Source organism: Chitinophaga sp. 9-1-y (assembly GCF_059511905.2).
This window is the reverse complement of the sequence record NZ_CM197955.1, coordinates 3,803,229-4,033,914: the sequence shown is the minus strand read 5'-3', so window position 1 is coordinate 4,033,914 and position 230,686 is coordinate 3,803,229. Positions and strand designations below refer to the sequence as shown.

Annotated in this window: 139 protein-coding genes and 1 tRNA gene (1 of these 140 running past the window's edge); 82 read left to right on the top strand and 58 right to left on the bottom strand. The window is 46.4% G+C overall.

Annotated elements, in window-relative coordinates:
- Nucleotides 1-296, bottom strand: partial view of a TetR family transcriptional regulator gene (locus tag AC5ZC7_RS15775; RefSeq protein WP_496157961.1) — the 5' portion only. It extends 265 nt beyond the left edge of the window; only the first 296 of its 561 coding nucleotides appear in the window; it begins with the start codon at nucleotides 294-296; the stop codon falls past the left edge of the window.
- Between the two features lie 159 nt (nucleotides 297-455).
- On the opposite strand from AC5ZC7_RS15775, the gene AC5ZC7_RS15770 reads away from it, so the two are divergent.
- The 3 genes from AC5ZC7_RS15770 (at nucleotide 456) to AC5ZC7_RS15760 (ending at nucleotide 2,750) form a co-directional block, all read left to right on the top strand.
- A complete protein-coding gene (locus tag AC5ZC7_RS15770) occupies nucleotides 456-899 on the top strand; it encodes a hypothetical protein (protein WP_496157962.1) in 444 nt (147 codons plus the stop codon).
- A 186-nt stretch (nucleotides 900-1,085) separates the two neighbouring features.
- Entirely contained in the window at nucleotides 1,086-2,210 is a 1,125-nt protein-coding gene (locus AC5ZC7_RS15765) for a beta-propeller fold lactonase family protein (RefSeq protein WP_496157963.1), read from the top strand.
- Nucleotides 2,211-2,324: 114 nt separating this feature from the next.
- Nucleotides 2,325-2,750, top strand: a complete 426-nt coding sequence (locus tag AC5ZC7_RS15760; protein WP_496157964.1) for a VOC family protein — start codon at nucleotides 2,325-2,327, stop codon at nucleotides 2,748-2,750.
- Nucleotides 2,751-2,913: 163 nt separating this feature from the next.
- Here the strand turns inward: AC5ZC7_RS15760 and AC5ZC7_RS15755 are convergent, their stop codons facing one another.
- Both AC5ZC7_RS15755 and AC5ZC7_RS15750 read right to left on the bottom strand, forming a co-directional pair.
- The gene (locus AC5ZC7_RS15755) at nucleotides 2,914-3,660 is read right to left on the bottom strand and encodes a glycosyltransferase (protein WP_496157965.1); all 747 of its coding nucleotides are present in this window, start codon (nucleotides 3,658-3,660) and stop codon (nucleotides 2,914-2,916) included.
- A 132-nt stretch (nucleotides 3,661-3,792) separates the two neighbouring features.
- Nucleotides 3,793-4,440: an HAD hydrolase-like protein gene (locus AC5ZC7_RS15750; RefSeq protein ID WP_496157966.1), complete on the bottom strand. Its 648-nt coding sequence runs from the start codon at nucleotides 4,438-4,440 to the stop codon at nucleotides 3,793-3,795.
- Nucleotides 4,441-4,509: 69 nt separating this feature from the next.
- Here AC5ZC7_RS15750 and AC5ZC7_RS15745 point away from each other — a divergent pair, with 69 nt between their 5' ends.
- Together AC5ZC7_RS15745 and AC5ZC7_RS15740 are read left to right on the top strand one after the other, a co-directional pair.
- Nucleotides 4,510-5,571: a serine hydrolase gene (locus AC5ZC7_RS15745; protein ID WP_496157967.1), complete on the top strand. Its 1,062-nt coding sequence runs from the start codon at nucleotides 4,510-4,512 to the stop codon at nucleotides 5,569-5,571.
- A 112-nt stretch (nucleotides 5,572-5,683) separates the two neighbouring features.
- Nucleotides 5,684-6,841 carry a GDSL-type esterase/lipase family protein gene (locus tag AC5ZC7_RS15740; protein ID WP_496157968.1) on the top strand — a complete coding sequence of 386 codons (1,158 nt, stop codon included), beginning with the start codon at nucleotides 5,684-5,686 and terminating at the stop codon, nucleotides 6,839-6,841.
- A gap of 63 nt (nucleotides 6,842-6,904) precedes the next feature.
- On the opposite strand, the gene AC5ZC7_RS15735 is transcribed toward AC5ZC7_RS15740, so the two are convergent.
- Nucleotides 6,905-7,852 (bottom strand): helix-turn-helix domain-containing protein, encoded by a 948-nt coding sequence (locus AC5ZC7_RS15735; protein ID WP_496157969.1) that lies wholly within the window; start codon nucleotides 7,850-7,852, stop codon nucleotides 6,905-6,907.
- 251 nt (nucleotides 7,853-8,103) lie between these two features.
- Between AC5ZC7_RS15735 and AC5ZC7_RS15730 the strand changes: the two genes are divergently transcribed.
- The 8 genes from AC5ZC7_RS15730 (at nucleotide 8,104) to AC5ZC7_RS15695 (ending at nucleotide 20,788) form a co-directional block, all read left to right on the top strand.
- The gene (locus tag AC5ZC7_RS15730) at nucleotides 8,104-8,988 is read left to right on the top strand and encodes a TIM barrel protein (RefSeq protein WP_496157970.1); all 885 of its coding nucleotides are present in this window, start codon (nucleotides 8,104-8,106) and stop codon (nucleotides 8,986-8,988) included.
- Nucleotides 8,989-8,995: 7 nt separating this feature from the next.
- Nucleotides 8,996-10,162, top strand: coding sequence for an enolase C-terminal domain-like protein (locus AC5ZC7_RS15725; protein WP_496157971.1), 1,167 nt, complete (start codon nucleotides 8,996-8,998; stop codon nucleotides 10,160-10,162).
- Nucleotides 10,163-10,186: 24 nt separating this feature from the next.
- A complete protein-coding gene (locus AC5ZC7_RS15720; RefSeq protein WP_496157972.1) occupies nucleotides 10,187-10,672 on the top strand; it encodes a VOC family protein in 486 nt (161 codons plus the stop codon).
- A gap of 3 nt (nucleotides 10,673-10,675) precedes the next feature.
- Complete coding sequence (locus AC5ZC7_RS15715; RefSeq protein WP_496157973.1) at nucleotides 10,676-11,650, top strand: NAD(P)-dependent oxidoreductase; 975 nt, start codon at nucleotides 10,676-10,678, stop codon at nucleotides 11,648-11,650.
- 17 nt (nucleotides 11,651-11,667) lie between these two features.
- Entirely contained in the window at nucleotides 11,668-12,525 is an 858-nt protein-coding gene (locus AC5ZC7_RS15710; RefSeq protein ID WP_496157974.1) for a ThuA domain-containing protein, read from the top strand.
- Between the two features lie 40 nt (nucleotides 12,526-12,565).
- Complete coding sequence (locus AC5ZC7_RS15705) at nucleotides 12,566-15,760, top strand: PVC-type heme-binding CxxCH protein (RefSeq protein ID WP_496157975.1); 3,195 nt, start codon at nucleotides 12,566-12,568, stop codon at nucleotides 15,758-15,760.
- 384 nt (nucleotides 15,761-16,144) lie between these two features.
- Nucleotides 16,145-19,258, top strand: coding sequence for a SusC/RagA family TonB-linked outer membrane protein (locus AC5ZC7_RS15700; RefSeq protein WP_496157976.1), 3,114 nt, complete (start codon nucleotides 16,145-16,147; stop codon nucleotides 19,256-19,258).
- Nucleotides 19,259-19,285: 27 nt separating this feature from the next.
- Complete coding sequence (locus tag AC5ZC7_RS15695; RefSeq protein WP_496157977.1) at nucleotides 19,286-20,788, top strand: RagB/SusD family nutrient uptake outer membrane protein; 1,503 nt, start codon at nucleotides 19,286-19,288, stop codon at nucleotides 20,786-20,788.
- A gap of 180 nt (nucleotides 20,789-20,968) precedes the next feature.
- Here AC5ZC7_RS15695 and AC5ZC7_RS15690 read toward each other — a convergent pair whose 3' ends face one another.
- Complete coding sequence (locus AC5ZC7_RS15690) at nucleotides 20,969-21,847, bottom strand: helix-turn-helix domain-containing protein (RefSeq protein ID WP_496157978.1); 879 nt, start codon at nucleotides 21,845-21,847, stop codon at nucleotides 20,969-20,971.
- A 155-nt stretch (nucleotides 21,848-22,002) separates the two neighbouring features.
- On the opposite strand from AC5ZC7_RS15690, the gene AC5ZC7_RS15685 reads away from it, so the two are divergent.
- Genes AC5ZC7_RS15685 through AC5ZC7_RS15670 form a run of 4 tightly spaced genes read left to right on the top strand, consistent with a single transcriptional unit; the run spans nucleotide 22,003 to nucleotide 26,988 of the window.
- On the top strand, nucleotides 22,003-22,773 hold the full coding sequence (locus AC5ZC7_RS15685; RefSeq protein ID WP_496157979.1) for an SDR family oxidoreductase: 771 nt from the start codon (nucleotides 22,003-22,005) through the stop codon (nucleotides 22,771-22,773).
- An 11-nt stretch (nucleotides 22,774-22,784) separates the two neighbouring features.
- Nucleotides 22,785-24,119, top strand: a complete 1,335-nt coding sequence (locus AC5ZC7_RS15680; protein ID WP_496157980.1) for an alpha-L-fucosidase — start codon at nucleotides 22,785-22,787, stop codon at nucleotides 24,117-24,119.
- On the top strand, nucleotides 24,116-25,357 hold the full coding sequence (locus tag AC5ZC7_RS15675; RefSeq protein WP_496157981.1) for an enolase C-terminal domain-like protein: 1,242 nt from the start codon (nucleotides 24,116-24,118) through the stop codon (nucleotides 25,355-25,357). Before AC5ZC7_RS15680 ends, AC5ZC7_RS15675 begins: the two co-directional genes overlap by 4 nt.
- On the top strand, nucleotides 25,354-26,988 hold the full coding sequence (locus tag AC5ZC7_RS15670) for a sodium:solute symporter family transporter (RefSeq protein ID WP_496157982.1): 1,635 nt from the start codon (nucleotides 25,354-25,356) through the stop codon (nucleotides 26,986-26,988). The genes AC5ZC7_RS15675 and AC5ZC7_RS15670 overlap by 4 nt, the downstream gene beginning before the upstream one ends.
- A gap of 110 nt (nucleotides 26,989-27,098) precedes the next feature.
- On the opposite strand, the gene AC5ZC7_RS15665 is transcribed toward AC5ZC7_RS15670, so the two are convergent.
- Entirely contained in the window at nucleotides 27,099-27,917 is an 819-nt protein-coding gene (locus AC5ZC7_RS15665) for an SDR family oxidoreductase (RefSeq protein ID WP_496157983.1), read from the bottom strand.
- Between the two features lie 134 nt (nucleotides 27,918-28,051).
- The gene (locus AC5ZC7_RS15660; protein ID WP_511911592.1) at nucleotides 28,052-28,807 is read right to left on the bottom strand and encodes a DUF2625 domain-containing protein; all 756 of its coding nucleotides are present in this window, start codon (nucleotides 28,805-28,807) and stop codon (nucleotides 28,052-28,054) included.
- A 112-nt stretch (nucleotides 28,808-28,919) separates the two neighbouring features.
- On the opposite strand from AC5ZC7_RS15660, the gene AC5ZC7_RS15655 reads away from it, so the two are divergent.
- Complete coding sequence (locus AC5ZC7_RS15655) at nucleotides 28,920-29,519, top strand: hypothetical protein (RefSeq protein WP_496157985.1); 600 nt, start codon at nucleotides 28,920-28,922, stop codon at nucleotides 29,517-29,519.
- Between the two features lie 35 nt (nucleotides 29,520-29,554).
- Here the strand turns inward: AC5ZC7_RS15655 and AC5ZC7_RS15650 are convergent, their stop codons facing one another.
- The 4 genes from AC5ZC7_RS15650 to AC5ZC7_RS15635 form a co-directional block, all read right to left on the bottom strand.
- Complete coding sequence (locus AC5ZC7_RS15650) at nucleotides 29,555-31,267, bottom strand: GMC oxidoreductase (protein ID WP_496157986.1); 1,713 nt, start codon at nucleotides 31,265-31,267, stop codon at nucleotides 29,555-29,557.
- Nucleotides 31,268-31,278: 11 nt separating this feature from the next.
- Entirely contained in the window at nucleotides 31,279-31,830 is a 552-nt protein-coding gene (locus AC5ZC7_RS15645; RefSeq protein ID WP_496157987.1) for a gluconate 2-dehydrogenase subunit 3 family protein, read from the bottom strand.
- Nucleotides 31,831-32,035: 205 nt separating this feature from the next.
- Entirely contained in the window at nucleotides 32,036-32,722 is a 687-nt protein-coding gene (locus AC5ZC7_RS15640) for a hypothetical protein (RefSeq protein ID WP_496157988.1), read from the bottom strand.
- 90 nt (nucleotides 32,723-32,812) lie between these two features.
- Nucleotides 32,813-33,331: a DinB family protein gene (locus AC5ZC7_RS15635; protein ID WP_496157989.1), complete on the bottom strand. Its 519-nt coding sequence runs from the start codon at nucleotides 33,329-33,331 to the stop codon at nucleotides 32,813-32,815.
- Between the two features lie 87 nt (nucleotides 33,332-33,418).
- On the opposite strand from AC5ZC7_RS15635, the gene AC5ZC7_RS15630 reads away from it, so the two are divergent.
- From AC5ZC7_RS15630 to AC5ZC7_RS15620, 3 genes are all read left to right on the top strand, one after another.
- The gene (locus tag AC5ZC7_RS15630; protein WP_496157990.1) at nucleotides 33,419-33,649 is read left to right on the top strand and encodes a hypothetical protein; all 231 of its coding nucleotides are present in this window, start codon (nucleotides 33,419-33,421) and stop codon (nucleotides 33,647-33,649) included.
- A gap of 81 nt (nucleotides 33,650-33,730) precedes the next feature.
- Nucleotides 33,731-34,918 carry an amidohydrolase gene (locus AC5ZC7_RS15625; protein WP_496157991.1) on the top strand — a complete coding sequence of 396 codons (1,188 nt, stop codon included), beginning with the start codon at nucleotides 33,731-33,733 and terminating at the stop codon, nucleotides 34,916-34,918.
- A 525-nt stretch (nucleotides 34,919-35,443) separates the two neighbouring features.
- A complete protein-coding gene (locus tag AC5ZC7_RS15620) occupies nucleotides 35,444-36,490 on the top strand; it encodes a cyclic nucleotide-binding domain-containing protein (RefSeq protein ID WP_496157992.1) in 1,047 nt (348 codons plus the stop codon).
- Nucleotides 36,491-36,689: 199 nt separating this feature from the next.
- Here AC5ZC7_RS15620 and aspA read toward each other — a convergent pair whose 3' ends face one another.
- Together aspA and AC5ZC7_RS15610 are read right to left on the bottom strand one after the other, a co-directional pair.
- Nucleotides 36,690-38,099: an aspartate ammonia-lyase gene (gene aspA / locus AC5ZC7_RS15615; RefSeq protein WP_496157993.1), complete on the bottom strand. Its 1,410-nt coding sequence runs from the start codon at nucleotides 38,097-38,099 to the stop codon at nucleotides 36,690-36,692.
- 340 nt (nucleotides 38,100-38,439) lie between these two features.
- The gene (locus tag AC5ZC7_RS15610; protein ID WP_496157994.1) at nucleotides 38,440-39,447 is read right to left on the bottom strand and encodes an RNA ligase (ATP); all 1,008 of its coding nucleotides are present in this window, start codon (nucleotides 39,445-39,447) and stop codon (nucleotides 38,440-38,442) included.
- A 101-nt stretch (nucleotides 39,448-39,548) separates the two neighbouring features.
- On the opposite strand from AC5ZC7_RS15610, the gene AC5ZC7_RS15605 reads away from it, so the two are divergent.
- Entirely contained in the window at nucleotides 39,549-40,646 is a 1,098-nt protein-coding gene (locus AC5ZC7_RS15605; RefSeq protein ID WP_496157995.1) for a glycosyltransferase, read from the top strand.
- A gap of 14 nt (nucleotides 40,647-40,660) precedes the next feature.
- On the opposite strand, the gene AC5ZC7_RS15600 is transcribed toward AC5ZC7_RS15605, so the two are convergent.
- Entirely contained in the window at nucleotides 40,661-41,020 is a 360-nt protein-coding gene (locus AC5ZC7_RS15600) for a DUF1801 domain-containing protein (RefSeq protein ID WP_496157996.1), read from the bottom strand.
- 86 nt (nucleotides 41,021-41,106) lie between these two features.
- Between AC5ZC7_RS15600 and AC5ZC7_RS15595 the strand changes: the two genes are divergently transcribed.
- From AC5ZC7_RS15595 to AC5ZC7_RS15585, 3 genes are all read left to right on the top strand, one after another.
- Nucleotides 41,107-41,859: a type 1 glutamine amidotransferase domain-containing protein gene (locus tag AC5ZC7_RS15595; RefSeq protein WP_496157997.1), complete on the top strand. Its 753-nt coding sequence runs from the start codon at nucleotides 41,107-41,109 to the stop codon at nucleotides 41,857-41,859.
- A 114-nt stretch (nucleotides 41,860-41,973) separates the two neighbouring features.
- A complete protein-coding gene (locus AC5ZC7_RS15590) occupies nucleotides 41,974-42,984 on the top strand; it encodes an MsnO8 family LLM class oxidoreductase (RefSeq protein ID WP_496157998.1) in 1,011 nt (336 codons plus the stop codon).
- 185 nt (nucleotides 42,985-43,169) lie between these two features.
- On the top strand, nucleotides 43,170-44,252 hold the full coding sequence (locus tag AC5ZC7_RS15585) for a 3-oxoacyl-[acyl-carrier-protein] synthase III C-terminal domain-containing protein (RefSeq protein ID WP_496157999.1): 1,083 nt from the start codon (nucleotides 43,170-43,172) through the stop codon (nucleotides 44,250-44,252).
- On the opposite strand, the gene AC5ZC7_RS15580 is transcribed toward AC5ZC7_RS15585, so the two are convergent.
- Nucleotides 44,253-46,193: a lectin-like domain-containing protein gene (locus AC5ZC7_RS15580; protein WP_496158000.1), complete on the bottom strand. Its 1,941-nt coding sequence runs from the start codon at nucleotides 46,191-46,193 to the stop codon at nucleotides 44,253-44,255.
- Between the two features lie 169 nt (nucleotides 46,194-46,362).
- Here AC5ZC7_RS15580 and AC5ZC7_RS15575 point away from each other — a divergent pair, with 169 nt between their 5' ends.
- Genes AC5ZC7_RS15575 through AC5ZC7_RS15565 form a run of 3 tightly spaced genes read left to right on the top strand, consistent with a single transcriptional unit; the run spans nucleotide 46,363 to nucleotide 48,768 of the window.
- A complete protein-coding gene (locus AC5ZC7_RS15575) occupies nucleotides 46,363-47,295 on the top strand; it encodes a hypothetical protein (RefSeq protein ID WP_496158001.1) in 933 nt (310 codons plus the stop codon).
- A gap of 26 nt (nucleotides 47,296-47,321) precedes the next feature.
- Nucleotides 47,322-48,065 carry a 23S rRNA pseudouridine(2604) synthase RluF gene (rluF, locus tag AC5ZC7_RS15570; protein WP_496158002.1) on the top strand — a complete coding sequence of 248 codons (744 nt, stop codon included), beginning with the start codon at nucleotides 47,322-47,324 and terminating at the stop codon, nucleotides 48,063-48,065.
- Nucleotides 48,046-48,768: a 4'-phosphopantetheinyl transferase superfamily protein gene (locus AC5ZC7_RS15565; RefSeq protein ID WP_496158003.1), complete on the top strand. Its 723-nt coding sequence runs from the start codon at nucleotides 48,046-48,048 to the stop codon at nucleotides 48,766-48,768. Before rluF ends, AC5ZC7_RS15565 begins: the two co-directional genes overlap by 20 nt.
- Here the strand turns inward: AC5ZC7_RS15565 and AC5ZC7_RS15560 are convergent.
- Complete coding sequence (locus tag AC5ZC7_RS15560) at nucleotides 48,752-49,237, bottom strand: hypothetical protein (RefSeq protein WP_496158004.1); 486 nt, start codon at nucleotides 49,235-49,237, stop codon at nucleotides 48,752-48,754. The genes AC5ZC7_RS15565 and AC5ZC7_RS15560 overlap by 17 nt on opposite strands.
- A gap of 98 nt (nucleotides 49,238-49,335) precedes the next feature.
- On the opposite strand from AC5ZC7_RS15560, the gene AC5ZC7_RS15555 reads away from it, so the two are divergent.
- The 6 genes from AC5ZC7_RS15555 (at nucleotide 49,336) to AC5ZC7_RS15530 (ending at nucleotide 53,232) form a co-directional block, all read left to right on the top strand.
- Nucleotides 49,336-49,408 (top strand) — tRNA-Lys (locus AC5ZC7_RS15555).
- Between the two features lie 424 nt (nucleotides 49,409-49,832).
- Nucleotides 49,833-50,291 (top strand): tyrosine-type recombinase/integrase, encoded by a 459-nt coding sequence (locus AC5ZC7_RS15550; protein WP_496158005.1) that lies wholly within the window; start codon nucleotides 49,833-49,835, stop codon nucleotides 50,289-50,291.
- Between the two features lie 163 nt (nucleotides 50,292-50,454).
- Nucleotides 50,455-50,910, top strand: coding sequence for a hypothetical protein (locus AC5ZC7_RS15545; RefSeq protein ID WP_496158006.1), 456 nt, complete (start codon nucleotides 50,455-50,457; stop codon nucleotides 50,908-50,910).
- A gap of 418 nt (nucleotides 50,911-51,328) precedes the next feature.
- A complete protein-coding gene (locus AC5ZC7_RS15540) occupies nucleotides 51,329-52,375 on the top strand; it encodes a hypothetical protein (protein ID WP_496158007.1) in 1,047 nt (348 codons plus the stop codon).
- Nucleotides 52,360-52,671, top strand: coding sequence for an STAS-like domain-containing protein (locus tag AC5ZC7_RS15535; RefSeq protein ID WP_496158008.1), 312 nt, complete (start codon nucleotides 52,360-52,362; stop codon nucleotides 52,669-52,671). Before AC5ZC7_RS15540 ends, AC5ZC7_RS15535 begins: the two co-directional genes overlap by 16 nt.
- Nucleotides 52,672-53,232: a hypothetical protein gene (locus tag AC5ZC7_RS15530; RefSeq protein WP_496158009.1), complete on the top strand. Its 561-nt coding sequence runs from the start codon at nucleotides 52,672-52,674 to the stop codon at nucleotides 53,230-53,232. It abuts the gene before it with no gap.
- Between the two features lie 391 nt (nucleotides 53,233-53,623).
- Here AC5ZC7_RS15530 and AC5ZC7_RS15525 read toward each other — a convergent pair whose 3' ends face one another.
- From AC5ZC7_RS15525 to AC5ZC7_RS15505, 5 genes are all read right to left on the bottom strand, one after another.
- A complete protein-coding gene (locus AC5ZC7_RS15525; RefSeq protein ID WP_496158010.1) occupies nucleotides 53,624-55,822 on the bottom strand; it encodes an ATP-binding cassette domain-containing protein in 2,199 nt (732 codons plus the stop codon).
- On the bottom strand, nucleotides 55,822-57,093 hold the full coding sequence (locus AC5ZC7_RS15520) for a hypothetical protein (protein ID WP_496158011.1): 1,272 nt from the start codon (nucleotides 57,091-57,093) through the stop codon (nucleotides 55,822-55,824). Before AC5ZC7_RS15520 ends, AC5ZC7_RS15525 begins: the two co-directional genes overlap by 1 nt.
- A 9-nt stretch (nucleotides 57,094-57,102) precedes the next feature.
- Nucleotides 57,103-58,371 (bottom strand): hypothetical protein, encoded by a 1,269-nt coding sequence (locus AC5ZC7_RS15515; protein ID WP_496158012.1) that lies wholly within the window; start codon nucleotides 58,369-58,371, stop codon nucleotides 57,103-57,105.
- A 144-nt stretch (nucleotides 58,372-58,515) separates the two neighbouring features.
- On the bottom strand, nucleotides 58,516-58,677 hold the full coding sequence (locus AC5ZC7_RS15510; protein ID WP_496158013.1) for a hypothetical protein: 162 nt from the start codon (nucleotides 58,675-58,677) through the stop codon (nucleotides 58,516-58,518).
- Nucleotides 58,678-58,761: 84 nt separating this feature from the next.
- Nucleotides 58,762-61,143, bottom strand: coding sequence for a TonB-dependent receptor domain-containing protein (locus tag AC5ZC7_RS15505; protein ID WP_496158014.1), 2,382 nt, complete (start codon nucleotides 61,141-61,143; stop codon nucleotides 58,762-58,764).
- A gap of 1,013 nt (nucleotides 61,144-62,156) precedes the next feature.
- Here AC5ZC7_RS15505 and AC5ZC7_RS15500 point away from each other — a divergent pair.
- From AC5ZC7_RS15500 to AC5ZC7_RS15475, 6 genes are all read left to right on the top strand, one after another.
- Nucleotides 62,157-62,585: a nuclear transport factor 2 family protein gene (locus tag AC5ZC7_RS15500; protein ID WP_496158015.1), complete on the top strand. Its 429-nt coding sequence runs from the start codon at nucleotides 62,157-62,159 to the stop codon at nucleotides 62,583-62,585.
- 268 nt (nucleotides 62,586-62,853) lie between these two features.
- Nucleotides 62,854-63,744, top strand: coding sequence for a helix-turn-helix domain-containing protein (locus AC5ZC7_RS15495; protein ID WP_496158016.1), 891 nt, complete (start codon nucleotides 62,854-62,856; stop codon nucleotides 63,742-63,744).
- Nucleotides 63,745-63,810: 66 nt separating this feature from the next.
- On the top strand, nucleotides 63,811-64,803 hold the full coding sequence (locus AC5ZC7_RS15490; protein WP_496158017.1) for a DUF6268 family outer membrane beta-barrel protein: 993 nt from the start codon (nucleotides 63,811-63,813) through the stop codon (nucleotides 64,801-64,803).
- A gap of 10 nt (nucleotides 64,804-64,813) precedes the next feature.
- The gene (locus tag AC5ZC7_RS15485; protein WP_496158019.1) at nucleotides 64,814-65,209 is read left to right on the top strand and encodes a hypothetical protein; all 396 of its coding nucleotides are present in this window, start codon (nucleotides 64,814-64,816) and stop codon (nucleotides 65,207-65,209) included.
- Nucleotides 65,210-66,133: an NmrA family NAD(P)-binding protein gene (locus AC5ZC7_RS15480; RefSeq protein ID WP_496158020.1), complete on the top strand. Its 924-nt coding sequence runs from the start codon at nucleotides 65,210-65,212 to the stop codon at nucleotides 66,131-66,133.
- A 631-nt stretch (nucleotides 66,134-66,764) separates the two neighbouring features.
- Nucleotides 66,765-67,589, top strand: a complete 825-nt coding sequence (locus AC5ZC7_RS15475) for a M57 family metalloprotease (protein WP_496158021.1) — start codon at nucleotides 66,765-66,767, stop codon at nucleotides 67,587-67,589.
- Nucleotides 67,590-67,754: 165 nt separating this feature from the next.
- On the opposite strand, the gene AC5ZC7_RS15470 is transcribed toward AC5ZC7_RS15475, so the two are convergent.
- The 7 genes from AC5ZC7_RS15470 to AC5ZC7_RS15440 form a co-directional block, all read right to left on the bottom strand.
- Nucleotides 67,755-76,340 carry a hypothetical protein gene (locus AC5ZC7_RS15470; protein WP_496158022.1) on the bottom strand — a complete coding sequence of 2,862 codons (8,586 nt, stop codon included), beginning with the start codon at nucleotides 76,338-76,340 and terminating at the stop codon, nucleotides 67,755-67,757.
- Nucleotides 76,341-76,399: 59 nt separating this feature from the next.
- Nucleotides 76,400-77,791 carry an MBL fold metallo-hydrolase gene (locus tag AC5ZC7_RS15465; protein WP_496158023.1) on the bottom strand — a complete coding sequence of 464 codons (1,392 nt, stop codon included), beginning with the start codon at nucleotides 77,789-77,791 and terminating at the stop codon, nucleotides 76,400-76,402.
- 38 nt (nucleotides 77,792-77,829) lie between these two features.
- Complete coding sequence (locus tag AC5ZC7_RS15460) at nucleotides 77,830-79,236, bottom strand: ComEC/Rec2 family competence protein (RefSeq protein ID WP_496158024.1); 1,407 nt, start codon at nucleotides 79,234-79,236, stop codon at nucleotides 77,830-77,832.
- A 21-nt stretch (nucleotides 79,237-79,257) separates the two neighbouring features.
- Entirely contained in the window at nucleotides 79,258-82,707 is a 3,450-nt protein-coding gene (locus tag AC5ZC7_RS15455; protein WP_496158129.1) for a hypothetical protein, read from the bottom strand.
- Between the two features lie 13 nt (nucleotides 82,708-82,720).
- A complete protein-coding gene (locus tag AC5ZC7_RS15450; protein ID WP_496158025.1) occupies nucleotides 82,721-83,173 on the bottom strand; it encodes a hypothetical protein in 453 nt (150 codons plus the stop codon).
- Between the two features lie 13 nt (nucleotides 83,174-83,186).
- Nucleotides 83,187-83,567 carry a hypothetical protein gene (locus tag AC5ZC7_RS15445; protein WP_496158026.1) on the bottom strand — a complete coding sequence of 127 codons (381 nt, stop codon included), beginning with the start codon at nucleotides 83,565-83,567 and terminating at the stop codon, nucleotides 83,187-83,189.
- 136 nt (nucleotides 83,568-83,703) lie between these two features.
- Complete coding sequence (locus tag AC5ZC7_RS15440) at nucleotides 83,704-84,354, bottom strand: LuxR C-terminal-related transcriptional regulator (RefSeq protein ID WP_496158027.1); 651 nt, start codon at nucleotides 84,352-84,354, stop codon at nucleotides 83,704-83,706.
- 815 nt (nucleotides 84,355-85,169) lie between these two features.
- Here AC5ZC7_RS15440 and ectB point away from each other — a divergent pair.
- The 6 genes from ectB to AC5ZC7_RS15410 all read left to right on the top strand — a co-directional run bounded on the left by ectB (nucleotide 85,170) and on the right by AC5ZC7_RS15410 (nucleotide 144,493).
- Complete coding sequence (gene ectB / locus AC5ZC7_RS15435) at nucleotides 85,170-86,459, top strand: diaminobutyrate--2-oxoglutarate transaminase (RefSeq protein WP_496158028.1); 1,290 nt, start codon at nucleotides 85,170-85,172, stop codon at nucleotides 86,457-86,459.
- A gap of 478 nt (nucleotides 86,460-86,937) precedes the next feature.
- Entirely contained in the window at nucleotides 86,938-88,560 is a 1,623-nt protein-coding gene (locus tag AC5ZC7_RS15430) for an MBL fold metallo-hydrolase (protein ID WP_496158029.1), read from the top strand.
- A 216-nt stretch (nucleotides 88,561-88,776) separates the two neighbouring features.
- Nucleotides 88,777-106,485 carry an amino acid adenylation domain-containing protein gene (locus AC5ZC7_RS15425; protein WP_496158030.1) on the top strand — a complete coding sequence of 5,903 codons (17,709 nt, stop codon included), beginning with the start codon at nucleotides 88,777-88,779 and terminating at the stop codon, nucleotides 106,483-106,485.
- Nucleotides 106,486-106,518: 33 nt separating this feature from the next.
- On the top strand, nucleotides 106,519-119,451 hold the full coding sequence (locus AC5ZC7_RS15420; RefSeq protein WP_496158031.1) for an amino acid adenylation domain-containing protein: 12,933 nt from the start codon (nucleotides 106,519-106,521) through the stop codon (nucleotides 119,449-119,451).
- 36 nt (nucleotides 119,452-119,487) lie between these two features.
- Nucleotides 119,488-129,291, top strand: a complete 9,804-nt coding sequence (locus tag AC5ZC7_RS15415; RefSeq protein WP_496158032.1) for an amino acid adenylation domain-containing protein — start codon at nucleotides 119,488-119,490, stop codon at nucleotides 129,289-129,291.
- A 58-nt stretch (nucleotides 129,292-129,349) separates the two neighbouring features.
- A complete protein-coding gene (locus AC5ZC7_RS15410) occupies nucleotides 129,350-144,493 on the top strand; it encodes an amino acid adenylation domain-containing protein (protein ID WP_496158033.1) in 15,144 nt (5,047 codons plus the stop codon).
- A 150-nt stretch (nucleotides 144,494-144,643) separates the two neighbouring features.
- Here the strand turns inward: AC5ZC7_RS15410 and AC5ZC7_RS15405 are convergent, their stop codons facing one another.
- Nucleotides 144,644-146,404 (bottom strand): ABC transporter transmembrane domain-containing protein, encoded by a 1,761-nt coding sequence (locus AC5ZC7_RS15405; protein WP_496158034.1) that lies wholly within the window; start codon nucleotides 146,402-146,404, stop codon nucleotides 144,644-144,646.
- Nucleotides 146,405-147,292: 888 nt separating this feature from the next.
- Between AC5ZC7_RS15405 and AC5ZC7_RS15400 the strand changes: the two genes are divergently transcribed.
- From AC5ZC7_RS15400 to AC5ZC7_RS15370, 7 genes are all read left to right on the top strand, one after another.
- A complete protein-coding gene (locus AC5ZC7_RS15400) occupies nucleotides 147,293-148,015 on the top strand; it encodes a thioesterase domain-containing protein (protein WP_496158035.1) in 723 nt (240 codons plus the stop codon).
- Nucleotides 148,012-149,637 carry an MBL fold metallo-hydrolase gene (locus AC5ZC7_RS15395; protein ID WP_496158036.1) on the top strand — a complete coding sequence of 542 codons (1,626 nt, stop codon included), beginning with the start codon at nucleotides 148,012-148,014 and terminating at the stop codon, nucleotides 149,635-149,637. Before AC5ZC7_RS15400 ends, AC5ZC7_RS15395 begins: the two co-directional genes overlap by 4 nt.
- Before the next feature lie 167 nt (nucleotides 149,638-149,804).
- Nucleotides 149,805-150,770: a pyridoxal-phosphate dependent enzyme gene (locus AC5ZC7_RS15390; protein WP_496158037.1), complete on the top strand. Its 966-nt coding sequence runs from the start codon at nucleotides 149,805-149,807 to the stop codon at nucleotides 150,768-150,770.
- Nucleotides 150,771-150,789: 19 nt separating this feature from the next.
- Nucleotides 150,790-151,758: a 2,3-diaminopropionate biosynthesis protein SbnB gene (locus tag AC5ZC7_RS15385; RefSeq protein ID WP_496158038.1), complete on the top strand. Its 969-nt coding sequence runs from the start codon at nucleotides 150,790-150,792 to the stop codon at nucleotides 151,756-151,758.
- A gap of 117 nt (nucleotides 151,759-151,875) precedes the next feature.
- On the top strand, nucleotides 151,876-153,417 hold the full coding sequence (locus AC5ZC7_RS15380; RefSeq protein WP_496158039.1) for a S8 family serine peptidase: 1,542 nt from the start codon (nucleotides 151,876-151,878) through the stop codon (nucleotides 153,415-153,417).
- Nucleotides 153,418-153,445: 28 nt separating this feature from the next.
- A complete protein-coding gene (locus tag AC5ZC7_RS15375; RefSeq protein WP_496158040.1) occupies nucleotides 153,446-154,195 on the top strand; it encodes a 4'-phosphopantetheinyl transferase superfamily protein in 750 nt (249 codons plus the stop codon).
- A 551-nt stretch (nucleotides 154,196-154,746) separates the two neighbouring features.
- The gene (locus AC5ZC7_RS15370; RefSeq protein ID WP_496158041.1) at nucleotides 154,747-155,265 is read left to right on the top strand and encodes a UpxY family transcription antiterminator; all 519 of its coding nucleotides are present in this window, start codon (nucleotides 154,747-154,749) and stop codon (nucleotides 155,263-155,265) included.
- A gap of 255 nt (nucleotides 155,266-155,520) precedes the next feature.
- On the opposite strand, the gene AC5ZC7_RS15365 is transcribed toward AC5ZC7_RS15370, so the two are convergent.
- From AC5ZC7_RS15365 to AC5ZC7_RS15305, 13 genes are all read right to left on the bottom strand, one after another.
- Nucleotides 155,521-156,654, bottom strand: a complete 1,134-nt coding sequence (locus AC5ZC7_RS15365) for a redoxin domain-containing protein (RefSeq protein WP_496158042.1) — start codon at nucleotides 156,652-156,654, stop codon at nucleotides 155,521-155,523.
- Between the two features lie 15 nt (nucleotides 156,655-156,669).
- Complete coding sequence (locus AC5ZC7_RS15360; RefSeq protein ID WP_496158043.1) at nucleotides 156,670-158,079, bottom strand: PKD-like family lipoprotein; 1,410 nt, start codon at nucleotides 158,077-158,079, stop codon at nucleotides 156,670-156,672.
- Between the two features lie 10 nt (nucleotides 158,080-158,089).
- Entirely contained in the window at nucleotides 158,090-158,926 is an 837-nt protein-coding gene (locus AC5ZC7_RS15355) for a DUF4843 domain-containing protein (protein ID WP_496158044.1), read from the bottom strand.
- Nucleotides 158,927-158,936: 10 nt separating this feature from the next.
- Nucleotides 158,937-160,409 carry a RagB/SusD family nutrient uptake outer membrane protein gene (locus AC5ZC7_RS15350; RefSeq protein ID WP_496158045.1) on the bottom strand — a complete coding sequence of 491 codons (1,473 nt, stop codon included), beginning with the start codon at nucleotides 160,407-160,409 and terminating at the stop codon, nucleotides 158,937-158,939.
- A gap of 11 nt (nucleotides 160,410-160,420) precedes the next feature.
- Nucleotides 160,421-163,849, bottom strand: a complete 3,429-nt coding sequence (locus tag AC5ZC7_RS15345) for a SusC/RagA family TonB-linked outer membrane protein (RefSeq protein WP_496158046.1) — start codon at nucleotides 163,847-163,849, stop codon at nucleotides 160,421-160,423.
- A gap of 177 nt (nucleotides 163,850-164,026) precedes the next feature.
- Nucleotides 164,027-165,145, bottom strand: a complete 1,119-nt coding sequence (locus AC5ZC7_RS15340) for a FecR domain-containing protein (protein WP_496158047.1) — start codon at nucleotides 165,143-165,145, stop codon at nucleotides 164,027-164,029.
- A 122-nt stretch (nucleotides 165,146-165,267) separates the two neighbouring features.
- Entirely contained in the window at nucleotides 165,268-165,846 is a 579-nt protein-coding gene (locus AC5ZC7_RS15335; RefSeq protein WP_496158048.1) for a sigma-70 family RNA polymerase sigma factor, read from the bottom strand.
- 391 nt (nucleotides 165,847-166,237) lie between these two features.
- Complete coding sequence (locus tag AC5ZC7_RS15330) at nucleotides 166,238-166,339, bottom strand: hypothetical protein (protein ID WP_511911586.1); 102 nt, start codon at nucleotides 166,337-166,339, stop codon at nucleotides 166,238-166,240.
- Between the two features lie 56 nt (nucleotides 166,340-166,395).
- Complete coding sequence (locus tag AC5ZC7_RS15325) at nucleotides 166,396-166,959, bottom strand: short chain dehydrogenase (protein ID WP_496158049.1); 564 nt, start codon at nucleotides 166,957-166,959, stop codon at nucleotides 166,396-166,398.
- 287 nt (nucleotides 166,960-167,246) lie between these two features.
- Nucleotides 167,247-168,245 (bottom strand): hypothetical protein, encoded by a 999-nt coding sequence (locus AC5ZC7_RS15320; protein ID WP_496158050.1) that lies wholly within the window; start codon nucleotides 168,243-168,245, stop codon nucleotides 167,247-167,249.
- Nucleotides 168,246-168,752: 507 nt separating this feature from the next.
- Nucleotides 168,753-171,140: an FtsX-like permease family protein gene (locus AC5ZC7_RS15315; protein ID WP_496158051.1), complete on the bottom strand. Its 2,388-nt coding sequence runs from the start codon at nucleotides 171,138-171,140 to the stop codon at nucleotides 168,753-168,755.
- Between the two features lie 210 nt (nucleotides 171,141-171,350).
- Nucleotides 171,351-172,079: a LytTR family transcriptional regulator DNA-binding domain-containing protein gene (locus AC5ZC7_RS15310; protein WP_496158052.1), complete on the bottom strand. Its 729-nt coding sequence runs from the start codon at nucleotides 172,077-172,079 to the stop codon at nucleotides 171,351-171,353.
- Nucleotides 172,076-173,752, bottom strand: a complete 1,677-nt coding sequence (locus AC5ZC7_RS15305) for a histidine kinase (protein ID WP_496158053.1) — start codon at nucleotides 173,750-173,752, stop codon at nucleotides 172,076-172,078. Before AC5ZC7_RS15305 ends, AC5ZC7_RS15310 begins: the two co-directional genes overlap by 4 nt.
- 124 nt (nucleotides 173,753-173,876) lie before the next feature.
- Between AC5ZC7_RS15305 and AC5ZC7_RS15300 the strand changes: the two genes are divergently transcribed.
- The 5 genes from AC5ZC7_RS15300 (at nucleotide 173,877) to AC5ZC7_RS15280 (ending at nucleotide 181,062) form a co-directional block, all read left to right on the top strand.
- Nucleotides 173,877-176,258 (top strand): TonB-dependent receptor domain-containing protein, encoded by a 2,382-nt coding sequence (locus AC5ZC7_RS15300; protein WP_496158054.1) that lies wholly within the window; start codon nucleotides 173,877-173,879, stop codon nucleotides 176,256-176,258.
- Between the two features lie 168 nt (nucleotides 176,259-176,426).
- Nucleotides 176,427-177,920, top strand: a complete 1,494-nt coding sequence (locus AC5ZC7_RS15295) for a serine hydrolase (RefSeq protein WP_496158055.1) — start codon at nucleotides 176,427-176,429, stop codon at nucleotides 177,918-177,920.
- Nucleotides 177,921-178,211: 291 nt separating this feature from the next.
- Nucleotides 178,212-179,222, top strand: coding sequence for a M57 family metalloprotease (locus AC5ZC7_RS15290; protein ID WP_496158056.1), 1,011 nt, complete (start codon nucleotides 178,212-178,214; stop codon nucleotides 179,220-179,222).
- 135 nt (nucleotides 179,223-179,357) lie between these two features.
- A complete protein-coding gene (locus AC5ZC7_RS15285; RefSeq protein ID WP_496158057.1) occupies nucleotides 179,358-180,137 on the top strand; it encodes a DUF6597 domain-containing transcriptional factor in 780 nt (259 codons plus the stop codon).
- 73 nt (nucleotides 180,138-180,210) lie between these two features.
- The gene (locus AC5ZC7_RS15280; protein WP_496158058.1) at nucleotides 180,211-181,062 is read left to right on the top strand and encodes an SAM-dependent methyltransferase; all 852 of its coding nucleotides are present in this window, start codon (nucleotides 180,211-180,213) and stop codon (nucleotides 181,060-181,062) included.
- Nucleotides 181,063-181,213: 151 nt separating this feature from the next.
- Here the strand turns inward: AC5ZC7_RS15280 and AC5ZC7_RS15275 are convergent, their stop codons facing one another.
- The gene (locus tag AC5ZC7_RS15275; RefSeq protein ID WP_496158059.1) at nucleotides 181,214-182,923 is read right to left on the bottom strand and encodes a RagB/SusD family nutrient uptake outer membrane protein; all 1,710 of its coding nucleotides are present in this window, start codon (nucleotides 182,921-182,923) and stop codon (nucleotides 181,214-181,216) included.
- Nucleotides 182,924-182,947: 24 nt separating this feature from the next.
- Entirely contained in the window at nucleotides 182,948-186,073 is a 3,126-nt protein-coding gene (locus AC5ZC7_RS15270; RefSeq protein ID WP_496158060.1) for a SusC/RagA family TonB-linked outer membrane protein, read from the bottom strand.
- A gap of 305 nt (nucleotides 186,074-186,378) precedes the next feature.
- Here AC5ZC7_RS15270 and AC5ZC7_RS15265 point away from each other — a divergent pair, with 305 nt between their 5' ends.
- A complete protein-coding gene (locus AC5ZC7_RS15265; RefSeq protein WP_496158061.1) occupies nucleotides 186,379-186,696 on the top strand; it encodes a hypothetical protein in 318 nt (105 codons plus the stop codon).
- A 110-nt stretch (nucleotides 186,697-186,806) separates the two neighbouring features.
- Here AC5ZC7_RS15265 and AC5ZC7_RS15260 read toward each other — a convergent pair whose 3' ends face one another.
- The 3 genes from AC5ZC7_RS15260 to AC5ZC7_RS15250 form a co-directional block, all read right to left on the bottom strand.
- A complete protein-coding gene (locus AC5ZC7_RS15260) occupies nucleotides 186,807-187,997 on the bottom strand; it encodes an MFS transporter (protein ID WP_496158062.1) in 1,191 nt (396 codons plus the stop codon).
- A 77-nt stretch (nucleotides 187,998-188,074) separates the two neighbouring features.
- Nucleotides 188,075-188,350, bottom strand: a complete 276-nt coding sequence (locus tag AC5ZC7_RS15255; RefSeq protein ID WP_496158063.1) for a metalloregulator ArsR/SmtB family transcription factor — start codon at nucleotides 188,348-188,350, stop codon at nucleotides 188,075-188,077.
- Nucleotides 188,351-188,580: 230 nt separating this feature from the next.
- Complete coding sequence (locus AC5ZC7_RS15250; RefSeq protein WP_496158064.1) at nucleotides 188,581-188,706, bottom strand: hypothetical protein; 126 nt, start codon at nucleotides 188,704-188,706, stop codon at nucleotides 188,581-188,583.
- A 179-nt stretch (nucleotides 188,707-188,885) separates the two neighbouring features.
- On the opposite strand from AC5ZC7_RS15250, the gene AC5ZC7_RS15245 reads away from it, so the two are divergent.
- From AC5ZC7_RS15245 to AC5ZC7_RS15205, 9 genes are all read left to right on the top strand, one after another.
- Entirely contained in the window at nucleotides 188,886-189,488 is a 603-nt protein-coding gene (locus tag AC5ZC7_RS15245) for a hypothetical protein (RefSeq protein ID WP_496158065.1), read from the top strand.
- A 416-nt stretch (nucleotides 189,489-189,904) separates the two neighbouring features.
- Complete coding sequence (locus AC5ZC7_RS15240) at nucleotides 189,905-190,468, top strand: RNA polymerase sigma-70 factor (RefSeq protein WP_496158066.1); 564 nt, start codon at nucleotides 189,905-189,907, stop codon at nucleotides 190,466-190,468.
- A gap of 78 nt (nucleotides 190,469-190,546) precedes the next feature.
- Entirely contained in the window at nucleotides 190,547-191,677 is a 1,131-nt protein-coding gene (locus AC5ZC7_RS15235; protein ID WP_496158067.1) for a FecR domain-containing protein, read from the top strand.
- A gap of 169 nt (nucleotides 191,678-191,846) precedes the next feature.
- Nucleotides 191,847-195,284: a SusC/RagA family TonB-linked outer membrane protein gene (locus AC5ZC7_RS15230; RefSeq protein WP_496158068.1), complete on the top strand. Its 3,438-nt coding sequence runs from the start codon at nucleotides 191,847-191,849 to the stop codon at nucleotides 195,282-195,284.
- Nucleotides 195,285-195,313: 29 nt separating this feature from the next.
- The gene (locus AC5ZC7_RS15225) at nucleotides 195,314-197,206 is read left to right on the top strand and encodes a RagB/SusD family nutrient uptake outer membrane protein (protein WP_496158069.1); all 1,893 of its coding nucleotides are present in this window, start codon (nucleotides 195,314-195,316) and stop codon (nucleotides 197,204-197,206) included.
- A 40-nt stretch (nucleotides 197,207-197,246) separates the two neighbouring features.
- Nucleotides 197,247-198,455, top strand: coding sequence for a DUF4959 domain-containing protein (locus tag AC5ZC7_RS15220; RefSeq protein ID WP_496158070.1), 1,209 nt, complete (start codon nucleotides 197,247-197,249; stop codon nucleotides 198,453-198,455).
- A gap of 30 nt (nucleotides 198,456-198,485) precedes the next feature.
- The gene (locus AC5ZC7_RS15215; RefSeq protein ID WP_496158071.1) at nucleotides 198,486-199,556 is read left to right on the top strand and encodes a DUF4998 domain-containing protein; all 1,071 of its coding nucleotides are present in this window, start codon (nucleotides 198,486-198,488) and stop codon (nucleotides 199,554-199,556) included.
- 281 nt (nucleotides 199,557-199,837) lie between these two features.
- The gene (locus AC5ZC7_RS15210; protein WP_496158072.1) at nucleotides 199,838-201,019 is read left to right on the top strand and encodes a histidine kinase dimerization/phospho-acceptor domain-containing protein; all 1,182 of its coding nucleotides are present in this window, start codon (nucleotides 199,838-199,840) and stop codon (nucleotides 201,017-201,019) included.
- A 27-nt stretch (nucleotides 201,020-201,046) separates the two neighbouring features.
- Nucleotides 201,047-202,399 (top strand): sigma 54-interacting transcriptional regulator, encoded by a 1,353-nt coding sequence (locus AC5ZC7_RS15205; protein WP_496158073.1) that lies wholly within the window; start codon nucleotides 201,047-201,049, stop codon nucleotides 202,397-202,399.
- 67 nt (nucleotides 202,400-202,466) lie between these two features.
- On the opposite strand, the gene AC5ZC7_RS15200 is transcribed toward AC5ZC7_RS15205, so the two are convergent.
- A complete protein-coding gene (locus AC5ZC7_RS15200) occupies nucleotides 202,467-203,816 on the bottom strand; it encodes an outer membrane beta-barrel protein (RefSeq protein WP_496158074.1) in 1,350 nt (449 codons plus the stop codon).
- A 357-nt stretch (nucleotides 203,817-204,173) separates the two neighbouring features.
- Between AC5ZC7_RS15200 and AC5ZC7_RS15195 the strand changes: the two genes are divergently transcribed.
- Nucleotides 204,174-204,722 carry a hypothetical protein gene (locus tag AC5ZC7_RS15195; protein ID WP_496158075.1) on the top strand — a complete coding sequence of 183 codons (549 nt, stop codon included), beginning with the start codon at nucleotides 204,174-204,176 and terminating at the stop codon, nucleotides 204,720-204,722.
- 54 nt (nucleotides 204,723-204,776) lie between these two features.
- On the opposite strand, the gene AC5ZC7_RS15190 is transcribed toward AC5ZC7_RS15195, so the two are convergent.
- Complete coding sequence (locus AC5ZC7_RS15190; RefSeq protein ID WP_496158076.1) at nucleotides 204,777-205,523, bottom strand: hypothetical protein; 747 nt, start codon at nucleotides 205,521-205,523, stop codon at nucleotides 204,777-204,779.
- Nucleotides 205,524-205,766: 243 nt separating this feature from the next.
- On the opposite strand from AC5ZC7_RS15190, the gene AC5ZC7_RS15185 reads away from it, so the two are divergent.
- Both AC5ZC7_RS15185 and AC5ZC7_RS15180 read left to right on the top strand, forming a co-directional pair.
- Nucleotides 205,767-206,585 carry an AraC family transcriptional regulator gene (locus AC5ZC7_RS15185; protein ID WP_511911580.1) on the top strand — a complete coding sequence of 273 codons (819 nt, stop codon included), beginning with the start codon at nucleotides 205,767-205,769 and terminating at the stop codon, nucleotides 206,583-206,585.
- A 40-nt stretch (nucleotides 206,586-206,625) separates the two neighbouring features.
- Nucleotides 206,626-208,194: an FAD-dependent monooxygenase gene (locus AC5ZC7_RS15180; RefSeq protein ID WP_496158078.1), complete on the top strand. Its 1,569-nt coding sequence runs from the start codon at nucleotides 206,626-206,628 to the stop codon at nucleotides 208,192-208,194.
- 3 nt (nucleotides 208,195-208,197) lie between these two features.
- Here the strand turns inward: AC5ZC7_RS15180 and AC5ZC7_RS15175 are convergent, their stop codons facing one another.
- Nucleotides 208,198-209,076: a helix-turn-helix domain-containing protein gene (locus AC5ZC7_RS15175; RefSeq protein WP_496158079.1), complete on the bottom strand. Its 879-nt coding sequence runs from the start codon at nucleotides 209,074-209,076 to the stop codon at nucleotides 208,198-208,200.
- A gap of 135 nt (nucleotides 209,077-209,211) precedes the next feature.
- On the opposite strand from AC5ZC7_RS15175, the gene AC5ZC7_RS15170 reads away from it, so the two are divergent.
- The 7 genes from AC5ZC7_RS15170 to AC5ZC7_RS15140 all read left to right on the top strand — a co-directional run bounded on the left by AC5ZC7_RS15170 (nucleotide 209,212) and on the right by AC5ZC7_RS15140 (nucleotide 221,058).
- On the top strand, nucleotides 209,212-210,288 hold the full coding sequence (locus tag AC5ZC7_RS15170) for a Gfo/Idh/MocA family oxidoreductase (RefSeq protein ID WP_496158080.1): 1,077 nt from the start codon (nucleotides 209,212-209,214) through the stop codon (nucleotides 210,286-210,288).
- 81 nt (nucleotides 210,289-210,369) lie between these two features.
- On the top strand, nucleotides 210,370-212,115 hold the full coding sequence (ilvD, locus tag AC5ZC7_RS15165) for a dihydroxy-acid dehydratase (protein ID WP_496158081.1): 1,746 nt from the start codon (nucleotides 210,370-210,372) through the stop codon (nucleotides 212,113-212,115).
- Nucleotides 212,096-212,956, top strand: coding sequence for an amidohydrolase family protein (locus AC5ZC7_RS15160; RefSeq protein WP_496158082.1), 861 nt, complete (start codon nucleotides 212,096-212,098; stop codon nucleotides 212,954-212,956). The genes ilvD and AC5ZC7_RS15160 overlap by 20 nt, the downstream gene beginning before the upstream one ends.
- A 50-nt stretch (nucleotides 212,957-213,006) precedes the next feature.
- Nucleotides 213,007-216,078 (top strand): SusC/RagA family TonB-linked outer membrane protein, encoded by a 3,072-nt coding sequence (locus AC5ZC7_RS15155; protein WP_496158083.1) that lies wholly within the window; start codon nucleotides 213,007-213,009, stop codon nucleotides 216,076-216,078.
- Between the two features lie 10 nt (nucleotides 216,079-216,088).
- Nucleotides 216,089-217,744 (top strand): RagB/SusD family nutrient uptake outer membrane protein, encoded by a 1,656-nt coding sequence (locus tag AC5ZC7_RS15150; protein ID WP_496158084.1) that lies wholly within the window; start codon nucleotides 216,089-216,091, stop codon nucleotides 217,742-217,744.
- A gap of 2 nt (nucleotides 217,745-217,746) precedes the next feature.
- Entirely contained in the window at nucleotides 217,747-220,113 is a 2,367-nt protein-coding gene (locus AC5ZC7_RS15145; protein ID WP_496158085.1) for an alpha-L-rhamnosidase-related protein, read from the top strand.
- 12 nt (nucleotides 220,114-220,125) lie between these two features.
- Nucleotides 220,126-221,058, top strand: a complete 933-nt coding sequence (locus AC5ZC7_RS15140) for an alpha/beta hydrolase fold domain-containing protein (protein ID WP_496158086.1) — start codon at nucleotides 220,126-220,128, stop codon at nucleotides 221,056-221,058.
- 24 nt (nucleotides 221,059-221,082) lie between these two features.
- Here the strand turns inward: AC5ZC7_RS15140 and AC5ZC7_RS15135 are convergent, their stop codons facing one another.
- A complete protein-coding gene (locus tag AC5ZC7_RS15135) occupies nucleotides 221,083-221,742 on the bottom strand; it encodes a hypothetical protein (RefSeq protein ID WP_496158087.1) in 660 nt (219 codons plus the stop codon).
- Between the two features lie 141 nt (nucleotides 221,743-221,883).
- Between AC5ZC7_RS15135 and AC5ZC7_RS15130 the strand changes: the two genes are divergently transcribed.
- The 3 genes from AC5ZC7_RS15130 to AC5ZC7_RS15120 are packed head-to-tail and all read left to right on the top strand — an operon-like array spanning nucleotide 221,884 to nucleotide 223,177.
- On the top strand, nucleotides 221,884-222,222 hold the full coding sequence (locus AC5ZC7_RS15130; protein ID WP_496158088.1) for a metalloregulator ArsR/SmtB family transcription factor: 339 nt from the start codon (nucleotides 221,884-221,886) through the stop codon (nucleotides 222,220-222,222).
- Between the two features lie 27 nt (nucleotides 222,223-222,249).
- Nucleotides 222,250-222,675 (top strand): VOC family protein, encoded by a 426-nt coding sequence (locus AC5ZC7_RS15125; RefSeq protein WP_496158090.1) that lies wholly within the window; start codon nucleotides 222,250-222,252, stop codon nucleotides 222,673-222,675.
- Nucleotides 222,676-222,700: 25 nt separating this feature from the next.
- A complete protein-coding gene (locus AC5ZC7_RS15120) occupies nucleotides 222,701-223,177 on the top strand; it encodes an SRPBCC domain-containing protein (RefSeq protein ID WP_496158091.1) in 477 nt (158 codons plus the stop codon).
- Nucleotides 223,178-223,181: 4 nt separating this feature from the next.
- Here AC5ZC7_RS15120 and AC5ZC7_RS15115 read toward each other — a convergent pair whose 3' ends face one another.
- Nucleotides 223,182-223,535, bottom strand: a complete 354-nt coding sequence (locus tag AC5ZC7_RS15115; protein WP_496158092.1) for a winged helix-turn-helix transcriptional regulator — start codon at nucleotides 223,533-223,535, stop codon at nucleotides 223,182-223,184.
- 109 nt (nucleotides 223,536-223,644) lie between these two features.
- Between AC5ZC7_RS15115 and AC5ZC7_RS15110 the strand changes: the two genes are divergently transcribed.
- A complete protein-coding gene (locus AC5ZC7_RS15110) occupies nucleotides 223,645-224,529 on the top strand; it encodes a PhzF family phenazine biosynthesis isomerase (protein WP_496158093.1) in 885 nt (294 codons plus the stop codon).
- Between the two features lie 64 nt (nucleotides 224,530-224,593).
- Here AC5ZC7_RS15110 and katG read toward each other — a convergent pair whose 3' ends face one another.
- From katG to AC5ZC7_RS15080, 6 genes are all read right to left on the bottom strand, one after another.
- On the bottom strand, nucleotides 224,594-226,822 hold the full coding sequence (gene katG / locus AC5ZC7_RS15105) for a catalase/peroxidase HPI (protein WP_511911578.1): 2,229 nt from the start codon (nucleotides 226,820-226,822) through the stop codon (nucleotides 224,594-224,596).
- A 397-nt stretch (nucleotides 226,823-227,219) separates the two neighbouring features.
- A complete protein-coding gene (locus AC5ZC7_RS15100; RefSeq protein ID WP_496158095.1) occupies nucleotides 227,220-227,954 on the bottom strand; it encodes a hypothetical protein in 735 nt (244 codons plus the stop codon).
- A gap of 170 nt (nucleotides 227,955-228,124) precedes the next feature.
- A complete protein-coding gene (locus tag AC5ZC7_RS15095; protein ID WP_496158096.1) occupies nucleotides 228,125-228,859 on the bottom strand; it encodes an NAD(P)-binding domain-containing protein in 735 nt (244 codons plus the stop codon).
- 12 nt (nucleotides 228,860-228,871) lie between these two features.
- Complete coding sequence (locus AC5ZC7_RS15090) at nucleotides 228,872-229,195, bottom strand: metalloregulator ArsR/SmtB family transcription factor (protein ID WP_496158097.1); 324 nt, start codon at nucleotides 229,193-229,195, stop codon at nucleotides 228,872-228,874.
- Nucleotides 229,176-229,628: an SRPBCC domain-containing protein gene (locus tag AC5ZC7_RS15085; RefSeq protein WP_496158098.1), complete on the bottom strand. Its 453-nt coding sequence runs from the start codon at nucleotides 229,626-229,628 to the stop codon at nucleotides 229,176-229,178. Before AC5ZC7_RS15085 ends, AC5ZC7_RS15090 begins: the two co-directional genes overlap by 20 nt.
- Before the next feature lie 127 nt (nucleotides 229,629-229,755).
- The gene (locus AC5ZC7_RS15080) at nucleotides 229,756-230,595 is read right to left on the bottom strand and encodes a hypothetical protein (protein WP_496158099.1); all 840 of its coding nucleotides are present in this window, start codon (nucleotides 230,593-230,595) and stop codon (nucleotides 229,756-229,758) included.
- Nucleotides 230,596-230,686 lie beyond the last annotated feature (91 nt).

The following is a 230,686-nucleotide window of genomic DNA, read 5'->3' as shown; positions in this document are numbered from 1 at the left end:
AAATGCTGTAACGGCAACTGCTTCTCCAGGAAATCAAAAGCGGCCAGCAGGCGTTCTGCCGGATCCGTTTTCTGTTCCACTACGGCGGTAATGGCCGCAAACCATTGTGCCCTGGCTTCTTTCAGGTAAGCCAATCCCAGTTCTTCCTTGGAGCCAAAGTGGCTGTAAAGACTCGCTTTGGCAACGCCGGCTTCTTCCAATACCTGGTTGATGCCGGTGGCGTTGTAGCCCTGCTCATAAAACAGGCGGCCCGCAGTGGCCATGATCTTTTCCTTTGGATTACCTGGTCTTGCCATGATCCATCAAAGCTAGTCAGAAAAATAATAATAGACAAATTTGTCTATTATTATTTTTCCGGGAGATGATTAAAACGAAACTGGTCCCCTCGTTAAATAAAATCTGGTCCCCCATAGCTATTAACTTTGGTGATACTTTTGTATACAAAATTGAAAAATATGAAAGACTCAATGGGATATCCTCAATTAATTTTGCGGCTGGCATTAGGACTGGGTTTTATTTTACCGGTAATGGACAGGCTTGGTATGCTCGGTATGCCGGGATCAGCCGAGGTGGCATGGGGCGACTGGACTCATTTTACTGACTACACAGCAACGATACTCCCCTTTTTGAATAAGCCTTTGGTGAATGTAGCCGCGGCCCTCGCTTCCATTGCAGAAGCGCTTTTTGGAATTTGTTTGATTGTAGGGTTCAAAACCAAACAGGTGGCGTTTGGCAGCGCAATACTGACGGCCACCTTTGGCATCTGTATGGCCCTGTTTTTAAACATTCATGCCCCATTCAAATATCCGGTATTTGTTTTTGTGGGGGCTGGTTTTGTGCTTTCCGGCGTTTCCAGGTTTAAATGGAGCTTGGACGATTTACTTACTAAAAAGGGTTGATCCGCTAAGGACGCGCTGTTTCTTTACTGGCTGGGGTAGTATGGTTTTACCATGAGTAACAAGGCTCCCGAAAAAATAATAACCCGCACATTTGTCTGTTATTATTTTTTCGGGAGATGATTATCTTGTGAGTTCATTTCATGATTAAAACCATAGCCCGTGTTTCGTAAACGTTGTTGTCTTGTTGTGACCGCATTATTCGCAGGATTGCTGGTTAATGCCCAGCAGTCTTATCTCTTTGTAGGCAGCTATAACCGCGATAAAGAAAAAGAGGGGGTATACCTGTATCGCTTCAACGATCATACCGGCGCCCTGCAGCCCGTATACGCCATGAAAGGTATCCTGAATCCTTCTTATCTGACCATATCGCCCAATGGTAAATATATTTATGCCTGCTCGGAAGCACAAACGCCCAATATAGGAGGTGTCAGCAGCCTGGCATTCGACAGTACCCGGGAAACACTGACATTGCTCAGTCGCCAGAACAGCGGCGGCGATAATCCCGCTTACGTAGGTGTCAATAAGGCGGGGAACTGGCTGCTCTGTGCTAATTACAGCGGCGGCAGCCTGTCCATTTTCCCGTTGCTGGAAAACGGGGATATTGCACCCGCCAGTCAAACCATCACGTTTCAGGATAGCAGCATTTTACCCCGGCAACGCAGCTCGCATGTGCACGCCGCCCTGTTTGCGCCGGATGACCACTATGCATTTTTCCCGGACCTGGGCGCAGACAAAATCAGGGCATACGAACTTTCGTCCGATCCATCCGCGCCTTTGCAACCTGCTGCGCAACCTTACGCAGCTACTGCTCCCGGTAGCGGCCCCCGTCATCTTACGTTTCATCCTACCTTGCCTTACGCTTACTGCATCAATGAAATAAGCGGTATGGTAATGGTCTATCGCTATCATCACGGGCAACTGGATAGCCTGCAGCGCATCAGCGCACACCTGCCAGCACCTGCGGATGACTATAACAGCGCCGACATTCACATCTCCCCCGATGGTAAATTCTTATATGCCTCCACCCGGGAAGATGCCAATATGATTTTTATTTACGCCATTCATCCGAAACAGGGAACGCTGACTAAAATAGGACAAACAGCTACCCTTGGCGTACATCCCAGGAATTTTGTCATTGATCCGACAGGCAAATTTTTGCTGGTAGCCAATCAGCGCAGCGGTAATATTGTGGTGTTTAAACGGCATCTGCAAACCGGCTTGCTGACCGCCACCGGGGTGGAAGTCAAGGTACTGAATCCATCTTCCCTACAAATAAGGACCTATGCCCGGGAGCTTAAATCAGGCCACTAAACTTTTTTTGAAATAGTAAATCACTGCTGACATAAGGTTGTCATACCCCCGAAATACCTTTGACTTATCAAACAAAACAGTACAATTCTTTTAAACCCATAAAAACCCGGAAAAATGAAAGAGTCATCGGTATTACGCGGCCTGGCAACTATCAGCTTTTACGCAGCAGACCTGGAAGCCGCCAGGAAATGGTATGCGGACTTCCTGGGCATGGAACCCTACTTTAACGTTCCCGGTTATACGGAGTTTCGGATCGGGGATTACCAGCACGAACTGGGTATCATTGATAGCAAATATGCCCCGGAAGGAGCTGCTACACCTGGGGCCGGCGCTATAGCTTACTGGCACGTAGATGATCTGAAAGGCACCCTGGACCGCCTGATCGCTGCCGGCGCCAGATTATATGATGATATTACTGACCGTAGCGGCGGAAAAGGCGCTTTCGTGACCGCTTCTGTGACAGATCCTTTTGGAAATATACTCGGTATTATGACGAATAAACATTACCTGGAAATACTGGCCGCTAAAGCAAATCTATAACCCTGCTGCACCAGGGAAACCAACAAAGGCCAGGAAGTATTTTATGCCAAAACCAGGCAACAATGGCGTCAATGGCTCAAAAAGCACGGTCCAGATGCAGCGGAGGCTATAAGATATTGCCCTTCGCTGCATTTACTAAAAGCTAACCGCTAACCGCCAACAGCTATTTTTTACCAGCGCGTCGCATCTTGGCTTTGTAATGTTTGATCATTAGCCGTGCATATGGCCACCAGCCTAATCTTTCACGGATCAGGGCTAACTTGTCCTGCTCAAATACCAGGTCTTTGGTAAAGAAAGAAAACCCTGACAGGTTATATAACACGATGGTAATAGGGTAGTGCTGTTTTTTAAATTGCTTGTCGCCCCACACCGCCATGTTCAGGGCATAATCCGCATTTACCTTATAACGCAGGTCATAGGTATATTTTTCAAAAACTGCTTTGGGGTAAATAATTGACTGGTGATTGATACACAATTTTGCCAGCCGGTAAGCGCTAAAACTGCCCTGTATCAGGATATAGGGTAGCTCGCCTTTATCTACGAAGCCATCGCTGTTACCATAATAAACGGTATGGTCATCTGCCAGGTGGGTGATCAGTTCACTGAAGCCGGGTTTTAAGCGATCATCTGCTCCAAGGAAATAGAGGTAGTTACCTTTGGCCATCCGGATACCTTTATTCATGGCATCATAGATGCCCCGGTCGGGTTCACTGACCCACTGCAACAACGGTAGCCTTGCTGATTTTACAATCGCCATGGTATCGTCCGTGCTGCCACCATCCACTACTACTACTTCAATATTTTTTGCGGTTTGTTGTGCAATGCTTGCCAAACATTCGCCGATATAGTCATCTGCGTTATAGGTCACAATAATAACACTCACTAACGACTCACCGGATTGGTCCTTCATTGGATATTTTTTTTGCCGCTGCCAAATTACGGATATTTTAATGATTCATGTCGTGATCCCGCAACCCGCTGGCATAAAACGAGTTCATGGTAAGAAGAACGATGGGCAAAGGATCGGTTATGATCTTTTTTCTCAGGAAAAAGCCGTACTTAACTCCGCTACAGTCTGGAATATAAAATCCGGGGCGGCAGCAGTCAACTCTTTCGTACTACCATATCCGTAGCCTACGCCGATAGAGGCAATGTTATTTTTCTGCGCGCCGATAATATCGTGTTTACGGTCGCCGATCATAATGGTGTTTGCCGGTGTTAAATTTTCTGTGTCAAGTACATAGCGGATTAATGCTCCTTTATCGGCGCGGGTGCCATCCAGTTCACTGCCATAAACTGCGGTAAAATAAGGTGCCAGTTCAAAATGCTGCATCACGGTGTTGGCAAAAACAGATGGTTTGGAAGTAGCCACAAATAAGCGGCGCCCCTGTTGCTGTAAACGGGTGAGGAGCGCTGGTATCCCCTCATAGCGTTCATTTTCGTAAATACCATTGACTTTAAAATACTCCCGGTAGGCGTCTACCGCTTCCCAGGCCTGGGCTTCGGTGAAAGAATAATATTCCATAAACGACTCGTGTAGCGGAGGACCGATAAAAGGAAGCAGCCGGTCCAGGTCTGTTTCTTCGATGCCTGCTTTAGCCAGTGCATATTGCACAGACTTCGTGATCCCTTTTTTGGGATCGGTTAAGGTACCATCCAGGTCAAAAAGTACGTTACTATATTTTATCATGATCGCAATTTAACATATCAATCGGACGTTGAATTGTTGAACTTGCTTTGGTTTAACTTCATTTATATCATGAAAAGAAATCTATTCTCCGGCTACCTGTTGAGCTGCGTCACGGCTTTAGGCATTTTCAGCTGTACGAAAGACAAATCCCCAACGATTGTTAGTAATGGATACGCTGATATTGACAGTGTACTAACGAGTGCGGTTACGACATCGTTTGGCGGCAAATGTTATACGGTCATCCAGGTAGATGGAAAAACAGTGTACTCCAAAGGATTTGGTGGATTTGATGGTAGTACCGTCAGACCCATCGCTTCCTGCTCCAAGTGGTTGTCTGCTGCCGTTTTGATGAGCCTGGTGGATGATGGGAAATTGCGGTTGTCAGATACGATTGGCAAATACCTGCCCATTTTTACTACTTACCACAAAGGAGGGGTGACGATTGCCCAGCTGTTTTCCCATACCTCGGGTTTCCCGGGTACCTCTACCCAGGGATATGAGTCGGTAGTACTCACTACCCTGGAAGCTGCCACCAATAATATTGCGGCCAACGTGCCCCTGCAATATATACCGGGTTCCACTTTCTATTATGGCGGTGTAAGTATGCAAATTGCTGGTCGCATATGTGAAGTGGTGTCTGGCAAAAGCTGGAAAGTGTTGGCAGATGAAAAGTTGTTTACGCCATTGGGCATGGCCCACACAGATTTCGGTATTGGCGCCAATCCGAAGATAGCCGGAGGCGTTAACAGTTCCCCGGATGATTATATGCGTTTCCTGTATATGATCATGAATAATGGAGTGGCTGCCAACGGGCAACGAATTTTATCAGCAGCGGCAATTGCTGCCATGGAACAGCCACAAACAAATGCAGCTACTACCTTCGCGTATTCTCCTTATCCGCCGGTGTTGCTTAATTCCAAAGGCATATATGGTATCGGTAACTGGCGGGATGTGACCACTACCAATGATGTATTAATTGAAAACAGTAGCCCCGGGCTATTTGGTAGTCATCCCTGGGTGAACCGCAATAAGAAAATAACCGGCATGGTGTTTACCTATATTACGGACAACGGGTATTTAACCACCATGCCAGCCTGTAGCAAAATCAGGACCTTGATGAGAAATAAATAATGTTAGCAGAAAGCATAAAGCTTTAAGCTTTATGCTTTCTGCCAATAGACGACTATATTTACGGAATCGTTATGATCAGCCGGTACTTCCATACCACAGAACCAACAATGATATGATGAAAAAAATCGCATGGCTGCTGCTAAGTATAGCCGTTACTGTTACTACCCGGGCGCAGGAACCTTTTATAACATCCTATGGCCACCTCGATAATGCCTTGTATCACATCAGTGCCGGCCATAAAGCTACGGTCACGTTTTTGGGCGGCTCTATTACCAATATGGAAGGCTGGCGCAGCAAAGTGTGTGCGTATTTGTCGGCTACCTGGCCTGGAACGGCTTTCCGGTATATTAATGCTGGTATCCCATCTTTAGGCAGTTTGCCCCATGCCTTCCGTTTTAAACAGGATGTAGCAGATAAAGGACAAACAGATTTGCTTTTTATAGAGGCAGCGGTGAACGACCATGTAAACGGCACCAACGAAATTACCCAGCGAAGAGCGATGGAAGGTATTATCCGCCACGCGCTCCGCGTTAATCCTAATGTCAGTATTGTGCTGATGGCTTTTGTGGATGAAGATAAAATGGCAGATTACCACGCCGGTAAAATTCCCCTGGAAGTAAAGGTACACGACGATCTCGCCAAAAAGTACCACCTGCCTTTTATTAACCTCGCCAAAGAGATAACTACCCGCATTGATGCCGGTGAGTTTAACTGGAAAGATGATTTTAAAGATCTGCATCCATCTCCCTTCGGACAAAATATTTATTTCAATGCCATCAAACGTTTGTTGGCAAGTGATTTCAGCAGACCGGTGCCCAAACGCCCGGTGGTAGTTAAACTTCCCGCTCCGGCAGATCCGTTGAATTATGAAAAGGGCAACTATGCCGACGTACACCTGGCTACCGGCAAAAATGGTTTCACCGTGGTGGAGTCATGGGAGCCGGCCGACAAGGTGCCTACGCGGGAAGGCTTTGTGAAAGTGCCCATGCTGGTATCCGAAAAAGCGCGTGCCACTGTAACCTTTCCTTTCACCGGCCGTACTATTGGTATTAATGTCCTGTCCGGACCAGACGCCGGTGTGATCACTTACCACATTGATAACGGTCCCGCACAAACGAAAGATATCCGCACCCAATGGAGCAAAAGTCTCTACTTACCCTGGTACCTGATCCTGGGCGATGACCTGGCGCCTGGAAAACATGTCCTGACCATAGAAACCGGTGAAGCAACCGCTGTAACAAGGATCGTACATTTCCTGGTGAGCGAATAACCAAAGCGGATGCGGTCATTTCACGTATAGCCGTCACTGATATAAATGAATCATTTTAGATGGTCAGGTTAGCCGGAAGCTTGGAGTAGTGGCATTACTCTCCTCAAATGCTTTGCGATATTCCCGGGGTGACTGTTCCTGGTAAATTTTGAACTGCCGGTTGAAATAGGAAATGTTATCAAACCCGCAGGCATAGCAGATATCGGCGATAGACTGGTCTGTGCCGATCAACAGTTTCGTAGCGTGGCTAATCCTCGTTTCATTCACAAATTGCGAAAAGGTTTTACCCGTTCTTCTTTTGAAGTAGCGGCAAAAGGCAGCCTCACTCATGCAGGCCAGTGACGCAGCGGATTTGCTATCTACCTGCTGGTGGTAGTTTTCCAGCACATATTTAAAGATGCCCGTCAGTTTTTTGGAGTCGGCATCCTTATAATGTATTTTCCGGAGATCTTCAGTTAATAGCGACAGATGGTCCCGGTCCTGCAATGAAAGATCATCTAACAGCTGTAACAGCAGGATCAGGTTTTTCATTTGCTGGTTAGGCTGAAACTCGAAAAACAGGTGACGGAGGGCAGCAGGTATTTTCCGGAATTGCAGGCCATGTTCCGAGAGCTGCATGAGGTCTTTTATTTTTTTTAATTCCAGTTTGTCGAAGAAGTCTTTGCCAAGAAAATCCTCGGAAAACTGTACAATGATGGCGTGGGCTAGTTCTTCATCGCTGCCACTGGCAGCATTGTCATTACAAAAACAATGCACCAGCCCGGGACCAAACATATAAATCTCTCCCTCATTAAAATTCATCACCTTGTTACCGGCATATACTTTCCCTGAACTTCTTACCACCAGGATTAATTCGTGCCCATGGTGAAAGTGAAAGGTATTGGTGAAACGCGGCTGACAAAATTCTTTGATCACAAAGCTGGCGTCTTCCGGCGTGGAGATGTGCCGGTAAGGTAATGTAGTAGTGCTGCTTTTTTCAGGTGCGGAGATATGCCGGTAAGCCACTTTCATAATGTGAAATTTAGTACACTATTTATTTTATAACCGTTAAAGTGGTGATTATGGTAAATATAGTATCAATATTCTGCAAATGAAGTACTTTTATTTCAACGGTATGCGGAATAAATTTGTAAGGCAACGATGATTTTAAAACATTCCCGTTATGAACCCACCTGGATAGCAATATGCTGCCAAACCGGTATATTAACAGCGGTACTTGTATGCATCTAAACCCATTCTATTTTTAATAAACCTGACACGTTATGGAACTAGCGATACACAATTGGATGAGGCCCGAATCGATTGAAACAACCATACAACGGGTGGCGTCACTTGGATATACCAGGCTTGAAATTGCCGGCAACCCGCAGGAGTATAATACCCAACACATCAGGAAGCTAATGAAGAACCATGGTTTGTCTTGCTGGGGTTCTGTAACATTAATGCTGGGAGAACGTAACCTGCTGGCCCGCGATGAAGCCCAACGTGACAGGTCCATACAATACGTGAAAGATGTAGTAAAGATGGTAAAGGAGCTGGATGGTCACATGGTATCAGTGGTGCCCGGAACAGTAGGGAAAATTATACCTGACGGAAGACCGGAAGAAGAATGGAAATGGGCAGTAGAAGCACTGAAAGAAATTTACAGTTATAGTGAGGCTGCTGGCATATTGTTGGGCATTGAGCCCATTAACCGCTTTGAAACTTATTTCATCAACAGGGCAGAACAGGCCCTGGTGCTGGCGGAAGCCGTAGGACCGCATTGCGGTGTTTGCCTCGACACTTTTCATATGAATATGGAGGAGGAAGATATGTTTGCCTCCATCAGGAAAGCCAAAGGTAAGCTGGTAGGCTTTCATGTGGCGGATAATAACCGGATGGCGCCCGGCATGGGACATCTTAACTGGGAAAAGATTGTAGCTACCCTGAGAGAGATTAACTATGACGATGTGCTTTCGGTAGAGTTCTGTGCCTCATTGGATCGTACACCAGCTAACCCTTACCCGGATGCGATTGATAACAATCCTGAGCATCTTTCTCCGGAACAGGAGAAATTCCTGGTGGATCATGGCAGCAATGCTGTTACGGAGGCGTTTTATACCATGCTAACAACCCGGTCATTTAATACATTATCAAAACTTATTTAAAGAACAGATGAAAATAGCTAATGTAGAGGCATTTTGGTTGCGTTGTCCCGTTGCCAAGGAAAAACAACATACATCGGACTATGGGTTACTGGCAAACTTTGATATGACTTTGGTGGTAATTACCACAGAAGACGGCTTGCAGGGATTTGGCGAAGCTAAGGCTGCTGTGGGATCTTCAGGAGGGTGTGCTTCTATTGTCAATTGTATCGAGACTGAATTAAAACCTGCTTTGGTCGGTAAAAGGGTGAAAGATATTACCCGTTGCTGGGAAGAAATGTATAATGGAACACGTGATCACTATGCATTGTCGAGGGGCCGTAAATTCCCGGTACTGGGCAGGAGAGGACTAACGATATCTGCAATGAGCGGCATTGATACGGCGCTGTGGGACTTGAAAGGAAAAATGCTGCAAGTACCTGTGATGGATTTGCTGGGTGGTGCCTGCCGGGATACGATGCCTGCCTATGCCAGTGGTGGCTGGGCCGATGCCGCCAATATCGGTGCACAGTTGAATGGTTATGTCAGCAAAGGATTCCGCGCAGTTAAAATGCGTGTAGGCGTAATGGATCACACCGTACAAAATAGTATAGAAAGAGTGAAAGCTGCCAGGGCTGCACTGGGACCTGACATTAAGTTAATGGCGGATGCACACGGTACTTTTAGCGTGCCGGAAGCGAAGCAATTCTGCCGCGGTGTAAAAGATTGTAACCTTCATTGGTTTGAAGAGCCTATCAATCCGGATAACCGGATTGGAACAGCCGAAGTGAGGGCGGCAACAGATATTCCTATTGCCGCAGGGGAAAGTGAATACACCAGTTTTGATATTAAGGAACTGCTGGATATCAGGGCCATTGATGTAATACAGCCAGATGCTGCTATCATTGGCGGTATTTCGGAAGCGGCCCGTGTATCGCACCTGGCGAGTGTACATCAACTGGAGTTGGCGCCACATTGCTGGGGATCAGGCTTCTCTTTTATGGCAGGACTGAACGTGGCATTTGCGGCATCTGCTGCCACTATTATCGAGTTTTCTCTTGGGGGGAATCCTATGATGTATGAATTGATAAATGAACAAATTACGGTAACAGATGGTGTAATATCTGCACCCACAGCGCCTGGACTGGGAGTAAGTCCCAATTGGGATTTTGTACAGGAGTTTACACAAAAAGTTTAGAAGCGTACCTGAAAATAATAATGTATGGCTAAAGCACTTAAAATTAACCACGTTACGCTGATCGTTGATAACCTGGAAAAAGCAGGAGCGTTCTATCAGCAGGAATTAGGTCTGGAGCCACTGGCTGCCTTTAGATTTGATTATCCGGTGATGTTTTTCAAATTTAATGAAGAACAACAATTGCATATTTCCGAGTGGGAAGATACCACCTCTTTCCGGGGGCATATCTGTGTACAGGTGGATGATTTTAACAGCATTTTTTTCCGCATGAAGGAGTTGAATGTAATTGATGTTCATCCCTGGGGAAAGGTGAGAAAACTACCCGATGGCGCCATGCAGATGTTTGTGCGCGATCCTGCCGGTAACCTGGTGGAAATTTCTTCCAAACCGGGTGAAGATATTGATCCACGGATATTGACCGATGAGTTGTATGAAGAAGGGTTGTATGTTTCCAACAGGAATGATTTCAGGGGTTACCGGTCTGACGATGCTACTTTATATCATAAATAACAGATGAGAAAAAATGTATTGCTACTGGAAACAGTTGCGGAAGAAGCATTACAGGATCTGCAGGCAGCCGTGCATGTATTTACAGGATATGATGATACCGGTTTGCAGGTGGCGTTGACGCATGGAAATATTCATGCTATTATTACCCGTGGAAAAGGGTTGATCAATCAACCATTGATAGATGCCTGCCCGCAACTGGAGGTAGTGGCCCGGTGTGGCATAGGCCTGGATAATGTAGACGTGGCCGCTGCTACGGCACGCGGTGTTTTGGTGATCAATGCGCCCGGCAGTAACACCGCCACCATGGCCGAACATACGCTGAGCCTGATGCTAATGGGCATCCGTAATATGTATACATCCGTTTTTGAAGTGAAGCAAAACAACTGGGGCTGGCGTAATCAATATACCGGCGATGAGCTGAACGGCAAAACGCTTGGCATATTAGGAATGGGAAACATCGGTCAACGGGTAGCCCGACTCGCTGAAGCCTTTGGTATGGAGGTGTTATATTGGAGCAGATCTGTCCACGAGGTGCCCTATAAGCGGATGGAGATGGAAGAATTATTACAACAGTCAGATGTAGTGAGCCTGCACCTCCCATTGAATAACGAAACCAGGGACATCATAGGAAGGGAGCAGCTGCATCAGATGAAACGGAATGCATGGCTGATAAACACCGCAAGAGGAGCACTGGTGGACCACATGGCGTTACTGAATGCCTTGAACACACACAGAATTTCGGGCTATGCAGCCGACGTATTGCCCGAGGAACCACCCGTGCAGTCGCTCCCGGTAGCACAACATCCGCGCGCTATTATTACACCGCATTCCGGGAGTTTAACCATTGAAACCTATAAAAAAATCTGCCAGCTCACGGTGGGCAATGTCATCGCCGTGCTGACAGGCAAAAGTCCCGATCCTAAAAGTATTTATAATAGCCACGCACTGTCGGCAGTAACAAATAATAAAAAACGATAGCCAATAAACGCTGTACAATGAGAAAAATTTGCTTTTGTTTATTGCTCCTGGTAAGTGCCAGTATTACACTTTTCGCGCAATCTGCTCAGAAGAAGCAGCCACTGGTGGTTTTCGTTACCGGCGATCATGAGTATAGCAGTGAGGAAACTTTGCCGCTGATAGCCGCTGCATTGGAGAAAGATTATGGTATGAAAACAATCGTGCTCAAAGCTGCGCCGGATTATAACAGCGAGGAAAATATTCCGGGTCTGGAGGCGCTGGATCATGCAGATCTGGCAGTTTTCTTTTTACGTTGGCGCAGACTGCCGCCCGATCAGCTGGCACATATTGAAGCCTACCTGAAAAGCGGAAAGCCGGTAATGGGATTTCGTACCACCACCCACGCCTTTCATTTTCCGGAAGGGCATGCCAGCGAGAAATGGAATGCCTTTGGCGAATTTGCTTTAAACGCGCCTCCCGGATGGGGTGGTGCCGCCAAACATACACATTACGGCCATGAAAGTAGTACCGATGTAAGTATTATTCCTGGACAGGCGAATAACCCGATTTTAACAGGTGTGGCGAAGAATTTTCACGTCCGCTCCTGGCTGTACCGCGTATTACCCGACTATCCAACAAAAGGCTCCACCTGGTTGCTGATGGGCAAGGCGGTGAACCCGGACAAAGCAGCCATCGAAAACCCAGTGGCATGGACAGGTACCAATAGCTTCGGCGGCCGCGTATTTATGACCACAATGGGCCATCCGGAAGACTTCCAGCAAACATCCTTCCAGCGATTAGTGATCAACGCTATTCACTATGAACTGGGACTTAAAGTACCTCGAAAATGGAAAGGCAGAATGGATATACAGGTACCTTACCGTGTGGCCAAATGAGTAGATAACGTTTCCTGATTCCTGCAAAAAATTATTCAAGATGTTCAGCGTATTTAAAATCGGTACCCGCGTACCGTTGATGTCCATCCTATTGGCAATAATGATACTGTCTGCCTGTAAGCCCAAGGCGCTCCCGCCGCTCACGGTTTCCAAAGACGCACATATTTCCCTGATTGGTGGCAACCTGGGATCGAGAATGACCTATTACGACAATTTTGAAACGGAATTATATGTTCGTTACCCGGACTACCAACTTCACATCCGCAATATGTGCGATGGTGGTGAAACGCCGGGCTTCCGTCCACATGCGGGAAGGAATACACCATGGGCATTTCCCGGGGCAGAAAAATTCCGCCCGGAACTGGCAAAAGAAGTGGCCAGCATGGATAATCCCAGCCAGGGCCGTTTTGAAACACCTGATCAATGGCTCACCCGTCTCAAAACAGATGTGATTATTGCCTTTTTCGGATACAGTGAATCGTTTGAAGGAAAAGAGGGATTGGACAATTATAAAGCAGAATTAGATGCCTTTATAAAATGGACACGGAAACAAAAATATAACGGAACCAGTACGCCCCAGTTGGCCCTGGTTTCACCCATTGCTTTCGAAAATCTTTCCGACAAATATGATCTGCCGGATGGCCGCAGGGAAAATGAAAACCTCGCGCTATATACCGCTGCTATGAAAGAAGTAGCCGCTGCCAACCAGGTACTGTTTGTAGATGCTTTTACCCCTTCACAACAATGGTATAAGGATACGAAAGAGCAACTGACTATCGATGGTTCTCAATTGAACGAAGCGGGTTACAGGAAGCTCGGTCTGCTGCTGGTAGACCAGATCTTCGGCAAAGCAGCTCCCAGGGCGGAAACAAACAGGGCATTAGTGCATGATGCGGTGAAAGAAAAAAACTGGATGTGGCTCAACGATTATAAAATCCCTAACGGTGTGCATGTATTTGGGCGTCGTTATGATCCGTATGGACCTGATAATTACCCCGCAGAAATAGAAAAAATCCGGCAAATGACTGCCATCCGGGATACCGCCGTTTGGCTGGCCGCTTCCAAAGGAACAAAAATGGATATTGCTGCTGCCGATAAGAACACCAAAGTATTACCGGCTGTTAAAACCAATTATAATCCCGCTAATACGAAGAATGGCAGCCTGCGGTATCTCAGTGGTGCCGAAGCCGTACATAAGCTGAAAGTACCTCCCGGATTCAAAGTGGAGCTCTTTGCTTCTGAAGCGCAATTCCCCGACCTGGCTAAACCCATGCAGATGTCGTTCGACAACAAAGGCAGGCTATGGGTAGCGGTAATGCCGAGTTACCCGCACTATAAACCAGGCGATGCAAAGCCTGATGATAAAATTATTATCCTGGAAGATACCGACAATGATGGGAAGGCCGACAAAGAAACCATCTTCGCCCAGGGGCTGCATTTGCCCATCGGGTTTGAAATTGCGCCGGAAGGCGTGTATGTGGCACAAGGAACCAATCTTAAAATATTAATCGATACAGATGGCGATGATAAAGCAGATAAAGAAGAAATCCTGTTGAGCGGCTTTGATGATCACGATACACACCATAGCAGTCACGCCTTCACCGCCGATCCATCTGGCGCCATCTATTCAGGAGAAGGTGTGTTCCTCCATACGCACGTAGAAACATCTTATGGTACTATCCGCGCGTCTAATGGCGGCTTTTACCGGTTTGATCCCCGTCGCCATAAACTGGAACGCACTGCGCAATTGCAGATTCCCAATCCATGGGGCATCGCTTTTGATGACTGGGGGCAACCATTTTTTGCGGAAACATCCAGCCCGGATATGCGCTGGATGCTGCCTGGAACCGTGCTACCCAAATATGGCCAGCATACACATAAGTCGATTCAGCTGATAGAAGAGAAACATAAAGTACGGCCCACCTCTGGCCTGGAGTTCGTATCCAGCCGGCATTTCCCGGATTCATTGCAGGGCGATTTCCTGATCAACAATACCATCGGTTTCCTGGGCACAAAAGAACATACACTCGTAGATGATGGAACCGGTTATAAAAGTCATCACCGCATGGACCTGCTGGTGAGCGAAGATCCGAATTTCCGCCCGGTAGACTTGGAGTTCGCACCAGACGGCTCTTTATACGTCATCGACTGGCACAATATCCTTATCGGACATATGCAACACAATGCCCGGGATCCATTGAGAGATCATTCACATGGAAGAATATACCGCATCACTTACCCGGCAAAACCATTGGTGAAACCAGCACATATCGCTGGCGCTGGTATAGAAGAACTGCTGGATAATCTCAAAGTACCGGAATACAGAACCCGCTACAGAACCCGCCGGGAGCTCAGAGGACGCGACAGCGCACAGGTACTGGCCAAACTGAAAACCTGGGTAGCGCAGCTGGACAAAACCGATCCACGGTATGACCATCATCTGCTGGAAGCCCTTTGGGTAAGCTGGGGATTGGATAGGGTAGACCAGGACCTGTTACGACAAGTACTGAAAGCCAAAGATTATCATGCACGGGCAGCCGCGGTAGAGGTAGTACGCTACACCGGCCACCAGGTAAAAGACCAGGCCGATCTGTTGATGCAGGCGGCACAGGATGAAAATAGCCGTGTACGCCTCATGGCCATAGTGGCCGCTTCATGGATAGGCAAAGAAAAAGGACTCCCCATTTTGGCAGCAGCTAAAAAAATGCCGTTAGATGAATGGATGGTCCACGCCTATGAAACTGCCGTAGCTCACCTGGAAGGAGAGAATGTAAAAGAAAAAGAAGAGAATAGCACTACTACCAAACTAAAAGGCACTGAACTGGCACTGTTTAACCAGGGACAAAAAATCTATTCCATAGAAGGCTATTGCAGGACCTGTCATCAGCCGGATGGCAAAGGATTACCCGATTCCGGGTTCCCTCCGCTTGCAGGTTCTGCCTGGGTAACCGGCAATGATGAACGGCTAATCAAACTGGTAATGAAAGGAATCATGGGACCCATTGAAGTAAATAATAAGGCATACCCCGGACAGGTGCCCATGACACCTTTTGGCAGCCTGCTGAAAGATGAGGAAATCGCCGCCGTATTAACCTATGTCCGGAACTCATTCGGCAATTCAGCAACAGCAGTTTCTCCCGAAAAAGTAAAACAGGTAAGAAAGGCCATAGAAAATAAGAAAGACTTCTATTCTCCGGAAGAGCTGCTGAAAGTACATCCCATGGAAAAGAAATAACCCGCCCCCGGGTACCGGCAGCTGCGTTGTAGCGCCGGTACCTGAGGGGAATTACTACTTTCTTGAGCAAGTAATATTGTAATGATCACTTGTTTGGATATTTTATATTGTTAGGATGCCTAATTGTTAATCATTGGTATATGGCCATCAGCCAGGAAAAATTATTAAAACTGTATGTGGTGAGCAGGGGTGTTCCTGTGTGTGGGGCGACGATCCCTGGATGATCCACCGATAAGTAAGCCGATCATCTTTTGACAGGCTATTGATTAAATCCACGTGTTATAGGGCAGCGATAGAAGCCATTATTATAGCGCCCGTTTGTTTTATGGAAATGTAGCTTAATCATTTATCCGGAATAAAATTTCACCTGATAATTTTTTAATTATGAAACAGTTTTCCACGGTAACTTTCAAGCTGATGGCGTTACGCCAGAAAATCATTTATACGGCTCTGGCCCTTTTGTTGGGAATTACTACCCAGCTCCATGCAAAAGCGCCCTTTCTCATAGACGTTCATGGGCGCGTGCTGGAAGAGAATGGAGTAGGAGTACCCGGTGTGAGCATAAAAGTAAAGAACGTCGACAAAGCAACTACCACAGATGGCGACGGCAGGTTTACCATTAAAGGGGTGCCTGATGATGCGGTACTACTTATTTCTTATATAGGTTATGTCACGCAGGAGGTAAAGGTAACGGCAACGGATATGGTGATCAACCTGGTACCACAGGTAAGAAAAATAGATGAGGTAGTGGTAGTGGGATATGGTACCACAAAGAAATCGGATCTCACCGGCGCAGTAGGTACGGTGAAGGCGGAAGCACTGCAGGAACGCCCTGCATCGTCGTTGAACCAAAGTTTATCCGGTCGCGTTACGGGCGTAAACGTATCGTCAAACTCGGGACGCCCGGGCGGCAGAGCCAATATCCGCATCCGTGGATCCAGCTCTCTCAGCGTGTCTAATAATCCGTTGTATGTAATAGATGGGGTGATACTGAACCCGGTAGACTTACGTAATGGAAGTACGCCTATTGATTATCTCAATCCTAACGACATTGCATCTATCGAGGTATTGAAAGATGCTTCCTCTACCGCTATCTATGGTGCTCGCGGGGCCAATGGGGTCATCCTCGTTACCACCAAAAGAGGCACTTCAAACGGTGGGCGGATCACCTACGATCCGGACTTCAGCATAGGTGTGCTGCCACGGAAACTGGCGTTGCTGAATGCAAAGGAGTTTTTAGCCGTGGAAGACCTGGCCTATGCCAACGCACAAAAATATGATCCCGTTGGATGGGCCACCGGTACCAAATACACAGATCCAAAGAAGAAGCGTACCAACCCCAAATTATTCGATTCGCAGGGAAACCCGCTATACGACACAGACTGGCAGGATGAATCATTCCAGAAAGCCTTTACCCAAAATCATCAGCTCGGATTTACTGATGGCGATGAAAGAAGAAGTATCGGCGCTTTCCTGAATTACCGTACCCAGGAAGGACTGGCAAGAGGCTCGTGGCAGGACAGGTACGCCGGTCGCGTTGTTTTCGATAGTAAAATAAAAGACTGGTTAAAGATTGGTGGAACATTGAGCTACACCGATCAACGCGAAAAACAGGTGGACCAGTTAGACGGTGGTGGTATCACTATGATGCGCCAGGTATTGGAAGCATTACCTATCATACCGGTAAAATACGCTGATGGAACATGGGCCAGCAACCGGGATTATCCTGGCATGGAAGGAGGAGACAATCCCCTGAGAGTGGCGGCAGACAGGATCTCTATCCTGCATACGCAAACCTTGCTGGGAAATATATTTGCCAATGTACACCTGGCGCCGGGACTGGAATTGAAATCTACTGTTGGGGTAAACATCATTAATCAACGGGAAGATTATTTTGCCGCCAAAGGCATGCAGTATATCTCTGATAACGGGAATGCCTCCGTTAATAATAACCGGTATAACTCCTGGCAATTTGAAAACTACCTGACCTACACCCGCGACTTTGCCAAAGTACATTCGTTAAATGCAATGGCAGGGGTATCCTGGCAACATATCGACCGTTTTGAAAACCAGGCCAATACGGAAGGCTTTACGGATTCTTACTATAGATATTATAACCTCGGTGCCGGCTCCAGCCCGCAGCCACCTTCCTCAGTAGGAATTGCCAACGGACTCAATTCTTATTTCGGCCGCGTTAACTATGGCTTCCGCAACCGGTATTTAGTCACCTTCACCGGCCGTATGGATGGCTCTTCAAAATTTGGACGGGATAACCAGTTTGCTTTCTTCCCTTCTGCTGCACTGGCATGGAGAGTAACGGAAGAAAATTTTATGAAGCAGATCCCTGTGATCTCTAACCTGAAACTACGTGCCAGCTATGGTGCTACAGGTAACTCTGAAATACCGGCCTATCGCGCGTTGGCAGGGCTGGGAAACTATAGCGTTATTTTTGGAGGCGCACGTAATTCGGGTGTAGGAGTGGATCGTATCGCCAACCCGGGATTGCAGTGGGAGAAAACCAAACAGATCGATTTCGGTATGGAGCTGGGATTATTCAGCAACCGGCTGAACCTGGAACTGGATCTCTATCACAGGAAAGTGGATGGCATGCTGCTGGATGCCCCGCTGCCATATACTACCGGCCGCGACAAGATTTTCTCTAATATAGGTAGTATGGAGAATAAAGGAATTGAGTTTGGTATCAACTCCACGAACATCCAGACCGAGCACTTCTCCTGGAGTACCACCTTCAATATTTCCGTTAATAAAAACAAAGTACTGGCATTGGCGAATGGCGATATCCTCATGGGCAACGGCGTAATCCGCGTAGGAGAGCCGGTGGGCTCTTTCTTTGGAAGAGTAACCCTGGGAACCTGGGGCAGCAAGGAAGCCGAAGAAGCCAAAAAGTATAATATGTTGCCCGGTGACATCAAATACAAAGACATCAACAGCGATGGTATCATTAATGACCTCGACCGCGTCATCATCGGTAAAGGGATCCCTGACGGGTATGGCACCTTCCTGAATACATTCCAGTACAAAGCCTGGTCACTTACGGTGGATTTACAGTTTATGTATGGCAACGATGTACTCGACCGCAGTATACATTCTGCGGAAGACCGGCAGGGCATTGCCAACAGTTATAAAACAGTGCTGAATGCCTGGACAGAAACGAACCAGAACACCCAGATAGCACAGATACGCCCCATCAATGCGTATTATACAACCAATAACGATAGCCATAAAGTAACAGACGGTTCGTTTATCCGTGGCCGTAACCTGCTGCTGGCTTACGTGTTTCCATCAAAAACCGTGTCAGCCATGAAACTCAGTCGCCTCCGGGTATATGCGTCTGTACAGAACTTCTTCCTGGTTACTAAATTCAAAGGCTATGATCCTGAAGTATCCAATTCCAGCTCTCCTTTCGACCAGGGGCTGACTTTGTACGACTATCCCAAACCAAGAGTATTTATGCTGGGACTGAATATTGGATTATAATATTATACCACCGTTTAAATGAAAATCATGAAATCGACAATCATAAAATACGGACTGCTGGTAATGGTAACAGGGGCATTATGCCTGACGGGTTGCCGGAAATTCCTGGATGAAACAGATCCCAGCAATTATACAGAAGATACCTACTTCACAAAACCTGAGCATGCCAGAAGTTCTGTTAATGCTATCTACGCCAGTCTGCGGGACCCTATGAGCGGGGATTTTGGCGGTGCTGCCTGGACCATGACGGAATTTGCCACCGGACAGGCTGCCACTGATCTGGGACAGGCAGTGAACAGCTATTACATAAAAGACCTGCACAATACCGCAGATAATGCCTACGGCGAAAATTACTGGAGAAACTACTACAAAGGCATCACCAATGCAAACCTCTCTATCGCCAAGATCCCGGGCATTAATATGGACAAGGCCGAAGCTAAACGACTATTGGGAGAAGCCTATTTCCTGCGGGCCTGGTACTATTTCAACCTGGTACAGTTGTTTGGTAATATTCCTTTAATCACCAAACCTGTTGATCTGAAGTCAGACGAACTACGCCCTAAGCAGGCCACCGCAGAAGAAGTGTATAAATTAATCGTAGACGATCTTACCACCGCAGAAAATGCCGGGCTTCCCTGGACAGATGCCAGCGGTAAAGTATCCCTGGGCGCGGTGAAATCGCTGTTATCGAAAGTCTATCTCACCATGGCCGGGTATCCTTTGCAAAAGGGAACTCCCTACTTCGACCTGGCGGCTAAGAAAGCGGGCGAAGTGTTGGATTCGAAGCAGTTTAAGTTATTCGATACGTATTATGACCTGCATAACCCGGCTAAGAAAAATATGGAAGAAAATATTTTCATGATCCAGTATAAAACACAGGTGATTCCCGGTAGCTGGCAGTCGTTGATTATTCCTTATAATAAAAATATCTCAGCGTATTCTGCTGAAACCGGCGGTATCTATGCCACAGCCGACTTTGTAAAATCATACGATCCGGCAGATTGGCGCGCAAAAGAAGGACAGTTCTTTTTTACTGAATTTACCAACCAGGACGACAGGAATCAAAAGGTGGACCTGGGAGGCTTTTTCCTGTATAAGCTTTTTGATGTAACGGCGCAAACATCTACGGCCAACAGCGATCTGAACTGGTCGTTGATCCGCTATGCCGATATCCTGCTGGTATATGCAGAGGCCACCAATGAAGTGAACGGACCAGGAGCAACAGTATATGACGCCGTAAACCAGGTGCGGAAAAGAGCGCGGCTGACAAACCTTACAGGACTCACCAAAGAGCAGCTGAGAGAAGCCATCTGGCGGGAACGCTGGTATGAACTATGTTTTGAAAATGTTACCTGGTTTGATATGGTCCGCCTTCGCAAAGCATTTAACCTGAGCACGAAAGGATTCGACAACTATGTGGGACATAAATTTTCCTATGGCCCCGTGTTAACAGAAAGAGAATTACTGTTCCCAATACCCAGCAGGGAACTAAGGAACAATCCTAATCTTGTACCTACTAAAGGGTACTAAGAATGACCGAAGCGAATTTTGTCTTGGGACAGGATTAAACTGATTAGACTGATTTTATTTTTTTTGATTAGGAAGATTAGTAAAGATGAACGAGTCATGTGTTTATCTATCTTCCAAAATCTTTAAAAATAAAATCAGTCTAATCAGTTTAATCCTGTCCCAAGACAAACTCCGCTCTGATCATCCTATGTGAGAGATCTCTTTTTTATATTCCCGGGGTGTTTTTCCTTTTATTTTTTTGAAGAAACGGTTAAAGTGGGTGGTATTATTATACCCGCATTTGGCCGATAGTTCCATCATCGGCATTTCCTTTTCCTGCAACAGTCTGCACGCGTAGCCAATTCTTAATTCATTCACGAAATGGGTAAAGGATTTTTGTGTCCTGCTTTTGAAGAAGCGGCAAAAGGAATGCACATTGATGCCTGCTACCGCCGCTATTTCAGATAAAGGAATATCTCTTTTGAAATGACGGAAAATGAATTTGAAGATATCATCCATCCGTGACTGATCTTTATCGTTGTACAGGTTCACGTAGTTAGGACCCGCCAACAGCCGGTATTCTTTGGTCGACATCATTTTTTGCAGCAATGTCATAAACGTGATGGTTTGCGTAAGGTCGTGCTGTTGCAGCATTTGCTGCATCAATGCCAGGATCTCCGCTTTAGCTTTGCCGTAGAATTCAATGCCCCGCTGCGATTTCTTCAGCCACGCTTTTACAGGACTGGTATTGCCAAAAGGCGCCAGGTGCTCCAGCAATAAATCCGGTGAAAGATACATGGCCAGCGATCGTGCCTGCAACTGATCTTGTCCCTCGAAATATTTCTGTTCATTGTGCCAAACGTGTGGCGTACCCGACCCCACAAAAATCAGTTCCCCGCTTTCAAAATAAGCGACGTTGTCACCAATGATACGGCGTCCGGCACTTTCCACTACGTATACCAGCTGGCATTCATCATGGAAATGAAACTCGGTAGAAAAGTAAGGCTGTGTAATTTCCTTTACCTGGTATACACGTTCCTCAAGGGCTTTGTCGCCCGCTATAGCAAAAAATGGCTTCATATTATCAGCCTAAAATAGGGAAAAACCTACTTAAAGTCAAAATAGTGTTTATTTAAGTCAATTTGACGGGGATGACCTACCTTTTCGATGATTACTTTTGAAATCAGGTGCTAAACGATCCTGCATTTCGGATATTTTCCACGGAAACAATAGAAATGATGATACTGAAGAACAAAATAGTGTTGATCACCGGAGGCGCATCCGGCATTGGAGCCGCCTGTGCATTGAATTATGTGGCAGAAGGAGCTACCGTAGTGGTGATCGACAAAGATGCCGCAGCCTTGCAAACGATGAAAGCACAACTGGGGGCTGCCCACCTGTTTATTGCGGCAAATGTAGCAGACAATACCGCCGTACAGGCTGCCATTGAAAACACCCTGCAAACTTACGGGCGACTGGATGCCATCCATAATAATGCCGGCGTTGCCAGTCCTGCGAAACCGCTGGAAGATACCACAGAAGCCGAATGGGACCTGTTGATGAATGTCAATATCCGTAGTATTTACTATACCACCCGCCACGGCATCGCTGCACTGAAAGCATCCAAAGGTTGCATTCTCAATACCAGCAGCCTCGTAGGTGAAATAGGGCAGGAGCAGCATGCGGCCTACGCAGGTACCAAAGGCGCTGTTAATGCGCTTACCAAAGCCATGGCGCTGGACTATGCGCCGCATGGCATACGGGTCAACGCAGTAGCACCTGCCGGCGTATGGACACCCATGTTGCGGCAATGGAACCAGGAACAGCCCGATCCCGCCCGCATGGAACAATACCTCGACCAAATTCATGCCCTGGGCTACTGCCCGGAAGCAACAGAAATAGCCAGCGTATGTGCGTTCCTGTTATCCGATAATGCCCGCTTCGTTACCGGTTGTATGATGCCGGTGAGCGGCGGCGCCGAACTAGGTTATAAACGAACACTATAAATTCCCGCGTAATGAAACGTATTGCCATCTTATGTTTAATGCTGTTGACGTTCAACAGCTACGGCCAGACCAATGCCCAGCTGGACCCGAAAATACTGACCCGTAAAGCCGTTATGGACCAGTTCATGGACCTGCGCTTCGGCATGTTCATCCACTGGGGACCCGTTACCCTGCGTGGTACAGAAATCGGATGGTCCCGGCATAACCAGGTTCCCGCCAGTGATTATGATACCTTATACAAGGCATTCAATCCCGTACTGTTTAATGCCGATGAATGGGCAAAAACCGCCAGCGAAGCCGGTATGAAATACCTGACCATCACTGCGAAGCACCATGATGGATTCTGCCTATGGCCATCTGCCTATACAGATTACAATATCAGCAATACCCCCTTCAAAAAAGACGTGGTAGGACTGCTGGCTAAAGCCTGCAAAAAATATCATATCAAGTTCTGTATTTACTACTCTGTACTCGACTGGTACAATGAGTATTATCCATTCGACAATACCGTTGATGCCACAAAAGATCCACGGAAAAAACCAGACATGGAAAAGTACGTGACATACATGAAAAACCAGTTGAAAGAACTGGTGACCAACTACGATCCTTATATGCTCTGGTTTGATGGCCCCTGGGAAACCGTATGGACGCCGGACATGGGACTGGATATCTATAAATATCTTAAAACACTGAAGAAAGACCTGATCGTCAACAACCGCCTGGGTAAAGCCTTTGCAGGCACAGAAGCGGCAAGTACCTCCAACTTCCTGGGTGACTATGATACACCGGAACAACGTATCGGTGGCTTAAACATGGAAACTCCCTGGGAAACCTGTATGACCATCTGCGAACAATGGTCCTGGAAACCTAACGATAAAATGAAATCGTTAAACACCTGCCTGCAAACACTGGCGAAAGTAGCTGGTGGCAATGGTAACCTGTTGTTCAATGTAGGCCCTCGTGCTGATGGTCTCATAGAACCTGCGCAGGTGGCACGTTTGAAAGAAATGGGACAATGGCTGAAACAATATGGCACTGCCATTTACAATACCGATGGTGGTCCGTATTATTCCAACGACACTTACGCGGCTACCCGCAGTGGTAAAAAGATATACCTGCATGTTTTTAAAGCAGTGGATAAATTAACGCTGCCTGCATTACCGGGTGTGAAAGTGAACAAAGCCTATGTGATGAAAGGAGCCGCTGTGGCCCTGCAACAAACAAATGAAGGGATCACACTCTCTTTACCTGCAGTGCTGCCGGATGCGAATGATACCGTGATTGTATTGGAAACAGATAAACCTACGGCAGATATCGCCCCTATAAAAACAGTGAACATAAAATGATAAAAAAGATTGTAGTAAAAGACGCCCGTTTCCCTTTATCGGGCGGCGCCGGAAGTGACGCCATACACCAGAATCCCATTTACTCATATGCAGTGGCCTGTTTGTACGACGACAAAGGTAATTGCGGCACCGGCCTCGCATTTACGCTGGGTGCAGGTAATGAGCTGGTATGTGCGGCTGCCCGGTTTTATGGAGAACAGTTGATCGGAAAAGATATCCGGGAAGTGATGGCTACTTTCGGCGAATGGTTCCGCCTGCGGTCAGATGAACAACAGTTCCGCTGGCTCGGCCCTCATAAAGGGGTCGTACATCTGGCGCTGGCAGCAGTAACGAACGCTTGTTACGATTTATGGGCCAAACAACAGCAGGTGCCGCTATGGCAACTGCTGTTGAGCCTAAGCCCGGAGCAGCTGGTGAATACGCTGGACCTGTCTTACCTGGAAGAAATATTACCCCGGGAAGAAGCGGTGGCGATGTTAACAGATATGCAGCCCTCCCGCGCCTCGCGGGAAGGTATCCTGAAAACAGGCTACCCCGCATACGATACCTCCGCAGGCTGGTTTAACTATTCCGATGATCAGCTGGAAGCTAATTGCAAACGTGCACTGGACAAAGGCTTTAGCGCACTCAAATTGAAAGTAGGCGCCAAAGACCCGGACACGGATATACGAAGAGCGCATATTGTAAGAAAAACAGTAGGGGACCAGATTAAAGTAATGGTAGATGCCAATCAGCAATGGAATCTGCCGCAGGCATTAGCCATCGGTAAAAGGCTGGCAGACATCCAGCCTTACTGGATAGAAGAGCCTACCCACCCGGACGATGTACTGGCGCATAAAGTGCTGGCAGAGGCGTTGAACCCGGTGAAACTGGCATTGGGCGAACACGTACCAAACAAAGTGATCTTTAAAAATTACCTGGAAACGCGTTGTGCGGGCTTTATCCAGGTAGATGCGGTAAGAGTGGGTGGTGTCAGCGAATTTATTACGGTAAGCCTGTTATGTAAAAAATACGGCGTGCCGGTGGTACCGCATGTAGGCGATATGGGGCAGCTGCATCAGCACCTGGTATTGTTTAACCACATCGGTATGGGGCATGAAGCCTTATTCCTGGAGCATATTCCTCACCTGCGTCCTCATTTCACACATCCTGCGGAAATCAGCAGCGGATTTTACCGCACGCCTGAAATACCAGGTAGCAGTTGTGACTTGGTGGCGCTTAATACGTTTGCCGGATGATTTCTACAACCGATACTATCATCAGCATCTGTTATGTAGCCTTTATTGTGCTGCTGGGATTCTGGGCCGGATGGTCCGGGAAGAAAGGCAGCAATGAAGCAGGAGAATATTTCCTGGCGGGCAAATCCCTGCGCTGGCCTATGATAGGCATGGCTTTATTTGCCACCAATATTTCCTGTTTGCATTTGGTGAGCCTTGCCCAGAGCGGTTTTGACTCCGGCTTGCTGGCGGGCAATTTCGAGTGGATGGCTGCTTTTACGCTGATATTGTTAGCGCTTTTTTTTATCCCGTTTTATATACGATCCGGGGTGGCTACTTTGCCTGACTTCCTGGAGCGGCGGTATAACCGTGCGTGCCGCGACTGGCTGGCAATTGTGTCCGTGGTATCGGCCATTGTGATTCACATTGCTTTTTCTTTCCTGGCAGGTGGCATTGTGCTGGAAACGTTGTTCGGCATCAATATGTTTACCAGCATTATCATGATTGCCGTGGTAACGGGTGCCTACACCATTGTGGGCGGATTGCGCGCCGTGGTGGTTACCGAATCCGTGCAAACCGTGGTATTGCTGGTAGGGGCGGTTATCATCACCGTACTTTCCTGGTGGAAGGTAGGTGGCTGGCAACCGGTGATGACGGTATTACAGGAGCATCAGCAGTTGAGTAAGCTTTCTATGTTGCGGCCGGCGGGTGATCCGGATGGATTGCCCTGGTACGCCGTATTCCTGGGCTACCCGGTGATTGGCATCTGGTATTGGTGTGCAGATCAAACTATTGTGCAGCGGGTATTAGGGGCAAAGGATGAAAATCATGCCCGTACCGGTGCTTTGTTCTGTGGCTTTATCAAAGTATTGCCGGTGTTCATTTTTATCTTGCCGGGTTTGTTGGCCTATGTGCTGTATAAGCAGGGTGGACTGGATTTGAGCGCACTGCAACAGGCAGATGGAAAGCTGCACACAAAAGGTATCTATTCCCTGATGATTACCAAGCTGGTGCCGCCTGGATTGGTAGGTGTGCTGGTGGCGGCATTGTTATCTGGTTTAATGAGCCAGATTTCCGGTGCGCTGAACTCTATCGCAACCCTGGTGAGCTATGATTTATACAAACGGTATCAGCCGGCGGCTACCGACCGTCAACTGGTGAAATGGGGCCGTGTATCGGCAGGTTTGGCGCTGTTGCTGTCCATTGGCCTGCTACCCCTGCTGAACCGCTACGAGAGCCTCTTTAATGGCATTAACGACGTGATCTCGCATATTGCGCCGCCGATCACTTGTGTGTTCCTGTTGGGTATATTCTGGAAGAAAGCATCGGCTATCGCCGCGCAATATACTTTGTGGCTGGGTTCTGCCCTGGGTGCGGTAGTTTACTTCACGGGTAAATTATACCCGGAAGGGCCGTTGAGTCATGTTCCTCCTTTGCTGGTAGCTTTTTACCTGTTTGTTGTTTGTGTGTTATTGCAGACGGGACTATCTTTTGCGTTTCCGATGCAGCATACAACAGAAAGCAGCCGCTTATACTGGGAAAGCCCGCTGGCACCGTTGCGTGCCAAAGGCTGGCCGGGACTGGCGAATTATAAAGTATTATCTGGGGCCTTGCTGGGCGTCATGGCGCTGCTGTATTGGTGTTTCAGATGATGGAAAGCTGAAAGCATAAAGCAGAAAGCAAAAAGCTATTGTCTCGAATCACCTTCGCGGATATCATACGCGCATTGATCATTCGAGACAATAGCTTTTTGCTTTCTGCTTTATGCTTTCAGCTCCATTTGCTGAATCACCGCTTCTGTTACACCGGTACTGGAGAAACCGCCATCATGGAATAAGTTCTGCATTGTTACCATGCGTGTGTAATCAGAGAACAAGCTAACGGTAAATTCTGCGCACTGATCAGCGGTGGCATTACCCAGCGGCGACATCTTTTCTGAATAGTTCACGAAGCCATCAAAGCCGGAGATGCCTTGTCCGGCGGTGGTGATGGTAGGCGACTGGGAAACGGTATTGATACGTACATGTTTTTTAATACCATACTGATAGCCAAAACTACGGGTAATGCTTTCCAGCATGGCTTTAATATCCGCCATTTCGTTGTAGTTAGGGAAGGCCAGGTGGGCTGCGATAAACGTTAGTGCTACCACGGAGCCCCATTCGTTAATGGCGTCATGCTTCATGGCCACCTGGAGTACGCGGTGTAAGCTCATCGCGGAAATATCCACGGATTTATGCATGAAGTCATAATTGAGATTCGTATAGTCGTTGCCTTTACGTACGTTAACGCTCATCCCGATAGAGTGCAGGATAAAGTCTACGCCGCCGCCGAAATGTTCCTTTGTTTTGATGAACAGGTTTTCCAGGTCATCCATATTGGTCACATCTGCGGGGATTACCGGGGCATTGCATTGTTGGGCCAGCTCATTGATTTCACCCATGCGGATGGCGATGGGGGCATTGGTCAAAACAATTTCCGCACCTTCTGCTACGCAGCGCAGTGCAGTTTTCCAGGCAATGGATTTTTCATCCAGTGCACCAAAAATAATCCCTTTTTTACCTTTTAATAAGTTGTGAGCCATGACAAAATTTTAGGTGAATGATCAATTGCTACAAGGGCTAAATGTATAGCAATTATTCCTGCACCACCGATGGTATTATAAATTTTAACATTTTAATACGGAACATTTGTAGTCGTCATCCGGTGAGGTGATGATTAGTGTCCTGCCTGTTGCCGCAGTTGCATCTGTAAAGCCCATAGCTCTTCCATGGGTACTGGTTTTTTACTTACTTTCTCCAGGTCTTTTCCTTCTTTGGTAAACAGGAAGGGGTAAAAGCTCATACCCTGGTTGCCGGTCAGGTGGCTGATATCTTCTTGCCAGCCTTTCCAGCGGAATTGCTCGTAAAAACCAGTAATATCGCCGGAGCAGCAAAAACGGATAAACTCACTGTAACCTATTTCCATGTTTTCCCATTCCAGTGTATCCGGGGCAAAATAAAACACGCTGCCGATGCCTTCATTCATCGCCAATCCACCGTTGTTGATGGCAAAGAAACCACCCAGTATATCATCGGCAATCAATAAAAAAGAAGGTTGCTCACCCGTTTGGCTATACGATTTACCTTTATTCCAACCGGGTAAACTACGATCCAGCTTTTCATGACCGGAGCCCAATACCCTGATCCAGCCATGATCTACCAGCAGTCCGCCGGATTCATACACAATGGCGCCCATAGGGGAGCGGGTAGTAACCTGGATTTGATATAAGGCTTCGTCGGCGCGGGTGTTATCTTTCGGCAGTATTTCTATGTGATTACTGCCTTGTTTAATCCAGTCTTGTACCAACGCCCAGCCGGGTTCAGTTGTATTGATCAGTTCATTTACAGGTCTCATCTTGTGTAATTGTGCATTTACAATAAACGGAAACATCAACAGTGTGCTGATGATAGCAGAAAAGTAATGTTTCATCATTTAAGTGGTTATGGCTGCAAATTACAGGAAAAGATGGAGCTGATGGGTAATTAATTGGGGAGGAAGTGATAGAAAAGATATATATCTTCAGGATATTTTTTGCGGGATGCCTATGAATAAGATCACCTTTCACAAAGCCGCTTTTATAAAAACGATTGTATTTTATCTGATATCTACGCTGCTCTGCGGGTGGCTCTTCAGTGCCCTGTTCGATTCAAACGGTACCGTTTACATTGGTGGTGTAGGAATGCTCATCCTGCTACCACTATCAATATATATTGGCCTGGGCAGGAGAAAGCCAAAAGCGTTAGGAATTACCATCCTTGTCACCATTTTGGTGTTCGTAGTTGCTACTTTTATGATTGCACCGTTTTTAATCAGAGTTCCGGTGGTAGACAGATGCTATATGGTCATTAGTGCTGCCTTTGTAGCCATCTCAATGACACGCGTATTTGACAGATGCTATGAGATACGGTTCAGGTACCTGGCCATGTTTCTGGTTTTTATATTTCTTGTGGTAGCTTATTATTTGGAATTCAAATACAGTAATGGAATAGAATTACAAATAGGTATCCACCAACTATACCTGCAATTCATTTGGTTTCAGGCGTTGATGCTGGTTCCTTTGTCATTGGGTCTGACAATAGATCGTGGTGAAATGAAAAGCTCATTCAAAGCTATTGACAATAAGAATAAAAAAGCTGTCTCATAAAATCAATGAGACAGCTTTTTATAACAGGTGATGGTCTATATTTCTCCTTTCTTCAGTTGCTTCACAGCATAATCCACTGCTCTCGCAGTCAGCGCCATATAGGTCAGCGATGGATTCTGTGTGGAAGTAGAAGTCATGCAGGCGCCATCTGTAACAAATACATTGGTGCAGGCATGTAGTTGATTCCATTTGTTGAGCATAGAAGTTTTAGGATCTGATCCCATACGTACACCGCCCATTTCGTGGATATCCAGTCCCGGCGCTTGTTTGGAGTCGCTGGTTTTGATATTGGTGAAGCCGGCTTTGGTATACATTTCCGTCATCTGCTCAAAGAAATCTTTCAGCATTTTTTCGTCGTTATCATCGTAGTCCACATCGATGTTGATGACAGGTATGCCCCATTCATCTTTCCGCTGTTGATCGAGGGTGACGGTGCTTTTTTCTTTAGGGATGGTTTCGCCCATCATATGAGAGCCCACATACCAGGTATCATTGGGTTCGCTGTTGAACAGTTGGTCTTTCAGGCTTTTACCGAAGCCGTTGGTGTTGGTGTGGGAACCCCTGCCACCGTCAAATCCGGCTGCATAGCCACGAAGGAAATCGGTTTCCTGTTTGTGTACATTCCGGAAGCGGGGGATGTAGGCGCTGGTAGGGCGTCTGCCATCGGTAATGCTATCTTTGAAACCTTCATACTGACCAGAGATATGTCCGCGGTAATTATGAAAGGCAAAGTATTTGCCCAGGGTGCCGCTGTCGTTTCCTAATCCATTCGGGAAGCGGTGAGAGGTAGAGTTAAGTAAAATGAGGTTGGTATTTACGGCCGCTGCATTCACGAAAATAACGTTGGCATAATACTCCATCATTTCTTTGGTATTGGTATCTACCACGCGTACGCCGGTAGCTTTTCCTTTTTGCTCATCATAGATGATGGAATGCACTACGGAGAAAGGACGCAGGGTGAGGTTGCCCGTTTTCTGTGCCCAGGGCAGGGTGGAGGAGTTGCTGCTGAAATAGCCGCCAAACGGACATCCGCGCTGGCAAAGATCTCTTTTCTGGCATTGGCCTCTTCCCTGATCCAGGTGTACCTGTTGTGGTTGCGTTAAATGCGCGCAACGGGCGTAGATTACCTGGCGGTCTTTATAATTTGATTTGACAAAGTCTTTGAAGTAATTCTCTACACAGCTTAATTCCATGGGGGGTAAAAATTCACCATCCGGGAGATGGGGAATACCATCTTTGTTACCGGAGATGCCCACAAATTTTTCTACGTAGCTGTACCAGGGTTCTACATCTTTATACCGGATGGGCCAGTCGGTGGCGAATCCGTCGCGTGCAGGACCTTCAAAGTCGAAGTCGCTCCAGCGCTGCGTTTGCCTGGCCCACATCAGCGACTTACCTCCCACCTGGTATCCGCGGATCCAGTCGAATGGTTTAGGTTGTCCATAAGGATGGTCGTTGTCTTTTACAAAGAAATGCATGGCGTCTTCTTTGAAGGCATAGCAACGGCTGATAGAGGGATTGGCGGCCCTGATTTCCTCGGGTATTTGTCCGCGGTGCGGAAATTCCCAGGGGAACTGGCTGGTAGTAGGGTAGTCTTTTAAGTGCTTTACATCGCGGCCTCTTTCGAGTACCAGTGTTTTGAGCCCTTTTTCTGTAAATTCTTTTGCTGCCCATCCGCCGCTGATGCCGGAGCCAATGACGATGGCATCAAACGTACGGTTTTGCAGGCTGGTATTATTATTACTCATTTTCTGATTAGTTAGGCAATCTTCCGGGTAATGGGTTTAAGTGGTACGCATCCTTTGTAACGTCCGGGTACCAGCTCATATATGTTTACATTGGTCAGGAAATATTTTGAGCTGGTATAAGCCTGGATGGTGAGGCGTTTGGTGGTATTGTAAAAGAAGGCAACATCATCTTTATTATCCTTTCCTGCTTCCATATTGGTGAGCAGTGCTTCCCGTTGGGGAAGGGTGCATTCCAGGAATTGATGGCCGTTTAATTTTTTACAGGCCTGTTCAAAGGCTTTGAGGCCGCTGAGCCATTGTTGCTGGTCTTCTTTTTTATAGCAGTCGTCCATCATGATAAGTGTAAACAAGTGGGCCGACAATGCTTTGGCGCCGGGGGTGGTAGTAGCAGGAATAATCGTTTCCACGAGTTCGGCCAACATTTTTTCCTGGTCGCCATCTACGGATATATGTTTTAATTCGAGGGAAGCCCTGCTGGTATGTTGCAGGCAGGCTGGTAATATCGCCATGCCGGCAGATACCCACAGCAATTGCTTGATTGCTGCTCTTCTGTTCACTGCCATTGATGATAGTTTTGAGTATTAAAACGGGAAATGATCCACATTTATTTAATAAAATAAAGTTTTAAAAAAACAGATTTTAACGGAGCTGAAAGCGGCAAACCTGCGGCAACAGGTGAGGGTATGCAATTGGCTAACGTGAAAACCGGGTTTAAATATAAATGAATCCGGCATTCTTTGCAAAGATTATCGCGAGAATAGCGCTTTCTCAATTTGCTGTGACGACAACAGGGGAGAGTGATTTTTTCTTCAGTGAGCAGTTGAAGAAGGGGGTGATGCGTTTGCCAATGCGGTTGATCAGGCCAATTTGCACAATCTGGCCGCCTTTGGCGATATTAATCAATCCTATTTGCACTCCTTTCCCGGTGGTGACTAAATTACAAAGCCCTGCAACAGCCACGCCGCGAAAGGCATGATGTCCATTGATGATGCCGCTGATTTGTATACCATCCGTCTGTTCGCCAGCGGCCATTAGCCCGTTAATACCCAACCCTTTCAAATCGGCTGTCATGCCTCCTGCACTAAGGGAAAGACCTTTCACTACCTCATTTGCTCCGCGGCTGGTATCGGGAATTGAATCGCCGGGCTTATCTTTGGCGAAAGGGTTTATTCCGCCACCAAAGACGGCAAACATTGTGAAAAATGCCTGCAATGGTGCTACTTCGAGGTTAAGTCCCTGTACTATTAAAGTATCCTTGTATGATTCGGTGGTGGTCATCAGGCTCAACGCCACGCCGTTAATGGTGGTACTTTTACTGACAGGCGCAGTCCATACAACTGATCGGGTGTAATGTTTTCGGGGAATGGTATCCTGTTTTTGCCGGGTGCTGTCTTGTGCAGTTGCTGCCACATACAGGCAAAGGAATAGCAGGGATAGGGAAACGCGCTTTATCATACAGTTGATTAAATGTGATCAGTTTTACCTCATAAAAATAACGGAGCAGTCGCTGCTCCGTTACAAGTAATCGTTATCGCGTCAGGTGCTTTATTTTACGCCTTTTTCCGGGTTCCACCAGCCTTTTTGCTTCCGGATAAATAATATCTGCCCGATATGATACGCGTTGTGCGCACTGATATGAGCAATGGTGGAATAATGGGAAGATAGCGTTTTTTCATCTGATTGTTCGATGGCTTGTTCCCATGCCGTCAGTACACTGTCCATTCTTTTTACGGTGCCATCCCATGCTGCCTGTGTGGCGGGCGCAAAGGTGGCGTCGTTGTCGCCGTTGAATGCCGGAGTGGCTTCGCCTTTGAATTTCCGGAGTTGGTCAAGGTCCCAGAAAATAAGGTGATTCACCAGTTGTGCAATAGCGTGGTTACCACTGTTGTCTTTCCAGTTGGCTTGTTCAGGCGTCAGCCCTTCTATGGCGGTGTTTACAGGTACAAACCAGTCGGCTTTATTATGCGTGGTTTTTAATTGTTCCAGCAGAATGTCTTTCGTAGTGGTTTGACTAAAACAGCAATAGCTTGATAACAGTAATGGGAGTACGAAAATTTTTCTCATAAGTTTAAAATTGGGGAGTAGGTTAAATATACTTATTTTTTCAATGTGAGGATCGGAGATGCGATAACGGGTAGATGGTAAACTAATATGACTAAATGGTTTTTAGCGCCTGCCGGGGGGGCTGCCCGGACACTGGTGGGTATGGACAGAAAAGTAGCCGGGCTGTTTGGCCGGATAAAAAATTGTATACTTGGGGATGATAAGGGTGCGGGGGAACTGTTGCAGGAAGGTATGGCGGTAACCGATAGGAATGCCGCTTTTTTTTTTGATCCTTCTCATGCATTTAACGGGGCCATTGCCGGGAAACAGACCAGGTAACTGCTGCTTATCCGCATTTGACAGATGATACTTTTGTAAAAGAATTTTTATCACAGGACAGTATAAAAAAATTGTTGCTACATGCTTAAAGAAAGAATCCGGCAATTAGCCAGCGGACTGTTGGAGGAGGCTACCGCGAATCGCCGCCACCTGCATACTTATCCAGAACTTTCCTATAAGGAATACCAGACGGCCGTGTTCATAGAAGACAAATTACGGGCGCTGGATATCCCTTATGAAAGAATGGCTGATACCGGCATTGTTGCTTTACTGCAGGGCGGGGCAGCGCCATCCGACAAAGTGGTGGCCCTGCGGGCCGACATAGATGCCTTACCTATTGTGGAGTTGAATGAGGTGCCTTACCGTTCGCAGCATTCAGGCGTGATGCATGCCTGTGGGCATGATGTACATACCGCGTCCCTGCTGGGCGTAGCGGGTATTTTGAGCCGGATGAAAGAGGAGTTTTCCGGTACGGTAAAGTTTATTTTCCAGCCTGCGGAAGAAGTGATTCCTGGCGGTGCCAGTTTGCTCATTAAAGCAGGGGTGTTGGAGAATCCACGTCCTGCGCACATCCTGGGGCAGCATGTGATGCCAGAGCTGGCGGTAGGTAAGGTCGGATTTCGCTCAGGCCGCTATATGGCCAGCAACGATGAAATTTCTATCGTGGTAAAAGGGAAGGGGGGCCATGGGGCCATGCCTAACCTGGGTATTGACCCGGTGGTGATTGCCTGTCATATTGTAATTGCCTTGCAACAGATTGTGAGTCGCCGCGCCAATCCGCTCTCGCCCTCCGTATTGTCTTTCGGTAAAATGATTGCCAACGGGGCTAATAACGTGATTCCGGATGAAGTACGGCTGGATGGTACCTTCCGTTCACTCGATGAAAAATGGCGCAACGAAGCGCATGAAAAGATCAAAAAAATGGCCATCTCCATTGCAGAAGGCATGGAAGGAGCCTGCGATATTAAAATTGAAAGAGGATATCCTGTGTTAATCAACGAAGATAAACTCACGGCGGCCAGTCGCGCGCACGCCATCGACTTTCTCGGGGCAGACCAGGTAGCAGATCTTGATATCTGGATGGCGGCAGAAGATTTTGCTTCCTATTCACAGGTGGCCGATGCCTGCTTTTACCGGTTAGGGGTAAGGAATGAAGACCGGGGTATTAAATCCGGGCTGCATACCGCTACTTTTGATGCCGATGAAAAAGCACTGGAAATAGGTGCAGGGCTGATGTCTTATCTCGCGCTTAAAACCCTGGGGAATTAAAACCCGGTTAATTTTTGTTAACTGGTAGTTAACATAGGGGAAATTCATGCATTCACATGCAATTTTCGCGCGTTCACGAAATAAGGCTTGCCACTAACGCCGATGAATATATCTTTGACTCAGGTTTTTCATAGGATATGGTTAAAATATTAAAGGGGAGGTATTCTTACCACCCCTTTTTTTATGCGTATATGATGCCCTTTATTTTTGAAAAATGCAAAAGGTGCTGTTAATAGGAACCGTCACCTTTGATGTCGATGGAAAGACACTATTGATATCTCATCTCTCACTCAACATTCCGGGGAATTAAAAACAGGTTTATTTTTTGTTAACTGGTGGTTAACATCGCGGAAATTCATGCATTCACATGCGATTTTCGCCCGTTCACGAAATAACGTTTGTAACTAACGCCGATGAGTATATCTTTGACTTAGGTTTTTCATAGGATATGGTTAAAATATTAAAGGGGAGGTATTCTTACCACCCCTTTTTTTATGCGTAGCTGATTTCCCTTACTTTTGGAACATGCAAAAGATGCTGTTAATAGGAAACCTTCAGAAGCTGCAGGAGAACATCGGGGAATTGTTGTTGCTCAACCACTATGCGGTAATACAGGCTGCCGACGGTAAAACCGGGATTATCACCGCAAAGGAGCAGCATCCGGACCTGATTCTCTGTGAAATGAATATGCGGGGAATCGACGGATTAGGTGTACTGAATACGCTTCGTAAAGATCCTTTGCTTGAACGGGTACCAATAATTTTTCTGGGAGATAAATACAATGCGCGGTTGTTTCGCACCGCTATGAACCAGGGGGCAGATGACTATCTTATTTCGCCTTTTTCCAATAACGATTTACTGCAAACGGTGGAGAACCGTTTACAACGTTACCAGCACCAGTCAGCGGTAAAGGGTCCGGGTAAGGCCAAAGATGATCATGATCTCAAACGGCTGATCCGCGAGTTTACAGAGAACAGGAATACTATGCGCGTGGCCGTTCATGAAACGGTATACAAAGAAGGGGGCACGCCCCGTTACCTGTATTATATCCAGGAAGGCAAAGTCAAAACCGTGAAAACGCATGAGGATGGGAAAGACCTGGTAATAGGGCTTTACAAGAAAGGGGATTTCTTTGGCTATGTAGCGCTGTTGGAGGAAACGCCTTATAAGGCTACCGCTATTGTGATGGAAGATGCAGAAATTGTGTTGATACCCCGGAAAGATGCAGAAGAAATATTTAATCGTACGCCATATATCGTTACCCGTTTTGTGAGAATGCTGGCCCAGAATGTGACAGAGAAAGAAGAACGCTTACTGGGGATTGCTTATGACACGTTACGTAAAAAAGTAGCCAGTGCGTTGATTCATCTCCGTAATAAATACCAGGTAACGGCAGCAGAAAACTTTGTGATCAATATTTCGAGGGAAGAACTGGCAACGGTGGCGGGTACGGCAACGGAGTCGCTGATACGTACGCTGAGTGATTTTAAAAGTGAAAAACTGATTGCCATCCGCAATGGCAGCATTACCATACTGGAGGCGGAAAAACTGGAAGATATCGCCTTTCGTTAATGCAAAAACCGGTACGCTTAAGCGTACCGGTAGGCAGGCACATCTGCATCAATCTCCCGGGCCTTTCCTCTTCACTTGCAGGCAATACCATTTATTTATGAACAAGCAAGGTGCAGTTAGTAAGTGGTTTGCTGTTTTTGTAATTCCCGCCTCCCGGAGGAGGCGGTGCATACATTATAGGATGCTGGTTAAGCCGTGTTTAATTCATAAACTGGGGATGGATCATGTTCTCGAAAGAGTAGATTTCATCCCATTGTTTCTGGGTGATATAGTGTTTTTCGTTTACCACAATCTGGTGTACAGATTTACCGGAGCTTAAGGCTTCTTTCGCAATAGCAGCACAGGTTTCATAACCCAGTAAAGGATTCAGCGCCGTTACAATACCTACACTGTTCATCACCATCTGTTTGCAGGCTGCTTCGTTAGCGGTGATACCGTTTACGCATTTTTCGCGCAGGGTATCTACTGCATGGTGCAGGTAGGAGAGCATGTTGAACAGGCTGAAGGAAATAACCGGTTCCATCACGTTCAATTGCAGCTGTCCGGCTTCTGCGGCCATGGTGATGGTGAGGTCGGCACCAATCACATAGTAAGCGGTTTGATTCACCACTTCCGGAATAACCGGGTTTACTTTACCTGGCATAATAGAAGAACCAGGTTGCATTTGTGGCAGGTTAATTTCGTTTAGCCCTACCCGTGGTCCGGAAGATAATAACCTTAAGTCGTTACATATCTTTGATAATTTAACGGCAGTACGTTTCATCATACCAGATACCAGTACAAAGGCGCCGGTATCGGAAGTTGCTTCTATCAGGTCTTCCGCGAGTACAATAGGTAAGCCGGTAATTTCACTCAGGTATTGTGTTACCAGTTCAGGATAACCTGTTGGTGCATTAATGGCAGTACCAATGGCGGTAGCACCCATGTTTACCTCTGTGAGTAAGGCCTGTATTTCCCGCAGGCGTTGCACATCTTCCCGGAGGGTAGTGGCAAATGCGTTGAACTCATCTCCCAGGCTCATGGGTACAGCATCCTGTAACTGGGTACGTCCCATTTTCAGCACCTGTGCAAACTCGTTTCCTTTGGCGGCAAAAGATTGCTGCAGTGCATCCAGCGCATAAATAAACTCGTTCATCTTGAAGTACAAGGCGATACGGAAAGCGGTAGGATAGGCGTCGTTAGTACTTTGGGAGCAGTTGACATGGTTGTTGGGATGCAGAAATTCATACTGTCCTTTTTCATGTCCCATGTATTCCAGTCCCAGGTTAGCAATCACCTCATTGGCGTTCATATTTACAGAAGTACCTGCACCACCCTGGATCATATCTGTAGGGAATTGATCGGTATAAGCACCATTGATCAGTTTATTGCTGGCATATATAATCGCTTCTGCTACATCAGCCGGCAGTACGCCCAAGTCCCTGTTGGCCATGGCTGCGGCTTTTTTAACGTATCCCAATGCCCTGATAAAAGCAGGTTCGTGGGAAAGCGGTATACCGGTAATATGGAAATTTTCAATAGCACGTAATGTTTGAATACCATAGTAAACGCTGTCGTCTATAGCTTTTTCACCTAAAAAATCGTGTTCAATTCTGAATGCCTGTTTCATAACATCAATATTTTATTGTGCATCTTGTATCACTGTTTCAATCTCACATCACAAAAGTACACCGGGGTGGTAAGGTGGGGAATGACGCGCGTCAGGGGAGGGATGATTTTGGTCAGGAAGGGAGGGAAGCTGGCTGCAGAAGCGATTTAAGCGAATGATCAGAGCGGATTTTGTCTTTGAACAGGATTAAACTGATTATACTGATTTGTATTTTTAAGATTTTGGAAGATAAAATAAGCATACTATTCATCTATCTTCATTAATCTTTTAAATAAAAAAATATAATCAGTATAATCAGTTTAATCCTGTTCAAAGACAAAATCCGCTCTGATCATTCGCTTTATGCTTCCTGCAGCAGAAACTTATTGGATATAACCTTAAAGGATACACGTCGATCGGCGGAACGGATCACGAGTCCTTCCCGTTCTGCTTTGCGATCGGCTGTACTGAATACAGAAGCGCCTTCCGCCAGGAGTAACAGTTCGTCAATCGTGTCAGGCAGCAGGAAGGCTTCATCCAGTACAGGTACATGTTGCAATCCAAGTTCCCGGATCAGTGCAATGAAAGCAGCCATGGGCAGGTAAGTACCATTGTTGATGTTGAAGGCATTGTAGAAGCGGATGCTTTGTCCGCGCAGGTCGTATGGATTGCCCTGTATACCTTCGCCGATCATTTCTCCCTGCAGCGCCAGGTTTTGACCAGTACCGGCCAGTTTGTTGGCGATATCCAGTTGTCGTGCTACTTTCCACAGGGTGTTGTCGGCGGTTTCCAGCAGTTCGAGGTTGCGGGAGCATACGCCAAATTCACCATCGCGGTGGTAGTAGGTTACAGAGGTGCCGTCCAGCTTTTCTGTTACGTAGCAGGGTTCGTCCTTGTACGTAGCGTATTGGTCGCTCAGGTTCTGGATCCTTTCTTCATCTGTTTTGGGAATGAAAGAAGGGAAGCCACCTTTCATCATGCCTGCCAGTGCCGCGGGTACCGGTGGCTCGTATTTGATGATACCCAGTTGTGCTGCTACGTCGTCTCCAGGTTGCAGTGCTGTGTTGGACAGCAGGCTAACCGGCAGCAGCAATCCCTGGGAAAGTTGTCCACGCAGTTTCATGGTTTTCAGGCGGAATCCTTCCGTTTCTCCCACTTTGCGGTAGGAGCTTTTCCTTAGAAATTCGAAGGGAGGAATAACAGGCAGAAACGCATCTATTTCACAATAAATAGCGAGGTCACCTGCTTTAAATGCTTGTTTTTTGATGACCAGCTTCCATCCTTTTACGGTAGCTACTTCAATCATGTCGGCGCCAGGGATAGGTGCGATGTCGTCTATAACTACGATAGACGCGAGTTTACGTTCCATTGGGGTTAGATTAATTAACAAGGTTAACAAATGTTCGGGCGCAAATATATATTTTTTTTGCTTTGCGAAAGGGAAAAGAATGTTATTTATCTTCGCGCCCTATGTTGACATTTTCCAATTCCATTGATATCGTCATTCCTTCTTTCCGGTTGGATGAACAATATTTGTTGCCATTGATTCATTTGCCTAAGCCCAATGGGTGGCGGTTTAACTATTACCTGGTGGTGGATAATCCGACTGTAAAACCTGGTAAAGAAATACTGCGTTTGGCAGAGGAAGGAGCGATACAGTTGTTTATTAACGAGGTGAATTTAGGCGCCGCGGAGAGTCGCAATAAGGGAATTAATGCGGGGAATGGCGACTGGGTATTGTTTCTCGACGATGATATTGTGGCAGATGACCGGTTGTTGTTTGAATATGTAAAAGCGATTGAAGGTAACAGGGATGCTGTTGGATTTATTGGTTTAACGGATTTTCCGGCGCCGATGAATACGTTCACCAGGGCATTAACTGCTGCGGGCTTAACCACCATCTTCACCATTGCCGAAAGGAAGGAGGAATTTATGTGGGGGGTTACAGCTAATATGATGTATAGTCGTGCCGCAATGGGAGCATTACGCTTCTCTTCCATTTTTCCAAAGAATGGAGGTGGGGAAGATGTGGATCTGCCAGCGCAGATTTGCCTGCGTAACAATGCGCGTTTTCTTTGTGTGAAGGAAGCGAAGGTGACGCATCCATGGTGGAATGACGGGCAACCGCATTATAAACGTTTTGAACGTTATGGAGAAGGCATGGCGTTATTGTTGCCACGTTTCAAACAGTTTACCTGGTATGCCTTTCCCAACCCGGTAGAGGGCATGGTACTGGCATTATTGAGTGCACCTTTATTTTTTCTGTACCTCAGCTGGCAGAAGTGGTTGATATTATTGATCGCTATTCCTTTGATTGATATGGTGATCAATTATATCCGTGCTTCCGGTATGGGCTTTAAGGAATTAAAGGTGGGGTATTATATGACATTGCTGAGGTGCAGTAATGAGTGGGGCATGTTTAAAACCGTGATGGGACAGGGAAAGTTGAGCTACTTCATGAAACGCATTAACATTGATTTTACGCGTCCCCGGCATTTCCGTACCAACCGCTGGCGGATTATTAAGCTGGTGATCTATATCCTGTTGCTGGCGGCATTGATCTTTTAAAAAAAGATTGTCGCTTACTTTTTTTCAGCAACGTACCATTGTACCATCTTATCAAGAATGTCATCGATAATATTCATGGGCAGATCTTCATTGGGATTGATGGGTAATATTTTCATGCGGGCGCGTTTGCCTGTTTGCAGCAGTGGATGGTGGATTTGTTTGCCTTCTACAATGCCAATATATGGATGCTGTGAGGAGGGATCTGTCCAGAGATAGCAGCACATTTTTCCATTGTAGCAATAGAAAGGCATCCGGTATTTCCAGGCTTCCCGGATGTTTGGATGTAATTGCTGCAAGTGTGCTCTCAGGGCCAACAGGCAGCCTTTCGCCGGTTCCGGTTTTGATTCAAACCAAATATCAATATCGCGTAGCATATTCGGAAAGTTACGAATTAAGCCGGGTTCAATCTTTTTTACTACCTTTCTTATCCTGACCCTCTATTTTATCAAAATGCACATGCATGAAGAAAGTGCTGGTACCATTACCGGATTACGGCTTTGATCCAACTGAAGCGGCCATCCCCTGGTTGCTGTTAACCGCAAAGGGGTACGACGTACAGTTTGCCACACCGGATGGTTATAGCAGTATGGCAGATATGCGGATGCTAAAAGGTGAGCGGCTGGGCATATGGAAATGGTTACTGGCTGCCCGCAAAGATGCCGTAGTGGCTTATCACCAGATGTCTAACAGCGACGCGTTTTGTAATCCTTTGAAGTATACAGCGATACGGCCCGGAGATTTTGATGCCTTGCTGTTACCTGGTGGGCACGACAAGGGGATGCGTACATACCTGGAATCTGCTTTGCTGCAGCGCATTGTAGCGAAGTTTTTCGCCGCACAACAACCAATAGGCGCTATTTGTCATGGTGTGGTACTGGCTGCCAGGAGTAAAGATCCACGCACGGGTCGCTCAGTATTGCATGATTATAACACTACCGCATTGCTGCAATCGCAGGAGCTGGCTGCTTACCGGCTAACCAAATGGTGGTTGAAAGATTATTATCTCACTTATCCTGTGACGGTGCAGGCAGAAGTAACAGCGGCGTTAGCTGTGGCTACGCAATTTATACCCGGTCCATTACCCTTGCAGCGGGATGATGCGGATCATTTACATCGCGGTTTCACCGTATTGGATCGTCACTATTTATCGGCCCGGTGGCCGGGCGATGCATATAATTTTGCTACTGCATTTATACAGTTGTTAGACCGGTAGGCGGTTTCGTTCGCTTTGTTTTAGGCTGCCTGCTAACCTGGAGGTTATCGGTGTACCATAGCTCCCGTGGATTGTCGTAATTTTGCGGCAACGAATCAATATAATGTCTGCAGTATGAGTAAGCATGGAACAAAGCGTCCTTTCTCCGTATTGGACCTCGCACCGGTATTAGAAGGACAAACACCCACTGAATCATTTCACAACAGCCTTAAGCTGGCTCAATATGTAGAGAAATTAGGCTACCAACGTTTCTGGATGGCAGAGCACCATAACATGGTGAGTGTTGCCAGTTCAGCTACGGTAGTATTGCTCGGATATATTGCCGGAGGTACCCAATCCATCCGGGTAGGTTCCGGTGGTATTATGTTGCCCAATCATGCGCCATTGGTGGTAGCTGAACAGTTCGGAACGCTGGCTACGCTTTATCCCAACCGGATAGACCTGGGCTTGGGAAGGGCGCCGGGTACCGACCCTGTAACCGCCCGGGCCCTGCGTCGTGACCGTATGGCGGCCGTCAATGAATTTCCTGAGCAGATACAGGAATTACAACAATATTTCTCTTACGATAATCATACGGCAGCGGTGAGAGCCATTCCCGGGGAGGGATTGGATATTCCCATCTGGATATTGGGCTCCAGCACCGACAGCGCCTACCTGGCTGCTGCCATGGGATTGCCTTATGCTTTTGCCAGTCACTTTGCACCAGCGCAACTGCATGCTGCCCTTGCTATATACCGGAAGAATTTTAAGCCATCAGAGTTTTTACAGCGGCCACGTACGATGGCCTGTGTAAACGTGATTGCTGCAGATACTGATGCCGCCGCCAACCGGCTGGCCACTTCGTTTTACCAGTTGTTTCTCGGCATTGTCCGGGGGCGCCTGCGTAAAATGGGACCTCCCATTGATAGTATGGAAGGGGTTTGGACCGAACAGGAAGCCGCCCACGCACAAACCATGCTGGCCTGTTCCTTTATTGGCAGCGCCGATACCGTACAACAGGGATTACAGCAGTTCCTCAACGATACCCAGGTGGATGAAGTGATGGCTACAGCGCATATTTATAACCAGGAAGAGCGGCTGTATTCTTATAAGTTATTGAGCGAAATAGCAGAACGACTGGTGTAAGGGAAGAATTACGAATTACGGATTTGTGTGGAGATAGTAAGCGAATGTTCTTCGCGTTTACTATCTCCACACAAATCCGTAATTCGTAATTCGTAATTCGTAATTCCTCAGTACGCATACGGCAGCCATGCAAATGTTGTATATTTATAGCCTGAGCGGCCACGTGGCGGTTTAAAAATCAGACTATGATTCACAATATGCGTACTGTTATAACTGGCACTGGTAGCTTCATTCCCGGGAACAAGAAGCTGAATAAAGACTTTTTGCACCAGGAATTTTACAGCGATAAACAGATCCGTATACCATCAGAAGGAGAGGATATTATCCGGAAATTTGAAGAAGTAACGGGAATTTCTGAGCGCCGGTACGCCGATATAGATATGAATGCCACAGAAATGGCTGTAGCAGCAGCTTTGGTGGCTATCAAAGATGCTGGCACTGATCCGGAGACGCTGGATCAGATTATTGTGGCACATAATTTTGGTAACGTTTTAAAAGATACGATACAGTCGGATGCCGTGCCGTCCCTGGCTTCCAGGGTGAAACAGGCACTGGGTATCCGCAATCCGGCCTGCATTCCCTATGACATTTTGTTTGGATGCCCGGGATGGATACAGGGTGTTATCCAGGCAGATGCTTTTTTCAAAGCAGGACTGGCTAAGAAATGCCTGGTAGTGGGAACGGAAACGCTGAGTCGTGTGATAGATCAATATGATCGCGACAGTATGATTTTCAGTGATGGCGCCGGCGCCGTAGTGCTGGAAGCGGTGGAAGGTGCCGCCGGTACCACCGGTATTATCAGCAGCAGTGCGCAATCATTTGCCAATGAGGAGTTGAATTATATTTATATGGGCATGTCTTATGCCCCTAATGCGGATAAGCGTGTCCGTTATATCAAGATGTTAGGCCGCAAAGTGTATGAGTTTGCGCTCAAACGGGTACCGGAAGCCATGAAAGACTGCCTGGACAAAGGTAATATCCCGGTGCAGGACGTTAAAAAGATTTTCATTCACCAGGCCAATGAGAAAATGGATATCGCCATTATCAAGGCTTTTTATGGATTATATGATATCCGGGAGATACCCACCGATATCATGCCTATGAATATTCATGTGTTGGGCAATAGCTCTGTAGCCACCGTGCCTACACTGTATGATATGGTGAGACGGGGGGATATTCCCAATCAATCCGTACATCCGGGAGATGTGATTCTGTTTGCTTCGGTTGGGGCAGGCATGAATATCAATGCGATCTGTTACCGGGTGTAATTATCGTATAAGCGTTACCGTTCCTTTTCTGCTAAACCGCCTGCCGGTGTAATCTACACCCTGTACCATCCATACGTAGGTACCGGCAGGCGCAGGTTTATTTTGCCAGTTACCATCCCATCCACCAGGGAGCTCGGCGCTGCGGAATACTTCCTGGCCCCAGCGATTCCAGATACAGAAAAAATCCAGTTTAGGCACACCGGCAGCAATGACGCGAAAGATATCATTGCGCCCATCATGGTTGGGCGTGAAGGCGTTAGGTACATAAAACTCCGGTCCATTATACACTTTTACCTGGATATCGTCTTCATCGCGGCAGCCTTCCGGAGAAGTAAGGGTAAGGCGATAGGTCTGGTCCTTGTGCAAAATAGCCACGGGATTGGGTATAAACGGATTATTGAGGCCAGTAGCCGGGGACCAGGTATACCGCACCCGTGGATCATTCCATTGCGCCTGTAGCTGTAAGGGCTGTCCGTTTGCAACAATGGTATCTGCGCCGGCACGGGCATATACGGCGGTAACGGTGACCGGCACCTCCACTGTAGGAGACTGGCAACCATCTATGCTTGTGGCGTATAGTCGTGCGGGATAGTAACCGGTATCTGCATAACGCCAGGTAGCGTTTTGTTGTTGTTGTGAGGTACCGTTGCCCAGGTCCCAGTGCCATTGCCGGATAGGGACGTTGGGAGTATTATTGACTCCCTGAAAATCAGTGATAACGCCCAGGCATACATTCTCCCCGCTGCCACTCACCTGTGGTGTATTGCTCACCAGTATTGACTTTTCGCGGCTGCTGCTGCACCCTTGTGCGGAGGTGACTTTTAATTGAATGTGTTGAGTGCCCGGTGTGGTATAAGGCGCCAGCGGTTTAGCGCCGGTGGCGGTACTGCCGTTGCCCCAGTCCCAGTTCCATTGTTGCAGTGTGCCAACAGTAATAGTTGTAAGGTCATTCATATACATTTGTGAGCCGAGGCAGAGTGTGTTGGGGCCAAAATCAACTACCGGGTACGCCCCAACGGTAAAAGGAGCTTTTAGTGTATCGGACTCACAGCCGCTGTTGTCCTGGATGACGAGTCGCACTTCATAATGTCCGGCCGCGGGGTATACATGTGCAGGTGGTTGCGGTGCGGAGGATTGGGTGCCATCTCCCAAATCCCACCACCAGGAGGTGATGTTACCAAAAGAGCTGGAGTTGTCTTTAAACTGTATGGGCGTACCATCACAGAATATCTGCTGCGGATTAAAATTAAATTCGGGCCGCAGGGCCGCGCAGAATTGTTGCAGGTTGGAGCTGCCGCCGGTAGAGCCGCCAAAACCCCAGAAAACATTGGGGTCGCCGCCAAAGATATCATTTACCAGGTCTTTGTCGAGGGTGAGCCGCAGTTCATTGTCTACGCTCACTTCCATATGCTTTAATACCGCATCCCATTTGATCCGGAACAGGTGCCACTGGCAGTCTTCCACGTTATCATTGTCTTTAATTACGGTGACCGGCCCTGCGAGGTTACCAGGGCTGTTATGATCCGTCAGGCCATTCATCTGGATTGCCAGGTGATCATAAGGCGGATCGTTTTCATCGAAGTTTTGCCAGGTATCTATCAACACGCCAAGAGAAGGGGAGATACCTTTGAAACCCAGTCCCTGCCCGGTACTGCCCAGGTTAGTACCTTTGGTTTGCAAAATGAAACCGATGCCATCGGCGCCGGTAGCATCTTTACAGCCCAGGTTTACATCAAATACATAATTGAAAGACTGCCGGAGGTTAATTTTATTTTTGTTCCATACGGTGCCGCTGGCATTTTGCTGATCGGGTGTAAGCACATAGCAGTTACAGGTGCGCTGGGTGGCGGTCCCATTGAGGATGTAAGGGAGTAATGCTTGACCTGTGAGCCGGGAGTGAAGCAGCAACAGGCCGGTGATCAGGCATAGTAGTCTTTTCATAAAGGGTGCCGGGCAGCGGACAGATTGCCATCAACAAGTTACATTGTTACCCTTTAAGATCAAAGCATAATTATTTGTAGTTTTGCCGCGACCCAACGAGCTGTGGACATGTTAACCGGTTTGTTTAACGGAGGTGCTGCTGCGTTATTCATCTCCCTAAAAAAAATAAATGAAGAACATTACAGATTATACAGGCAGGCAATTATTTCTTTCCCGCGACGACGAAAAAGACAAAGCGCCATTGGTGTATTATATTGATGAACAACGTGTGCAGGCCTGGCCGCAATATCCCGGCTATAGCGTAGTGGCATGGCATCCGGGAACCGGACTGTTGGTACTGAATTCTCCCTGGATCAAAGGAGGGCGCAAACTGGTTACTAACCTGGTGGTGATACGGGCAGTCACCTCCGAAGAGGTATTCAGCACCAACCGGCATATGTATTACAACGCCGTTTTTGATAACAGCGGCAGCCACCTGCTGGTGGAAGCGTATAACCAGCAACCGGCCTGGATCAATATCGCCACCGGTGATATTGTGGCTGAACTAAAGCCGGAACTGCGATTGGACGATGGCACGTATAACCCGGACCAAAATACTTTTTACTTCCCACTGGAAAAGAAGAAAGCCTGGCTGGCCGTTGATGGCGCTACATTCGCGGGAACGCTGATGAAAACACCTTTCCCTGACCGGGTGCATAAAGTACGGTATGTTGCGTCGTTAAAGCAATACCTGGTACTTACAGAGGGCAATATCCTGCTGTGCTGCGATGAACAGCTACAGCCCATCTGGCAACGGAATTTTTCTGCAATGGACAACGATTCAGGTAACATATTTGGCAGCGATATCCTCGTTACAGAAGACCAGGAGCTGGTTTGCGTGAGCGCCAGCGCTACAGAGGGCAACCGGTGGGGAGCCGATTTTGCGCTGGACCTGAAAACGGGAGAACCACGGTACATTGTACAGGGCTATCATTTGCGGGGCCGGGTGGCTGGCTGCTATTTCGGCCGGCAGCTATTGCTGCACCCGATGAAAGTCATGGACCTGGAAACCGGTGCTGTAGCGCCCTGGGTCCTGCCTGATTTTTTGCCCGGTTTTAAGTAATTTGCGGTTGATTTCAAGCGGTAATTATGGATATAAGCGTAAATAAGTACATCAGTGAAACGGGCTTTTGCAGTCGCCGGGAAGCAGATAAATATATTGAACAGGGTAGGGTAACGATCAACGACAACATCGCTTCCAAAGGCAACCGTGTTAAAGATGGTGACGTGGTAGAAGTAGACGGAGAGCCGTTGAAGAAGAAGAAAACAACGGTGTATATTGCGCTGAATAAGCCCAAAGGCATTACCTGTACCACAGATCTGAAAGATAAAACGAATATCATTGACTACGTTAACTTCTCCAGCAGGATATTTCCAATAGGTAGGCTGGACAAGCGTTCTGAAGGATTGATCTTTTTGACGAACGATGGCGACATCGTTAATAAAATTCTCCGCGCGGGTAATCAGCATGAGAAAGAATATATTGTTACCGTTGACAAACCCATTGACCTGGAGTTTGTAAAATCGATGCGTAACGGTGTGCGTATTCTTGGTGTGATGACGCAGAAATGCTTTGTACAGCAGGAGGGAGCCAATCGTTTTCGTATTATCCTCACACAGGGGTTGAACCGGCAAATCCGCCGGATGTGTGAAGCCCTGGGATATGAAGTGGTCGCGTTGAAACGTACCCGCATCATGAACATGACATTAAAAGACCTGGCGCCCGGCTCCTGGCGGTATTTTACAAAAGAAGAAGTGAATCATCTCAATACCCTGGTTGCTAACAGCAGTAAAACAGAAAAAGGAGATCATCATGACGGAATGGACGAATAGTCATCATCTTACATTAACAGTAACACGGGAAGGGCATATCGTTCCGGCATCAATGGCAGTATCGTCGTTGCCTTTGCAGGCCTTACAGGTACAGTTAAGCCGTTTTTTGCATCCGGAAGAGAGAGCTGTTTCCAAAGGGACCGCGCAACATCATTATTTATTAGGCCGCCATGCTGCAAAGCTGGCGGCTTTTGAATTTACAAAGGTTGCTGCCGCCAACATCTGTATCCGTCCGGGTGTATTTGGTCAGCCGGTATTGATGTGTCCGGGTTATAGTAACCTGCAGGTGAGCATCGCTCATAGTGCAGGCAGCGCCATGGCGGTTGTTTTCCCCGAAGCGCATCCCATGGCTGTAGATATTGAATTGTTGGATGGCAACCGTTTTTTGCCGCCTTTAACGCCCGCAGAAGAACAGCTGCTGTCCGTATTGTCTTATACCGCAGAAGAACAGCAATACCTGCTCTGGACAGCCCGGGAAGCCCTTTCCAAGGTATTGCGTACGGGCTTCACTACCGACATGGAATTGTTTAATGTAAAATCAGTTGCTATGAACGGTCAATTCCTGGTATCGGAATTCATGCATTTCCTGCAATACAAAGCCGTTAGCTGGATAGCTGGTAACATGGCCTGCTCACTGGTACTGCCACAGCGCAGCCAGGTGGATATGGCAGCCTTGCAAATACTGACTAGTCAAGGGCTTTGACATACAGAAAAGAAGAATCTTTCGGCTGATAAGTAAAAATGAATTTCCCTGATACCTCCTTCCCCCAATTCACGCCTCCTACTTTAGGATCATACACGGGTTTATGTACAAACGCAATTACAAAAGAATCGAGGTATACATAATGTAATTGCAGATCGGTAAAACCTATTTCCGTCATGTCTTTAAAGGCATTTCTGCTTCTGTCGTTCAGGTTCTGCAGGTTCCACATATCCTGCGGAAAACGATGAAAGGTGCGGCGATATTCTTTCACCGATTCCACAAAGTTAATCGTAGGGTGAATGTCCCGCTTTTTCATTTTAGCCTTCAGGGGAATGCTGGTATTGCTTTCCGAGCGTTCCTGTACATGGAGTTGTCCATCGGCGCTACGGGAATAGGTATAGGTTTTTTTGGAGGACTCGCAGGCATAGGTAAGGCCGGCGATAGCTAACAGCAAAAAATATTTTCTCATAACAGGCTGGAAGTTATTTTTAATTTTTTTAAAAATAAATTTGGTGTTTATGAGATAAATCCTATTTTTGCATCCCCTTAACAATGAAGGTGGTAGCGGATTCCCTAGCTCAGTTGGTAGAGCAATACACTTTTAATGTATGGGTCTTGGGTTCGAGTCCCAAGGGGATCACGAAAGAGAGTAAAAGGAAATACTCTTACGTAATTAAAACCTTGTAGAAGCTGATTCTACAAGGTTTTTTTGTTTTTAGTGGTAAATGTGTGAAAAGATAAGTAACGATAGAAAAGTGAGCGTTGAGGTTAGCAATACATTCATTAAATTGTGCTAACCGTCACTGGCCTTAAATGCTATACTGTATTGCGTTTGACCAATGTTAAGTGATGTCAGGATAAGTGCAATTGAAACAATTTTGGTAAACTAAAAACAAGTGGTGTATGACCAGTTTTTCTGTTCTTTTTTGGCTCAACAAGAGCCGTACTAGCGGCTTACCATGGACGAAATTATGGCCTCGTATAACAAGCAGCTAATTCCGCAATTGGCAGAGGTGCGCGATATTTACTTGTTCTGCTGCTTTACCGGCTATGCCTAAACAGATGTGCTGCATCTTACACCAGATAACCTTGTGATTGGCATCGATGGTGAAAAATGGATTGTGAAGGATAGAGAGAAAACCCAAACAGCGGAACGGGTACCGCTGCTGCCTATACCGTTGAAAATAGTAGACCGGTACAAAGAATCCCCGTATTGCCAGTTATATCGCCGTTTATTGACCGTTAATAGTAACCAGCGGTATAATGCCTATCCACAGGAAATAGCCGCGCTGTGCGATATTAAAAAGCATTTAACGACACATACCGCGCGGCATACTTTTGCTACTACAGTGACACTGGAAAATGATGTGCCGATTGAAACGGTGAGCCAGATGTTAGGGCATAAGTGTATCCGTACAACGCAGATTTACGCGAAGATCACGCAGCAGAAGGTGAGCAACAACATGCGGGCGTTACGTAACCGCCTGGCTGTTCCTAGAGTGGGATTACCGCAGATCGTTTAACTAGATGTCGCTGCCGCGGGCTTGCGCCTTATAAACAAATGTTTTTTCAACGGTAGATCACTGTTGGGCTTCATGGGAAAACACTTGTTTATAGGGCGCTTGTGTTTCCGGATGATTCTCGTCAGTAAAGTTTATATTTGGTTTGTATCAAATTCTAACGTAAATGGCAATAGAGAGAATCTACCTAGTGTTAAAAAAGCACATAGACAGATGTTTAAATGAAGTTTATCAGCAGATAAAAGTTGAGGAGCCCCAAGAATATTTGAAACTTTATAATTGGGGAGAAGAAGATGATTGTGGCTTTAAGCGTTATGAATATACTATTGGCCTTAATCGATTAATTCTAAGGGTATCTACTGAAATACTCCAAGGTTCCAGAGGTAGTAAAATCTTCTTTCAGACGTACTTATTAAGACAAAGCGAGGAAGACTACAGTAGAATAGATCTGCAAAGGATTGATGCATTAAAAGTTATTGGTGACTATAATGGCAATTTTCGATTTGCTGAGGAAAGAAAACGGTTTTCCGACTCTAGGCAGGAGGAATATGATGCAACGGAAATATTTGATTTTGGATCTGATTATATCTATCAAGTAAAGGAAATTATTTCAAAATTATAGTCGAATTCCTGCTTCGCCGAAAACTGCAAGATAACAGGTTGTATCACAACCTGCGTTTTGAGCGCTTCCCCTCCGAAGTCGGTCGTTAGTTTTACCCCTTTAAAATTTTCAGGGGTCAAGGTTATTATTCAACATTTGATTATTTTCGGATAGATAATTCCCTGCTTCGCTGGGATCCGCAAGATGTTCGGTTGTATCACAACCGATATTTTTGATGCTTTCCCTCCTAAGTCGAGAAGCGGTTTAGGTATAAAAAAATGATGAACGGCAGAAGAGCGTAAATATGAACTCTGCCAGAGAAAAAGTAGTAAATTCGCGTTCGACTCGATTCTAATTATGGTATCAAATATCTAATTGATTAGAAGTAGTCCACCCCATTAATTCCATACCATAATTATACAACCAAAATTGAAAGCGTTTGAATAAGTATTTTGTAAGACGTCAAAAGTTAATCGAAATAAAGGCTGCCCGTAAGGCACGAAAACGAAAACGGTGGACGCTAAGACGTAATAGGCAACGAAATGATCGAAAGAAATATAAATATCAAAGACCTAGAAATGATGAACAAAGTTATAATAGAGATAGGAGTGTTATTGTAATTCCATCCGATTTCTCGCTAATTTCAAATCAACAGGAAGTATTGGTTTTTTTTAATAACTGTAAAAGGGTTAATTACAGAAAAACGAGATTTGTCTACTTTGATTTTCAAAAGGTCGTCAATATAGGGAATGGAGCGATAACTATCTTATTGTCTATTATTGGAGGACTGCAAGACCAAAATATTCAGGTATCAGGGAATTATCCTGATAATGAGCGTGCAAAGGATTTCCTAGAGCGATCAGGTTTTTTAAGATATTTTCGAGCGAAAATTAAGAAATCTAATGGGGATTCTAAAAATGCCATTTTGCAAAGAGGTCGAGATCAGACACATGCAAAAGATACTGCAAAACTAATTCATGGCGCTATGAAAACAGTTTGGGGTGAAGATTATAGAAATACTAAACTCCAAGGTATGTTAATAGAATTGATGGCAAATACTGTCAATCACGCCTATTTTAGGTCAAATCATCAGAAAGGCTGGTATTTTTCGGTGGATCACATAGAGGACGAGAATAAGGTTAGATTTTGTTTTGTCGATAATGGGAAAGGTATATTAAATACTGTTAAAATTCGGTTTAAAGATAAAATCTCAAAATTATTCAATAATATTGATGACGGAGAGCTTTTGACTGAGGCATTTAATGGTAATTTTGGATCCAGGACTGGATTATTGAATCGAGGGAAAGGCTTACCAATGATTAAGAGAAATTTAGAAGAAAATATAATAAAGAAGCTGAAAGTTATTTCTAATAATGTCGTTTTGGATTTTGACAAAGGCGAAACAGTTATGTTACAGGAAGGCTTTGCCGGTACATTTTATTATTGGGAATTAGATAGAAGTTGTATATTATGGAAATTAAAATAAAAGATTTTAGTATGACTCCTGGGGCAAGGTATTATAAAGACGGACCCGATTCAGGCGAGGAGTTTTATGATAAAATACTTGGTGTTAAATTTAAGGAATCTCTTGCAAAACAAGAGGTTTTGACGATTATATTAGATGGAACAGAGGGATATGCTACCTCCTTTTTAGATGAAGCATTTACTAGATTAGCTAAAGATTTTGGATCAAAGGTGGTTTTGAAAAATATTAAAATAATATCTATTGAGGAGCCCGATTGGGCAAACGAAATAGAAAGCTATATTTCTTCAATTAAATAAATGAGTCGTAAAACCTTATCCCAGTATACTTATTATTTTGTATTTAGTTGCCTTGGCATTGTTATAGGTGTTGTAGCAAGCAACTGGTCTTACTTCAAAATGGATTCGACAATTGAAGTCACTGATTTGATTACTTTATTTGTCACGTCTCTGATTGGCGTTTATATAGGGAAATCTTTGCAGAGTCAAATTTCAAGTGAACGAAGCGAAAAAGATTTTTTAATTTCAGAAATAAAAGAACTAAAAACTGAATTTAAAAAAGTTAAAGCAGGGAACAACGCCGGTTATTTTGATTTTGACGAAGCTAAGACTATGTTCAAAGAGATAAATCAAAACATTACCCATTTTGAAAATATTTGTTCAATTTCTACTTTTTATGCTTCAATTGATCATAGGACCTTGAGAAGTGAATTTACTTCATTAAGAAATATTGTAACCGGAATAAGCCCAGTAAATAATCGGATCAATATTGATTTTTCAACAAAGGCATTAATTGAGGAAAAACTAAATAGTTTAAATTCGATTTTTTATGCTCTAATAATATGTATAAATAAGATTTGACATCATCAAATGAGTCAGAAAGTGATTAGGTTAGCATCACGGTTAGCAATAAACGCTCACCACTATCAAACACAGAATCTACAAGACATTACGAAGATACGTGCTGCTCCCAAGGGGATCACTGGAAGATTACAAAGCTCGCGCTGGTCGCGGGCTTTGTTGTTTTGGTCTATTTGTTAGTCTATCAAAGTGCGGATTCGCGTTTCAGCTTACTTAGTTTTACTTAGGTTGACTTGTCAATACTAAATTACGTTTTTTGTAGTAGTAATTTGGATTTTCAGCATTGGTATCGGATGGAGTAATAAAAACACTCATCGTCTATATCTGAACTTTTATTTTTCTGATAGCATTCAAAGCTTTTTCTTTATGACAATTTACCCTGAAGCTAAAATCACAGTCCCAGCTCCAATTGATTTTTAACCAAGCTGTAATATTCGTTATTTAAAGCGACCAGCTCAGCATGGGTACCTTTTTCAATAATTTGTCCTTGTTTCAATACAATAATCTGATCTGCATTTTTCACTGTGGATAGGCGGTGCGCAATAATAACGACTGTTTTGCCTTTAAAAAAGGACTGCAGATTATCATGAATTATTTTTTCATTCTCCGCGTCAAGAGCAGAGGTGGCTTCATCAAAGAAAAGGAACTGAGGATTTTTGTAGACCGCTCTGGCAATTAAAATTCGTTGTCTTTGCCCACCGGAAATGCCGTTTCCAGATGCGCCGATTTTAGTATCATACATTAAGGGTAGCGAAGCGATATAATTATCTATACTCGCCATTTTTGCCGCTGCCTTGAGTCGTTGCATATTGATGTTTTCATCCGACATGGCAATATTTCTTCCGATAGTGTCTGAAAAGATAAAGCCGTCTTGCATCACCACACCACAATTTTGCCTCAGATGTTTAGGAGAAATCGTATCCAGGTTTTGACCATTAATCAGTATATCTCCAGATACTGGGGCATAGAATTTTAGTAATATCTTGATTAAGGTTGTTTTACCACTACCGCTGGCTCCCACGACTGCCGTAACTTTTCCTTCGGGCATAAAGGTATTTATATTCTTCAGGACATAATTTGAGTTCGGGCCCTGATATTGAAAAGAAACATTTCTAAGATAGATACCTGGTGGATGGTGAATGGCGGCTTGTAATGGCACTTTAATTTGATGCTCATTTTCCTCTATTTCGTAATTCTCCACTTCACTCATTCGTTCCATGCTCAATTTTGCATCTTGAAGCGATCGAAAAAAAGTAACTAATTGCGTGATGGGTGAATTCAGCTGACCAACAATGTAAGAAACACTTAATAATTGCCCTAAGGTCATAGCGCCCTTTACGGTGTAGGTGGCAGCAATGAATGTTACCAGGATATTTTTTATCTGGTTTATTAATTCGAATCCTGAAAGTTGCAATTGGTCAATTTTTAGGATGTTGATATTTATCTTGAAAAGGTTTTTCTGTATTTTCTCCCATTCATTTCTTTTGTAATCTTCGAATTGATTTAATTTCATTTCTGCTATTCCAGATAAAATTTCAGATATAGCTTCTTGATTCTGCCCTCTGTTTTGAAAACGGAAATAACTTAAAATCCTTCTACGCCTGAGCCATAAGGCCGACCAACCTATTGATAGCGCTGTTAGCGCAAAATATGCCAATAGTATTTTGTAATTATAATAGCCCAAGACAATCAGGAACACCGAAAATGTGACAGTAGAGAATAATACGGTAACACTCTGACTCGTTAAAAAAGATTCAAGTTTTTCATTGTCTTTTATTCGTTGGTTAAAATCCCCCATCATTTTAGAATCGAAAAATTTTACCGGCAATTGCAAGAGCTTCTTCAAAAAATCTGAAATAATGGTGATACTCACTTTAGTGCCTATGAATAATAGCATCCAATTCCTTATAATTTCAATGGCTAAGTATCCAGCATAAAGACTCAGTTGCGCCAACAGAATCATGCTAATGATGTGCAGACTTTTTGTATTAATGCCTTTATCTATTAAATTTTGTGTAAGAAATGGGAAAATTAATGTGATGCAGCTGCCCACCAGGAGCATGATGAACATCATGAAGACCTGCTTCTTGAACGGACGTAGATAATTGAAGATATACTTCAATGTTATCTGCTGTTCAATCATCGGAATAGCAGCATAAAAATCAGGTGAAGGAATTAAGAAGAGTGCAATTCCATTTTTTGAATCAGATATCCAGGCCTTTTTAAAGGTATCTTCATCTATAGTAACTATTCCATGACTTGGATCAGCTATTTTGTATATTGTCTTCTTTGAAAAAAAATGTTCTTTTACTTTCAGGAGTACCACAAAATGATTGCGATTCCAATGGAGAATGCAGGGAAATAGCTTGGACTGATTTTTAAGACTGGCTAAACTCTGCATCGCAGTAGTGGCATTAAACCCAATCCTCTGCGCTGCTTCTCTTATTTCAAGTAAAGAAACGCCATCACGTGTAACAAAGCATTTATCTCTGATGTGCTGCAGGGGATACTTTTTTCCATGGGCGCCAGCTACCATGCATAAGCAAGCTGGCCCGCAGTCCGTCTGATCAAGTTGATGAATAAAATTCATTAATTATGAATTATCTTAATCCCGTGGTACTTATCCAATAGTGAAATCAAGTAGAAGCCTGTTTCCCTATTCCAATTCTCATCTAAAGTAGACATCAGGTCCTTTACCGTTAATGATTTTTCTTTGTTTAGTTGATCAATCAACCTTTTTATACAGTCAAAATTGTTAAATTCTACTTTAACCCCTCTGACATAAACATGCAATTTCTGCATATCTATGGACTCTTTATATAGTATATTATAGGGTTCTTCGATTTCAACTCTGCTATCCAGGTTAATTGCAGTGGTGCCCGTTTTAGGGAAAAAACTAGTGCGGTATCCTGCATTACTATGTAGTGAGTATCTAAGGTCTCTATAAACCTCCTTCAATAAATCTTTAAAACTTAAGTCCTGAAGTTCAGCTGGTAATTCAAACAGATCTAATGTTTTATTGACTGCGGATATGTCTTTAAGGGATTGTTTATCCGCTTTTAGATTTTCATTGGTTTTTCGCAGGTATTGTTCTGACAGCAATGATTGTAATCTCCCGGCAAAATCTTGATTTGATCTGTTATAACACCAGCATGCGATAGCTACTGAAAGGCCATCTTGCGTACCTACATGGTAGGTGTCTTCAGGCATAAAATATAAATCTCCTTCTTCAAAGGGAAATTTATTGGCGTGAGGTAAATATTTTTCCACTTCCTGGTTGTTATATTTTTGCTCGCCAACCAAGTCCAGATATTTTTCTGTATCCCAGGTATACATCGTTTTGCTACCTGGGCCTAAATGGAAATGTATGACACTCTTGCCAGGCAGGTCCAAATGGATGCCGAGTGGAGTGCTATCATAATTGCCAATAAACAAAGTAAATATGATGCCTTCTGTTGGCATTCCAATTTTTTCTAACAAAGGTTTAAGATGGTGTGCCATCCTGTTTGAAAGATTCAAATTGAATCTTTCTCCCTGATTGATGATCAGCCCAAATTTCTTTTCCCCAAATGCCCGTTGTGCCCAGGTTTCCACGGTATCATTGCTCGTGGGGGGAGTGTCATAGACTTTCACCATGTCATTGTTACTCAATTGAACCCCATCAATATAGACTCTGTACCCATACTTATTCGTTCGCAGGCTCGCTAATTCTGATAGAATTTCTAAAATGTATCCCCGCATTAGCGCAGTATCTTCCTTTGTCAGACAGTTTTTGAAAACGCATGTTTGAGACATCTGTTTGGTTGCTGACAGAAAATCATCCCACCAGGATGAATTGAAGCTCGTTGTGTCGTTTTTCATAATTGTTTATCAGTTAACCTTAACAATTCCATGATTTTTATAAAGAAGATTCAGGATATAAATTCCTATTTCCTTATCCCATTTTTCATCTAAAATGGCAATCAAGTCTTTGACTTTAATTGGATTTCCTTTATTAATTTCATTTATAAAATCCACTATACAGTCGAAGTTATTTAGCTCTAGTTTGATTCCTCTTACAAAAACATGTAGCTTTTCTTTATTCAATGATGATTTATATAAGATCTTAAACGGTTGCTCAATCACGATCTGGTCATCCATATCAAATTGAGGAGTTTCGTCTGCCGCAAAAGGTGTGGTACGATAACCGCCATTGCTGTGAATTGAATATCGAAGGTCTTTATAGGCCTCCTTCATTAATTCTTTTAAACTCATCTCTTCCATTTCTTTGGGAATATCAAATAATTCAAGCATTTCATTTAATCCGTTGATGTTATCCAAAGGGTTGAGATCCGTTGATAGCAGCGCATCTTCTTTTTTCATGAATTGACCAAAAATCACCTGTTGTAATTTGGCAGCTAACTTATGTCTCGTGTGATTATATCTCCAAAAAGTGATGGCCATGGATAATCCATCTTGTTTTCCAATGTGATATTCCCCTTCGGGCATAAAGTACATATCGCCTTCTTTGAACGAAAATTCTGTAGAATAAGGCAACAGACTTTCTACGTCCTGTTTATCATATTTTTTAATCAAATCTTCGAACGCTTCTCTCTGCCATGTGTACATGGTTTTATCGCCAGGCCCTAAATGAAAATGCATGACATCTTGTCCTGGAGGGTCTTTGTGGATCCCTAAAGGTGTTTTGTCATAATTGCCGATGAAAATGGAGAAGTTGATCCCTTCCCTGGGGAAACCGATTTTCTCTAAATAAGGTTGCGTTTTTAAGGCAATATTTTTGGAAAGATCCAGGTTGAATTTTTCTCCTAAATTCAGGATCATTCCGAATTTTTTCTCCCCGAATACGCGCTGGGACCAGGCTTTTACTGTCTCATCATTATTTGGAGGATTGTCAAAAATTTGATCCATTCCATTTTTGTCGAGTAGTTTGCCGTCCACATAAACCCTATATCCATATGCCGTTGTTCGTAAGCTTGCTAAGGTTCCCAGGATCTGAAGAACATAGGCTCTAAGTAGCGCGGTTTCTGCTTTTGTCATGCAGTCCTCAAATACAGCAGTTTTAGTCAGGTTATTTGTTTTTAGAATAAATTCATCCCACCAAACTGAGCTATAGGCTGCGACTTGATCTGTTGAATTCATATAGTGTCGTTTTTTAGAAATAATTGAGGTAGTACTTATTTTGAGGGCAATATTTCAAACTAAGCATTTTAATGAGAGGGGGAGTTGCTCCCCCTCTGTAACTCTCATCAAAAAAGAATTGAAACAAACTCGTTAATGCAGTGATTAAGCAAGGGTTGTGTCATGATGAGAATGGTGGCGACCTTCATCGGTGTGATGATGCGCTTCAGGAAGTAACATACCTCCAACTACAGCTTTTTCTTCCAGGGGAGTCAGTACTTTTACTCCCAGGAATTCAGCTGCATTTGCCATTTGCTCTTCTTTCATATAATTGAAATTTAAGCATGTGAGAAATCACCTTCTTTGCATATAGGCATCGGTATACTCCTGTTACTTATGATTTGCAGATATTTATTCCACCCGCCTTTTCTCTTCCTCATTGCCGAATTTTCTTGGATTGACCTGGATTTTCTGGCTTCCAAACTTGTATGACATTGAAATTTTAAAATTCCGGTTATCGGAATAATCAGTATAGCTGTATTTTGTATTGTCCGATGTCGTGCTGGATTTTTGAATATCGGTTCTCAGTATATCTTGTACCAGAAAGGAGAGTTGCATGGTATTTTGAAGCAGAGAGAATTTTAAACCGGCATCTAAGCCTGCAGCATACTTTCTCTTGTAAATATCTTCATATTGAGGTGTTTGGTACCAAAAGTTAAGTTCTCCTTTAATGGTTTTCTGTTTGTTTAATATTAAGTTGTTGTTTGTTGAAAAATATGCCCCAATGCCTTTGGTGTCTTTCAGATTTAGATCCTTATTCACGCGAGTGGTGGTATGAAAAATATTGACTTGGTTTTCGCTTTCTAGCCATTTTAATTTATCAAAAATATATACCTCGGTTAGATTAAAAGTATAAGAGGTATAATAGTTTAAATCCAGCAGGGAGGAGACCTTTGTTGCTATATCAAAAAAAGGCGGATTGCCGATGCCATTTGTAGTCCTGGAAAATGACAGAGAGGAGATCAATACGTCTTTGTAGCTGTGCTGAAATTCTATATTGCTGCTATAGGCGGGAACCAGGAGAGGATTACCCTGGGAATAATTATAGGCGTTGTAGAACACTTTAAATGGATTTAGTTCATTGTACCTGGGCCTCGACAACCGTCTTCCAACATTTAAAGAAAATGTGTTATTCTCATTTTCTTTGAATTGAATATACGCAGTGGGGAAAAATTGGATATAGCTCCTTGACGTTTTTTGATGCAATGTTATTGAATTGCCAATCGTTTGGGTATTTTCAGCCCTTATGCCCAGTGAGAACTCCCATTTATCCTTTAATTTTTTATTAGCGGAGGCGTACAAGGCCTGCGTATTTTCATTATACTTAAATAGATTGCTTTGATTGGAATCCAACATAGGTACTCCCGTTGTCGTATTGAAATATTGGTTATCATACTTTGTGTTGGAGAAGTAAATTTTTCCCCCGTAAGCAAGTTTCATCCATTTCAATGGATGTGTGAAGTCTAGTTTCAACGAATAGATATTGAGGTTTTGGTTTCCTACATTTTGGGCGGCATGATAGCCATTGGTAATTGGCGTGTAATCAGCGTATCTGTTCTGCGTTTGAAAGTTTCTATCTACATTGTTATCGTAATTAAAATAGTCGAAATCGAAAGAGAGGTTTTTACCATTGCCATCTAATTTTAGGACGGAGTGTGCATTGATTGAATGAGACGTTATTTTCTTATTTTCCTGTGATTGGGATTCAACTATAGAATCTAATTTTTGCATACCATTGCTGGTTATTAGAGTTTGGCCGACTTGATCTGTTTTAGGTTTATTTATCCCACCCAGATATTGTACCCCAATAGTCCACTTTTTTGACATCTCATAATCGAATCCAATTCTGTTAGTTAATATATTTAAGTAAGGGCGCCTGTTAAAGTTGTTATTCCATGTTTCAGTGGGGTACTCTATGTGCTCCGTCTCTATTCCCTTTTTTGAGCCATTGATATAGTTGATATCAGCAAAAAGCGATATTTTATTTTTTTGATAACTAAAATTGAATCCCTCATTAAAAGTGGGAAAGGAGGCTTGTTTATATCCGCTGTTTATAATAGCATTCCAGGTATTGAGCCTTGTTTTTTTAAGAACAATATTCACCAAACCATTATTACCTTCTGCTTCGTATTTAGCCGGAGGGTTAGTGATAACCTCTATGCTTTTGATGTTTTCACCTTTTATTGTTTTTAGAAAATTAATGAGATCATCTCCGGAGAACTGGACTACCTTATCGTCTACCATGACCAACATGCCATTTTTACCAATCATGCTAATAGCATCATTTTTAACTTTGACAAAGGGGGTTACTTTTAAAGCATCGAGCGCATCCCCACTGGTGGCAGATATTGAATTCTCTACGTTAAATACTAATCGGTCTATTTTCTTTTCAATGAGTGGCTTTTTAGCCAAGACGGTCACTTCTTTAAGCTGAGTGCTGGTATCCAACTTTAGAGGGATGTCGATAAGGGTATCTTTTAAAATGGTTAAATCTTGCTTGTACTTTCTATTCCCCACATAGCTACAAACTAAATGGTAGGCGCCGGCGGGTATATTTTCCAGTATGTAATGACCCATACCATCGGAAATAGTGGTTTGAATACTCGAACTATCTTTGAGTACCTCAACAGTGGCATAAGGAATAGGCTGATTGATATTGTTTTTCACCTTTCCTGAAATTTTTATTTGTCCAGAAGCGTTGCTAAAAATGATGACCTGGCTGATGATGAACATTGAAATTTTTTTTTGCATTTGATTTTCGTTATAGCTGGAAGTTTTTTTTGCACGTGATCTCTCAGACCTTCTCCTATCGGAGCATCTATCTCCATGCGTATAGCATGAACACACTACTTTCAGGTTAATCTAATATTTGGTCATTGAAATTTACCTCATCAGAAACTGTTTCGCTTAGATTGAAATAGCAAAATGGTTAACTTCTTTCAAGACGGATAGTATAAAGACGAAACGACTACAGTAACGAGGTTGATACTTGTCAGAAAGGCATTGCTATTTAATGCAGGGTATTGTTGTTTTCTCCCTCCGTTAAAAAAAATAGAAACATTTCATGTATAAAGAGCGCAATTGGGTTTTACTCAAGTTATAAATTTATATACTGGGTCTGTTTAACAATTCCGAGGACGCTGAAGCAAGTTTCCATAGTGTTCTAACTCAAGTTTTGAGGGAATCATCAATTGGATTTTCAATTTGGGTCGGGGATTCACACTATTGCCAATTCGGATCGGAAAATACAAATTATTCCAATTAAAAAAAAGAATCTTCAAAAAAAAATCATTTTGCTTATTAAAAAGGAGGAGGAAGTTTTGAATTAGTTATCTTGATAAAGGGCGATAAAGATCCTTCCAGACATAAAAGAGAGTAGATCTTTAGTGCTGCCATTCGGCAGTGCAGACCCATAACCTACGCCATTGCGTATAATGCGGTGCAGGTTCACATCCTACATTACAGCCATTGCGGGTTCATCTGGCGCATGTGGCTTGAGCAAGGTGCTAACTTACCATTTTGGACATTGCTAAAATCAAAATCAATATTTTTCGTGGCATCAGCACCCAAGTAGAAATAGGACTATTAAAGTTCCAGGTAAGGCCTTAAAGAGCGATTACGCTGATACACTGCCCGCAATATTACTTTTTTGTAATTTCAGCAAAATACATATAAAAGGAGATGGTATTTTTCCGATCTTTATAAGATCACCATATACCAAATTATTTTAAAAAATAGCATTGTCCATGAGCCAACAACACCCTAATCTCGAGATTATCGGTAAATTTTTTGAAGCCTATAGCAAGTTTGACGCCGAAGCCATGAAAGAAGTGGTAGCAGAAGACGTTAAATGGACGATTCCCGGGCACCATCCAATGAGCGGTACCAAAGTAGGTATCACAGAAGTTCTCGCCTACTTCTCAAAGCTAAGCGAATCAGGGTTTAAGGCAGATCCTATTGTATTGGGCGTAAATGACAACTACGTGATTGACTGCCACCGTGGCTGGAGCAACCGGGAAGACGGCAACAATGTAGATATGTTATGGTGTCTGCTGTGGAAAATCAAGGACGGCAAAATTGTGGAAGTCGTGAATTTCGCAGCAGATCAGCATGAAGCGGACCGCTTCTTTTACAAAGCATACCAGTTGAAGCCTATCCAGGAAAGAATGGCCTGAGTTACGAGCATTTTGTCAAATCAAGTTAGCATACGGTTAGCAATAAACGTTCGCCACTATCAAACACAGACACTACAAGACATACAACGATACCTGTTACTCCCAAGGGGATCACTGGAGAAACTTGAAACCTGCGCACTACAACTGCGCGGGTTTTTTGTTTTTGGTCTATTTCATGAAATGCTATTTATGTTATATCTCCTCTTTTCATATTTCTTATGGAAATCTTGCAATACTTTCGTGAAAGATCCTAAAGATCAGCCTTGTTATGTCTACAATAAAGAGGATAACCGCAACAGACTTCAGAGGAAGGTTCATGGCTGAAATGTCAGATGAATTCACTGTTTTGAAAACGCCTGTTCAGGTTCATGATATCCGGAAAACATCCGGATTTATCAAAGTGCCCACTCCCTTACACAGACCTGAATATAATTTCATTGTTCATGTCACCAGTGGAGCTGCAAAGCAGCAGGTGGATGCAGATTTGGTATCCATCAAAGCGAATGAGATTCTGTTTGTCAGGCAAGGGAATGTTACTTCATTGAAAGAAGTAAGTGCAGATGCGGCTGGGCATATCATTTTGTTTGAAGACAAAACGCTCAATCAGTTGTTGTCCAAACAGGAGCTGATCAAACTCTTTTCTGTCAACAATGTGATCCATTTGTCAGGAGATAACAGTGTGTGGTTAACTTCCTTATTTGAACTGCTGAGCGTTGAAGTTTACCAACCGGATCCCAACCTTCATGTTTGCTATTCACTTTTGCAGGCAGGATTGCAGAAGATCTTCTCTTCCGCTAAAGAACTGAATAAAGGGATGAGCAGAAGCGCTGAACTTACTTTCAAATTCAAGGAGTTGGTGTATAAGAATTACCTGACGCATAAGTCGATCCTATTCTACGCCGATGAGCTATTCGTGTCTGAAAATTACCTCCACCGATGCATCAAAGAGACCATTGGAGAGAGCCCGAAAGAATGGATCAATAAAGTAAGCATCCTGCAAAGCCAGCTGTTGTTGCAGGATCTGACAAAAGGCATATCAGAAATTGCTTTTGAACTCAATTATGGCGATCCAAGCTATTTTGGACGGTTATTTAAGAAGATCACCGGCGTAACACCCTCCGAGTACCGGGCGGCATTTATGCAGGATTTGTCCGGGTAAAGCGTGGTTTCGTTTTAAAGCTATCAATGTTTTCAATCCACCTTTGTGGTATTAGATCCTTTTAAAATGAAAACATTGATAGCTGTTAAAAACGGTGGTATCGGAAATGCTTCGCAACGCCAACATAACGGGAAGGCTAAATGGTCAGTTTTTAGCCTGGTCGCATTATTTACTCTTCTCTTTTCAAACAATATTCAAAGCCAGCAAATTCAGGACGTAGGCGGCATCGCCGTTACGGTACATGGGAAAGCTTCATTTGACGACCTGCCTCCGGGAAGTTCATTGTCTGGGAGTAAATTTCAGCTGAACACTTATGATGCCTGGTTGCCCATTCCTCCTGTTAAAATTGGTAAGACCAGCATTTTCAGCAACCTGAACTACCGCCTGATGGACTTCAGGTATGATAACAAAACGATCGATGATCCCAACAGGATTGATCGGATTCATGAGTTGAAATCAACCATAATCGTCCGGCACCCGCTCTCCGGCAGATGGTCGATCCTGGCGATCGCTATGCCAACGCTGGCAGTGGAATCGCGGAAGTCCCTCTCTTCTGACGGGCTGATCTTTGACGGAATCCTGGGTGTGTCGAAGAAGTTTGGAGCGGAATCGAATCTGGAGATCGGATTTGGAGTGCATGCCCTGCACTCTTTTGGAGAAACACTGATCACGCCGGGGATTTCTATCGATTACCGAAGCAGGAACAACAAGTGGTTAGCACAGTTCTATTGGCCCAGATTGAATGTGTTGTACTGTGTGAGCAAGAATACCCAGATCGGTCTGGCTGGCTCCATCGACTGGACGCGCTTCAAGCACAAGAACTTCAAAGGGGATACCGGGCAGGATGTTGATTACGCACAATTCTCCTCTGTTCATGGAGGTCTGCAACTGCAGCAGCGTTTGTTCGGCAATTTCTGGTTCCAGGTGCAGGGGGGAGCAGCGCTGTTCAATCGTTATGAACGCTACGATACAGACCAGAAAAAGGTGAATGATTTTTCTGTATCCAACATGGCATATGGGAAAGTGGCACTCACTTATCGCATTAACCAGAAAAAATAAAAGTGAGATCATGAAAAATATAAACGATCAAACTTCCGCATTTAGTTTCCGTTCTTTGATTCTTGCGGCTGTTCCTTCTTATGTATTCCCTGCATTAATGTCTTTTCTGTCTGGTTTTTTTCTGCAACGATCGGAGCTGATGCAGGCGAGTTACAGCACGATTGGACTGTCTTCTCTGTTCTCTACGATCCTGAGCCTGATCATACTATGGCAGTTCGATTCAAAAGGGATCCTGATGAAAAATAAATTGATAAAATCATTGCTGGTAATTCTATTAATGGTTGGATGGGGTATGCTGTGTGCGGCCATTCTCCAGCTTCCATCCGAACGATTTAATATTACATTCTCTGCCTTTCTGGGTGCGGCAATTGTAACGGTGCGTCAATATGTGAAAAAAAAACAATAAATGAAAAAAAATAGACCAACGATCGTCGTTTTTGGATGTACTGGTACTGTTGGGCGTGAGGTGATGATCCAGCTGAGTGAACAGGAATGCATGGTAAGAGGTGTGCTCAGAAATCCCGACCGCCCTTATCCGATCCAACCCGGAAGCGGTTCGCCGAACATAACATATGTAAGCGCTGATCTGAATTCTCATCGCCAACTGAGGGAAGCCTGTTTTGGAGCTGATGCCGTATTTCTTTTGACTGCAACGTCTCCCGGACAGGTAGAGCAGGAGATCAACATCATCGATGCTGCCAGGGAATGTGGAATCAGACGGATCGTGAAGTTGTCTGCACCGATCGTTCGCAGCCCTGCAAAGGTGGAAGTCAGCGAGTGGCATAAAAAAATCGATGACTACCTCGCACGGAATATCGAAGACTATTGCTGTCTCAGGCCTTATTCCTTTATGCAGAACTGGGAACGGAACGCATTTACCATTCAGTATTTCGGCAAGATCTATGGTTCCCTTGGTGATGCAGCACGGAACTATATCGATTGCCGCGATGTAGCAACCGTTGCTGTAAATTATCTGCTGACAACTGAAACGGTAAAGCCGCGTTCAGTGGTGCTCTCAGGTCCGCAGGCAATTACCAATATCGAAATGGCAGAAAAGCTTTCTCATGTAACGGGGAGTAAGATCGAGTATGTGGATATCACGCCTGATGAATTGTTTATGCAGTTAACCGGCAAAGCAAAATTACCAAAATGGTTGGCCAATCATATCGTGGAATTAGATGATCTTGCCATCAAAATGACAGAACCAAATGCAGATACGATCAGCGATATCATTGTGAGAAACCCAAGGACCATGGACGAATACCTGCAAGAGAGCCGGCATCTTTTCAAAAAGAAACCTCTCTGGAAATTACTATTCAGAACGGCCTGAATCCTGGCAGATAATCAATTTACTCAGTGAGGGCAGGCTTATGTTTAGGTGGCACAAAATGATGTGCCACCTTTTTGATGTGCGTACCTGGTAAGGTCGATACTGTTCTCTTCACAGTATTTTATTACATAGTTCGTGTCAATCACTATTGTAATGTCAATGTCGGCTGCTTCATTCTGATCTGTGTGAGAACTTTTTGGGAGATGGAGATTAAAAAATGCTTAAAAAGTGATTAAGAAATCATTAGAATAGACTTAAAAAAATATAAAATAGTTCGGACTGCTGCTATTTAACTACTTATGAAAACCGGGTATTTAATTTAAAATATTTTTTTCGGAAATAGGAAAGCTGTAATATTGGAAAACGATCACGATGTAAACCCGAACGCAGAGCCATAATCTTTAAGCAAATCTAAGTAACCCACATTTCAAATCTGTAATACTGGAAAATTAATCTGTTCATTCTAAACAGGCGTCTGATAACGATTGTTACAGGAGAATAGTCTACGTTTTCCCCGTCATTTTAAATAGGTATATGTCTAAGCATTAGTTGTAAAATACAACTATAGTAAAAGCTTTTTTTCATGCAGGCACGATAGCAATCTAACATCTAAAACCCAAAATCTTAACCAATGAGAAATCAAGCATTTTTTTTCATGATCTGTCTGTTGGCAGGTTCGTTCATCACATCATGCCAGAAAGGTAACAAACAAGGGAATGCTGATAAACCCAGTATTTCTAATGACGTATTAGCACAAATCAAGGCAAAAGGCTTCAGTACCAGGAATGTACATGCCGTAAACGGAGGTTATCTTGTAGAAGGAGATATTTTCCTTAGTGCAAAAGACCTCAGTAAGAAGGCCAACACTAATAAAGTTAGAGTTGCCAAAACAGAACAATATTCTACTAATAACCTGGTAGCTAACTTACCACGTGTAATTACCGTGAAGGTGAGTAATCTGGGCAGTGCTTTCGTACAAGGCACCGACCTGGCCATCCAACGTTACAATGCATTGGGGCTGCGCATCCAGTTTCAACGTATTACCAGCGGTAATGCGGATATAACTATTCAGGGCTTCTATGAAGGGCCCAGTGGCGGCTATATTACTTTAGGATCATCTGGTTTCCCTACCGATGCAGGAGAGCCTTTTGATCTCATTCAAATGAATACCCACCCTGACGCCTACGGCAGCAACCCCAATGTGCAGTACGTAGGTTCTGTGCTTCAGCACGAAATAGGACATTGCATCGGTATGCGCCATACCGACTATATGGACCGTTCCTATAGCTGCGGCGGTGATCCGATAGATGAAGGTGATGGTGGCGTAGGGGCTGTATATCTGCCAGGTACCCCGAGTGATCCTGACCCGGATTCCTGGATGCTGGCCTGCTCCAATGGAGGTAACCGTACATTTAATGCTAATGATATTATTGCATTAAATTATCTCTATCAGTAATCCATCGCTGACCGGAAATGCATGAAAAAAAAAGGTTACACCGCGGTTATCGTGCCGGTGTAACCTCTTTGTCGATAAAGCTGAGATTCTGTTTTTGTATCCTAAAGCACATTGCCGCCAGGTTTTTATTTTGGTCTGTCAACGTGCGATTCCGCTGTGCTGACATTACAACTCACTTATCAGCAAGTACAGTGGTACCTGCAACACTGGTCTTGTACTATCATCAGAGAATACCGTCAAATCCAGGTTGTACTGCGCCTGGTTAGTTTCCGGCATATGGGTATCCTTCCATTTCTCCATAGCGGCTGCTATCATGGTGGCTACTGCCAGTCCTTTATCTGCGATACTTACTTCCGTGGAGGCCAGCAGTAATACCGGCAGGTTGATGGTGAAGGAAGTATCCGGCTTGGTATACTGGTAGCTGACATGTAGTTTAATTAGTATGTTCGTTAACGTTACCTCATTGGTGAGGGCGGTAAAGAGCTGGGTCATGTTCTCCAGCAGGGTTCTCTGTTGCGGCGCCGGGAAGACGTTGCTATTGATGGTGGCGATATCTAGGGCGCGGTTACAATTGAGTAGCGGTACGAGCTTGTCGAAGAAGCGCACCCACGGAGTTTGATAGATGAACCGTTGATTGGTGGGCTGCCACGTTCCATTATTATTCTGTATCAGGTACTCATTGCGGATGATGCTGGCGCCTGACCAACTGTTTTGTTCATGGAGTATATCCAGTTGTTGCATGACCACTTCTCTGTCAGGATCTTTGTTCCTGTCGGCGTAGAGGAGATATTTACCTTCTGCATTTTTGTAGGTCCAGGTATTACTTTGACCGCTCACCGGCTCTGCGGTGTAATTGCTGATGTTGACCAGCGGAACTATTGGCACGCTATTGCCACTGTCTGGCGTAACGGTGATGCTGAGATAATGGGTAGTCTGCGCTTCATTTTCTGTGATCGTATAGGATAAAGTATATGGCGACAATGCCAGGTTAAGCGGCCCGTGACTGGCCAGTTTTTTGGTGCGCGGATGTATCTGGTTCCAGGTACTCCATGCAGTAGCCACTACTGTTACTACATTAATGAAAGCCGCTACGGCATTCTTTGCAGCCTGCGCATTCGGTGTGTTGTTCTTTACATCATCAGCCGTCAATGTCAAGAGGTGCAAGTTGAAATCAGCCAACATGGCGGGATACACGGCCATAAACTGGGATAGTGCCTGATCCAGTGTAGGCGAATCGTCCAGGTTCCGCGCCAGGAAGGTGTTAGTGGATGCAGGGATATTGAACTGCACCTGCGTGTGTATGGTATCCTGTGCGGCAGACTGGTTCTGATATACATAGCGATAGTTCCAGGCTCTTGTATCAGCAATGGTGATTGGGTCCGTGCTACTGTTGACCGGATATTGAAGTCCCTGGCTCAGGATAGAAGGTGGTGTAGGATAGGCGCGCAGGGGAACCGGTATGGTGATGTTGCCTATCTGTCCCAGGCTGTTATCCAGCGGGATAATGAAGGTCAGCCAGGACGATGCCATGTAGCCTTCGATGCCATCAACTGGTTGTAGCTGGTATTCCAGGTGACTTACGGCATAACGCATGTCTGTGAAGCTGAAGCTGCGGCTGGCCGGCAGGTCTTTCGATTCAAACATATACGTAAGCCACGATTGCCCGTTGCCCAATGGCACTTTAGCGTTGGAAAGGGAATAGGAAGTATTGGGCGGTGTACCGGGTGGCAGGGAAGGATCAGTACCTTTCATGCTGCCATACAGTGCGGGTACATAGGGTGCTTCCGGGGGCTGATTGTTGCTGCCTGTCCATCCGGAGCTGATAGTGGCGGGTGTTTGTACGGCTGTCGTATAGCGGTAAGCGTTAGACAGCAGTTGGAGGATCACCTGTTTCCACTTGTCCTGTGCGTTGCCGATGTTAGACTGTGGTGTACTTCCCGGATCTATGATGTAGTCGATAGTTCCTTCAATAGCGTTAGCGATGTTTTCTTTTTCAGCCAGCAGTGATGCCAGTGATACGCCGTTATCTAACAGGAAGACGGGCACGGCATAGGCGGGGCTGAGGAAATTATCTACCGCGGTGAGGAACTGCAATCCCCAGTTGTCGAGGTCTATGCTGCTGAAATTTTGTGTTACTGCGGCCCCTGCTGGATATGGCTGTCCGCTTGCATACGGATAGTTGCTGCTGCTGAACGACAACAAGTTGTTGGCCAGCGGTACGGGTGCAAAGAAATATACTGCCGCATTGCTGAAGTTGAAATTGATACCGCTCTTTCCGTTGCTGTCCAGTCTTATCATCCAGAGCGATGGTATTTTGTCTTCACTTTCTTTCGGGGTACCTGTTGCCAGTTTCAACGTGATGCCAGCGGTGGGCTGGTCTTTGAAGGCTAGTTCAAACTGTTGTGCGAATGGGGTGAGCGACAAAGAATCATCGTTGCCGTTGCCACAGGGCGTGCCTTTGGATTGTGGCGGCACGGTGGTTTGCGCCGTGGCGATACCGGCGGTATTGGCAAAAGCCGGATCTATATGCGAAGTGCGTTGTACCGTTGCCGTTAGTGTCAATGGCAGTATGTCTGCATAGTTCGCAATGGTGGCGGTATCCACCGGGCTGGGAATAGTATACAGGATGCTGTTGCTGTCTACGGTAGTAGCGGCTACTATGCTCTTCAGGTAGCTGATCACCGGTGCGAGGAAGTTGGTGTTCAGGGCGGCTATATCTATACTGCGACGGGTGCCTTCCGGTAGCGCAGCGGTGCCGTCAATAGAGGAGCAGAAGCTCATATTCACATCTGTACATACTACCAGCTGATAATAGAGACGCATGTAGGTTTCGAGGTCTATGGCAGCATTGTTCTGGCTCTTGCTGCCGGTGTATTTTGTTTTGTCGAAACAGAAGCTGAGCTGTATTTCCGGCTTGCCGGCATTCTGGGCAAACTGGTAATAAGAAGATACGGCAGGCCATTGTGATACCGCGATGAGCGGATCGGTATACAGTGATGCCATTGACAATGTCAACGGCTGCACGTTGCTCATGGGTATGTTACCAAACATATCCTGCCAGTTAAGCTGCATCTGCACAGTAGTGCCAATGCCTCCATACGGATTAGGATAGTTGGGGTCAGTACCGGATGGCTGCATGTATTTGTAGTAAGGGATCACGGCAGCATAGTTCCAGTAGCTGGTGTCCAGGTTCAGTGCTTCCCCCGCGCGCAGCTGATGTACCTGGTCTTCATCCAGCGTGTCTGCAGGACCGGCTGGCAACAGGTTCTGATAGGCGGCCACGCCAGGTAGGGTAGTGCCCAGCAGGTTGAACTGGTTTTGCAGGTATACCTGGTTGTCAGCGGCGGTAGGCGGTTGCTGCGAAGGATTGTATTCTCCCGGGTTATTGCGTGCCACTGTATAGCCCACCGTGCCCACCGGTATAGTGGCCACACGGGTGGTGATGCTGGCTGCCTGGGCATATACGTTGGTAGTGGAAGTATCTACCGGATCGCCGGTTATCACGCTGTTCACAAAAGGCTGTATGAGCAGATCGGTATAAGTGACTACCAGCGTGAGGTTCCCTACGCCGTCTTTATTGAACAGGTGGGGTGGAATGCCGTTGCCGTCGGAACTGCGGTAGTACAGATAAAATCCGCCTGATCTCACAATACTGTTTTCCCACAACAGTTGCAGGAAGATACCCGGTTTGTTCAGTGTGTTATAAGTATTGGTTACATTGTCTTTCAGGGAGCCGAATGTGCCTACCGGGTTGGTTTCCGTGCTCAGGTTGGCCTGTACAATGGCTAATTGTAAAGCGCCATTGGCAGCGGAAATATTACCTCCGGCGGCATCTGTTGTTGGGTCAGGTTCATACAACAATTGTATTTGTGCAATAAAGCTGTCGTCACCTTTGCGGGTAGTATTCAGGTAGATGACCAGTTGTTGTAATAGTACTATACCACTGTCGTCTGCGCCGGTGAGGTTATACATATTGCCGGCAAGCGGTGTATTGGGGGCTGAGCCGGCGCTGATTTGCTGTATAGTAATTGGCACTGTGGTGGCCCAGGCAAGATGACTGATGCTTCCTTTCTCGCTGCCATCGCCTGACGGCTTGATGGTCTGGAGCGAGAAGGGAATGGAGGTACCGGCATGCAATGCAAATACATCTGTCAGGTTTTGTGGCAGCAACCACAAAACAGGGTTTCCGCTTACACCAGTAAAGTAATCGCCGGGGTATTGCCACAGCGCGGGACTATTGAGTGTAAAGGCCTGCGGCGTGTCGCGGTAGTTCACCATGGCAGCCGGTGAGCCGGATTCAAGGGTAGGCGACAACACCACGCTGCGCATATCATTGATGCGGGTGATTTCATCGTTGTTGATGGTGATATTGAGAGCAGCCGCATTGCCGGGATTAAAGGAAATCCAGGTAGCTGCCGCGTCTTTGGTGATGTTCATACTGAAGGTATCACCGGTTTTGAGCGCTGCTGGCAGTGGGAACTGCTGGCCTGTAAGCTGGTACAGTGGCGTAATGGCGCCGGTGGCAGCATTGGGTGGAGCCGGTAAGCGTAAGCCATACAGCAGGAACCTGGAAGACATGCTGCCGGCCTGTGTTACATTGGCGGCTGTCACCACTGCATTGACAAGGCTTTCGGCATCCAAGCTTGTTTTCTTATTGGCCTGCATATAATCCAGTGCATGCTGCAGGAACGTCTTGGCCACGAGGGCAATGAAATCGGTGAAGATGAACGTAGGCATGCTCAGGTCTTGCTGCTGCTGATAGTCGGGGTCAGTCACCTGCGTACAGGCGTTACCGTAATAGTCAGCCGTGAGCTTGTTTTCTGCGTCCATACTGAGCATGCGCAGTATGCCCGAAACGGCGCTGATATAGCCATTGCTGCCGGTCATGCTCTGTGTGGCGAAGTTCACCTGCGCTCCTTTGGCGCCGTTGTAGTCTGTCTGCATCAGCAGTGGCGGCAGGGCAGGGAAGATGGCCGCCTGGAGGTCCTGCTGGGTAGCAGGATCAGTAGCGGTGATCTGTACGCTGAAGAAGGTTTTCAGGAATGAAATAACATCATGTCCTGCTGTATTACTGTAGTTGAATGGTGCTGCATTATCTGGTCTTGTGTTGAAATAACATAACAGCACCTGTAACTGATCAGTACTAATCTGCTGTGTTTGCAGCCAGCTCAATGGAACGCTGCTGCGACCATTGCTAACCAGCGCGCTCAGACACCAGTATAATACGCCGGTGCTGAGAGCGGTGAGACCGTTCACCGTGTTGGCAATATCGGCGGAGGCAGTATCGATATAAAATATCATGTTGTATTGCGGGCCAGGTGTAGCGCCTTCTCCGGAAACGGTCAGTTGTGGGATCGCATACAGATCCAGCAGGTAGTTGGTGCCGGTATCCGGTGAAACGGGCTGCCAGTTTAATGTTACTGCCAGGTCCGCACCAAGGCGGTGGTATGCCGGGAAATTGCCGCCGGTGAGACATCCGTTCCAGCCTGCATCCTGCGGATGATTGCTGCCGATGACGAAACGTGCCCTGATAGTAGCGCTGAAGCTGAGGTTGATGTGTATTTTAAATAATCCCAGGTTGATGGTGATGCGTAGTGAAACGGATACGCCGGCTACAAAGGAGATAGGTATCTCCATATAACTTTCTATCGTAATGCTCACATACACATAAGCCAATATATCCAGGCGTGCAGATATAATAGCAAAGTTCACTTCGCCATAGATATGACCCACCAGTCCGAACGTGCCTTGCAGCTTATAATAGGTGTCGTCTTTTGCGCCGCTTAATCCCGGTGTGGCATGGAAGATGGCAATCACTCCCTGGAAGATACCTACAGCGGTGAGATACAGCCCTGCTTTCAGAATACCTTCGTCAATTGTTTTGCCCACGCCCAGTTGCAGTCCCAATCCAAAGGCTATCACGGGGTTGAATATGCCGCAGGTAGTTTGTGGGATATTAGTAGCGGTAGCGCCACTCAGCCAGCCAAAGTAAAAACCACCGGAGCCGGTGAACGGAAACACCTGCACAGTGAAGGAACGTGAGAAGTCTGTAATGCTGGCAGGGAAGCCGAAGTCGAGATAGAAGTTACCATTGGTGTAGATCTTGATCCCAATGTTGGGAAGCGTAATGGATACTTCCCCGAACTCAAGATGCCTGAAAACATCCGGCAGTTGCAGATCTATCTGGTACATGCCGATGTTGTCATTTATTTTCTTATAAAGAATTTCAAAATAAAGGTTGGCAAAATAAGCCGCAGTGGGATCAATGCTAATCATGAGACCATACAACTCAGGATCATTGAAGATCAGTGCCATCTTGTAGAATTTCGCTACGGTGAAGTCTGCACCGAAGAGCCAGTGGCTGTTCTGATCGAAATACAGGGAGCCTTGTTTGTTAGGTTTAATTGGTACGCTGTTAGGTTGGCCATTGGTATCCGAAAAAGATTTTTTCATGGTATCGATGGCGCCCTGTATGTTGCTGATATTACCGGGATTGGTAAATGCCACATGCTGGCCCATGCCCAGGAAGCGGAGGTCGAAGAACTGGCTGCCCATACCCGGCACGCCGGGCATGTTGCGCACATCGCTGCCTTTGCCCGCCAGTGGCTGCGTTTCAGGATTGCTACTGCTGATAGTCATGCCCAGGAACTTGCCTTCAAAGCCCAGATATACGCCGGTATTATCCTTCGTAAGCGTGATGGCAGAAAGCTGCAGGAAGCCCAGGTCGACATTGCTCTTATAAACTACTTTCAGGCTGCTCTGTGTTGGATCACCGATATTTCTTACATATACAAACGACAACCCGTCCAGATTAATACTGTTGAGCACATTCCAGGGAGCCGATAGCGTGAAGCCCGGTTCAAAGGAAGCAATAAGATGCGTGATGATTTCTCCCAGCGACATCTTTCCGAATACCACCGTGATTGTGTCCGTATTCTTCCCACTATCATGCTGGTATTGCGCTACAATACCTTCCCATTCGAGGTATATCTGTGTATCCGGTGTGCCGAACTTATAACCCACCTTGAAGTTCATGCCCAGCAGCAGGGCTTCCACGGTGATTACACCGGAAGCATTACCATTCACATAATCCATTTGCAGTGTAGCGGTGAGTTTCGGCAATATGAAGCTCTGGTAATTGAGCTGCCATTTAACGGTGCCGCCTACACTATATTTGTTTTTCTGATCTGTTGCTCCCGGCGCCGGCGTGTATACGGTGACGTTAACTCCTTCTATATTCAGCGAAGCCTGATCTACCCATGCTGGCAGGTTGGTGATACCCAGCGAGGAGAGAAACGTTTTCACCAACTTCATGATGTTGATGCTGGAATCGGGCAGCATGGCGCCTTTGAAAGTCCATCCGGCGGAAGGATCTGCTTTCTCTGCGCGCAGTTCCAGTTGAATGTCGACGATCTTAAGCTGTGTGCTGATAAACCCGCTGATGGTGCGGTCGGCGGAAGAGAAAGGATTCTCTATATCCAGCGCTATCGCTGGATTTACGATATCCAGCACATGGAAGAATTTAATATCTACCTCTGTGGATATATCAAAGTTGATGCGGCTGATCTGCCGGGAACTGACGTTGTAGGTGATTTCAAGGGTGTTGAGCGTGAAGCTGTCAAAAGTGATATCTACCGGCAGCGCAGGGGCGGGAGTGCCGGAAAGCCCTGGCAGCGCAGTGAAAAACTCGTTATACTTATTGATCTCTATTTCGGCAGAAAAAGCAAGCAACCATTCATCTTCACCGAATGGCAGGTGCGCATGAGCTTCGAGTTCCACTGTAGCGGAAGACATCTTCATATTAAATACACCATCAATGTCCAGTGTGAACGTGGGCTTCGCCGGCACTCTGTTAAACTGCATCGTAATGCGTAGCTGCTCGATAGCAAAGCCACTGGTTACCTGCCAGGGATTGGGGTTGGAGATGATTACCGTTACATCATAGATCTTCGGTATGGATGGATTAAAAAGAATACTCAGCTGCGTGATACCGAAATTACTCAACACTGCTACTTCAGGTGGCATGCTGCCCAGCACATTCATACCAGGGAATAAGCCCAGGATATCGTATATACCTCCCAGTAAGGTTTGCTGGGTGGAAAATGTCAATGACCATTGGTTAGCCGGCATATTGTTGTTGATCGGCACTGCCAGCGAGATAGACAGATCCGTTCTGCCAATGCGGAAAACACCGGTGATATTGAGGTTAGGCGTTCGCTGATTATTGACCGGATTGACATACGTAAGGACCGCGAAGCCGAAATTCTTAAGCGAAAGTCCTCCTGCACCTGGAATAATAGGGAAATCGATGTTGGACGAAAGGACCGAAAGCGTCATGGCAAAGGTGACAGAGGAGGCATTTAATTGAATACCAGGAAAAGGAAGACTGGGAAATATATTGGGATCTGCCAGCCGGTTCAAGGGCAACAATCCCATCTGTGACAGCTGTGGTATCGATAGATTGTTAAGAATGGAATCCAGTACTGTTTCAAGTATTTCGCCCCGCGTATTGATCAGTTGCAACACGCCGTCATTATCCTGGTTATACAGGTTCACTTTCCCGGAAACAGACAGGATATTGTCTTTCACTGTGATATCAGCCGAAGTAAGGGTAAACACCATGTTTTGCAGCGACAGCATCTGCAACAGGAATGGGAACCGGTTGCTGGGTATCAGTTGAGGCGTAAGCGTTAGTGTGCCGTTGGGTTGTATCTGCTGTTGCAGGTTGCTGGCTAGTTGCTGGAGGTCCATGATGGCTGTTTTATAGAAATAAGATTAGGAAGAAAGCATTTTATCGATAATGCCAGTGATTATGGTGGTGTATTACGATGGCACTGAAACGTAGACAAGGGTTGATTGACGTTCTTGTAATAATTCACCCGGAAGACGTAGAACTGGCTCTGTGTGGTGATATTATTCGGTTCTACTTTCAGCACATAACTATCTTTACAGGACACCACCTTGCTCTGGTACTGGTTGTTGCCATGTACACCTGTTGGGCTGTAATCATTGCCATAGCTGAAGTTGGTACTGTCTTTATTGGCAAACAGGTTGATAGCGGTAGAGCGACAGTACTTCTTTGAACCACTGGTGAAATTATAGAGGTTAGTGATATAGATTCCACGATTATTAACACCGAGTGGCCGTTGCGCGGCAGACCATTCAGAGAGGGGGTCTAATAGCGTGTCTATACGATCTTGAAAATCAGGTACCGGCAACCCCCATTTCGACATATTACCTGCCGACAGAAACATGGCGCAGGCAGTGAATTTCATCAGGTCAGAGCTGGAGCTGCAATCACTACCGTGATGACTTGTCTTGAAAGCACAGACATGACCTTTGGCCGTTACATTGTGCGCATTTCTATCGAAGCGGTAACTTTTAGTATTGAAGAGCGTATCAAAGCCTCCGTCTACGGTGGCTTCCTGGTCAATGTAGTTTGTACAGCTGCCGTTACTATATCCTCCCATATCTCCGGCTGTGAAGTAACGGAACTGGCCATATTCGAGTATAAAGCCCAGAGAAAAATTATTGGGATTGTTACGGTTAGTAATACCATTATTCACGGCAGTGCCACCAGCGCCATAAGTGTAGCCGGAACTGGCCAGGCATTTCAGTGTAGCGGGAACGCCATTTAGTGTATCTATTATCAGTACTTTGCCTATATCACGTGGAAAAGAAGTGACCACGAGGCTGCGGGATTGCAGGTAATTATTAGTGAACCCATCTTTCAGTGCCTTCTTGTATTTGGGAGCATCGCTGGCACCTCTGTCGGGAGTAGCTTGTGGCGGATTGATAGCAGCATAGGTAGCCCCTAATGTATATCCTCCGGGATCTATCACGGAGTCTGCTCTGAAGATAGTACCGTTCGCCAGTTTATTGAAGCCTGCATAGTGATCTTTATGGAAATGTGTTAGGATAAGGTATTTGAAAGTTACCGGCATATTGCCAGCGCCAAAATAATTGGTGAAGTAGTTTTGGAGGAATCTGTCCGTCCCTGAATTGCCGCCATCAATCAGTATCTTCACCGGAAAGGTATTGTTGGAAGTATCATGTACTACTATCATGGTGGCGTCGCCATTTTCGACATTGATATGATGTATCTCCAGTATTTTATTCTGGGCCGCTGTGTACAGCGGTAGCAGTAGGCACAGGCACCAACCGCATCTGCGAAACAGGGTATATAATTGCTGATAGCACATTGTTTGTTATTATTGAATAATGATGAATGAATGCTTAACTACCGTGTGTTGCGATGACATTTGTAATTCCCCATGGGACTCATGATAACACTCTTCCAATAATTGGTCATGTATAAGTAGAAAATAGATTGTGTGGTGATATTATTCGGTTCAACAATCAATATATAGCTGTCTTTACACGTCGGATCCTGGCTGGAACCGGTCATCGCACCGGTTGCCATGCCCGCAGTATCGTAATCGTTGCCGTAATGAAACTCCGTGTCTGTACGGCCGGCAAACAACTGTACCGCATACTTCAGACAACTGTCTCTTTCTCCGCCATATTTTGTAAAGTCGTACAAGTTGGTGATGTAAAGTCCGCGATCAGATAAGCCAAGAGGTCGCGTGCTGTCTGCGCGGATGGAAAGCGGCTTCCACGTGGTGTCCAGGCGTTGTTGAAAGGCGGGATTGGGCAAGGCCCAGTTTTTCTGGTTGCCTGCTGAAACAATAGCTACTGCAGGTCGTATCTGCAGGAATACGGGATTGGTGCTGTGATCACTGCCATGGTGACTTACTTTGAACGCGCAGATATGTCCCGTTACACTGTCCCTTGTGGCAGTGCTATCAAAGCTGTAGCTGAGTTGATGCAGTAATGTGTCCAGGCCACCTACCAATGTCGTTTCCTGGTCGATGGAATTGCTTTTATCCTGACCACCCAGGTCTCCGCCGGTGAAGTACCGAAACTCGCCGTACCGAAGTACAAACCCAAGTGAATAATCATTGCAATTATTGCTGGAGGAGACACCATGAGATACAGAATCTCCGTTTCGTGCATATGTATAGGACGCAGCAGCCACGCAGGTTAGCGTCACGGGAACACCGTTGACAGTACCGATAGTAATACTTTTTCCTATATCACGTGGAAATGAAGTGATCACCTTACTCCTGGATTTCAGTAAGCTGTTATTGTAGGCCTTTTTCAGCGCACCCAGATACAATGTTCTGAATCTTGGAGTTGTGCCACCTCTTCTAAGTGCCGTCCCACTGGTATCCGGAGGAGCTATTGCCGCGTAGGTGCTGTTGAGTTTATAGCCGCCAACATCAATGATGGTGTCCACCTGGATGAAGGCACTGTCACCCAGTGATTTAAAGCCGTAATAGTGATCCTGGTGATGGTGGCTCAGGATCATATATTTAAAATGTGCTACAGGCATAGAGTCCCGCAAACAATTTTTGAAATAATTGTTGAGGAAGGCATAGGAGTCTTTCAAACCTCCATCAATCAGTACTCTCGTCGGAAATGTATTCGCCGCGGTATCATGTATCAGAATCATGGTAGCATCTCCGTTTTCTACATTGATATGATGTATTTCCAGTAGTTCCTGCCCTTTCAGCGAAAGGGTTAGCAGCAGGCACATACAGCATATAAGGCTGTGCAGATTTATTTTGAGGGAGAGGGGTATCATAAGATTGATATTTTAACAGCGTCATTTTTTTACATAGGCAGCATACCAGCCAAGGCTCTCTGGTGGCGCATCCTGATCAGGGTTGCCGAAGAGGAAGAAGCCAATATTGCCTCCGGGTGGAAACGAAAGACTGAGCAGTTTTACGGCAATATTGTTGATCTTCATCAGATAGGCCGCTTTACCGGGACCGCTGCCATCCGCCAGGGATAAGGATACGGAGCCGATGTCCAGTTTTAGTACACCCTGCAGGCTGAAGAAAGGCGCCTGCGGATTTACACCAGGGAGCTTCAGCGCGGCAGCAGTGCCGCTGCCGCCCACATTCCACGCAGCGAGGAAGGTGGTGTTGAAACCGGCCGCTGACGCCAATGCACCCAATGTTCCCATATTGAGTGTGAATACGAGTCCATACCAGTCACCTGATATGCCTTCCTGTGGCTGGTTGATCCATTGTGTTACGTTCAGGAATCCCTGGGATGCTGGCGTGTTGTTTTTGGAACCGGTGGTCATACCAGTGAGCTGCAGCGGGAAATGCCTGTACAGGCTATCATTGCGGGCGGTGCTCTGCCCTATGTCTACGGAAAGATGACTGATGTCGAAGCGGAAAGTGCGTGTGGAGGGTGTTTCCAGCGGAAAGTTCATGTCGAGGTTCAACCCTCCACAGGCAACGCCGGCACTGCCCGGCGGCGCATTCACTTCACTCCCGAAGGAGAGTATATCAAAATCACTGAGCTTGTTGAAGTTGATGAATCCCCAGCAGGAGAAGACCGACTGCACGATGCCCTGACCGCCGGTTTGTGGCACAGTGGTGCTGAACGACGCTTTCTGTATTTCTACATCCTGCATAATCGCGCTGTCAATAAAGATGAGATTATCATCTGTACTTACAAACGTATATGCCGGAACGCCATTGTGATTTTCACAGGCCCCACGCAGTATCATGAGGTTGTCCCGGTTATCTGTTTTTGTTTTCTCGCCGAAAAGCCGGTTGATGGTAAGCGCAATATTGCTGTTGAAATTCACCACCTTCGCATTGCTGAACAGCACTTTGAGATTGAGCACCTTGAAATCATAATCCACGTCTGTATTGATTACAGCCTCTTTCTTGTATCGTTCTACGGATTGTCCGAGCGAAAGAAACACCTGGTCTTCATAATCAATCAAACCGAAAAGGGCACTCACGGGCAACATGGATAATGCGCCGTTGTCGTTGTGTACTACGCTCATGTCTATGCCAAAATGGTGCGCATTGAACCGTTGCAGGTCGATACCTGCCAGCAGGCCTTGCAGTGCTGCCGGAAAATGTTGCACATCCACATTGATAGCAAGTGCCAAAACTCCCTGCCATTGAGGGTCTGTGGCCGCCGTATAAAATTTATAGTAGTCGTTGTCTTTATTCACCAGGTAATTATCAATACCTGTTTGTACATACTGCTGTATCCAGGTTGATAATAATTCGAGTCCATTGTTGTCCGTCATGTTAAACTGATCCGCCATGGTCCATCCCTGCGGGTTGCTGATATGATCTGTCAGTGCACCATTACGGAATTTGAAGATCAGCACATTGTTGAACTGGCCATATACATTCTGCTGCGGCACATCCAGTATAAAAGGCCAGCCATCCATATACATTTCATTGCTGAAGGAACCAAGTACGGGGGTACCATCAACAGTAGGATTGAAAGAAATGACGTTGAACAGTTGATTGGTCTGGAGGGCACTTTGTAAGGTATGTCCCAGGTCGCTGAAGAAAAGCTTGTAGAGGGGCGACATGTTGCCATCGCTCTGCAGATACTGATTACTGGCCAGTTGCAGTAATTTCCAGACACCGCTTGTTTTGTCGGCTTCAATATAAAAGCCTTGCGGGCTGGTGCCTGGTACTATATCAGCGGCTGTAGTTTGTATAGACCTGCGTGCCTGCATCAGTTGTTGCTGCTGGCGCAGGCCGATTACACTTTTGCGTTGCCCACTGATGATTTGTAACTCGTATTGTTGAAGGTTAGTAAGTGCATTGCTGGAAGTAACCGCGCCATAGGAAGTCATTGGGAATACAATTGTTTGGGAGAGGGTTCCTGCGTTGGGTACAAAGCTGCCCAGTACTTCCTTATCAGTAAACACATCCTGATCGGCCGCAAACAGGGAAGCGCCTACCGGTTGTGCATGATAGATAACGGTGGCATTGCTGCTACTGCCTTGTTGGATGGCGGCCCATGCAGTCTGGTAGCTGTTGTTGAGTACGGGAAGCACTTTCCCATTCTCATCCAGGTTGGGGGATCCTGCCAGTGGAAACCGGTCTGCAAAGGCAGATTGTTTCGGTGTGAAACACAGCAGATCACCGGTGCTACCATTCACTTCCGGGGTGAAGCTCACACTCTCTGTGCCGGCGAGGCCATTCAGGAAGCGCATCTGTTTGTTGCTGTCGAGGTAGGGAGCATATTTGCTGTCCAGTACCAGTGTGAAGTTGCCGGATGGGATGAGATACCAGGACAATGTATCGGCGGCATCCCGCTGGCTGAATACGAGCAGGGCGCTACCGGGACCGGGATAATTATCGGTACCATTGATAGAAGATAGGTTGACTACCGGTTTCATCTGCAATGGATAACCATAATCAGCGGTATAATAGGTATCGAATAGGGTAGGACTGGTGGTGTTAACCTGGGTATCAGAATAGAGGGTTTGTCCCAGCAAGGCAAAGTAAGTTCCTGTCTTATGTAGGTTCATCATATCCACAGGATTGATACTTGCCTGGCAAAGCAGATAGTAATTGAGAAGGCCGTCTGGCACAAGCGGATAGCGGATGGAACAAAGGGAACCATCCGTTGTGCTGCTATAGAAATATTTTATGCTGAGGTCGTAGGCAACAGCGGTAAAGTCGCGGGCCAGGTTGAAGCCGATCACCAGGCGCATGCAGCCTCTGCCAATACCGGTAAATGGGAGCACCAGCGGGGAGAGTTGTGTGAGGGTACTGGAGGCCACGGTGTTGGCCTGGAAGCTAACCTGTGTAGGGTCACTGAAGGTGAGCAGCAAGCGATCATTGTCGCCATCAACAGAAAAATAGGTGTTGATGGAACCGATGTACAGTGATGCATAATTGTTCCCGAAGCTGAAGTTCGTTTGCTGCATGATAGCAAAACCTTGATTGAATTGCGTCAGGAACAGTGCTGTTACGTTGGCAGAGGAAAGGGCATCATTGGGGGAGTTGAGCCATAAGATGGCGTTATCAGGGGTATTACTGGGAACGAACGCAATATAGTTCCATATATTCTGCACCAGCGTATCTGCACTGATGGCAGGAGCGCTGTTGGCAAAAAGATAATAGCCATCAATTACAGCAGTATCGCTGAGGCTGAGGGTGTCTTTGCCGGAGGAGGTGCCGGATGCCAGTACAAAGGCACACCAGCCATTATCTTCCGGAGTAGTGTATAGTGATGAATTGCCTGAATGGGTATTGCTGAATGCAAGGGTACTCATAGGACTCAGCGATTTATGGTTTTTGCGGGCATGGTGGTGAGATGCCATTGGCATACCACACTGCCACGGAACCTTTGAAAACAAAGCTTTGGTTGTTGCTTGCTACGCTATAAATGAAATTGCCGTTCAGCGTGCCCGGCATATCAGGCAACGAGGGCAACATTTTCAGTAAACCGTTGGCACATCCTGTTCCCAGCTCCAGCTCAAAAATATATGTGTTGTTAGTGGGTGTCAGCCTGCACATACCTGCCAGTTGTGTGTCCAGTAGCAACACACAGGTAACAGCATTACCGCAACTGTCGATCTTGTATATTATCTGCAGATCACCCAGGATACGTTGTGTGCATTTTCCGGGAGTAGAAAGTACATCAGTGATGCAATCAGCCTTTGGTTGTTGAGCGTATAGCAATGAGGAGATAAGCAACAACAGGACAGTACCTGTTGTTGCTATTATTTTTACAGACATCTATCTGATGATATTAAACCTGGTCCTCTTTAATTTTAGGTTTAATTTTAACGCCGGCATCGCCACTGGCAGTCCAGGCAGCAATGGAGGCTGAGTAAGGAGTATCGTTATTTCCTTGTTGATCTGTAGCGTCTCCTTCTGCAAAAACGCTACCATCAGTGAATCCGATAGCTGCTGTGAAGGTAGCCTTTTTGAGATTTACGGTCTGCTGCCCCCTTTGGAAAGTTACAGGACCTGCTGTAGGTTGGATAGGCGAAAGTGTTACGCTGCCGAGATCTCCGGCGGCAGATGTAAATTTTACTACTGCTATCTGCATGCCTCCGTTTATACTAACGGTGGTGGTGGCAGAAACAGAATTAACCAGCGGTGTAGTCTGCTTATAAGGGAAGCCCATAGTGATAAGATTTTGAGGGTAAAGAAATTGTTGTTTAATTACAGTCGTAAAGGTAGGGCGGCTGTTATTCTGTATAACCCGTATTTATCCCGTGAGCCATACGTAATATTACGCTTGTTTTGTCCGTTTTTTTTCTTTATACTTCTATCATATTCTGCCGGATAGCATACACAACAATGCCCGCAGTGCCGCGTACATTCATCTTTTCCATGATTCGCAAGCGGTAGCCTTCTACCGTTCTGTTGCTAAGCCCCAGCCTGGCGGCTATTTCTTTGGTAACCATATCCTGGCATATCAGTTGAATGATCTGCTTTTCACGCGTACTGAATAGCTCCTGCTGTATGGAAGAATGTGTCGCGGAAAATAAGCGCATCACCTGTGATGCAATAGCCCGACAGTAATAGGGCTTCCTGTTGTATACGTCGTGAATGGCTTCCAATATCTCCAGCCTGTCGCACTGCCTCAGCAGAAATCCCTGTACGCCGGCCTGCAACATACTGCCCAGCATCGGTACATCATCCAGCAGTGATAATGCAATGATGTTTACGTTTGGCAGCGTTTTGAGCACATATTGCAGCACTGTTGTGTTGTCGTCAATATTAAATGTGGGATCAGTGAGGAGAATGTCTGGTTGTAGTAGGGTAAGTGCAGTAGTAAGCTCGTTGCCATCGGTCGCGGTTCCCAGGAGATCTATATCTGGTGCGGTCTGCAGAATATGCGAAAGGCCTTCAAGATATACTTCCTGGCGGTCAGCCACGAACAGGCGGATAGGATAGTAATGTTTCATACGCGATGCGATTCCCGGTCAATGTATTTGCCGGGCTGGTTATTTTGAGTAAGTGGCTCCTGACTTATAATCTTGCATGCATACCGGGAGCATGTATATTATATATGTAGAGGCACTGTAATAAAGGTACAGGAATTTTCATTATAGCGGTACCGGGAAAAAAAACGATTGATAAGCGCCATTTAGCTGCCGGATGATTGATCGAATCGCTCATCTTGTTGGGAATTGGTGTGTACAGATGCTATGTCGTTTTTCTGTTTGATAGTTTGTCAAAGTGAAAAGTAGTGTTTCGTTATTACCTGGTTTTATTCGGGTTCCTTATTAGTATACAGTTTTTGTTGTTATGTCAATTACGATAGAAAAATATTTTCCTCCCCGGAAATAAAATTCAATAACAATACTGTATTAAATTTTTTTGCGAAAGAGAATATATAATTCATGCAAATTAACTTCCGGCGAATAACAGACATGCGCAGTGGGCTTCTTTTCAAACAGGCGCCCCTTTATTTTGCCGGTGCTACTATTTAAAATTATAACTGCGGTTTTATCGCATTGGTAACTTATATTTTTGGTGACATGAAAACTTCTTTGTAGTTTAACCTTCTTTCCAACTTTTTGAACTGCATACCATTGTGAAAACGCTAAACTGGAGTTAGCGAGGCGACAGCCATACCCTCATGAATCCGTAGCCCATCCAGTGACGATCAACTTTTTTCAGGTAAAGACATTATTTCCACATGAACTGTGGGAGTCGTGCAGACCATGTATTATCCAGCTTTATTTATTCAATACCGTTTTTTATTAAAAACAAGCTTATGACAGTTAATGTTTTTGAATCATTTGAATCAAATGTGCGCAGCTATTCCAGGTCATACCCGGTAGTATTCCACAAAGCTAAAAATGCTTTTCTCTTTGCGCAGGACGGAAAACCTTATATCGATTTCCTGATGGGAGCAGGGGCATTGAATTACGGTCATAATAATGACTTTATTAAATCGCGGCTGCTGGAATATATGCAGCATGATTATATTATGCAGGGCCTGGATATGTTTACGGTGGCAAAAAGCGATTTTATTAATGCGTTTAATGATTTGTTATTGAAGCCACTGGAGCTAAACTACAAGTACCAGTTTTGCGGCCCTACCGGTACCAATGCGGTGGAAGCAGCGCTTAAACTGGCACGTAACTACACCGGCCGTTCCAATGTCATTTCTTTTATGGGAGGCTATCATGGCTTATCGCAGGGGAGTCTCGCCATCACCAGTAACGAGTATCACCGGAAGGCCGCTGGCATAGGATTGCATAATGTTACGTTTATCCCTTTTGATGGTAATCACTCACAGCATGCAGATAGCCTGTCTTATCTGAAAATGATCCTGGAAGACACACATTCCGGTATCGAGAAACCTGCTGCGGTTATTCTTGAAACGGTGCAGGCGGAAGGTGGTGTAAATGTAGCCTCTGCACAGTGGTTGAAAGCATTGAAAAGTATTTGTGAACAGCACCACATACTATTCATTTGTGACGACATACAAATTGGCTGTGGCAGGTCTGGTGATTTCTTTTCTTTTCAACGTGCGGGTATTACGCCGGATATCGTGATCCTGTCAAAATCTTTAAGTGGTTATGGCCTGCCTATGGCTATGCTGCTCATAAAACCTGAACTGGATATCTGGAAGCCAGGAGAACACAATGGCACCTTCCGGGGATATCAGCTGGCATTTGCAGGTGGAAAAGCCGCATTGGAATTCAGACAATCCACCGGGTTGGACACAGAAGTGAAACGTAAATCTGCCTATATCCGCAGTTTTCTCGGGAAACTGGCAACAATAGACGAAAGGATTCACATAAGAGGAATTGGAATGATGTGGGGGATAGACTTATCTTCATTCGAAGATCCCTTACTGGCAAAAAAAATAGCGAAAGATTGCTTTGAAAGGCAATTGATAATTGAATGTGTAGGAAGAGAAGATAAAGTGCTCAAACTATTACCTGCATTGACTATTGAAGATGAGGTGCTGGATGATGCATTAAATATAATAAAGCAGTCAGTAACGCAGCATATCGCAGTTTCTGGTAAACGGTTAAAAGGTGTTGTAATATAATTGACAGAAGTGTTTTGAATGTTATCCCTCGTTAAATGAATATGAATATTTTGTTTTTGTTTATTCCAAAAAATTATTTCATTATCTTTATCGAGCATTTTTTCGGAGTACAATTTTCTGAACGATAATGTGATGGTTAATCCAGATGAAGCCCAATAAAACGAAAGACAGTTACTATCGAACACTCAAATAATCAATAAATTTTTTAACTGAAACCCAAACTGATTACCCGGTAACCTGCCATAGAAGGCACTTACGCCAGACTGCTACCTGCGGTCAGGATTCCTTTTAAATTACTGATGCCGTGTGGAACAAGCACATCGTGTGCCTTGTTGTGACGAAGTTTTGTACCCTAAGGAGAGCGCGAGCTCTTTTGTATTTAGTTATTCGTATATACGTTATAGTTATAATGCACCTGGTCGGAAAGATCAGTTGTAAACAGAGAAAATATGTCTGCTCAAATCATAATCTATTATCCATGAGTGAGAAAAAATTTTATCTCAAGCCCAACGTTGTTTTTGAACCATTGGTTGACAGATGGTATGCCTGGAGTCACTTAATATCTCCGGCTACTACTGCCATGAATGTATTAGGAAGGCACCTTTCTATTATCGATTCTTTTATTATGGCGCCATCCATCCATGTGGAAGCAGTAGCGAACCCTAAAATGAAAGGCGGTCCATTTATGGATATACCAGCAGAAAAACTGGAAGCAGTGAAGGCGCTAAAAGCCGATACCCTCCACCGCCAGGAAGAAGTGATTCAGTTTGCCAAAGCAGTGAAGGAGTTGGATAAGCTGCTGGTGGCGGAAGCCACTGGTTTTGGACTGGAAACCTTATATGAAAAAGTACCACCACTATTGAAAGGATTGGTAGAACTATATTATGACCGTAATAACAACGCTGATTTTCGTTTCTTTGAATCCCTGTTATATAAGAGTAAATTTTATAACAGATCAGCCCAGAGTATGGCTTTCTGGATTACGGATAATGATCACCGCCCGTTTTGCCTAAGTACCCCCCGCCTGGATGATGACCATGTATTACATCTCCCGATATCTTTTGAACATCCGGGAATTGATGCACTGGCCAAAATGAAGCGCACCCCGCAAACAATCAGCTACATCAGGAATATCCTAAATATTGCACCCGAACAGGAAGCCCTGTTTAATAGCTTTTTTACGGAAACACCCCCACCTGTGTATAAAAAATATACCGGTGATAAAATCCGGATGCGTTATTTCGGGCATGCATGCATCCTGGTAGAAACAAAGGATGTCAGTATCCTGGTAGACCCACTTGTGAGCTACTATGGATATGATTCCGACCTGGAGCATTTCTCCGATGCGGATTTGCCCGATGTAATAGACTATGTACTGATTACGCATAATCACCAGGACCACGTTTTATTTGAAACATTACTGCCGCTGCGGCATAAAATCAAAAACCTGATTGTACCACGCACCTGCAGTGGCAAGCTGGAAGATCCGGATCTGAAACTGATGTTTAACAATGTTGGGTTTAATAATGTAGTGGCGATAGATGAAATGGAAACCATTGAATTTGCAGATACGGCGATTACAGGCCTCCCTTTTACAGGAGAACACAGTGACCTGTGTATTCTGACAAAAGCCTGTTACCTGGTACAAATCAGCGACTTTAAGTTATTGTTCCTGGCAGATTCCCGGATCGTTGAATCGGCATTATATAAACACATTCACCGGCAAACCGGTGATGTGGATGTCCTGTTTCTTGGAATGGAATGTGATGGCGCGCCACTTACCTGGTTGTATGGTCCATTGATGACCAGGAAAATCACCCGCGAACAGGATGGTAGCCGCAGACTGGCGGGCTCTGATTGTTCCAAGGGGATGGCATTGGTAGATATCTTCCAACCAAAAGAAGCCTATGTATATGCAATGGGCATGGAGCCCTGGCTGGAATTCATCAGCAGTATTCAGTATACAGATGAATCTAATCCTATCATCCAATCCAACAGGCTCGTGAAACTCTGCCAGGAAAAAGGGATTGTGGCAGAGCGTTTATATGGGGAGAAAGAATTATTGTACGAACGTAAAGAGGCCCTTGTCGCAGCGCAATAATATACAGGAGCGATTTTTTGTCTTGTTCAGGATTATACTGATTAATCTGATTATATTTTTTGATTTTATAAGAATACAATAGCAGTAATCTTTAAAAGACAAAATCAGATTAATCAGTATAATCCTGAACAAGACAAAAAATACGCTTTCAGCGAATACGCTATCCGTTAACAACAAAGATGTATCATAAACATAGCTAATAAACTTCCGTACTTTATGGAGAAATTACCGCAACCCCAAACGTTGTCCGAGATACTATTGCGGATGAAGGACGTTAAAGACAAAGGAATCACTTTTATTTCGGGGAGTAATAACGAAGAGTTTCTTTCTTATCAGCGGCTATACACAAATGCTTTATCCTGGCTGGGTTTTTTGCAGGAAAGAGGGTTGAAACCCGGAGATGAGCTGGTATTACAGGTAGAAGACCATAAAACATTTTTACAGATCTTCTGGGCCAGCATCCTGGGTGGCATTATCCCGGTGCCGGTGGCAGTTACCTACCAGGGTGAAAATGCACAGAAGCTGTTTAAAATACGCTCGTTTTTGAATAACCCGACGTTATTTATCAGCGGTGTTCACCACGAAAAATTAACCACTACTGCATTTGCAGATAGTACCCTGGAAGAACGCCGTTTTGAGAAAATATTGTTTATTGAGGAGCTGGAGAGTTATAACGGTACCGGAACGATATATCCGGCAACGCCCGATAGTATTGCTTTTCTGCAATTTTCCTCCGGCTCTACCGGTAACCCCAAAGGCGTGGTGCTTACACATAAAAACCTGGTCACCAATATTTACGCCGGCACTTCTGCACAGCAGTTAACTGAAGATGACAGCCATCTTAGCTGGATGCCGCTCACACATGATATGGGATTAATAGGTTTTCATCTGTATCCTATCGGCATTGGTGTAGATCACTATCTCATGCCCACTGATTTGTTTATCAGGAATCCTTTGCTATGGCTGCAGAAAGTGTCTGAACATCGGGTAACTATTACTTGCTCTCCCAACTTCGGATATAAATACTACCTGAATCAGTTTACGCCTGAGAAAGGGAAGGGATTGGATCTTTCCTGCATAAAAGGGCTGTTAAATGGTGCCGAGCCGGTATCTGCATCATTATGCCGCACATTCATGGATACGCTCCGGCCATTTCAACTTCATCCACTGGCTATGTGTGCAGGGTATGGACTGGCAGAGGCTACGCTGGAAGTTACCTGGCCTGGTTTACGCAAACCATTCCGGACTATCACTGTTCAGCGGGATGCCCTGACCATAGGGCAATCTGTCACCCAGCCGCGGTCGAATGAAAATATCAAAGAGAGTGTGGAAATAGTGAACATGGGATATGTGATTGATGGGGTGACTGTGCGGGTTTGCAATGAACAGGAAAAGGAACTGGCAGATGGCCACATGGGTATCCTATGGATAAAAGGAGATGCCGTAACCCGTCGTTACTACAACAACGAAGCTGCTACCAAAGCAACCATCACAAAGGATGGATGGCTGAATACCGGGGATACCGGATTTTTCATCAACGGTGATTTATTCGTCATTGGCCGGGTGAAAGATATCATTTTTGTAAATGGCGGCAATGTATATCCGCATGATATAGAAACTACGCTAGAACAGCTGGATGGCATAGAAACGGGTAAGGTAGTGGTTTGTGGCGTACCGGATGAAGAAACAGGATCAGAAGCGATTGTAGTATTCCTGTTACATAAATCTTCTGTCCAGAAATTTCTGCCTGTTATCGGTCAGGTAAAAAGATTTGTAGCTGCCAAACTGGGGCTCGACGTAAAGCATGTACTGCCGGTAAGAAAAGTGCCTAAAACAACCAGTGGTAAAGTAAAACGCTACCTTTTTGCCGAGGACTACCGGAAAGGGGTATACGATGAAATTTTGCGGGAAATAGCACAGGAGAATAACCAGGTACAAGAAGAAATAAAAGTACCGGTGGCCGCTCCGGCAGCACCGGTCGTTAACCAGCAGGAGGTGACTGTTATCCGCCAATGGTTGATACAGTGGCTGCAACAGCGGCTTAAACTCACTGCCGCAGATATTGCCGCAGAAAGATCTTTTGCGGAGTATGGTGTTACTTCTATGCAGGCTGTTTTACTGGCCGCAGACCTGGAGACCTTATTGGGCGCACCGGTCGACAAAACGGTTATCTATAATTTTTCTACCGTGGCCACGCTGTCGCATCACCTTGCTGCCACCGGAAAAGTACCGGTGGTGGAGAAAAACGGAACGGGTGACGCCCGTGAAGTAACAGATAACCGCGTTGCGGTAGTGGGTATTGGTTGCCGTTTTCCCGGCGGTATTGATACGCCGGAAGCTTTCTGGGACTTATTGTATGAGCAACGTAGTGCCATTACCGTTATTCCGCAGCACCGCTGGAATGTGGATGACTATTTTAGTACCGATGAAGATGCGTTGGGAAAGATGTACACCCGTACGGGTGGTTTTATAGACCAGGTAGATCAGTTTGATCCGTTATTTTTTGGTATCTCTCCGAGAGAAGCTGCCGGTATGGATCCTCAGCAGCGTTTATTGCTGGAGGTGTGCTGGGAGGCATTGGAACATGCGGGCATTAAGCCATCTGCTCTGAAGGGGAGCGACACTGGCATTTTTATAGGCATGGGTACCGACGATTATCAGCAGATTGTTCATCATAATACGCCGCCCGCGTTATTTGAAGATGCCTTTAGCAGCCTGGGATTAGAAAGAAGTATTGCAGCAGGAAGGTTGGCGTATGTACTGGATTTTCATGGTCCGGTGGTACAGTCAGATACGGCTTGTTCCTCCTCGTTGCTCAGTATACACCAGGCCTGTCAGCACCTGTTGCTGGGTGAATGTTCGCTGGCACTTGCCGGTGGCGTAAACCTGATGCTGGCGCCGGATACCACTATCCGCTTATGCCGGATGAAAGCATTATCGCCCTCCGGCCAATGTAAAACGTTTGATGATAGTGCCGATGGTTATGTAAGAGGAGAAGGCGCCGGTATTGTGGTGTTAAAGCGCCTTGACAAAGCCATCGCAGATGGGGACAATATCCTGGCAGTGATCAGTGGTTCGGCGGTGAATCATGATGGCGCCAGCAACGGGCTCACAGCTCCCAATGGTATCGCACAACAGCAGTTGATAGAAAAAGCATTGGAGCAGGCAGGCGTTGCGGCAAACACCGTGCAATATGTAGAAACACATGGTACCGGCACTAAATTGGGAGATCCGGTAGAAGTACAGGCACTCCAGGCGGTTTATGGCCGTTCCCGTCCGGCAGACCAGCCATTGCTGGTAGGGGCGGTGAAAACAAATATCGGACACCTGGAAGCAGCGGCCGGCATTGCCGGTTTCATAAAAACGGTATTAAGCCTGCAACATAAACAATTACCGGCCGTACTGAATTATCATACTCCCAATCGCTTTATTCCCTGGAAAGATATTTCCGTGAAAGTGGTAGACAAACCGGTTGCCTGGGAGCCCGGCAGTGCTGGCAGGAGATCAGCGGTTAGTTCATTTGGATTAAGTGGTACCAATGTACATGTGATCCTGGAGGAAGCCGTCACCACTACTGGTGTTCAACAGGAAAAACAAATTCGCCCAGCTTATCCATTGTTATTGTCTGCTAAAACACCGGCAGCGCTGACGGAACTCGCCAACAAATACGATACGTTTTTAGCCACTTCATTGGATGATATAGCAAACATCTCCTATAGCAGTGCATTCACCAGGGAAGCTTTTCCTCATCGCGCAGCATTGGCGGTTACCAGCCGGCAACAGGCGCGGGAACAGTTGCAGGCATTTATTGCCAGCCCTTTTACCAGCCAGGTGGTGACCGGAAATACACATCAGCCACTAGGACAACTGGTCTGGTTATTTAGTGGCGGTGGCTCCCAATACTGGGGGATGGGGCGCGACCTTTATGAAAACAATGCCATCTTTAAAAATATCATTGATCACTGTGACGGCTATCTGAAAACATGCTGGGGCATGTCTTTAACAGACCTGTTGTACAGAAAGGATAAAGACGAAGCCAACACATTGTTATTACAGATGACCTATTTCCAGCCGGCTATTTTCGCGATTTCCTGCGCATTGTCGGCTGTATGGAAATCATGGGGTATCACCCCCGCTATTGTAGCAGGGCATAGTGTAGGTGAATATGCCGCCGCTTATGTGGCAGGTGTATTTAGTCTGGATGATGGTTTGAAACTGGTAACAGAAAGGGCCCGGCTGATGCAGTCCGTGAAAGAACCGGGAGCGATGGCCACCGTTTTTGCCACGGAGGCAATGGTGTCGGAAGCGATCAGACCTTATGAAAATGACCTGACTATTGCCGCTGTAAATGGTCCGGCACTCACCGTTATTTCCGGCAAGAAAAAAGCGGTTGGTGCTGCATTGCAATCCCTGCAAGAGGCAGGCGTCAACGGCCGGGAGCTGCTCATTGCGCACGCTTCCCACTCCCCGTTAATGGAGCCGATGCTGCAGGAATTCCGGGAGGTAGCAGCAAGCATCCGGTATCACAAACCTTCCCTGCAACTGGTATCAAACGTCACGGGTAAGGTGGTAACGGATGAAGTTACTCATGCCGACTATTGGTGCCGGCATATTGTTTTACCGGTTCAGTTTTTCAAGAGTATCCAAACCATCAATACCCTGGGTGGCCAGGTGCTGATGGAGTTAGGACCACAACCTAACCTGTTGTCGATGGTGCAGTTATCGGCGGCCTACGAGGAAGATTGCCTGTTGCCTGCCATGCACATGGATAAGTCTTCCTGGAACACGATGTTGCGCTGCCTGATGTCTCTCCATACAAAAGGGATACCGGTCAACTGGGCTGCTTTTTATGATAGTCCGGGTTACCAGAAAGTATCCTTACCCACTTATGCATTTCACCGGCAACCTTACTGGATTGATGTGGAAGCAAGCATCCCGTCTCTTCCTGCCCCTCATACATATAAATCACCGGTTATGACTGAAACAAAACAAGCACCTGCTGATCAGCGTGCAGCTATATTGGCGGATGTAGCTGGCATATTTGGCAGTCTTCTTAAAATACCGCCTGCAGACATTAATATTTATACGCGTTTCCTGGAGCTGGGTGCGGACTCACTGATATTGGCCAGCGCAGTACGCAAAATAGAAAAGAAGTATGGCCTGAATTTTACTATCCGCCAGTTGTTCGAAACAGTGACTTCCCTGGATCTGATGGCCGGTTATATCCTGGAACATTCTGCCAATTTACCTGCGCCGCAGGTAGCGGTGATAGCCGCGCCTGTAGCACCTGTGGTGAATACGGCGCCTTCAGCGGCACCGGTACAAACCATTAACCTGCCCGTTGCGGCTACTAACGCAGACCCTTCGCTGACTCAACGTCTTTTTAATATCATGGAGCAACAGTTGCAACTGCTGTCTATGCAACTGGGAGGGGCACAGCCACTGCCCGCAACAGCGTTGCCCACTCCCGTACCCGCGTTGTCGAATAATATTGCTCCTGAAAGGGCAACGGCAGTATTGCCACAAAACGGAACTATTAATGCAGCGCCTAAAAAGCATGCGTCCATTTTCCCCAAGATGGAAAAGAAGCCCGGGCAAACAGGCTACACGGCTGCTCAACAGGAATACCTGGATGCCTTTATTAAGCGGTATAATGAAAAAACAAAAACGTCCAAAGCGCTTACACAGCAATACCGGCCAGTGCTGGCAGATAACCGAGCTTCAGCAGGATTCCGTTTTTCAACAAAAGAATTAGTGTACCCGATTTTGGCAGCCTCCTCTCAGGGCGCTACCATTACGGATGTAGACGGCAACAAATATGTTGACCTGGCGATGGGTTTTGGAGTAGACCTGCTCGGACATTGTCCGCCTGCAGTGATGACTGCCCTGCAGCAACAGTTGCAACAAGGATTTCAACTTGGTCCTCAAACGCCGCTGGCAGGACAGGCAGCTACGTTGGTAACAAAGCTTACCGGGATGGAGAGGGCCAGTTTCCATAACTCCGGAACGGAGGCGGTGATGACGGCCGTCAGGTTGGCGCGTACTGTAACCGGAAGAAAGAAGATTGCCGTTTTTGCAGGCGCTTATCACGGCCATTTCGATGGCACCCTCGCTGCACCGGAGGACCTGGAAAGAACCCATGCAGGGGTACCGATGGCGCCGGGTATTATGGAAAATATGGTGGCGGATGTGCTGGTATTCGATTACCATCATCCGGACGTAGTGGAACATATCAGGGCACATGCACATGAGTTGGCAGCATTGGTGGTAGAGCCGGTACAGAGCCGTCGTCCGGGGTATCAGCCCAAAGCATTGCTGCATGAATTACGCCGTATGACGGCGGCAGAAAATGTAGCCCTGATCTTCGACGAAATGATCACTGGTTTCAGGATCCACCCCGGAGGCGCCCAGGCACATTTTGGGGTACGTGCAGATCTTGCCACGTATGGTAAAATTGCCGGCGGCGGATTACCGATTGGCATTATTGCCGGCAGCAGCCGGTTTATGAGCGCATTAGACGGTGGCATATGGCAGTATGGTGATGATTCTTATCCGGCAGTAGACACTACTTTCTTTGCAGGTACTTTCTGTAAACATCCGCTGAGCATGGCTTCCTCGCTGGCATTGCTGCAGGAGCTGGAAAGGAGAGGACCCGCTTTACAGGAACAACTCAATGTACGTACTACCCGTTTGGTGCAGGATATATCTGTCTTCTTCGAAGAAAACAATGTGCCGATACAGGTACATAGTTTTGGTTCCCTGTTCTATTTTGCCATCAACACTAACATGGATCTGTTCTTCTATCACCTCCTCGAAAAAGGGGTGTATATATGGGAAGGACGTACCTGCTTTTTGTCGGATGCCCATTCAAATGAAGACATTGATTTTATTGCCAAATCTATTAAGGATAGCATCCATGAACTGCAACAGGCTGGCTTTTTACCCACGCCTGTAGCTACCAGCGAACCGGTAGCTGCACAGGTAACCACAGAAATGCTGAATGGCGGAATGGCGCCGGTTAAGCTGGAACAACGGCCTGCACACATTCCGGTTTCGTTTAGCCAGGAACGTTTGTGGTTTGTGCATCTGCTGGAGGGAAGTGTGCAGTATCATGTCCCCATGTTGTTAAAAATAAAAGGAACACTGAATACAAGCGCGCTGCGCTATGCATTGCAGGATATTGTGAATCGTCATGAGATACTCAGAACCGTGATAGATACCAGTGGTGATGAAGTAGCACAGCATATACTTGATAAAAACCGCTGGGAGCTTGGGATAACTGAGGTAGATTTTGATCAGGAAGATGCCAGCGCTTTGTCTGCTTATATTACTCCGCTGATAGATCAACCTTTTGATTTGCAGCAGGATCATATGCTGCGTGGTGAGTTGTTGCGTTTTTCGGAAGAAGAATACCTGTTGGTGCTGACGGCGCATCACATTTCTTTTGATGGATTGTCGGCCGACATTATTTTATTGGAATTGCTGCAATTTTATGAAGCATATATTACCGGCAGCAAGCCCACTTTAACACCACTTCGCTTTCAATACGCCGATTACGCCATATGGCTGCGTTCTCCGCAGGTGACTGGTATGCTGGATGAAAAACTCAACTACTGGAAAGAAAGACTGGCCGGCGTGTCGCCAATAAATTTGCCGCTCGACTATGTGCGGCCGGCAATACAAACTACCAGCGGAGGCATTGTAACATGGCCGCTGGACAGGGAGTTGATTGGCCAGGTATTAAAACTTTGCCCGCAGCAGGATGTAACGCTTTATATGTTATTGCTGACCACTTTTAAGGTGCTTTTGTATCGCTATACCGGTCAGGAAGATATTTGCATCGGCAGCCCTACTGCCGGCAGAATGCACGAAGAAGTAGAGGAGCTGGTCGGGTTCTTTGTAAATACGCTGGTGTTGCGTAGTGACCTGAGTGATAATCCTTCTTTCGCAGCGTTGTTACAGCAGGTAAAACAAACGTTGTTGTCTGCCTATGAATACCAGGAAGTACCGTTTGAAAAAATTGTAGGTGCCGTAGTGAAGAACAGGGAGCAGGACAGAAACCTTTTACAACAGGTGATATTCGGGCTAGAGAAAACCCCGGACTTTACTGCCTTAAAATTGGGTGAAACAACGCTGTCACAGCAGCCACTCGGCAGAACGACCACGATGGCGGATATTAATTTCTACATTCTGGAAAACCCCGACGGTTCACTGGTCGCCAATATAGAATACTGCACAGACCTGTTTAAGAAGGAAACCATCACCCGGATGCTGCTGCATTATGAACAGCTGTTGCGCGCAGTGGTGGCCTCGCCGGAGGAGCGGATCGGGGCATTGCCGATGTTAAATGCAGCGGAGCAACAATTACTGACCATAGGTTTTAATAATACAGCGACGGCGTATCCAACCGATAAAACAGCTATTGCATTATTTGAAGCACAGGCCACCCGTATTCCGGAGGCTACGGCATTGCTGTTTGAAGACGCACAGCTTACTTACCGGCAGCTTAATGAGCTGGCAGGTCAGCTGGCACATCACCTGCAGCACAATGGAGTGAAAGCTGGCGCATTGGTACCGGTGTGCATAGAACGATCCCTGGAGATGATTGTCACCATCCTGGCAATTATGAAAACCGGCGCCGCTTATGTGCCCATTGATCCTGACTACCCGACAGACCGCATTAGTTATATGCTGGACGACACCAGGGCGAGTGTGCTGGTAACCTCCAGGGCTTGCGCCGCGAAACTGCCGGTAAAAGATTTTTTACGCATTATTATCCTGGATGATGAACGGGAGTTGATGGCTAAGCATCCGGTTACTTCACCGGCAACCGTACTCCGGCCGGAAGATCTTGCCTATGTGATTTATACTTCCGGTTCTACCGGAAAGCCCAAAGGCGTAATGATTGAGCACCGGGGTTTGGTGAACCTGGCATTGAGTCAGCAGGAAGCATTACGATTGAAAGAAGGTACCCGTTCACTGCAATTTGCATCATTGGGCTTTGATGCATCTTGTTATGAAATATTCAATACTTTATTAAGTGGCGGCATACTGGTGTTGCCCACTAAAAATGATTTGTTGTCTGCAGAAAATTTTGCAGCGCTGGTGAACAAACAACAGGTAGAAGTAGTAACACTGCCACCTTCGTACCAGCATACCATCAAGGATGTACTGGGGCCGGTTAAAACGATTGTATCTGCCGGGGAAGCCATGATGCTGGAAGATGCAAAGGAAATGATATTGGGCGGCATAAGATTGATCAATGCCTACGGGCCCACCGAAAACACGGTGTGTACCAGTCTTACCGACCAGCCTATTCTCGAAAATGACGTAGTAGTGATCGGTAAACCCATTGCCAATGTACAGGTGTACGTGCTGGACATCAATGATGGCCTGGCGCCGTTGGGGGTTACCGGGGAAATATGTGTTGGCGGCGCTAACCTGGCGCGTGGCTACCTGCACCGGGACGAGCTGACCGCAGAGAAGTTTATACCCAATCCATTCAGTAAAGGCAGCAGGTTATACCGGACAGGTGACCTGGGTCGCTGGCTGCCCGATGGAAATATTGAATACCTGGGCCGTAAAGATGACCAGGTAAAGATCCGCGGTTACCGCATAGAGCTGGGTGAAATAGAAAGTGTGATGCTGAAATGCGCGCTGATCAGCCAGGCGGTAGTATTGGCCAGGGCAGATGATTCGGGGAATAAACGCCTCATTGGTTATGTAGTCCCCAATGGCGAATTTGACAAGGCCGGCATTATTGCTTACCTGAAAGAGTGGTTGCCAGACTATATGATTCCTGCGTTACTGATTCCACAAGATACATTCCCGGTAACGGTGAATGGAAAGATTGACCGGAAAGCATTGCCTGATCCGGATGTAACGGAGTCACGTACCAGTATATACGAAGCTGCCCGGGATGAGATGCAAACATCAATCGCCGGTATCTGGCAGGAATTGCTGGGAGTAGAACGGGTAGGGATACACGACAATTTCTTTGAGCTGGGAGGTGATTCTATTATCATTATCCAGGTAGTAAGTCGTGCCAGGCGTTTGGGATACATGCTGCAGGTAGGAGATCTGTTTACCCACCCAACTATTGCAAAGATTTCCCAGTTGCTGGCATCGCAACAAAGTATCGCTGAAGCGCCAGCAGAAAGCGTGCAGAAAGGCAGTATCGGATTATTGCCCATACAGGAGTGGTATTTCGGGAAAAATAATACTGACGCACATTACAACCAGAGTATCTTACTTACAGTAGATAAAAAAATAGTACCTGCAAGAATATCTGCTGCCATCGCGGCGCTGACGCGCTATCATGATGCATTGCGTTATACTTACCGGCACAGCGGGGAAGGATGGGAGCAGTTGGAAGGAGGGCTGGAAGCCAGTGTAGAACTGATAGATTTGCAAGGAATTGCACCCGAAAAGCTGGCAGAGAATATACAACTGCATGGAGAAAGAATACAGGGCAGCCTGGATATAAAACAGGGTAAGCTGGTACAGGCAGCCCTGTTATTGACGCCCGCCAGTGAATCACATCACCGCTTGTTGGTGGTAATTCATCACCTGGTAGTAGACGGTGTGTCCTGGCGCATTATGCTGGATGACCTCCAGTTATTATTAAAGAAGGCAACGGTAAATAATGAGCTGGAAGTATTGGGGCGGAAGAGCAGTTCTTATCGCCAGGCATATGAAGCCTTGCTAAAGTATAGCAAGAAAGACCGGCTGCTTAACCAGCAAAGTTACTGGCAGCAGGTAGTACAGGGATATGTTCCTGTACGCACGGCTACCCATTTTGAAGGAAAGATCACAATGGCCGATACCGGTTTGCATGTGGTGCGGCTCAACGCGCTTCAAACACAACGTCTCCTGAAAGAAGTGCCCCGTGCTTATCATACAGAGATCAACGATATTTTATTAGCAGCGCTGGCGCTCACCCTGGCGGAATGGAATGGTAATGATGCCGTATCCATTGGCCTGGAAGGACATGGCCGGGAAGATGCTGTGCTGGGTATTGATACCAGTCATACTGTTGGTTGGTTTACCAACTTATATCCTGTACTCCTGCAAATACCGGCAGACAGCTCTCCGGGTACCCTGCTGAAGGATGTAAAAGAGCAGCTCCGCAAGGTAGCTGACAAAGGCATTGGTTATGGCGTACTGAAGTACATCAACCAGGCAGATTATTTACAGGGTAGAGATCCCTGGGATATTACCTTCAACTACCTGGGGCAACTGGATAACATCACTAACGTGAATGGCTATCTGAACATCTCGGAGGAAGCGGCCGGAAGCATGATAGGGTCGGGTTATCCGGTACAGGATAAATTATTTATTAACAGTATTGTGCAACAGGGTGAACTGGTGATGGAGTGGGGGTACAGTGTTCCGCATTTTGCACCTGCTGACATCGCAGGGCTGGCGGACAAATATTTCCATCACCTGGACATCCTGATTGCACATTGCGTGTCGCAAACGGAGTCTTACAGCACGCCGGCAGATTATGGACTGAGTCATGACATCAGCTATGAGGCACTGGACAGGTTCCTGGATACACCGTACAAGGGGGCACCCAGGCGTAACCAGGTAGCCGGCCTATACCGGCTCAGTGGCTTGCAGGAAGGTATGCTGTTCCATAGTTTGTATGATAAAACTGCCGGTGGATATATTGATCAGTTTACCTGCGGTGTGGGTGAAATGGATCTTAGCTTATTCCGGGAAAGCTGGGCGATCCTGTTCCAGCAGCATAGCATTCTGCGAAGCGCATTTTACTACGATGAATTTGTGATACCGGTACAATGTGCCTATCACCAGGTGAAACTGCCGTTGACGGTACTGGATTATCGTCAGTTGAGCGGATCAGCGCAGGAGCAGGCATTGGCCGACTATGAAGCCGCTGAACGGAATGAAGGCTTTGATTTTTCGGCAGCACCATTGCTCCGCATTGGCCTGATACGTTTAGCAGAAGGCCGCTACCGGATGGTATGCACCTTCCATCATATTTTGCTGGATGGCTGGTCACTGGCCGTACTGGTAGAAGAGTTGCTGAATACCTATGAAGGGTTGGTAAAAGGAAAAGCAATCTCCATACCGGCAGCAGAAGACCGCTATGGAGATTACATTCAGTATATGGATCGCCGTGATAAGGAAGTTGCTGCCAACTACTGGCAACAATACCTGGCGGGTATGGATACTGGCAGCCTGTTACCGTTTATTGACAACATCGCTGACCGTAATAAAGGGATTGGTACCTATAAAAAAGAAATACTAAGCCTGGAAGGCCCGTTAGCAGATGCTATCCAACAATATGCGCTGGCGCACCGTATTACCGTGAATACCCTGATGCAGAGCGTGTGGGCGTACCTGTTACACAACTACACCGCTCAACAAGCGGTTACTTATGGGGTGATTGTTTCCTGCCGCCCGGAAGATTTACCCGGCGTAGAAAAAAGGGTAGGGCTGTACATCAATACCCTGCCGCTTCATGTAAAAGTACCTGGAGCAGGAGATATCGCGGGGTGGTTACAGGCGCTGCAAACAAGCCAGCACCAGAGCCGGGAACACCAATACACAGCGCTTAACCAGATCCAACAGATGATTGGCTTCACCGGGGATTTGTTTGATAGCATCCTGGTATTTGAAAACTATCCCATCAGTGATGAGGTATTTGCAGGCCACTGGAGTTTGCGCATTGACAGTTTTAACACCAGCGAACAAACCAATTATCCATTGGTGGTAATGATTACGCCCGGCAAGAAAGCCAGTATTGAGTTTGCCTATAATGCTGCGTTACTGGAAGAAGTGTATGTACAGGAAATTGCCGCACATTTTGAATATGTATTGCAACAAATAACCCATGCCAACATTCATCAGTTGTCCGAATTATCGGTGCTGAAACCTTCCACCGTTTGGCAGTTGCAAACACATGCTGCCGTTAGTTATCCGCAGGATAAAACATTCCCGGAACTGTTTGCCGCACAGGCAGCACTGACGCCAAAGGCAACGGCTGTTGTGTTTGAAGATACACAACTGACTTACCGGGAGCTGAATGAGAAATCAAATCAACTGGCACACTACCTGCGTCAGCAGGGGGTAAAAGCGGGTTCGTTGGTGCCGTTGTACCTGGAACGATCTGCCGCTATGATCGTGGCCTTATTAGGTATTGTGAAAGCGGGTGCAGCCTATGTACCCATTGATCCTGATTTTCCGGCAGACCGTATTGCCTTTATGCTGGAAGATACCCGTGCAGAAGTGGTGGTGAGCAACAATGCCGGCAAGGCGAAACTGCCTGCCGGGATGACCGCACATGTCATTACACTGGATGGAGATGCTGCTGAAATTGACCGTTGTAAAGTGAAAGCAGTGACCGCAACTCCGGCACCTGATGGGCCGTTGTATGTGATTTATACCTCTGGTAGTACCGGTAACCCGAAAGGAGTGGTGATTACACATCGTAACCTGGTAGATTACCTGTATGGACTGAAAGCCGCATTGCCGGTAACCGAATGCCGTTCCTTTGGATTGCTTTCCAGCATTGCTACGGATCTGGGTAATACGGTATTGTTTACCCCACTGATTTCAGGGGGCGCTTTACATGTGTTTTCCAAAGAAATGATCAGCGATGGAGAGTTATTGCTCGATTATTTTTCTGCTCACCCGATAGATGCTATCAAGATAGTGGCTTCTCACTGGAAAGCATTGTCCGCTTCCGGCAGGTTATTGTTGCCGGAGAAATTGCTCATTTTTGGAGGAGAGGCGTTGGAAACAGCAGTGGTAAACAGTATCCGCGCTTATGGCTCCCGTTGCACCATCGTGAATCACTATGGACCAACGGAAACGACTATAGGAAAATTACTGCATGTAGTGAATGACGAAACGACCTATGGCCACCACATTCCTATTGGTAAACCATTTTCCAATACCAGGGTATATGTGCTGAATGCCGCCGGTAAGTTATGCCCGGTAGGTGTTCCCGGGGAATTGTATATTGGTGGGGATGGCGTATCCACCGGATATTTAAATAATGATGCTTTAACGGCAGACCGCTTTATCGCAGATCCATTTGACGAATCAGCGGCTTCAAAACTATATCGTACCGGCGACCTGGTAAAGATTTTGCCAGATGGCAATATCCTGTTTGCCGGTCGTGCAGACGACCAGGTAAAGATCCGCGGTTATCGTGTGGAACTGGGAGAAGTAGAAAGGGCATTACTGCGAACTGACCTGGTGAGCCAGGCGGTAGTGGTAGCACGAGGAGAAAGCAGTGGCAGCAAGCGCCTGATTGGGTATGTGATCGGAGAAGGAGAGGTAGATCAGAAAGCCGTATTGGCGCAACTGGAAGAACACTTACCAGAGTATATGATTCCTTCGGCATTGGTGGTACTGGATAGTTTTCCGTTACTGGCCAATGGTAAAGTGGATAAGAAATCGCTGCCGGATCCGGATAATACTACTGTTACAGCAGGATATACCGCGCCGGCAACTGACACAGAGCAAATATTGGCGGCTATCTGGACCTCTTTGCTGGAGGTAGAACAGGTAGGGGTACATGATGATTTCTTTGCATTGGGCGGTCACTCCCTGCTGGCTATACGTGTGGTATCAGCTATCCGGAAAGCACTTGCCGTAGAAGTGGCGATCGGTGATATATTTGACTATCCCACGGTGGCATCGCTGGCAGTCCGGTTAGGACAACATTCCGATGCGGCTACTGTTCCAACTATTGTCAGGTATGAACGTCCTGCACGTATTCCGCTTTCTTATAGCCAGGAACGTTTATGGTTTATTGATCAGCTGGAAGGTAGTGTACAATATCATACGCTGGCAGTATTGAAATTAAATGGGAACCTGCAGGTGGAAGGATTAGCACATGCCCTGCAAACTATTGTGAATCGGCATGAAGTACTGCGCACCGTCATTTTGCAGGACGCAGGGGTGCCTTATCAGCAGGTGTTGGATAAGGATGGATGGCAGCTACAGGTTGTAGATGAACCAACCTATAAAGAAGATGACCTGGCTTTGCAAACCTATGTGCAGTCGCTGTTGGCTATTCCGTTTGAGTTGCATGCAGATCATATGTTGCGTGCACACCTGATCGTAACCGGCCCCGCAACATATCTGCTGGTGTTTACACTACACCATATCGCTTCCGATGGCTGGTCTACCGGCATCATCGTGAATGAGGTGGCAGCATTGTACGCCGCCTGGGTAGCCGGCCGGACAGCAGAATTAACGCCTTTAAACATCCAGTATGCCGACTATGCCATCTGGCAACGGAATCATTTGTCGGGAACATTGCTGGACAAAAAAATAAATTACTGGAAAGAAAAGCTGCAAGGGGTAGCTACGCTACAGTTTCCAACAGATTATCCGCGCCCTGCGATTCAGAGTACCCGTGGCGCTATCAAAAGTTTCGGGCTGGACAAAGCCCTGTCACAACAGTTGCAGGAATTGTCGCAGCAACAGGGTACTACACTTTTTATGACTTTGCTGGCTGCTTTCAAGGTACTGCTGTACCGTTATACCGGCCAGGAAGACATCTGCGTAGGCAGCCCGATTGCTGGCAGAACGCAACAGGAAGCAGAAGCACTGATAGGGTTCTTTGTTAACACCCTGGCATTGCGTAGTGATCTGAGTAATGATCCTTCCTTTGCTACTTTGCTGCAACAAGTGAAACGTACTACACTGGGCGCTTATGAGCACCAGGAAGTACCGTTTGAAAGGGTAGTGGAAGCGATCGTGAAAAAGCGTGATCTCAGCAGAACGCCACTGTTCCAGGTAATGTTTGAATTACAGCATGTGCCGGAAAATGCAGCCTTACGGTTAGATGACCTGCAATTATCGTTGGAAAAAACAGATCCGGCCACTACACAGTTTGATTTTACTTTCTCCATAGAAGAAAGCAGTACCGGTTTAGCAGGAACGGTGATGTATAGTGAAGATCTCTTTACGGAAGATACCATACAACGCCTGATCACTCATTTTGAACAATTGCTCCGGGCGGTGGTGCATGCGCCGGCTGCCAGGATCAGTACCTTCGATATGCTGACACCTGCAGAAAGGGAACAGCTGCTTGTCACGTTTAACGATAACATCGTTGCTTGGCCGGAAGACGAAACTATTCCGGGGCTTTTTATGAAGCAGGCCGCCAATACACCGGATGCTGTGGCGTTGGCATTTGAAGGTACTCAACTTACTTACAGGGAGCTGGATGAACGCTCCAATCAACTGGCGAATTATCTGCAACACAACGGTGTACAGGAAGATACACTGGTGCCTGTTTGTATAGCACGTGGTCCGGAAATGATTATTACGATACTGGGTATTATGAAGGCCGGTGGTGCCTATGTACCTGTGGATCCGGAGTATCCGGCAGAACGTATCGGCTATATGCTGGAAGACAGCAGCGCTACCGTGTTAGTCACCACCCATGATCTTCGCCAGCGGATACCGGCAAAAAAAGGATTACATATTGTGATACTGGATACTGACAATGTTTCGCTGCAGGCGGCTCCGGTTACAGCACCGGCCACTTTGCCCGCACCGCATCAGTTGTCTTATGTGATTTATACCTCCGGATCTACCGGACAGCCCAAAGGGGTGATGGTAGAACACCGTGGTATGCTGAATCATTTGTTTGCCAAAATAAATGACCTGCAGATCAATGATAAAACCAGGTTAGCTTATACCGCTTCCTACACCTTTGATATTTCCGTATGGCAGATGTTTGCCGCGCTTGTTTGCGGAGGAACAACCGTGATCTATACTAATCAGCTCATCTTCCAGCCATCGGCATTTTTACAGTCTATTGCAAAAAATAAGATCAGCATACTGGAAATAGTGCCTTCCTACCTGGCAGTTATTTTACAGGAAGATGTAACGATTAAGGCCAGCACCTTGCAGTACCTCTTGGTGACCGGCGAAGCCGTGAGCCAGTCGTTGCTGAAACAATGGTTTAATCATCCTGTGTTTGGTAAGATTCCGGTAGTCAACGCTTATGGACCTACAGAGGCATCTGATGATATCTGTCATCATATCATGCACCAGGCGCCATTGAGTGCGAATGTGCCGTTAGGTAAACCGGTGCAAAATCTGCGTATTTACGTGCTGGATACCAGGAAACAGCTATGTCCGGTGGGTGTGATCGGGGAGATCTGCGTATCAGGTGTGGGGGTATCACGTGGTTATCTCAACAAAATATCCTTAACAGCAGAAAAATTCATTGCGGATCCGTTTACCACCGACAAGCAGGCGCGCATGTACTGCACCGGCGACCTGGGCAGATGGCTCCCTGATGGTACCGTTGAATACCTGGGCCGTATAGACGAGCAGGTAAAGATCAGCGGTTTCCGTATAGAGCTGGGCGAAATAGAAAGTGTTTTACAGCAATGTAAGTCCGTGCACCAGGCAGTAGTACTGGCAAAAACAGATGGGGATGGTGTTAAACGGCTGGTGGGATATGTGGTCCCTACCAACACATTCGACCGCGAAGAAATTTATACTTACCTGGCGGAGCGGTTACCTGAATTTATGATTCCAGCTATGCTGATAGCATTGGATAAGCTGCCGCTGACAGACAATGGGAAGATTGATAAGAAAGCTTTACCAGAACCGGATATCAGTGCATTGTCTTCCACCGTATATGTGGCGCCTTCCAATGCTACTGAGCAGTTGCTTGCAACTATCTGTGAAGGCTTAATGAATTTGCCACGGATAGGGGTACACGATAATCTTTTTGAACTGGGTATGCATTCCCTGCTGGTAATGCGGCTGGCTGCGGCAGTACAAAAGGAGTTCGGTTTACAGGTATCTGTCAGAACATTTTTTCAACTGGCCACCATCGCTATGCTGGCTAAATATATAGCTGTTAACCAGGAGGATCCTGAACTGGAATTTGGGAAGAATAAGACTATCACGTTGTAATCAGCCCACCGTTTCGTTTTTAAATTATTAAATATGCTCGACACTAATCTCGCCGGAATAATAGATCTGCTAAAGGAAGCCAATGACAGGGGAATCCGACTGTCTTTTGATAATGATAAACTGCTGCTGCAGATGCATGAAGAAAAGGAGATAGATGAACTTTTGCTGAGCAGACTGAAAGATAACAAGGAATACCTGATAGAATATTTCCGGAAACATAAACCCGGTGATGCAGACAGGGCATTGCTCACCGGCATACAACCTTATGACCGGGAAAGCGTGCGGCGCGTTCCCCTTTCGTATAGCCAGGAACGTTTGTGGTTTATTGATCAGCTGGAAGGCAGTATACAATACCATGTACCAGCTATCATAAAACTGAAGGGCGCGCTGAATACCGCCGCGTTAACGCAGGCGCTGCGCACCATTGTAAGCCGTCATGAGGTATTGCGTACTGTGCTGACCGAAGATGAAGGCGTGCCTTATCAGCGCGTACAACCGGTTGATGAATGGTCGCTGACCATCACAGAGGAAGAATTGTATAAGGAGAATACAACCGCATTACAGTCTTTTATCCAAACGCTTATTGCCACACCATTTGATTTGCAGCAGGATTATATGCTACGTGCGCAACTGATGGTGCAGGGAAACCAGGAATATACGCTGGTGGTAGTGATACATCACATTGCTTCAGATGGATGGTCTACCGGTATCATCGTAAAAGAGTTGATAGAGTTATATACTGCCGCACTGGAAAGCCGTGTGTCACGGTTGCTCCCACTGGATATTCAGTATGCCGACTATGCCGTGTGGCAGCGCCACTATTTATCCGGGGACGTGCTGGATCGCAAAATAAATTACTGGAAAGAGAAATTATCCGGGGTAGCTACCCTGCAGTTACCCACCGACTTTACAAGACCAGTGGTACAAAGTACCCGCGGCGCTGCCAGGCGGTTTACGTTGAACCGGGAACTGTCTGATGAATTACAGGCATTATCGCGTCAGCAGGGAACTACGTTGTTTATGACATTGCTGGCTGCTTTCAAGGTATTATTGCACCGTTACAGCGGCCAGGAAGATATTTGCGTGGGCACCCTGATAGCCGGCAGAACGCAGCAGGAAACAGAAGGACTGATTGGCTTCTTTCTTAACTCCCTTACCCTGCGCAGTGACCTGAACAGTCATCTTTCTTTTTTGTCGCTGCTGGAGCAGGTAAAGCAAACTACTTTAAGCGCCTATGAACACCAGGATGTTCCGTTTGAAAAGGTGGTGGAGGCAGTGGTGAAGGAGCGCGATCTTAGCCGTAATCCGTTGTACCAGGTAATGTTTGTGATGCAGAATGTGCCCGACGAACCGGCATTGCAACTAGGGGATTTACAGTTGACGCTGGAAGAGGCAGAGCAGATCACCGCGCCATTTGACCTCACTCTTTCCATGGAAGAAAGTGCAGAAGGACTAAGTGGCCAGGTAGTATATTGCGCGGACCTGTTCAGCACAGCAACGATTGACCGGATGATGGTGCATTATGAACTGCTGTTACAGGATATCGTAAAATCACCGGCAGAACAAATAGGTGCACTGGGCATGCTTACGTCCAGGGAAGCCTACGAGTTACTCGTGACCTTTAATGATACTGTCAGCGAATATCCGCACGAAAAAACATTACCGGCCTTGTTTACTTCCCGTGCGGGTCAAACGCCGGAAGCAACAGCGCTGGTATTTGGCGACAGGACACTGACTTACAGAGAACTTGAAGAACGTTCCAATCAGTTGGCACATTATCTCCAGGGTAAAGGTGTTACGGCAGATACCCTGGTACCTGTTTGTATAGAACGGGGACCGGAAATGATCATTGCCATACTGGGCATCTGGAAAGCAGGCGGAGCTTATGTGCCCGTGGATCCGGAATATCCCGCAGCACGCATTGGTTATATGCTGGAAGACAGTAATGCCAGCATCGTTGTGACCAGCAATTACGGTAAAGAGAAATTGCCGGCAACACACGATATACATATTATAGCATTGGATGGTGGCAAGCAACTCCTGGAGCTGCAGCGCATCACAGTGCCGGTGACGGCGCCATTGCCGCATCACTTGGCCTATGTGATCTATACTTCCGGATCTACGGGCAAACCTAAAGGGGTGATGGTAGAACATCGTGGTATGCTCAACCATTTGTATGCAAAAATAAATGACCTGCTCATCAATGATAAAACGAGGCTGGCGTTTAATGCATCCTATACCTTTGATATTTCCGTATGGCAAATGTTTGCGGCGCTGGTTTGCGGTGGGCAAACAATTATTTACCCGGAGGAACTGATATTTCAGCCGGCAGCATTTATTCGCCGCGTAGATACGGACAAGATCACGATACTCGAATTGGTACCTTCTTACCTGGCGTCTCTGATGCAGGAAGAAACGGGTGTGCGGTTCGCGCATCTGCGATACCTGATGGTGACCGGTGAAGCCGTGAGCCAGCCGTTGCTGAAGCAATGGTTTGAACACCCGCAATTTGGTACTATCCCGGTGGTAAATGCTTATGGGCCTACAGAAGCTTCTGATGATATCTGTCATCATATTATGCGGAGTACGCCGGTGAGTTTAAATGTACCGCTGGGCAAGCCCGTACAGAATCTTCATCTCTATATACTCAATAATGTATTGCAGCTTTGCCCGGTAGGTATTGCCGGTGAGATCTGTGTATCCGGTGTAGGGGTATCCCGTGGGTATCTTAACCGGGAGGCATTAACTGCCGAAAAATTTATCAGAGACCCTTTCAGCCCGGATGCAGGGATGCGCATGTACCGCACCGGCGACCTGGGCAGATGGCTGCCAGATGGTACTATTGAATACCTGGGTCGTATAGATGAACAGGTAAAGATCCGGGGCTTCCGGATTGAGCTGGGAGAAATAGAAAGCGTATTGCAGCAATGCCCGTTAGTAAACCAGGCGGTGGTGCAGGCAAAAGCCGATCACGACGGTATTAAAAAGCTGATCGGTTATGTAGTGCCTAACGGACCCTTTTACAGAGATGACATCTTACATTACCTGGAAGATAAGTTACCCGAATTTATGATTCCATCGTTGCTGATGGAAATGGAAAAGCTGCCATTGACGGCTAATGGAAAAATCAACCGGCAGGCATTACCGGACCCGGATGCTTCCCTGTTAATGACGGCTACTTACGTGGCGCCACGTAACGAAACAGAGGAGTTGGTAGTTCGTATCTGGCAGGAGTTACTGGGTATTGAACGGATAGGCATATACGATAACTTTTTTAAAATAGGTGGTCACTCACTGCTGGCTATGCGGCTGGTAGCTGCTATTCGCCGGGAGCTGGACACGGAATTAACTATTAAATCATTATTCCTGTATCCGACCGTAGCTGGTTTGACTGCACATGTGCAGTCGTCCGGTAAAAGCGTGCAGCTACCGCCGGTAGAAGCAGTGGAAAGACCCGTACATATTCCATTATCCTATAGCCAGGAACGTTTGTGGTTTATAGACCAGTTGGAAGAAGGCAGCGTGCAATATCATTTACCTGCCATATTACGCCTGGAAGGAAAGCTCAACAAAACAGCGCTGGCATATGCCTTACAGTCGATCGTGAGCCGCCACGAAGTACTACGCACAGCAATAGCTACAGAGGGAGGCGTACCTTATCAGCTGATACAGGAGGTAGCCGACTGGGAAATGATCATTACAGATGAACCGGTATACCGGGAAGATGTGGGTGCTTTGGAGGCCTTTATCAACCACCTGGTAAACACGCCCTTTGATTTATCGGCCGGTTACATGTTGCGGGCAAACCTGGTTGTGCTGGAAGAAGAGACACATCTGCTGGTGGTAGTGATTCATCATATCGCTTCCGACTTATGGTCTGCCGGTATCATCATAAAAGAGCTGGCAGAGCGTTATGCCGCATATGTGGAAGACCGTTTGCCGCAGTTGGCAGCATTGCCATTGCAATATGCCGACTATGCCATTTGGGAGCGTACCTGGTTAGTGGGAGAGGTGTTGGACAAAAAACTAAATTATTGGAAAAATAAGCTGTCGGGTGTAACCACCTTAAACCTGCCTACGGATCATATACGCCCGGCTATTCAGTCCACACGGGGAGCCGGCCGGAAGTTCCTGCTCGGGAAGGAGTTATCGGAGCAGTTAAAAGCATTTTCGTATGAGCAGGGAACCACGCTCTTTATGACGATGCTGGCAGCTTTCAAAGTATTATTATACCGCTACAGCGGACAGGGAGATATCTGCGTGGGCACGCCCATTGCCGGCAGAACGCAACGGGAAACAGAAGTGTTGATTGGCTTTTTTGTGAATACACTCGCCCTGCGTAGCGACCTTCACGGTGACCCTACTTTTATATCACTGCTCCAGCAGGTGAAGCAAACTACGCTGGGCGCCTACGATCACCAGGAAGTGCCTTTTGAAAAAGTAGTGGAAGTGGTGGTAGCGGAAAGATCGCTGAGCAGAACGCCGTTCTTCCAGGTAATGTTTGATTTGCAGAGTACACCAGAAGAACAGCACCTGCATTTACATGATCTTGAGGTTTTGTTGCAGGAAGCGGAACGTACTACAGCGCAGTTCGACCTGAACTTCTCTATTAACGATAGTAAAGAAGGCATCGGTGGGTATGTGACCTGGTGTGTTGATCTGTTCCGGGAGGATACGATCGACCGGATGATTACCCATTTCGAATCATTGCTGACAGCTGTTGTAACGTTGCCGGCATCGCGTATCAGCGCGTTGAGTATGCTGACACAGGAAGAAACCACGCAGTTAATTTATACGTTTAATGATACTGCGGTGGCTTACCCAACAGATAAAACGTTTGTAGATCTGTTTACACAGCAGGTGGCAGACAGCCCGGAAGCGATTGCCCTGGTATTCGAAGATACACAGTTGACCTACCGGGAACTGGATGTATTATCCAACAAACTGGCGCATCACCTGATCAGTAAGGGCGTGAAAGCAGACACCCTGGTGCCCATTTGTATTGAGCGCTCATTGAACATGATCATTGGCGTACTGGCCATTATGAAAGCGGGTGGCGCCTACGTGCCGGTTGACCCGGAATCTCCTGCCAGCCGTATCAGTTATATGCTGACGGATAGTAATGCACAGTTGATCGTCACCAGCAGGTATGGTAAAGAAAAAATACCTGTTGGAACCAACGCTGATTTCATTTTGCTGGATGCAGATGCCGCCATCATTGAACAGCAGCCAGCCACTTCGCCGGCTACCTGGTTATTGCCGCATCACCTGGCCTATATGATCTATACTTCCGGATCAACCGGCCGGCCAAAGGGAGTGCTGGTGGAACACCTGGGGATGCTCAATCACCTGCTGGCCATGGTAGATGAATTCGGAATGGATAACAACGCGGTGGTAGCGTTCACTGCTTCCTATACGTTTGATATTTCGGTATGGCAAATGCTGAATGCGTTCATTTGCGGGGGGCGTACCATCATTTATTCACAACAACTGATCCTGCATCCTGCGGCGCTCATTGCGGATGCAGACAAACAGCAGGTTACCTTATTGCAACTGGTGCCTTCTTATCTTTCCGCCGTATTGCATGACCATACAGCAGTGACCTTAGGTGCGTTACAGTACTTACTGGTTACCGGGGAAGCGGTGACCAGGCAGTTGTTGCAGGAATGGTTCAGCCATCCGCGCTTTGGTAATATCCCAGTGGTAAATGCTTATGGCCCGGCAGAAGCCTCGGATGACGTGAGCTTTTATTACATGTATGAAGCACCTGCGGCGGCTAACATTCCGGTAGGCGCACCTATTCAGAATTTACAGATTTACATACTGGATCCACAGGAACAGTTATGCCCGCTGGGAATACCCGGCGAGATTTGCGTAGCTGGTGTCGGCGTGGCGCGTGGTTATCTCAACCTGAAGGAATTAACCACCCAAAAATTTGTGGCGGATCCTTTCCGTCCCGGACAAAGAATGTACAAAACCGGCGACCTCGGTAAATGGCTGCCGGATGGAAATATAGAATTCCTGGGACGTATGGACGACCAGGTGAAAATACGTGGTCACCGCATTGAATTGGGAGAAGTAGAAAGTGTCATCGCAGAATCCGGATGGGTACAACAGGTAGTGGTAGTAGCCAAACCTGACCATAAAGGACATCAACGGTTAGTGGGGTACCTGGTGCCGGGTGAATTATACGATAAAACGGCCATGCTGGCTTTTGTGAAAGAAAGATTACCGGAGTATATGGTGCCTGTGCTGATGGAGTTGGAAACACTGCCATTAACACCCAACGGTAAAATAGACAAACACGCATTACCGGAACCTGCTGTTGATGGACAATTACAACGTAGCTATGCCGCACCACGCAACAGGCTGGAACAGGTACTCGCCAACAACTGGCAGGAATTGCTGGGTGTACAACAGGTAGGGATATACGATAATTTCTTTGAGTTGGGAGGGCATTCCCTGATGGCCATGCGCCTGATGTCTGTGCTTCGCCGGGAAGTCCGGGTAGAGCTGCCTGTGAAATGTTTATTCCTGTATCCTACGGTAGCAGAGCTGGCGGACTGGTTACAGGTACAGGTACCCGATAAAAGTACACAACTTCCCGTGGTGAAAGCATACAGCAGACCACCGCAAATTCCATTGTCGTATAGCCAGGAACGTTTGTGGTTTATTGACAGGCTGGAGGGAAGTATACATTACCATATTACAGAAGTATTACGACTAAAAGGCAACCTCAACAAAGAAGCACTGGCCTACGCCCTGCAAATGACCGTGCAGCGTCATGAGGTGTTACGTACCGTGATCCGGGAAGAAGGAGGTGTTCCGTATCAGCGTATCATGGAGCGCGAATGGCATTTGTTTGTTGTAGATGAACCGGCGTATAAAAAAGATCCGGCTGTTTTACAAGCCTACATAAAATCATTGACAGAAACACCTTTTGACTTGTCGGCAGATCATATGATGCGTGCACATTTAATTGCGCAGGCGGAAAATGAATATGTGTTGGTATTGGTGATACATCATATTGCAGCGGATGCCTGGTCCGCTGCTATCATTGTTAGCGAAGTAATGGAATGGTATGCGGCTTATACAGAAGGCCGTACTGCACAATTGCCGCCTATGGAGTTACAGTTTGCCGATTATGCCATCTGGCAACGGAATTACCTGTCGGGCGCCGTGCTGGATAAAAAGCTGGACTACTGGAAAAATAAACTCGCGGGCGTTACGCCGTTGGCATTGCCCACAGATTATATCCGTCCTGCTACACAAACTACTCACGGGGGTAGCATTTTATTCCATATAGATCCGGTATTGCAGGCGCAACTGCTGGCATTGGCGCAACAGGAAGGCGTCACTATTTATATGTTGCTGCTGGCCGCGTTCAAAGTATTATTGTATCGCTACAGCAACCAAACAGATATTAGTGTTGGCTGTTCAACGGCCGCACGTCCACAGGAGGAAATAGAAAACCTGATTGGATTTTTTATTAATACACTGACATTACGCAGTGATCTGGATAACCGTCCTGCTTTCACAACGTTGTTGCAGCAAGTGAAAGCCACCACATTGGATGCGTATGAGTACCAGGATGTGCCTTTTGAAAAGGTAGTGGAAGCAGTGGTGAAAGACAGGGATCCCAGCAGGAGTCCACTATTCCAGGCAATGTTTGTGATGCAAAATGTGCCGGGAGATGATGACCTGCGGTTGGGAGATGTAGTATGGACAGGGGAAGAAGTAGAGATCACCACTGCCAAGTTTGACCTTACATTTTTTGTTGCCGATGAAGCCACCGGTTTGCATGTAAATGCGGTGTACAGAAGTGACCTGTTTACAGAAGCTACCATTATACGCATGGGTGCTCATTATGTACAGTTATTGGAGGCGATTGCTGCTAATCCTGCACAGGAAATAGATGCATTGCCGATGTTATCTCCTTCGGAAGAAGGTCAATTGCAGGCGGCGCTAAGATCCCCGTCTGTTAGCTATCCGCAGGATAAAACGTTCCTGGATGGGTTTGCCGAACAGGCAGCGTTGACACCGCAGGCTACCGCCGTTGTATTTGAAAATGCCAAATTAACTTACCAGGAACTGGACGAACGCGCTACACAACTGGCGCATTACTTACAGGCGAAGGGCATCGGGAAAGGTTCGCTGGTGCCGCTGTATATAGAAAGATCTGCCGCCATGATAGCAGGTATCATAGGTATTGGAAAGGCAGGTGCTGCTTACGTACCCATTGATCCTGATTTTCCATTGGATCGGGTAGCCTTTATCCTGGAAGACACTGCCGCGAAGGTAGTGGTGGGTAGTCGCGCTACCAGGGCGCAACTGGGGGAAGGAATCGCAGCGGAAGTGATCGCACTGGATGAAGATGAGCACCTGATCAGCCGGGCCAATACCCAACAGACATTGCCTTTACCTGCTCCGCAGGATTTGCTCTATGTGATCTATACTTCCGGTAGTACCGGTAATCCTAAAGGGGTAATGGTGACGCATCGTAACCTGGTAGATTACCTCTATGGGCTCAAGGCTGCTTTACCGGTAGCGGAATGCCGTTCCTTCGGATTGCTCTCCAGCATTGCTACAGATTTAGGTAATACGGTATTGTTTACGCCACTGATACTGGGCGGTACGTTACACGTATTTTCTAAGGAGAGGATCAGCGATGGAGAACTATTGTATGATTATTTTTCTGTTCACCCGATAGATTGTATCAAGATAGTGGCTTCGCACTGGAAAGCCCTGTCGGCTTCCGGCAGATTATTGTTACCGGAAAAACTGCTCATTTTCGGTGGGGAAGCACTGGAAACGGCAGTGGTGAAAAGTATCCGTGCTTATGGCGCCCGTTGCACTATTGTGAATCACTACGGACCAACGGAAACGACTATAGGAAAACTGCTGCATGTGGTAAATGATGATACGGAGTATGGTCATCATATTCCTATCGGTAAACCATTTTCCAACACCAGGGTATATGTGTTGAATCCTGCCGGAAAGTTATGCCCGGTGGGTGTTCCCGGTGAATTATATATTGGTGGTGATGGGGTGGCAGCAGGTTATTTGAATAACGACGACTTAACAGCGCATCGCTTTGTAACTGCACCTTTTGCGGGATCCGGTACCTCAAAACTGTATCGTACCGGCGACCTGGTAAAGATGCTGCCGGATGGCAACATCCTGTTTGCCGGCCGAATAGATGACCAGGTGAAGATCCGTGGTTATCGCGTGGAGCTGGGAGAAATAGAAAAGGTATTAGTACGGAGTGGGTTGGTAACCCAGGCCGTGGTGGTAGCACGGGGAGAAGATGGTGGCAGCAAACGCCTGATCGGTTATGTGATCGCGAATGATACATTAGATCAGCATGCCATTGCTACCTGGCTGGCGGATCATTTACCGGACTACATGATTCCTTCGGCGTTAATAGTATTGGATAGTTTTCCGCTGTTGGCGAACGGTAAAGTAGATAAGAAATCTTTACCGGATCCAGATTTCTCCGCAGCAGCAGATGGCTATGTAGCGCCGGAAACACCCTTGCAGCAGGTGCTGACAGATATCTGGTCTGCGTTGCTGGAGGTAGAGAAAGTGGGGCTTCATGATGACTTTTTTGCGCTGGGTGGTCATTCCTTGTTGGCTATACGCGTGGTATCTGCCATCCGGAAGGCGTTGGGAGTAGAAGTAGCTATCGGCGATGTATTTGACTATCCGACTATTGCATTGTTGTCTGCCAGGTTATCAGGGAATACGGATGTTTTGATTACGCCGCCACTGGTACCGGAATCAAGACCCGCACACATCCCGCTTTCGTATAGCCAGGAGCGTTTATGGTTCATACACCAGCTGGAAGGCAGTGTGCAATACCATGTTCCCATTGTGCTGAGATTGAAAGGCGCTTTGCAGCCGGATGCGCTGGCCTATGCCCTGCGTAGTACCGTGAATCGTCATGAAGTGTTGCGCACTGTTATTGCCCAGGAAGGAGGAATCGCCTACCAACGGATTATAGACCAGGACCAGTGGGAACTGACTATCGTAGATGGAAAACAGTATGGAGATAATCCGGAGGAGCTGAAAGCATTTATTACGACACTGACGGAACAGCCTTTTGATCTGGCTGCAGACCATATGATGCGCGCGCACCTGGTAACACTTCCGGGAGATGAATATATACTGGTATTAACCCTGCATCACCTGGTGTCGGATGAGTGGTCGCACGGACTCCTGGTACAGGAGTTTGCAGAACAATACGGCGCCTATGTGCATGGATTTGTTCCACAACTTTCCGCATTGCCGGTACAATATGCCGATTATGCCATCTGGCAGCGGAAATATCTTTCAGGTGAATTACTGGAAAAGAAACTGGACTATTGGAAAGATAAGCTGGGCGGCGTAACCGCGCTACATCTTCCTGCTGATTTTACCAGGCCCGCTATTCAGAGTAACCGCGGTGCTTTCCGGTCTTTCCATATCAATAAACAAATAGCAGATCATCTGCTGCAGTTAAGCCAGGAACAGGGAAGTACCTTGTTTATGACGTTGCTTACTGCTTTTAAAGTGTTGCTGTACCGCTATACCGGGCAAACGGATATTTGCGTGGGTACACCAGTATCCGGCAGAACACAGCAGGAAGTAGAAGGCCTGATCGGCTTTTTTGTAAATACGCTGGCTTTGCGGAGTGACCTGAGCGACAACCCTTCTTTTACTGCACTGTTGCAGGAAGTGAGGACCACGATCTTACGTGCCTACGATCACCAGGACGTGCCTTTTGAAAAAATAGTAGAAAGCGTGGTGAGACACCGGGATCTCAGCAGCAATCCTATCTTCCAGGTAATGTTTGTATGGGAAACAAAAGAAACAGCCAGCCCGTATCTCACAAAAGTGCAGTTGCTGCCCGAAGCGGTGACGCATACCTCTTCTAAATTTGATCTCACCTTTTTTGCATCAGAAAGCCACGATGGTTTACAGATAAATATTGAATACTGCACGGACCTGTTTAAAGAAGAAACCATCCGTCAGTTATTTGCGCACTTTGAAGAATTGTTGCGCAGCATTACCATATCGCCTGCTACGCGTATAGATAGCTTGCCGTTGATGGGCGAACATGAGCGCGACTATCTGTTGTCGTCACTCAATGCTACCGATGTAAAATACCCTCCTGTGAAATCGCTGATGGAACTGTTTGCAACACAGGTAAGGCTGCATCCGGATGCGATAGCAGTGGTATTGGGTGGCGGGCAGTTGACTTACCGGGAACTGGATGAACAATCCGGCAGGTTAGCTACTTATCTGCGCAGCAATGGAGTAGTGACAGGCTCGCTGGTACCCGTGTGCATAGAACGGTCGTTAAACATGATTGTAGGGATCTGGGGAATACTGAAAGCGGGAGGTACTTACGTGCCAATAGATCCGGAATATCCACCTGCCCGTATTCAATACATGATAGCAGATACCTGTGGCCGGGTGATTTTGACCAGTAGCAGTTGCGTGGAAAAAGTAAACTTACAACCGGGTGTAACGATTATAGAGATAGACACACAGTGGGACCAGGTGATGGCGCAGCCAGTGCGCGAAGCCAGCAACATCACACCCGCCTTTCTTGCCTATGTGATTTATACCTCAGGCACTACGGGCAATCCCAAAGGGGTGGAAATGCCTGCCAGTGCCATGGTGAACCTGTTGCTTTGGCAGCAGGAGCAAATGAATACTACGCTCAGCAAGCGGGTGTTGCAATTTGCCAGTTTGAATTTTGATGTCAGCTTCCAGGAAATATTTTCTTCCCTGTGTTTGGGACATACACTTTTCCTGATAGAAGAAGAAACCCGCCGGGATGCAGGTGAACTGCTGCGACAAATCAGGAACCATCGTATCAACTACCTGTTCCTGCCTTATGTGGTATTGAAAAGCATAGCAGACTATGCAAAGGCCATGTCACTCTATCCGGCTTCCCTGGATATTATATTCACTGCGGGCGAGCAATTACGCTTGAGTGATGATATCAAAGCGCTGCTGGACAACTCAGGGGCCAGGTTGTATAACCACTACGGCCCTACGGAGGCGCATGTGGTAAGCTCATATGAAGTAACCCCCACCGACTTCGAAGAAAGATTGCTGCCGCCTATTGGCAAGCCTATCAGCAATACCACGCTGTATATACTGGATGCCCGCGGGGAATTGTGTGGCAGGGGTATCAGTGGTGAATTATACATCGGCGGCGTACAGGTAGCCAACGGGTACCTGAATCAACCGACACTCACCGCCGCTAAATTTATGGCAGATCCTTTCAGCCCTCTTCCACAGGCAAGAATGTACCGCACGGGCGACCTGGCCAGGTGGCTGCCGGATGGTAACATAGAATACCTGGGCCGTATAGATGACCAGGTGAAGATCCGCGGTTACCGCATAGAACTGGGTGAGGTAGAAAGTATCCTGCAACAGTGCGCACTGGTAAATCAGTCGGTAGTACTGGCAAAGACAGACAACAACGGCTTTAAACGATTGATCGCCTACATAGTGCCGGAAGGGGATTTTGATAAGGAAGGTATTCTTTTCTATCTCAGAAGTAAACTGCCGGAATATATGGTGCCGTCACTGCTGATGAACCTCGATAAATTACCGCTGACAGCCAACGGTAAAGTGAATAAGAAAGTGTTGCCTGATCCGGCGGCAGAGGAGCTGTTGACCAACGAATATGTAGCCCCGCGCAATAAACAGGAAGAAGTACTCGTCGATATCTGGCAACGGTTGTTAAATGTACCCCGTGTAGGGATTAAAGACAATTTCTTTGATTTGGGCGGACACTCCCTGCTGACTATGCGGCTGATCTCTGAAATACGCGAGGCATTGCACATAGAAGTACCGGTGGCCCTTTTCTTCCAGTTGCCTACTATTGAGTCATTAAACAGGCATCTGAACATTTCTCAGAACGATGCTATTGCCCCTGACAAAGACTTAAAAACGATCCGGTTATAATCGGGTAACCCCATTATCATAATAAAATCATGAAACATGTCTGATCATACTTTGATTAACGTAATAGCGCTGCTGGAACGCGCCAATGAGGATGGAATTAAAATATCCCTGGAGGAAAATGAGTTGATTGTGCAGGTAGAAAAAGAACGTGAAATTGATGGATTGTTTTTGGATGAGCTGAGAAATCATAAAACACATTTAATAGCTTACCTGAAATCTTCCAGGCAGGGAGCCGGCGACAATACGCCCGGCAACAGGATAGACCCGGACCGCAGAAAAGCATTGTCAGCCATCCCGCTTTCGTTTAGCCAGGAACGTTTGTGGTTTATTGACCAGTTGGAAGGGAGTGTTCCGTATCATATACCAACCGTATTACGCCTGAAAGGAAAACTGGACCGCGATGCCCTGCAACATGCATTGCTGGCCATTGTGAACCGGCATGAGGTATTACGTACCGTGATCCGGCAACGCGCCGGAGTAGCTTATCAGCATATCCTGTCGCCCGATTTATGGCAACTGAACATTGTGGATGAACCGGGATACATCTCCGATGAGGCCGCCTTAAAGGACTATATAAAATTATTGATTGATACCCCGTTTGACCTGGCCGCAGATCATATGCTGCGTGCGCATCTGATCATCCTGGGAGCAGAAGAACATATACTGGAAGTTACCCTGCATCATATAGCATCCGATGGCTGGTCAGCCGGTATTATTGTACAGGAACTGCTGGAACTGTACAGTGCACACCTGGAAAACCGTGCACCACAATTGTCACCCCTGGCGTTGCAATATGCAGATTTCGCGATCTGGCAACAGGAGCATCTTTCCGGAGCCGTGTTGGAAGACCAGCTGGGCTACTGGAAACAGAAGCTCACGGGCGTGGCCGCATTACAGTTGCCGCTTGATTTTCCCCGCCCGCCTGTGCAAAGCGCCAGGGGAGCTGCCACCAGTTATCAGCTGGATAATGCCTTACTGCAACAGTTGCGCGCATTATCGCGGCAGCAGGGTACTACTTTGTTTATGACGCTTCTGGCGGCTTTTAAAGTATTACTGTACCGCTATAGTGGCCAGGAAGATATTTGTGTGGGTAGCCCCATTGCCGGCAGAACGCGTAAAGAAATTGAGGGGTTGATTGGCTTTTTTGTAAATACACTCGTACTGCGTGATGACCTGGGTAATAACCCTGCTTTCACCGATTTACTGCAACAGGTAAAGCAAACTACGCTCAGCGCTTATGACCACCAGGATGTACCCTTTGAGAAAATAGTGGATGCCGTCATTGAAAACAGGGACCAGAGCCGACCGCCATTGTTCCAGGTAGCATTCGTATTACAGAACATGCCGGAAATACCCGATTTACGGCTGGGCGAGGTACAGTTCTCTCCTGTACAAACAGCGCAGGATATGGCCCGTTATGATATGACGGTTACTACGGAAGAAAGCCATGATGGCTTATCCATCAACGTGGAATATTGCATCGACCTGTTCACAAAATCAACCATCGATCGTATGATGGGACATTTTGAACAACTGCTCCGTTCTATTGCCACTGCACCGGCCACCAGGATTGGTTCTTTGCTCCTGTTAAGTGAAGCAGAAGAGCAACAATTGCTGTACACATTCAACAATACGGCAACAGACTATCCCGCCACCGAAACTATTGCCGGAATTTTCGCGACCTATGCAGCCAATACCCCGGATACTACTGCTGTAGTGTATGGTAATACTTCCATGACCTACCGGGAGCTGGACGAAAGATCCAATCAACTGGCGCATTACCTGCATGGTAAAGGCGTAAAGGCAGAAACGCTGGTGCCGGTTTGTATTGACCGTTCCCTGGAAATGATTGTTAGTATATTAGGTATCCTGAAAGCTGGTGGCGCTTATGTTCCTATTGATCCCGAATACCCCCTGGACAGGATCAATTATATGCTGGCAGATACCGGCGCCGGCATTATTCTGACAAATGAAAATATCATTGCGAAACTGAGAAGCACCACCCATGCGGTCAGTATCGTAACACTCGATAATGATGATATCATAGGGGCTTATCCCAAAACGCCCCTGGCAACAGATATCAGCGCTACGCAGCTGGCGTATGTGATCTATACTTCCGGTTCAACCGGCCACCCGAAAGGCGTGTTGGCCACACAACAATCGCTCATCAACCTGATTCACTGCCAGAGCAAAGTATATAACATTACCAAAGAAGAACGGGTACTGTTATTGTCTAATTATATTTTTGATGCGTCAGTAGAACAGATATTTTTTGCTTTGCTGAATGGAGTAGCACTGGTATTGGTAGATACCGCTATACAATTAGATACCGTGTTGTTTGAACAGTTCCTGACCGATCAACAGATTACTCACATAGAGGCTACGCCCAGTTTCCTGGTTAATCTCAAACCCGGTAAGTACGGTGGCCTTAAAAGAATCGTTTCAGGAGGAGAGCTTTGCCGGAGAGTATTTGCAGAGAAATGGGCCGGGCTGGTAGATTTTTATAACATCTACGGACCTACGGAGACGACCATTTCTGCCATCGCCTATCATTATACAACAGATAATGCCGGTTACGCAGAAGCACTGCCAATAGGCCGTCCGCTGGCCAATGTACAGGTATACCTGCTCGATCGTCATGGCAACCCGGTTCCTATCGGGGTTACCGGCGAACTGTATATCGGCGGCGCAGGCCTTACCCGTGGGTATTTAAAACGACCCGAGTTAACAGCGGCAAAATTTGTCAATAACCCTTTCAGTAATAACCTGGGCGCCAGCATGTATAAAACCGGGGACCTCGCAAAGTGGCTCCCGGACGGCAATATCGAATACCTGGGAAGAATTGATGACCAGGTAAAGATCCGCGGTTTCCGTATTGAATTAGGGGAGATAGAAAATATCCTGCAACAATCTGATCTCGTCAGTCAGATAGCGGTGCTGGCCAAAGGTGAGGAAGGAAGTAAACGACTGGTAGCTTATGTGGTACCTACGGATGAATTTAACCCGGATGGCATATTGGCCTATGGCAAAAAATTGTTGCCGGAATATATGCTGCCCGCTTTGATAGTGGAGTTGCAAAGTATGCCGCTCACCCCCGGTGGCAAAATAGACCGTAAAGCTTTACCCGACCCGGATGTAATGGGGGCACAGAAAGGTACCTGGCTGGCGCCGCGTACTCCTGCAGAACAAAAAGTAGCTGAGATATTTGAATCCGTGCTGGAAGTAAGTGGCGTGGGCGTATACGATGACTTCTTTAAACTGGGAGGAGATTCAATCCTGGTGATTACCCTGGTTACACACCTGCGGGAAGCTTTTGAACAAGATATTAAACTGTTTGAAGTATATGGTACGCCAACGGTAGAGCAGATTGCTCGGATGGTAGACCAGCCGCAGGAAGTACCCGTCGACATAAATGACGAGTATGCAGTAGTGGAAGCCGAAATAACGGCGCTGAAAAATGAAGTGCTGAAAACACGTGCAGACGCTGCATTGATAGAAGATATCTACCCGATGAGTGATATCCAGAGCGGGATGGTATATGCTTCCCTGGTAAACCCTGAATTGGGGATCTACCACGATCAGATGGGACATCTGCTCACAAAAGGATTGGATCCGGTGGTGCTGGAGAAAGCACTGTCTATGATGGCGCAAAAACATGCCATCCTGAGAACTGCATTTGACCTGCATTCCCATACAGAAGGATTACAGATTGTATATAAGGAAATACCTGTTAAAGTAGCCTATCTCGATTATGGTCAGCTAACAGATGACGAAGCGAAAATACAAATCGACAACTACCTGAAGGAAGAGCGTAAACGTCCCCTGCAAATGGAGCAGGTGCCTACATGGCGTGCTACGGTGTTTAACCTTCAAAATAATTCAGCATTTTTATTCCAGTGTCATCATGCGATCATAGATGGCTGGAGTGACGCTTCCTTCAACACTGAACTGAATAACTTGTATCTCCGGCTGAAGGCAGGGGAAGATGTGCCACCATTGCAGCCGCTGAAATGTACTTACAGGGATTATGTGCTGTCACATATGGTGGAAAAGAGAAACGTGGCCAACAGGGAGTTCTGGAAAAATGACCTGGATGAGTATAAACGACTGAACATCTTCACACCGGAAGCAGAAGATAAACGGTTGGTCACTAAGTACGAACCTGCTTACCTGGAATTACTCCAGCAGCGTACCAAAGAGGACGGCATTTCATTGAAGGGGCTACTGTTTGGTGCCATGGTATTTGCCCTTAATATGCTTACGCATGAAGATGAAGTAACCGTAGGCCTGGTAGCGAATAGCAGACCCGTGAAAGAAGATGGTGATAAAGTGATTGGCTGCTTCCTCAATTCAGTGCCTTTCCGGTTCAAGCAGGATAAAACAGCTTTTACCTGGAAAAAATACTTCGCACAAATAGAAAGCAAGCTGGTAGAAATGAAACAGCGGGACCGGGTAAGTCTTCCTGAAATTATAAAAATTACCGGTGAGCAGTTCTCCGAAGGAAATCCCTTCTTCGATGTACTGTTTAACTTCACCAATTTCCATGTCTATAAAAACATGGAAGAAGGATTGGCAGAAGAAACACAAAGTGAATTGAACAATGTGCTGAGCTATGGCGTGGTAAACACTTACCTCACCTGTAATCTCAGCATCACCGGCGACCAGTTGGTGGTGAACAATTCCCTGAAACGGAAGTTCAGATCCGGTGATTCGCTGTCAACCCTGCAAGGTTATTTTGATGCGGTACTCAATGGCTACCTGGAACGTTACGAGGTACCGGTTAATAGAAATGAGATTTTTTCTCTGCAGGAATTAAACCAGTTACTAAATACAGATGATACGGATTATCCAAAGGATAAAACGATCGTCGACCTGTTTACAGAGCAGGTATCCCGTACGCCGGAGGCGATAGCGGTGGTGTATGAAGGTGCGTCTTTAACCTACCGGGAACTGAATGATCGTTCCACACAGCTTGCCCGCTATCTCCGTCACCTTGGGGTGACCACAGAAATGTTGGTGCCGGTTTGCATAGACAAGAGTCTTGAAATGATCATCGGCATACTTGGAATATTAAAAGCCGGTGGGGTATATGTGCCTGTAGATCCTACCTATCCGGAAGAACGGATCCGCTACATACTGGAAGATACCAGCGCAACGATCGTAGTCAGCAGCAGCGCATGTATTGAAATATGTCATCAGGCTTCGCCTTCCCTGAGGGTAATAGCGGTAGACAAAGAATGGGAAAATATCAGCAAAGAATCTACGGCACCCATTGATAATATCATTGTGCCACAGCAGTTGGCCTATGTAATTTATACTTCGGGATCTACTGGTAAGCCTAAAGGCGTATTGATAGAGCACGTCAACGTAGTACGATTATTTAAAACTGCCCGCCCGCTGTTTGATTTTAATGAAAAGGATGTATGGGCGATGTTCCATTCCTTCTCTTTTGACTTCTCTGTGTGGGAAATGTATGGTGCACTGTTTTTCGGCGGTCGCCTGGTGGTAGTACCAAAGCAGGTAACCAAAGATACAGCCTTGTTTGGGGAACTATTAATCCGGGAAGGCGTAACCATCCTCAATCAAACGCCTTCTTCATTTTATGTGTTACAGGATTTTCTGACAGCACCCGGAAGCAGAGGGGTTGTCCGCTATGTAATTTTTGGGGGAGAAGCATTGAATCCCGCCAGGATAAAGCCATGGAGACAGGCGTATCCCGATTGCCGTTTGATCAATATGTATGGCATCACGGAAACTACGGTGCATGTAACCTATCAGGAGTTAACAGACGCGCAGTTGGAAAGCAGTGTGAGCGTAATTGGTAAGCCAATACCTACGCTGCATGCTTATATCCTGAATAAATACCAGTCGCTCGCACCTGTGGGCGTGCCTGGTGAATTATATGTAGGCGGTATGGGCGTAGCAAGAGGTTATCTCAACCGGGCTGCATTATCCGCGGAAAAATTTATTCCGGATCCTTTTGTGCCTGGCGGCAGATTATATCGCACCGGGGATCTTGGACGATGGCTGCCGGATGGCACCATGGAATACCTGGGTCGTATCGATGAACAGGTGAAGATCCGTGGTTATCGTATTGAATTAGGTGAAGTAGAAAGTGTATTGCAACAATCTGACGCGGTGAGTAAAGCGGTAGTGCTAAACCGGCCGGATCATGGCGGTAATAGCCGGTTGGTAGGATATGTGGTGCCACACGCTACTTTTGACAAAGCAGCTATACTCACCTATCTGAAAGAGCGTTTGCCCGAATATATGGTGCCCTCATTACTGGTAGAGCTGGATCATTTACCCCTGACTATTAATGGTAAAGTAGATAAGAAAGCATTACCGGATCCGGATGCTACCACCTTGCTGGCCAATGAATATGTGGCTCCCCGGAACGAGGCAGAAGAACAACTGGCAGCCATCTGGAAGGAATTACTTGGGGTAGAACGGGTAGGGATATACGATAATTTCTTTGAGCTGGGAGGACATTCTTTATTAGCAACCCGGTTGATATCCATTTTAAGGAACCGGTTAAATATAGCATTATCTATCAGGTCTTTGTTCCTGTATCCTACCGTAGCAGCCCAGGCAACTTACCTGCATCAACAGGATAAAGGCCGGCAGCTACCTGTAGTGGTGGCAGAAGAAAGGCCAACTTATATCCCGCTTTCGTATAGCCAGGAGCGTTTATGGTTTATAGACCGCCTGGAAGGTACGCTGGCCTATCATATACCAGCGGTGTTAAGGCTGAAAGGGGAGCTGGATATTGCCGCACTGGAATATGCGCTGCAAACAATTATCAACCGGCATGAAGTGCTGAGAACAGTGATCAGGGAAGAGAAAGGGCAGCCTTATCAGTTGATCCTGCCGGAAAATATCTGGCAACTGGATGTGAGACAGGTAGCCCCGTATAAAAAAGATGTCCGCGCGCAGCAGTTTTTAATTGCCTCTTTATTCCAGGTGCCGTTTGATCTGTCTGTGGATCATATGCTGAGAGCACATCTGCTTGTGCTGGAAAAAGGAGAATACATATTGCAGTTTACCCTGCATCACATTGCGTCGGATGGCTGGTCTACCGGTATTATTGTGCGGGAACTCATTGCATTGTATAACACATATGTGGCGGGGGCTTCCGCTGAATTGCCACCGTTACAGATCCAGTATGCGGATTATGCGATCTGGCAACGGAGGTATTTATCCGGCGATACATTGGCCAGCCAGTTGTTGTACTGGGAAAACAAACTGGCGGGTGTTGCTCCGTTACAGCTGCCTACTGATTACAAGCGCCCGGCCATACAGCCGGTGCGTGGTGACAGCCAGGAGTTTAGCTTCTCAAAAAAATTATCAGACCAACTGAAAGCATTGTCGCAGCAACAGGGAACTACCTTGTTTATGACCTTACTGGCAGCCTTCAAGGTATTGCTGTATCGCTACAGCGGCCAGGAAGATATCTGCATTGGCAGCCCGGTAGCCGGCAGAACACAACAGGAACTGGAAGGACTGGTGGGTTTCTTTATCAATACACTGGCATTGCGCAGTGATCTGCAGGGTAATCCATCTTTTATTACCTTATTACAACAGGTAAAGGAAACCACGCTGGCGGCCTATGAACACCAGGAAGTGCCCTTTGAAAGAATCGTGGAAAGGGTAATGAAAGTGCGCGACCTGAGCAGAACACCGCTGTTCCAGGTCATGTTTGTGATGCAGAATTTACCCGGTTCACCGGAGCTTCGCTTAGGGGATGCAAAGCTTTCAGAAGAAGCGGTTGAGCATTCTACGGCGCAGTTGGATTTGTCTGTTTCCATACAGGAAGATGCAGACGGCCTGAGTGGTGGAATTGTGTATTGCACCGACCTGTTCGATACAGCCACCATTCACCGGATGTTGTTACATTTTGAACAGTTGCTGGAATCAATAGTAGCCGCACCCGCCACTGCCATCAGCGAATTATCTATACTCACACCGGCAGAAACAGCAGAATTGCTGATCGCGTTTAATGATACCCACAGGGCATATCCGAAAGATAAAACCCTCATAGACTTTTTTGCTGCACAGGTGAAACGCACACCGGACGCAGTTGCCCTGGTATTTGAAAACCAGCAGTTAACCTATCGGGAACTCGACGACCGTTCTAACCAGTTAGCACATTACCTGATTGGTAAAGGAGTGGGGGCGGAAACATTGGTACCAGTTTGCCTGGAGCGATCTTTTGAAATGCTGGTAGGTATATGGGGCATCCTGAAAGCAGGCGGTGCTTACGTGCCGGTAGATCCGGAATATCCTGCGGACAGAATACGGTTTATGTTGTCTGACGTAAACGCAGACTTACTGCTCACCACCGCCACGCATATTCCTCTGCTGGCAGGCATAGCGGGCAATAAATCCATCATTTCCCTGGATACGCAGTGGGCAGATATCTCCAGGGAACCGATATCTCCTGTTAAAACAGTGGTATTGCCGCAACAGTTGGCCTATGTGATTTATACCTCCGGATCTACGGGTACCCCTAAAGGAGCCATGAATGAGCATCGTGGAGTGGTGAACCGGCTGTTATGGGCACAGGAATATTTTGCACTGGATGGTCATGATGTGGTGTTACAGAAAACTACTTTCTGTTTTGATGTATCGGTATGGGAATTATTATGGCCATCGCTGGTAGGCTCGAAGTTGGTACTGGCGTCGCCCGGAGGACAAAAAGAAGTAGGGTATCTGAAAAATATCATTGCGCAGCAAGGCATTACTACCCTGCATTTTGTGCCTTCCATGCTGGATATATTCCTGGAAAATGTAACCGCGGGCGAATGCACTGGTTTGCATACCGTTATCTGTAGCGGGGAAGCGTTGAGACCTCAGCAGGTACTCGCTTTCAGGGAGAAGTTGCCGGGATCAGAATTATATAATTTATACGGCCCTACAGAAGCAGCCATTGACGTTACCTACTGGCATGCAGCCCGTAATAATGATGACATAAAGATTGTTCCGATAGGAAAACCAGTAGCCAATACACAACTTTATGTGTTAGACAAATCAGGGAATACAGTACCGATGGGTGGCGCAGGAGAATTACATATTGGCGGTGTACAGGTCGCCCGTGGTTATCTGAACCGTCCGGAATTAACCAGTGAGAAATTTGTTCCCGATACTTTCCATCGGGAAGCAGGCAACAGGTTGTATAAAACCGGTGACCTGGTAAGATGGTTGCCGGACGGCAATCTGGAGTACCTGGGCCGCATAGACGACCAGGTAAAGATTCGTGGCTATCGTATAGAGCTGGGAGAAGTAGAGAATGTATTACAGGCATATGAAGGCGTGAGCCAGGCAGTAGTAGTAGCGCAGAAGAACGTGGATACGGATCAGTATCGCCTCATTGGGTATGTAGTGCCGCGTGGGGAATTTGACAGATCCGCCATCCTGGAATACCTCGCCGGAAAATTACCGGAGTACATGGTACCCTCCTGGCTGGTAGCGCTGGATATTTTACCGCTGACCACAAATGGAAAAGTGGACAAACAGTCTTTACCCGCCGCAGATGCCGTGTCGCTGACGTGGAACGAATATGTTGCTCCGCGCGATGAAAGGGAACAGCAGCTGGCCAATATATGGCAGGTGTTGCTCGGCGTAGAACGGGTAGGTATACACGATAATTTCTTCACATTCGGTGGCCATTCTCTGCTGGCCATGCGCCTGATTGCTGAAATAAATGCAGTATTCCAGGTGGAGCTGTCTGTTAGAACCATCTTCCAGTTGGCCACCGTGGAATCGCTGGCGAAATACCTGAAAGTACAACAGCCGGAGGAACAGCTGGCAGATGAAGATGTAGATATTATAGAGCTGTAATGAATCGCATCGTGTAGTTGGAGTAGATGCCTTTTTTCATACCTAAATTATTCAAAAAATGCCTGGATTTAACCTGGTGGATATTATTGACCTGTTGGAAAAAGCAAAAGATAACGGCGTTAATGTATCTTTCGACAACGATAAACTGGTTGTAAAAACCGATAAAAAGAAAGCGGTTAACAGCTCCATATTGAGTGAGCTGAAAGAAAATAAAGAACACCTGGTTGAGTATTTTCAAAAATACAGGCAAGGTAAAGAAACAATATCCCAGCGTGAGAAAATAGTTCCTGTCCATAGAAACGGATCAACCCATATTCCATTATCCTTTAACCAGGAACGGTTATGGTTTATTGATCAGTTGGAAGGAAGTGTACAATACCACATGCCGGCGGTATTGCGGCTGAAAGGGAAACTGAACCAGGAAGCGTTGGCAGCTGCATTGCAGTTGATCGTCAACCGTCACGAAGTGTTGCGTACCGTCATCAGGCAAACAGCAGATGGCGTTGCTTTTCAGCAGGTGCAGGAGAAAGGCAAATGGGAACTGATATTGAAAGACGGTAGAAGTTATCGTGGGAAAGAAACGGATTTGCAGGAATATATAAAATCGCTGATAGATATCCCGTTCGACTTATCGGCAGATCATCTGCTGCGGGCACACCTGGTAACGCTGGCGGAAGAAGAATTTATGCTGGTGGTGACCCTGCATCACATCGCCGCTGATGGCTGGTCTCTAGGAATTATTGTACATGAACTGGTAGCCGGGTATCTTTCTTTTACAGAAGGCCGTACTGCCAGCCTGGAGCCATTGCCGGTGCAGTACGCGGATTACGCCATCTGGCAACGTGATTATCTCTCCGGGGAAGTGCTGGATAAAAAACTGGGGTACTGGAAACAGCAATTGGAAGGTGTGGCTACGCTGCAGTTGCCTGCCGATTATAAACGGCCACCTATACAAAGCATTCGTGGTGCCGGACGCGAATTTAAACTGGATCAGCAACTGGCTGCTGCCATAAAAAAGTTGTCGCGGCAACAGGATTCAACGATGTTCATGACGCTGCTGGCCGCGTTTAAAGTGCTGTTATACCGTTATAGCGGTCAAAACGATATCTGTGTGGGTAGTCCCATTGCGGGAAGGGCAGAACGCGAAGTAAAGGACCTGGTAGGCTTCTTTATTAATACGCTGGCTTTACGCAGCCGGTTGGCGGATGATCTTCTATTCACAGATCTCCTGCAACAGGTAAAAGAAACAACGTTAGCAGCATACGAGCACCAGGACGTTCCCTTTGAAAAAGTAGTGGAGGCCGTGGTGAAAAACCGTGATATGAGCAGCACACCAATATTCCAGGTGATGTTTGCCTTGCAGAATATACCCGATGCTACCGATCTTGAATTGGGAGAGGTGCAGCTTTTCACAGAAGAAATAAAACACGATACAGCCAAACTGGACCTCACGTTAAATCTCCGCGAAGGACCGGAAGGACTAACAGGCACTATAGAGTACGGGGTGGATGTGTTTAGTGCGGCTACCATTGAGCGGATGATCGCCAACTACGAACGGCTGTTACAGGCTATTGTAAAGGCGCCGTCAACATCCATTAATAGCCTGTCTGTGATCAGCCAGGCCGAAGAACATTTACTGCTAGATGTTTTCAATGCTACCGCAACACCTTATCCTGCGGAAAAAACGGTGCTGGAATTATTGGAGGCACAGGTGAAAAGCACGCCGGATGCCATCGCGGTGAGCTATGCCGGGGAACAGCTTAGCTACCAGGAGCTCGATGACCGGTCCAACCAGGTAGCCCATTATTTAAGAGATCAGGGTACCGGGCAGGGGAACTATATAGGCCTGCTGTCTTACCGTGGCCTGGAAATGATAGTGGCGATATGGGGTATTCTGAAAAGTGGCAATGCATATGTGCCTATTCATATTGATTATCCTTCAGAGCGGGTAAAAGCGATATTGGAGGATGCTGGCGTGAACCATGTGTTGTATACAGATAGCAAGTTGTTTGCCGCGTTGGAATTACCGGAAGGAACGGGATTACATATCGCCGGGGCCTTGTCTTATGAGTCGGATGCGCTGGCGGTAAATATCAGTAGTGAGGCGGTAGTATACGTGATGTATACCTCCGGATCTACCGGTAAGCCCAAAGGAATTGCGGTGAACCACCGCAATATTGTAAAGCTGGTATATGAGCCGGGTCCTATTGCGATTGTACCGGAAGATAAGGTACTGCAATGGTCTAACTACGCTTTTGATGGTTCCACTTATGATATTTATGGCACGCTGCTGAAGGGCGCCGCGTTATATATGATTTCGGATGCGGCAGCATCGGATGTGTACGAGCTGGCCGCTATTATGGAGCAGGAGCAGATCACCTTCTGTTTTATGACTACCGCACTGTTCAACAATTTTACTGATAACCGGTTGAATGGATTACAGTCCCTGCGGAAGCTGTTGTTTGGCGGTGAACTGGTGTCTGTGCCCCACGTAGATCGTGCCCTGTCTTTGCTGGGGCCTAACAGGATGGTGCATATGTATGGCCCCACAGAAACCACGGTGTATGCTACGGCTTACCCGATCAATGAAACGGCCGGGAAGCGTACGATCCCCATCGGTGCGCCATTAGCCAACACGCAGCTGCTGGTATTGGATCATCACGGAAGACCCGTACCGGTGGGTGTAAGCGGGGAATTGTATGTAGGCGGAGATGGCGTTGCCACCGGATATATTAACAATGAAAGTCTTACAACTGAAAAATTTATTACGCTGGAAGGCCACCCGGGTCGCTGGTATAAAACCGGCGACGTGGTTAGTTGGCAGGCAGATGGTACTATCGTATATATCGGCCGTATCGATGACCAGGTGAAGGTACGTGGTTACCGCATTGAGCTGGGTGAAATAGAAAGTACGCTGCAGGACTGCCAGTGGGTAAGCCAGGTGGTAGTAGTGGTGAAAAAAGAAGACAATAGTCACTATAATAAATTGGTGGGATATATAGTTCCCGAAGGACCATTTGAAAGAGAAAAAATTATTGCTTATCTCAAAGAAAGACTACCTGATTACATGGTTCCTTCTCTCCTCATGGAGATGAAAGCACTTCCACTGAACGTCAATGGAAAAGTAGATAAAAAAGCCTTACCGGCTCCCGATGCCACCGCGTTGACGCAACAACAGTATGTGGCGCCAGGAAATCCGATAGAACACACCCTGGCAAATATCTGGCAAGACTTGCTGGGGGTAGCACGCGTAGGGATATACGATAACTTTTTTGAGCTGGGCGGCGATTCTATTATTACGATCCAGGTGGTTAGCCGGGTGAGACGGGCAGGATACGTACTGCAACCACGGGACCTGTTTGTTCATCAAACCATTGAGCGGTTAGCTGTTCTGTTGCAGGGACGTCGTGATAACGCCGCCACCGGTGAACAAGGTACACTTTCTGGGGAAAGTGGATTACTGCCGGTGCAACAATGGTATTTTGACCTGGTAGACGGAGATACATCGGCACATTTTAACCAGTCGGTATTACTGGGAATAGATAAAAGTGTAACAGCAGATACACTGGCAATAGCCATCAGGAAGCTGGTACAATACCATGATGCCTTACGTTTTATATTCCGTAATACCCATTCCGGCTGGACCCAGGAATATGGTACGGCCAGTGGTGAACTGGAAACCGTGGACCTGCAGCAAACTGCTGCGGAAGAATTGTCTGCCCGGATCACTGCTGTTGGCGAAGATCGGCAGCGAAGCCTGGATATCAGTAAAGGCATTGTGATCCGCCCGGTATTGATGTTGACGCCTGCCGCTGAAACGCATAACCGTTTATTACTGGTGATCCACCATCTCGTGGTAGATGGCGTATCCTGGCGCATCTTGCTGGAAGATTTGCAGTTATTGTTAAAAGACGATCCCGGTAAAAAAGCAACGGAAGTCCTGGGGCCCAAGAGCAGCTCTTACCGGCAGTGGTATAACGCGCTGACTGCGTATAGCCGGCGCCGTAGCTTGCCGGAACAACATACCTACTGGCAGGAAGTAGTGGCTGGTTATGCACCGCTTCGGGTGGATAAAAACTATACCGGCAAGATCACCATGGCAGATATGGGACACCATACAGCTGTACTGGCATCCGCACAAACGAAAAGTTTACTGCAGGAGGTGTCAACCGCATATCACACGGAAATAAACGATCTGTTGCTGACCGCACTCGCGCTTACGTTGTCGGGGTGGAATGGCCACCCCAAAGTGCTGATCGGCCTGGAAGGACACGGACGGGAAGCATTGACAAAAGATATTGATACCAGCCGTACCGTAGGTTGGTTTACCAATCTTTACCCGGTATTGATAGAAGTACCGGTAGCAGAAAGGGAAACAAGACTGATCCCCTCTGTTAAAGAGCAACTACGCAAAGTCGCCGACAAGGGAATAGGATATGGTGTGCTGAAATATATCACCAAAGCAGATTATTTACAGGGAAAAGATCCATGGGATGTAGTATTTAACTATCTCGGGCAGTTGGATAACAGCGTTAGCCGGGCAGGAGTTTTAACAGGTGTATCTGAATCACCCGGACTACCCATGGGCGAAGACTTCCCGGTGCATGATAAAATATCCGTTAACAGCATGGCGGAAGGTGGAGAACTGGTGTTTAACTGGACTTTCAGTCTTAAGCATTTTGATACCGCAACAATAGAAAAACTGGCCGCCGATTGTTTATCTCATCTTGAAAAATTAATCGCGCATTGTATATCGCAGCAGGCGCCTGTTTACACGCCTTCGGATTATGGTTTGGGCGCAGAGGTGTCTAATGAGGCACTGGAAAGATTTTTGGATGCCCCCTATAACGGTGCGCCTAGACGTGACCAGTTAACTGGTTTGTGCCGGTTAAGCGGATTGCAGGAAGGCATGTTGTTCCTCGGATTATATAATGAGCAGTCGGGCACCTATGTAGAACAAATGAATTGTGAACTGGAGCATTTGGACCCAGTCGCTTTTAAACGCGCCTGGCAAAATTTATTGCTTCGCCATAGCATTTTAAGAAGTGCTTTTTATGTAGATGAATTTAGTATACCGGTACAAGCCATTTATAAAGCCGTGGAATTACCTGTATTGGAGCTGGACTACCGGGGATTGAGCCGTGCGGAACAGGAAGAGGCATTTCGTGCATTTGAGCAGGCAGACCTGCGCCAGGGCTTCGATTTTAAAACAGCACCGTTGATGCGGATCAGCTTAATCCGGTTGGAAGAAGACCGTTACCGCTTATTGTGGACGGTGCATCACATCCTGTTGGATGGGTGGTCTCAGCCGATATTGATCGGGGAGTTGCTGGAGAATTACGAAGCATTGCTGGCAGGAAATGAATTGCCGGAAGTAACGGAAGACCGCTATGAAGATTATATCCATTACCTGGAGCGCCAGGACAAAGAAGAAGCGGCCACTTACTGGCAAACATATCTGAAGGAAATGGAGGAAGGTTGCCAGCTCCCATTTGTAGGTGCTACTGCTGCGCGTACAAAAGGTGTGGGTATTTACAAAGAAGAGAAGATCAGGTTAGATGCCACCTTCACTGAAAAGATAAACGATTATACGCAGCAACAGCATATCACGCCGAATACGCTGATGCAGGGTATCTGGAGTTACCTGTTGTCTGTTTATACCGGTCGCAATGACGTGGCTTTCGGCGTAACTGTTTCGGGGCGGCCGGAAGACCTGGCTGGTGTGGAACAACGAGTTGGGCTATACATCAATACATTGCCACTGTATGCCAGGGTAGATGGAGCGAAAGAAATAGCCGCGTGGCTGCAGCAATTGCAGGCAACACAGTTGCAAAGCAGGGAATACCAGTATACCGCGCTGAATAACATCCTGCAAGGGACCCCGGTGGGCGGAGATTTGTTCGATACCTCTATTACATTCCAGAATTTTCCGGTAGGAGAAGTAGTAGCCTCCAGGGAGTGGCAGCTGAAAGTAACGGAGGTAGAAGTACATCCGCATACCAATTATCCTTTAACCATTATCATTGGCATTGGTGCAGAAACAAGCCTGTTGTTCAGCTATAACAGTGATCTGCTGGACACGTTCTATGCAACACAAATCGCTGGTCATTTTAAACAGGTGCTGTTACAGATCATACATAAAGAAGTGCTTCAGTTGCAGGATATTAATCTGCATACAACAGCAGCACATTCACAGTTATTATCTTCCCACCAGGTTGCTTATCCAGCCGATAAAACGTTTACAGACCTTTTTACGGCGCAGGCAGCATACAGCCCAAATGCGCCGGCAGTGGTATTTGATAATACCCGGCTGAGTTACCGTGGGCTGGATGAAAAATCAAGCCAGCTGGCCCATTATCTGCGTGATCAGGGTGTGAAAGCGGGTTCACTGGTACCGTTATATATAGAAAGGTCAGCAGAGATGATGGTAGGAATATTAGGTATCCTCAAAGCGGGAGCTGCTTATGTGCCTATAGATCCTGATTTTCCGGCAGATCGTATCTCCTTCATACTGGAAGATACACATGCAACAATAGTAGTGAGTAATAATGCCGGCAAGGCGAAACTGCCTGCGGAGATCAAAGCCCGCGTGGTAACCCTGGACGGAGAGGAGGCAGCGATCTGTCGTTGCCCAATAGCAGAGCCGGTTCCCGCTCCTTCACCGGATGCGCCATTGTATGTGATTTATACCTCTGGTAGTACGGGTACCCCCAAAGGGGTGGTTGTTACCCATCGCAACCTGGTGGATTATATGTATGGCCTGAAAGCTGCGCTGCCGGTGGAGGAATGCCGTTCCTTCGGATTGCTCTCCAGCATTGCTACCGATTTAGGGAATACCGTATTATTTACACCATTGATTTCAGGCGGAACGCTGCATATATTTTCTAAAGAAATGATCAGCGATGGCGAATTGTTAAATAACTATTTTGCTGTTCACCCCATAGATTGCATCAAAATTGTGGCTTCCCACTGGAAAGCACTGTCTGCTTCCGGCAGATTACTATTACCGGAAAAGCTGCTCATTTTCGGAGGCGAAGCGCTGGAAACGGCGATGGTAAAAAGCATCCGTGCTTATGGCGCCAACTGTTCCATCGTAAATCACTATGGACCAACGGAAACGACTATAGGAAAATTACTGCATGTAGTGGATGAGCCGACTACCTATGGTCACTACATTCCGGTTGGTAAACCATTTTCCAATACCAGGGTATACATATTGGATGCATCCCGTAAACTATGTCCAATAGGGGTTCCTGGTGAATTATACATTGGTGGTGATGGCGTAGCAGCAGGCTATTTGAATAATGAGACTTTAACAGAGAGCCGCTTTATTGCAGATCCTTTTGGCGGGGCGGCTACCTCAAAATTATACCGTACCGGTGACCTGGTAAAGATGCTGCCGGACGGCAACATATTGTTTGTGGGTCGTGTAGATGACCAGGTGAAGATCCGTGGTTACCGCGTGGAACTGGGAGAAGTAGAAAAGGCTTTGCTGCAGCAGGATACTGTGCGCCAGGCAGTGGTGATAGCACGGGGGGAAGACAGCGGCAGCCGGCGTTTGATTGGTTATGTGATAGCAGCAGAGGGCCAGGTAGATACAGCGGCCATCATTGCCGGTATGAAGAAACATTTGCCGGAATATATGATTCCTTCGGCATTGGTGGTATTGGACAAGTTCCCGTTACTGGCCAATGGTAAAATAGATAAAAAGTCTTTGCCAGATCCCGACAGAGACAGTGCGGGGGGCGCTTCAGCAGCACCCGCTACGCCAACGGAACTGGTGCTGGCTGCCATCTGGTCGTCGTTACTGGAATTAGACGAGGTAGGTGTACACGATGATTTCTTTGCATTGGGAGGGCACTCCCTGTTGGCTATCCGCGTGGTATCTGCCATACGAAAAAAACTGGCAGTAGAAATCAGCATCGGGGATGTATTTGATTATCCGACGATTGCTTCCTTAGCCGCGAGGATTACCGGCGGTAGTGAAAAGAACACAACGCCTCCACTGGTGGCCGGGGAAAGGCCTGCACACATTCCGCTTTCGTATAGCCAGGAACGTTTGTGGTTTATAGATCAGTTGGAAGGAAGTATACATTATCATACGCCGCATATCCTGCATTTGAAGGGAGAGATCAACAAAGCAGCCCTGGAAAAGGCATTGCAACTGATTATCAACCGGCACGAAATATTGCGTACTGTCATAGTGCAACAAGACGGAATGGCCTGGCAGCAGGTATTGGATAAAGACCGCTGGCAGTTGGTCATCGTAGAAAATTTGCGCTTCCGGCCAGGAACAAATGCATGCAGGGATTACATAAAAGCACTCATTGATGCGCCTTTCAATTTGCAACAGGATCATATGTTGCGTGCGCACCTGCTGGTATTTGGTGAAACAGACCATGTACTGGTACTAAACCTGCACCATATTGCATCTGATGGCTGGTCTACCGGTATACTGGTGCGTGAGCTGGAAGAAGGATATGCTGCTTTTGCAGCAAACAGGCCGGCGCAGTTGCCTGTATTACCCGTGCAGTATGCAGATTACGCCATCTGGCAGCGGAAGCACCTGAGTGAAGAAGTGCTGCAGCAGAAAACAGACTACTGGAAAGAGCAACTTACCGGCGTAGATACCTTGCAATTACCGACAGATTATTTACGGCCCGCGGTGCAGAGTGTGCGCGGCGACACCCACACATTTGAGCTGGATAAAGCACTGTCAGACCGTTTGCTGGCCCTGTCACAACAAGAAGGCGTGACCCCGTTTATGACGTTGCTGGCGGTATTCAATGTATTGCTGAACCGTTATAGCGGCGCGGAAGATATTTGTGTGGGCAGCCCGATAGCAGGCAGAACACAACAGGAAGTAGAGGGACTGATAGGTTTCTTCATTAACACATTAGCGTTGCGCACAGATCTGCATGATGATCCCTCTTTTACATCATTGTTACAGCAGGTAAAACAAACCACGCTGAGTGCTTATGAAAACCAGGAAGTGCCTTATGAAAAAATTGTAGAACTGGTAGTGAAGGAGCGGGATATGAGCCGGCATCCTTTGTTCCAGGTAATGTTTGTATTGCAGAATGTGCCTGAAGCAGCTTCGCTGGAAATGGGCGCATTACAACTATCCCAGTTGGACACGGAAGAAGTAGCCGCAAAGTTTGACCTGACTGTATACCTGCAGGAAGGGCCCAACGGATTGAATGGATTTGTAGTGTACTGTGCCGACCTGTTTACGGCCGGAACGATAGAGCGGATGATGTTGCATTTTAAGCAATTGTTGCATGCGGTGGTAGATGCCCCTGCTGCAAGGATCAGCGAACTACAGTTATTGACACCTAAAGAACAGCATCAGTTACGGTGGGCATTTAATGCCACGGCGAGCGCCTATCCGCAGGATAAAACAATTGCAGCGTTATTTTCTGAACAGGCTATGCTTTCACCCGCCGTGACTGCCCTGATGTTTTCATCACAAAGTTTAACTTACCGGGAGCTGGATGAACGTTCCAATCAGTTGGCGCACTATCTGCAACGCAAAGGCGTGAAAGCAGAAACGATGGTGCCTGTTTGTGTGGACCGCTCATTGGAATTAATCGTTGGAATACTGGGTATCCTGAAAGCGGGAGGCGCCTATGTGCCTATCGATACCGAATATCCTGCCGAACGTATTGCTTATATGCTTACGGATACGGACGCGCATATTGTTGTTGGGAATACCGCTGCCAAAGCTGTTTTGCTGGCCGTGAACCCTGCACTGGACATCATAGATGTGGAAGCCGACTGGTCATTACTCAGCAAAGAGTCTATAGACGCCGTGGATAGCGGTACGCAACCGGATAGTCTTGCGTATGTGATCTATACCTCGGGTTCTACCGGTCAGCCTAAGGGGGTGATGGTAACAAATAATAACGTAGTAAGCCTCGTTCGGGGAACGGATTACCTCAAACTAACGCCAAAGGATATTTTGCTGTCAACAGGTTCTCCTTCTTTTGATGCAAGTACCCTGGAATACTGGGGCATGTTGCTGAATGGTGGCCAGTTGGTGCTGTGTTCATTAAATACTTTACTGGACAGTGCGCTGCTGAAGGCGGAGATCCGAAGCCGGGGTGTTTCTACTATGTGGTTTACCGCCAGTTGGCTGAATCAACTGGTAGATACAGATATCACGGTGTTTAAAGGATTGAAAACCATATTAGCCGGTGGAGAAAAACTCTCTGAGATACACATTGAAAAGATACGAAAAGCCTATCCGGCTATAACGGTAATTAACGGATACGGGCCTACGGAAAATACGACCTTCTCCCTGACCTGTGAAATTGATGATGCAGCATTGGAGCATACCATTCCAATTGGACGTCCGTTAAACAACCGGGTAGCTTATATACTGGATGGCCAGCGCAGGTTATGCCCGGTAGGGGTACCCGGGGAAATATATGTTGGTGGCGCGGGACTTTCGCGGGGGTATCTGCATCGTCCGGAACTTACGGCAGAGAAGTTTGTGCTGCATGCTTTTGATCATCAAAGCAGCATCCGCTTATACCGTACCGGTGATTTGGGCAGATGGTTGCCCGATGGCAATATCGCTTATATGGGTCGTACAGACGACCAGGTGAAAATACGTGGTCACCGGATAGAGCTGGGCGAAATAGAAAGTATGTTGCAATCCTGTGAAGGGGTCCAGCAAAACGTGGTGATCGCCGGAAAAGATGAACTTGGCAGTTATAACAGGCTGATAGCTTATGTAGTACCTGCTGGTCCATTCGACCGGGAAGGTATCACCCAATATCTGAATACCCGGTTACCGGAGTACATGGTGCCATCGGCGTTAATTCCGTTGGAGCAGTTACCGCTCACCGCAAACGGTAAGGTGGATAAACGCGCTTTGCCTGCACCGGATACCGCATTATTACAGGCGGAAGCCTATGTGGCGCCGCGTAACAGCACGGAGGAGCAGCTGGCCGGTATCTGGCAACAGTTGTTGGGGGTAGAACGGGTAGGCATATACGATAATTTCTTCGAATTGGGAGGTCATTCCCTGTTGGCAGTACGACTGATGTCGGCCATTAAAAAAGAGATGCAGGCGGCTATACAGATCGGGGATATTTTCGATAGCCCTACGATACAGCTTCTGGCAGAGAAGGTGAAGGGTAGTGGTGCTACTACGGTGCCGGCCATTGTTCCGAGAGACCGTCACGCAAAAATACCTTTGTCCTTCAGCCAGGAACGCTTGTGGTTTATAGATCAATTCCAGGGAAGCACCCACTACCATGTGCCTTTGGTGCTGCGGTTGGAAGCTAATCCGGATAAGGAAGCATTGGCATACGCATTTCAGACCATGATCAACCGTCATGAGGTATTGCGTACTGTGATGGTGGCAGAAGAAGGGATTGCCTACCAACAGGTAAAGGAGAACGATCGCTGGCAGCTGCAGGTGGTAGAAGAAGATAAATATAAAAATGATCCGGAAGCACTCGAACATTTTGTGCAGGCACTCATTGCCACGCCATTCGATTTGTCGGCAGATCATATGCTGCGGGCACACCTGATCGCACTCGGTAACGAAGAACATTTACTGGTAGTTACCTGGCATCATATCGTGTCTGATGGCTGGTCGATCAGCATTATCATGCGGGAGCTGGTGGAGTTGTATGATGCATACCTACATAAACGTAATCACAACCTGCCGTCATTACCGGTACAATATGCTGACTTTGCCATCTGGCAGCGGCAGTATTTGTCCGGCGAGGTACTGCAGAAAAAAATAAATTACTGGAAAGACAAACTCACAGGGGTTACTTCGCTCCAGTTACCTACAGATTTCACTCGCCCGCCTGTGCAAAGTCTGCGTGGCGCCATGAGCCGGTTTGTACTTTCGGCAACCTTGTTGGCAGAATTACAGGCATTGTCCAGGCAGGAAGGAGTTACCTTGTTTATGACTTTACTGGCTGCTTTTAAAGTGTTGTTGTATCGCTATAGCGGACAGGAAGATATCTGTGTTGGCAGCCCTATTGCCGGCAGAACTCAACAGGAAACAGAAGGGCTGATCGGATTTTTTGTGAATACACTGGCATTGCGCTCAGATCTCAGCAACCACCCTTCTTTTATCGCCCTGTTGCAGCAGGTAAGGGAAACTACGTTAGGTGCTTATGAACACCAGGAAGTACCTTTTGAAAAAATAGTAGAGGAAGTGGTGAAGGACCGTGATCTGAGCCGTCACCCATTGTTCCAGGTGATGTTTATATTACAGAACACACCTGAAGTACAATCGCTTAGCCTGGGAGAAGTGCCCCTGGCGCAGGAAGGCGTAGAGCGGGTTACCGCGCAGTTTGACATGATGGTGAGCTTCGAAGAAAGCGCAACGGGACTGATGGGTACCGTATTATATTGTGCCGACTTATTTGTTGCAGACACCATCAGCCAGCTGACATCGCATTTTGAACAATTGTTGTGGGCCATCGTGAAAGCGCCGCAAACTGCTATCGGAAAACTTCCTATGCTGGCGGCTGTGGAGCGTGACGAACTATTGATCACCTTAAATGCAACGGATGTCACTTTTGAGGAAGTCGCCTCCCTGCCGGAGCTATTCACTACCCGCGCTGCGCTTTGCCCGGATGCAACAGCAGTCGTTGCCGGTACAGAAACACTTACCTATCAGGAATTGGACCACCGTTCCGGTCAACTGGCGCATTACCTGCAAAGTAAAGGAGTAACAACCGGTACCCTGGTGCCAATAAGCATAGAACGGTCGCTGGATATGATAGTAGGCATACTGGGTATTCTGAAAGCAGGAGGAACCTATGTACCAATAGATCCGGAATACCCGGAGGCCCGTATCCGTTATATTCTCAACGACGTTGGCGGAAAAGTTATGCTGACCAGCAGTGCTTGTGTACAGAAAGTAGATCTGTATCCCGGCGCCACAATCGTGGAAATAGATACGCACCGGGATTTGATAGTGAGAGAAAGCCAGGACAAAACTGTATTGAAAACTGCCGCGGCGCCACTGGCGTATATTCTCTACACCTCAGGTACCACCGGTAACCCAAAAGGTGTTGAAATGCCTGCATCCGCAGTAATCAACCTGTTGTTGTGGCAACAGACGCAGTTCGATACACAACACCCAAAACGGATACTGCAATTTGCCAGCCTGAATTTCGATGTAAGCTTCCAGGAAATATTTTCTTCCATATGCTTTGGTAATACGATCTGCCTGATAGATGAAAATACAAGGAAAGACACCGATGCTTTGTTACGCCTGATAGAAAGTGGTGATATCAATTATTTGTTCCTGCCTTATGTGGTATTGAAGAGTATCGCGGAGTATGCGAAACTGGCGTCGCTCTATCCTTCTTCACTGGAAGCTATATTTACTGCCGGAGAACAACTGCGGCTGGATAGTGAAATTAAAACACTGCTGGATAATACCGGGGCAAAATTATATAACCATTATGGACCTACAGAAGCACATGTGGTTACCTCCTATGAAGTCAGCACCGCCGATTTTGACACCCGTTTTTTACCACCGATAGGCAAGCCGGTCTCTAATGTTGTGATGTACATCCTGGATGCGAATGGTGAACTTTGTGGCAAAGGCGTGATTGGAGAATTGTGCATTGGTGGGGTACAGGTGGCTAATGGGTATCTGCATCAACCGGAGCTGACCAATAAAAAATTCATTCCGGATCCATTCCGTAAAATACCGGGAGCCCGCATTTACAAAACAGGTGATGTTGGCCGGTGGCTACCCGACGGAAATATAGAATGTTTGGGCAGACTGGACGACCAGGTGAAGATCCGTGGATACCGCGTGGAACTTGGAGAGGTGGAAAGTATTCTTCAGCAATGCAAAGGTGTAAGAAAGTCGGTCGTATTGGCTAAAACGGATAGTAACGGTATGAAACGCCTGGTGGGCTATGTGGTGCCGGAAGGCCATTTTAACCGGGACGAAATAACTGCTTTTCTGCGGAGCAGACTGCCAGATTATATGGTGCCTTCACTGTTGATTGAGCTGGAGGAACTGCCATCGACCGCTAATGGAAAAGTAAATAAAAGAGCGCTTCCGGATCCTGCAGCAGATGAACTGCTGAGTGGAAAGTACGTGGCGCCCCGTAATGATACAGAAACAGCCATTGCCGCTATCTGGCAGGAACTGCTGGGCGTAGCACGGGTAGGCATATACGATAATTTCTTTGAACTGGGCGGACATTCCCTGTTGGTAGTACGCGTAGTGTGGACGATCAGGAAAGTGTTACAGGCAGAAGTAACCAACCGGGAAATATTTGAGTTCCCCACGGTAGCTTCACTGGCCGCTGTACTGGACGAGCGCAGCAAATGGGAGCGGAGTAACGGGCATGCCCGGTTAATGGATCCATCTGCCAGTCAGCATATTGTATTGCTGAATAAAGGGCCAAAAACATTCCCCGTGTTTCTCTTGCCTGGTGCCATCGGACTTTGTGATGCTTACGAGCAATTGTCGGCAGCGTTGAATGACACCTGCGCGGTATACGGACTGTACATGCAGGGAATATTTGAAGGGGAGCAACCGTTCGAAAACTTTGCCGGTATCGCCGCACAGAACATTGTCTGGATGAAACAGGTGCAGCCAACCGGACCTTATCGTTTTATGGGACACTCTTTTGGAGGATATATTGTACATGAAATGGTGAGGCAGTTGGAAAACAGTGGTGATAAAGTGGAATTTGCAGCCATACTTGATTCCACTGCAGTAGTAAAACGCAGGGTACAACAACAGGATCTGATAGGAGGAGAGGTATTTGAGTCGCTGGTATGGATATTTGAACAATACAATATCATTTCCACCCCACACCCTGCATGGGTGAGTGAGCTGGGGCAGGCGTTGGAAACAGTAGCTGCAAACGAGGTGATTCCTTTTGTGCTGGATTTCATAAAAGGCAGGATGAGTAATGACTATATAGAATTTGTATTACGGCTGACAGATGTACACAGGAGTAACTTGTCGATGGATTATACGATCACGGCAAAAGTAAATACGCCGTTGATAGTGGCTAAAGCCGAAGCCAACCAATGGAGTGGAGAAGATGAGCACCTGGGTTGGTCGGATTATGCGACAACCGTAACGGGAACCACGGTGCCGGGGCATCACGGATCCATGCTGGAGGAGGAAAATGTACTGGTGCTGGCGGCCTATCTGAAAGCACAATTGGATAAATTGAGGGTTTCGTAGGTATAGTAGTAATAGCAAAAAAAGCAGCATCGTTCTTTACGATGCTGCTCACAATTGGAAAAATTTCAGGTTTCGTAAGCATAGTAGTAATAGCAAAAAAAGCAGCCCTGCCATGGCGGGGCTGCTTTTTTTGTGCTGGATGTTTGCTTTTTATTGCGTGAACTGCATCTCACATAAATTTTTATACAGTCCGTAATCAATGTTTACCAGTTCATGGTGGGTACCTTCTTCTACGATAGCACCTTTGTCAATCACAATGATTTTATCTGCCTGCCGGATAGTGGCCAGGCGATGGGCGATTATAATAGAGGTACGCCCTTCCATTAGTTTATTAAGTGCGTCCTGAACCAGCCTTTCAGATTCTGCATCCAATGCGGAGGTGGCTTCATCGAGGATCAGGATCCGGGGCGCTTTCAACACCGCGCGGGCGATGGCTACGCGTTGGCGCTGACCACCGGATAACTGCATACCACGTTCACCAACCATCGTTTGCAATCCAAGTGGAAGGCGTTCAATAAATTCCCAGGCATTTGCTTTTTTGGCAGCAGCAATGATGTCAGCTTCCTTGGCGTCTTGTTTGCCGTAGGCGATGTTTTCACCAATGGTGCCGCCAAACAGGAACACGTCCTGTGGTACGGTAGCCATTTGTGAGCGGAGCGTTGACAGTGGGAAATGATGATTTTCTTTTTTGTCAAAATAGATATGACCACCGGAAGGATCGTACATGCGTAACAGTAAGGATACGATGGTACTTTTACCGGCGCCGCTGGGACCTACCAGCGCTATTTTTTGATTGGAGCTAACATCAAACGACATTTTGTTAAGCACATGTGTATCATTTCTTCCCGGATAACGGAAGGATACATTCCTGAAACTGATGTCACCCTGCAGTACATGTTCGGGAGCAACACCAGTGACGGGCGATAAGGGTTCCGCCGGTTCATCCAGTATACCGAAAAGATTTTGAGTAGCGCCGATACTTTTTTGAAGAGAAGCATATATTTCTGTGAGGCCGCCAATGGAACTGCCAATAAATACGGAGTATAATACGAAAGAGAACAGTTTTCCTGAGTCCAGCCCGATGATAACGCCTCTCCATATAACCGCTACGAGCGCACCAAAAATGCCCATAATAATGAAGGATGACAACGCTGCCCGGAACTTTCCACTTTGGATGCCTATGTTTGCTGCTTCATTTGTACATTCCCTGTAACGCTTCATCTCCAGGAATTCGTTGGCAAAGGCTTTTACGCTAAATATGCCTTGTAAGGTTTCTTCTACCACGGTGCTGGAAGATGCTACCTGGTCCTGCACTTTGTTGGAGAAGCCACGGATAGACCGCCCGAATATCACTGCAACAATGACCATAACGGGCAATATGGCAAGCATGAATATCGTCAGTTTGATTGACGTAAACAACAGGAATGTGAGGCCGCCAACAATAATAACGAGTTGCCGGATAAATTCTGCCAATGTGGTGGTGAAGGTTTCCTGCAGTAGTGTAATGTCTGAAGATATTCTGCTGTTAAGTTCTCCCACCCGTCGCGTAAGAAAGAAGTTCATCGGTAGTTGAATCAGGTGGTTGTAAACAGTTTGCCGTAAAGTAGCCAATGCCTTTTCCGCGGCTTTTACAAACAGTATGGTTCTGAAAAATGAACCAATGGATTGCATAGTTAGCAAGCCTAATAATTCCAAACCGATGATATTGATGTTAGAACGGGTGTCGGCATGTTTGCCGGCATCAATTAACTGACCAAGCACTTCAGGGAATGCAAGGCCCGCCAGACTGGAGATTAAAAGGAATAACATACCTGCTGTAATGGTGGCCCAGTATGGTTGAAGGTATTTGAACAAGCGCAGTGTTTTAGCGAATTTGTTTTTCTCGTTGTTGGTTAAGGAGGGCACGTTCATTGATAAATATTGGATGATGTAAAAAGGGTTTAATGGAGCTGCTGTTAGGGTATCTGCTGAATATGTGACTCAGTAAGAACCATACAGGATATGTACTTTGTGGAGATGGAAAGTTAGGTATATTTTTTTTACCTGCAATAAAATTTAGTTGATTTTATCATTAGGTAATATTAATTAATTGTCATCAGGAAATTTTTTTATTCACTGCGACAATCGAATGTATTCTTTGTATACTGCCTGTTATCAATGGTTTTGATGGGTTTGCATTTTTTCGTATGTAAACTGGTTATCAGTCCTGATTTAAAATTTTATGGTATACTGCAAGTGATTTTTTTGCGGAATTAAATATGTTTGCTATTTTTGGATTGTTGATATGATCTGTGGGGAATTGATTATTTTATACAACGATAGACAGTTAATAGAATCCCTCGACTAGCCTGATACCCTTAAATAACGTCAACGAGCAGGAAATAGATGAAACCCGAGTAAGTACTATCCAAATAAATTCCTTTACATAACAGTTGGTTTTTTCCTTAACCCAGGTGTTTATTTAAACAAGTACATTGATTTTTATTCAAATGATGTGGCAGATTTGTATCCACATGAGCGACAGCTTTATCCTTTCGTGAAATGTATGATTTTTTCAGGATCTCTAAAGCGTTGACCAGGTGTGGTATTAAGTGAAATGTACGACCATATTATTGTGCTCTTCAGGTATAAGCTAAATCCAGACACGAGAAAAAGTTGCTAACCTTTTATCTGCAGGAATCTGATCAGAAGATTTCTCCAGGTAGATTTTTATTCGTTTTCTACCGGAATATTTTTTCCGGTAGTGGTATCACTTTGTCAATATTGAAAGCGCATCCGCAGCGCAGAAACTTTTATCCAATGGAGAAAATCAATCTTTTCTGTTTGCCGTTTGCCGGCGGCAGCAAATATTCGTACCGGTTGTATGAAGACAATTTACCGTCCTTCCTTAACCTTGTTCCGCTCGAGTACCCCGGTAGAGGTAGCCGGATGAGTGAGCCGCTTAAAGAAGATGTTGATCAGCTGGTACCGGATTTATATGCACAAATAGAAAACCGGTTAGAACAGGCGCCGTACGCTATATACGGTCATAGTATGGGCGGGTTGATGACTTACCTGCTGACGCGGAAAATTATTGAAAACGGCAAAACACCCCCCTTGCACCTGTTTATTACAGGCACTCCCGGACCGGCAGCCTCGTCGAGGACAGAACGAAAAAGGCATCTCATGGATAAGCAGACGTTTATAGAGGAAGTCAGGAGCCTGAATGGAAGCCCCGACGAAATACTACAGAATAATGAGTTACTGGAATACATTGAGCCAATTTTACGGGCTGATTTTAAAGTATCGGAAAATTATAACTACTTAAGGGAAGGAATGCTTAATATACCCATGACCGTTATAACCGGTACCAGTGAGAATATGAAACAGGAGGAGATTCATTTATGGCAGAAAGAAACCCATATGACCGTAGACTTCAGACGCATGCCAGGCCATCACTTTTTTATATTTAAATACCCTTACGAAATCATTCAGATCATCGCTAAAAAGTTAGTTGTTCATTACAAATCATATCAATTATGAGTGAGAAAAAAGTATACCTGAAACCCAACGTAGTATTGGAACCATTGTACGACCGGTGGTATGCATGGAGTCACCTGATATCTCCGGCAACCGCTTCCATGAATACTATTGCAAGGCATCTTACGATCATGGATTCTTATCTCGACGACCCCAGCATTCACGCAGAAGCAGTGCTGAATCCAAAAATGAAAGGAGGCCCCTTCATGGACTTTGGTGGAGGAAGGGTAGCGGAAGTAAAAGCGCTGAAAGATACTATCCTGAAACGCCAGGAAAAAGTAATACAGTTTGCCCAGGCTGCCAAGGAGCTGGATAAAATTCTGGCAACAGAGTGTAAAGGATTTGGATTGGAAACTGTTTATGAAAAAGTACCGGAGATATTGAAGGGATACGTAGAGCTTTATTACGATCGTAATAACAATGCAGACTTCCGCTTTTTCGAATCCCTGTTGTATAAAAGTGAATTCTATAATAAGAAAGCGCAGAGCATTGCACTGTGGATCACAGATAATGACCACCGGCCGTTTTGCCTCAGCACTCCCAGGCTGGATGAACCGGAAGTACTCCATCTCTCTATACCTTTCGACCATGCAGGCATTGATGCACTCAGCCGCATGAAAAGGGCAGGAGGCTCGTTACAGGAGATTAAAAAACTACTGGGCATCACCGCAGACCAGGAAGCACTGTTTGATACCTTCTTTACAGAAACACCTCCACCGGTGTATAAGAAATATACTGGCGACAAGATCCGTATGCGCTACTTCGGACATGCCTGCATCCTCGTGGAAACAAAAGATGTCAGCATCCTGGTGGATCCGCTGATCAGTTATTATGGATACGACAGCGATATTGAACACTTCTCTGATGCCGATCTGCCGGATACGATCGACTATGTGCTGATCACCCACAATCACCAGGATCATATCCTGTTTGAAACATTGCTGCCTTTGCGCCATAAGATCAAAAACCTGATTGTGCCGCGTACCTGCAGTGGTAAACTGGAAGATCCTGATCTGAAACTGATGTTTAAAAATATTGGATTCAACAATGTGGTGGCAATAGATGAAATGGAAACCATTGAGTTTATCGATACCACTATTACAGGTTTGCCATTTACCGGTGAGCACAGTGACTTGAACATTCAGACCAAGTCCTGCTACCTGGTACAGATCAGTGGTTTCAAATTACTGTTCCTGGCAGATTCAAGAATTGTAGAATCCAGTCTTTATAAGCATATACACCAACAAATAGGGGACGTAGACGTTTTGTTCCTGGGCATGGAATGTGACGGTGCACCGCTTACCTGGCTGTATGGACCATTGTTAACCAAAAAAATTACCAGGGACCAGGATGGAAGCCGCCGGCTCGCCGGATCCGACTGTGCAAAAGGAATGGCATTGGTCAATATTTTCAATCCGAAAGAAGCCTACGTATATGCGATGGGAATGGAGCCATGGCTGGAATTCATCAGTAGTATTAAGTATACCGATGAATCCAACCCTATTATTCAATCCAATAAGCTTGTGCAGGAGTGCCAGGATAAAGGTATTATTGCCGAACGCCTGTATGGAGAAAAAGAACTGTTGTACGACCGGAAAGAAGTATTGGAAGCCCAACTGCAATAAATGCTGACCCCTGAGTGATTGTTTGCTTCCCGATTATTATATACTACCATCATTTAACCCACCCGATAAATTGATCTCATTGCCAATGTAATGAGACGGTCACTTCCATGTACCTGCACCTACACAACGGTGCAGGTTTTATTCCTTTTTACGCCAAAAAATCGCATATGCTAAAGCAACTTGAAAAACTATCCGCTTTTATAGGGAATACCCCCCTGATGTCTTTGAGGAATACCGATACCCCTTTATTTGCCAAGCTGGAATACAACAATTTCTCCGGGAGCTCAAAAGACCGTGCCGGGTATAGTATCGTTTATAATGGAATCAAGTCAGGCCGCATCAATGAAAATACCACCATCATTGCTTCCAGCTCTGGTAACCTCGCTATTGCAGTGGCTTCCATCTGTAAAATGCTCGACCTGAAGTTTATTCCTGTAATTGATCCTAATATCAACAGTGCTTATGAAGCATTACTCAACCTGTTGTCGTACAAGGTGGTGAAAATTACAGAAAGAGATAGCACTGGCGGCTACCTGTTAACCCGCATAGAAACGGTAAATAGATTACATGCGGTTACAGAAAATTCATTTGTTGCCGATCAGTATGGTGATCCGAACAATTACAAAGGATACTATGGACTCTCGGAAGAGATTCTTCGTTGCGCTACGCCTATCGAATACGTTTTCGTGGCAGTAAGCTCCAGCGGTGCTATTACCGGCATCTCCAAAAGTATCAAGGAAAAGAATCCGGATATCAAAATTATCGGGGTAGATGTAGAGGGTTCCGTGATTTTCAATGCACCGCCGGTGAAGAGATATATTTCAGGTATTGGCGCCAGCCAGGTGCCTCCCATTATAAAAAATGCCCTCATCGATGATGTAGTGATTGTATCACAAACGGACATCATCAAAGGTTGTTTTGAATTGCTGAACGAACAGGTGATTTTTGCCGGCGCTTCTTCCGGTGCAGTATACCTGGCAGCTAAAAACTATTTCAAAGAGAAGTCTTATTTAACACCTCCCACATCATTGTTGATCTTTCCTGATAAAGGACATACCTATCTGGATACTATTTACAACAAGCAATGGGGAGAACAGCTTGCAGCTAAATTAGAATCTGCAACCGTAGCTTAAAACTTAAAAGAGTAAAACTATGCTATATCTCAATGCAGATCACATTTATGAAATAGGAATCAACTGGAAGGAGTTGACCAGTGTTATTGCCAACGCTACGGAAGCACTTCATGAAAATGATTATTCTCAACCCATTAAGCCCTATCTGCGCTATGGTGATCCTAAAAACAGGATTATTGCTATGCCAGCGTACGTAGGTGGCCAGCTCCCGCTGGCTGGTATTAAATGGATCGCCAGTTTTCCCGGCAATATTTACAAAAATAAATTAAGGGCGCACTCCGTGACTATTCTGAATGAACATGATTCCGGAATACCACTTTGTATCATCAATACTGCCACTATCAGCGGGATCCGCACTGCCGCGGTCTCCGGTGTAGTATTGCAGCGATTCCTGGCTACCAGGGGTGCAAACCAGCAGTTTACCATAGGCATTACCGGATTTGGCCCAATAGGAAAAATGCACCTGAAAATGGTGGCCGACATCCTGGGTAGCCGTATTGGCAAAGTTTTATTATATGACATCAATGGTGTAGACCTGTCTGACGTTGACCCTGTTTTGAAAAGCAAAATAACAATAGTCGATTCCTGGCAGGATGCCTATAAGGTGGCAGATATTTTTATCACCTGCACAGTATCTGCTGCGCCATATGTAGATCTTCCCCCGGTAAAATCCTCTCTTCAACTGAATGTTTCCCTGCGTGACTATAAAGTGGAAATGATCAAACATATGGATGTAGTCATTGTAGATGACTGGGAAGAAGTGTGCCGGCAAAATACAGATATAGAAAACATGCACAAATCAATGGGATTGGAAAAAAGTGATACCCTGTCTATTTCAGATATTGTTTGTAAAGATGTATTAGCGGGAAAAGACGACGCTGTAGTGATGTTTAATCCAATGGGTATGGCCATTTTTGATATAGCCATAGGTGGATATTACTACCACGAAGCTGTCAGAAAGAATATCGGCGTGGTGATGCCGGATTAATGGGATGTTTTCAAAACAAGCAATAGCACTGCTTAATCATATCGTCTCCATCAATATAACCAGTAGAAGAGCACATCGGTTAAACATTCAATTCTTTTTTACCCTTAAATCTTATTCATGAAAATCTCTTATTTATTTACAGCCTGTATTCTTTTTTCAGCATTTGTTTCCTGTAAAAGATCGGAAACAACACTGAATACACGCGTGGAGGGCAACCCACAGGAAGTAATGCCAAAATCTGCTATCAATGCGGTAATAAAAGAACAACTGCATAAAACGGGCCGTTTCGATTGGAAAACGGTAAGTGATAATGTAGCCTGGAGCGCGCTGGTACAGGGAGATAGTATTTTATCTGTTGGATATCAGCCAGCTGATGTAAAGAATATCGCTCAAACAATTGATAGAATTGATGTTCACAGCCAGAGCTGGGATGCAGCCAAACAACAGGTGTTAAACATTATTCTTGAGAAAGAAAAACAAACGGGAAAATTAGCAAAGAGCCTGGTGACCTACGAGTCGCAAAAGCTGCCTGTTTTTTACGTGAAGGCCAGCAACCTGGCAACGGTAAAAGCATTGCGGGCGTCTGGCCTGGTGCGGTATGTTGAACCCGTGGGTTATGGAAAATATATGAATACTAACCCGGGAGGCACCACTATGTCCACCCCTCATACAGAATCAGGTTTCCTTACTTTCGGATGCGATGATAATCTGCCTAAAACTAACCTGGTAGCCGGTGTTGACTATCTCAACATCACACCCGGTGCAAAGCAATCCTGGAACTATGCTTATCATCATATTCCGGAAGCATGGACTAAATCTACCGGCAGTAACGTAAAAGTAATGCTGATAGACACTGGTGTAAGCCCGGACCAGGCTAACCTGGGAAGCGCCTTCAACCAGGGTGCTTCAACTGGCAGAACCATAGAAAAAATAGCTACTTTCCCTGGCGGCACGCCTGCGGATGTATGTGGCCACGGAACTAAGATGGCCGGTGTTATTGCTGCACCAAGAGGTGTAAGTGGCAGCAGCGCTGGTATCGCTTATAATAGTAACCTGATTACGGTACATGCCGCCGAAAATGTAATCATCCTGTCCTCTGAAACCGTACAGGGAGTAGGGGATGCATATGTAGTGGGTGGTGATAATGCCGCTGTGAAAATAATCAGCATGAGCTTGGGTACACTCTTTGCTTTCGGCCACATTACCGATGGTATCAACTATGCATACAACAAAGGTAAGCTGATGTTCTGTGCAGCAGGTACTACCACCGCGGGCCTTGGTGCCGAGATTGGAGTGGTATATCCTGCTTATTTGCCACAGGTGCAGGCAGTAACAGGTGTAACGGATAACAGTGTAACTCCTTGCGAGGATTGCCACAGTGGTGCAGAGGTAGCTTTTGACATCATCATGGAAAAATCTGGCACCGGCGTTAATCCACTTACCACTACCGCCACCGGCAATGCGCCTAATACGGTAGGAGGGTCTTCGGTGGCTACTGCCAGCTGTGCCGCTATTGCGGCCCTGGTATGGAGCAAGTATCCAACATATCCCAGAGATAGTATAGTAGCCAGGATGAAACGTGCTTCCAGCAATTATCCTAATAGAAGTACCACACTGGGATGGGGTGTTGTGAATGCTGACCTGGCTGTTGGGAATTAATCGCTTATTCTTTGGTTGGTTGATGGATATGGAACATAAGGACGCACCCCGGCACCGGATCGGGGGCGTGCTTATTGTTGTAATAGTATTGTCCATCATCCGTTCTGCCGCAAATACGCTGTTTGCAATGTATACTCCGCAGCTATTACCAGTTATTTATTATTCTTATTATGACAGGCCACTGCCACATTTTTTGCAATTGTTGCAACAACTTCCGGAGGGAATGAGAGAGAAAATCTGCAAATTCAGAAGATGGGAGGATGCACACGCGAGCCTGTTGGGAAAACTATTGTTGTTGCATGCACTGACTGCGCAAAACTGTGCGTATGCCATTAACAACATTGTCTATACGAATTATGGCCGCCCATATATCCCAGGTATGCCTGATTTTAGTATTTCCCATTCTGGTCACCTGGTTGTTTGTGCTGTAGAGCCTACGGGCCGGATAGGTATTGATGTGGAATTACATGCGCCTATCCAGGTCGCTGAATTTCGCGCCCAGTTTTCTGCAGAAGAATGGTGCAACATTCAACAGGCTGGTCATCCCGAATCCGTCTTTTATAAATACTGGACAAAAAAGGAGGCGATTCTGAAAGCTGATGGAAGAGGTATTTATTTGTCGCTATCTACGCTTAACGTGGCAGAAAATGAAACCGCTTTTCTGGATGGCCGCGAATGGCATCTGAATACGGTGGATAGTTTCGAGAACTATAGTTGTCATGTTGTAGCGGATACCAGGCATCACCAATATACGCTCAGGAAAGTAGATTTCGGGTGAGCATCAATACTAGTTAAAGACAGTTCTTTTTAAAGCATAAACGGTGTCCCGATTTTCCTACTGCGCTTATATTTCATTGATTTGATTTCGGACATATTTATTAGCGCGGTATTATTCTTCTTAACAATTATTTTTTATTGGTTTTATTTTGATGGATTAAATTATTGTCCTAGCTTCATGGCCCTGAAGCTAATGAAGAAGACGTTTATTGTTGATCCAACGATGCTTGAGATATAGTTTAACTCTTAAAATAGAAGCAAGACCCTCACAAGACGACCAGTTTGTTAGTTATGAAAAATGATTAATGCTATCCGGATTCACCAGGTGTTGAGTTATATGAAGCCCATATAATTAACCCAATTTTGCTTTTGAAACTAGTTACTGAAATTTAAATTTTGAAAATAATGTGCCGGAAACTAGCCCACATTGTGGACAGATATATCTTATCTATAGTAACAGTATCTTATTAAGCTGTTATTTAGACCCAACAGGTATCTGTACTTTTTTTGTTAACTATTGTACGCCTAAACTGTTACTAGAAAATTTTCCTTATGAATACCCGAATTGCCGGATGGTATGTTATTTATACCAGGCCAAGACATGAGAAAAAAGTTGCTATCCAATTGTCGCAAGCAAACATTGTTTCCTTTTTGCCTACTATGAAGACAGTCCGTGTATATAAGGACAGGAAAAAACATATTGACACCCCACTTTTCCCTTCTTATATATTTATTTATGTCAATGACCTGGATGAGTATTACAGGGCATTAAGCATAAATGGTGCGCTTTATTATGTACGGTCGGGAGAAAAAGTAGCGAAAGTAAGCGAAACCATCATCCATAATATCCGTTTATTGGTAGGGCAGGGGAATGATCAGGACATAGAGGTGTCCGATGCTTATTTCCTGCCGGGAGAACAGGTGCTAATCAAAGACGGTGTAATGGAAGGTCTTTACGGGGAAATTGTAGAGATTAAAGGAACACGGAAAATTTTAATAAGGATCACGCTGATGCAGCGGAGTATCCTGGTGACGTTGCCTTGCAATGACCTTGTCGTCAATACGGCATGATGGCAAATAGTAGGATGACTAGCTTTCCTCAAATTGACAGCATTGACAACAATACTATATGGATAAAAGATAGGGAAATTCCGGTTGGCCGGAATTATAAAGATGCCCTGTCTCAATATGTATTGAAGTATAGTTTAAGGCGATAGTATATAACCTCGTTTCAAATATCACTGTAAACAACAAAGCCCGCACTACACAAGTGCGGGCTTTGTTGTTTACAGTGATATTTATTTCCTTGTGGAAGATTGGCTTCTCTTAGTTACCAAATAACTCAGTAAGTTTCTTATTTAATTCTTCCCCACGAAGGTTCATAGCAATGATATGCTTGTTTTCGTCCAGCAGGAAGTTGGCTGGTACTGCGCGAATACCGTATTGGCGGCCCACTTCATTGTTCCAGCCTTTCAGATCGGATACATGCAGCCATGGAAGCTGATCTTTAGCAATGGCCTCCACCCATTTGTCTTTATGATCATCCAGCGATACGGCAACAACTTCGAATCCCTGGCCTTTGTATTTCGCGTATTGTTTGGTCAGGTTCGGGTTTTCTGCACGACAAGGACTGCACCAGCTGGCCCAGAACTCCACCAGTACATATTTGCTTTTTATATTGTCCAGCTTCAGTGGTTGGCCGTTTACATCCGTTTGTGTGAACATAGGAGCCAGTGCTCCTACATGAATGGTTTTAGCTGCCTGAATGCGCTGCTGTAATTCTTTACCCGGGTCGCTTTTGCGCAGGCTTTCGCTCATAGCATTATAGATGGGCTCTATTCTTTTTACGTCCACGGGCGTGCCGGTTCCTTCTGATAAGGCCACCATACCGAAGTAAGACTCCGGATGTTTTTTAGCGTAATCAATTTGTGCATTTGCGCGGTCTTGCATGCGCTTGCGGTATTCGATGTTAATCCGGCCAAGGAAAGCGGTGTCTTTCCGTTGTTCCGGTGTTGCTGCGCTTACCTGGCCATTTGCCCATTTGTTCAGGTCCATGATAGTACCGCCGATGGCATTGTTGTAGGCCGTAAATTCGTCGTGTACTTTGGAACCGGTGAAGGTAGCATTGGCCAGTGAGTCGGCTGAGGTGATTTTAATTTTCTCCTTGCCAAAATAGAAGTAGATCACGTCGCCGGTATAAACGGCTTTCTGTTTTCCTCCACCATCGTGACTCAACGCCATGCGTGCATATGAATAGCCGGAGCTGACGCCGCTGAAGGTGAACTTTCCATTTGTCACCGTAGCGCTGTCTTCTTTTCCAACACCGTCGCTCATATAGTCGATATAAGCCATGGCGGGGCTATTTAGCTTGCCAATATGTCCCTCAAGATTAAACGTACCGTTTTGTGCGTGGCTCGCCAGGGGGAGGGCCATGGCTGTCAGTATTAAGATTCTTTTCATCACTATATTTTATATTTATTTTCTGGATATAATATCAGTGGGAGCGCCGGGGATACCATCTACACGACCTTTAATGACACCATTCTTACCAACGCTTACGTCCAGCAGGATTACACTTCCTTCCACACCTGCGGTGAGTGTGTTGCCATCACTGCTGAGGGTTATCATGGTCACTTTCTTACCGCCGAAGTTGGCATCCAAAGGACGGAGCTCTTCATTAACAGGGTTGTAGCGGTATATTTTATCATTGGAGGTGAAATAGAATATATCTACTGTAGAACGTTGCCAGCGGCTATCTTTTGTCAGCAGCGAAGCACCCTTGAATATGCGTTTGCGCGTAGGCATAATTGTGCGAAGATCATAATTGCTCATCTGTACGGTGAACGTATATTCGTATACGTTGCCGTCTGCTGATTTGTAATAGGCATAGGAAACGCTCGGGATGGCCTGCATGAAAAGCAGTTCTCCTGCGCCAAGGTTAGCCGGATTGAAGGCGCTGCCCACCACCTGGTAGTCGCTGCCCATGAAGTTACCGCCGCCGTCGAAGGTTACAAAGCCATGCCGGATGGTATCAAACCCGAAGAAGAAATTATACCGGCTGTAGAACGGGGCCAGGTAATAGTTACCCGTTTGCATGCTGGAGAATTTGCCGAAATCCGGAGCAAAAGGTGCAGTAGAGGTGATGCTAAGGTATAACTTACCATTAATGATGCCGGTAGGCACCCCCTGGGCTCCGCTGAATGCTTGTGTTTCCAGTGGAGTGGGAGGATTAAAGAATTGCTCCCCGAAATAACGTTTGCGCAGCATCGTGCTGCCATCGATTATTACGCTTTGTTTGGCCGGGTCTTTACAAATTACCCAGTAATCTTCCACACTGCCTTCCTGGTATGCCAATGGCTTTGCAAATAATTGTACCGGGTTGGCTGGAAGGTCTTCGTTATGCAGCGTATGATAGAGATCCGGATTCACCGTACTGTCGGGCCGTATAAAGGACAGCCTGGTAATCCCTTTATCGATGCTCAATACTGTTGCACCTTTTGAAAAGCGTGTGCCGCCGTTGATCTTGAATTTGTAGAAATACTTAATGCCATTTCGTAGGTCCGTTATGGTTACCTTGGTTTCACGTACCATTGGCTTTAGGTTGTATACTATCCGCAGCGGATAGCCGGTATGGTGGTCTGATCTTGCTTCTTCTGCAACAGGAATATCCCAGTCGAAACGCAGGTCCTTTACAGGGTCGCCGTCCGCCAGCGTAACTCCCGGACGAATAATCAGGGAATCGCCAACTATCGCATCCACGGTACTGTCGATCAGACCGGAGAGTACCGGTTCAGCCGGTACGTGGTAGCTATAGTTCCCCAGATCTTTTTTGCAGGCCATGATGGAGCAGGCCGATAATAACAGAACAATTAACCTTTTGCTCATAGTAATATTTTTAGAAGAGAATCTGGTCTCCGTTTTCGTCAATAAACACATACTTGTTGGCAGATGGATAGAACTTCAGCAGGAAACGCTTGGTAGGAGCGGTTTTACTGAAGAAATCGTAATCGCCTGTATTGTCGGTTCTCTTTTCCAGTATGTAACCGGATTCAGGGTGTTCGCTGACCCACTGAAATGGGTACTGCAGCAGGTAGCTGGTATTGGCGATATAATACAGCGTTCGCGGAATTTCCATATACCAGTCGGGGTAGGAATTGACAATCACGAGATCAGTGGTACCGCTGCTAATCAGGAACAGCTGATGTTTTACCCTGGAGTATTTGCCCAGGTTCCCTGTCCAGGATGCCCACCATACTGGTTGCTCCAGCCGGTTGGAATACAGTATGTGCTTCGAGCGGATTTTCAGTGGCAGGTTTGCCGCAAAATCTTCTCCCCCCGACACGTAGACGGTCAGGGTCACCGATTTATTGGCCAGCGCTGTGTCTACATTAAATAGTACAATTGGTATTTTTACAGTGCCCGAATCTGCCGGCATGGTATACGAAGCCTTCAATGGCTCATAATGTTTTCCGGATACAGCAGTTGTGCTGGTATCTACGGTTGATAGTTTAAAATGCCTGTCCTGGTGCACCGTCTTTCCCGATATAATAACCGGTACCCAGAGGGTGTCTTTTTCAAGTGTGGGATGGTAGGCGAACGAATAAACAAGGCTATCTGTAGTGGCGTAATCCAGGTATATATTGTCCTTTGTCAGATTGTATGGCTCAATATTATCCTTTTTACAGCTGAATAACAGGCAGGCAAGAATAGTGATGATGGAAAATCTTTTCATGGTATGCTTGTTAGTTATTTCTGTAAGCGTTTTCATCATCCGGTAACGGCAGTACGAAAATGCTGTTTGATGGTTGTTTGGAATTGGTCGCGTTGATGTATACTGCGTGATGCAGGCGCTTATACATGAAGAATAGTTGGCTTTCTCCATAAAACTCTTTCCGGGCTTCTTTTATCAGTAGGTCAATAAAGGCCGATTTGCTGGCAACGCTGCTTACCTGGTTTCCAATTCCGCGAGCCCTGCGCATGGTATTGTAGTAATTCAGGGCGCGTAGCTGGTCTTTATCAAAGCTGGCCTCTGCTGCAATGTAATATAGTTCTGACAGGCGCAGCGCCGGCGCTACCAGCGGGTGTATATTGGTGAGCGGCGAAGCATTACGATAGTATTTCTGTAATACTGCACGGTCGGGCCCACCGGTAGCCGACGCCGTATTCAGGAACCATTGCTTCAGCCGCCAGTCTTCCGCACCGGAAGTGCCAATCTCATAAATATCATTTATCTGGTTGGTGGTAGCGCTGTATGCAGGATTTTGTTTGGTAAAACGGTCTTGTAACGATTGGATAATGCCCGTTGTTTCTGTGTACCAGCATCCAATGATTTCTTTATAAAAAATACGATCGCGTTTCTGGATATCTGTCTGGAAGAAATCTTCCTGTTTGGTAAATGGAAATTTTTGTGTCAGTATTACTTCTTCGGCATTTGCCAGTGCATTCGTATAGTCGTTGCGGTAAAGGTATACGCGTGCCAGTTCTCCACACACCGCATAGTAGTTCAGCCTGTGGCGCCTGTTCTGCATAAACAGGTCTGCATTGCCCAATTCGGTGGCTGTTTTATCATCGGGATAGCCTACTGTATAGGCGGCGTTTTTAATAGGATCGTTCTGTAGCAACCCTTTGGCAGCGCTCAAATCTTTCAGTACACTGTCTATCGTAGCATTTACCGGGGAGAACGGGGTAGAAGTGGTACCCACCCTGGTAACATAAGGAATGCCTTTCTGCGTTGCCCCGTTTACGAACGACGGTGCGAACATGCGTAGCATATCAAAATGAATATATGCGCGCAACGCAAGTGCTTCTCCCTTAATCAGGCGATAGCTGCCATTGCTGAAAATAGTGGTGTCCTTATCAATTGCCTGCAGCAGGTAGTTGCAGTTGGCAATCGCTTTGTAAGCATTACTCCATACATCGTTTACCACACCTTTAATGGCGCTGCCGGTATAGATGAAATTGGCAATTTCCTGGTTGGTAACATCACTGAAAGTATAGTTCTGGCCCAATACATCCAGCGTGTTGTAGGTAAGTTGACCACCATAGAGCGATTGACCGGCGCAGAGGGTGTAAACCCCATTCAGCGCTTCTCTGAATCCTTGTTCTGAGTTAAAAAGTTCATCTCTGTCTACCTGCGTCTGCGGTTTTATGTCAAGAAATTTTTTGCAGGAAATCATCGATACTCCCAGGATCAGTATTACAATTAATTTCTTCATGAGGATGTATTTTAGAAAGTTGCGAGGATGGAACAGGTAAGGCTTCTTGCAAAAGGATAATCGATACCACGTTCCTGTTTTACGCTGGATATGCGCAGTATATCGTTCATCGTAACTGCTCCACGCAGGGATTGCAGGCCTATATGCCGGGCAATGGCCTGTGCCAGGTCGTAAGAGAAGTACAGCGACTGTAGCTCCAGCAGGTTTTCTTTTTGAATAAATCTGCTGCTGGCGTAGGTCAGGTTAAGATCGGTGATGTTCTTATACAGTGCCTGGTCACCCGGCTGCTGCCAGCGCATAGTCAGGGCTCTGCTATCCACATTAAAGCGTGGGTCTGCATTTTCAATTTTGTCAACCAGTGTTTGGTTGTACATATCCCCGCCAAATTTATAATGGAAGCTGAAGCTCATCATCCAGCGTTTCCAGGTGATGTTACTGCCAAAGAATCCTTCCGCTGTGGGGGTGTAATCACCGATAGGACGCGTGTAGGCGACATCGTAGTCGTAGGTGAGACTGCCATCCGGTTTTTCGTAGAGCTCACGTCCGTTCTGCGGGTCGATGCCGTGGGATTTTACGCCATAGATAGTGTTGTACGACTGACCTTCCGCAAAACGCAGCAGTGGCTTACCTTGCGCACCTTTGTTAGGGTCCAGCTGGTAATCGTTTACACTTTGATTATATGCCTTTAGTGCGTTGGAAATTTTTACGATAGTGTTGGTATTGTGCGCCAGGTTGCCTGTCAGGTTGATGTTCAGGTTTTCTTTGCGCACTGCGTTGATGGTTACATACAGTTCGTAACCTTTATTGGCCATGTCGCCCAGGTTTTCTTTATAGGTAGAGAAGCCGGTGGATGGCGCAATATTGATGTCTGTCAGCAAACCTTTGGTAAGCTTATAGTAATATACCGGTGTGAGCACAATTCTGTCCTGCAGGAAGCCAATCTCTGCGCGGGCTTCGTAGTTGGTGGTTTTCTGCCATTGCAGGTTATCGTTGCCATACCCGTTTACAATGGCACCGATGCCGGTAGCGTACCAGTTGGAAGTCTGGTAGCTATAGGTGGTTCTCGCCAGGAAAGGAGGGAAGTCTACCGAGCCAGTCAGGCCTGCTGTACCGGTGAGTTTTAACCTGGACAATGCGGGTAAGCTGTTCCTGAACCAGCTTTCATTATGTACGTTCCATCCGATACCGCTTGACCAGAATGGCGCAAACCTTTTATTGGCGCCGAATGCAGATGATCCGTCCAAACGAACAGCCGCGTCGAACAGGTACCTGTTTTTGTACGAATAGCTGCCACTGAAGAAGGAGCCGATCAGGCGTCTTTCATCCACATTACCTTTAGGTGCTTCGTTAGGAGTGTAAGTACGCGCAAAGGCGATGCTGCTGAATTTATCGTTGGAGAATCCGCGGGCCTGGAAGCCTTTGTAATCTGAAGTGGAAGAGGTTACATTGGCGCCCAGCACTGCATTTACGGAGTGGTCACCAATCAGTTTATTATAAACCATACGGATGTTTCCATCCAGGTTGAGTGAGCGTGTAGCCGTGTAATCATAGGAACCTTTGTTCATGGCTGCCTCCGGAGGGTCGAGGTAGAAGGCATTACTGAAAGGAGAAACAAATTTATTGGTGGTAGAGGTAGTGCTGTTCAAACTCATCAGGCCTATCACGCGCAGTGCCGGTGTGATGCGCCAATCGGCAGAAAATGCATCTATCAGCTCTGTATAATCGGATTTATCGAAGTTTCCCAGGCTGGCTTCATACAGCGGGTTCAGTACCGGCAGATTTTTGTATTGGTCCTTGCCTGGCTGATGTGTATCTACCCGCCAGTTGGCGATTTCACGAATCAATTTACCATCTTCTCCGTAGATAGGATAGTAAGGATTCATGGCCACATAGGTGGAGAAGTTGCCGTAGTTGGAGTTGCGGGCATTTACCCGTGTAACGGTCAGGTCGTTTTTCAATATCAACCTGGCGTTAGGATTATACGTAAAACTCATACCACCGCTGTATCGGTCGCGACCGGAATTTTTCATCACGCCGGGATCAGTTTGATAGCGGAGGTCCACCCCATACCGGAAGGAAGAGTCGCCGCCTTCCACGTATACGGAATGCTTTTGTGAGTAGGCATTACGTAATGGCTGTGAAAGCCAGTAGGTGTTAACGCCGCTCACTACATTTTTAAGTTTGGAATAGTATTGCTGATCAAGTTCGTCCTGGGTGGTGGCGCTATTGTTTGCAGTAGAATAGAGGCCGGCGAGTTTTTCGTATGCTAGTTTGTTGGCTGCATTGAGTACGCTATAATCGCTGAGGTCGGGGGCAGTGGCCTTCATTTCCGCGTTGTAGGAAAGGCGCAGGCGACCCGGTTGTGGTGCTTTGGTAGTGATGACGATCACCCCATTGGCAGCCCTGGAGCCATATACTGCTGTGGCGGCTGCATCTTTAAGGATGGTAACGCTGGCGATGCGGTTGATATCCATATCCACTACTTTCTGCATGGGTACTTCAAACCCATCCATGATGAACACCGGGAGGTTGTAGGAACTGGAAAGATTGTTCCTGTCCAGTATTTCGCCGTTCGGCATAGCGGTAGTACCCCTGATATTGATTTTAGGCATGGCATTGGGGTCGGAGCCGAATAGGTTGTTGTCGGCGATCCGGAGCGAGGGATCAAAGGAGGCAAGGCCTTTCAGCATATTCTGCGGATTAAGCCGTTTCAGATCTTCTCCTTTAACCACGATGGCGTTACCGGTATAATTATCTTTCTTGATTACCTGGTAACCTGTTACCACCACATCATTCAGCGAACTTGACCTGGGGGCCAGCAGGATGACCCGGTTGCCGATAGCACTAACAGGTACTTCCTTGGTACGGAACCCAACGCTGGTTAATACGAGCATGTCACCGGGACTGGCTTTGATGCTGAATTGCCCTTTGTCGTTTGTTAGCGTTCTGGCAGAGGTGTTTTTAACGTATACGGAAACAGCAATCAGGATTTCTTTGGTCAAACTATCTACAATTTTCCCATAGATCAGGCTGTCATTTACAGCCGGGGGAACAGCGGGTGTAGGGCTGTTGTTGCTCCGTCCGGCGGTAATCACGATTGTTTTGCTAACAATCGTGTAACTAAGGTCGAATTTTTTCAGGCAGGATTTCAATGCCTCTTCCAGGCTGGCATTTTTCAGTTCAACATCCGTTTTCAGTGTGGTGGGGTCGATATTCCCCTTGTAGAAAAAGGTAAAACCAGTCTGCGTTTTGATGTCGTTGAAGATGCTTTCCAGGGAGGCGTTATGCCTGCTGATAGTGATATGCTGGCTGGCCGCACGCAAGGGCAGGTGTAGTAATATGATCAGTGCCAGCATCATCCATGATCTGAAAGGTGAGCGCAAAGATTTCCCTGCCCCTGTCGCGAACGACAACGGAGGACAATGAAACTTAAATTTCATGTTAGTTGGATTTAGTCTAAAAATGAGCGGATAAGCGTTGGCCGGCAGCTTGTGTCACTGGGCGGATGAAACGTTACCGCATACTTTGGTTGATTTGGAAAGATGACTTTAGCTGATTACAAATTCATTCATACAATCTTGACATTTTAGTTGGCTGTTATGATTACTGATTAGTCCTTACTGCTTATTGGCAATGGTGATAACGTTTCCATTTATTTCAAATGTAATGCCGTTGACCTCCAGTATTTTTAATACGTCTTCCAGTTTACTGTTGCGGGAAATTTCCCCGAAAAACCTTTCATCAGATATAGGACCGCGGTATTTGATCTGTACATTGTACCAACGGGCCACCTCATGCATAACAACTTGCAGGTTATCGTTTTTAAAGGAGAACATGTTTTTCATCCAGGCAGTTTCCTTTTCTGTATCAGCGTTGATGGTGACGATGCTGTGGTTGGTATGGTGGTCGCAGATTGCCTGCTGGCCGGGCTGAATCACGGTTGAGCCGTTATTATTGTTTACTTTAACAGAACCCTGGAGGAGGGTGGTTTTAGAGGCGTCATTCTCTGTGTAGGCATTCACATTAAACGAGGTGCCGAGCACCAGCACCGATTGGTGTCCGGATTGTACGATGAATGGCTTGTTGGCAACTGCCGCAATATCGAAGTACGCTTCTCCCTCCAGTTGCACTGTTCGGTCAGCGTTGCCAAAGGAGGCGGGGTACTTCAACTTACTGGCGGCGTTGAGCCATACGGTAGACCCGTCTGGCAATATAATCTTGAATGTCATGCCCGCTGGCGTTGATAATATATTTTCCTGGTTGGCATTATTGTTTTGAGCCTGGGTAGATGTATAAAGTAACGAACCATCTTTTTCTTTTGTGATAATAACCCCTTGCTGGCTGGCGATTTGGCCGCCTGCTATGCTGTCCAGCGCTATTACTGTGCCGTCTGCCAAACGCAGGGTAGGAGCGCCGGCGGTGTAAGCAGTCAGCGGCTGCCGGGAAGGTTGTTTGTGCTGTCTGACAAGGAGCAGGCTGCCAATGCCAATAATGGCTGCGATGGCTGCTGCTACTGCCCAATGGCGTATATACACGTGCTTTGCCGCCGGCTGTTGTGCGTCAATATGCGCTATTTCCACATCTATTTTGCTTTTCAGCGTGGCTTTCAGCCCTTCGTAGGCGGCTTCATTTTCCGCGGTAATGAAATCTTCTGTAGCATCTGCCAAATCGAACCAGGATTCCAGGAAGGAAATCTCCTCCCTGGTTGCGTTACCAGTTCTATAACGATTTAGCATAATTTTAAAAAGCTCCCGCTCGCGGTTGTCCATCATTGTCTGTTTCTATGTAGAATGAGTCGAAAAAAATAAATGCGCCCACGCGGCATACAAATATTTTTTATTTATATGCGTATGTCATGTCACTTCATGGTGAGTATCAGCGCAATTTGCAGTATAATCAGTGATGCTCTGAGTTTCGAAAGGGCACGCCCCGTCTGGTTTCTGACGGTTTTCTCTGAGATGCCCAGCTGTTCGGCAATCTGTTGTGTGTTGTACCCGTTGCGGAAGCGCAGGTTGAAAATTTGTTTTTGCTGGGCGGGGAGTGTGTCGGTCAGCGCTTCAAATGCTGCATGAAATTCCTTGTACAGCACATGGTCGTCTGCAAGGCCGTAGCCCGGTAGCTGTTCTTCACTGTCGTCAGGTAAGCCACCATACCGGCTTTCCTTTTCCAGTTGCTTGAAAACCCCATTGCGCGTGGCTATACGCAGATACCCCGGAAGATTATTAATGGGAGTAAGTTTTTCCCTGGTCCACAACTGAACAAATACATCCTGCGCAATATCCTGGGCCAGATCTGTATTGCGTATCCGCTTGCAGGCAACGTTGAAAACATCCTTCCAGTAACGATTGTATAGCACGTCAAACGCCAGCTTATTCCTTTTGCCAATTTCCGCTAAAAGGTCCTGGTCATTTGCATGCAGTAATTCATCCCTCCCCATAATTAACCGTAAAACTAAAAATTGTTTCGGTTTGTAAAAGGATTCTTTGTTTCAATGGAGGTAACAGAATGTTAACCGGTATCGCTGTTGGCAGAAGTTGGGGTTGGAAATCAGTTCATCAGCAACAAATAAAGCGAATGTTATGGGGTTATCTCCAGATAGATCTGTAAAAGCGGGTACAAACAATCCTGATCGGCGTCCAGAAGTGTGGTGACTTCGTTAAACAACAATTCATAATTGACTGATGGTGCACCATCAGTTTTTTTGAGATAAGTAGCCTCCATTTGTGCACTTAATTGCTTGTATCTTATCAGTGTTTTTTCTTCCACGTTCCCAATATAATATTATTTTCATAAGTGATATTGGTCGTAATATAAAAATAGTGTCTCCTCTAATCTTTCTTCCATATCACTTTTGCTACTGCAGCACCTCCGTTTGTAGCGGTAGTCACCGTATATGTCAGCATATTATTTTCCAATGAATAAGTACGCACTTGCGCGTTTCCTTCCCAATTTGGATAAAAAGCATGTTCGATATCTTTATCTTAAATTATTTATGGTAACCAACCCTTATAATTTCTCCATTTACTGATGTCTCAAGACATCTTACATAAGCCGCTATTAATTCATCTTCGTTCATATCAGAAACTTTAGCAGGGCTGATAACATTAAGCCGGATACCCCTGGGCATTTCCTGCGCGGCAGCCAATACAAAGCTATTGATTGCCCCATTCACAAAGGCCTTTCCTGACGATCCCTTAGCGGGAAATTCGCCCATTTTCCCCGATATCAATGTAAACGAACCATGATCCTTCAGGTACTTTATACCGGAAAGTACCAGGTTCATCTGGGGCCACAGCTTCTGCTGAATACCAACCATGAATTGCGCTTTATTCATGTCTGACAGCTGATCAGTAACACTGTCACCGGCAGCACAGATCACAGCGTCTACATCTGATACTTGTTTGAATAAACTGTCTGCCGCCATTTCCAAAGAGATATCCGCCCTAATGGCTCCGCTGTTTCTTCCTACTGTGATGACTTCATGTGCTTTCAGTGCCGCGGTAACCCTCTTGCCAATAGTGCCACCTGCGCCAATCATTAAAATTTTCATTTTTTTAAAATTTATATTGGCAAAAATATACAAGTATGCAGCTGTTTTAGTTGTACATTGTTACGCTAATTTTGTATTTTTTTAGCATGGGGCGGGATACTTTACACCAACAATATGAAATAGAATGGAAGGAATTACAGCGCTTCGGGAAGCCTTTAAAGCGTAATAATTTCTTTGAATTCATTATTGAACCAAAGAAACTTAAAACTGAAAATTTAAGCCGCCATTTTCCCGTTAAAGTATAAATAGCCGTCTCAAAAATTATTTTTGAGACGGCTATTTTTGTTTTATTGGCAGCCGCAGGCGGTGTGCAATTGTTGCACGATTGTTTTCGGATTGTTGGACAATACATCCGCTTCCCAATTTTTCAGGCCAATTTTATCGAGAAGGAGGAACATGGCAAGTCCTTCCTCCTGCGACCATTGATTCCGTTTCCGCCGCATTCCTTCTACCGCCGTGGCATACGGAAACTTCCCGCCAGCAGGGTGTTGCAGCCAATACAAGCCCGAAAACTGTCCCAGTCCTTCCATCGTCAGGAAGATATCATCCAGCTGTTGTAAGATCGCCCGGTCGTTTGTGAAATAACTGCGCTGTCGTTCGTGGAGCATCCGTAATGCATCGCAGGTCAATTTTTTCGCAGTGCGCTTATCCGGATGGAATGCAGCCTGGTAGAAGAGGTCCGTTTCTTTTTTCCATCTTTCAACATACACACTGTCTTTTGAAAAAAGATGCTGCACAATGTCGTCAGAAAGGGGAGGATCCTTGAAAGGGTGTTTTTGTTCAATGGCCGTTACCGTTGCGCCCATTCCCTGTTGTTGGCGGGTATGCGCGAATTCGTGCAGGAACACGGCGGTGATCAGCTTTTCCAGCCCGAGTTCCTTGCTTTCCACACCGGCATTTTTCCAGAACCCCGGCGTGGCCATCACGAAGAATGGATTGCCTGCCGAATCTTCCGCCGCAAAAGACATCAGGCCCAGGGGAACGGATTGCCCGTCAGGGATGCGCAAGGTGTTGTTGTGTAGACCGGTATACCATTCCACCAACTTTCCACCGGGACCGGGGGCGGTGAAACGTTGATCGGTTGCCGCAACCGGAGCTGTGGAATAATAAGCCGAATCGTCATATAAGTAGATGGTTGGAGTGGTGGGAGACGGGCCAAATTTGTGTTGGCAAACGAAGTCCCAGGCCGAAAACCACGCAGGTACACCGTTCATGCCCGGTGGTATAGATTGCGATGTGGCGGTATGGCAGGTAAAAAGGATCAGCATGAAAATCATGTTGCGCATAAGCATATATTATCAGATAAATAATTGCTGGTGGTAGGTCACGAATCGTTTGTCCGTTTCATGGTGATGGGCTTAACGTTCCCGGGAATATCGGGCTGGAGTGAAAAGGGCTTTCCGGGCGGCTATTCCCGGACTGCGGGGAAAGGTGTTCAAGGAAGTTGAGCATGCATAAATTTACCAAAATTCCCGGAATCCCCCCAGCCAGATCTTGACAGCAGGATATAAAGTCCTGATGCCCGGCGACAGCTAATTTCTCTCGCCTCAAATCTTCCGCATTATATTATTATTGGGAGAGATGGAAAAATATTTGATAATAGTGCACCAAGACCGAGCCAGGACATGACCATACAGAAACTGAACGAAGCGCTGAGCAAAGGGATCTGATCTATGTTTATAACAGCATTAAAAAGGGCTTCAAAACTAATATTTTGAAGCCCTTAATCTTCCGGTATAAAGACGTCCCGGCTAAAAGAAAGTTGCAGAGAAACGGTGCTAAAGGATAAACTATTATTCCGAACGTAACCTGTCAATTGGATTTGCATTGGCTGCCTTGAATACCTTTGTTCCGATAATGGCACCGCAGCAAAGCAACACAATGAGGAAAGTACCAATATAAGGCATGGGCCCAACGGCAGGATGATATTGATAAATGACCTGGAAAATAAACCCGCTGGTAAACAAGTAACCCAGTATGGAACCTGTTACGAACGCAATCAGCAGTATGCGTATGAACTCTTTGTTAACCAGCCCAATAATTTGTAGGATCGATGCCCCCAGTACCTTGCGTATACCAATCTCTTTGCTTCGCTTATCTATATTCAAAGAAATTTGTGCGAACAAACCGGATGCAGATAGCAGCAAAGTAATAATAGCGAGAAAAAAAGCAATTGATTTGAAGGCCTGTGTCATGCGGACTTCCTTTTCAATCAGATCTGATTGCAGGTAACCCCGGTAGGGGACATTGGGCACCAGTTGATGCCAGGCCGCCTGCAAATATTTTGTTACCTGTGAAATGTTATCTTTACCTGTACGAACCACCATATACCTGTAATCCTCCGGTTTAGCCATGCGCAGTACGCAAGGAGGTACAAGTCCGTGCAGACCGTATTCCTTGTAGTCCTTCACTACGCCAACAATCGTGTAACGGATGCTATCCAGGGTTACTTGCTGACCAAGAGGTTGTTTTATCTGCAATCGTTGCAGAAAAGTTTGATTGACGATGATCGACGCATCTACATCTGAGCCGGTATTGTAAAATTGACGACCCTGCACTAAGCGGATCCCCATACTATTCAGATACGCTTCGCCACCCACCTGTGCCACCTGTGTTTGTATTTCACTATTTTCAATTTTGGCAGTCTGCGTATAAGTGCCGTCACCAATTTGTTGCACACATCCCGCCACACTTTTAATTTCCGGGTTTTGCTGCACGGCCTCGCTAAAAATGCGGTACTCGTGAGGGTTGTTGATAGACACCACCGCTATTTCATTGATGGAATACCCAAAATCAACTTTTTGTTGAAAGGAGGCATTCTGGGACATCACGATACCGACTACCAGTGCAAAGCACGACAAGCTAAACTGTGAAATCAACAGGAAACGTGTAAAACGATTGGATGCACCAAGTGCGGTTTTACCTTTAAGAATCGCTAATGGCTGAAAAGAGCTCACATATACAGCCGGATATAGGCCGGAAAGAATGGCACTGACTGCGGGAATACACAACAGGAAAAGCCAGAAAGCATAATCCCTGCGATAGTCAGGGGAGAGATTAACACCGGTCAGCTGATTGACAGCAGGTAATAGTAAGTGGACAAACAATAACGCCAATACAGCCGCCAATAAGCAAAGCACCATATTTTCTGTCAGGAATTGCCAGATTAACTGACGTTTGAAACCTCCGATTACTTTCCTGATACCGATCTCTTTTAACCGGCTACTGGCAAAGGCGATAGAAATATTGGTAAAATTAAAACAGGTAATCAGCAAAATAAACAGCGACATAATAGCGGGTACAATCACAAGTACACCACGGGGATTGGCCGTTAACTGGCTGCCATATACGTATCCGGGCATATCAATATCCGAGCTGACCGCCAATTTGGAAAAAGGTTGGAGGGTAAAACCTTGTATCGGCCAATCGTGATGATTATGATTCTGAAGCGCAATATAGGGCGTTAGGTTGGCGGTTACGATGCGGGCAGCATTCGCATTTTTTAATTCCATAAAAGTGGTAACAAGCCCGGTGTTTGCCCAGTCATTGCTGGCTGTTGGACCATAAGCAAGCCCATTTTCAAAAGAAGTGATGAGGTCAAACTGAATACTTGAATTGGCGGGAATTTGTTGCGCCACCGCCGTCACCGTATAAATCTTTGGGTTACCTCCCGGTTCGATGAGCGTGAGCGCCTGGCCTACCGGCATTTGTTTTGGAAAGTATTTATCTGCAAAAGCTTCACTAATGATTACCTGGTTCGCTTGGTTAAAACCAGACAGGTTACCATATTTTAGGGGGAAGTCGAAGAAATCAAACAGCGTCCGGTCTGCATAGTGAATATGTTCGTCGAAAGTATTTTCTCCAATTTTTACCACCGCTGAAGCACTGCTAAGCCGGGCAATCCGGTCAGCTCCGGCGGTTTCCTTCTTCAAGGCTTCCGCTAATGGCAAGGGTACCACCGCCCACGACTGCTTACTTCCATCTACCAGGCGGGTACTGTTTAACCGGTAAATATGTTCGGTATGTGAATGATTCCGGTCGAAGTGCTCCCGGTAATTATAGTTTAAGTAAGACAATATACAACAGGCAATGGCAAAGCCCAGACCTACCAGGTTGAGGACTACATAAATCTTGTTGCGCCAGAGAACACGTAAAGCGATCTTCAAGTAGTTCGGGAACATAAGGGTAATTTAAAAAGTACTTTTAAACGGTTCACTGATGGCGCTATGCGAGCTGTTTGAGCATCATCATTGGCACATTATAATTGTGGGAGACAAGTACCATACCATTTGCCCGGATATGCTGCTGTCTGCTGTGGTGGCTATGTTTATATATTTATGATATGTGTTTTTATGAGGAGAATGTTCGGATACGGACACCTTTGTTCGATTTTAGGTATTATTGGTGTTATTATCAGCTTCGTTAAAGTGCCTCATTTTTAGTTGTTGATAGCGCGTTCTGCCAATAGGTAATACATCTCCGTTTTTCAAAATGAGCTCATATTTTCCGCCAGCATTTACGATTAGTTGCCGTACCTGCGGAATGGCTACAATATACGATTTATGAATACGCTCAAACATAGGCGGGAGAAGTTGCTCCAGTTTTTCTAAAGATTTATCATGTAATACGGTGCCCGTATCGTGCAAATGAATCTCGGTATAAATACCGGCGCCTTTGATGTAACAAATATTTTGTACGTCAATGAGCGATATGGCGCCTGCTTTTTTTATAGCCACGTATTGCATCCCATTTTTAGCCTCCGCACTCGCAGCACTGATGCGCGTAAATGCCTGCGATAAGCGGGTTTCATCAAATGGTTTCGGTACAAAGTCGAGCACACCATAAGCAAAAGCATGAATAGCCTTTTCCGTATAGGCAGATATAATAATGGTATGAAATGATTTTGATACGACGGTAGTTAATATAGTGAATCCATCTTCTCCATTTAAGTTCAAATCCAGCAATAGTACATCAATAGGATGCTGTTCCAAATACAACAAGCCTTCCGCTATTGATTCACATTTGTCAATGGATACCAGTAGCTCACCAAAGAATTCACGCGTCATACGTTCTATCCTTTTGGCTATTCTTGCTTCATCTTCTATAATCAATATTCTCATGCGTGATTAAATATTTTAATAATAGTTTCCCAACCATCGGGCTTTTCAGCAGAGGAGAATTCCCAGTTATCACCATAGCTTTCCGTGAGCCTCGCTTTTATATATTGAAACCCTGTACCTGTTTTCGTTTTATGTGTAGGTACCCGGTTCTTGGCGATCGTAGTTAATGTGTATTGTTTATACCGCTCGTTGCGCTCAAATGATAACCGGAAATACACGGTATCATGGCGGAGAGGAACACTGTAGGTAATACCATTCTCCAGCGCGGTATGGATAATGGCCGGTGGAATCGAATCAGAAGGGTCTATATGCGCTTCCACCCAATCATATTTTATTTCTTTCCGGAATTGCATAATGGTAAGATGTGTTTTGCACAGGGCAATTTCTTTTTCGATCGGGATCAGCGTGGCCTCTGAAATCTCGTTAAGTAAATCAAATTCATCGGAAAGCGCCTGTATAAATACAATGCCTTGTTTGGGGGATTCTTCTATCCAGTCAATTAAAGAGGTAAGTGTATTTTTGATAAAGTGTGGCTGGATATTTTTCTTAATCAGCTCCATCTTCAACCGTGCTGAAAGTATTAAGGAAGACCGGTATTCATTTTCTGCTGCTTTGGCTTTTACCGTAAGCAAATACAACATGCACAATACAATAATGCAAAAGCTGCAATATAAGCTGATGTCAAAGTAAAGAAAATAGCTGATGACAGCACTTATCAGCAAACCCGCCAACACGACGATCCCCGATTTTTGTTTTTGATATACGGCTACTGCCGCAATATAAGTGGCAGTGAACCACATCGTCGCACTAAAGCGATATGCCGTAATATCATAATTATGGAAATTGAAAATGTAAATGAGTACCAATGCTATCAACAATAGGCCAAGCAGATAGCCCTTTCTTTTATAGTTAAACTGGATGGAAAAGTAATAGGGTACGAGGAAGGATATGATAAACGTAAGTACACCAATGGTTTCCAATCTAACGTAAAAATGGGAATAAGGGATATCGATATAGAATTTTATATATTCTGCCATTTGTAAACAGAAAAACAATAAACAGGTAAGGCTGAAAAGCAGTATGGAACGATCTCTTCGCCGGCTGTTCACGAACATAAAGCAATAATATACGGCGGCCAGTAAAAACATACCCGCCGCTATATTCATGAGCGAAGTACCCACAATAGACTGCGTTAATAGCTGAGTATAGGGAGCTACCGTAAGTTTTACCAACCGTTTGTCTTCACTCAGGTAGGCCTGCGACTTCCGGACGGCAACCACATGTTTACCTTCGCCTGCCAGATGGGAAGGGATTAAGTAGTGCGTGGTTTCCGTACCTGGTATTTCTTTCATGGAAGAGGTTTGTACCTGCCCATTGCTGCCTATTTTTTCACCGTCCCAATAAACATCGAAAGCCCCGAAGGTATTTATTTGTAGCCCCAGTACTGTTGTGGTAGACGGTAATGGCGGCATTTCGAGTGGTATGCGTTGCCAGTATATTTTATCGTCTGTATCCCCCTGGTCCGGCTGCCAGGCCGTATCAACGTAGCTTTTTAGCGCCCAGGTGGTGTCATCCCCAATTTTAAAGACAGGGTTGCCGATGTCTGCTGGTAAGCCCGGCTTACAGGAGGCAAATGAGATAAGTACGATAACGGTAAGGAATAGACGGTACATATCGTAAAGATAGTAGTAATAATAATGATTAAAGTGTAGTTCAGAAGGCTATTGTGCAGTTGGCAAGGTTGTAAGGGAAATAATTCCAATAGTGCGGTAATCTTGTAACAGAAATCTAAGACGCATGAGAACATTACTATTATCCCTACTATTAGTCGGCTGCTGGGTACTGCCACAGTCCGTTTTTTCACAAGTTCACCCCGGTGTTATTTCAGGTAAAATATATGATCAGGGCACTAAAAAGCCGCTGCCTTATGTGACTGTCACGGTAAAAGACAGTACGGCAAAGCCGTTAAATGGCGGTGTAAGTGACGAAAAAGGAATGTTTAAAGTGGAAGGCATTGCCACAGGCAACTATACAATTGAGTTTTCCTACCTCGGCTATCAATTTCTAAAGAAAACCACTTCCGTATCCCTGCATCATTTGAAAGCAGATATAGGCGCCATTTATTTGCAGGAAGATACCCGGATGTTGAAAGAAACAGTAGTAACCGGAGAAAAGGCCAGCGTAAGTTTGAAGCTGGATAAAAAAGTTTTTGAAGTAGGAAAGGATATTCTCTCGCAAAGTGGCGCTATTACTGATATTCTGAACAATGTACCTTCGGTGGCGGTGAGCCCAACGGGTACTATTAGCCTACGGGGTAGCAGCAACGTATTTGTACTCATCAATGGCCGTAGATCCGGGCTCACGCAAAGCAATGCCCTGGAGCAAATACCGGCCGACCAGGTAGAACGGATCGAGATCATCACCAATCCCGCTGCACAATACGACGCTGCTGGTGCTGCAGGTATCATTAATATCATTTTAAAGAAAAACAAAAAACTGGGCTTTACCGGGCAGGTTCGCCTGGCAGCAGGTTATCCTAATGACGCACGCATTGCCCCCAGTTTGAATTATAAATCCGAAAAGATCAACCTGTTCTCCACCTTTGGATTCAGAAATTCTGATTATGTGGGTAAGTACACCTCCACACAGGCAGCATCAAATACGCAGGTACAACAAGCGAAAGCGGAAAACAGGCATGACGACGGTAAGATGCTGTACCTGGGCGCTGATTATTTTGTGAATAGTCGCAATACCATTACCGTGGCCTTTTTGAAGAATGCCACGAAGGATCATGATAAAACAACCGGAAATATTGATATGCTTACCGGCAATGTGACAGATAGCAGTTTGGTAAGGAAAGGAGAGTCGTGGGAGCGTCGCGATTATAATCAACTGGAATTCAATTATACCAAAACGTTTAAACAGCCACGACGCAAGTTTAGTGTGGAAATGCAATACGATTTCTGGAATAGTGATAAAACCTGGCAATTATTTACGGATAATTATGTGCCTGTTCATACCACATTGCCCGCAATAGCTACAAATGCCATTAGCAAAAGTAAAGACTTTTTAATACAATCTGATTTTACCCAACCCCTGGGAGCCTTATCTACACTGGATGTTGGCGTGAAGGCAGAAAACAGGCGGGTGAGCAGTAAGTTTAAAGCAGAACAGGGAAGTGACGGGAAATGGACTATTATTGATAACATAGACAACGATTTGCAATACAGTGAACTGATTAGCAGCGCATATGCCCAATTCAGCAGCAAAGTGAAACACTTTTCTTATTTATTAGGTGTACGTGCCGAATTCACGAAGATTGATATCGCTGATCAAAAAAGCGTATATAGCCAGCAAAAGGATTATAACCGGCTGTTTCCCACCGTACACCTGAGTTACCAGTTTAAGGAAAGCGCCAATATGCAGTTGAGCTATAGTAAACGTATCAATCGCCCCTCTTTGTGGTTGTTGTATCCATTCAATGAGCTAACGGATTTTAACGTGCAGTCTATCGGGAACCCTGGCTTAAACCCTTCTTATGCGCATGTGGTTGAGTGGAGCTTCTTGCAACAATGGAAAAAAATAACCATCAATCCATCCTTGTATTTTCATCATACCAACGACCCTTTGCAGGACTATACCTATAGGAATGATAAAGGCGTAATGATCACGTTACCTATTAATATAACAAATGAACAACGCCGTGGATTTGAATTATCAGCTTCTTATCAGCCTATAAAGCCATTACAACTCAATGGGGAATTTAATATCTATTCTTTTACCCAGCATGGTACTTATGAGCTGCAAAATTATGATTTCTCCGGGCAGATGCTGACCGCCCGCATGAGTGCACAAGTAAAGGTGCTTAAACAGTTTGGCTTACAGATGCGCTATAACTTTACAGGAGCACAACAGACGGCACAAACACTTACAAAAGCTACCCACGCATTGGATGTGGGTATCAGCAAAAACTACTGGAAAAATAAAATTGCTGTGGTGGTAGATGGCACTAATATTTTGAACTCCCGTCAATATCGCACCTTTACAAAGGGCAGCAATTATACCTTTAATCAAATGAGTAATCCCAATGCCGCACGATACCGTGTGAGTATTTTGTACAAGTTCAATAATAAAGAAGGGCAACAGGTGCGGCAAGCCAAAACGGGGAACAGGAGCTAGGCTCATATAGCTGTATTGACGCCGGTAGTACGGGGATGACAGGTTGCCTGACTTCCCCGTACTTACCTTTTTTTATACAAACTCATTTTTCCGGGAATTTTTTTAACTTCACCGGTATAGTTATATAAACTCCTCGTTATGCCCGGCTTCCATTGCAAAAGAATTGTTTTGTTATTATTATTACTGTTGAAATCAGTACTGATTTTTTCTCAAACAACAAAAAACGCCACATCCCAGGATCCGCATGAAGTACTTTCTTTCTCGCCGCCTGAAGACGAGGGATTTTCCTCAAAAGGGTTAAGCGATATATTTACTTATGTGAAGGAGAAGAAAGTAAATATTCACAGCCTTTTAATTGTACGGAACAAGAAGATTATACTTGATGCCTATTTTTATCCCTTCCATTCAGATTTACGGCATGACATAGCATCTTGCACAAAATCCGTAACATCCCTGCTTATTGGCATCGCCATAGATAAGGGCTACATAAAGAATGAGGATCAATTGGTAGCGTCATTTTTCCCGGAGATTACGCCAACGGCGAAGGAATTTGCCACCTTATCCATTAAAGACCTGCTCACCATGAAGTCGGGCTTTGATTGCGGCTTCTCAAATGAAGATAGCCTGTTCCGTCAGTTGTTTCCAACAGATAATTGGCCGAAGTTTATCTTCAACATTCCTTTTGTCGCCAATCCCGGTCAGCAATTCTCTTATTGCAGTTGTAATTATTACCTGTTAGGGGAAATTATTTACCGGGCCACTAAATTAACCCCGGAAGATTTTGCCAGGAAATACCTTTTTAATGAGATGGGGATCAAGTCCGTTTATTGGTCGAAAAATAGCCATGGTATTAATTATGGTTGGGGCGACCTTGCCCTGCTGCCGCGGGATCTCGCTAAAATAGGCCAGCTATTGTTAGATGGAGGCAAGTGGAAAAACAAACCCATTGTTTCCGCAGCATGGTTGAAAAAAGCAGAATCAGTGAACACGGTATTTCCCAACGGAAATGGATACGGATATGGTTTTTGGATCGACAGAGATCATTCCGTTAATATGGAAGGCAGGGGCACACAAAAGGTGCATGCCGATTTCATACACAATGCCATCGTGATCATTACAGGAGGCGGACTAGAAGACGAGGAGAAGGAACGGATTGGAGATCTCATTGGTCAAGCGCTCCATCCCAATGAAAAATTGAAAAGTGCCCCCATCGCCTTTGGTAGCTTAAAAAAAGCAGAAGAACAAGCGTCTAAAACGGTGATCGATTCCCCCCGGTACATTTCCAATGCTACAGAAAAAGGAAAGTTGTTCAACAAGATGATCGTTTTCCCGGCCAACAGCTTAGCTATTGAAAGCGCCAAAATTGTAGAGAAGAAAGGAAATTTATCCCTGCTGTTAAAGCAATCCGGGAAACCAACTATCACCTATCCTTTGGGGGCGGGGGCTGCCTATAAATTTTATAAAGACGCCAAATCCGGCCACCTGTATGCGTTAAGAGGATATTGGACATCCACCGGGGAATTTGAAGTAGAGTTTAACCTGTTGTCAAAGATTAATAAATACCGGATCAACTTTAAAATGGGGGATAGAGGAACTGAGGTGTCGATTAAGGAAGGGACCCAGCACATCAATGATGCTTTTCCGGTATCCATAATGGATTGAAAAGGAAACGCTATTTCATAACCGTTGATTACCGTTATGAAATAGCGTTTGTACCTTTATCTAGCTATTCAGTAGGTTGTCTGCAAAATTTCTATTCTTTTTAAAAGGCCCAGGTTATCATGTTTTTATTTCCCGCCTGTTTTTGCTATTAGTGGCAGCATCATTGAGATTAATTATTTACATTAGTAATGTCGATTAAGCCTGGAATTTACGCTACACTTATCTGTCGTTAACTCTCCCTGAATACATACCCTGGTAACCCATTTTCAATTACCCACTTAAAAAAGCCATATGAAAACTTTTCTATCGTTAATGCTGGCAGTCCTTATTGTCAGTTTGATTTATGTATCTTGTAAAAAAAGCAACTCATCACAAGAGAAAGCCGTCTCACAGCAAGTGCTGGCTGATATCAAGGCGCTGGGATTTAGTACTAAAAATGTAATTGCTTTTAGAGAAGGTTATCTTGTAGAAGGAGATATTTATCTGAAAGAAGCAGATTTAAAGAAGAAGCCGGTTTCTTCCACTACTCTCCATATCGCCAGCACAGAACAATTCAGAACTTATAACCTGGTAACAGGTTTGCCAAGAGTGATTACTGTTTCCGTCAGCAACCTGGACCAGAATTATATTGATGCCACAGACCAGGCGATTGCCAGGTATAATGCGCTCAATTTGCGAATGACTTTTCAGCGTATTACCGGCACGGCAGATATTAATATCCAGGGCTTTTACCAGGGACCCAGCAATGGCTTTATTGTATTGGGAAGTTCTGGTTTCCCTGCTAATGGAAACCCTTTTAATAGTATTTTATTAAATACGCATCCCCAGGCATTGGGTACCTATCCCGATGTGGCAAAAACTACCGCCACCCTTCAGCATGAAATAGGACACTGCATAGGCTTCCGTCATTCGGATTATATGAACCGTGATTTCAGCTGCGTATACAATGATCCCGGCCCTCATCCGGAATCTGATCCGGATAATATCGGCGCAGTGAATATTCCGGGTACACCCAGTACGGCAGATCCAGACAGCTGGATGCTGGCTTGTGCAGGTGCTACTCCCCGTACCTTTAATTACTATGATAATATTGCCTTGCAGTATCTGTACGGCACGCCACTTTGTGTGGGAGAAGGCAGAAAAATAGTCAATGGAGTTTGTGAACAAGGCGTGAAACGGTGGACTGGCAGCGTCAAAGTAGGTACCCGTTATACTTGCTATTATAATTATGAATTTAGCGACGGATCCACTAGCGGTACCTATTCCATAAGTTCTAACTTTCCGTGTCCAAATCCACTGTGAGCAATAAATTCAGGGAGTCATTAGCGAAAAGCCGCCTCTTAATTTCAGTGGCGGCTTTTCGTTTGATGGCGTCAAAATGGATAAATTGTTTGAAGAAAACCAGGTAGATTTGCAGGGAACAATATCATAGCAAAGATGGATGCCAGGATAATATTACCAATAGCACCACTTCGAAAATACATTCGTTTCTTTTGGCTATTGGAAAATAACAGCACCGACTTTATTGAAAAGTTTAAAATAATTCCGGACGGAGCACCAGGCCTGGTTTTCCAGGAAAATCCCGCCGCAGTATACAAAGACAATCAAACACTACCGTCCTCCTTTTTATTCGGACAAGCGACCCAATACCTGGAGATGAGTGCCAGAGGGCATTTCCGGAATATTGGCGTCAGCTTTCAGCCCACTGCATTGCAACCTGTTTTTGGAATATCGGCGATGGAATTAACGCAGCGGCATATCGATCTCCATGATCTCCTTAAAACCAATATCAATCATCAACTCTTCGATGAGTCGTCACCGGACGCACGGATTGCCGCATTGGAACAGTTCTTCCTGCAGCAAACCGCTCTTTGTAAAACGGAAGATGATCCCGTGCGCTACGCCATTGCGCAATTTCAGCAAGGCGGCGCATTAAAACAGGTCCAGGCAGATTTACAAATATCTGAACGCTCCCTCGAACGCCTGTTTAAACACCATGTGGGCATCTCCCCTAAACTATATGCCAGGATATGCCGCTTTCAGGGTACGCTGAAAAAGCTGCGTAACACTCCCATCAACTCCCTGACAGAACTGGCTTACCTGGAGAATTATTTCGACCAATCTCATTTTATCAGGGACTTTAAATTTTTTGCAGGTACAACACCCGGCGCTTTCTTACAACACGCCAAAGAACGATTCCCTGATTTTCAACCTTAAAAATATGGGGCTGTCGGGTTTATACAATTTCTTAAAGAGAACCGTATCTATTTTTGGGGCATGAATAATTACCATGATGGAAACAAAAAAAGTAATACAACCCGATAACACCGCTTTAAGGACTGCCTTGTGGAGAGCGCTGCACGTGCAGGCAGATGCCGTGCCGCATGTACTGGAAGATGAAATAGGATGGAAATTAATTGCACCAGCAGACGATTGGCCCGAACGCCCGGATATGAAGTATACCAAACGGCTTCGGGCCTCTATTGTAGCCCGGTCCCGCTTTATCGAAGACCTGGCAAAAGAGGAAATTGCCAAAGGCATAAAACAGTATGTATTGCTGGGCGCCGGACTGGATACTTTTGCCCAGAGGAATAGAGATATCACTAAGCAGGTAGATATCTATGAAATTGACCAGCCCGATACATTGGCCTGGAAAGAAAAGAAGCTGATTGAAAACGGATACCCCATCCCGGCAAACCTGCATTTTGTACCCGTCAGCTTTGAAGTGTCTTCCTGGTGGGAGGAACTGTTGAACAAAGGCTTCGATGTACAACGGCAGGCAGTTGTTTCCTGTACAGGGGTTACGCTTTATCTTACCCGGGAAGCCATCGTGGATACCCTCCGCAAAATGATGTTGCTGGCGCCGGGATCTGTCATCGCCATCGCTTTTTACCTGCCAGTGGCATTATTGGAAGAAGAAGATCAGCCGCTGATGGAAATGTCCATTAAAGGCGCCGCTGCTGCAGGAACCCCCTTTGTAAGCTTCTTTACAGTAGCAGAAATAGTGGCGTTAGCGACAGCCGCAGGCTTAAAAAATATACAAACAATTTCCACAAAAGATATGACGGATAGATATTTCAGCGATAGAAGCGACGGTCTCCGACCCGCCAGTGGAGAGGTATTCCTGGTAGCCACTACATAACAGGGGGCGTTCAGGCATAGAAAAACAAAGAAGCTATCCGGTTGAGACACTAACATTGCTACTATCATTCAATAGCGGAGAAGCATATTAAATAAATTAAAAGCGTGATACACCCGGATGGAATGTATCACGCTTTTTAATTTGACGGTAACTAGTTAGCGTACCCCTGATTTTGTTGTAATACCGCCCCTGTATTCTGTGTGATTTCAGTGGTAGGTATTGGCCAGAGGTTATGATAGGTTTCGATCGACAAACCAGACTTTGGATTATATCTTTTATCACGGTCGTATAACAGTCCTAAGCGTGTGAGCGTTACAGCCCGGAATTCTTCCATATACAATTCCCGCAAACGTTCATCCAGCAGGTAATCCATATTGATATCTGCAACAGTGGCCGGTGTGGTTTGTGCCCTGTTCCGCAATACATTGATATCATCCGCTGCCAGTTGTTTTTGCCCTTTCCCGAGGTAGGCTTCTGCTCTCAGCAGGTAGGTTTCTGCCAGGCGGGCCATATATTTCGGGATAAACAAGCGGGAAGCGCCATTTAATAACAAGCCGCCAAAAGGATTATTGATATTGGAAAGTATTGCCGGACCAGCCGCTGACACAAAATCACCTGCTGATGGCGACATCTTCCGGATAACCGGATAGAAGTTGCGGATGGTATCCCTGTAATCAGCCGGTTGTACTTTGTTTTTATAGCCATCTTTTACATACCATTTGCCGTAATCCGGGGAGGTAGTGGGTACACCGGAAATCTGGATGTCTCTCACAATGTTGTAGGAAGAATTGCGGATATCACCAGGTGTCCATATCTCGTAGAAGAAGTGGGAAGTAGGGCGTATCCAACCAATGCCGTTGGAGGAAACACTGTCCACAAACTTGGCGTTGAACAGGATCGCCATTTTTGTTTTAGTAGTGGATTCCAGGATCCTTACCCCCGTTAAACTGGGTACTACGGCCCATGCGGTTTGATCGCCCACGGCGGCAGAGTTATTCAGCGCGGTTTGTATCACCAGCAGGCCTTCATGGTTACCGGTGCTATAGTTCTGATTATTGTACTCAAACAAGTCGCGGTAAGCATCGCCGGGTAAATTGGCCCTTCTGCCAAACCGGCTGGTCATCAATGATACACCAGGGTAGTTGATTACCTCCGATGAAATAGTAATAGCGCCATCATAATCTTTCAGGGAGATAAGTACTTCCGTGAGGACATGTTTAGCGATCTGTTTGTTGACTGTTCCATCAGGCACCTGGTTAATATCGGACAGTAGGCCGATGGCCTGTGTGAGGTCCTTTTTACATTGTTGGTATACCTCGTCCCTGCTGGCGCGTACGTAGTCGTAGCGCGGAGCCGACAACTCATTCAATTCAATAGGTACGCCACCAAACAGGTTAGCCAGTACGTTGTAAGAATACGCTCTGAAAAATAGTGCCTGACCCAGGAAATTCTTTTTGTCTGCGTCACTCAGCTGGGTGCTTTTATTGAGTTCAGCGATGATCAGGTTCGCATTGGTGATGATTTTGTAATAGGCGGTCCAGATACCCTGTGGAATGAAATAACTGGGTACCATAGTAGCTTTATACGCATTTAATTTGGCCGCCGGATCGTAGTCGGTACCGTTATAGGCAAAGTCGGTGGCATAGTATAACCCGAAGTAGGTATCCAGGTTCATATTACCCATGTAGATGTTCCGGAGACCGTTGTACAGGTTATTCGTAGCCTGTTGGTACTGTATAGCGGTTTGCAGTGAATTGTCCGGCGTATAGACAGACAGTGGTTCTTCGTCCAGGAAGCTTTTGCTGCAGGAAGATAACATGGTACCGATGCCAAGCAGATATATGAAGATGTTTTTTTTCATTTCTTACGTTTTACAGGTGAAGCATTAAAAGGTCACGTTTACGCCCAGTGAAAAGTTTTTCATCACCGGGTAGCCGTTCTGGTCCAGGCCAAGGCCTCCTGGTATTCTCAATCCCAGTGAAGACCGTTGATCGGAAGGAGGATTGGATTCGGGATCCCATCCGTCCCATTGGGTGATGGTGAGCAGGTTTTGTGCGTTCACGTATACGCTGGCTGCCTTTACTACTTTTAAGCGGCTTAACATGCCTTCTGGTAACATATAGGTGAGGGTAATATCCTGGAGACGGATAAAGCTGCGGGAGACATATGGCCCAAAGTTTTCACCCAGGGTAGCTACGTAGGCCGCAATGCTTCTGTATCGGGAATTTGGATTGTTAGGTGTCCAGTAGTCGTACACAAAGCCGTTGTTGTTCCGGATATTGTCCGGGTTCAGCAACATGATGCCTGGTGCGCCCAGGTAGCCGTTTTTACCTCCCTGTATGGTATTGATAAAGAATTTCAACTGGAATGCTTTGTACTGGAAGCTGTTGGAGATACCCAGGCTGTAGGAGGGATCCAGCTTACCCAGTATTTGTTTGTCTGCCGGGGTAATTTGTCCGTCGCCGTTTCTGTCTTCAATTTTATATTGACCCGCTTTGAAACCCTGTGCCGCAAGTGTGGCAGGCACCTGTTCCCCCAATTGGTACATACCGGTAATTTTGTAGTCGTATACTACGCCGTAAGGTTGACCGATAAAGTAGCTCAGAATGGGATCTCCGCCATTGATCAGGTCATTTTTGGTACCATCAATATCAAGTACTTTGTTCCGGTTCCGGAAGAAGTTAGCGGTTACTTCCCATTTGAAGTTTTTGTTGCTAACCGGTACCCCCGTGATGTTCAGCTCTTGTCCTCTGTTCTGGATTTTCCCGATATTGATCAGGAAGCTATTGAAGCCGGTGATAGTAGGAGTAGCCCTGGAGTTCAACAGGTTTTCTGAATTGGAGAAATATAAGTCCAGCGAACCAAAGAGCCGGTTGTTAAAAAAGGAGAAGTCCACGCCCGTGTTAAAGGAGTGGGTCGTTTCCCAGCGCAGGCCGGAATTAGGTAACTGGTTCAGGTAAGTACCCAGTTGCGCGCCGCCGGAGCTGCCAAACAGGTAGCCATTGGCCAGGCCAACGTTCATTTGGGCAAGGGTTTGATAGCGGCCCACTGTCCTGTTACCGGTAGAGCCGTAAGACACTCTTAATTTCAGGTCATCGAGGAAGCTGACAGACTTCAGGAATTTCTCTTCTTTCATACGCCAGGCGAAGGCAACAGAAGGGAAGGTTGCCCATTTATTGAGGGCAGAGAAGCCGGAAAATCCATCTCTTCTGACAGTTCCGGTGATGATGTATTTTTTGTCGAAAGAATAGGAGAGCCGGGCCATCTGGTAAAGCGCCTGTTCCTGCCAGGGGAGGATAGCCAGATCGTTTGATGAGGTAAGGCGTGCGGGGTCGCCTACATCCAGCCGGTTATAGGACAAAGAGCCATTGGTAATCCCACCTGCCGTGGTCCGGGTACCATCGTGTATGTTTTTTTCTGCACCATACAGTAAGGTCAGGTCTATCCCATGTTTTCCAAAATCTCTCTTATACGTCAGGATGTTATCCAGTGTCAGGAAATAATCCGTCATGTAGCTTTTATACGCGGTGGCTTCAACCGTAGGTGCATTATAGTTAAACCGGTTGGTGTAGATATAATTGTTGCCGAAGTTAACGCGGTAGTTGAGGCCCTTTACGTGTGGGATGTCCACGCTAACGAAGAAGTTGCCCAGGATGTTCAGGTTCCGGTCGAAGTCCCTGGATCTTTTCAATATTTCCAATGCAGTGGGCGTAGTGGTTTGCGCATAGAACTCCAGCATCTTACCTGTTTTGGGATCGAAAGGGAGGTTAAATGGCTTTAGCTGCATGATGTCAGAAAAAGTAGGAGAAACACCACTGTAATCATTGATAGATAAGCCAGTTTGCGCGCCTACTGTTATCCAGTCGGCGGGTTTGGCTTCTACATTAATTCTTATACTGTTTCTGCGATAGTTATCATTTTTAATCAGGTTGATCTGATCGAAATAGCCATAGCCGAGATAGAAGCGGATCTTTTTAGAGCGTCCGCTGAGGCCAATATTATGGTTTTGTATCCGGGGGCGGCTATTGGTCATCAGGTCCCACCAGTTGGCTTCATAGCCGGCTTTGTAGTTGTCGCCTTCAATGCCCGGCATTTTCGTAGTGGGGTCCCAGTTAGGATTCATTTTGGTTGGGTCGTTGGGATCCCGGCTTTCAGACAGGTACCAGTCGCCCAGTTTTTGTATGTATTGGGCGCCGGAAGCGGGGCGCATATCTTTCCGGGTCATGTCCTGTATAGAATAGGATCCGCTGTAATCAACGGTGAGTTTATCTACACCACCTGATCCACTTTTTGTAGTTACCAACACTACGCCGTTGGATGCCTGGGAGCCGTATACAGCAGCGGCGCTGGCGTCTTTCAACAGGTCGATGCTGGCGATGTCAGCAGGGTTGATGGAGGTGAGTGATCCTCTGTAGATAAGGCCGTCTACTACAATCAGGGGAGAGGTAGTCCCGGAAATAGAGTTCCGGCCGCGTACCATCAGGGTAGGGTCGCTACCGGCTTTGGTTACTTGTCCTACGGTGAGACCGGGAACGGTACCCCGCAGGGACGACATCACGTTGGCGTTGGGCGATTGTTTTTGTAGTTGCAGGTCGGCTTTGGCTACGGACCCGGTCACATCCTGTCTTTTTCTCGTACCATATCCGATCACCACCACGCTGCTCAGTTCACTGATATTAGATGATAATGCAAACGATAGCATACTATTATGTCCCGAAACAATCTTATATCCTGCAAAGGATTTTGCATCATAACCAATCATGCGCACGTTGAAGGCGTAGTTGCCTGTTGGTAAATTTTTAAACACAAATTTTCCGACGCTGTCAGAGATGGCAACATTCACACGTTTGCCATTAATGGATGCTTCCACGGTAGCACCGGGAAGTGGTGCTCCTCCCTGATCAGCCACTGTACCATTCACATTGCCGGTATTGTTCTGTGCGTATGACTGCACAAATGCGGTACAGAGAGTGAGTATGATCGCAATAGTTAGTTTCCCTGTTACTTTCATAAAATGATGTTTTGGTTGTTAGCTATGATGGGATAAAATGAGAGTAGATGGCAGGAGCATCTGCCTGAATTTTTTTCATTCGTGGTTTTTTTCATAATGTGTTTTTTAACGTGAATAGATGTTGGTTGATGCAAACGATTGCATTATACGGGCAAAAAAAAATAACTATGGTTTTAAGGTTGATAATTTATTTTTTTGGTGAAAGCTGCGGTTGTAAACATACCTCTCTACTGCACATAACATACAGGTACATCGTCTGTAAGTGGAATTTATAGGTTGTAACATAAACTTGTTTTTGTAGGGCAATGATTGGAAGTTATAGAATAAATAATATTGCTTGCGACAAATTTGGGGTGGCAGGTAAAATAATATTAATAATTGCTCAATTTATATTTAAAAGATGGCGAAAAGGCAGCGCTGTAAGCGGATATTTATTGATAGAATATCATTTAATTGACCGTTATGAAAGCAAAGAAAGAACGCAAAGGATCGTCCATATGGGCGTGAAAGTTAGAAGAGACAAGTCTCCCGGCAAGCTTTCCGGAAAGGTGTTGTTTCCCGAAAAGCTGAAGCAAGCAAACAAAATGATCACTAAATTGAAATGGACATCTGCGCGTAATTAGCAGCAACCGCATAAACAAAGCGTGATACGTCTCCCGGGACGTATCACGCTTTGTTATTTATATAGCATGGTCAGCACTTTTAAAGACAGCTTAACTGACCACAAATTGTTTTAAGCATGCATCATGCGCGCTGCCATTTCCTCTTTTGTTACCGGCGCTTCGGTGATAACCGGTTGCTTTTTCTCAAAGGTCACGAAGCTCAGTGCCAGGTTGACTGCGAGCAATCCAACACTCATCCATACAACGTTGTGTACGCCGTAATGGGCTATAATGATTCCTCCCAGCATAGTACCCAGTGATATCCCGATATTGTAGCAGGAGGTGAGCAGGCTGTTTACAAATTCCAACGCGTTATGTGGTACGGAGCGGGAGCTACGGATATTACCAATCAGAAAGCCGCTGGTATGAATAGCGCCCCATATGGAAAGGATGACCACCATGGGTGTAAAGAGGCCGCCAAAGAAATAAGCCAGTACCTGTACCAGTATCAGTGAAGTAAAAAATACACGGGTTACCAACATCACGTTTTTGTTGATGGTAATACCTGTGATCCAGTTCCCCAATACACCCATACCGCCAAATAAGAGTAACATCGCGCTGATTTGCACCCCATTCATGTGTGTCACGTTTTCAAGGAAGGCCGCCAGGTATCCGAAGCTGGAGAACATACCTGCCAACATCAATATGGTAGTGGTGAGATTGAGCCACACCTGCGGAAGCTTCAATACATACAGCTGACTGTTGCCCTTAGTTTTTTTAGCGGCCGGCATAGAAGGAACATAGATCAGCATACCGGTAAATGCAATCAGGCTGATAAAGCTTGCCAGGAAAAAGGAAGCCTGCCAGTGGTGGAAAAATTCAGCGGCGTACGTTGTCATAGGTACGCCCATGACTGACGCAATACTCACCCCGGACATTACTACAGATACCGCTTTACTGCCCGATTCTTTGTAGGCCGCCGACAACGAGATATTCCAGAACAATGGGTGCAGAAACGCCGGCAAAACACGCGCAATCATCAGCACCGTGAAGTTGGGCGAGAAGGCTGAAAGCAGGTTGGAGAACACAAAAACGCCCAGCACAGACGACATCAACAACTTCCGGTTGATATTGCTGGTCAGCGCGGTAATAAACGGGGAAGATACCGCCACCGTAAGCGCAAAGGCACTTAACAACCATCCCGCCGTTTCCAGCGAAACACCAAATACCTGCGCAAGATTGGGGAGCACACCTATAACGCCAAATTCGGTGGTAATAATGCCAAAAGCTCCCAGCGCCATTGCGTATATTGACTTTTTCATTAGTTTAATGGATTTGAATATTTAAATGATTCGATATAATTAAGACAACAAACTGAAAATCTATCCCATCAAAAAAATTATCCTTTTAAGGCATTCAGGCGGTCAATATACTCGCCCAGGACATCTTGATTCAACAGGTACTTAATATTCCTTCCTTCTTTTTCAGATATCAGCAAGTCGGCATCTACCAACTGCTTCAGGTGGTGGGAAACGGAGGGCTGGGTCAGGTCCAGCATATCGGTAATCTCTGCACAATACATACATCCCTGCTTCTTTCTGACTTCCTGCAAGATGGTAATCCTGCTGGCGTCGCTCAATGCACGGGATATTCTCTCAAATTTTTTATTGTCCATTTGCAATAACAAATTTATTCCGGTGTAAAAGTAGTAAAAAAATACATAGAAACATATAAATGTTTCTATGATAATTTTATGACAGTTTATTTTTAAGAGGTAAAATCCCCGGATTTTACCTGAGCAGCAAAACAGCGCCCTTCAGCAACTTTTCCTGTTTATCTATATTCTGGTAACGGATAAAATAAACATAGCTATCAGAAAATCGGCGTTGTTCTTTTCATATGTAATTATCCAGAAATCCCTTCGTTGTAATGCCGTGTAGCCGTTACCGTTTCTGTACTGGCAGGTTCCGTTAACAGTACCGTATTTTTAGTGGCCGGAATAATATCGCTATTCCCATTGTCCAGTGCCATATCAACAATGGAATACCGGAAGCCTTTATTTTCTGCGGTGGTAAACAGGTAATATTGTTTGGGGCGTCCTGGAAAAGAAAAGAAATAAACTGCTTATTTAACAGCCAGGTTTACGGCTTTATTATGTAATGATTTTGCTATGTTTGTAACTAGATAATTATTTAAATACACCCTTTTCTATGGAGTTTTCTGAAACAACTTATCAACCCAAAAATCAACTTCAAAAAGTGTTAGGTGGCTTATCATTTATGATGATAAATACACTGGGATGGACAATAATTGGTGAAATTGCCCTGCATGGCCGGGACTATTGGCTTGTTGGCGTTTTATTTACGGGGATTGTGTTATCCTTTTTAGTTTTTTATCTCAAGTTCTATTCCGTGGCAAAGAAGCTGCCGAAAGAACAAGCCTTGGCGAATGACCCGCAAAAAACAAAAGACAAAAGATTTACCTACATCTTTATCGCAGAGGGCGCAGGAATTTTAATCCTGAAAAATGTATTGGTCAATACCGGGCATGACAACTGGTTTCTTCCCGGTGTGGCATTAATTGTAGGCTTGCACTTTTTACCTTTAGCCAAAGTATTTAACCGCAAGTTTGATTACTTTATGGGGGTATTTGTTTGCATGGTAGCCATAGCTGGATTTGCATTGATCAACAAAGGCTATTCAACGGCCATAACAACGCCGGTCATCGGTATTGGTTGCGCCATTGCCACTTCCCTTTACGGTACGATGATGATTCTGAAGGGAAATAAAATACTGCAGGGAAAATTATTGTAGTCTATATATCAGGATGGGGCCATGGCCTCATCCTGATATTTTTTTTACCTATTATGATCACGCTTTTGGGTATGCAATAGCGGCGGCTTTTCATAAATCCTGCCCCAAAGTGTAAATTATGCCGTGATGTTATCAATTTACGATGTTATATTGATCGGCGCCAATTTAATTGAGCCGGTTTTCAACCGGTACATGATAATATTTTTTTGCTCCAAATATATGCCGGTGTTGGATTTTGGCTACCAGTGAGGTTGTCGGGTATGAACAACTTTTGGCCTGGATGATTACCCGTCACTGCCGGTGGCACGCTCCCTGTGAAAACAAATAATCATTACTTTTAGCTGGATCACTTTTTTTAGCAATTTCCCAGTTGTATGATTTCGTCAAATACCCTGTCTATATGTAATTCCCAGCTTTTGCATCAGGTAGCGGAGGGAAATGAAGGCGCCTTTCAACAATTGTTTGATAGTTATGCCGATAGAATTTATGGTGTAGCCTATACTTACACAAAATCCGTTCATTTATCAGAAGAAATTGTCCAGGATGTTTTTGTGAAAATATGGCTCAAAAGAACCTCATTACCGGCCGTTAAAAATATTGCGGACTATATCTTTATTATTTCCAGGAACCGGATTATTAATGAGCTGCGTCGTCTCCGTTTGGAAAAAGATTACCTGAGACAGCTGCTGGCGGAAGAGGGAGACGGACTCCGGTCGCCGGAAAGTGAATACGTCATAAAGGAATCGCGTACGTTGATCATGAATGCAATTAGTAAATTACCTCCTCAGCAAAAAGCAATATACCAGTTAAACCAGCTACAGGGAATAAAACTGGGAGAAATAGCACTGCAACTGGGTTTATCCAGGAATACGGTTAGAAACCATCTCTCCCGGGCCATACAATCTATCCGTGAATACCTTCATGACCATGCCGATGAACAAACAATCCTCTTCGTAATAATTTTTCTTGCATTAAAGTAGTTACTCACTGGTACATTTTTTTAAGTCGGGTGTCTTTATATCTGAATCAGTTACAATAACACTGATAATGGCGTTCATATGCAACGATTTCGCAGTATAATAAAAGCATACCTGGAAGACAGGATATCGGGACGGGAGTTATCGAAACAATTATCTGCGCAGGATGACGAGCTGCTTGCATCGATTCGCAGGCAATTGGAATCCGGCGCGGCAGATGGTTTAACCACTCCTGCCGACCGGCAGGCCATGTATAAACGTGTGATGAACCGCGTGAAAGAAAAGGAGAAGCGCCTCCCTGTTTTTCACTTCAAATGGCTCCGCGCCGCGGCTATACTGCTTCCGCTGTTGGCTATCGCCGGGTGGAAATACTATATGACAGAAAAGCCTGCGAAAAAAATAGTGCAGCATGTTGTTTCCCTGCCGGCAAAGAATAAAGTAATGCTTACCCTGTCTGACGGTACCGCCATTGAACTGGATAGTTCCGGCAAAGGAGTGGTGGCCCGGCAAGGAAATGCGCTGGTGCTGAAAAAGGGAAACGGACAAGTTGTTTATCAGTCATCGCTTAATAACAACAGCGAAATACTTTACAATAAGATATCAACCCCAAAAGGAGAAACCTTCCATGTAACACTACCGGATGGCAGCACAGCATGGCTGAATGCCACGTCGGCCATCCGTTTTCCGGTAGTGTTCGGGAAGGACTGCCGACAGGTAGAAGTAACAGGAGAAGCCTATTTTGAGATACAACCAAACAAGGCCCCCTTTCGCGTAAAAGTGGCAGGTGCTGAAATACAGGTACTGGGCACGAAGTTCAACGTAAACGGTTATACGGATGAAACTGCCCTGAAAGTAACGCTACTGGAAGGATCCGTAAAAGTAGCCGCCCACAGGGACAGTGTTATGTTGCGCCCGGGCCAGCAAGCCGTATTAAAAGATGGAAATGCAACGGTTAACAACCAGGCAGACCTGGATGAGGTAATGGCCTGGAAGCATGGAAACTTTGTTTTCAACAGCCTTACACTCCCCGAAATTATGCGCCAGATCTCCCGTTGGTACGACGTGGAGATCGTTTATGAAGGCCCCGTAACGCAGAAACGCTTTACCGGGATAGTAGGCCGTAATGAACGCATAACAGATGTACTCGATTTTATGCAAACCGCTGGCATCAAATATAAAATGAACAATAGAAAAATAGTTGTAATGCAGTAGTAAATATCACCAAAATCTACCTGTAAAAAACCGTTCTGTGTGCGAGACAGAACGGTTGTACGGGCGAACTATCCGGCGTTGCCTCCGGATACGGATTTCTATGCGCAGAAAACACTCATTATTCACCCTGATTTACTCATTAAAAATGAGTAGTTGAAAAAACGAATGTATGAATTTAAGAGGACATTTCCTTTCCCATCCACGTTGTAAAACAATCACTAAACTGTTGCTGATGAAGTTTGCCACTTTCAGCCTGCTCTGTATTTGCCTGCAGACCAGCGCCATCGGGTTTGGCCAGAGCATTACCTTATCAGAAAAAAATGTGTCACTAAAGACGGTGCTAAAAGAAATTAACCGTCAGACTGGCTACCGTTTTTTTTATGAAGATGAACTGATAAGTAATGCCAAAGGTATAAACATCGACGTTCGCAATGCCCCCTTGCCAGACGCCTTAAATGCTTGTTTTAAAGGGCTGCCGTTAACTTATTCCATCTCAAAAAACAGGATCATTATTGCAGCTGCCGAAACCGCTGAGAAAGAATCGCCGCCGGCTGCTGTTATAGAAATTACGGGCACGGTAGTCAATGAAGAGGGTACACCTTTGCCGGGAGCTACCGTAAAAATAAAGGGTACCACCAAAGGCGTCACTACCGACGCAAACGGACATTTCACCCTGCAAGTACCGCGAACGGGAGTATTACTCACCGTATCATTCATCGGGTACAATCCGGCTGAAGTAGAAGTAGTGGTTGCCGGACCAATGCAGATTGTGCTTAAACACCTGGATGCAAAAGTAGATGAGGTAGTAGTAGTGGCGCACGGGAAGCTGCGGAAAACGGAAGTAGTAGGCGCAGTCACCACTATTAAACCCGGTGAATTAAAGATCCCCAGCAGTAACCTTACCAATGCATTGGCGGGAAAACTGGCAGGTATCATTGCCTACCAGCGCAGTGGCGAGCCGGGATTTGACAACGCAGACTTTTTTGTAAGAGGGGTCACTACTTTCGGCTACCGGAAATCTCCCCTGATCCTCATCGATAATATTGAAGCCTCAACTACTGATCTGGCCCGTTTACAGGTAGATGATATCGCGAGCTTTTCTATTATGAAAGATGCCACGGCCACGGCGTTATACGGTTCCAAAGGTGCCAATGGCATCATACTCATTACCACAAAAGAAGGAAAGGAAGGAGCGGCCACTGTATCATTCAGAGCAGAAAATTCACTGTCGCAGTCTACCCGGAACGTGCAACTGGCAGATCCGGTTACCTACATGGAACAGGCCAATGAAGCGGTGCTCACACGAAATCCATTGGGCGGACTCCTGTACTCAAAGGCGAAGATTGAAAATACTAAAAATGGCACTGACCCGGTGATATATCCGGCAACAGACTGGCAGCAAATGTTACTGCGCAATTCCGCGCTTAACCAGCGCTATAACCTGTCTGTAAATGGCGGCGGAAAGGTTGCGCGGTACTATGTATCCGGCGCCATGAATTTGGATAATGGCATATTAAAGGTGGATAAAAAAAGCAACTTTAATAGTAATTCCAAATTGAAATCATATTCGATCAGAAGCAATGTAAATGTGAACCTGACACCCTCTACGGAAATGATTGTACGTATCTCCGGAAGTTTCGATGACTACTCCGGACCTGTCAGCGGTGGACAGGATATTTATAACCAGATTATGCAATCCAACCCGGTATTATTCCCGGCTTATTACCAACCTACGGAGGAAACAAAATATGTGCGGCATATTATGTTTGGCAATGCGGCCGACGGAAAGTATAATAATCCCTATGCCGATCTCCAGAAAGGATATAAACAATTTAACCGTTCCGCTATTAATGCCCAGCTGGCGCTTAATCAAAAGCTGTCTTTTATCACGGAAGGCTTGTCTGCCAGGGGCTTAATTAATATTCAGCGTAACGCTTATTTTTCTGTATCAAGACAGTACAATCCGTTCTATTATGTAGCCTCTAACTACGATTATGTCAGTAAAGGCTACTCGCTGAATGCGATCAACCAGGAAGCCGGGCAATCGCAGGCACCGGCAGGTACCGAATACCTCAATTACTCAGAAGGAGATAAAACATTGTCGTCTGATTTCTACGGTGAGTTGGCAGTCGACTATCGCAGAACCTTTAACAAAGTACATGGTATTAGCGGTACGTTGGTGGGCGTAGCGAAAAACAGTCTTACCGGTAATGCCGGCAGCCTGCAGAATTCCCTTCCTTTCAGAAATGTAGGCTTGTCTGGTCGCGCTACTTACCTGTATGATAACCGGTATGCGGCGGAGTTTAACTTCGGGTATAACGGGTCGGAGCGATTTTATAAAACACAGCGTTTCGGTTTCTTCCCCTCTGCAGGGATAGCTTATACCGTATCCAATGAAAAGTATTGGGAAAGCCTGCAAAAGGTGGTGACCAAACTTAAATTAAGAGCTACCTACGGCCTGGTGGGCAATGATGCAATTGGTAGCCCCGATGATCGCTTCTTCTACCTGTCTAATGTAGATATGAACAGTAGCGACAGGGGAATGAGATTTGGTACATTGAAAGATTACAGCCTCACAGGTATTAATATTTCCAGGTATGCCAATAATGATATCACCTGGGAGAAAGCGGCGAAAACGAACCTCGGATTTGAAGCGTCTTTCTTCGATCGTTTGAACCTGGAAGTAGATGTGTACCAGGAAAAAAGATCCAATATCCTGATGCCCCGTACCTCGATTCCTACTACCATGGGATTATCGGCCGGTTTAAGCGCCAATGTGGGTAAAGCTTCCGCCAAAGGAATAGATGTGGCGATGGACTATTCTCACCAGATCACTAAAAAATGGTGGGCAAAGGCCATGGCGAATTTTACCTATGCCACCAGCCGCTTTGACGTATACGAAGAACCGGATTACCCGGAAAAGAACAAATTGCACGTGGGGCACTCGCTTTCACAACAATGGGGATACATTGGAGAAAGACTGTTTGTAGATGACCTCGATGCAAAGAATGCACCCAAACAAAGCTTTGGCATTTATGGAGGAGGAGATATCAAATACAGGGATGTAAATGGAGATGGGAAAATCAGTGAGCTGGATATGGCGCCAATAGGTTTCCCCACCACCCCGGAAATCGTATATGGATTCGGGTTATCGTCCGGTTATGATCGGTTCGACTTTAACATTTTCTTCCAGGGACTGGCCCGGGAATCTTTTTGGATTGATACAAAAGCAACCGCCCCTTTTATTGACGACCAACGCCAGCTGCTCAAAGTATGGGCAGATAACCACTGGAGTGAAGACAACCAGAACATTTATGCATTATGGCCCAGGTTGAGCACCAGCCTTATTGATAATAATAATCAAACCAGCACCTGGTTTATGCGAAATGGCGCACTGCTTCGCATCAAATCCATAGAAATTGGTTATACCCTGCCCACACCACTCATGAAAAGACTTCGTCTTACCAATGCCAGGTTTTACCTGAACGGTACCAACCTGTTTACTTTCAGCAAGTTTAACCTGTGGGATGTAGAAATGGGCGGTAATGGTCTGGGATATCCTATTCAGCGGGTATTCAATGTGGGGGTAACCTGCTCGTTCAAATAGTCAGTCATTAACAGCAAAAAAAAACAAGTATGAAGCGTATAAAGATATTGCTGCTGGGGATGATGATCTCCTGTAGCCCTGCCTGTAATAAATTCCTCGATATTATTCCTGACAACGTAGCTACCCTGGACCAGGCTTTCCAGATGAGAGCCACTGCGAAAAAATATCTGTTTACCTGTTATTCCTATCTGCCGTTACTGGGTAGCCCTGCAGATAATTATACCTTCCTGGGATCGCGGGAAATAGCCACGCCATATCCCGGCTCCCAGGCGCCCGGTATCCCGGAAGGAATTATGCAGTTGTGCTACGACTACCAGAATGTAGTAAAGCCAATTGCCAACTACTGGGATGGGGAGAATGGCGGACAGGCCATGTTCACCGCCATGCGTACCTGTAATATTTTCCTGGAAAACATTGGCAAGGTGCCCGATATGACCGAAGTGGAAAGAAAAAGATGGGTGGCTGAGGTAAAAGTATTGAAGGCATATTATCATTTCCTGATGATGCGGATGTATGGACCTATACCCATGATGAAAACAAATATTCCGGTATCGGCAGGTGTGGAAGCGGTGAAGGTAAAGCGTGATCCGGTTGATGAGGTGGCCGCTTATATTGCACAGCTGGTAGATGAAGCTACACCGGATCTTCCGCCCTCTATTGCTAACCAGCGGGAGGAGTTGGGCCGCATTACCACTCCCATCGCATTGGCTATTAAAGCCTATGCATTGACACTGAATGCAAGCCCGCTGTTTAACGGCAATGCAGACTATGCAGGCTTGAAGAATAAAGATGGAAAAGCGCTCGTCAACCCTGCATTTGACAGGGCAAAATGGCAAAAGGCAGCCGAGGCATGCAACGCCGCTATTGTAGCCGCTAATAGCGCAGGATTTCAATTGTACTATTTCGAAAAACCTTTCGATCTCAATAATATCAGTGATACCACCAAAAAATGTATGGACATCCGGGGGGCGATTACAGAAGACTGGAACCAGGAATGCCTGTGGGGTTTCTCTAAGAGTACAACGGCTGAACTACAGCGGGAATGCGCGCCCAGGAACGATGTTTATTCGTATACATACTCTTTGTGGGCCGCCAATATGAATGCCTGTGAAGTATTCTATACCGGCAACGGAGTGCCTATAGAGGAAGATATTAGCTGGGATTACGCCAACAGGTATACGAAGCTGGTAACGATTCCCGCTGCCATGCATAGTATCCTGAAGCCTAATTATACCACTGCTTCCTTCAATGTAAACAGGGAATATCGTTTCTACGCAGATCTTGCGTTTGATGGATCTTCTTATTTTATCAAACAACGCTCCAGTGAAGACAACCTGTTGTACATAAACACCATGTGGGGATCTTCTTCAGCGCAATCACTGTCGAGGTATTCATTTACCGGCTACTGGCCCAAAAAACTGGTTAGCTGGAAAACCTCCGGTGATGGAGGGTCTTACACGCCAGATGCTTATACCTGGCCCGCCATCCGCTTAAGTGCATTGTACCTGATGTATGCCGAAGCGCTCAACGAGTCAGAAGGGCCATCCGCTAAAGTGTACCAATACATTGATGAAGTACGCCACCGGGCGGGGTTGGATGGTGTGGTACAATCATGGGCGGCACATTCCAGGAATGCTAACAAGCCTTCCAGCAGGGAGGGACTGAGAAGCATTATCCAGCAGGAAACCATGATAGAATTTATTTTCGAAGGAGAAAACTACTGGAATATGCGCCGGTGGAAGCGGCTGGATCTGATGAACAGGCCCGTTACCGGATGGAATGTTTCGCAAAACACGCCTGCCGCATTTTATAGCGCAAGATCGATTTATCAGCCACATAATACCTATAAGGATTTCCTGGCGCCTATTAAAGAGTATAACCTTTATGTAAATCCTAATCTTGTTCAGAACCCACTATGGTAGCTGCGTACCGCAGATTTATTCTCCTTCAAATTACAGACGAATGAAAAAACAATTATTACAGCATATACTGGCGCCAATAATCATAATCGCTGCGATTGCGCTTTACGCCTGCCAGAAACAAACGGGTACTAACCTGGAACCTATCTACAAAAGTAATCGTAAGCCCCCCGTGGTAACAAATGTACGCGTACAGGACTTCCCCGGCGGCTCGTTCATTATCTATGATATTCCCGCAGACCCCGAAATACTCTATGTGCAGGCAGATTATATGATCAATAAACAAGCTTCACAGCAGGTAAAAGCCTCTTATTATACAGATACCCTCAAGGTGCTGGGCTTTGAAAAAGCAGCAGCTTATAAGGTAACCCTGTATGCCGTGAGCCGCAGCGAAGTTAAATCGGATCCGGTGCAGGTGACGGTTAATCCTCAAACACCACCTTACCTGACCGTAAAATCTTCACTGGAGATCCTGGCAGATTTCGGTGGCGCCAACATTCAGTTCAGAAATGTTACCGGCGCAGATATCGCTGTGGTAGCGCTGGTGGATACACTTGGAAAGCCGGAAAATGTGTTTACCAACTATACAAAAGATACATCGGGTAACTTCTCGCTCAGGGGTTTTACTGCAAAGGAAAGAAAATTTGGCGCCTTCGTACGTGACAGATGGGGTAATGTGTCTGACACGGTTTGGACAAAGGTGACTTCTATGAACGAGCAGGAGCTCGACCGCACAAAAATGAAGGGGTTGGTATTACCCGGAGACCAGATCGCGTGTTGCGGCTCTGATCTTGGCGTGCCACTGTCTAATGGCTATAAAGCGGGCGACTGGGCATTTTACGGGGGAACAGGCCCCAATGATTCGGTGCCTGCACGGGTTACCGTCGATTTTGGCCGGCCGGTAGTGTTGAGCCGCTTCAGGTACTGGATGCGGCAAAATGGTGGCGCGGAATTCAGAAATGGCACGTTGCGCTTCTTTAAAGTGTATGGCAGTATGAATCCTAACCCTAACGGGGCACTCGACGGTTCATGGACGCAAATAGGTGGGGTGTATGAACTGGTGAAACCATCAGGACTCCCTTATGGCCAGCTGAATAGTGCCGACTACGATGTAGTTACTAATGGGTCGGAGTTTACGTTTCCGTTGCCAGCAGTCACCATGCGGTATTTCCGGTTGGTGATCCTGCAGAATTATTCCGGCGGCGCCGGATTGGAAATGGCATCCATCAAGTTTATGGGAGATTACAAGTAGTCGTATCCGTTAGCATTTAAAAAAGTTATTATGAAAAATATTATCTACGCCCTGGCCCTGGTAGCAGGATTACAGGCGTGCACCAAAATGGATCATGAATATGCTCCCTATCTGAAAAATGGTGAGATTTTTTATACCGGCGTTGCTACCGACCTGGAAGTGCATCCCGGCAGAGGTAGGGTAGAACTACAATTCACCCGGTCTAAAGATCCCAATATCACGCGGTTTGTGATCTATTGGAATAATCGCAACAATCAACTCGAACTGGCGGCAACAACGGAGGTGATACAAAAAGTAGTGATACCTGGTCTCCCGGAAGGCGAGTATACTTTTGAGGTGGTGGGTTATGATAAAGCCGGGAATTCATCCACCCCGGGATCGGCCATTATCAGCGGCGTCAGCCTGGGCGCGGTGTACGAAAGTAACCTGCAGGTAAGAAGTGTGAATATCTCCAACAGTCAGGCGGGTATATTGCTGGACTTCCCGTCTGTAGATACCCTGTGCAGGTATACAACCATTGATTATACCACGCAGTCGGGAGCAACCGGATCGGTGAAATACACGGCTATTACTGCGTTGACTGATACACTGAAAAACGCATCGCCATCGCTTCCGTCTTTGTTGTTGAAAACAGCTTATATACCCGTTGCCGGTATTGATACTTTCTACGCGCAAAAAACGGTGCCGGTAAACCTGGCGGTCGGAAAATATACCTGCACCGGTCAGATGACGGATTATACAAATGCCGGGCTAACAGGCCCGTATCCCTGGAATGTAACACTCCGCCTCGTCACGGCCACACAACTGGAACTGGTAGATAATGATGAAACCAAAGATGTGTATCATAAGATCCTGAATGGTGGCAATAATTCCTATTATGGCTCCTTCGGTGTGGTATTTAATTTCGATAACAACTATCGTGTTATCAGCGTTGTAAACAAGTATGGGCAACCCGCTTCTAATGGAAGGTCCGCAGAATTAGACCCTTCCGGCATCAATAAATTTGACCCTGTTACACGGACGTTAAAGGTAAAGTATTGGATGAACCAGCCTGGTGCTACACACCGGACTTCCTTTGACGAAACCTTCACCATGAAATAAAGGATATTGTTTTTATTTTTTTCGGAAGAAGGGATTGGCCCGGTGCACAAATTTTCAACCTTCTATGGCGGGGGAACCCGTGATAGAAGGTTGTTTTTTTGCTATTGGTACTATGTCAAAATGAAAAAGACCCTCCCATTTTGGTATACCTGTTTCAATACACCGGATGTTCGTTTCTGCATAATTGACTTGTTTTCAATGAATTGAGTTCGTCGATAAACCCAATGGCAACATGGCACCCGTTTGGCATGCCCCTGCTTGTACCCACTCAATTCACACACATGTTGCTGAACTTAAAAACAAAATTCTCGCTGGGATTAATCTTCCTGTTTACGATGACACTTGCTATCAGTATGCAGGGAATTTACCAGATCTACCAGTTGAATGGAGATGTTCGCCTGATTCTCCGGGAGAATATCCGTTCCATTATGTTTTCCAACAACATGCTGGCGGCACTCGAAAAACAGCCGGCCCAACTGGATGTATTGAAAGCAAACCTGTTGCTGCAGGAGCAGAATGTAACAGAGCCCGGTGAAGACACCGCCACGGCGCGGGCAGCATCGCTGGTACAACAACTCCAGCTGCATCCGGAAAACCCTGCCCTGGCCACGGAACTACGACATGTAATTCTACAAATATCTACCATCAATCAGCAGGCCATCATCCGGAAAAATAATATATCTTCTGCAGCCGCATCCAGGGCCATTCTTACTTTATCTGTGATTACCCTGGTATTGCTCAGCGTCTCCATCCTGTTTATCTTCAGCTATCCGCATATTATTACGCAACCCATCCATCAACTGATTGCCGGCATCCGGCAAATTGCAGACAAAAAATATAATACCCGCCTCCATATCCATCGCAGCGATGAATTGGGAGAATTAGCTACTGTGTTCAATATGATGGCAGAAAAGCTACATGAATATGAAAACAGCAACCTGGAAAAAATTAAAATGGAGAAAACAAGAATAGAGACTATCATCAACCAGATGAATGATGGTATTATTTGCTATGATACGCATCATCAGCTGTTGTTTATGAATGAGGTGGTGCTGCGTTTATGTGGCCCACAACTGATGGAACGGGCTACACTACTGGCATCTGTGAACAAACATCCGGTGAATCAACAGCTACGGATCGGATCCGCCGTTTTTATAAAAGAAGTCATCAGCAATGACCAGGGAACAGTGACCGTATTGCGTGATGTCAGTGCCTTTGAAGAACTCGCGGCTGCCAAAACAAAATTTATCGCTACGGCTTCACATGAACTGAAAACACCCATTGCAGCAATGAAAATGAGCCTTAGTTTACTGGCCGATACCAGAACAGGCCCGTTGCAGGAAGGACAACAGGCGCTGCTGGACAGTATCAGCGAAGATGTAGAACGCATTTTACAAATCAGCAGCGAGTTGCTGGATTTTACACAAGCAAAAGTGTCGTCGATACCCAATCTCCGGCATTAAATTATTTCAACATTAACACACCAAAACATGACTACCGGTACGATCTTACTCGTGGAAGATGAAGAAAAACTTCGTCAGTTATTAAAACGTATTATTACCATGGAAGGCTTTCGTATCCTGGAATGCGATACACTGAAAGCCGCACGGCAGTTACTGCATACCGAAACCATAGACGTGGTACTCAGCGATATCATGTTGCCCGATGGCAATGGTATTGACCTGGTTACTTACATGCGCGACAAACAACTACCGGGTGAAATTATCCTGTTAACGGCTTATGGTAATATCGCCGACAGTGTGCGTGCTATCAAAAATGGCGCCTTTGATTATATCACCAAAGGAAATGATAATGCCCGGATCATTCCCTTGCTATACCGGGCGCTGGAGAAGGTACAGCTGCAAAACAGGGTGGTACAACTACAAACAAAGATCAATAATAACTACGCCTCTTTTGATGGATTGCTGGGCACCTCCGCCGTAATCCGGGAAGCCCGGAAAATGGCCATGAAGGCCGCGCCCAGCGATGCGGCCGTACTGCTGTTAGGAGAAACCGGCTCCGGGAAGGAAATGTTTGCACAGGCCATTCATAACGCCAGCCATCGCGCAGAAAAAGACTTCCTGGCCATCAACTGCAGTGCCATTGGAAAAGATATCCTCGAAAGTGAAATTTTTGGATATAAAGCAGGTGCATTTACCGGCGCGGTAAAGAATAAAAAGGGATTGATAGAAGAAGCACACCAGGGCACCCTTTTCCTGGACGAAATAGGCGAAATGCCCCTGGACCTGCAGGCCAAACTATTAAGGGTATTAGAAACCAGTGAGTTCATTAAGGTAGGAGATACCAAAGTAACCAAGGTGGATATACGTATCATTGCCGCCACAAACCGCAAACTGGAACAGGAAATTGAACAAGGCCGTTTCCGGGAAGACCTTTTCTACCGGCTCAACGTATTTACCATTGAACTACCAGCGCTGCGGGACAGGAAGGAAGATATCCCTTTGTTTGCCACCCATTACCTGCAGCAGTTTGCCAGTAAATCCAATACACAGGTACAACATATGAGTAGGGAGTTTATAGAACATCTCAAACTGCATGAATGGCGGGGGAATATCCGGGAATTGAAAAATATTATGGAGCGTGCAGTGATCATCTGTACCGGCAATACGCTCACCATGGATGATTTACCATTAGAATTTAACCTGCATAAAAACCCGGTGAAACAAAAGGCAGGTACCTTTGATCTGGCCGTGATCGAGAAAATGCACATACAATGGGTAGTAGATTATGTAAACGGAAATAAATCGAAAGCCTCCCGGCTATTGAATATTAGCTTATCTACCCTCTACCGGAAAATGGAAGAGTATAAGATGACCGTATAAAAAAAAACTGCCTGGTAAAGAATTACCCGCAGTTGTATACACCTATATTAAAAATCAAACGAATTTATCAGAACCGCACAATGAGATCCATCGCCGCTGTAAACTGGTCTCTGCGGGTCCCATTATCATATGGAGTAGCGTTGTTGTTCCACGCTTTTTCATATCGCACTTCCGGTCTTATCCGGATCAACTCATTAAAGTGATGGACCCAGCCAATGGTATGACTGGTATACGCGGTCGTGAAACCGGTACGATTACCTTGTGGATCATTCAATAGGTCATTTCTGATAGAGAGGTAATCTTTCTTCGCCGATAACTGTATCTGGAAATAATTGACAACACCTACTGCAGAAGCAATACCCGGAATCGTATTACCCAAACCAGTACCCATGTACCATTCTTTTCCGGGGCCTTCAATGGCGGTGCCACCCACGGCGGCATCATGCTGCCACATGTAATACACTTCTGTATTCATATGTATTTTCTCACTGAATTTATGTCCCCAGGTAGCTACCAACATTTGGAGGTTGTCGTGCGCATCTTTATAATAACCCTTACCTAAACTGTTAATGCCGCCATACAGGGAGTTTCGGTTATTGGAAGATACCCAGCGTACCATAGCGAGGCCATTCAAACTGGCAGAACTACTCCAGGGCGCCATATCATTGCCGGTGTGCGCACCTGCGGAAAGCTGCCAGTGTTCATTCAATCGTAGAACAGCGTGTACTCCGGTGAATGTATAGGGATCTACCGTAAACATCAGGGAATGGGAGTAGAGGTAGTTATCCGGGGCCCATTGCGCCTCAATATCAGCGGGTGAGATAAAGCGACCTACTTTAATCAGTAAGCCTTCTGCCACTTTAGGAAGGTATAACATACCATATACCTGTGTGGGATCATACCCATATAGGTGATTGTTTTTTAACAGCTGGTCGCTGAAAATACCTTTTGCCAACGTGTAGCGATAGTCTGTACCATAAATGTTATCAATCACAAAACCCCAGTCGGCATGATCGCGCTGTACCGTATTCGGCTGTCGTTCTATGCGCAATATGGCCTGATCCAATACCACCCGGTTGGGTACCAGGTTGTAGGAAGTAGGAGCATTCGAATTTTTGGAGGTGCTGAAATTACCACCCATGTCTATCCAACCATAAATTTTAATCCGGCTTTTACTTTTAGCGAGCCCTAATAATTTCGTCAGTGGGTAATCCGGTGCATCTGAAGGCGCTCCGATAAGGGGGCCGCCTACCCATTCCCCGCTGGGAAATGGAGGAGAAGAGAGGGGAGAGGGTAAGCATCTTCCATTAGATCCGTCTACAATAGCAGATTGTTTTTGACTGGTGCTGTCTTGTTGCGCATATCCATACGACAGGGACAAAGTCAGGATAAGCGACGTTACAAATCTTCGTTTCATGTTTTTGGCTCGTTTATACAATTTGGGGATTGGTTTCCCAATTGTATGCCGGTGTGAGGAATGTGAGGTGCCAGGCTTACCAAACCTTTATCCAATAAACATTTTGTCCGTAAGAAAGTTCGGGAACTCCGCCGGAAACGGAAATGAAATGTATGTCAAAATGAGAAAGCCGTTCATTTTGAAGTATACCCGTTTCAAATTGAATAAATTTCTCATTATGATAGAGGGGCATAAATTTTTTTTAGGGAGATATATACGCCGGAATCGCCTATCCATCAAGCAATTTCAGCATCAATGCCGCTGGAATTATAAAGGGCATCTCAATTGTAAAGGAAGGCGTATAAATTATCAGATATCATGAAACAGTTTTTAATGTCCCTGTTGATGGCAGGTATGTTATCCCCGGTGATGGCCGGCAACAGTGGGCAAAAATCAGACGGGCTTTATCTCTCTATGACCGATTACCTGGCCAGTCATTTACATTATGAGCAAGGCCGTATCAGGTTGCATACCCGGAAATCTTACCTGGATATTCGGTCAGGCAGCGGACAAATACAGGTTCCCCGGGATTCCGTATTCGCAGTGGCATTGCGGGATGGAAAAACGTATCGCCTGGTGGGGCACGACACGTATGAAATCCTGAACAGGAATGCCCATTTGTTATTGTATAAAAGAAGAATCATGACCTCCGGGAAAGCATTCCCAACGGATGATTACCGGTATTATTTTTCTGCCGGAAATGGTCCGGTACAGGCGCTGACAAGCTGGAATTTAAAACGGGCTTTCAGAGAAAGAAATGCGTGGCCCGATCAACTGGATGAAAATTTCCGGCAGGACAGCGATCTGATGGCTTACGACTCGTTTCATCACATGTATAAGCTGGAGTGGCTTTTACGATACATGTAAAAGCGCTTGCGTAACGACAAAAAAGATAACGCCCGTATTTACGGGCGTTTTTGGCTACTTTACTTTTTCATAAATATATTGCTGTATAACGGCGTAATAAGAATAGTATTCCCCCCGCTTCACATTTTCAATCACACTGGGGTAATTAATAATCAGGTGGCCTTTTTCATCAATGCCATACTGTGATACGCCGCCACCGGATTTGAATAATTTATACATCATCAAAGAACGGTTGTTTTCCACCTTGTATTTTCCGGACATCATTTTTTTGAAGCTCGTTTTCCCGGCTTCCTTCGCGTACATTTTAATGCTGTTCTCCGTGATAATAGCAAACGCCTCATCCTGGCTTTTGTCGTCCAGCATCACATCCGGAAGCCGGTAATAGGTTTTGGTAGGAAGATATACTGAATCATTAAAGCGGATGGACCGGAATTTCAACATGCGCCAGGTACCCACTAATTTACCCGGATCATTCACTACCGTAGCTGTATCCAGTTGTGCATGCGGTATAATAGAGTTGGGAGACACGGTGGTTGTTACGCCTTTCTCCTGGAAATTCAGGTACGACTGTGTTTTCTTCATCGCCGGTGTAAGAAACGATTTATAGGCATCATAGTCGTCGTCCCATGAGGCGATGGTCAGCCGGGGCCGGGATATTTTATAATCAAGGGGAAAGGAAAAGGAGGTATCCCTTGGTGTTTTCGACAAGGCCTCAAAATCGGTTTCCTGTGCGCGTACGTCAGTAGGGATAAAGGCCGCCAATAATAGTACAGGGAGCCATTTTAATAAATGATTTGCCATAGTCAGTACAGGTATTTTTTCGTTATAGCCAATATACACGCTTTTTGATGGATGTGATACAGGATAACCTGGTGGTCCCGGACTAAATGGAGACAATGCTTCCTTGCAGGCCGAATCCGGCTTTACGCTATCATGTAAATTAGTGGAGGAAAACTTTTCAAGGTGCCCAAACAGGACTGTCCTGGTAATAACCGGGTATCGTCGGCAGGACCTGCCGAAAGCCGAAATTTCCTACCTTTAAGCATGTTGCACGAGGAATTTGAATCTCCGGAAGAATTGCAGGATACCATCAAATGTTTTTGGTATAACTGTAGAGAGGCAGGCGAACAACCATCGCCTTATGAAGTCATGCCAGATGGTTATGCCGAAATAATTTTTCATTTCGGCGATTTGTATAGCGTTGCCTCCAATGGTGATATGCAGCCATTGCCATCCCCATTTATTGTAGGCCTGCTCAACCAGCCGGCTTTCTTTTATACGGCCAGTCGTTTGGAAATTATTGCCGTCAGGTGTTTTCCGTGGACGGTATTCGACTTACTCGGACTGCCTTCCGGCAAAGAGCGCGTGCGTACATTTGAGCACCCGGTAGCGGGGCTCCAAAGCACGTTGAACGAATATATACATGCCGGTAATATTCCGGCCGCCATAGCGGTAGTGAAGCAGTATTTCCTTGAGGCACGCTCCCATGTGGCTGCCGGCAGCATGCTATCCAAAGCCGGTGTAGCCATGCGGAAAGCCAATGGAAATATACCGGTGCGTGAGGTGGCCGCTGCGGCCCATGCTACGGTGCGCACCCTGGAAAGAAATTTCAAACAATCATCTGGTTATACTGTAAAGGATGTGTCGGGCCTGATGCGCTTTGAGCAGGTAAGAAATCAGTTATGGCGCTATCCTGATACCAATATTGCCGGCCTGGCGGAGGAGTTGGGCTATACAGATCAATCTCACCTGAGCCGGGAATTCAAACGCTATAGCGGCACTACACCTGCCGCGTTTGCACGGAATGTAAAGAAGGGCAAGCAGGTGGTCGCCAATAATTTTGTCGCGTTTATACAATCCTAGTGTTCCCGCATTCATGAATTTTGTGTTTCAATCATGCTATATGAACGTAACACAAACCCATAAAAATTCATTTAATCCCGATGTGATTATTTCCGGGGCAGGGCCCGTAGGACTTTTCCTGGCTACAGAACTGGCGCTGGCCAACTGCTCCGTACTCGTACTGGAAAAAGCGGCAGATCCCGTTTCTCCATTAAAGCAGCTGCCCTTTGGTATGCGGGGTCTTTCCGCACCAACGATTGAAGCATTATACCGCCGTGGACTCCTGGATGAGCTGGAGATACACAAGCAAGTTAAACATCCCCATAGCCAATCCGTTACAACCAAGGCGCCTCCCGCTTCCGGCCAGGGAGGGCACTTTGCCGGTATTCAGTTTCACGCTGGGCAGGTGAATATGTCTGAATGGAAATATCGTTTGCCGGCGTCTGCTACCGCTACCAATTTATTGTCTGAAATGATGGAGCTGGAAACGGTATTAACCCGCCGTGCATTAGCACTGGGTGTCGACATTCGCAGAGGCCTGGGCGTAACAGATTTTCAACAAACGGCTGATGGCGTTACCGTACAGGCAGGCGACGAGTCCTTTACCGGCAAATGGTTGGTAGGCTGCGATGGTAGCCGGAGTGTGGTGCGTAAAAAGGGCGGCTTTGAATTTGCAGGCACCGAGCCGGCATTCACCGGCTACTCTGTGAAACTGGATATTGCCGACGCCGAAAAGCTGCGCCCAGGCCGTAATGTAACGGAAACGGGCATGTACCTCATGTCCCAGCCAGGCTACCTGGTCCTGCAGGACTTTGATGGCGGCGCCTTTCACCAGAGCGGACAACCCATTACGCGGGAACATGTACAGGCCCTGTTGCGCCGTATTTCTAACACAGATGTAACCGTTACCGCGGTGCATATCGCTACTACGTGGACCGACCGGGCACGGCAAGCCACTACCTATCGCAACGGCCGTGTGCTGTTAGCAGGTGATGCGGCACATATTCATGCACCATTGGGTGGTCAGGGTCTCAACCTCGGCCTGGGTGATGCCATGAACCTGGGCTGGAAACTTGCCGCCACCATTCATGACCAGGCACCGGAAGGACTATTGGATACTTATTATACGGAACGATACCCCGTAGGAGCAAAGGTGTTGGATTGGTCCAGGGCGCAGGTAGCCATCATGCATCCCAACCCACATGCCCGCGCAATATACGCCATCATGCGTGACCTCATGAATACCCGCGACGGCGCCACTTATATGGCGGGCAGGATATGGGGCATTACCACACATTACCCTTCCGATGTGCAGCATCCATTGGCCGGCTACAGCGTTCCCAACTTCGAATTTGAAGATGGTAGCCGCATCGGGGAATACCTACGCGATGGCTGTGGTATATTGCTCGACTTTGAAGGTAACATCTCCCTGAAAAAACTGGCTACCACCTACGATGATCATATCAGGTATATTGCCGGCCCTGCGAAAGACCGTTTAGGACTCAGTGCAGTACTGATCCGGCCAGACGGTATAGTGGCCTGGGCAACGGATGGCGTACCTGATAATGATGAGTTGCAGCAAGTGATGGCACGTTGGTTTGTTCCCAAGCCAGCGATGGTGAATGGCTAGCGCTTACCCAAACCGCTGTGCCGGTATGTACTCCTGCTTAAACGCCTGGGGGGTCTTCTTCTTAAACGTCTTAAACTGCCGGTTAAAATAAGAGATATTGTTATAGCCACTCATAAAACAGATCTCGGTAATGCTCCGTTCATCTTCCTGTAACAATTTGCAGGCATGACCTATCCGCAATTCATTCAGGAAATAGGTAAAATTCTTACGGGTCCGTTTCTTGAAATAGCGACAGAATGCAGAAGGGCTCATATTCACGGCCTGCGATACTTCGTTGGTAGAAACCGGATCCGTAAAATGCCGCATCACAAATTCATAAATACGGTTCATGCGCTCGGCATCTTTTACGTTGATGCCGCTGGCGCCGCGACTCGACAGTACGTGGCTGTCGCCGGCCCCCGCGGCAATATGCAGCATAGATAACAAATGCAACAGCCGGTCCATTCCGCTGCTGTGCACCATTTGCTGCATCATATCCGCCAGCTGCGTACGGGCGTTCCCGTGAATGCTGATACCCTGCACCGATTTATCCAATAACTTCCGGATAGCAGCGGTTTCCGGGAGATGGAAAAAAGTACTGCCCAGGAATTCCCGGCTAAACTGAATCACAATTGATTTTGCCTGTAAGGCAGGATCATTGGCATAATAAGCTGCACCATTCCTGTACCAGTGCGGCAGATTGGTACCCAGTAACACCAGGTCGCCAGGGGCAAAATCTGCGATGCTGTCGCCCACAAAGCGGGTGCCTTCTCCCTGTAACACCAATACCAGCTCATACTCCGGGTGAAAATGCCAGGGCGTATCGAAATAGGGAGAGCAAAATACCTGCACCGCAAAGGAGGCATCCGTGGAAACAGGGACTTTTTGCAGAATAGCTTTCATAACGTTGGTGTTTTTAGATCAGGTGGTACTAATATAATCCATTTGTTTCCCTTTAGTACTAAAATGATCAAAATAGTGCAGGTAATGTCCTTTAAAGTGTTGGTTTGATCGCTTATTTTGAAAGAAATTTGAATCATGGAAAAAGGGATCACCATTCACTACCAACCACAATCACCGATACATCCCAGGCCCATCGCTATTATCGGGGCGGGAGGCATTGTAGAAGGCGCGCACTTGCCCGCCTATCAAAAAGCCGGCTGGCAGGTGGTGGCCATTTGTGATCCCGTGATAGAGAAAGCACAACAACTGGCCGATACTTTTCATATTCCACAGGCATATCATGATGTGGCGCAACTGGTTTCACAAGCGCCGGAAAATGTAATTTTTGATATTGCCGTACCCGCAGCTGTATTGCCGGAGATTCTTGTTCAATTACCACCCCATGCGGTAGTACTCATGCAGAAACCCATGGGAGAAGATATCGCAGGCGCGGATCGCATCCGGCAAATTTGCCGGGAAAAAGCATTTACGGCCGCCGTTAATTTCCAGATGCGTTTTATACCCGCCGTAATGGCGGCGAAAAACATGATCGACAACGGACTGATAGGCACACTCCACGATATGGAAATCCGGATGAACATCTATCATCCCTGGCATTTGTGGGAGTTCCTATTCGGTATTCCCCGCATGGAAATGTTGTACCACAGTATACACTACATGGACCTCCTGCGTTACTTTTTCGGAGAACCCAAAAGCGTATATGCGAAAACGTTAAAGCATCCTAAAATGATGCAACTGGCTTCCACACGCTCTGTGATTATGCTGGAATATGATGAGGCCATCCGCGCTTTCATTAACACCAATCACGGTCATGAGTTTGGACTTAAATACCAGGATTCTTTTATCAAATGGGAGGGCACCAAAGGCGCCATCAGAACTACGCTGGGACTGAATATAGATTATCCGCACGGAGTGCCGGATACCTTTGAATACGCACTGCTGCAGGCACATCAACCACCGGAATGGCAATCGGTGCAACTCGAAGGTACCTGGATGCCCGACGCCTTCGGCGCGTCTATGGCCAACCTGATGTGTTATGCGGAAGGATCAGCACCGGTATTAATCAATCATATCGACAGTGCCTACAAAACCATGCAGGTAGTGGAAGCAGCCTATGCTTCCAGCGATGCAGGAGGGACATTGGTCGGGTAATAAAATACTTTATGGATGTCATTATAACAGCTGTTTTCATAGCTGCTGGCATTCCTTTGCTTCACTTAAAACAGGGATCATATGAATCACCAGATCAACAGGTATAGTCGTGTGCTTACACAGAATGTCAGTCAACCTTCTTCCCGTGCTATGCTGCATGGGGCAGGACTTACTGCAGATGACCTGGAGAAGGCCCAGGTAGGCATTGCCAGCGCCGGATTTGAAGGCAATCCCTGTAACCTGCACCTGAATGCGCTGGCAGGCCTGGTAAAACAGGGCATCACGGAAGCAGGTTTGGTAGGCCTGATCTTTAATACCATCGGTGTCAGTGATGCGCTGACCATGGGGACCGCCGGCATGCGCTTTTCCCTGCCTTCCAGGGACATTATTGCCGATTCTATTGAAACCGTGGTAAGTGCACAGTGGTATGATGGACTGGTGACGGTGATGGGATGCGATAAAAATATGCCTGGTGCCGTAATGGCCATGTGTCGCCTGAACCGCCCGTCTATACTGGTGTATGGCGGTACCATCGGGTCTGGTATGTATAAAGACAGGAAAATAAATGTGCTTTCCACTTTGGAGGCCTATGGCGAAAAGCTGGCAGGTAAGTTATCGCCCGCTGATTTTGAGGGGATTGTTCAGAATGCCTGTCCGGGCGCAGGCGCCTGCGGTGGCATGTATACAGCTAATACCATGTCGGCCGCCATTGAAGCTATGGGACTTTGTTTACCTTATAGTTCTTCCAATCCGGCCCTTAGTGCAGAGAAAAAGAAAGAATGCCTGGCAGTGGGCGCAGCGCTGTATCGCTTGCTGGAGCGGAATATTAAGCCGGGAGATATTTTAACGAAAGCCTCTTTTGAAAATGCAATCCGGTTGGTAATGGTATTGGGAGGATCTACCAATGCGGTGTTACATTTAATTGCCATTGCGCGTGCGGCAGAAATAGAACTGGGACTATCAGATTTTCAGCGGATCAGTGATCAAACGCCGTTGCTGGCGGATTTGAAGCCCAGTGGCAAATATTTGATGGAAGATGTACACCAGGCAGGAGGGATTCCGGCGATTATGAAAACGTTATTGGAAGAAGGATTACTCAACGGCGATTGTCTTACTGTAACCGGCGCCACGTTGGCCGAAAATCTACAGGACATAGCACCGCTGGGCCATACGCAAGGTATACTTTACCCGGTAAGTCAGCCGTTGAAACGGAATGGCCATTTACAGATACTCTACGGCAACCTGGCCCCGCAAGGCGCTGTTGCCAAAATTACCGGTAAGGAAGGCGAAACTTTTGCAGGACCTGCCAAAGTTTTTGACGGTGAATTTGCCGCTATCGCTGCCATAGAACAACAAGAGGTTTCCGCCGGAGCAGTGGTGGTAATCCGTTACGAAGGACCCAGGGGAGGACCGGGCATGCCGGAGATGCTGAAAGTAACCGCGGCATTGGTAGGAGCGGGGTTGAGTAAAACCGTTGCAGTGATCACGGATGGTCGCTTTTCCGGTGGCACGCACGGATTCGTGATCGGGCATATTACACCGGAAGCCTGTGATGGTGGATTGATTGCGCTGTTGCAGGATGGCGACATCATTTCCATTGATGCTATCCGCAATGAAATCAATGTACAGTTGAGCGATGAGGAGATCTCACAGCGCCGGTCTGCCTGGCAGCCGCCGGCACTGAAGTACCGCAAAGGGATATTGTATAAATATAGTTTAACCGTATCTTCTGCCACAGAAGGTTGTGTCACCGATGAAGGACCATGGCTGCGTACACTGGAAGCCTGTCACGCCAAACAATCTACACATGCACCACGTGTTGACTGATTTACCGGTAATAGATGCACATGTACATCTGTGGGATCCGCAACAGCTGGAGTATCCATGGTTGCAGGAATTCCCGTATATCCACCGGCGTTACGGGATGGAGGATTACCAGCAGGCTACTGCCGGCGTGAATATAACGGGCGTTGTATTTGTACAGGCTGCCTGTAGCCCGGATCAGTACCTGCAGGAAATAGCTTTTGTAATGCAGCAGGCGCAGGTCGATAAGCGGATCCGGGGCATAGTGGCCTACGCGCCACTGGAACAGGGAGTGCCTGTGCGCGACGCTTTCCGGCTGCTGGCAGCCAACCCTTTGGTGAAAGGCATCCGGAGGATGTATGATGAGCATCCTTCCTTGTGCTGTAGCACGCCTTACCTCGACGCCGTGCAGTTGCTGCCGGAATATGGCTGGGTGCTCGATATCAGCGCCAAACCCGCTTCATTGCCGGCTACGGCAAAAATGATTGCTGCCTGTCCGGATACCACTTTTATATTAGATCACCTTGGAAAGCCGGATATCAAAGGCAATGGGATGGATGCATTCAAAAAGAACATCGATCAACTGGCCGCTTTTCCAAACGTATACGCCAAATTATCCGGCCTGATCACGGAAGCAGATTCCGCTCACTGGACACCGGAAATATTAGCACCATATATCAACCACGCCATCCACTGCTTCGGATATGACCGGCTGCTGTTTGGCAGCGACTGGCCCGTAGTAACGCTGGCCGGCACTTATCACCAATGGCTGGAGGCACTGCTGACAGTGCTAACCAGCAAGGGTACACGAAAAGAACTGACTGGCTTATTTTATGAAAATGCAGTAAGCATTTACCGGCTCTGAGTACGGCATCACCAGTATTCCTTACAACCACCCGTATTAATTACTATGTTATGACCAGGATCCACACCAGGCGGACTTTGCATCCGCATGCGCCAAAATTTTATTTACTATTGTTGATGGGTATACTTCAGCTGCTGACGATCCCATTGGCGGCACAAACCGGTACTGTGTCCGGTAAAGTTCGTGATGAAAAAAATAACCCGCTGCCCGGTGTTACGGTAGCCGTAAAAGGCACCACTACCGGTGTTCAGACGAATGCTGAAGGGCAGTATGTATTAAAAGTTCCGGGCAGCGAAAGTATGCTCCTCTTTTCCGCCATCGGCTATACCACACAGGCAATACGATGTAGCGGAAGAACCGTGATCAATGTTTCTTTAGCGGAGGTATCCACTGCGTTGGGAGAAGTGGTAGTAGTAGGATATGGTACACAAAAAAGAGTGAACCTGACCGGCGCAGTGGCCACCATTAATGGCAAAGAACTGGAAAAACAACCAGTGGCTAACCTGACCAACAGCATCGCAGGCCGTTTGCCCGGCGTAATTGCCACCAATCCCAGCGGGAAACCCGGTAGCGGATCGGTGCTGCAAATCCGCGGACTCAGCACCCTGAACGACAACACACCACTCGTCGTAGTAGATGGCGTGGTGCGCAATACCATGGATGATATTGATCCGGCAGATGTAGCCAGCTTTTCTGTATTGAAAGATGCGGCCGCTGCCGCCGTATATGGCGCCCGTGCCGCCAATGGCGTATTCCTCATTACCACTAAGCGCGGTCAAACCGGCAAACCCACCATCAGTTATTCCGGCATGGCCGGCATCCAGCAACCTACCGGCTATCCACAGATCATGAGTCCCTATGACTATGCGCTTTTCCGCAACCAGGCATTGAAGAACCAGGGCAGTGCCCCCGTGTTCACAGATGCTGAGCTGGCGGATTTTAAATCAGGTAAAAAAGGTACCAACTGGTATAAGGAAACATTCCGCCAAAACAGCCCCCAAACGAAACATCACCTGTCCGTAAATGGTGGCGCCGGCGCCGTACGTTATTTCGCTTCATTGGGATATACTGACCAGGAAGGGATGTACAAACATATCAACTACCAGCGCTACAACTTCCGGGCAAATATGGATGCCGATATCACGAAAACACTAACGGTATCCATTAACCTTTCCGGCGAGCAGGGCATGACATCTACTCCCGGCTACGATGAATTTTTCATTTTCGCAGAAGCATTGCGTACCCGGCCAGATGTGCCTGCGTATACGCCGCATGGCCGGCCTTACAATGCCAATGGCCCCCATCCGGTGCAGATTGTAGACGGCTCCGGCTACCGGCATACCACCGATAACCAATACGCCGGTACCTTCTCTTTTGAACAACAACTACCGTTTATCACGAAAGGGTTGTCGTTGAAAGGGATGGCCGCCATCATTAAAGATCACCTGTTCGATAAATATTTTTCCATTCCCTACCTGTTGTATAACGAAGATGACCAGGGAAATATCACCGGTACCAAAGCGGTAGGCCAACCGCCTGCACTAACGGAAACGTATACACCGATAACCACCACCAACTATAATCTCGCCTTAAATTATGCGCGTACATTTAACCGGCATGCCGTAGGTGCGTTACTGTTATATGAGCAGTATGGCATCCAGGGCGATCAGTTGCAGGCCACCAAAGCAGATTTCCCCAACACCCTGCGGGATGAACTGTATTACAGCGGTCCGGCCAACCAAAGCATTACCGGTACCGGTATTTTACAGGATGCCCGCAGAAGCCTGGTAGGCCGCGTCAATTATGCGTATCACGATAAATACCTGCTGGAAGGCTCTTTCCGCTATGATGGTTCTTATCGCTTCCCGGCTAATCACCGTTTCGGCTTTTTCCCGGGGGTATCTGCCGGCTGGAGGATCTCTGAAGAATCTTTCTTCAAAAATACCCATGCGCTTAATTTCGTGAATAGCCTCAAACTACGTATATCCAAAGGCGTTATTGGTAACGACCGGGTCAGTGCTTTCCAGTTCCAGGATATTTACAACATCAATTCCAGCAGCGGTCCCATCATGGATGGAAAGGCCGTGTCTTCGCTCAACTATGGCGTATATCCCAACACCGGTATCACCTGGGAAAAACAAGACAACAATAACATCGGTTTGGATGCGGAGTTATGGAAAGGGCTGCTGGGTATTGAGTTTGATTACTTTTCGCGGGTAACAAAAGATATCCTCTGGAGCAGGGTGCGCTCAGTGCCCGCCACCTTCGGGCGCAGCCTGCCGGCAGAAAATTATGCGCAGATGAAAAGCCATGGCTGGGAACTGAGCCTTTACCACCATCACAGCATCGGCCCGGTGAACTACGATATCCGGCTATCCGGCAGCTTTGCCACCAATAAAGTCACGCAAATCGATGATCCCGCCAATGCGCTGGATTTCCAGAAGCAACTTAACCGGCCATTGGGCTTTGTAGCCGGCTATCATGCCCTCGGCATTTTTAAAAGCCAGAAAGGCGCGGATAACTGGTACGGGGGTACGCAGTTTGGGCAGCATACACTGGCCGGCGATATCCAGTACGCGGATTTGAATAAGGATGGTAAAATAGATGCCAAAGACCAGGAAGTACTTTCTCCCTACAGCAACACCCCACGCATTATGTATGGTCTCGCGGTGGGTGCCGGCTACAAAGGATTCGACCTGCACCTGCTCATACAGGGCGCCGCGCAGCGCACCTTCATGCTGCTGGGCGATGCCAGAACCATGTTTACGAACAGTGAAGGAAATAGTTTCGCCTACCTGGCCGACAGCTGGACGCCGGACAATCCCAATGCGAAGTTCCCGCTGGCCTGGATTGGCGGCCGCTCTATGAACAACCGCGATTCGGAAATATGGCTGCGTAAAGCGGGGTACGCCCGGTTGAAATCTATCGACCTGGGTTACAACTTCGCTCACAGTTTGCTGAAACAAAAAGGAATACAACGTTTAAGACTATACGTATCTGCTTTTAACCTGTTTACCTGGAGCCAGCTGAAAGAATTTGATCCGGAAGCCGTTACCCGGGGCGCTGGTGGCTACTATCCACAGCAAAAGAATTTTAACGCCGGTATTGATCTTACTTTTTAAACTGAGTGCCATGAAACGTTATCACCTGCATTATTTATATATTTTCAGCTTACTGGCCTGCATGGCTTGTGGCAAGAACTTCCTGGATCCCCGTAACCCCGACGCCATCACACCGGAAGAGGCGTTGCATGATGCGGGGTTAACAGAACTGATTGTCAATGGTATTTACAACGATTTGCTGGGCTGGAGCCGCAATTTGTATATTGCTACTACAGATGCAACCGATGAAGCAAGAACAAACTATCCCAGCGAAGCAGCGTGGCAGGTATTACGGGGCGACTGGGACGCCACCAGCAACCCGATGGACGTATGGGCCAACCTGTACGCCAGCATCCGGAAAGCCAACGAGTTTTTGTCGAAGATAGACGGGGCTACCATCGATGAAGCCACCAAACGGCGACTGAAAGCAGAAGCCCGCTTCCTAAGAGCTTTCCAGTATTTCAACCTCGTGAAAAGATACGGGGGCGTACCACTGATCACGAAACCACAAAGCCTGACAGACGATCTGCAGGTAGGCAGGAACAGCCTCACCGAATGTTTCGCTTTTATCACCACGGAGTTAGACGCGGCCGCAACAGACCTGCCGGATAATGCGCCGGGAGGGAAGGCCGGTAAAGGCGCCGCCCTGGCCCTGAAAGCCAGAGCGCTGTTGTACCAGGCAAGTCCGCTATACAATGAAAAAAAGGATGCCTCCTTGTGGCAACAAGCCGCTGATGCCGCAAAGGCCGTGATCGATCTGCATCAATATGGCTTGTACCCGGACATGAAACAACTGTGGCAGGATATGTCTGCCAACAACAAAGAACCCATATTTGAAGTACAGTATAAAATGCCGGAGAAATACCATGGCTGGGACGCTATGTTGTCACCGCTCGTGATTGCCAACGGAGACGCCGGCCACGTGTCGCCCTTGCAGGAGCTGATCAACGCGTTCCCGATGAAAAACGGAAAGCGCATTACAGACCCGGGCAGCGGCTATGATCCGGCAAACCCGTACACAGGCAGGGACGATCGCTTTTACGCGGATATAGGCTATAATGGTGCGAAAAGAAAGGGAATGCTGGGTGGCACCCTGACCGAAATTACGTTGCTCATTTACAAAGGAGGACGCGATTATGATTCCGTACCTTCTGCACAGGTATATAATACCATCACCGGTTATTATACCCTGAAGATGGCAGACCAATCCAATACCATCTATTCCTGGGGCTATGGCAGCGTACAACCCTGGCTGGAAATCCGTTATGCTGAAGTATTGCTCAATTATGCAGAAGCGCAAAACGAAGCGCTTCCCACCCCGGACGTCAGTGTATACGATGCAGTAAACGCTATCCGGAAACGTGCCGGTATTCAAAACAACCTGGTGCCCGGTACGCTCGGTAAGAGCGCGATGCGTGACCTGATTATGAGCGAGCGTTACGTCGAATTTTGTTTCGAAAACCAGCGCTACTGGGATCTGCGCCGGTGGAAAACAGCCGTGAACACCCTTAATGGGAAAAAGGGAACAGGCATGGTGATCACTAAACAACCCGATGGTACTTTTTCCTATGCTACCCAACCGGTAGATCCACAGGCAGCAGTATTCTCAGAAAAAATGTATTTTATGCCTATTCCTTTTGATGAGATCAGCAAGAATAAAAAACTTGAACAGAACACCGGATGGTAAAAATGAAAACAATACTCGCCCTGTTAATGGCCCTGGTGGCCCGGTTACAGTTGCCGGCACAGTCGGCCGCCATTAATCAGCAACTTTTAACCGGTATCTGGCCGGCGGCCTGGATTGCCTGTCCCGGCGCCCATGCCCGGGAATACGGGGTATACCATTTCAGGAAAACATGGTCGCTCCCGGAAAAGCCGGACCACTTTGTGGTGCATGTAACTGCGGATAACCGTTACCGTTTGTTTGTAAATGGTACGCCGGTAAGCAGTGGCCCTGCCAGGGGCGACCTTTACAACTGGTACTATGAAACGGTGGATATTGCGCCTTACCTGCGGCCCGGGAATAACACCATTGCCGCCCTGGTGTGGAATATGGGCACGCTGGCGCCGGTAGCGCAGATCTCTAATCGTACTGCCTTCCTGTTACAGGGCAATACCGCAAAAGAAGCCGCTGTTAATACCGGCAAAGGCTGGAAAGTGCTGCACGACAGCGCTTACACACCCTGTTCCACCGATAACAGCGAACGGCTACAAGCCTACATCGTAGTAGGCCCCGGCGATGAAGTACGCGGTAATGCATATCCCTGGGGCTGGGAACAACCCGGCTATGACGATGCGCAATGGGCAAACGCCCTCACCATTCCTACCGGCGCCACACCGGTAGGTTATGGCACGGATAACTTCTGGACCCTGGCGCCACGCAGCATTCCCTTGTTTGAAGAAACACGGCAACGCATACCCGTAGTAAGACGTAGTAATATCGCCGGGGTACCTGCGGGATTCCCGGATGGACGGCATCCACTGATCATTCCGGCGAATAGTAAAGTACACCTGCTGCTGGATCAAACTTATAATACCGTTGCCTATCCGGAACTACAGGTAAATGGTGGTAAGGATGCCCTCATAAAACTGACCTATGCAGAAGCCCTGTTTGATAAAAACGGGCAAAAAGGTAACCGCAATGAAATCGACGGCAAAGAGATAAAAGGCAACCTCGATATTTTTCATCCGGATGGCGGCGCCAACCGCCAGTTCCGGCCACTGTGGTTCCGTACCTATCGCTACCTGCAACTGGATATCACAACTGCCAGCGACCCATTGGTGATCACCGATATTTACGGTATGCATACAGGATATCCTTTACAACTGAAAGCCTCTTTCAGTTGCAATGATAGCAGCCTCTCGCAGATCTGGCAAACAGGTTGGCGTACCGCACAGCTATGTGCCGGTGAAACCTATTTTGATTGTCCCTACTACGAGCAATTGCAATATGAAGGAGATACCCGCATCCAGGCACTGATCTCCCTGTACACCAGTGGTGATGACCGGCTTGTTAAAAAAGCGCTGCTGGATTTTTATCATTCCCGGACACCAGAAGGGCAGCCACAGGGGCGTTATCCCAGCAACCGCCTGCAAGTGATTCCTACTTTTTCACTATTCTGGATCACCATGATCCACGACTACTGGATGCATAGGCCCGATGATGCGTTCGTGAAGCAATTCCTGTCTGCCATGAAAGATGTGCTCGACTGGCACGAGCAGGGCATAGACCCCAAAACCGGTATGCTGGGGCCGTTGAGCTGGTGGAGTTTTATAGATTGGGTGCCCGGACTGGAAAATTTCAGCGGTGGCGCGGAACACAACAGCGCTATCCGCACCCTCCACTATGCGTATACGTTAGCACAGGCCGCGGAGCTGGCCGCCTATTTCGGTCAAACTGAAAATGCAGCACACTGGCGGCAACTGGCGAAGTCGCTCAACACGCATACTTATTCGCTTTGCTTCGACGCCGGCAGAGGCGTGATGGCCGATGCGCCGCCAAAGAAAAGTTATAGCCAACATGCTAATATTATGGCGGCACTCAGTGGCGCGCTGTCACCAAAAGAACTACCACAAGTATTGCAGAAAGTGCTGACCGACAAAACATTGAGCCAGGCTACTTTTTATTATCGTTTTTACCTGGTGCAGGCATTGAAGAAAGCGCATATGGCCGACGTATATTACGATCAGTTGGGCCCCTGGCGTGATATGCTGCAACTGGGGCTTACTACCTTCGCCGAGAAACCGGAGCCTACCCGTTCCGATTGTCATGCCTGGGCAGCCAGTCCCAATTACGATTTTCTGGCTACCATATGCGGTATTGTACCGGATGCACCCGGTTTTAAAAAGGTACTGATAGCGCCGGCCATGGGCGCGTTGCAACAGGTAAAAGGCGTGTTGCCCCATCCTGCAGGGGATATCACGGTATCGCTTACACGAAATAAAGAGAAAGGGATTACAGGCGCCATCATACTGCCACCAGGTATTACCGGCAGGTTCACCTGGCAGGGCAAAGAGATTTTATTACACGCAGGAAGCCAGCCGATCCATCTTTAGAAAAAAATAACTATGAAAAAGAAATGGCTATTATTACTCCTCTGCCTAAAAGCAATGACGGGCTATACACAGCAACAGTGGCCGCTATACCCTGATAGCATTCCTAACGCTACCGGTGTACCGGATGAAGAGCATCGGCGGGCGGATGCCATGGTGGACACGTTAGTGGACCACGTATCCAGGCCTACGCTGACCATTTACCGGCCACCTGCCGGCAAGGCCAACGGCGCTGCGGTGATTATTTGCCCGGGTGGCGGTTATCATGTGTTATGCATAAAAATGGAAGGAGAGAAAGTAGCTAAAGCATTCACGCAAATGGGCGTAACGGCTTTTGTATTAAAGTATCGTTTGCCCAGTAGCCACACCATGCGGGAACCATCTGTAGGGCCTCTACAGGATGCGCAACAAGCCATACTAACGGTGCGGCAACTGGCTGCAAAATGGCAGATAGACCCACACCGCATAGGGTTAATGGGCTTCTCTGCCGGTGGCCATCTGGCCGCTACCGCCGGCACCCACTTTGATCAGGCATTCATTAATAATCCCGAAGGCATCAGCCTGCGCCCGGATTTCCTGTTACTGGTATACCCCGTAATCAGCTGCACTGACAGTGTTGGGCATATCGGTTGCCGCAACAACCTCCTGGGAGCTGCCCCCACCAACACGCAAATAAAATGGTTCTCCAATGAGCTGCAAGTGACGCCCAATACGCCACCAACCTGGCTGGTACATGCCGGCGATGATACCGTAGTGCCGGTGCGCAACAGCTTATTATTCTATGAAGCACTGCAACGCAATAAAGTAGCGGCCGCGATTCATCTGTATGAAAAAGGCGAACATGGTTTTCTGGGTAAGCCTCCGTTTGAAGAATGGTTTGGGCGTTGCGCTTACTGGATGCAGGAAGGAGGATGGTTAGGTATTAACTCACCATCCGCTGGTAAGTAGTTTCGTGGTCTTGATTTTTGCGCTTTATTTTCCCATATAATAAAGGGGACCAAACTTTGGAAAAACCAGGTTATTACCACCTTTATGCGGATGTTGGATATAGCCCGGTGGCGGTGTTGGCAGTTGTTGTGCGCATTCATCTGAACAAAGGTTGGCCAATAGTGGAACATAATCACTGCCTACGGGTAACGTTATCCAAACCTGGTTAATCTGCTGGTAGTGCACTGTTTTATCACATATACTGCACTTAATATGATCCCCTTCATATCGGACTGGAAAATTATTTAGATCCGGGAACGGTTTTTTATTTCCAAAATTGCCGTATAATTTCCGGATACTAACTCTGGTCTTGGTAAGATGTTTACAGCGGGTGATCTCGTAAGGAAACCAGTGCAGATCGCGGGAAGTGTACGGATCAAGGTGTTCCAGTGTCGTCACCAGACCGATTTCCGGCGGTATTCTTTTGAGTTTGCTACCATATAGCCGCATTTTTTTTACGCTTGTCATAGTCCCGATTGTTGTCGGGAGTGTATAGATCCGTTGAAAACATTCTTCCCCCAGATACTCCCGTGGAGCGAATTCTATGCGATGCTCCCGGGCGCATATATCCACATATTCACAAAGCATTTTCCATGCTTCGCTGTTTCTGTCCTGATCATCGGGCTTGAGCTTCACTATATTCATAGATAGTATTTAGGCGGTACTAAACATACTATTTTTTTGAATGATGTTATCAACAGATTCCCTGCATTCTCCCATCTCCCTAAAAAATAATTTTGCGCAGTCAAATGACTGCATTATATTGCAGTCAAATGGCTGCATATAATGGAAATCCGTAGAGATGTTTTTCAGGCCATCGCCGACCCTACGCGTAGGGCTATACTGGCGTTGGTGGCATTACAGGCAATGACGCCCGGGGCAATTGCCGAAAATTTTAACTCGTCCAGGCAAACGATATCGAAGCATATCCAGATCCTGACGGAATGTGAATTGCTGCATCAGCAACAAACAGGGCGGGAAATTCATTACCAGCTCAATCCCCGGAAGATGAAAGAAATAGCAGACTGGATAGCGCCGTATCAAAAGCTATGGGATAACAGGTTAAACGCGATGGAGGAATTGCTGGGTGAAATGAAAGCAAAGAAGACAACATCAAAAAAATAGTTCACTAACAATTTAAAACCAAATTTCATGGAAAAGCAATTGTATCCCTGTTTATGGTTTGATGGTCAGGCCAGGGCAGCAGCAGATTTTTACTGTACCATTTTTCCTAATTCCAAAGTCGTAGTTGACACGGGAATGGTCGTTAACTTTGAATTGAACGGACAGTTTTTTATGGGCTTAAATGGGGGAGATGCCTTTCATTTTAATGAAGCCGTTTCTTTTGTAATTACCTGTAAAGATCAGGCAGAGATAGATCATTATTGGTACAAACTCATTGCTGATGGTGGCAAAGAAGGCAACTGCGGCTGGTGTAAAGATAAGTTCGGATTATCCTGGCAGGTGGTGCCACAGGTGCTGGGATCACTGCTGTCTGATCCGCAGCGGGGACAACGGGTAGCGCAGGCCTTTATGAAAATGAATAAATTTGATATCGAAGCATTGCAAAGTGCTTAATTCGCTCATCACCTAATTGTTCTATATGGCGAAGCAGATTGAAGTGACCAGGATATTCCATGCACCTGTTGAAATGGTTTGGCAGGTATGGACAGATCCTGAACTGGTAAAGCGTTGGTGGGGACCCAAAGATTTTATATCCCCCATAGCAAACATAGATTTTCGGGAAGGCGGTAAATCATTGGTTAGTATGAGAGCCCCGAAAGAAATGGGAGAAAAAGAATGGTATTCTATCTGGGAGTATGTAAAAATAATTCCTTTTGAAAAGATAGAGTTTATTCAAAATCTGGCGGATAAAAACGGTAATAAAACAGATCCCACCAAAGTAGGCATGCCGGCCGATTTCCCGGCAGATATTAAAACGGTGGTTGTTTTTAAGGCGTTGGGAGCAGATAGTACGGAGATGACCGTCACAGAATATGCGGAATTTGGCAGCATGAGCCATTTTGCACAATTAGGACTGGAGCAGAGTATGCAGAAGGTGGCAGCTATTTTTGAATAAATGGTTACCTGATTTTCTCCCGGTGATTTAATCCCCATGCTACCAGGCTGTCGTTTACAGAGAATACGCTAAGTCCGTATGGGGTAATGGCATAGCTCACACTAACAGGTTTTGTATCTCTGACGGTTCGGGTGATAAGCAGGTTAAGTTCAAGGTCCTGCAATTCTTTCGTCAGCATTTTGGCAGAGATGCCTTCTATTTCCCGTTGAATTTTTTTGAACGTGTTGACTTCCTCCACATGGTTGTTGAGATGACGCATTATTCTCAGCTTCCATTTGCCTCCCAGTACATCCAGGCTATCGCGGATGGCCGCCAGCTCTTGTTCACAAGTAGCATTTTGTTTATCAGGCTGTTGCATATTTCAAGTGTATGATAGTTAACCCGAGGTAACCAGTTACCACGGGTTAACTCATGGCGAAAATAAACTATTGCTATCTAATTTTGATCATCTAACAGACACTTAAAAAATGAAACAGCTAGATTATTACGTATTAGATGTATTTACGGACCAGGCGTATAAAGGAAACCAGCTTTCGGTAGTTCGTATTGAACACGAATTGGAAATGGAGCAATATTATGATATATCCCGGGAGTTTGGTTATTCGGAAACCTCTTTTGTACATTATTCAGCCGAAGAAAAAGTGTTCAAGGTACGGTCTTTCACACCCGCTAAATTTGAAGTAGCGGGTGCCGGACACAATTTGCTGGGAGCAGTATGCCTGGCACTGATAAAGCAATGGGACGTTTTTAGTCATCAGGGAAATTCGCCGTGGGTAAAGGTAAAAGACATACCGGTAGCATTAAAAATCACGGCTCAGAATGGGTTGCCCTATGTTGGTATGAAACAAAAGCCAGCTACTTTGCTGGGGACAATACCGGTAGATATCATTGCAGCGGCTATTGGATTAAAGACAACTGATTTGGTATTAAATGAATGGCAGGTACAGATGGTTAAAACAGAAGTTGCCCACCTTATGGTACCGGTTAGCAATATCACCGCGCTGGAAAGTGCTGTCGTGAATAAACGCTTGTTAAAGCGCATATCAGAACAATATGGTTTTGAAGGATATTATCTCTTTACCACCAATGAGGTCGCCGATGGTATTACGGTGGAATCGCGGTTTTTCAACCCTGGCATCGGGATAGATGAAGACCCTGCCACAGGTACGGCAGCAGGGCCATTGGCGGGTTACCTGGAGCAGCTGGGTTATATAGAGAAGCATAAAGATTATCGTTTCCTGCAGGGCAGGTTTGTGGAACAACCATCCACTATCGTTGTGGCAGTGGAAGAAGATGGGATATGGGTGAGTGGTTCATCTGTAGTAGTCATGGAAGGAAAGCTTAATTTGTAGTAATGTTGCTAAGCAAAAAAAAGAGCCTCCGTTTCAGGGGGCTCTTTTACATTTCGTTATCTTATTATCGGGCAATATCAAATCTGTCGAGGTTCATCACCTTATTCCATGCGGCGGCAAAGTCTTTCGCAAACTTTTCTCCGGCATCAGCGCTGCCGTAAACTTCTGCAACAGCCCTCAATTCTGAGTTGGAGCCAAACAACAGATCGGCACGGGTGCCGGTCCATTTTTTTGCGCCGCTGCTACGATCGCTGCCTTCATACAATTCTTTATCGGCCGATACGGCTTTCCAGGCGGTATTCATATCGAGCAGGTTCACAAAGAAATCATTGGTAAGCTGACCGGGGCGGGAAGTGAAAACGCCGTGTGCGGAGCCATCAAAATTAGTATTCAATACCCGCATACCACCAATCAGTACCGTTAGTTCAGGTGCAGTTAGTGTGAGTTGCTGTGCTTTGTCAATCAGCAACGCCTCGGTGGATGCAGCAAATTTTGTTTTGCGGTAGTTCCGGAATCCATCGGCAACAGGTTCCAGGTGACCAACAGATTCAACATCGGTTTCTTCCTGGGAAGCATCCATGCGACCTGGTGTGAAAGGCACGCTAACAGCGTGGCCGCCATCTTTCGCTGCTTTTTCTACGGCTGCTACGCCTGCCAGCACAATCAGATCAGCCAGTGATATTTTCTTGCCACCTGCGGCAGCACCGTTAAACGCCTGTTGTATGGCCGTTAGTTTATCCAATACTTTTTGCAGTTGGGTAGGATTATTTACCTGCCAGTATTTCTGGGGTGCCAGGCGAACGCGTGCGCCATTGGCGCCACCACGTTTGTCGGAGCCACGGAAAGTAGATGCTGACGCCCATGCAGCGGACACCAGTTCTGATACGCTTAAGCCGGATGCCAGTACCTGCGTTTTGAGGGTAGCGATATCATTGGCATCTACCAGCGGATGATTTACTGCCGGAATGGGGTCCTGCCATATTAATACTTCTGAAGGTACGTCTGGTCCCAGGTAGCGGGCGCGTGGACCCATATCACGATGCGTTAATTTAAACCATGCACGGGAAAATGCATCGGCCAGTTCTTCAGGATGTTCCAGGAAGCGCCTTGATATTTTTTCGTAAACAGGATCAAATCTCAGAGAGAGGTCGGTAGTCAGCATAGTAGGCACATGCTTCTTGCTGCTGTCGAAGGCATCCGGTATAATGGCGTCCGCATTTTTAGCGTGCCATTGGTGTGCGCCTGCCGGGCTTTTAGACAATTCCCACTCGAAGCCAAAGAGGTTTTCGAAGAAGTTATTGCTCCATTTGGTAGGTGTTTTGGTCCAGGTAACTTCCAGTCCGCTGGTAATGGTATCAGCACCTTTACCGGAACCGTAGCTGTTGGCCCAGCCTAATCCCTGCAATTCCAAGTCGGCGCCTTCCGGTTCTTTGCCTACATGGGTAGCAGGTGCCGCGCCATGTGTTTTGCCGAAGCTGTGACCGCCGGCAATCAATGCCACCGTTTCTTCGTCGTTCATGGCCATGCGGCCAAAAGTATCACGGATATCTTTTGCTGCAGCAATAGGGTCAGGATTACCGTCGGGTCCTTCCGGATTCACATAAATCAGCCCCATTTGTACGGCCGCCAGTGGATTTTCCAGGTTGCGGCCATGTATATCGCCATCCGCTTTCTCATCTGTTGTTAATACGCCATGGTTTTCTTCTACACCAGATGAGCCGTGCGCATAACGTATGTCGCCTCCCAGCCAGGTGGTTTCTGAACCCCAGTATACATCTTCATCTGGTTCCCATACATCTTCCCGTCCGCCGGCAAACCCAAAGGTTTTAAAGCCCATGGATTCCAGGGCGATATTGCCGGTAAGAATCAACAAGTCTGCCCAGGAAATTTTATTGCCATATTTTTGTTTAATGGGCCAAAGCAATCTGCGGGCTTTGTCCAGGCTCACGTTATCAGGCCAGCTGTTCAGTGGCGCAAAACGTTGCTGTCCGGAGCCAGCACCACCACGACCATCGCCCACACGATAGGTACCTGCACTATGCCAGGCCATACGGATAAACAACGGACCATAATGCCCGAAATCCGCCGGCCACCAGTCCTGTGAATCCGTCATAAGGGCATGCAAATCTTTTTTCACCGCCTCCAGGTCCAGGCTTTTAAACGCTTCTGCATAGTTAAAGTCTGCACTCATCGGGCTGGATTCGGCAGCATGCTGGCGCAGGATGCTCACCTTTAATTGGTTGGGCCACCAATCACGATTCCTGGTGCCGCCGCCGCCAACATTATGTTTCATACTACCATTATGAAACGGGCATTTACTGATGTCGTTAGATTCTTGTCCCATTGTTATGAGTTTAGGGTATTGAAGAAATACTTTACCTATGTGTCAGGGCCTAAAATTATACTATTGTAGTTATAATGATAATCAATTAATTTGATAATTTGATAGTTTAAATCTATCTGGGCTGATTTGGCATCGGCGTATTCATTAACACATGATGCAGTGAAAAGTTCAAAATGCTGGAAGTAGCGAATGATGTAAGCGGATTTTGTCTTTATACAGGATTAGACTGATTATCCTGATTATATTTTAAAGATTTAAAAAGAAAGATGGGGAGATGAAAGCTGGTACACCAGCCTTCATCTCCCCATCTTTCGTAATACTAATACTAAAAATAAAAATATCAAAATCAGTCTAATCCTGTATAAATTAACCGCTTTTGCATGTCTAACAGCATCCGGCCAAAGTTCGCATCCATCGGCGTAATGCGGCCACTATTGAAACTTAGACCTAAACCTACGGCGCCGAGGGCAGGTATGTAAGCGCCGTTTGGTCCAAATCCCGAAACAGAAAGATACTCCGCTGTTTTTCCAACTGCCCACTGCGTGGTATAGGAGTCACCGGCAAAGCTACCCTTACTGAGTTGTAGTTCTGAGCCTACCAGTAGTTCATAGCGCAGGGAGCTATCAGCAGGAATCTTCACTTCTTTTCCATTTACTTTTAAGGGCATGGCTTTACCTTTGTTACCGAAAATATAGACCACATTTTTTTCTTCGCGTGCTGTATTACGCTGGCGTGCTACGTCATCCGCAAAGAAGAAATCGAGAATTAATTCCGGCCTCGTTGAATCTGTATCCGTGTAGGAGTGGAAGATAAATGCGTTGGCGCCTGATTTCATGCCACTACGTACGGCATAAGCCCATAGTCTCCCAAGCGCTTTGCTTTCCATGGCAACAGCCCTGCAAGAAATGGTGGCCACATATTCCAGTCCTGATGTATCAACAGCATTGTTCCAATAAACGATCTCGCGCGATTTTTTTTTGTGTTGAAAGGTGTCAGATTTTTTCAGTATCTCTACTTTCTGGCCATACGCATGGCCACAGCAGAATATCAGGAAGGCTAGTATAAGGTAAGGGAGCTTCATGCATGCTATTTCTTCAAAGTAAATAAAAAAATGGGAACGCAGCGCCTTTACCCTGAAGTTCTTCTGCCACTAGATAATCTTGTTTTTCTGGAAGCCGGTATTCATTTAAAAAAAGCGTCCACCAGTCAGGTGGACGCTCTAAGAATAAACATCATGATAAATGCCTGTTTTTACTCCCACATTTTACGCAGGTAGGCAGCGATGTCGGTATGCATCAGTGCTTCATCGGCTTTCCTTTGTGCGGTAGCTGCTGCGCGGCCGGCAGCCCAGTCGGAGGCCATGTCAGCCACGCGGCTTTTCAGCACAGGCAGGGTAATATCCCGGCAGTAAACAGGGGAACCGGGTTGTTGTTTCCAGGAGTCGGCGATGCTGCCAATATCCACCGGGTCAAACCCAATGGCATCTACCAGTGCGACTGCTATTTTTTTGGCAGCGGCATTGTCGCCGGAAACGGCTAAGGCTATACGATCTTTGTCGCCAGGTGGCTTGCCTTTGTCTGACAGGCTCTCCGCAAAGATGGAGTTAAATACTTTGACTACCGGAAAGCCCAGTTGCTGCTGCACCCACAGGCTATCGATGCCACTTTCTTCCAGTGCTGGAATAACACCATCACGGAGCAGGGGATAGTAGTTGCAGGTATCAATCACCACCGTATCTGCCGGTAGTTGCCGGAATAATGCCGCGGGAAGGTCTGGTATGCTTTTTTGTGGAATGGTAACGATGATTACCTTTCTTCCTTGTATCGCGGCGGCTATGTCAACAGGCGTAGCGCCTGTATTTGCGGCCACCTGCACCAGGGAGGCTGGTCCCCGGGAGTTTGCAATTGACACCCTATGCCCCAGTTGAACCAGTTTGGATGCGAGGCCGGCCCCAATAGGGCCGGCACCGATGATGCCTATTTCCATGGCAGGAGGTGATTAGTTAGGTAATTTGTTATTTAATAAAGTTTCCAGTTTCTTCAGTTTAGATGCCCAGAAGTTATCGAAGTAGGAAATCCAGTTTTGCAGTTCATTGAATCCGTCTTGTTTCAATGTACAGTAGCGTTCCCGCCCAATATCCCGGATAGAAATGAAACCTGCGGTATGCAGTATCTTAATATGCTTGGATACGGCAGGGCGACTCATATCGAAATTATCAGCCAGGCTATTGATCGTCAAGCTATCTTCTGCCAGTAGCATCAACATTTTTCGCCTGCTGGGATCACTGATTACCTGGAAGGCATCAAGCGTTGGTGTGGCCATGTTGGAGTGTATTTATGCGGTCAGCGATTTTCTGCAGATTCTTCCACCAGCCGTCTTTTAATGCAGCAAACATGTTGAGGTGCGCTGTTTCTGAGAAACCACTATGTTCCAAAAATAAGGCAGTGCCGTTGTCTTTAGGCTCCAGCCGCCATCTTACTACAGATTCGATGTCGATTTTGCCATTACCGGGGCCGCAATTCCAGGAGTACGTCAGTTTTTTCATAGGTACCACTTCCAGTACCTTACAGTAGAAGATCCCGTCGAAGTCCAGGCTGGGAATAGGTCCGGTCCTGAATTGAAAGTCAAGCCCTACAATAGGCTGAAAATCATTTTTCATCAGCCATAGTTCCATGAGTTCCGGCTTTGTCAGGAAGTCCCAAACCATCTGCGCAGGATGTGGGTAGAAGAATTCGTGTTTAATAGTGTTTGCCATAATAGGTAACTTTTAAGTTACACAAATGTATATGTAACTTTTAAGTTACCCAAATTTTTTTTCAGAAAGCAGAAAAAAGGAGACCATGCTGTTTGGTAACATGGTCTCCTTATTTTATAGTATTCGATTATTGATGAAGGTCTGTATACCTGTAAGTGGTAATGTACCCGGCTTTTTTAGGGTCAGCGGCAGTAGGTTTGTACCAGCTGGTATCTGCTACTGTCAGTTGTTTGTCGTTACGTTCACGGGTATACGAAATAAAATCGGTTTCTGCGCCGGTGGTATTGACGGTAGATCTGTTGGTCAGCTCGCGCGCAGAAAGTAAATGGGCAATACCTGCCTGGTCTGTTAATAAATAATAAGGGAATGCCATTGTTTTGCGTCCATTTGCCACATCGTTGTAAACATATTTATGGCTTTGTAAAAGCACTTTGAGGTGGTTGGCAGCATTCCAGTTGAATTGCTTCTCCACAATAACATTATCACCATCCCAGGAATATTCTATTATTTTATCGATTTTCCCGGATTTCACTTTTGCGATCGTCACCAACTTATTATTCTCATACATCAGGGAATCATAAGTGGTGGTGGCTTGTCCTGGTGCATAAGAGCGGGTGAGCAGCTGGCCGGTGTATTGGAATTCCATGATAGTGACAGGTGTTTCTGTTCTGCCGTTTTGCCGGTTCAGCTTTATCAGCTTTCCGTTCTCATAAACAAAGGTGAGCAGCCCGTAATAAGTAAGTCCGTTGTCGATCGAAAACTCTTCCGCGGTACGTAAGGTTTTGTCGGCATTATAGATGTACAAAATACTGTCCTGGTTCTTTGTAACAATGCCATCTCTTACCTGGGTGGCCACGGCAGTGGAAATGTACCAGTCAGCAGGTGTAATGGTTCCTGGTTTGTCCTTTTTTTTGCAGCTGGAGATTAAAAGCGCAAGGGCAGCAATGCCCGCTATGAGTTTCCTCATCGTTCGTTTTTTTGGGGTAAATAAATGTTTGGCTTACTGATATCAGTAGCAGATACAGGTTTTATCTGGCGGCAAATTTAGGCGTAAAGTG

What these genes read in the sequence shown, in the direction of transcription:
- AC5ZC7_RS15770 (WP_496157962.1), top strand. Translation starts at nt 456, where the DNA reads ATGAAAGACTCAATGGGATATCCTCAATTAATTTTGCGGCTGGCATTA.
- AC5ZC7_RS15760 (WP_496157964.1), top strand. Translation starts at nt 2,325, where the DNA reads ATGAAAGAGTCATCGGTATTACGCGGCCTGGCAACTATCAGCTTTTAC.
- AC5ZC7_RS15755 (WP_496157965.1), bottom strand. Translation starts at nt 3,660, where the DNA reads ATGAAGGACCAATCCGGTGAGTCGTTAGTGAGTGTTATTATTGTGACC.
- AC5ZC7_RS15750 (WP_496157966.1), bottom strand. Translation starts at nt 4,440, where the DNA reads ATGATAAAATATAGTAACGTACTTTTTGACCTGGATGGTACCTTAACC.
- AC5ZC7_RS15745 (WP_496157967.1), top strand. Translation starts at nt 4,510, where the DNA reads ATGAAAAGAAATCTATTCTCCGGCTACCTGTTGAGCTGCGTCACGGCT.
- AC5ZC7_RS15740 (WP_496157968.1), top strand. Translation starts at nt 5,684, where the DNA reads ATGATGAAAAAAATCGCATGGCTGCTGCTAAGTATAGCCGTTACTGTT.
- AC5ZC7_RS15735 (WP_496157969.1), bottom strand. Translation starts at nt 7,852, where the DNA reads ATGAAAGTGGCTTACCGGCATATCTCCGCACCTGAAAAAAGCAGCACT.
- AC5ZC7_RS15730 (WP_496157970.1), top strand. Translation starts at nt 8,104, where the DNA reads ATGGAACTAGCGATACACAATTGGATGAGGCCCGAATCGATTGAAACA.
- AC5ZC7_RS15725 (WP_496157971.1), top strand. Translation starts at nt 8,996, where the DNA reads ATGAAAATAGCTAATGTAGAGGCATTTTGGTTGCGTTGTCCCGTTGCC.
- AC5ZC7_RS15720 (WP_496157972.1), top strand. Translation starts at nt 10,187, where the DNA reads ATGGCTAAAGCACTTAAAATTAACCACGTTACGCTGATCGTTGATAAC.
- AC5ZC7_RS15715 (WP_496157973.1), top strand. Translation starts at nt 10,676, where the DNA reads ATGAGAAAAAATGTATTGCTACTGGAAACAGTTGCGGAAGAAGCATTA.
- AC5ZC7_RS15710 (WP_496157974.1), top strand. Translation starts at nt 11,668, where the DNA reads ATGAGAAAAATTTGCTTTTGTTTATTGCTCCTGGTAAGTGCCAGTATT.
- AC5ZC7_RS15705 (WP_496157975.1), top strand. Translation starts at nt 12,566, where the DNA reads ATGTTCAGCGTATTTAAAATCGGTACCCGCGTACCGTTGATGTCCATC.
- AC5ZC7_RS15700 (WP_496157976.1), top strand. Translation starts at nt 16,145, where the DNA reads ATGAAACAGTTTTCCACGGTAACTTTCAAGCTGATGGCGTTACGCCAG.
- AC5ZC7_RS15695 (WP_496157977.1), top strand. Translation starts at nt 19,286, where the DNA reads ATGAAATCGACAATCATAAAATACGGACTGCTGGTAATGGTAACAGGG.
- AC5ZC7_RS15690 (WP_496157978.1), bottom strand. Translation starts at nt 21,847, where the DNA reads ATGAAGCCATTTTTTGCTATAGCGGGCGACAAAGCCCTTGAGGAACGT.
- AC5ZC7_RS15685 (WP_496157979.1), top strand. Translation starts at nt 22,003, where the DNA reads ATGATGATACTGAAGAACAAAATAGTGTTGATCACCGGAGGCGCATCC.
- AC5ZC7_RS15680 (WP_496157980.1), top strand. Translation starts at nt 22,785, where the DNA reads ATGAAACGTATTGCCATCTTATGTTTAATGCTGTTGACGTTCAACAGC.
- AC5ZC7_RS15675 (WP_496157981.1), top strand. Translation starts at nt 24,116, where the DNA reads ATGATAAAAAAGATTGTAGTAAAAGACGCCCGTTTCCCTTTATCGGGC.
- AC5ZC7_RS15670 (WP_496157982.1), top strand. Translation starts at nt 25,354, where the DNA reads ATGATTTCTACAACCGATACTATCATCAGCATCTGTTATGTAGCCTTT.
- AC5ZC7_RS15665 (WP_496157983.1), bottom strand. Translation starts at nt 27,917, where the DNA reads ATGGCTCACAACTTATTAAAAGGTAAAAAAGGGATTATTTTTGGTGCA.
- AC5ZC7_RS15660 (WP_511911592.1), bottom strand. Translation starts at nt 28,807, where the DNA reads ATGATGAAACATTACTTTTCTGCTATCATCAGCACACTGTTGATGTTT.
- AC5ZC7_RS15655 (WP_496157985.1), top strand. Translation starts at nt 28,920, where the DNA reads ATGAATAAGATCACCTTTCACAAAGCCGCTTTTATAAAAACGATTGTA.
- AC5ZC7_RS15650 (WP_496157986.1), bottom strand. Translation starts at nt 31,267, where the DNA reads ATGAGTAATAATAATACCAGCCTGCAAAACCGTACGTTTGATGCCATC.
- AC5ZC7_RS15645 (WP_496157987.1), bottom strand. Translation starts at nt 31,830, where the DNA reads ATGGCAGTGAACAGAAGAGCAGCAATCAAGCAATTGCTGTGGGTATCT.
- AC5ZC7_RS15640 (WP_496157988.1), bottom strand. Translation starts at nt 32,722, where the DNA reads ATGATAAAGCGCGTTTCCCTATCCCTGCTATTCCTTTGCCTGTATGTG.
- AC5ZC7_RS15635 (WP_496157989.1), bottom strand. Translation starts at nt 33,331, where the DNA reads ATGAGAAAAATTTTCGTACTCCCATTACTGTTATCAAGCTATTGCTGT.
- AC5ZC7_RS15630 (WP_496157990.1), top strand. Translation starts at nt 33,419, where the DNA reads ATGACTAAATGGTTTTTAGCGCCTGCCGGGGGGGCTGCCCGGACACTG.
- AC5ZC7_RS15625 (WP_496157991.1), top strand. Translation starts at nt 33,731, where the DNA reads ATGCTTAAAGAAAGAATCCGGCAATTAGCCAGCGGACTGTTGGAGGAG.
- AC5ZC7_RS15620 (WP_496157992.1), top strand. Translation starts at nt 35,444, where the DNA reads ATGCAAAAGATGCTGTTAATAGGAAACCTTCAGAAGCTGCAGGAGAAC.
- aspA (WP_496157993.1), bottom strand. Translation starts at nt 38,099, where the DNA reads ATGAAACAGGCATTCAGAATTGAACACGATTTTTTAGGTGAAAAAGCT.
- AC5ZC7_RS15610 (WP_496157994.1), bottom strand. Translation starts at nt 39,447, where the DNA reads ATGGAACGTAAACTCGCGTCTATCGTAGTTATAGACGACATCGCACCT.
- AC5ZC7_RS15605 (WP_496157995.1), top strand. Translation starts at nt 39,549, where the DNA reads ATGTTGACATTTTCCAATTCCATTGATATCGTCATTCCTTCTTTCCGG.
- AC5ZC7_RS15600 (WP_496157996.1), bottom strand. Translation starts at nt 41,020, where the DNA reads ATGCTACGCGATATTGATATTTGGTTTGAATCAAAACCGGAACCGGCG.
- AC5ZC7_RS15595 (WP_496157997.1), top strand. Translation starts at nt 41,107, where the DNA reads ATGAAGAAAGTGCTGGTACCATTACCGGATTACGGCTTTGATCCAACT.
- AC5ZC7_RS15590 (WP_496157998.1), top strand. Translation starts at nt 41,974, where the DNA reads ATGAGTAAGCATGGAACAAAGCGTCCTTTCTCCGTATTGGACCTCGCA.
- AC5ZC7_RS15585 (WP_496157999.1), top strand. Translation starts at nt 43,170, where the DNA reads ATGATTCACAATATGCGTACTGTTATAACTGGCACTGGTAGCTTCATT.
- AC5ZC7_RS15580 (WP_496158000.1), bottom strand. Translation starts at nt 46,193, where the DNA reads ATGAAAAGACTACTATGCCTGATCACCGGCCTGTTGCTGCTTCACTCC.
- AC5ZC7_RS15575 (WP_496158001.1), top strand. Translation starts at nt 46,363, where the DNA reads ATGAAGAACATTACAGATTATACAGGCAGGCAATTATTTCTTTCCCGC.
- rluF (WP_496158002.1), top strand. Translation starts at nt 47,322, where the DNA reads ATGGATATAAGCGTAAATAAGTACATCAGTGAAACGGGCTTTTGCAGT.
- AC5ZC7_RS15565 (WP_496158003.1), top strand. Translation starts at nt 48,046, where the DNA reads ATGACGGAATGGACGAATAGTCATCATCTTACATTAACAGTAACACGG.
- AC5ZC7_RS15560 (WP_496158004.1), bottom strand. Translation starts at nt 49,237, where the DNA reads ATGAGAAAATATTTTTTGCTGTTAGCTATCGCCGGCCTTACCTATGCC.
- AC5ZC7_RS15545 (WP_496158006.1), top strand. Translation starts at nt 50,455, where the DNA reads ATGGCAATAGAGAGAATCTACCTAGTGTTAAAAAAGCACATAGACAGA.
- AC5ZC7_RS15535 (WP_496158008.1), top strand. Translation starts at nt 52,360, where the DNA reads ATGGAAATTAAAATAAAAGATTTTAGTATGACTCCTGGGGCAAGGTAT.
- AC5ZC7_RS15530 (WP_496158009.1), top strand. Translation starts at nt 52,672, where the DNA reads ATGAGTCGTAAAACCTTATCCCAGTATACTTATTATTTTGTATTTAGT.
- AC5ZC7_RS15525 (WP_496158010.1), bottom strand. Translation starts at nt 55,822, where the DNA reads ATGAATTTTATTCATCAACTTGATCAGACGGACTGCGGGCCAGCTTGC.
- AC5ZC7_RS15520 (WP_496158011.1), bottom strand. Translation starts at nt 57,093, where the DNA reads ATGAAAAACGACACAACGAGCTTCAATTCATCCTGGTGGGATGATTTT.
- AC5ZC7_RS15515 (WP_496158012.1), bottom strand. Translation starts at nt 58,371, where the DNA reads ATGAATTCAACAGATCAAGTCGCAGCCTATAGCTCAGTTTGGTGGGAT.
- AC5ZC7_RS15510 (WP_496158013.1), bottom strand. Translation starts at nt 58,677, where the DNA reads ATGAAAGAAGAGCAAATGGCAAATGCAGCTGAATTCCTGGGAGTAAAA.
- AC5ZC7_RS15505 (WP_496158014.1), bottom strand. Translation starts at nt 61,143, where the DNA reads ATGTTCATCATCAGCCAGGTCATCATTTTTAGCAACGCTTCTGGACAA.
- AC5ZC7_RS15500 (WP_496158015.1), top strand. Translation starts at nt 62,157, where the DNA reads ATGAGCCAACAACACCCTAATCTCGAGATTATCGGTAAATTTTTTGAA.
- AC5ZC7_RS15495 (WP_496158016.1), top strand. Translation starts at nt 62,854, where the DNA reads ATGTCTACAATAAAGAGGATAACCGCAACAGACTTCAGAGGAAGGTTC.
- AC5ZC7_RS15490 (WP_496158017.1), top strand. Translation starts at nt 63,811, where the DNA reads ATGAAAACATTGATAGCTGTTAAAAACGGTGGTATCGGAAATGCTTCG.
- AC5ZC7_RS15485 (WP_496158019.1), top strand. Translation starts at nt 64,814, where the DNA reads ATGAAAAATATAAACGATCAAACTTCCGCATTTAGTTTCCGTTCTTTG.
- AC5ZC7_RS15480 (WP_496158020.1), top strand. Translation starts at nt 65,210, where the DNA reads ATGAAAAAAAATAGACCAACGATCGTCGTTTTTGGATGTACTGGTACT.
- AC5ZC7_RS15475 (WP_496158021.1), top strand. Translation starts at nt 66,765, where the DNA reads ATGAGAAATCAAGCATTTTTTTTCATGATCTGTCTGTTGGCAGGTTCG.
- AC5ZC7_RS15470 (WP_496158022.1), bottom strand. Translation starts at nt 76,340, where the DNA reads ATGGACCTCCAGCAACTAGCCAGCAACCTGCAACAGCAGATACAACCC.
- AC5ZC7_RS15465 (WP_496158023.1), bottom strand. Translation starts at nt 77,791, where the DNA reads ATGTGCTATCAGCAATTATATACCCTGTTTCGCAGATGCGGTTGGTGC.
- AC5ZC7_RS15460 (WP_496158024.1), bottom strand. Translation starts at nt 79,236, where the DNA reads ATGATACCCCTCTCCCTCAAAATAAATCTGCACAGCCTTATATGCTGT.
- AC5ZC7_RS15455 (WP_496158129.1), bottom strand. Translation starts at nt 82,707, where the DNA reads ATGAGTACCCTTGCATTCAGCAATACCCATTCAGGCAATTCATCACTA.
- AC5ZC7_RS15450 (WP_496158025.1), bottom strand. Translation starts at nt 83,173, where the DNA reads ATGTCTGTAAAAATAATAGCAACAACAGGTACTGTCCTGTTGTTGCTT.
- AC5ZC7_RS15445 (WP_496158026.1), bottom strand. Translation starts at nt 83,567, where the DNA reads ATGGGCTTCCCTTATAAGCAGACTACACCGCTGGTTAATTCTGTTTCT.
- AC5ZC7_RS15440 (WP_496158027.1), bottom strand. Translation starts at nt 84,354, where the DNA reads ATGAAACATTACTATCCTATCCGCCTGTTCGTGGCTGACCGCCAGGAA.
- ectB (WP_496158028.1), top strand. Translation starts at nt 85,170, where the DNA reads ATGACAGTTAATGTTTTTGAATCATTTGAATCAAATGTGCGCAGCTAT.
- AC5ZC7_RS15430 (WP_496158029.1), top strand. Translation starts at nt 86,938, where the DNA reads ATGAGTGAGAAAAAATTTTATCTCAAGCCCAACGTTGTTTTTGAACCA.
- AC5ZC7_RS15425 (WP_496158030.1), top strand. Translation starts at nt 88,777, where the DNA reads ATGGAGAAATTACCGCAACCCCAAACGTTGTCCGAGATACTATTGCGG.
- AC5ZC7_RS15420 (WP_496158031.1), top strand. Translation starts at nt 106,519, where the DNA reads ATGCTCGACACTAATCTCGCCGGAATAATAGATCTGCTAAAGGAAGCC.
- AC5ZC7_RS15415 (WP_496158032.1), top strand. Translation starts at nt 119,488, where the DNA reads ATGTCTGATCATACTTTGATTAACGTAATAGCGCTGCTGGAACGCGCC.
- AC5ZC7_RS15410 (WP_496158033.1), top strand. Translation starts at nt 129,350, where the DNA reads ATGCCTGGATTTAACCTGGTGGATATTATTGACCTGTTGGAAAAAGCA.
- AC5ZC7_RS15405 (WP_496158034.1), bottom strand. Translation starts at nt 146,404, where the DNA reads ATGAACGTGCCCTCCTTAACCAACAACGAGAAAAACAAATTCGCTAAA.
- AC5ZC7_RS15400 (WP_496158035.1), top strand. Translation starts at nt 147,293, where the DNA reads ATGGAGAAAATCAATCTTTTCTGTTTGCCGTTTGCCGGCGGCAGCAAA.
- AC5ZC7_RS15395 (WP_496158036.1), top strand. Translation starts at nt 148,012, where the DNA reads ATGAGTGAGAAAAAAGTATACCTGAAACCCAACGTAGTATTGGAACCA.
- AC5ZC7_RS15390 (WP_496158037.1), top strand. Translation starts at nt 149,805, where the DNA reads ATGCTAAAGCAACTTGAAAAACTATCCGCTTTTATAGGGAATACCCCC.
- AC5ZC7_RS15385 (WP_496158038.1), top strand. Translation starts at nt 150,790, where the DNA reads ATGCTATATCTCAATGCAGATCACATTTATGAAATAGGAATCAACTGG.
- AC5ZC7_RS15380 (WP_496158039.1), top strand. Translation starts at nt 151,876, where the DNA reads ATGAAAATCTCTTATTTATTTACAGCCTGTATTCTTTTTTCAGCATTT.
- AC5ZC7_RS15375 (WP_496158040.1), top strand. Translation starts at nt 153,446, where the DNA reads ATGGAACATAAGGACGCACCCCGGCACCGGATCGGGGGCGTGCTTATT.
- AC5ZC7_RS15370 (WP_496158041.1), top strand. Translation starts at nt 154,747, where the DNA reads ATGAATACCCGAATTGCCGGATGGTATGTTATTTATACCAGGCCAAGA.
- AC5ZC7_RS15365 (WP_496158042.1), bottom strand. Translation starts at nt 156,654, where the DNA reads ATGAAAAGAATCTTAATACTGACAGCCATGGCCCTCCCCCTGGCGAGC.
- AC5ZC7_RS15360 (WP_496158043.1), bottom strand. Translation starts at nt 158,079, where the DNA reads ATGAGCAAAAGGTTAATTGTTCTGTTATTATCGGCCTGCTCCATCATG.
- AC5ZC7_RS15355 (WP_496158044.1), bottom strand. Translation starts at nt 158,926, where the DNA reads ATGAAAAGATTTTCCATCATCACTATTCTTGCCTGCCTGTTATTCAGC.
- AC5ZC7_RS15350 (WP_496158045.1), bottom strand. Translation starts at nt 160,409, where the DNA reads ATGAAGAAATTAATTGTAATACTGATCCTGGGAGTATCGATGATTTCC.
- AC5ZC7_RS15345 (WP_496158046.1), bottom strand. Translation starts at nt 163,849, where the DNA reads ATGAAATTTAAGTTTCATTGTCCTCCGTTGTCGTTCGCGACAGGGGCA.
- AC5ZC7_RS15340 (WP_496158047.1), bottom strand. Translation starts at nt 165,145, where the DNA reads ATGCTAAATCGTTATAGAACTGGTAACGCAACCAGGGAGGAGATTTCC.
- AC5ZC7_RS15335 (WP_496158048.1), bottom strand. Translation starts at nt 165,846, where the DNA reads ATGGGGAGGGATGAATTACTGCATGCAAATGACCAGGACCTTTTAGCG.
- AC5ZC7_RS15325 (WP_496158049.1), bottom strand. Translation starts at nt 166,959, where the DNA reads ATGAAAATTTTAATGATTGGCGCAGGTGGCACTATTGGCAAGAGGGTT.
- AC5ZC7_RS15320 (WP_496158050.1), bottom strand. Translation starts at nt 168,245, where the DNA reads ATGCGCAACATGATTTTCATGCTGATCCTTTTTACCTGCCATACCGCC.
- AC5ZC7_RS15315 (WP_496158051.1), bottom strand. Translation starts at nt 171,140, where the DNA reads ATGTTCCCGAACTACTTGAAGATCGCTTTACGTGTTCTCTGGCGCAAC.
- AC5ZC7_RS15310 (WP_496158052.1), bottom strand. Translation starts at nt 172,079, where the DNA reads ATGAGAATATTGATTATAGAAGATGAAGCAAGAATAGCCAAAAGGATA.
- AC5ZC7_RS15305 (WP_496158053.1), bottom strand. Translation starts at nt 173,752, where the DNA reads ATGTACCGTCTATTCCTTACCGTTATCGTACTTATCTCATTTGCCTCC.
- AC5ZC7_RS15300 (WP_496158054.1), top strand. Translation starts at nt 173,877, where the DNA reads ATGAGAACATTACTATTATCCCTACTATTAGTCGGCTGCTGGGTACTG.
- AC5ZC7_RS15290 (WP_496158056.1), top strand. Translation starts at nt 178,212, where the DNA reads ATGAAAACTTTTCTATCGTTAATGCTGGCAGTCCTTATTGTCAGTTTG.
- AC5ZC7_RS15285 (WP_496158057.1), top strand. Translation starts at nt 179,358, where the DNA reads ATGGATGCCAGGATAATATTACCAATAGCACCACTTCGAAAATACATT.
- AC5ZC7_RS15280 (WP_496158058.1), top strand. Translation starts at nt 180,211, where the DNA reads ATGATGGAAACAAAAAAAGTAATACAACCCGATAACACCGCTTTAAGG.
- AC5ZC7_RS15275 (WP_496158059.1), bottom strand. Translation starts at nt 182,923, where the DNA reads ATGAAAAAAAACATCTTCATATATCTGCTTGGCATCGGTACCATGTTA.
- AC5ZC7_RS15270 (WP_496158060.1), bottom strand. Translation starts at nt 186,073, where the DNA reads ATGAAAGTAACAGGGAAACTAACTATTGCGATCATACTCACTCTCTGT.
- AC5ZC7_RS15265 (WP_496158061.1), top strand. Translation starts at nt 186,379, where the DNA reads ATGATTGGAAGTTATAGAATAAATAATATTGCTTGCGACAAATTTGGG.
- AC5ZC7_RS15260 (WP_496158062.1), bottom strand. Translation starts at nt 187,997, where the DNA reads ATGAAAAAGTCAATATACGCAATGGCGCTGGGAGCTTTTGGCATTATT.
- AC5ZC7_RS15255 (WP_496158063.1), bottom strand. Translation starts at nt 188,350, where the DNA reads ATGGACAATAAAAAATTTGAGAGAATATCCCGTGCATTGAGCGACGCC.
- AC5ZC7_RS15250 (WP_496158064.1), bottom strand. Translation starts at nt 188,706, where the DNA reads ATGGCACTGGACAATGGGAATAGCGATATTATTCCGGCCACTAAAAAT.
- AC5ZC7_RS15245 (WP_496158065.1), top strand. Translation starts at nt 188,886, where the DNA reads ATGGAGTTTTCTGAAACAACTTATCAACCCAAAAATCAACTTCAAAAA.
- AC5ZC7_RS15235 (WP_496158067.1), top strand. Translation starts at nt 190,547, where the DNA reads ATGCAACGATTTCGCAGTATAATAAAAGCATACCTGGAAGACAGGATA.
- AC5ZC7_RS15230 (WP_496158068.1), top strand. Translation starts at nt 191,847, where the DNA reads ATGAATTTAAGAGGACATTTCCTTTCCCATCCACGTTGTAAAACAATC.
- AC5ZC7_RS15225 (WP_496158069.1), top strand. Translation starts at nt 195,314, where the DNA reads ATGAAGCGTATAAAGATATTGCTGCTGGGGATGATGATCTCCTGTAGC.
- AC5ZC7_RS15220 (WP_496158070.1), top strand. Translation starts at nt 197,247, where the DNA reads ATGAAAAAACAATTATTACAGCATATACTGGCGCCAATAATCATAATC.
- AC5ZC7_RS15215 (WP_496158071.1), top strand. Translation starts at nt 198,486, where the DNA reads ATGAAAAATATTATCTACGCCCTGGCCCTGGTAGCAGGATTACAGGCG.
- AC5ZC7_RS15210 (WP_496158072.1), top strand. Translation starts at nt 199,838, where the DNA reads ATGTTGCTGAACTTAAAAACAAAATTCTCGCTGGGATTAATCTTCCTG.
- AC5ZC7_RS15205 (WP_496158073.1), top strand. Translation starts at nt 201,047, where the DNA reads ATGACTACCGGTACGATCTTACTCGTGGAAGATGAAGAAAAACTTCGT.
- AC5ZC7_RS15200 (WP_496158074.1), bottom strand. Translation starts at nt 203,816, where the DNA reads ATGAAACGAAGATTTGTAACGTCGCTTATCCTGACTTTGTCCCTGTCG.
- AC5ZC7_RS15195 (WP_496158075.1), top strand. Translation starts at nt 204,174, where the DNA reads ATGAAACAGTTTTTAATGTCCCTGTTGATGGCAGGTATGTTATCCCCG.
- AC5ZC7_RS15190 (WP_496158076.1), bottom strand. Translation starts at nt 205,523, where the DNA reads ATGGCAAATCATTTATTAAAATGGCTCCCTGTACTATTATTGGCGGCC.
- AC5ZC7_RS15185 (WP_511911580.1), top strand. Translation starts at nt 205,767, where the DNA reads ATGTTGCACGAGGAATTTGAATCTCCGGAAGAATTGCAGGATACCATC.
- AC5ZC7_RS15180 (WP_496158078.1), top strand. Translation starts at nt 206,626, where the DNA reads ATGAACGTAACACAAACCCATAAAAATTCATTTAATCCCGATGTGATT.
- AC5ZC7_RS15175 (WP_496158079.1), bottom strand. Translation starts at nt 209,076, where the DNA reads ATGAAAGCTATTCTGCAAAAAGTCCCTGTTTCCACGGATGCCTCCTTT.
- AC5ZC7_RS15170 (WP_496158080.1), top strand. Translation starts at nt 209,212, where the DNA reads ATGGAAAAAGGGATCACCATTCACTACCAACCACAATCACCGATACAT.
- ilvD (WP_496158081.1), top strand. Translation starts at nt 210,370, where the DNA reads ATGAATCACCAGATCAACAGGTATAGTCGTGTGCTTACACAGAATGTC.
- AC5ZC7_RS15160 (WP_496158082.1), top strand. Translation starts at nt 212,096, where the DNA reads ATGCACCACGTGTTGACTGATTTACCGGTAATAGATGCACATGTACAT.
- AC5ZC7_RS15155 (WP_496158083.1), top strand. Translation starts at nt 213,007, where the DNA reads ATGACCAGGATCCACACCAGGCGGACTTTGCATCCGCATGCGCCAAAA.
- AC5ZC7_RS15150 (WP_496158084.1), top strand. Translation starts at nt 216,089, where the DNA reads ATGAAACGTTATCACCTGCATTATTTATATATTTTCAGCTTACTGGCC.
- AC5ZC7_RS15145 (WP_496158085.1), top strand. Translation starts at nt 217,747, where the DNA reads ATGAAAACAATACTCGCCCTGTTAATGGCCCTGGTGGCCCGGTTACAG.
- AC5ZC7_RS15140 (WP_496158086.1), top strand. Translation starts at nt 220,126, where the DNA reads ATGAAAAAGAAATGGCTATTATTACTCCTCTGCCTAAAAGCAATGACG.
- AC5ZC7_RS15135 (WP_496158087.1), bottom strand. Translation starts at nt 221,742, where the DNA reads ATGAATATAGTGAAGCTCAAGCCCGATGATCAGGACAGAAACAGCGAA.
- AC5ZC7_RS15130 (WP_496158088.1), top strand. Translation starts at nt 221,884, where the DNA reads ATGGAAATCCGTAGAGATGTTTTTCAGGCCATCGCCGACCCTACGCGT.
- AC5ZC7_RS15125 (WP_496158090.1), top strand. Translation starts at nt 222,250, where the DNA reads ATGGAAAAGCAATTGTATCCCTGTTTATGGTTTGATGGTCAGGCCAGG.
- AC5ZC7_RS15120 (WP_496158091.1), top strand. Translation starts at nt 222,701, where the DNA reads ATGGCGAAGCAGATTGAAGTGACCAGGATATTCCATGCACCTGTTGAA.
- AC5ZC7_RS15115 (WP_496158092.1), bottom strand. Translation starts at nt 223,535, where the DNA reads ATGCAACAGCCTGATAAACAAAATGCTACTTGTGAACAAGAGCTGGCG.
- AC5ZC7_RS15110 (WP_496158093.1), top strand. Translation starts at nt 223,645, where the DNA reads ATGAAACAGCTAGATTATTACGTATTAGATGTATTTACGGACCAGGCG.
- katG (WP_511911578.1), bottom strand. Translation starts at nt 226,822, where the DNA reads ATGAAACATAATGTTGGCGGCGGCGGCACCAGGAATCGTGATTGGTGG.
- AC5ZC7_RS15100 (WP_496158095.1), bottom strand. Translation starts at nt 227,954, where the DNA reads ATGAAGCTCCCTTACCTTATACTAGCCTTCCTGATATTCTGCTGTGGC.
- AC5ZC7_RS15095 (WP_496158096.1), bottom strand. Translation starts at nt 228,859, where the DNA reads ATGGAAATAGGCATCATCGGTGCCGGCCCTATTGGGGCCGGCCTCGCA.
- AC5ZC7_RS15090 (WP_496158097.1), bottom strand. Translation starts at nt 229,195, where the DNA reads ATGGCCACACCAACGCTTGATGCCTTCCAGGTAATCAGTGATCCCAGC.
- AC5ZC7_RS15085 (WP_496158098.1), bottom strand. Translation starts at nt 229,628, where the DNA reads ATGGCAAACACTATTAAACACGAATTCTTCTACCCACATCCTGCGCAG.
- AC5ZC7_RS15080 (WP_496158099.1), bottom strand. Translation starts at nt 230,595, where the DNA reads ATGAGGAAACTCATAGCGGGCATTGCTGCCCTTGCGCTTTTAATCTCC.